This is a genomic window from Bradyrhizobium sp. SUTN9-2 (genome assembly GCF_003122645.1).
Taxonomy (GTDB): domain Bacteria; phylum Pseudomonadota; class Alphaproteobacteria; order Rhizobiales; family Xanthobacteraceae; genus Bradyrhizobium; species Bradyrhizobium yuanmingense.
On sequence record NZ_LAXE01000001.1, the window covers coordinates 6,179,014 to 6,357,447 of the forward strand.

Genomic DNA, 178,434 nt, shown 5'->3' on the forward strand with positions numbered 1-178,434 from the left:
GGTCGGAATTTGCGAGAGCAAATTCCGGGTGAGGGGGACTCTCCGCGAGTCCGACTGCTATCCTATGCGCGGAGAAAGCCCCTCACCCCAGCCCTCTCCCCGTAAGAACGGGGAGAGGGAGAAGAACTTCATGCCAGCGCGCTCTTGAGGTCGAAGCTCTCGTCCGCGGCCTGCTCCGGCGTGATGGAGCGGTCCATAGCCTGCAATCTCCGGCCGAACATGTGATCGCCGGCGCGGTTGATGGATTCGATTCCGAGCAGCTTGTCGCCGTGATAGCAGAACGCCGAGAATGCCTTCTTGGCGGGATCGCCGCGCAGCACGACGCGGTCGTAGCCGGTCGTCAGCCCCGCGATCTGGAGCTTGTCGTCGCCCTGATCGCTCCAGAACCAGGGATGGCTGTCGTACGGTTTCTTATCCCCGGTCAGCTTTGCTGCGAGGCAGCGGGCCTGATCGGTGGCGTTCTGCACCGATTCCAGCCGCAGCGATCCGCCGAAGCGCGGGCTTGCGAACAGCGCGCAATCGCCAATGGCCGAAATGTTGGGATCAGCCGTCGACAGATATTCATCGACGATGATGCCGGCGGCGACCGGCAGCCCTGCCTCGGCCGCGAGTTCGATGTTCGGCAGCACGCCGACGCCGACCACGACGAGGTCGGCCGGCAGATGCCGCCCGTCGCTCAAGGACACGCCGGTGACCTTGCCGGCCTCGGCTTCGATCGAGGTCGCCTGCACACCGAGATGGATACGGATGCCGGCCTCGCGGTGGCGCGCCTGAAAATATTCGGAGACCTCCGCCGTCACCGCCCGCGCCATCACACGCGGGGCGAGCTCGAGCACGTCGACCTCGAGGCCCTTGATGCGGGCGGTCGCGGCGAATTCGAGGCCGATGAAGCCGGCGCCGATGATCACGGCGCGCGTCTTCGACGGCATGATCGCGCGCAGCGCCTCGCTGTCATCGAGAATGCGCAGATATTTCACGTCGGGCAGATTGGCATTGGGCAAATCGAGCAGGCGATTGCGCGCGCCGGTCGCCAGCACGAGGTGCCAATAGTCCAGCGTCTCGCCGGATGCGAGATGCACCTTACGCGCGGCGCGGTCGATCGAGGCGGCGCGGCCGGCGATCAGTTCGATGCTCTGGTCCTGGTAAAACTTCTCAGGCCTGAACATCAGGCTCTCCGGGCCCGCGGAGCCCTTGATGTAGGCCTTGGACAGCGGCGGCCGCTGATAGGGCAGATGCGGCTCGTCATTGATCAGGCAGATGCGCTCGGCAAAGCCGGCCTGGCGCAGCGATGCCGCGATCTGGTAGCCGCCATGGCCGGCACCGACGATGATCACCGGGCCAGTCATCGGACAGCCCATTTCCGGAAGACACGAGCGTGACCCATGCCGCCTCCTCTCTAAAGATTTTGCTTGCTGGCCTTGCGAGGAGCCGGCGCTCGTGTCCGTCCCTTGGCGAAAGCGGCTCCATTTGAGCCTATCGTTCCGCCCGGCGCAAGAGCGGTGGTTCGGGGATTGTCACCCCTGCCCTTCTGCGATTTAGTTCGAGCCTCGACCTCCTGCCGGAGAATTTAAGATGACCGCTCCTGTCTCAAAGCCCGACGATCCCGCCCTGCTCAAGGTCGACGGCCCGATCGCGACCATCACGCTGAACCGCCCTGCCGCATTCAACGCGATCGATCTTGCGATTGCCCAGAAGCTCGAGCAGCTCGCAACCTATATCGAAGGCGCCGACGACATCCGCGTCGTGGTGCTCGAAGGCGAAGGCCGCGCGTTCTGCGCCGGCGGCGACCTGCAGACGATCGGGGCCGCCGCCGAAGCCGGCACGGTGACGCCCGTCGTCGGCGAGCTATTGAAGCACTATCACGCCTTCATCGAGATCATCAGGCGCATGCCGAAGATCTCGCTGTCGAGCGTGCACGGCTCGGCCGCCGGCGCCGGCATGGGCCTCGCCTTCGTCACCGATCTCTGCATCGCCGCTGACGATGCCAAGTTCACGCCGGCCTATGCCAAGATCGGGGTGTCGCCGGACGGCGGCTCGACGGTCGGCATCGTCGGCACGGTCGGCTCCCGCCGGGCGCTGCAGATCTTTCTCGCCGAGGATAATTTTACCGCGCAGCAGGCCTATGAATGGGGCTTGGTTGCCAAGACCGTCCCCGCGGCCGAGTTGAAGACCGCGACGCGAAAACTTGCCGAGCGTCTCGCGCAGAACCCGCCGGCTTCAATCGCCGGCACCAAGCAGCTGGTCTATCAAGCGGCGACCACGCCGGTGAAGCAGCAGCTCGATGCCGAGGAGCACAAGATCATCATGGCGATGAACACGGAAGCGTTCCGCACCGCCGTGAAGAAGTTCACGAGCAAGGGGAAGTAGCGAGGCGGTGGCTCAGCCCTTCGCGGGGCCCGTTCTCTGCATGAAGTCGAAATCGCAGCCCTCGTCGGCCTGCAGGATGGTCTCGTTGAACAGCCAGGCGTAGCCGCGCCGCGCCTCTTCCGGCGCGGCCACCGGCTTCAACGCAGCGCGGCGCCGCTCCAGCTCGGCGGCGTCAACCAAGAGCTCGATGCTGCGCTTGGCCACATCAAGGCGGATCATGTCGCCGTTCTCAACCAGCGCCAGCGGCCCGCCGACGGCGGATTCCGGGGTGATGTGCAGCACGATGGTGCCGAACGCGGTGCCGCTCATGCGCGCATCCGAGATGCGCACCATGTCCTTGATGCCGCCGCGCGCGAGCTTCTTCGGGATCGGCAGATAACCGGCTTCCGGCATGCCCGGCGCGCCCTTCGGGCCGGCGTTGCGCAGCACCAGCACGTCGTCGGCGTTGACGTCGAGATCGGGATCGTCGACCCGCAAGGTCATGTCCTCGACGGATTCGAACACGACGGCGCGCCCGGTGTGCTGCAGCAGCTTCGGGCTGGCGGCGGATTGCTTGATGACCGCGCCGCGCGGGGCGAGATTGCCGTGCAGGATGGCGAGGCCGCCCGCCTTCTTGATCGGATTATCACGCGGACGAATCGCATCCTGGCCCGGCACGTCCTCTGCATTCGCCGCGATCTCGCGCAGGGTCTGGCCGCTGATGGTCCTGGCATCGAGATCGACGAGATCGCCGAGCTGCGCCAGCAGCTTCGGCACGCCACCAGCGTGGTGGAAGTGCTCCATATAATGCTCGCCGGACGGCTTGAGATCGACCAGCACCGGCACCTCGCGACCGATCTGGTCGAACGCTGCGAGATCGAGCCGGTGCGGCGAGCGATGCGCCATCGCGGTGAGATGGATCAAGCCGTTGGTCGAGCCGCCGATCGCCTGCAGCACGACTTGCGCGTTCCTAAACGAGGCCGGCGTCAACACGTCGCTCGGCTTCGGGCCCTTGGCCTTAGCCATCTCCGCGGCAACCTTGCCGCTGGCCTCGGCGAGACGGAAACGCTCGGCATGCGGCGCGGGAATCGTCGCGCTCATCGGCAGCGACAGGCCCATCGCCTCGATCATGCAGGCCATGGTCGAGGCCGTGCCCATCACCATGCAGGTGCCGACCGATGGCGCCAGCCGGCCGTTCACCGCCTCGATCTCGGCATCGTCCATGTCGCCGGCGCGATATTTCGCCCAGAGGCGGCGGCAATCGGTGCAGGCCCCCAGCACCTCGCCCTTGTGATGACCGACCACCATCGGCCCGACGGGGATGACCACGGTCGGCAGGTCGGCGCTGATCGCGGCCATCACCTGCGCCGGCAGCGTCTTGTCGCAGCCGCCGATCACGATCACCGCATCCATCGGCTGGGCGCGGATCATCTCCTCGGTGTCCATCGCCATCAGATTGCGCAGGTACATCGAGGTCGGATGCGCAAAGCTCTCGGCGATCGAGATGGTCGGGAACACGAAGGGCATCGCGCCCGACAGCATCACGCCGCGCTTGGCGGCTTCGATGATGTCAGGGACGTTACCGTGGCAGGGATTGTAGTCGCTATAGGTGTTGGTGATGCCGACGATCGGGCGCTCCAGCGCGTCGTCAGAATAGCCCATGGCCTTGATGAACGCCTTGCGCAGGAACAGCGAGAAACCGGCATCGCCATAGCTCGTCAGACCCTTGCGCAAGCCACTCGTCATCAGGGCGCTCCCTTCAGCTTTTGTCGTGGTGGTAAGGCCAGCGCCCTGATTGTCAATGTCGACTTGCAGGCCTGACGCTTGGTTTCTGGCACTCCTGAGCACCGCGCGGCATTGCCGCACGGGACGGCTCCGAACGCGCAGGGAATCTCCCGTTTCCAGCCTCTCCAGCGTGGATCGGACCCGACCCGCCGCCCAGCCGAAGTGAATTCCATTGAACGCAACTAAGAATGATTAGCAAGTAGTTGCACGGCCGGCCATTCTGTGGAATTGTTCTTGCGAATGACTTGCAATCGCAGGGGCTGCGCGTGAACCAAGCTCCCTGCGTCGATCAGTGCCCTTGGTTCGCGTGGGTTGGTGGATGTCGTGCTGAGAAAGTCGAGCTTCCGGGGCGCAATAACGGCCGCAATTGTCGTCGCCGGTCATCTGGCGAGTTGCGTCTCCGCCTCTGCCGACGACGGTCCACGCGGCCTCGCCTATGCCTGGCCCGGCTCCACACCGGCCCCCGGCGTCAGCAAGCTGACGGGAGGTTTGCCGTCGGCTCATTCGGAGATCGACACTGAGCACATCTTCGGTTTCAGCATGGGCTCCGACATCGGCAAGCCCGGCGAAATGGAGATCGAGTTCGAGAATGTCGGCGCATTCGGCAAGCGCTCCGGCACTTACGCAGCCTGGGCCAATCTCAATCAGGTCAAATACACGGTCTCGGACAACTTCCGGATAGCACCCGGATTCGCACTGACCGGACATCACATCAATGGCGTTCCGGGATTTGCCGATCATCGCGACCTCGCTTTCGGCGGGGTGGCGCTCGAACTGCGCTACAAGCTGCTCGATCGCGCCGTCGCGCCCTTTGGGCTGACCCTCCATGCGCAGCCCGGCTGGAGCCGGATTGACGACGGCAGCGGCATGCACATCGCGCAATATGGCGCAGAGTTTGCCGCCCTGTTCGATCGCGAGCTGGTCAAGGACAGGCTGTTCGCCGCCTTCAACGTCTGGTACGGGACCGGCGGAACCCGCGAGATCTCGACCAATCTTTGGCGACACGATTCCGAGATGCAGCTCCAGGCCGCGATCTCGTACGCAGTGCATCCCGACCTCGTGCTCGGCCTCGGCGTACGCTACGCGCGGGCCTATGACGGCGGCGGCCTCGACCGCTTTTTGGGAGACGCAGTCTTTGCTGGCCCAACCTTCTCCTACAACATCTCGAAGGAGGTCGGCATCTCCGGCACCTGGCAGATGCAGGTTGCCGGCCAGGCGATCGGCGACGTTCGCAGCCTCAACCTCGATCAGTTCGAGCGGCACCAGGCGCTGTTGCGGCTCAACCTGCATTTCTGATGTGCGGGCCCGCAGTTACGCCCGCGGCCTCCGCGGCGCAACGTTTCCGGGACTGTCGGCCAAGCGCGCCCTCAGGCGCGGCCCTGCGAAGTCGAGAAACGCTCGCAGCTTCGCCGGCATGAAGCGGTTGGGCGAGTAGACGAAGCTGACCGGCTGCGGCGGCGGTTGAAAGTCCTGCAGGACCGCAACGAGCTCTCCAGACCTCAGCGCATCCGACGCCAGATAGGAGAACACGACGGTGATCCCGATGCCTGCGCGCGCGGCATCGATGGCCGATTCCAGATTGCTCGCAATGAAGCGCGACCGCACCGGCACTGCATACTCGGTCTGCCCTCGTTTGAATCTCCACGTCCCCGGCGATTGAAGCGGAGGATAGCTGATGCAGTCGTGGGCGGAGACATCATCGGGAGCCTTCGGCGTTCCCCGCAGCTTCAGATAGGACGGGCTGGCGCAGGCGACGCGGTGAATTTCCCCAACGCGCACGGCGATCAGGCCGCTGTCGGCGAGATCGCCGACACGAAGCGCGACGTCAATGTTCTCGTCCAGAAGGTTAAGCGTCCGGTCCTGCAAGATGAGCTGAACATCCACCTCCGGAAATGCCGCAAGAAACTCGGCAAGGATCGGCTGCAAGCATAGCCGACCGAGCGCGACCAGCGTCGTGATGCTGAGATCGCCACGCGGCGTGGTGTATTCGCCAGAGGCAACGCGCTCGGCTTCGGTGAGGTCGGCGAGAATTCGCTTGGCCGCGGCGATGTAGGAGCGACCGGCGTCCGTTGGGACGAGCGCGCGGCTCGAGCGATGAAACAGCTTGGTCTGGAGGTGCTCCTCGAGCTCCGAAACCTTCCGGCTCACCGTTGCCAACGGCATTTTCTGACGGCGCGCGGCGGCGGACAGGCTGCCCGCCTCCGCCACCGCCAGGACCACCGACATGCTTTCGAGACGATCCATGGGACACTTCCATATTCTGGAAGGAAAGATCCCGATTTTGCCAGATACCCACCATTTCCGGAAGTGCCTATTCCTCTCCGCACCCAAACCGAAGGAGAGACGAAAATGACCCAGACCAGAACAGGCACTGCCCTCATCACCGGAGCTTCGACCGGAATCGGCGCGATCTACGCCGATCGCCTGGCGAAGCGCGGCCACGACCTCATCCTCGTTGCGCGCAACAGGCAGCGGCTCGCATCGCTCGCGCGCAGGCTCGGCAACGAAACTGGCCGCAAGGTGGAAACGGTGGAAGCCGATCTCACATCCCCTGCCGACCTCCGCCGCGTCGAGCAACTCATCAGAACCAACGGCGACATTTCGGTGCTGGTCAACAACGCCGGCGTCGGCGCCTCGGCCCCGCTGATCGATTCCGACATCGACAAGATGGAAGACATGATCCGTCTCAACGTCGGTGCACTGACGCGCCTGACCTACGCAGCGGTGCCCGGATTCATCGCCCGCGGCCACGGCACGATCATCAACATCGCTTCCATCGTCGCGATCGCGCCGGAGCTGCTCAACGGCGTCTACGGCGGCTCGAAAGCTTTCGTGCTCGCATTCACCCAGTCACTCGTTCACGAGCTCGCCGGGAAGGGCATCCGCATTCAGGCCGTGCTGCCGGGCGCCACTGCGACGGAGTTTTGGGACATCGCGGGCACGCCGGTTCACCAGCTTCCGGCGGAGATCGTCATGTCGGCCGACGACCTGGTCGACGCCGCCCTCGCCGGTCTCGACCTCGGCGAAGTCGTGACGATCCCGGCGCTGGCCGACAAGTCGGAGTGGGATCGCCACGAGAGCGCGCGGCTTGCCATGACGAACAAGCTCTCGAGCACTATTCCCGCCCCTCGCTACAACCTGCACACGCACGTGAATGCGTGAGCGAACAACCGGCATCAAACGGAGATCACCATGTCACGCATCATCAGCCAATCGTCCACCTTATCCATCGCCCTGCGTCGCACGATCAGTTGGCGCGAACAGTCTGAACGCCTGCTCGCTTACGCCGAACCGATCAGCCGGATCGGTCTCTACGCCTCGCTCGCAATCATCTACGCCTGGTTCGGCGGGATGAAATTCACCGACTACGAAGCACAGGGACTCGTACCCCTGGTCGAGAACAGTCCGCTGCTGCGATGGTTCTACACGCTGTTCTCGGTGCGCGGCTTCTCGACCTTTCTCGGCTTCGTCGAACTCAGCATCGGGCTCCTGATCGCGCTCCGCCTGTCCAGCCCGATCTACTCCGCGGCCGGCGGCCTGTTGTCGGCCGGGCTGTTCGTCACCACGCTGAGCTTCATGATCTCGACGCCCGGCGTCGTCGTGCCGGAGCTCGGGGTCCCCGCGATCACGGTCGCTCCGGGTCAGTTCCTGCTGAAGGACGTCGGCCTGCTCGCCGCTTCCTTCTGGGTGTTCACGGACTCGCTGAAGGCTGTCATCCGCAGGTGAGAGCTCAGCCACAGCGCAATAGCCGAACTCGAACAGGAGCCCCGCCATGAAAATACGATTCAACCTCGGCGGGGCTCACGCTGCTCACAATGTTCGTCGTGACAGCAGCAAGAAGGATCTGACCACCGCCGTCCAGCAGAATCATCGTCAAGGAGAGAAACATGAGTAAGCGTCTCGACTATAACCAGATCGCCCCGGCAGGGATCAAGGCGCTCGGCGGCGTCTACGGCTACGTCCTGCAGAGCCGGCTTTCCGCCACGCTGATCGAGCTGGTTTATCTGCGGATCTCTCAGATCAACAATTGCGCCTACTGCCTGGACATGCACACCCGCGACCTGCTCAACAAGGGAGAAAAGGTCGAGAAGATCGCGCTGCTGCAGGCATGGCGCGAGGCCGGAAATCTCTTCGACGAACGCGAACGGGCTGCCCTGGCCTGGGCGGAAACGGTGACGCGGGTCGCCGAGACCGGCGTGCCCGACGAGGCATACCAGGCCGCACGCGCTGTGTTCGAAGAACGTGAGCTCGTGGACCTCACGATCGCGATCAGCCTGATGAACGCCTACAACCGCATGGCCATCAGCTTTCGCGCAATGCCGGCGGCTGCCGCCGGTTGATGCGCTCACCGACAACATCCTGCACAATCCGAAAGGACATTCACATGACGAAACGTGGAACCGTGGTTGCGGCGGCGCTGATCGCCGCAATCAGCCTGGCTTCACTCTCGGCACGATCCGAAGAGCCACGACTGGGCGACATCAAGCGCACACATCTCATGAAGGAAGCGCTGAGTGCGCCCGGGCGCGAGGTCATCCAGGTTCGCGTCGACTTTCCTCCGGGCGTCGTTGCCGTCAGGCACAGTCACCCGGGCGAAGAGCTCGTCTATCTGATCGAAGGCGAGCTGGAATATCGGCTCGACGGTAGAGAGCCCGTGATCCTGAAGGCCGGCGACGTGCTGCTCATTCCTCACGGAGTGCATCACGCCGTGAAGAATGTCGGCAGCGGCAACGCCGCGGAGCTTGCGACCTACATTGTCGAGACCGGCAAGCCGCTGTTGACGCTCGGCCGGTGAACGATCTCTACCGCTTATTCCAGTCGATCACACGATCCGGATCAGCGTCGAACTCCATGCTGCAGAACGTGCCGCCCTGGAAATAGTCGCCGACCGGGTCCGGCTTCAGCTTGGCCTGCTCGGCCATGGCGTGCTCACGGAAATCTTCGGCGCGGCCGGTGGGGCGATAGCCGAATTCGTAGGCGCGGTGGTTGTCCCACCAGGCGCGCTCGTTGAAAGAGGCGCCGTAGAATATCTCGAAATGGATGTCGGGATGCTCGAGCCCGATGCGGCAGAGCTGCACGAGATCGTCCGGCTTGAGCCAGATCGAGAGCCGGCGCTTGTCCAGCGGCATGTCGCCGAAATTGCCGATGCGCAGGCACGTCACCTTCATCCCATGCTTGTCGGCGTAGAGCGCGCCGACGGCCTCGCCGAACACCTTGCTGACGCCATAGCGGCCGTCGGGGCGCGGGGTGACGTCGGTGCCGATCTTGTGATGGCGCGGATAGAAGCCGACGGCGTGGTTCGACGAGGCGAACACCACGCGCTTGACGCCTTTGCGGTAGGCCGCCTCGAACAGATTGTAGCCGCCGATGATGTTGGCCTGGAGGATCTGATCCCAGGTGCCTTCGACCGAATAGCCGCCGAAATGCAGGATGCCGTCGACGCCCTCACAGATCGCCTCGCATTGCGCGAGATCGGCAAGGTCCGCGGCCTTGAATTTTTCATCGGGGCCGAGATCAGCCGGTGGCTTGATATCGGACAGTAGGAGATCCGGGTAGATCGGCGGCAACAGCTTCCGCAGGCTGGTGCCGATTCCGCCCGAAGCTCCCGTCATCAAAATACGCGCCATGTCGTCCCTCGCCGTTGGTGATCGAATTTGCGGTCACGTGTCTCTAATGATAGCAGGATTGTCCAGAGGGAACGAAACGAGAGAACCGGCATGAATGAGGCATCGTCCCACACCGAGGAACGGCCAGGCTGGCGGCCGGCGACCTATTACCCCGATCCTGCGATCAAAGCGCTCGATCCCCGCTTCGAAAAATACTGGCTGAAGCTTTCGGCGGTGGAGCGGTTGGCGACCGGCCTGCGCTGGGCCGAGGGGCCGGTGTGGTTCGGCGATGGGCGTTATCTCCTGTGCAGCGACATCCCGAACCAGCGCATCCTCAAATGGGAGGAAGAGACCGGTGCGGTCAGCGTGTTCCGCAAGCCCTCGAATTTTGCCAACGGCAACACGCGAGACCGGCAGGGCCGGCTGATCACCTGCGAGCACGGCGGCCGGCGCGTGGTGCGCACCGAGTATGACGGCAGCATCACCGTGCTGATCGATCAATTCAACGGCAAGCGGTTGAACTCGCCCAACGATGTCGTTGTCAAATCGGACGGCTCGATCTGGTTCACCGATCCGACCTTCGGCCTGCTCGGCAATTACGAGGGCTACAAGGCCGAGCCCGAGATCGATCCGAACGTCTATCGACTCGATCCATCGACCGGCAAGGCGACCATCGTCGCCGAAGGCGTGCTTGGACCGAACGGGCTGTGCTTCTCGCCGGACGAGAAGATTCTCTATGTCGTGGAATCGCGGGGCGTGCCGAACCGCAAGATCCTCGCCTATGACGTCTCGCCCGAGGGCAACACGATCGCAAACAAGCGCGTCCATATCGATGCCGGGCCGGGCACGCCCGACGGCATGCGCTGCGACATCGACGGCAATCTCTGGTGCGGCTGGGGCATGGGCGATCCCGAGCTCGATGGCGTCGTGGTGTTCGCGCCCGACGGCGTCATGATCGGCCGCATCGCCCTGCCCGAGCGCTGCGCCAACGTCTGCTTCGGCGGCGTCAAGCGCAACCGCCTGTTCATGGCCGCGAGCCAGTCGATCTACGCGCTGTATGTGAACACGCAAGGTGCTGTGGGGGGATAGGTTTTACATACAGCGCGCCCAACCACCGACCGCCTCTACCCCTTCTTCTCCTGTACCGCCGCGGTCTGCTTGACGAGCGCCTCTTCGAACGCCTTTTCCAGCGATGCCGCATAGACCTTGAACTCGCCCGGGTCGACGAACGGATTGGGTCCGCCGCCGGCGAGCTTGGCGCGCTTCTCGGCCATCTTGTACATCTCGGGATGAGGAGCCAGCAGGATGTCGACCTTCATGTCCTTGGCACGCGCAAAGGTCTTGCGATAGTCGTCAACGATGCCGGCATAGGTCGGCCTGCCGACAAGCCGGTTCAGCGCGACGGTGCCGCTGCAGAAGATCAACACCGAGCGTGTTGCATCGCCATCCTTCACCGAGAATGCCCAGCTGGTGCAGCCCGGCGAATGGCCGGGCGTCTCGCGCGCCGTTAGCGTGACGCTGCCGACCGCGACGGTCTCGCCCTCACGCACCGTGCGGTCGACTTTCACCGGCGGAAAGTCGAGCGCCTTCTCCTCCTGCGCACCCGGATAATAGCCGCCTTCGAGCAACGGCTTGTCGGCCTCGCCCGCGACCATCTGCGCGCCGCTCGCCCGCTTCAACTCGGCGAAGCCGCCGGTGTGGTCGATATGGGCGTGGGTGTTGATGAGATACTTGATGTCGCTGATCTTGAAGCCGAGCTTCTCGATGCTCGTCCTGATCTGCGACGTCGATTCCGGCATCACGGTATCGACCAGAATATGTCCCTGTGGCGATGTGATCAGGTAGGACGCGAGGCCGTTGGTGCCGACATAGTAGACGTTGTCGATGATCTTGAACGGCTCGGTCGGTTCGTTCCATTTCGCCCTGAGCGTGTTGAGCAGATCCTTCACCGTCTGGGCCTGCGCAGCGCCTGACAGCGCCAGCAGCGCAACGAATGCGATGATCAGTTCTCTCACGTTCCGTCCCTTTGCTTTTCTTGATTTGACGGGCTGTTGTCGCCGTAAAGCGGCTGGTCTCACAGCAAAGATGCCGGCTTCCCTGGAAGCCGGCATCCCCTCGCGGCGCAAGCGCCGTATCAACTACGCCGCGTTGAAGCCGGCGACGGCCTTCACTTCGAGGAAGTCCTCGAGGCCGAACTTGCCCCATTCGCGGCCGTTACCGGACTGCTTGTAGCCGCCGAACGGCGCGGTGCGGTCGTTGGGTACGCCCTGCAGGTTGACGTTGCCGGCGCGGATCTGGCGGCCGACGCGCTTGGCGTCCTCGACCGTCGGGCCGGTGACGTAACCGGCGAGGCCATAGGGCGTATCATTGGCGATCTTGACCGCGTCGGCCTCGTCCTTGGCGCCGATGATGGTCAGCACCGGCCCGAAGATCTCTTCGCGCGCGATCGTCATGTCAGGCGTGACGTCGGCGAAGATGGTCGGGCGGACATAGAAGCCCTTGTTGACGCCTTCGGGCAGGCCAGGACCGCCGGCAACGAGCGTTGCGCCCTCGTCGATGCCCTTCTTGATCAGGCCCTGGATCTTGTCCCACTGGCCGCGATTGACGACCGGGCCGATGGTGGTGCCTTCGGCGCGGGGATCACCGGCCTTGGTCTTGTCGGCGACGGCCTTCGCGATCGCGGCGACCTCCTTCATCTTCGACAGCGGCACGATCATGCGCGAGGGCGCGTTGCAGGACTGGCCGGAATTGTTGAACATGTGCATCACGCCGCCGGTCACCGCCTTGGTGAGGTCGGCGCCTTCGAGGATGACGTTCGGCGACTTGCCGCCGAGCTCCTGGCTGACGCGCTTCACGGTGGGAGCTGCGCGCTTCGCAACGTCGATGCCGGCGCGGGTCGAGCCGGTGAAGGAGATCATGTCGATATCAGGGTGCTCGCTCATGGCGGCGCCGACCTCGGGGCCGAGGCCGTTGACGAGGTTGAACACGCCCTTGGGCACGCCGGCTTCATGGAGGATCTCCGCGAAGATCAGCGCCGAGGTCGGCGTGAACTCAGATGGCTTCAGGATCATGGTGCAGCCGGCGGCGAGCGCGGGCGCGACCTTGCAGGCGATCTGGTTCAGCGGCCAGTTCCAGGGCGTGATCATGCCGACCACGCCGATCGGCTCGCGCAGCACCATGGCGGTGCCGACCGGCTCCTCGAAATGATAGTTCTTGAGCACGTCGAGCGTGGTCATGAGATGGCCGAGGCCGGCGCCGGCCTGCAGCTTCTCCGCCATCGGCAGCGGTGCGCCCATCTCGTCGGAGACGGCGGCGCCGATCTCCTTGAGGCGGCCCTTGTAGACCTCGATGACCTTGCTGAGCAGCGCGACGCGCTCCTCGCGGCTGGTCTGGGAGAAGGCCTCGAAAGCGCGCTTGGCGGCGGCAACCGCCTTGTCGACGTCGGCCTTGGAGCCGAGCGCAACCTCGTACATCGCTTCTTCCGTCGCCGGATTGATCACGGCGGTGGACTTCTTGACGGCGGGGTCGACCCAGGCGCCGTCGATGTAGAATTGCATGCGATTGACCATCGTTAACCTCTTCTTGGGGGCTTGGAGGGGGCGTTTCGGCAGGCATCCTTGCACGAAAGCGCCGGCAATTGAACCCGCCATATGCGGGGCCAGCGTTGCGGCGAGCGGAGATTATATGAGCCGATGGCGGGAACGAGGCAAGGTGGCCCCGCAGTCATTCCGGGGCACGCCTTTTGGCGCGGGCCCGGAATCCATACTCCCGATCGTGGTTATGGATTCCGGGCTCGACGCTTCGCGTCGCCCCGGAATGACGAGGCAGTTACCTCCGCTACACCGCCATCTTCCGATGCAGCACCGGCGCGCCGGTGGTGAGGCTTTCGGCCGCATCGATGATGGCGTTGGCGTCGATGCCATAGTGCCGATAAAGGTCCGCGATGCTGCCGGTCTGGCCGAACTGCTCGACACCGAGCGCCTCGACGCGATGGCCACGGACGCTGCCGAGCCAGCCGAGCGCAGACGGATGGCCGTCAATCACGGTCACGATGCCGCAGTCGCGCGGCAGCGGCGCGAGCAGCTTTTCGATGTGGCTGAGATGCTGCACGCCGCGGCGGTCGCGCCGTAATTTCCGCGCCGCGGTCCACCCCGAATGCAGACGGTCGGCCGAAGTGATCGCGAGCAGGCCGACGTCGCGGCGGCTCTCGCCGATGAAGCCGGTCGCCTCGATCGCCTCGGGCGCGACAGCGCCGGTATAGGCGATCACGACCTCGGCATTCGGCCCCGGCTTGCGCAGCCAATAGGCGCCGTCGGTGATGCCCTGTCGCAGCTCCGGTGTCATGATCCGCTGCGCCTGCTCGATGGCGCGTGTGGAGAGGCGCAAATAGACCGAACCGCCCTCGCCCGGCTCGCGCTGCATGTGCTCGAAGCCGAAAGCCATGATCACGGCGAGCTCGTCGACGAAGGCCGGCTCGAACGAGGCCAGGCCGTCCTGCGCCATGCCGATCAAGGGCGTTGCAATCGACTGATGCGCGCCGCCTTCGGGCGCGAGCGTGATGCCGGACGGCGTCGCCGCCACCATGAAGCGCGCGTCCTGGTAGCAGGCGTAGTTCAGCGCATCGAGGCCGCGCTCGATGAAGGGATCGTAGAGCGTGCCGACCGGCAAGAGCCGCTCGCCGTTGATCTGGTGCGACAGGCCGAGCGCCGAGAGCATGATGAACAGGTTCATCTCGGCAATGCCGAGCTCCAGATGCTGGCCCTTTGGCGAAGCGTCCCAATTGTAGGTCGAGGGAATTTTCTCGCTGCGGAACAAGTCCGCCTTCTCGGCCCGCGCGAACAGGCCGCGGCGATTGACCCAGGGGCCGAGATTGGTGGAGACGGTGACGTCCGGCGAGGTCGTGACGATGCGCCTGGCGAGCTCGCTGTCGCTTCGCGCGATCTCGTTCAGCACGAGGCCAAAGCCTTGCTGGGTCGACATCTGCGGCGACGGCTTGAAGGCGAGCTGTTGCGGCACCTCGACGACGGGCGCCGTGAGCCGGCGGCCATCCTGATTGAACGGCACCCGCGCGAGGAAGGCCTCGAGCTCGGCCGCATCCTGCGGCAGCCCTTCGAACTTGTCCCATTCGCGTCCGGGCCGGATGTTCTGACTGTCGCGATATTTCTCCATCTGCGCAACCGTCATCAGGCCGGCGTGGTTGTCCTTGTGGCCCTGGAACGGCAAGCCGACGCCCTTGATCGTGTAGGCGATGAAGCAGACGGGGCGGTCGTGGTCGATGGAATCGAACGCCTCCAGCACGCTCGCCATGTCGTGGCCGCCAAGATTCGACATCAGCGCCAGCAGCTCCTCGTCGCTGCGCTTGTCGATCAGTTTTGTGATCGGGCCCTGGTCGCCGATCTCGTCATGCAGATGTTTTCGGAAGGCCGCGCCGCCCTGGAAGCACAGCGCCGCGTAGAGCGCATTCGGGCAATTGTCGATCCACGTCTTCAGCGCCTCGCCGCCGGGCTCGGCGAAGGCCTCGCGCATCAGGCGGCCGTATTTCACGATGACGACGTCCCAGCCGAAATTGCGGAACATGGTCTCGAACTTTTCCCAGAGCCCCTCGCGCACGACGGCATCGAGCGACTGCCTGTTATAGTCGACCACCCACCAGGTGTTGCGCAGGCCGTGCTTCCAGCCCTCCGCGAGTGCCTCGAAGATGTTGCCCTCGTCCATCTCGGCATCGCCGACGAGGGCGATCATCCGCCCCTCGCGGCGGTCCTTCATCCAGCCATGCGCCTTGACGTAGTCCTGCACAAGCGATGAGAACAGCGTCTGCGCGACGCCGAGGCCGACCGAGCCGGTGGAGAAATCGACGTCGTCGACGTCCTTGGTGCGCGAGGGATAGGACTGCGCGCCCTTGAAGCCGCGAAAATTCTCCAGCTTCTCGCGGCTCTGCCGGCCGAACAGATACTGGATGGCGTGGAACACCGGGCTCGCATGCGGCTTCACCGCGACGCGATCCTCAGGGCGCAGCACGTGGAAGTACAGCGCGGACATGATGGTGGCGAGCGAGGCGGACGAGGCCTGGTGGCCGCCGACCTTGAGTCCGTCGGCATTGGAGCGGATGTGGTTGGCGTGGTGGATGGTCCAGGACGACAGCCACAGCGCCTTGCGGCTGAGGGCGGTCAGGATGTCGAGACGGGCGGGGTCAACGGGCATGGCGATGCTCCGGGAAATATGCACCGATCATACGCCTGCGCGGTGCGTCAAACTTCTCAATTTTTCGCGCCATACCCGCCGATATTGGGATACTTTACCAACGTAGCGGACAAAATGCAGGTTTCATCCCAATGCCCGAGCTCGACGCCATCGACCGCAAGATCCTCAGTCACCTTCAGAACGACAGCCGCCTGACCATGCAGGAGCTCGCCGACAAGGTCGGCCTCTCGGTCTCGCCCTGCCATCGCCGGGTCAAGCTCCTGGAGGAGCGCGGCGTCATCTCGCGCTATGTCGCGACCGTCGACCAGAAGGCGCTGGGACTGCATGTCAGCGTGTTCATCTCGATCAAGCTGGCACGGCAGAAGGAGGAGGATCTCAACCGCTTTGCCCGCGCCATCTCGAAATGGGACGAGGTGCTGGAATGCTATCTGATGACCGGGAACCGCGATTATCTGCTCCGCGTCGTCGCCGCCGACCTCGCCTCCTACGAGACGTTCCTGAAGACCAAGCTGACCCGGCTTGACGGCATTGCCTCGATCGAGTCCAGCTTTGCGCTCAGCCAGGTGAAATATTCGATCGCGCTGCCGGTGTAACCAAGCGTCCGCCGGATTGCATGTTGTCACATGGGCGCAACAAACCCCGCCGATGGTCGTTGTGCTGGTATCCGAGCCGAGAGAAGAGCCCATGACCGCAGCCGATCGCAAATCCGAGATCTCCAAGCGCGAGCGCATCATCCAGGAAATGGCCGACGATCTCGACGAGGAACTCGAGATGGAGATGGATGATACCCGTCTCGACGAGCTCCTCGACGAGACCGGAACCCTGAGGCCGATGGTCGATCGCAGGCTCTATTTCCGGGAACTGCTCCGCCTCCAGGGCGAGTTGATCAAGCTCCAGGACTGGGTGCAGAGCGAGAGGAAGAAGGTCGTGGTGCTGTTCGAGGGCCGCGACGCCGCCGGCAAGGGCGGCGTGATCAAGCGCATCACGCAACGGCTCAATCCGCGTATCTGCCGCGTCGCGGCGCTCCCCGCGCCGAACGAGCGCGAGCGTACGCAATGGTATTTCCAGCGCTACGTCGCGCACCTGCCGGCCGGCGGCGAGATCGTGCTATTCGACCGAAGCTGGTACAACCGCGCCGGCGTCGAGCGCGTGATGGGCTTCTGCTCGGAGGCGGAGTACCAGGAGTTCTTCAAGACCGTGCCGGAATTCGAGCGCATGCTGATCCGATCCGGCATCATCCTCGTCAAGTACTGGTTTTCGATTACCGACGACGAGCAGCAATTCCGATTCACCATGCGCATCAAGGATCCCCTGAAGCAGTGGAAGCTGAGCCCGATGGACGTCGAGTCCCGCAGTCGCTGGGAGGCGTACACCAAGGCCAAAGAGACGATGCTGGAGCACACGCATCTGCCGGATAGCCCGTGGTGGATCGTCGATGCCGTGGACAAGAAGCGCGCCCGGCTCAACTGCATCGCACACCTATTGACTCAGATCCCGTACCAGGAGGTCGTGCGGGCTCCGGTGACGCTGCCGCCGCGCGTGCGACATCCCGACTATCAGCGAGGCCCGGTCCCGCCAGAGATGTACGTGCCGGCGAAATATTGACACTCCTACCGCCACGGCTGCACGATGATCTTGGTGTGGGCTTCGGGGTTGGCGAGATCGGCGAAGGCCTTGGCGACGCCGTCGAGGCCGACTTCGGCGGTGACCATCGCGGCCGCATCCACCTGCCCTTCGGCGATCAGGCGCAGCGACGCAGCAAACTCCTCCGGGGTGTAGCCGAGCACGTATTGGACGTTGAGCTCCTTCATGATGCCGAGCATGGGCTCGCTTCTGTCGCTCTCCATGCAGACGCCGACCACGACGATGCGCGCATCGCGCGGGGCACCCTCGAACACCTGTTGCAACAGGCCGGGCACGCCGACGCATTCGAAGATGATCGCGGGCTTTAGCGCGGGCAGCATGGCCTGGAACGGCGGCCGCGCCGCCTTCTCGGCCTCCGACATCTGCGCGTGCTCGGCCCAGGTCGCGTAAGGCTGCGACGTGCGGGGATCGACGACGATGTCGGCACCGAGTTTTGCGGCGAGCGCACGCCGCGCCGGCGAATAGTCGGCCGCGACGATCGGATGCAGCCGTTTGAGCTTCAGCGCGGCGATCACCGCGAGTCCGACCGGGCCGCAGCCGATCACGAGCGGCACCTCGCCGCCACGGATATTGGCTTTGGCGAGCGCATGAACCCCGACGGCGAGCGGCTCGGTGAGCGCGGCATGCTCCGGCGCGAGGCCATTGGGTACTTCGAGCAGCAGCGCTTCGCTCAGCAGCATCGCCTCGGCATAGCCGCCGACATTGTCGTTGGAGTAGCCGATCCCTTCGATGCCCTGCGGCGTCACCAGCGCGGGAAGCGAGCAGACCTGGGTTCCCGGCTTCAGCTTGCGCGATGTGCCGGGGCCGTAATCGACGATCTCGCAGCAGAATTCGTGGCCGAACACGACGTCGCGGCTGAGGTCCATCGGCTTGCGCCCGGTCTTCCGCGCCATCTCCACCATGCGATGGGCGTGCTGGCGCGCGTGCAGGTCGGAGCCGCAGATGCCGCAGGCGAGCGTCTTGACCAGAACCTGGCCGGGGCCCGGCGTCGGCTCGGCCATCCGACCTACGACAATCTCACCGTTCCTGAAAATCGCGGCGCGCATCCGGCTCCTCCCCTTTGGAGCGAGTGATAGCACGAAGCAGGACGTGCAAACTTGCGTCAGGGGTTCGGCGACCGCTCTTCCAGCACCAGCAGCTGGGCGCGGCGCACCCGCTCGCGATGGGCGATATAAAGACCGCTGGCGACGATGAAGGCGGCGCCGACGACCGTCCAGATATCCGGGACCTCGCCGAAGATGAAGAAGCCCAGAATGCTGACCCAGAGCAACTGCGTATAGGAGAACGGCGCCAGCACCGAGGCATCGCCGTAGCGATAGGCCAGCACGATGATCCACTGGCCCACGGTCGAGGCGACGCCGATCACGATGCCCAGCCCGATCGCGGTCCAGCTCGGCGTGACCCAGACGAACGGCACCATGACGCTGAGGATCGCAACGCCGGTCAGCGCGGAATAGGCCATAGTGGTGAGCACCGCTTCGCGACCGCTCATCATCCGCGTCAGGATCAGCGCGGCGGCCCAGCAGAACGCCGAGATGATCGGGAAGAATGCGGCGGCATGGAACGCGCTCGTGCCGGGCCTCAGGATGATCAGAACGCCCGTCAAGCCGATCGCGGTCGCGATCCAGCGCCGCATGCCGACCTTCTCGCTCAGGAAGATGATCGACAGTGCGGTGACGAATAGCGGCGAGACGAAGCCGGTGGCGGAGGCTTCGGCGATGGGCAGAAATGCAAGGCCGGTGATGAAGAACAGCGACGAGCCGAGCAGTGCGGCGCCGCGCATCAATTGCAGACCGAGCCGCTCGGTGCGCATCGCATGCAGTGGCGAGCCCGGCAGCATCACGGGCGTGAATAGCAGCGCGAACGTGACGAAGCGGATCCAGGTGATCTCGATTGAAGGCAGGCTGGTCGACAGATATTTCGCGGTGACGTCGGAGCAGCCGAGGAAGATCGTCGAGAGCAACACCAGCGCAATGCCCTTGAAGGGATGATCGACGCGCGCAGGCGCGCGGCGAGCCTGCTGCTTCTTCTCCGGAACGGGCATGGGAATACTGTCGAGCCTTGCGGCTGCGGCGGGCGGCGGTGTCACGGCTGGAACCCGGGCAAAATGCGAATCGAGAACAGCCGTAAAAAACGACATCTGCTCCGCATTCACAACTTCCGAAAACAGGATGCCGATATGCGCGAGCCGCCGCGCGCGTCAATGCTCCGTTAATCTTGCCCGTTGTGCACTACAGCATGGGCAGGCCGCGCGGCTTCGGCCCGCGCGGAAACGCCGCGTCGAGCGCGGCAATCTCGTCCTTCGTCAGCACGAGGTCGCCTGCTGCCGCATTCTCGCCGGCATGTTCCGCAGACGAGGCCTTCGGAATGGCGAACACCGTAGTCGCACGGGTGAGGAAGCTCAGCGCGACCTGACGCGGCGTCGCACGATGCGCTTCTGCGATGCGCGCCAGCACGGCACCGCCCTTGCTGCTGCTTGCGGGGAAATCGTCGTGGCCGAACGGCGAGTAGGCGACGACGGCAACATTGTGCCGTTCGCACCACGGGATCACCGCATGCTCGATCGCGCGTTCTTTCAGGTGGTAGAGCACCTGGTTGCAGGCGATCCGCCCTTCGCCGGAGACGTCGAGAATCTCGTCGAGATCGTCGGCATCGAAATTGGAGACGCCCCAGGACTTGATCTTGCCTGATTGCACCAGCTCCTCGAACGCAGCGACGGTGTCCTCCAGCGGATAGGAGCCGCGCCAGTGCAACAGATAACAGTCGAGCCGGTCGGTCTTCAGCCGCTTCAGCGAGCGCTCGCAGGCGGTGATGGTGCCGCGGCGCGAGGCGTTGCTGGGCAGCACTTTCGAAACGAGGAACACTTCATCGCGCCGGCCTGCGATCGCATCCGCAATGACGAGCTCGGCATCGCCGTACATCTCGGCGGTGTCGATGTGGGTCATGCCAAGATCGAGCCCGCGCTGCAGCGCCGCGATCGCGCGCTTGCGGTCGCCGTGGTCGAGATACCAGGTGCCCTGCCCGATGACGGAGACGCTGGCGCCGATCTTGCCGAAGGGTTTCTTGTTCATGGTCGCTCCGATCTCCGCTGTTATTTTTCCCTCTCCCCGTTCTTACGGGGCCGCGACGAGCTTCGCTCGCGCTGAGAGGGTCGGGGTGAGGGGCTGCTTCCGCAAACTCGATAGCAAAGAGACTCGCGGAGGCCCCCCTCACCCGCCGCGCTTTGCGCGTCGGCCTCTCCCCGCAAGCGGGGAGAGGCGAAGAGTCCGCGCTACAATCCCCCGATATCCGCCACCAGCACGCTGCCGGTCGCGGACTCCGTGATATAGAGCCGATCCTTGTTTTCGCCACCGATCGCGACATTGGTGCAGTTCGGTCCCGCGCACGATTTGATGCGCGCGATCAGTTCCCCGTTCGGCGCGAACACGAAGACGTGGCCGAGCGAGGGGTGGCCGACGAACAGGCGGCCCTTGGCATCCATGGTCAAGCCGTCGGGGCCGCTGGTGCCGAACAGCGAGCAGAAGCGGCCGACCTTGGACACGCTGCCGTCCTTCATGAACGGCAGCCGCCACACCGCGTTGTCGCGCGTCATCGCGACGAACAGCACGGTTTCGGCTGGGTCGAGCACCAGGCCGTTCGGACTGATGCCGGTGTCGAGCAGGCAATCGAGGCGGCCGTTCGATGCCAGCCGATAGACCCGGCCACTCGGATCATGCAGGCCGGTCTGCCCCTGGTCGGTAAAATAGATATCGCCGTTGGAGGCGAGATGCAGATCGTTACAGCCGCGGAACGATTCCGAATTGCGCCCGGTCACGACCGGCTTGACGCGGCCGGATTCGGCATCGAGCTCCATGATGCCATGCCTGTAGTCGGCGACCAGAATGCGTCCGTCGGATGCGATCTTCAGCCCGTTCGGCCAGCCCTCATATTCGATCACGAGCGACCATTCGCCATGGGGCGCGATGCGAAAGATGCGGCCGAACGGAATGTCGACGATATAGAGATTACCGTCCTTGTCGAATGACGGCCCCTCGATGAAGCTCTCGGTCGGTATGTTCGGCCGGTTGGCGTCGGCCCAATCGGTTCGCACGCCCTTGCGGCGAAACTTGTCGGGCATGGCGGTGAACAGCTTGGTTTCGATCAGGCGCGGCGGCGTTTCCAGGTACATCATGGTTGTTGTGGATGTTGAAAGGAGCGCGGCACCATACGGCACATTGGCCGGCGCGTCGATTGGGGTGGTCCACATTGCAATGGTGCGGGCGCTGCGTAGGGTGGGTTAGCCCCGGGGGCTGCGCGAAGCGCAGTCCCTTGGCGTAACCCACCTCTTTCGCTTCCGCATTGACGAAGAGTGGTGGGTTACGCTGCGCTAACCCACCCTACGAGACCTATCCCGCCGCGCTCGCGACCTTCGCCTGCTGTGCAGGCACTTCCGTCATCGCAATCAGGCGTTTCAGCTCGGGGATGCAGGAGCCGCAATTGGTGCCGGCCTTGAGCTTGGCGCCGATGTCGGCGGCGGTGCGCGCGCCGCTGGCGATGCTGTCGCAGATGGTGCCGCGGCCGACGCCGAAGCAGGCGCAGACGATGGGGCCGGTCGAGGCCGCGCCTTCGCTTGACCTGCCCGACAGCAGCATGCGGCGCTGCTCGTCGCTGACCTGATCGGCCGCGAACAGACTCTTCACCACCTCCCAGTCGCCGGCATCATGCGCGGGGCCGACGAACAGGCAGGTCTCGATGCGATCGCCTGCGAACGAAGCTGCGCGAAAAACCCCGCCGCCGAAATCGCGATATTCGGCAACGTCCTCGCCGGCGACGCTCTCGAGCCAGGCGGGCCAGCGGGCGAGATCCGCGTTGTCGGCGAAAAGATAGCCGAAGCCGCCGCTGACGGTCACGCGCGTCCACAACAGGTTCTGCGGCAGATCGAGCGGCTTGCGCGACAATGCAAAGCCGCGGAAGACAAATTCGTAAGGCGCGATCGCGGCCGGCGTCGCCTTGGCTTCCGGCTGCCCCGAGAACGGATCGGTGAACGGTGCGACCATCGCCCCGACGCGGCCGTGCGAGGCGTTCATCGCGCTCCAGTGGATCGGCACGAACAGCGTGCCGCGCTGCTGCCACTCGCTGACGACGACTTTCAGGATGCACTGGCCGTAATCGGTGGTGATGCGGGCATAGCCGTCATGGACGATGCCGTATTTGCCGGCGTCGTCGGGATGGATCTCGACGAAAGGCTCAGGCAGATGCGCGCCCAGGCGCTGGCTCAGGCCGGTGCGCGTCATGGTGTGCCACTGGTCGCGGATGCGCCCGGTGTTGAGCCTTAAGGGGCGCGACGGACCGGTCTCGCCGCGCAGCGCCGGCACCTCCGGCGCAACGAAGCGGCCCTTGCCGTCATTGGTGAAGAAGCCGCCAGCAGCGAAGAAGCGCTCGCCGGGCGTCCCGCCCTCGCGCACCGGCCATTGCACCGGCTTCAAACCATCGAAGGCATCGTCCGACAGCGAGGTCAGCGCGCCGATGTCGAAATCGCGGCTGCCATTGTTCTCGAACGCCGAGAGCGCGGCATGCTCGCGGAAGATATCGGCGGCCGATTTGTAATTGAAGCTGTCGCCGAAGCCGAGGCGCTTTGCGGTCTCGCTCAGGATCCACCAGTCGGGACGCGCTTCCCCCGGCGCCGGCAGGAACGCGCGCTGGCGCGAGATGCGCCGCTCGGAATTGGTCACCGTGCCCGACTTCTCGCCCCAGGCCAGCGCCGGCAGCAGCACGTGCGGGCCGGCCGCGACGGTGTCGTTGGCGAGCACGTTCTCGGACACCACGAACAGCTCGAGCTTCTTCAGGGCATCGCGCACCATGTCGGCATCTGGCAGCGACACCGCGGGGTTGGTGCCCATCACCCAGAGCGCCTTGACCTCGCCGCGGTTGATCGCCTCGAACAGCTGCACCGCTTTCAGCCCCTCATGGGTGGCGATGCGCGGCGCCTTCCAGAACCGCCTGACACGGTCGATGTCGGGCGGCGTAAAGCCCATATGGGCGGCGAGCATGTTGGCGAGGCCGCCGACCTCGCGGCCGCCCATCGCGTTGGGCTGGCCTGTCAGCGAGAACGGCGAGGCGCCCGGCTTGCCAATGCGCCCCGTGGCGAGATGGCAGTTCAGGATGGCGTTGACCTTGTCGGTGCCCTGCGCCGACTGGTTGACCCCTTGCGAATACAGCGTGACGACCTTCTCGGTGTCGCGGAACATCCTGAAGAAGGCGGCGACGTCCTGCTCGGAGAGGCCCGTGGCGAGCGCGGTCGCAGTGACGCTGCCGGCGATGCTGCGCGCGCGCGCCAGCGCATCATCGAAGCCAGACGTGTTCTGCGCGATGTAATCCCGGTCCAGCACGCCATTGTCGGCGAGATGCACGAACAGGCCGGAGAACAGCGCGGTGTCGGTGCCGGGCCTGAGGCCGAGGAACAGGTCGACATCGCCGGCGGTGTCGGTGCGGCGCGGATCGATCACGATCATGCGGGCGCCGCGCTCCTGCCTGTTCTTCAGCATGCGCTGGAACAGCACCGGGTGGCACCAGGCCGCGTTCGAGCCGACGAAGACGAGCAGATCGGCCTGGTCGAGATCCTCATAGCAGCCGGGCACGGTGTCGGCGCCGAAGGCGCGGCGATGGCCGGCGACCGAGGACGACATGCAGAGCCGCGAATTGGTGTCGACATTGGCGGTGCCGACAAACCCCTTCATCAGCTTGTTGGCGACGTAATAGTCTTCGGTGAGGAGCTGGCCGGAGAGATAGAACGCGACCGCGTCGGCACCATCGCGCGCCACGATGTGCTGCATGCGGTGGGCGACGTGGTCCAGCGCATCGCTCCAGGCAACGCGCTCCAGCACGCCCTTGCAGCGGATCATGGGATAGAGCAGCCGCCCTTCCAGGCCGACGGTCTCGCCCAGCGCCGAGCCCTTCGAGCACAGCCGGCCGAAATTGGCGGGATGATCGGGGTCGCCCGCGATTGCTGCACCACCCTTGCCGTCGGGCGTTGCGAGCACGCCGCAGCCGACGCCGCAATAGGGACAGGTGGTCTTGGTGGTGCGGAGATTTGGATCGATCGCCGTCATATCACGCCGCTTTCGAAGGCTGCGCCAGCGCGCGGCCGAACATCATGTCGGTGCGGATCGAAGCGACCTTGTCGCGATTGCGGATCAGCTCGAGGTACCAGAGCGCATCGATCGTATCGCCAATCAGCACCGCCCCGGTGAGCCGACCGTCGGCGATGACGAGCTTCTTGTAAGTGCCGCGCCTGCGATCCGACAGCACGAGGCTCTCGCTGCCCTCCCCGCCCATGAAGTCGCCAGCGGAGAACACGCTGACGCCGGAGACCTTCAGATTGGTCGAGACCACGCTGCCCTGATAGGCGGCGGGCCGGCCGGCCAGATGCCGCGCCAGCACGCGCGCCTGCTCGTAGGCGGGCTCGACCAAGCCATAGCAGGTGCCGCGATGCTCGGCGCATTCGCCGAGCGCAAAGATGTCGGACGCGGAGGTCTGCATCACGTCGTTGACGACGACGCCGCGGTTGACCGCGATCCCCGCCTCTTTCGCCAGCGCGACGTTCGGCTTGATGCCGGCGGCGAAGATCACCGCATCGGCCTCGATGCGGCTGCCATCGGCGAGCTCGACGGCCTGGACGTGGCCCTCGCCGTGGATGCGGGCCGTCGCGGCATTGAGCATGACGCGGATACCCTTGCGCTCGACCAGCGTCTTGAGCAGGTCGGCCGCGGGCGCGTCGAGCTGACGCTCCATCAGCCGATCCATCAGATGCAGCAGCGTCACGGGCGCGCCGGCCTTGGCGAGACCGTAGGCCGCTTCCAGCCCGAGCAGGCCGCCGCCGACCACGACGACGCGCTTCCTAGCCGCGGCCAGTGTCAGCAGCAGGTCGACGTCGCGGGTGTCGCGAAACGTGTGCACGCCGGCAAGATCGGCGCCTGGCACGTTGAGCCGCAGCGGCGTCGATCCCGTGGCGAGCACGAGCTTGGAATATTCCATGCTCTCCTCGCCCGCGATCTTGAGCTCACGGCGGCCGACATCGATCTCGCTGACGCGATAGCCGTAGCGCACCGTGACGCCGCGGTCTCGCCACCAACCGGCCGGCCGCAGCTCGATCTCGTGCGAGCCGGTCTCGCCCGCCAGCACGGAGGAGAGGAGCACGCGATTGTAAGCGAGCCGCGGCTCTTCGCCGATCACGGCGACCGCATAGCGGCCGAGCGCGGTCTTGGCGAGCTCGTCGACCAGACGCGCGGCCGCCATACCGTTGCCGACGATGACCAGCGGTTCACTCACAACGCATCTCCTATTCGGCGGCCTGCGCTTGCGCGCCGTAGGCCTCGGACATCATGTAGCCGGACAGCACGCCATAGGCGTCGGTCCAGGCTGCGGCGAGTTCGGGCGTCCAGGCTTCGCCAAGGCCCTTCTCGAGGGTCCACAGCAAGGTCGCGCCGACCACGGGGTAGTGCTCGGCCTTGGCGCCATAGTCGACGTGACGCTTGGCGAGCGCGGAGGCCGCGGGAAGAATCGATTCCAGGTTCGACAGGCCGCCGACCACGGCGGCGAGCATGCCCATCAGCTTCTTGCGCTGCTCGGTCATGTCCTCGGGAAACATCGCGCGCACGGACGGCGCCACCTCGAACAGTCGGTCGTAGAACAGCACCGCGGCGGCTTCCGAAATCGGGGCGACCTTGGCGAAGCTCTGCTGAATGAGAGTAATCTGCTCGGGCGTCATGATGTTCTCCTGTCTGTTTCGGTCTGCCTTCGTCCGCGCCATTGCGGACAAAGTTCATGGATCAAACGTCATCAGAGAGACTTCTCCCCGCGTACGGGGAGAAGCGACATTCGTGCCAGTTTGTCGTGCTCACACACGCGCCTCGGCGAGGCTTGGCGCGCCTTCGCCCTGCGGGCTGCGACGCAGGTAGAACCACCAGGTCAGAGCGAGGCAGGAGGCGTAGAAGGCGAGATAGACCACGAGCGCGAGCTGCGGCCCGCCGGTCATGGCGATCGACTTGCCGAAGCCGCTCGGGATCAGATAGCCGCCGACGGCACCGACCGCGCCGATGAAGCCGACCGCCGCGCCGCTCTCGATGCTCGCGGTCTTCAGGGCAGCGCTGCGTGCCGCATCGCCCTTGCCGCGCACCTTGAACAGGTTCTCCTCGCGGAAGATCGAGGGGATCATGCGGTAGGTCGAGCCGTTGCCGATGCCCGTCGTCACGAACAGGATCAGGAACATCGACAGGAAGCCGATGAAATCCTTGTGCCCCACGAAGTAGAGCGCGCCGACCGTGGCGCCCGCCATCACGATGAAATTCCAGAACGTGATGATGGAGCCGCCGACCCGGTCTGCGAGCCAACCGCCGAGCGGACGCGACAGCGAGCCGACCAGGGGGCCGAGGAAGGCGATCGAGATCGTCACGGTGGGGAACTGCGTCTTGAGCAGCAGCGGAAACGCCGCCGAATAGCCGATGAAGGACCCGAACGTGCCGATATAAAGATACGCCATGATCCAGGTGTGCTTGCGCTTGACGATCGCGAGCTGGTTCTTCACCGACGATTTCGCCGTGGTGAGGTTGTTCATGAAGAACACCGCGCCGAACACCGCGATTGCGATCGGCAGCACCCACATTAGGCCGGCATTCTGCAGGAAGATGCCGTCGACGGGCGTCGCCTGATACAGGTTGAAGACGGCGAGCGTCATCAGGATCGGGGTCAGGAGCTGCACGCTGGAGACACCGATATTGCCGCCGGCCGCGTTGAGGCCGAGCGCCCATCCCTTCATCCGGTCGGGAAAGAAGAAGGAGATGTTGGTCATGCTGGAGGCGAAATTGCCGCCGCCGAGACCCGCGGTCGAGGCGACCAGCAGCATGAGCCAGAACGGCGTGTCGGGCTGGCTGACGAAATAGGCGAGCGACAAGGTCGGGATGAACAGGATCGCCGCGCTGAAGACGGTCCAGTTGCGGCCGCCGAACGTCGTCACCGCGAAAGTGTAGGGAAAGCGCATGAAGGCGCCGATCAGGCCCGGCACGGCGACGAGCTGGAACAGCTGGTCGGTGGTGTAGTGGAAGCCGGCCTGCGGCAGCTTGGTGGTGACGATGCTCCAGATCAGCCAGACCGAGAAGCCGATATGTTCGGCGACGATGGACCAGATCAGATTGCGCCGCGCGATCGACTTGCCGGTATTGTTCCAGAACGCCTCATCCTCGGGGCGCCAGTCTGAAATCCAGCTGGAGTTCAGGGTCGGATTCTTCGTCATTGCGTATCCCTTCCAGGCTCACCGCTGCGTCGTTGCAGGCTCTGCCTCCGGTCACGGAGGCGCGCTCCGAGGCTTCACCCCGGTGGCGAGATCACGATGCTGATTGATGATGTTGAGGGACGTCGTCGTTGGCGTCGCGCAAAGACGTTTCAATTTCCGTGCCAGTTGCGCGCATACGGGAAACACAGGGATTTCAGGATGTTATTCGTATTGCCCGAATTGTTTGCAGGGCTTTTCCGCACGCAAAATTTGCGTTTCGCTCAATCCCTGTGCGACGCACAAGGATTGAGCTTGATGTCGATTAATTGGGCGCGGGCAGATCTCGCGTGAACGCGTGACTTACGCGGCTTCGACGAAGCGATGACGCTCGTAGAGGAATTCGAGCACGCGCTGGCGACACTTCAGATATGTGGCGTTGGTCGCGAGGTCGAGCCGCTTGCGCGGCCGCGCCAGCGGCACTTCCAGCACCTCGCCGATGCGCGCGCTCGGTCCGTTGGTCATCATCACGATGCGGTCGGACAACAGCACGGCCTCATCGACGTCGTGGGTGATCATCAGGATGGTGTTGCCGAGCTTCTGATGCAGCGCCATCACCGAGTCCTGCAAGTGGGCGCGGGTCAGCGCGTCGAGCGCGCCGAACGGCTCGTCGAGCAGCAGCACCTTCGGCTCCATGGCCAGCGCCCGCGCGATGCCGACGCGCTGCTTCATGCCGCCGGAGATCTCCGATGGACGCTTGTCCCTGGCATGGGCCATCTGCACGAGGTTGAGATTGTGCATCACCCAGGCGTCGCGCTCGGCACGGGACTTGGTCTTGGCGAAGACCTTGTCGACGCCAAGCCTGACGTTTTCGTAGACGGTCAGCCACGGCAGCAGGCTGTGGTTCTGGAACACCACGGCACGATCGGGCCCTGGCGAGTTCACCTCGCGGTTTTCCAGCAGCACGCCCCCCATCGTGGCGCCGGTCAGCCCTGCGATGATGTTGAGCAGGGTCGACTTGCCGCAGCCGGAATGGCCGATGATCGAGACGTATTCGCCTTTCTCGATCGTCAGATTGATGTCCTTGAGCACCTCCGTGGTGGCGGTGCCGCGGGTGAAGACCTTGTCGATGTGGTCGAGTTTCAGGTAGGCGGTCATGTCCCCTCTCCTCAGTTCTGCGCGGTGCCGCGGGTGACGACCTTGCCGAGCCCCGCGATCAGGCGGTCAAGCACGAAGCCGATGATGCCGACATAGAACAGCGCCAGGATGATCTCGCTGATATGCGAGGAGTTCCAGGCGTCCCAGATGAAGAAGCCGATGCCGACGCCGCCGATCAGCATTTCGGCGGCGACGATCGCGAGCCACGACAGGCCGATGCCGATGCGCAGGCCCGTGAAGATGTAGGGCGCCGCCGCCGGGATCATGATCTTGGCGAAGAATTCCAGCGGATTGAGCTGCACCACCGCGGCGACGTTGCGATAGTCCTGCGGGATGTTGCGGATGCCGACCGCGGTGTTGATGATGATCGGCCAGATCGAGGTGATGAAGATGACGAAGATCGCGCTAGGCTGGCCGTCGCGGAAGGCCGCGAGCGAGAGCGGCAGCCAAGCCAGCGGCGGAATCGTGCGCAGCACCTGGAACAGCGGATCGAGCCCGCGCATCGCCCAGACCGACTGCCCGACCAGCACGCCGAGCGCGATGCCGGCGATGGCCGAGAGCGAATAGCCGAAGGCGACGCGCTGGAGACTGGCGGACAGATGCCAGAACAGGCCCTTGTCGATGCCGCCACGGTCGAAGAACGGATCGAAGATCAGCTCCTTGGTATCCGCAAACACTTTTGAGGGCGGCGGCAGCGCCGAGCCGGCTCTGCGGCAGACCAGCTCCCACACCAGCGTCAGCAGAGCGATCACGACCAGCGGCGGGATCACGCGCACGGCGGTCTCGCGTGCCATGCGTGCGTAAGCCTCAGTACGCGGGGGACGCTTCGGCGTCAGCGTGACGACCGGCGCAATCGTTGCGGCAGGCGTCGCGGTCTCAACCTCGATCTTCGTGGCAGTCATGTTCATCGCTATCTCTCTCCGGCGTGGCAGGGACGATGCGGCCGCCCCTAAAGGCGGCCGCAGGGCTCCATCAGACTTCGACGCGCTTGATCGCGAGCGACTTCAGATAGGCGGCCGGATTTTCGGGGTCGAACACCTTGCCGTCGAAGAAGGTCTCCTTTCCGCGCGAGGTGGTGGCCGGAATGTCGGCGGCCGCGACGCCGAGGGTCTTGGCCGCATCGCGCCACATGTCCTCGCGGTTGACCTTGGCAATCAGCGCCTTGGTATCGAAGTTCGGCTCATACTTGCCCCAGCGGATGTCCTCGGTGAGGAACCAGAGATCGTGGCTCTGGAACGGATAGGAGGCATGATCGCGCCAGTACTTCATGACGTGCGGCGAGTTCTCGACCACCTTGCCGGGGATGCCATAGTCGAACTTGCCGGCGGTGCGATCGTAGACGTCCTCGACCGGGCAGTTGATCCACTGCCGCTTGGCCATGATGGCGGCCAGCTCCTGCTTGTTTTCCGCCTTGTCGGCCCATTGCTGGGCTTCCAGCACGGCCATCAGGATCGCCTTGCTGGCCTTCGGGTATTTGTCGACGAAGGCCGCGCGCATGCCGAAGGACTTCTCCGGATGCTTATTCCAGATCTCGCCGGTGTTGACGGCGGTGTAGCCGATGCCTTGGTGGATGAGCTGGAGATTCCAGGGCTCGCCGACGCAGAAGCAGTCCATGGTGCCGACCTTCATATTCGCCACCATCTGCGGCGGCGGCACCACGATGGTCTCGATGTCCTTGTCGGGATCGATGCCGCCGGCGGCGAGCCAGTAGCGGATCCACAGATCGTGGGTACCGCCGGGGAAGGTCATCGCAGCCTTCACGGCCTTGCCGGACGCCTTCTTCTTCTCAAGCGCCGCCTTGAACGGCGCCGCATCGGTGCCGAGCTTGAGGTCGGCATATTCCTTGGCGACCGAGATGCACTGCGCATCGAGATTGAGTCGCGCCAGGATGTACATCGGCGTCGGCTGGTTGTTCTGCGTCACCTTGCCGGCCGAGATCAGGTACGGCATCGGGGTGAGGATGTGCGCGCCGTCGATGCCGTTGCCTTCGGAGCCGAGCACGAGGTTGTCGCGCGTGGTGCCCCAGGACGCCTGCTTCTGCACGTCGGTGTCAGGCACGCCGTGCTTGGCGAACAGGCCCTTGTCCTTGGCGACGAACAGCGGGCCGGCATCGGAGAGCGCAATGAAACCGAGCTTGGCTCCCTTGACCTCGGGGCCTGCGTCCTGCGCGAAGGCGCCGGCGGGGAAATTCAGCTTGGCGGCGGCGAGCAGTGCGGCGGTCGAGCCGGTGGCTTTCAACAATTGACGGCGGCTGAGGCCAGTCTCGGAGGGCCGGCGAATGCGCTTGGTCATAGGTCGTGTCGTCCTTTTGCGTCGTTGCGGAATGATTGCGTCAGTGCGCACGAGCAGCCCGTCCGTCCGTGACGCCAGAAAAAGGCGCATGCGAACGCGCGACGGGGAGACCCCGTTTGGGTGCGTCAGCAATTCGGATGAGAAGTCTCGCGGGACGGCTTCAATGGCGTCGGCCTGGAACTATTCAAGCTTCATGCCAAGCCTGCCACCGCCAAAAATGATGGATAATCAGATGCTTGGTAATTCCGCGTCTGACTAACGCAGCCCTGTTCCGCACGCGAAGTTTGCGATCTGCTCAATCCTTGTGCGCCGCACAAACGTTGTGCAGTCGCTCAAGCAAGAGGCGGCGCAGTTCTGCCAATCATCCCCCTGCAGCTGACATCCAGCTGAATTTGCTCGCTTTTTCGATCGACGCACCACGGCACACAAATTGCTTCTAAGGTTGCGTCAACGACGACTGCGGCTTGGCCGCATTGATGCAGCCTCTGGCGGCTGCATCCCGGAAGCTCACCTGCTTCGCGGTCTCCGGCTTCAGAGTCCTCGTGACGCGATTCCCAAGGCTTCCAAACTTTCCATAGCCCTCGTGCGCGGCAGGCTGCCCGCACGGCCGATGACGTTCAGCCGCGCCCTCGTCGGGGGCGTGTCGATCTCACTTACGAAGCAAAGGAACCATTGATGTCGTATCTCGCGCCTTCGGAATTCGTCACCAAGATGGTGGATGCGGGCGAGTCCAAGATCTTCATGTCCACCCGGGATACCATTATCCGCGCCTACATGGCCGGCGCGATCCTGGCCCTCGCAGCCTGGTTTGCCGTCACGATCACCGTGAACACCGGCCAGCCGCTGGTCGGCGCGCTCTTGTTCCCGGTCGGCTTCGTCATGCTCTATCTCCTGGGCTTCGACCTCCTGACCGGCGTGTTCGTGCTCTCGCCGCTCGCGCTGATCGACAAGCGCCCGGGCGTTACGCTCAACGGCGTGCTGCGCAATTGGGGTCTCGTCTTCGTCGGCAATTTCGCCGGCGCCTTCACCGTCGCCTTCATGATGGCCTTCGTCACGACCTTCGGCTTCACGCAGGCGCCCGACAAGGTCGGCGCCGCCATCGGCAATATTGGCGAGGGCCGAACCCTTGGCTATGCCGCGCACGGTGCGGCCGGCATGGCGACGCTGTTCCTGCGCGGCATGCTCTGCAACTGGATGGTCTCGACCGGCGTCGTCGGCGCCATGATCTCGACTTCCGTCCCCGGCAAGGTCATCGCGATGTGGATGCCGATCCTGGTGTTCTTCTACATGGTGTTCGAGCATTCCGTCGTGAACATGTTCCTGTTCCCGTCGGGCCTGCTGCTCGGCGCGAAGTTCTCGATCATGGATTATCTGATCTGGAACGAGATCCCGACCGTGCTCGGCAACCTCGTCGGCGGCCTCGCCTTCACCGGCATGACCCTCTATGCCACCCATGTCATGACCCTGCCGAAGCGCCAGGCGGAGAAGCCCGCGAAGCCCCGCGTCGCGGCCTGATCGAATAGGTCTCGACAGGGGAGCCTCGCCCAAGCACGGTGAGGCTCCCCTCTCCCGGTGATGACGATGCCCCGCGGACTCCAGATTTCGGTCGGCCAGCATTCCGACAAGGGTCGCAAGCCCATCAACCAGGACTTTCACGGCGTCCTGATTCCGGAAGAGCCGCTGCTCAGCCTGAAGGGCATCGCGGCCGTTCTCGCCGACGGAATTTCCTCGAGCACGGTAAGCCAGATCGCCAGCGAGTCGGCGGTCAAGAGCTTCCTGATGGACTATTACTGCACGTCGGAGTCGTGGACGGTGAAGACCTCCGCCCGCCGTGTGCTGGAGGCGACCAATTCCTGGCTGCATGCGCAGACGCGCAAGAGCCAATATGCCTATGACCGCGACAAGGGCTATGTCTGCACGCTCAGCGCCATGGTCATCAAGGCAACCACCGCGCACATCTTCCATGTCGGCGATTGCCGCGTCTATCGCGTCGCCGGCAAGGCGCTGGAGCAACTGACCGACGATCACCGCATCATCGTCTCGTCCGAGCAGACCTATCTCGGCCGCGCGCTCGGCATTAATCCGCAGCTCGAGATCGACTATCAGGCGATCGAAATCGAGGCCGGCGACACCTTCCTGCTGGCGACCGATGGCGCCTATGAATTCGTCGACGCCCGTTTCATCACGAGCGCGCTAAGCGAGCATGCAGCCGAGCTGGACGGGGCGGCGAAGGCGATCGTGGAGGAAGCCTATCGGCGCGGCAGCGACGACAACATCACCGTGCAGATCCTGCGGATCGATGCGGTGCCGCAGCGCGATCCGGCCGGCATCTTCAATCAGAGCTCGGAATTGCCGCTGCCGACGCTGCCGGAGCCGCGGGCGATCTTCGACGGCTACCGGATCGTCCGCGAGATCCACGGCAGCAGCCGCAGCCATATCTACCTCGCCGTCGACACCGAGACCGAGCAGCCGGTCGCGCTCAAGCTGCCGTCGGTCGACCTACGCGACAACGCCGCCTATCTCAAGCGCTTCCTGATGGAGGAGTGGATCGCGCGCCGGATCGACAGCCCGCATGTGCTCAAGCCGCTGTCGCAGTCGCGGCGACGCGGCTATCTCTACGTCGCGACCGAGTTCGTCGAGGGGCAGACCTTGAAGCAGTGGATGACCGACAATCCGCGGCCCGATCTCGAAACCGTGCGCGGCCTCATCGAGCAGATCGCCGCGGGCCTGCGCGCCTTCCATCGCATGGAGATGCTGCATCAAGACCTCAGGCCCGACAACATCCTGATCGACAAGACCGGCACCGCCAAGATCATCGACTTCGGATCGGTCAGGGTCGCCGGCGTGGCCGAGGCGGCGCCGCCAGGGGAGGCCGACGAAATCCTGGGCACCGTCCAGTACACGGCGCCGGAATATTTCCTGGGGCAAGGCGGCTCGCCGCGCTCCGACATGTTTTCGCTGGCCGTGATCTGCTACCAGATGCTGACGGGAAAGCTGCCCTACGGCACCCAAATCGCCAAAATCCGGCGCAAGGCGGATGTGCGAAAGCTTAAATATCGCGCCGCCGACGATGACCGCAACGTTCCTGCCTGGGTCGACGGCGCGCTCCGGCGCGCGCTCCATCCCGATCCCTACAAGCGGCACGAGGATCTCTCGGAATTCATCTTCGAGCTTCGCACGCCCAACCCGGCCTATCTCGACACGCGCATCACACCGCTCCTGGAGCGCAGCCCGCTGATGTTCTGGAAGCTGACAACAGCGGCGCTCGCCTGCGCCGTCGTCGTGCTGCTGGCCTTGCTGCATGCGCGCTGATCGAGATTGCCGCTCGCCACATGATTAATAGCGAGCGGCGCAGCCAGCCCGCCTGCGCTTCTGCTCTGGCAAGCCTCAAACGGGGGCCGCGATCTCGGCGACGAAGTTGCGATAGGAGCGCAAGGGACGGCCCAGCATGCCGGTCAGACGCTCGACGTCGCCGGGCTCAGGGATCATTCCCTCGGTGAGGAAACGCTCGCCCATCACCCTCATGTCGAAAGCCATCCAGGGCGGCATGAACTGCCTGAGGTTCTTCTCGAACCCCGCGGTGTCGTCTCCGCCGTAGGCGATCGCGCGGCCGAGCACCTCCGACCAGATCGCGGCGGCCTTCGCGCCAGTGAGTGTCTCAGGGCCAACAAGATTGATGCGTTCGAGCGGAAGCGGCGCTGCGGATGTCTCGCGGCGGATCAGTTCGATCGCAGCAATCTCGCCGATGTCGCGCGCGTCGATCATCGCAAGGCCCTTGCTGCCGATCGGCATCGGGTAGACGCCATATCCGGTCACGGCATCCTTGATCATGAGTTCGTTGTTCATGAAATAGGCGGGCCGCAGGATGGTCGCCTTGAAGCCCATCTGCTCGATCATGCGCTCGACCCCGAACTTGCCGGCGAAGTGCGGCACATTCACGTAGAGGTCGCTGTGAATGACCGACAGATAGACGAACCGCTCGATGCCGGCTTCGCGGGCAAGGTTGAGCGCAGTCAGCGCCTGAGTGAATTCGTCCGGCACCACGGCGTTGAGCAGGAACAGCGTCGAGACGCCCGAAAACGCAGTGCGCACGGAATCGACGTCCAGCAAGTCGCCCTGGGCGACGGCAACACCTGCCGGAAGGTTGGCCTTCTCGGGATTTCGGACGAGTGCGCGCACATCGGCGCCGCGCTTGACGAGTTGCTCGACGACGTTGCGGCCGATGGTGCCGGTGGCGCCGGTAACGAGGATGGTCATGGGATCACTCCGGTTGGGTATTGGAAGACACCCGGAAACTAATGATCCACATGCGAGCCGATAGGCGTTATATTTGGACAGACCGTCTCATTGGTGGAACAGATGGATTTGCTTGCGCTCGCCGATTTCAATCTCGTCGCCCGTCACGGAGGGTTCGGAAAGGCCGCGCGAGCAGCGGGGCGTCCGAAAGCGACCTTGTCTCGACGTGTGTCCGAACTGGAGAGCAGTCTTGATCTGCGTCTCTTCGAGCGCGGCGGGCGCACGCTCAAGCTCACCCAGGAAGGGCGCGCGCTCTATGAGCGGACGGGCGCACTCCTCACCGAGCTCGACGAGACCGCGGCCGCGATCGCCTCGGGCGGGGACAAGCCAAAGGGCAGGTTGCGGATCAGCGCACCCCTGCTCTTCTCGCAAACCGCGATGGGCCGTCTCGCGGCCGGCTTCGCCCTTCGGCATCCGCAAGTCCGGCTCGAAGTCACGACCGATGACCGCTACGTCGACATGATCGAGGAAGGCTTTGATCTCGTGATCCGGGTCAATCCCGATCCGGATGAAAGCCTGGTCGGCCGCATCTTCTTGCGCGACCGAATGCTGGTCGTCGCCAGCCCCGCGCTGAAGCACCCGAGAGGAAACCTCGCCGTTCCGGCCATCGTGCGCGGCGATGACAAAGCTGCGGTTTGGGACATCAGACGGCCAAGCGGCCCATCGCGCATCGCGATCGATCCCGTGCTTCGACTGTCATCCCTGATGATGGTTCGCGATGCCGTGAGAGCCGGTATCGGCGCCGCGAGGCTGCCGCTGTCGCTCGTCAGCCACGATCTTGCCGCCGGCACGCTCGTTCGCTGGGGCGACGTCGAGGGAGCCGACATCGCCCTATGGACGCTCTATCCCTCGCGGCGATTGCTCAGTGCGCGCGTCTCCGCTTTCCTCGATCATCTGAAAGACGCCTTTCCAAAGGGTACGCCCGACGAGTTGGCAGCCTATATCGGGGGATGACTGAGATTTCGCATCCTCACGCCGGCTCGGTCGCCTTCATCCCGAGCGGCTTCGGCGCCATGCCGCCGCCCGGCTTGAGGTGGAATTCGTAAGTCATCAAATGCCACCGCCCGTTCGCCGTGGTGCCGTCGGGCATCTCAAGGTCGTTGCGCGGCTCGACCTTGGCGACGAGGTCGTCCTTCACGCCGAACACCACGTCGGAGTCGAGATATTTGTCACCGTCCATGAAGACGTGCGTGATCAGCGGCTCATAGCCTCTGGCATTGACCAGGAAGTGCACATGCGCCGGGCGCATCGGGTGGCGGCCGGTCTGCACGATCATCTCGCCGACCGGACCATCGGTCGGGATCGGATAGCTGCACGGCAGGATGGTGCGGAAGAAGAAGCGGCCATCGTCATCGGTGATGAAGCGCGCCCGCGCCGAGGCGCCGACCTCATCGTAGTTCGGCTTCTGGGAATCGTAGAAGCCGTCGTCATCGGCGTGCCAGACGTCGACGGGAACGCCGGCGAGCGGCTTGCCCGCGAGATCGGTGACGCGGCTCTGCACGAACATCCGCTCGCCGGTCTGGTTGTTCGGCGAGATGTCGGTGCCGTGCGCAGTCACCTTGTGCTCGCCGACATAGAACGGACCGAGCACTGTGGTCTCCGTGGCGCCGTCGCGATCCCTGTGATTGACGGCGTCGACGAGCATGGAGACGCCGAGCACGTCGGACAAGAGGATGAATTCCTGGCGGGTGTCGGTGCATTTCTGCCCGGTCCGGGTCAGGAAATCGATGGCATATTCCCATTCCGCGAAGGTGAGACCGGTCTTGCTCACGTACTCGTGCAGCGACCTCACCAATTCCTGCAGCAGAAATTTCGCGCGCGTGTCGGGCGTGTGGTCGAAGCTCCTGACGACGGCTTCGGTGAGTTCGGTCTCGGTGAACTGAGTCATGGTGCGTTTGCCCTCGCGTTCTTCTCGTTGGCCCCGGCGGGCTCCTTGCGTTCCGAGCCCGAGTCTACACCAGCCGGCCCGGCCTCGTTAAGCGCAACCGGCTTGGAATGCGGCCGTCATTTCGGTATCAACTTTCCGACAAAACGCCCCGGAGGAACTGATGCTCGCCCCCACCCCCGCTTCGCCCGAATCCGTCGGCATGTCCAAGGCCGCGCTCGACCGCGTCGATGCGCATCTCAAGCGCCGGTACATCGATGCCGGGCGTTTCCCGGGCACGCATCTCCTGGTCTACCGCCGCGGCAAGGTCGCGCACAGCTCGGTGCAGGGCTTTGCCGATGTCGAGCGCAAGGTGCCGGTGAAGGACGATACGATCTATCGCATCTATTCCATGACCAAGCCGCTCACCAGCGTCGCCTTCATGATGCTGGTCGAGGAAGGCCTCGTCGCCATCGACGAGCCCGTCGCCAAATACATTCCGGAGTGGAAGGACCTCGGCGTGTTCGTCGCCGGCACCTACCCGGCGTTCCTGACCCGGCCGCCGTCGCGGCCGATGCTGATCGTCGACCTCTTGCGCCACACCTCCGGCCTAACCTATGGCTTCCAGCAACGCTCCAACGTCGATGCCGCCTACCGCAGTGAAAAGATCGGCGAGGTCGAAAAATCAGGCACACTCCAGACCATGGTCGAGGGCCTGGCCAATATCCCGCTGGAGTTTTCGCCGGGCGAGTCCTGGAATTACTCCGTTGCGACCGACGTGATCGGCTATCTCATTGGCAAGATCTCCGGCATGCCGTTCGAGCAGTTCCTGAAACAGCGCATCCTCGATCCACTTGGCATGACCGACACCGACTTCCACGTCCCGGCTTCGAAGGCGCATCGCTTCGCCGCCTGCTATTCCGCCGATCCCGGCGGCGGCATGACCTTCCATGCGGGCCAGCGCCGCGAGGGGCTGACGCTCCAGGACGACCCGGCAACGAGCTCGTTCCTGTCGCCGCCCTCGTTCATCTCCGGCGGCGGCGGGCTGTGCTCGACCGTTGCCGACTATCTGACCTTCTGCCGTGCGCTGCTCAATGGCGGCGAGCTCGGCGGCGTCAGGCTGATCGGGCCGAAGACGCTGGCGCTGATGATCACCAACCACATTCCGGGCGGCCGTGCGCTGCCGGACGTCTCGCGCTCGCTGTTCTCGGAAGCGACCTATAACGGCATCGGCTTCGGTCTCGGCTTCGCCGTGACCATGCGCCCGGCTGAGACATTGATCGCCGGCAGCCCCGGCGAATACAATTGGGGCGGCGCCGCCACGACCTCGTTCTGGATCGATCCGGCCGAGGACCTGATCGCGATCTTCATGACGCAAGTGCTGCCGTCGAGCGCCTATCCGATCCGCCGCGAGCTGCGCAGCATGGTCTACGCCGCGATCACTGAAAGCAATCTGTAGCCCACCGCGACGACCCCGCGGCCGTCGGCCGCGGCAGCACGATCGCATATGACTCGCTGCGGCGGCCTGCGAGCACGCCTCGTCCTTCGAGACGGCGCTTACGCGCCTCCTCAGGATGAGGCTAATCGGCGTCAGTGCCCGTTTCGACTGCTGCCGCACACTTCGTCCTCATCCTGAGGAGCCCGCCTAAAGCGGGCGTCTCGAAGGATGGCCACGGGGAAAATCCCTCAGATGCGATAGCCCTGCCCGGCTGCGGGGTCCTCCTATCAGGCGGTCACTTGAGCATTTCCGGCACGATCAGGCGCGGCAGGAACAGCGACACGCTGGGCCAAATGATCACCGCCGCCAGCACGAGTAGCATCGGGATCAGCATGATGACCGTGTCCTTCAGGGCATAGCGCAGCCGCACGCCCGCGATCGAACAGGCGATCATCAGACAGAGGCCGTAGGGCGGCGTCACCAATCCGAAGGCCAGCGAGACGATGGAGATGATCGCGAACTGGACCGGATGCAGATCGACGGACCTGGCGAGCGGCTCCAGCACGGTGCCGACGATGATGATCGCGGGGATGGCGTCGAGAAAGCAGCCCACCACCAGAAAGCAGAAGGCGATGAAGAAGCCGGCCGCGACGGGACCCATGCCCCATGTCGAAACGTTCGCCAGCAGTTCTTGCGGGATCTTGTAATAGGCCAGCAGCCAGCCGAACGCACTGGCGGTGCCGACGCAGAACAGCGCCACGCCGGCGAGGCGCCCAGTGTCGAGCAAGGCTCTGTACAATTCACGGATTCCCGTCTCGCGGTAGAAGAACGCCGAGAGCACGACGGAATAGAGCACGGCAACGCAGGCGGACTCGGTCGCGGTGAACCAGCCGAGCAGAATGCCGCCGACGATGATGAACGGCGTTATTAACGCGGGTATCGAGCGCCAGATGGCGCATCGCATGTCGACCCAGGTCGACTTCGGATAGGTCGGGTAGCCGCGGCGCACCGCATAGACGTGCACCGTCGCCATCTGCGCGCCCGCGATCAGCAGCCCGGGCACGATACCGGCCAGATACATCGCTGCGATCGAGGTCGAGATCAGACCGCCCCACACGATCATCAGGATCGAGGGCGGAATGACGACCGCAAGAACCGCGGAGGCCGCCGTGATGGCAATGGAGAACGAGAGATCGTAGCCCTCCTTGGTCTGCGCATCGATGAAGATCTTCGATTGGCTCGCCGCATCCGCAGTGGAGGAGCCGGAGATGCCGGCAAAGAACACCGACAGCACGACGTTGATCTGCGCCAGCGACCCCGGCCAGTGCCCGACCATCGAGCGCGACAGCGCCACCAGGCGATCCGTGATACCGCCGATACTCATCAGGTTCGCCGTCAACAGAAAGAACGGCACCGCGAGCAGGATGAACGAGTTGTACGCGTTGAAAGTCTCCTGCGCGAGCGTCATCAGCGACAGGCGCGGCTCGATCAGAAGGATCGGCACGCAGGCAAGGCCCAGCGCGAAGGCGACCGGCACGCGCACGATCAGCAGGCCGACGAAGACCCCGAACAGCACCATGGCGGCCTGTCCGGCAGAAAGTACAGTGCCGTTCATTGCTGTGCCCCGACCAGAACGCGCAGTTCATCGAGCATCTGTTCGCCCGCAAACACGATCCAGGTCACGCCGGCCACCGGCCAGGCAACGTGGATCAGCCAGAGCGGCAGATCGGCCAGCTCCGACGTCCTGTTCCAGGCGAAGCGTGTGAATTCGATGCCGGCCGACACGAACACGAGGGCCAGTGCCAGCACGCCGAGCCGCGCGATGATCCGCACTGCGGCCTCCGACCGCCGCGACAAATCGGGCCACACGTCGACCTCGAAATGCTGAGCCTCGCGGATGCCGACCATGGCGCCGATCATGACCGTCCAGATGAACAGGAATCGCGCCATCTCCTCGGTCCAGATGTAGGAGGGAATGAACGGCGTGTAGCGCGAGACGATCTGCAATGTGACGGGGATGACCAGGATGCCGACGCAGGCGGCAAGCAGGAATTCCAACAATTTCGCATAGGCCGCGGTGACGCGACGCCACAGCGACGGTGTGGACGGGACGTGCATTTCGGACATTGGAGCTCCGTACGGCGCTCATCCGCCATGTCCGGGCAGGAAGCGGGGCCTGCCCGGAATGCTGTCGGCGGACAGGGCGGCCTCAGACGACGTTGATCTTCTCGAAAATGCCCTCCGCGCCGATCTCCTTGGCGTAGGTGGCCATCACGGGGTCGGCGAGCTTCTTCATGGCGTCCCGCTCCTCGAACGGAACGCGCTTGAGCTTGCCGGCCTTCTCCAGCGTGTCGAGCTTGACGACCTCCTCGCTCGACTCGAGCTGGCGGCCGTAATCGCCGGCCTCCTTGCCCGCTTTCATGATCGCGTCCTGCAGATCCTTCGGCAGGGTCTTCAGCGTCTTGACGGAAAAGCAGATCGGCCGGATCGACACGGCGTGCTGGGTCAGGTTGAGATGCGGCGCCACTTCATAGAACTTCATCGCCTCGACGCCGGCCGCTTCGTTCTCGCCGGCTGATATCACCCCGTTCTGGATCGCGTTGTAGACTTCGTTATAGGCGATCACCGTGGGGCTCATGCCAACGGCCGCAAAGGTCTTCGACCAGATCGGCGCGCCCTGCACGCGCACCTTGAGGCCCTTGAGGTCGGCGAGGTTCTTGAGCGGCTTGTTGGCGAAGATGTTGCGGATGCCTCCGCCGGCATAACCGATCAGAACCACGTCCGCCTTGGCCGCGACCTCGTCGGCGACTGGCGCCAGGATATTGGCTTCGACCACCTTGTTCATGTGCTCGATGCCCTTGAACACGAAGGGCGCATCGATGAATGGGGCGGCCTTGGCGAAGGTCGACATGTGAGCCGGCGAGACGATGCCGTAATCGACTGCCTTGCCCTGCGACATGTACTCGAAATACTGCTTCTCGAGGCCGAGCGAAGAGTTCCTGTGCAGGGTGAAGTTGACGGGCTTGCCGTAATATTTCTTCACCAGCTCCTCGAACCGCAGCAGGGCCCGGTTGAAGGCGTGGTCGTCATTGAACTGCACGGCACCGTTCAGCGTGATCGGGGCTTGCGCCCTCAGGATCGACGGCATGCCGATGGCAGCTGCCGCGGTGGTTGCACCGATCCCAGCGAGAAATGACCTTCGCTTCATCGTCTCCCCTCCCTTTACTGCTCCGCCCCTGTCGCCGGGGCGTGAGCGCAGCCGCTATGCGGGCTGCGAAAAGCCAAGCGTATGAAAAACTTCGAGGGGACGGAAGTCATTTTGCGTGTGCTGGAGCAACCCCTTCGTCGCAGGACTGCACGTAAACGCCTGCTGCACTGCAACTCGCCACTTCGGTGTGCGGCGGAGGCGCGAGGTCTGCGGGGATCAGGAGCGCGCTGCAGGGGGCCGGAACGACGCTGCCGCTGATCGTTTTCGCGGTGGGCCTTGCCTATGACAACTAGCGTCAGGATCGCAGCGAGGCGACGCGCCGTGTGCTGGAAAGGCTGCGTAGCATACGCATGGTACTCGATGCCGAGGTGCAGCGGATCACGGGGGCTTGCCCTGCCGCGCGGCGTCGTCTGCACGTGACCTGCGCGCTGGAGGAGACGCTTTGATCCGCGGTTCAAGCGCATATCGCAGCGCAACACGGGGGTGCTGCGACAATTGCGCTTGCCCTCATCCATTCATCCGATGTTAAACATCCGATGATTGCAGCTGCCGGGCGTGGCAGCCAAAGACAAACGAACCAGCCGCGACAGGCCGGACGGGAGAAACGTACGAGTGGCAAGAGCGCGCCCGAGCCCCGTCGACAAGCCGATCAAGCCCGGCCGCATTCGCGCCGTGCTGACGACGCTCGGCCGGGAGATCGCGCAGGATCTCATTCCGGTCGGGACAGCCCTGCCGCCGGAACCTGAGCTCGAAGCCCGCTTCGGAGTCGGGCGCGGCGTGGTGCGCGAAGCCATCAAGACGCTCGCCGCCAAAGGTCTGGTCAGCGTGCGGCCGCGCCACGGCACGCACGTGCTGCCGCGCCACGAATGGAGCCTGCTCGACCGCGACGTGCTGAGCTGGCTGGTCGGTCAGGACGAGCCGGATCGGGACCTTCTGCTGGCAATCCAGGAGGTGCGCTCGATCATCGAGCCCGCTGCCGCAGCGCTTGCGGCCGAGCGTGCAACAAGGAACGACCGCTGGCGGATCGATACGGCCCTGGCGGCGATGCAGACTGCAAAGGACCAGGCCAGCGCCCTCGCTGCCGACAAGGCTTTCCATCTCGCCATCCTGGACGCGACCCACAATCCGGTCCTCCAGGGCTTTCGCGGCGCGATCGATACCATTCTGGGCACCGTCTTCACCGTTGCCGTCGGCGGCCCCGGCGGCTGGTTCAAGGACAATCTGCCGAACCACGTCACGGCGGCGCGGGCCATCGAGAGCGGCAACCCGGAGAAGGCGCGCGCCGCGATGGAACGGCTGCTGGGCTACACCCGATCGAAGCTGTCGAACCGAAAGACCATTATCGCCGCGGCGGCTCGCAAGGCGGATGGATCGACCCTGCGCGCCGTCAGGAAGCCGAGCCTCAACCGCAAGAGAAAGCGCCATGCACCGTGACATGAGGGGGCTCGGCCCGGATCCCCGCTCCGCGCGGATCGCGAGGAGGGTCGCAACCGATACAGATATGCGATTGCGCGAGACGCGGCTACGATACCAGCAATGATCAGTGGGAAATGCCGGTACAGGCATAGCTGAGCGTCAGGGAGGTCGAATGCAGCTGACGGGCAGTCTGAAAGGCCGATCGTCGCGGCTGATGCGCAGCGTCAACTCGCTGGCCGGCGCTGCAATGTTCGTCGCGCCGCTGCTTGCGCTGGTCGCGGTCTGGGCCGCCGTGATCCCGCTGTTCAACGTCAATCCGCGCGTGTTTCCCTCGGTCGGCGCGGTCGGCACCGCCGCGCTTGACTCGATCCGGGACGGCACGTTGTTCGCCCATGTCGGCGCCAGCCTCTTGCGCGTCGGCCTGGGGACCCTAATCGGCATCGCCACCGCGGTGCCGCTCGGTATCGCCATGGGCGTCAGCCCGACGGTCGCGGCCTTTCTCACGCCGCTGTTCCGGTTCTTCTCGGTGCTCGCCGGCATTGCCTGGATCCCGATCGCGACGCTGTGGTTCGGTTACGGTTTCGGCGCGATCGTCTTCGTGATCTTCAACGCCGTATTCTTCGTCGTCGCCTACAACACGCTTCTCGGCGTCAGGACCATCCCGCACACGCTGCGCAACGCTGCCGCCTCGCTCGGCGCCGGCCGCTGGGCGCTGCTGACCGAAGTACTGCTGCCGGGCGCGCTGCCCAATATCGTCACCGGCATTCGCACCGGCCTGGGCTTTGCCTGGCGCGGCCTGATCGCCGCGGAGATGATCGCGACCAATGTCGGGCTCGGCTACATGCTGTTCGTCGCGCGCGATTTCTACCGCACCGAGGTGATCGTGTTCGGCATGATCGTGATCGGCGTGCTCTGGCTTCTGATCGACCGTTTGCTGCTGGTCCCGCTGGAACGCGCGACCATCGAGCGCTGGGGCATGGTGAGGCGCGCATGAACGTCCTGCTGCAAATCTGGGCCGGCTATGCCCGCCTGACCCGGCGCTGGCCGGGCATCGCCGCGATCATTCCCTTCATCCCGGTGCTGGCGCTGTGGACCGCGGTCAGCGAGGCCGGGCTGTTTCCACGCGCGTTCTTCCCCGGCCCGGCCGACGTCATCCGCGCATTCTTCACGCTGACCTACAAGGGCATCCTGCCGGACTATCTCCAGGACAGCCTGATCCGGCTCGCGACCGGCGCCGCGGTCGGCATGGCGCTCGGCATACCCTTGGGCATCCTGATCGGCACCAGCCGCTGGGCGCATCGCATCTGCTGGCCGGTGCTGCTGTTCTTCCAGGCCATCGGCGACATCGCCTGGCTGCCGATCCTTCTGATCTGGTTCGGCTTCGGTCTGACGACGATGACCTTCGTCATCGTCTACACCGTGCTGTTCCCCGTCGTGCTCAACACCGTGCTCGGCGTCGAATCGGTACCGCGCGATCTGTCACGCGCCGCCTTGAGCCTCGGGGCTTCGCGGGCGCGCGTGCTCTGGGAGGTGACGCTGCCGGGCGCCTTGCCCAACATCATCACCGGCCTGCGCAACGGACTCGGCTACGGCTGGCGCGCGCTGATCGCGGTCGAGATGATCGTCGGCACGTCGGGCATCGGCTTCATGATGTTCGATGCGCGCCGCGCCGGGTCGACCGTCGAGATCATCCTCGGCATGATCATTCTCGGACTGCTCTGGTACATCGTGGACGCCTGGATTCTCGCCCCGCTCGAGCGTGCGACCGGCCAGCGTTGGGGATTAGTGACATCATGAAGACGCTCTCGCTGCGCAATCTCGGCAAGACCTATTTCGACCCTTATGCAGGCGCGCATGTCACCGCCGTCCACGACGTCTCACTCGAGGTCGAGCCCGGCGAGTTCATCTCGGTGGTCGGCCCCTCCGGCTGCGGCAAGACGACGATCCTGAACATGATCGCCGGCTTCATTCCCTATTCGAAGGGGGACATCCTGCTCGACGGCAAGCCGGTGCACGGGCCCGGCCCCGAGCGGGGCGTCGTGTTCCAGTCGTTCGCGCTGTTTCCCTGGAAGACCGTGCTCGACAATGTCGGCTTCGGGCCGAAGATGCGCGGCGTGCCGAAGGCCGAGCGCGACCGCATCGCGCATGAATATCTCGCGCTTGCCGGGCTCTCGCATGCGGCGCACCGCTATCCCAACGAGCTTTCCGGGGGCATGCAGCAGCGCGTCGGCGTGGTGCGCGCACTCGCCAACAACCCTGACGTCCTCTTGATGGACGAGCCGTTTGCCAGCGTCGACGCGCAGACGCGCATGACGCTCCAGGAGGAGCTGACGCGCATCTGGCAGGAGCGCAAGCCGACGGTGATCTTCATCACCCATGACGTGTCGGAAGCGGTGTTTCTCGCCAATCGCGTGGTCGTGCTCTCGAAGGGACGCGTGCTCGACGAGATCGCGGTCGACCTGCCGCGTCCTCGCATCTGGGACGATCTCGTCAGGGATGATGAGTTCAAGCAGCTCTCGGCGCGCGTGCTGCAGATGGTGCGCGCAGCATGAGCATCGCCTCCGAAGCCCTGCGATCACCCAAGCTGCGCATCGCGCTCGGCGCAATTGCGGCATGGGCGCTGTTTCAGCTCTGGCTGACCATCGCGGCGCCCGGAAAGATCTCGCCGCAGCTCACGGGCACGTCGGAAAAGGTGAACGTGCAGATCGAGCTGCCGTTCACGCCGGAGCGTTTCCACGTGCTCGCCTTCCAGCAATACGGACGCGTCTCGGGCACGGACGAGCATTCGATCGAGCTGCGCGGTGTCAAAAGAACGGACCTCAATGCCGTGGCCCGGCCCTATTGGGTGACGGCGGTGGGGCCGATAAAAGAGGGAGGCTGAGACTATGAAACGACTCTTGCTGCTTGGATTGGCGCTTCTCGCCGGCATGGTGCCGGCAAGCGCCCAAACCCTGACGAAACTCAAGGCCGGCATGGTCACTGGCATCGACCAGATTGGCCTGCCTATCGCGCTCGAGCGCGGCTTCTTCGAGAAGTACGGGCTCGACGTCACGATCGCACGCCCCTACGCCACCGGTGTCGACGCGCTGAACGCGTTGCAGGCCGGCGAGAGCGAGATCGTGCAGGTCGGCGTACCCATGATCGGCGCGGTACTGCGCGGCATGGACCTCGTCGCGCTGGGCAATTACAGCGGCAACGCCACCAAGGCCGGCTCCGATGCCACGATGGCGATCATCGCGCGCGAAGGCTCGGGCATCGTCAAGGGCGACCTGTCGACGTTGAAGGGCAAGAAGATCGCGGCGTCGTTCGGCACGATCAACCATCTCTACATCCTAGCGACGCTGGAGAAGGCCGGACTGAAACCCGACGACGTAACATTGGTCAACACCCCGCCCCCGGACATGACCGTCGCCCTGCTCGCCAAGGGCATCGACGCGTTCTCGGGCTGGGACCCCTGGCCGATCGTCGCGGGCAAGGACGTGCCGGGCGCCGTCGAGATCATTCGGGGCGGCGACGTGATCTCCTATATCGGCTTCAACGTCGCGTTGCGCCCATGGGTGCAGGCCAACGGCGAGACCATCGAGAAATTCCTCGCCGCCGTCTCCGAGGCCGACCAATGGATGCGCAAGAACCCGAAGCTGGCGGCACAAGTCGCCACGCGCTGGATTCCAGGCCTGAAGCAGGAGGTCGCGGAGGCCGCGATGCAGTTCAACATCCAGCAGGCGGACCGCCGGCTGTCGGCGAACAACTACCGCGCGCTGTGGAGCGCCCAGGACCGGCTCACCCGGCTCGGCATCCTCAAATCGACCTTCGACGTCAATGCGCATATTGAGCCGAAGCACATTCTCAAGGTCATGAAAGACCGTCCTCAGCTGTTCGCCGACCTGCCGCCGATCCCGGAGACGGCGGCGATCACGCCGGGCTACGTGTTCAAGCCCTGAGCATTGTTGCAAACGTCCAGACCGGCGCGCCATGCGCGCCGGTCCGGCCCATCGTCTGCAACGCTGGCGGGCGTCTGGTCTAGACGGTCGAGATGCCGTCGATCGGGCTGATATCCCCGACGAAACGCAGCAGGTCGGCCATCGTGAATTCGCCCGGCACTTGCGACGGCAGCGTCGGCTTCCAGGTCTTGCCCTTGAGCCAGAGATACGACTGGTGGTCGCCATGGACGAGGCCGACGAAGACCTCGGCAAGCAGGGTCGCGCCGACCGGGCCGAGCCTTTCGCCGCTGCCCCGCTGCTCCGCCTCCTTGAGGATGTAGTACCAGAGCGGGGTGTTTTGGTGCAGGCCATGCTTCTTCGCCACGGCGCCGTCGCTCCCCTTCGAGATTTCTTCCGGCGTCAGCGGATTCTTGATCTTCATGGCCTTGGCGACGTCCTGCCCGGACGGCAATCCGAGCAACACGCCGCGCTTGAGGTTGCGGAACGGCAGGCTGCCGCCGTCACCAGGCAGGGTATGGAGTTGCGGCACGATGAACGGGTCGATCTTGCGGGAGGGATTGAGCGTCACGCCCGCAGGGTTGCTCGGCAGCACCTGAAAGTAGCGCCGCCAGTCGATGATCCAGTTGCTCGAAAGCACCGGAAGCGGGAGCGGCGGCTGAATCGGATTGGGTGCGAGATCTCCGATGATTCCTCCCGAAAGTCCCGTGAACCTGAACAGCAAATCGAGAGTTGCAGGAATCCCGCCCGGGCCGGGCGTGAAGATCCGGTTGTGGCTATAGACCTGGCGCACCATGCTGTGGCCGAGACGATAGACGGCGCCCGAAAACTCGACGGGCATGTAGGGGATCTTCTTGAAGCGGTAGAAGCGCCGCCCCTGCTCGAGGATCTTTGCGACGATCCCCTTCTCGGTAATCCGCTCCACGAAATCGTGCAGGACCATCCATTGGTAGTGCCAGGTCACGATCCGGCGCGCTTCCTCGAAGATCTCGCCCGGCGGCTTGCCGGACGCCGCGAGCTGATCGCAGACCTTGTTGTGAAACTTCAGCATCGCAAGGTGGGTTTGCGCGACGACCAGGTTCTCGTCGTTGCGGTGATCGCCGATCAGGGCAAACCCCTCGGGATTGCGCGGCAGGTCGTTGCGATGATCGCCGGTGATGTCATCGACGTTGACGGTCTTGCCGATCAGCAGCTTGGGGCCCGGTGTCTTGCCGCTGTCGCTGGCCGAATTGCGCGCGTAGAGATGACGGCTGCCGTCGGGGCCGAGACCATAGACGCTGTCGAGATCGAGTGCGGGCGTGCGGAAATTCGTGACCGCCGTCGGATCGGCTTCCTTCTCGCCGAAGGAGGTCAGATCGAGCGTAATGTCGTGATCGACGAATTGGCCGAGATAGGTGAAACCCGCGGGGACATTGAGGTTGTTTCCCGCGGCGTCGCCGGGGGCGGGATCCTTCATCGCGTCGGCGAGCTCGCGCAGCGGACCGTCGTCGACAGCCAGCGGCTCCAGGGTCGGAAACATCCGGCCAAACATGCCCGGATCGTCGTGTCCGGAAAGCGTATCCAGAAATTGTCGCGTCGGTTGACGTCCGGCCTTGCCGTGACCGGGATGAACATTCACGTCGGTTCCCATCGCTTGCTCCTGCTCAAATGCTTTAGGGGAGAGGGGCGCCGAAGATGTCGCTTCCAAAATTCTCGTTTCAGTATACGTTCAGAAGAATTGCCCCTCAGGGTGTAGTACGATGAAATATTACTACAGATTGCATTCTCTGGGCGGCTCCTACCGCGAGGCTTTTTGCCCCACCAGCCACACAGGCTTTTGATCGTCCGAAGCTCGAGCAGGAAAGACTAAGGCGCGATCGACGCGTCGGCTGAATCTCTCAGCGCGTCAGCGCTTGGCAGCGAACCGCGACCAGATCTCAGCGTCCGTGTAGAAGTCCACGCCGCCATCGAGATCTCTCACCAGCCACTCGCCGAGATAGACGATCTGGGTGCCGCTGCGCCGCTCGTGCCGAAGCTCGAATTTTCCGTCGGCATCCTTCTGCAGCGAGCAATTCGACTGAACCCAGCTCGGCCACTCCTGCAGCGGCTGCCCCAAAAATTGCCAGGCAACCAACGCCGCGTTGTCCGACAGGGGTTCTAAGCGCAGTGTCTTGGTCACGTGATCTCCACCATGCGAATTGTCCCCCGATGCAACGCCTCGGGACCGGAAAGGTTTGGAATCGTCGTTCCGTGGCAGCATGCCTGACCGTTTTCAACGGTTCCTCTACTTTTTCGTCCGTGAAAACCCGGTCCCCGCGCGCCCTAACCGATCGTCTGCAGCACCGGAAACGTCTCCAGCAGCCAGATGCTCACATTCGAGACCGCGCCGGTGAGAAAGCCGATGCCGGTGAGCACCATCAGGACGCCCATGGCGCGCTCGACGTTGACGAGGTGGCCCTTCATGCGCGCGAACAGTGCGGAGAACTGTTCGATCATCAGCGCGGCGATCAGGAATGGGATGCCGAGGCCCGCGGAATAGACCGCGAGCAGGCCGGCGCCCCTCGTCACCGTGGCTTCCGCCGCGGCGACCGAGAGGATCGCGGCGAGGATCGGGCCGATGCAGGGTGTCCAGCCGAACGCGAATGCGAGGCCCATGATATAGGCGCCCCACAGGCCGACCGGTTTGGGGATCGGCAGGCGTCCTTCCCGCATCAGAAAGCCGATCCGCGTCAGGCCGAGAAAGTGCAGGCCCATGATGATGATGACGATGCCGGCGAGGATCGACAGCTCCGCCGACCAGGCACGGATCAGCCCGCCGATCAGCGAAGCGCTGGCGCCGAGCGCCACGAAGATGGTGGAGAAGCCGAGCACGAACAGGAGCGCCGACATCATGATCGCGCGCTTGGAGGCCGCGACCGGCTCGTCGCTCTCGACATGCTCGATCGTGGCGCCCGTGAGGTAAACCAGATAGGGCGGAACCAGAGGCAGGACGCAAGGCGAGAGGAAGCTGACGAGGCCGGCAATCAGTGCGGCCGGAATCGAAACATTTTGCATGATGCAATCGGAGCCATCTCAGGCCCCGTCAGGGCGCGCAGGGAACGCGCCCGGCCCGGAGCCGAACCGGCTCTGGTGTAGCCCATGCCGGAGAATGCGCAACAGAGGCGCACAAAGCCAGGGCTCCGCCCGATGCCCTCCGTGATCACAGATGCGGCATCGGGACGCGCACAAACCTCGCCGGAAAGCGAGATTGGGCGGCGCGGCTACTTCACCACGCGGAGCAGCGGACGCCGGGGCTGGTCCTGCGTCTGCTTGGAAGGGGGCGGCGGCTCGCTGGCAGCGCTCCGCAGCATTTCGTCGCACAGCGCCTTGAGATCGGCACTGTCGATTCCTTTCAGTTTCATCCTGACGTCGAGGATGACGATGGACAGCATCTCGGCCGACTCGCGGCTGTTGCAGGCATTGAGAACCCTGCGGCACTCCTCGAGCGTTTCCAGCACCGACTGCAACTGTTCGTCTGAATGCGACACCGGCGTTCTTTCCGTTAATTCGGCCTGCGAGACGTATCTGTCACGCCCCCTTCGGCCCCCATGGAAGACGATAGATAGCACGAGGCGACTGCGCCTTCGAACCTGATTTCAGTGTGTTTCTGCTGTGGAACCGGGTTCCCGCTCGCATCGCCATGCGGCGCCTTTGGCGACCGCAGCAATGCTCCGGGAGCGAACGCCTGACGCGGTGCGATTGATCCAGCAACGGCGAAGAGCACCGACTCCTGCGCAAGACCGTTCATTGCAGTCAGCGCCGGCACTCCCGCAGCCATCTCGCGGCTCGCAACGGAACTCACGTCATACCCCTCACTCGAGCCGATTAGCCTCGCCCGAATTCCCAGCCCATGGGAGCATCCAAATACCGCCCTAAGGTAGTAAGGATGACGTTCAAAACTCGTCGTTCCCCAACCCGTCGTGGTTGTGGTTTGCGCCAGATTCTGCCAGTTTAGCGTTCCAAAGGGAATTGTATGCACTCCTTGGCGGAAAGGGGCGTTCCTCTGGAGGAACGCCCAAAGACAAATATCAGCGGCCTCTCCGACTGGGACGCCGCCCGCATATTCTTGGAAGTCGTCCGATGCGGAAGCTTTCGCTCGGCGGCCGAGCGCCTGTCTCTGTCGATCAACGCCGTGCGGCGCCGCATCGACGATTTCGAACGCCAGACCGGCACCACGTTATTCACGCGCGACGTCCACGGCACCCATCTGACCGATGAGGGCGCCCTGGTGGTCTCCGCCGTCGAGCGCATGGAGGCAGCCACCTTCGACGTGCTGCGCGCCAGCGATTCGATGGCCAACGCGCTGTCGGGCGAGGTCCGCGTCGCCGTCACCGAGGGGCTCGGCACATTCTGGCTTGCCCCCCGCCTGGTCGAATTCCAGCAGGCCTATCCGAAGATCCTGGTGGACCTGCATTGCGCGATGCGCTCGGCCGACGTCTCGCGCCACGAGGCCGACGTCGCCATTCATCTGTCCCGTCCCTCGGCGCTGGACATCAAGCTGGTGCGGCTCGGCCGCATGCATCTGATGTTCTGGGCCTCGGAGAAATACATCGCAAAGCATGGCGCGCCGCGCTCGGCGGCGGAATTGATCAAGCATCGTCTGGTGCTGCAATTCGCCGACCAGCTCGCCGCCAAGGAATCCTTCGAAAGCTTCTTCCCGGGCGTGTCCGAACGTGACCTTCTGGTCATGAAGACCAACGTCTCGAGCGCCAACTATTGGGCGGTCGCGAATGGCGCCGGCATCGGCGTCTTCCCGAGCTACGCCATTGCGCTCGGCGGGAAATTAATTCCACTGGAGGTCGAGCTGAACCGACCGCTGGATATCTGGCTGTCCTACCACCCTGGTAGCGGCCGTATCCCGCGCGTGCGGCACATGATTGACTGGCTGATCGAGGCTTTCAATCCGGCCCGCTTCCCGTGGTTTAAGGAAGAGTTCGTGCACCCGCATGAATTCAAGGACTCGTATATGGGCGAACCCCTGACCCAGCTCTTCGGGGGATTTTCAACCGAAGAACAAAGGTGAAAACAGAGATGAAAGCAGCGGCCAAAAGAATGAAGCAGCGCAGCGCGGGCAAGCCGGACATCGAGCTTGGCAAGCGGATCCGTCTGCGGCGCGTCGAGATGAAGATCTCGCAGGCCGAGCTCGGCGAGAAGCTCGGCGTCAGCTTCCAGCAGGTGCAGAAATACGAGAAGGGCGTCAATCGCGTCGGCGCGGCCCGGCTTCAGCAGATCGCCTCCGCCCTCGATGTGCCCGTGACCTTCTTCTACGACGGCGACAACAAGGCCCGCGAAGTCGAGAGCCTGCTCTTTCTCGATTCGGCCTTCAGCCTCCGCCTGCTGCGCGCCTACAGCAAGATCAAGGATCAGACGGTGCAGCGTCAGCTCGTCTCGCTGATGGAATCGATCGCGGCGAACGAGAGCTGAGGCCGGTCGACGGTCCGGCCTTCACGGCCGACGTTCAATCCGCCGCGTCACGGGGGCGCGGCCGGATTGCACGAGATCGGCCGAAAGATGTCTGCGCGCAACCGCGCGCGGCCGGTCTCGGGGCGGCATGGCCGCCCCTTTTTGTTGGCGGTCTTCCCCCGACCTTTCCGCCTCCGTCGAACGCCGCGCGCCATGCAATCGCAGCACAGGCGGATGCAGGCTCTGCTCTCCCGCGCCGGTTGACCGCGGCGGCGCCTGCGCCGCACATTGCGCCTCGCCACCGAGCAGCGAGCGCGCGATGCCAGACGTTATCAGCACGACCGGAACACCTTACGCCGACGGCAAGATTCTGACGCACACGGCCGATGGCGTCGGCGTGATCACCTTCAACAATCCCGACAAGCGCAACGCGATGTCGCTGGAGATGTGGGAGGGATTTGGCGAGGCGTTGACGGCCTTGCGCGACGACGACACGGTGCGCGTCGTGATCCTGCGCGGCGCCGGCGGCAAGGCGTTCGTCTCGGGTGCCGACATCAGCCAGTTCGAGAAGGTGAGGCACAATGCGGCGGCATCCGAGCAATACGCCAAGCGCAGCGCCGCCCAGCGCGCGCTGCTCGCCGATTATCCCAAGCCGACCATCGCCTGCATCGACGGCTATTGCCTCGGCGGCGGCATGCAGGTCGCCATGCTCGCCGACATCCGCCTCGCCTCGCATGAAAGCCAGTTCGGCATTCCCGCCGCCAAGCTCGGCATCGCCTATGGCTATGACGGCCTGCGGCATCTGGTGTCGCTGGTCGGGCCGTCCTGGGCGCGGCTGCTGATGTATACGGGCATGCGCATCGATTCCGCCGAGGCGCTGCGCATCGGCCTCGTCGAGCGCGTGTTTCCGCAAGGCGAGCTCTGGGGCGAGACCATGGCGATGGCCGAGACGATCGCGCAGAACGCCCCGCTCGCGATCAAGGCGGCCAAGATCACAATCGCGCAGGTGCTGAAGGACGAGAGCCGGCGCGACATGGAGGCGATCAAGGTGATCGGCAATGCCTGCATGGACAGCGTGGATTTCCGCGAGGGCCGGCAGGCCTTCATGGAAAAGCGGAAGCCGCAGTTTAGGGGGAAGTAATTTCGTCGTGGAGAGAGGCCAGGAGCACAGCCCCTACAGCGCTCCCAGCACCGCTTTCGTGATGTCAGCCGTGCCATTGCCGCCGCCGAATTCCATCGGCTTGATGCCGCCGGCATAGACCTGGTCCACCGCACGCTCGATCGTCTCGCCGGCTTCCGCAGCGCTCTCGATGCCGTGCTTGTCGGCGAGCCAATCCAGCATCATCGCGGCGGACAGGATCATCCCGGTGGGGTTTGCCTTGCCCTGCCCCATGATGTCAGGCGCCGTGCCGTGGCACGGCTGGAACACCGCGTGCTTGTCGCCGATGTCGGCGGACGGCGCCATGCCGAGGCCGCCGATCAGGCTTGCGGTGATGTCGGAGACGATGTCACCGAACATGTTCTCCATCACCATCACGTCGAAATCCCAGGGACGCTTGACCAGCATCGCCGAGCAGGCATCGACATAGAGCCGGTCGGTCTTCACGCCAGGATGCTTCTTCTCGATCTCGTCGAAGATGCCGCGGAAGAACGCAAAGGCCTTGAACACGTTCGCCTTGTCGACGCAGGTGAGTGCGCCCGGCTTGCCGCGCGCCTTGCGCCGCTCGGCAAGGCGGAACGAGAACTCGAACAGGCGCTCGGAGGTTTTGCGCGTGATCACCATGGTCTCGCGCGCGTCCTCATGGGTGACGACGCCCTTGCCCATCGAGGCGAACAGGCCCTCGGTGGACTCCCGGATCACGACGAGATCGATGCCGCGCTGGTCCGCGCCGACGATCGGGCTCGGCACGCCCGGAATGAGGCGCGCCGGGCGCACGCCGGCATAGAGATCGAAGATGAAGCGCAGCTCGATCTGCGGCGCGATCTCGGTGTTGTCGGGGTAGCGCACCGACGGCAGGCCGCAGGCCCCGAGCAGGATCGCGTCCGCCTCCTCGCAGAGCTTGATGGTGCTATCCGGCATCGACTTGCCGGTCGCGAGATAATGGTTGGCGCCGGCCGGCGCCTCGGTGAAGCGGAAGCCGAGGCCGGACTTCTCGCCGACCTTGCGCAGCACCTCCAGCGCCGGCGCCATGACTTCAGGGCCGATGCCGTCACCGGCGAGCACGGCAATGTGGAAGGCGTTGTTTGCGGACATTTAAGGCCTCAAGGGAGGTGTCAACCAGGTCGTCATTGCGAGCGAAGCGAAGCAATCCAGAACTGCATCCACGGAGACATTCTGGATTGCTTCGTCGCTTCGCTCCTCGCAATGACGAGGGAGAGAGCATTCGTTACGGCGTCAGCACCGTACGCCCGACCACCGCGCCCTGCTGCAATTGCAGCAGCGCGTCGTTGGCCTTGGCGAGCGGTTGCGGCGTCACCGGGATCGGCGGCACCTTCTTCGACCGCACCAGGTCGAGCAGCTCCTGCGTCTCGCGCAAGTTTCCGACATAGCTGCCCTGGATCGTCACCGCCTTGATCGGAATCAGCGGCAACGCCCAGGTCGCGCCGCCGCCGAACAGGCCGACAAGGACGAGCTTACCGCCCTTGGTCAGGCAGTCGAAGCCGAGCTGCGTCGTAGCAGCGTTGCCGACGAGGTCGATCACGGCGCGGATAGGGCCGCCCGCCTTCTTGGCAAGCTGCTCCAGCGCGTCAGGGGCCTTGGGATCGACGGTCGCAAGCGCACCGGCCTTCTCCGCCGCCTCGCGCTTCCTCGCGTCGATATCGACCATGATCGCGCCCTTGCCGCCCATCGCCTTGAGCAGCGACAACGCCATCAGGCCGAGGCCGCCGGCGCCGAACATCACGATCGGCGTGTCGAAATGCTGCTCGACCTTCTTCAGCGCACTGTAGGTGGTGACGCCCGAGCAGGCATAGGGCGCGGTCGTTGCAGGATCGAGGCCCTTCAGATTGAGCAGGTAGCGCGGATGCGGCACCAGCATGTGATCGGAATAGCCGCCGTCGCAATAGACCCCGAGCGAGCGCGGCGTCAGGCACATGTTCTCGTCACCGGCGAGGCAGGTGGCACATTTGCCGCAGCCGATCCAGGGATAGACCAGCCCGACATCGCCGACCTTCAGGTCGCCCTGGTCGGTCGGCTTCACGTCGGGGCCGAAGGCGAGGACTTCGCCGACCGTCTCGTGGCCCATGGTCAGCGGCAGATTGATGCCGCGGTCCTTCAACGAGAGCGGCTTGCGGCCATGGCCGAGATCATAGCCGCCTTCCCAGATGTGGAGGTCGCTGTGGCAGACGCCGGCGGCCTTCACCTTGATCAGCACCTGTGTGCCCGAGGGCTGCGGCGTCGCCTCGTCGACCTCCAACAGCGGTGCCTTGAAATCGGCAACCTTGAAACTCTTCATCGGCGTCCTCCCGCATGCTTCTTGTTGTCGCGCCACCATGCCATGGTCGGCGCGACCAGACAAACCGGTCTTAGTTCAGGCCAGCGGATGGTGGCAAGCCGCGAACTGGCCGGGTGCGACCTGGCGCAACTCCGGTATCTCCGCGCTGCAACGCTGATCTGCGCGCGGGCAGCGGGTGCGGAAGCGGCAGCCGGACGGCGGCGCAATCGGCGATGGCGGCTCGCCGGCCGCCACACTTTCGGCGGGTCGCACGTCCGGATCCGGCACCGGGATCGCCTGCAACAGCAGCGCGGTGTAGGGATGCGCAGGCCGCGCGAACAATTGCTCGGAGGGGGCGACCTCGCAGAGCCGGCCGAGATACATCACCGCGACGCGGTCGCTGACCGCTTTGACCACCGCGAGGTCGTGCGCGATGAACAGCAGCGTCAGGCCGAAGCGCGCCTTCATCTCCTCCAGCAGGTTGAGGATCTGCGCGCGGATGGAGACGTCGAGAGCCGACACCGGCTCGTCGCAGACGATGAATTCCGGGTTGAGCACCAGCGAGCGCGCGATGCAGATGCGCTGGCACTGGCCGCCGGAGAATTCGTGCGGCAGGCGGGTCGCCACGAGATCGGGGTCGAGCCCGACCGCGGAGAGCACCTCGTGAACGCGCCGTTTGCGCTCGGCGGCATCCTTGATCCCGGCGATGATCAGCGGCTCGGCGACGATGTCGCCGATGCGCCGGCGCGGATTGAGCGAAGCAATCGGATCCTGGAAGATCAGCTGCACGCGGCGGCGCATCCGGCGCAGCGCCTCGCCCTCCATCGCGGTGAGGTCCTCGCCGTCGAACATCACGCGGCCGGACTTGGCGCGGCGCAGTTGCAGCACCGCGCGCCCGAGCGTCGACTTGCCGCAGCCGGATTCGCCGACCAGCCCAAGCGTCTCGCCGCGCGCGACCTGGAGGCTGACACCGGAAACGGCATGAACAATCTTGTTGCCGAGGCCGTATTCGACCACGAGATTGTCGACGTTGAGAAGCGGCGCGGGGCGCGCGGCAAGCTGCATCATGCCTCGATCCCCTCCGTCATCCGGATCGGATGGAAGCAGGCATAGAGATGTCCCGACACCTCGGCGCTGGTCAGGACCGGTTTGGCCTCATGACAGCGCCCGCCGGCATAACTGCAGCGCGGCGCGAAGGAGCAGCCCTTCAGCGGGCGCGTCGGATCGGGTGGACGGCCCGAGATCGCCGGCAGCGGCGTATGCGGCGCGGTATCGAGCTTCGGGATCGCCGCCAGCAGTGCCTCGGTGTAGGGCATGTGCATGCGCTTGAACAAGGCTTGCGTCGGCGCGCGCTCCACCACCCGGCCGGCATACATCACCGCGACCTCGTCGGCCCGGCCGGCGACGACGCCGAGATCGTGGGTGATGATGATCATCGCCATGTGGCGGCGGCGCTGCTCGCGCGCGAGCAGATCGAGGATCTGCGCCTGGATGGTGACGTCGAGCGCGGTGGTCGGCTCGTCCGCGATCAGGAGCTTCGGCTCGCAGGACAGTGCGATCGCAATCGCGATGCGCTGGCGCATGCCGCCGGAGCATTGATGCGGATATTGCGCGAGCCGCTGCTCCGGGGCGGGAATGCCGACGGCGGCGAGCAGCTCGATGCTGCGGGCCTTCGCGGCGGGAGCGTCAAGCTCGAGGTGCTCCTGGATCGTCTCCATCAGCTGCGTGCCGATGGTGAGCACAGGGTTGAGCGAGGTCATGGGGTCCTGGAATACGACCGCGAGGTCGCGCCCGCGCAGCCGCCGCAGGCTTTCAGGCTCGAGCCGCACCAGATCCTCGCCGTCGAACATCACCCGGCCCGTCAGCTTCGCCTTCTTCGGCAGCAGCTGCAGCACGGCGCGCGAGAGCATGGTCTTGCCGCAGCCGGATTCACCGACGATTCCGAGCGTGCGGCCGGCCTGCAGCGAAAGGTCGACGTGATCGACCGCGCGCAGGTTTCCGCGCGGGGTCGGCAGCTCGACCGCGACATCCTCGATGGCCAGGAGCGGCGCGGTCACAGTGCCCCCTGACGTGGGTCGGTGAGAGCCCGCAAGGTGTCGCCGACGAGGTTGAACGCCAGCACGGTCGCAAACAGTGCTGCCGCCGGCAGAAAGGCGAGGCGCGGCGCGACGTCCAGACTGTCACGTCCCTCCCCGATCATGCTGCCCCAGCTCGGCATCGGCGGCGGCACGCCGAGGCCGAGGAAGGACAGCGCGCCCTCGACCACGATGGTGACGGCGACGCCGAGCAGGAAGAAGGCGAGCAGCGGCAGGATGACGTTCGGCAGCAGCTCGCGCAGCAGGATGCGCGCATGGCTCGCCCCTAACGCCTCGGCGGCGATCACGAATTCTCGCCGCGCCAGCGTCAGCGTCGCCGCGCGCGCCACGCGCATGAAAGCGGGAATGCCGAGCACGCCGAGGACAATAGTGAGGTTGGGGACCGACTGCCCGAGATAGGCGACCACCGCGAGCGCGAAGATCAGCGGCGGAAAGGCGAGCAACACATCCATGCTGCCGACCACCAGCGTCTCGAACCGGCCGCGGAAATAGCCGGCCAGCAGGCCGAGCGCGCCGCCGACGAGGAGGCCGATCATGGGCGCGATCAGCCCGACCGTCAGCGACACCCGCGCACCAAAGATCAGCCGGGCGAGCTCGTCGCGGCCGAGCCCGTCGGTGCCGAGCCAATGTTCCCCGGAGAAGGCGGCGCGCCGTTCCAGCATGTCCATATCGGTCGGGTTCTGCAGCGGCAGCACCGGCGCCAGGATCGCTAGCGAAAGGATGATCGCAACCCAGGCGCTTGCGATCCAGAACAACAGGCCGAGCTTGGGCTTGCGGCCGACCGGCGCAGCTACCTCCTCGTCCTGGATCGACAGCTCAAGCGTGGCCATGGCGGATCCTGGGGTCGAGCACGGCATAGAGCATGTCGACGATGAAATTGACGATGACGAAGCCGCAGGCGACCAGCAGCACCACGCCCTGGAGAATGACGAGGTCCCGGGTGTAGATCGCCCCGACCAGCAGCCGGCCGATGCCGGGCAGCGCGAAGATCGTTTCCACGATCAGCGTGCCGCCGAGCAGGCGACCGATATTGATGCCCGTCACCGTCACCAGGGTCAGCGAAGAAGGCTTCAGCGCATGCACCAACAGGATGCGCGATGGCTTGAGACCCTTTGCTTTCGCCAGCGCGATATAGTCCTCCTGCAACGTCGCGATCATGTCGGAGCGCAGCACCCGCATGATGCCCGGCCATTCCGCCAGCGCCAGCGTCAGCGCCGGCAGCACGAAGAAGCGCAAATTGGCCAGCGGCGCCTCGGTGAACGGCACATAGCCGGTCGCCGGCAGCCAGCGCAGCTCGACCGCGAACAGATAGATCAGCAGGATCGCAGTCAGGAACGACGGCATCGACAGCATCGCGAAAGCGCTGCCGGTCATGAAGCGGTCGAACGCACCGCCGGCGCGCGCGGCACAGGCGATCGCAACGGGAACACCGATCAGGAGCCCGATGAACTCGGCCATCAGCATCAGCTGCAGCGAGACCGGGATGCGTTCGGCCACCGCCTGCAGCACCGTCTGCCCGGTGCGAAACGAGCGGCCGAGATCGCCCTGCACCACGTGGCCGAGCCAGCTCAGGTAACGCCACCACAGCGGCTGGTCGAGTCCCATGTCGCGGCGCAGCGCCGCGACGTTCTCCGGCGTTGCCTGATCGCCCAGGATGACGAGCGCGAGATCGCCCGGCAGCAGCGAGGCGATCAGGAACGTCAGCAACGAGACGGCGAGCAGGACCGGCAGCATGGCAAGCAGCCGCCGCGCGACGAAGTTCAGCATCGCGCGGTCATTCCAGCCAGGTGGTCGAGACGTCGATCACGCCGTTGTAGATCTTCGGAAAGCCCTTCAGCTTGGCGCTGGACAGCGCGTAATAGGTATTCTGGAAGGTCCAGAACCAGATCGCCTCCTTGTTGATCAGACGGCTGATGGCGCAATAATCCTCGGTGCGCTGGCCGATGTCGGCGGTGACGCGCGCATGGTCCAGAAGCTTGTCGAGCTCGGGGTTCGCGTATCCGGCGAGCGCCAGCGGGCTGCCGCTGCGGAAATTCGCGTACATCTGCGGATCGGGATCGGCGAGATCGACGATGCGCCACGGCGTCAGCTGGAACTGCCGGGTGAAGGCGCGCGTCGGAATGGTGGCCTGGTCGACCTGCTCGATCTCCATGTTGGCGCCGACGCGCTTCCAGAATTGCTGCAGCACTTGGCCGACCATGCGGCCGCGCGGCGTCGCCGTCACCAGCATCTTGAACTCGACCGGCTTGCCGTACTCCTTGATCAGCGCCTTGGCCTTCTCAACGTCGAACGGCAGCGCCCCGTCGTCCTTGCACTTGACCCAGGAGCCGTCGCCGTAAGGATTGCTCGCGGGCCGGCTCAGGCCGTTGCTGATCGCTTGCGACATCTTGGGACGGTCGATCGCCATCACCAGGGCCTGCCGCACCCTCACGTCATCGAACGGCGCCACCTTGGTGTTGAAGGCGTAGACCTGCGCGCCCGAGCCCTTGTAGGTGTGCACGGTGAGCTTGGGGTCCTTCTGCGCCCTCATGATGTTGTCGGCGTCGTTCTCGTCATCCCAGATGATGTCGGCCTCGCCCGATTGCAGCGAGGCAAAGCGCGACTGCGCGTCGGGCAGCGGCTTCAGGACGATGCGGTCGAGATACGGGCGACCCTTGTCCCAGTAGTTCGGGTTCTTCTCCAGCACCATGCGGTCGCCGGCGGTCCATGATTTCAGGATGTACGGGCCGGTGCCGACGGGATTGCGGTTGTAATCGTCGCCCTTGGTCTTCCAGGCGGTCGGCGAATGGATGACGTTGTTCTGGCTCTGGATGGTGATCGTCGCCGGCAGGTTCACGGAAGGATCGGTGAGATTATAGACGATTGTGTATTCGTCCGGCGCCAGCACCTCCTTGACGTTGGTGATGTAGAAGGCGCAGCGGCACTTGTTGGCGGGGTCCTTCTGCCGGTCGAAATTCTCCTTGAAGGCCTGCGCATTGAACGGCGTGCCGTCGTGGAATTTGACGCCTTCGCGGAGCTTGAAGGTCCAGGTCTTGTAGTCCTCGGAATGGCTCCAGGACACCGCGAGCTTCGGCGCGGCCTCGCCCTTGTCATTCAGCGTCGTCAGCGTGTCGAAGATCGCGGCGGCAGCGGTGAAGGTCGAGGTGTCGTAGACGCCGACCTTGAGCGGATCGAAGCCTGCGATCTCCAGCTCCTGACCGACGGTGATGCTGCCGCCCGATTTCTGCGCCTGCGCTGGCGTAGCCAGTGCAAATGCCGCAACGAGGAAAATAGGCACGCGCCTGCGTGCCAAGGCCGCCGCGTTCGTCATGGTTCCTCCCGGGATCCCTCGTCCGATGTTTCGGATCGTGAATGACTCGGAAGCGAGCTTGGCGACAAATGCCCGCCTCGGCAAGAGGAACGAACGAGAGTTCGAACGCCGCATGTGGCGGCGATGAGACTCAGGATGTCGCGGCCGTTTTGCCTGGCGGAATTGCCGTACCGTCCGCAAGGCCGATCTCCTGGCGCAACGCGTCGGTGTGCTCCCCGAGCACGGACACGGTCCTGGCCGGCGCCGTGTCAGCCCCCGACATCCGAAACGGCAGGTTGAGCACCTGGAACGAGCCGCCCTCGTCCCGCACCTCGGAGAGTGCCTGGCGGTGCGCAAGCTGCGGATCGGCCAAGGCCTCGGACACGCTGCGATAGGCCGAGGCCGGCACGCCGGCAGCGCCAAGCACGCGCAAGCACGCATCGGTCGAAAGCTGCCGCGACCAGATTTCGACGCCGTCCATCAGCTCGGCCCAGTTCTCGCGGCGCGCGGCATAGGTGGCGAAACGCGGATCGGAGACCCAGTCCGGGCGGCCGATCACCCCCATCAGAGCCTGGAACGTCTTCTCGCTGGCGATCGTGATCATGACGTAGCCGCTTGCCGTCTCGGTCGGTCCGAACATCGGGCGTGGCGGCGGCGGCACCGCGAATTGCGAGCTCTGCAGCTCGGTCAGCGTCAGCGACAGCATGGTTTCCAGCATGGAGACGTCGATGTGCTGGCCGGCGCCCGTCACGCTGCGTTGATAGAGCGCCGACGCGATCGCGCCAAAACCATAGGTCCCGGTGACGACGTCGGCGTGGTAGATACCGCAATAGTCGGGACGGTTGCGGCCCGGCTGGTAGGCGAGATGGGCCATGTCATAGCCCGAAGCCGCGTGGATCACCGGGGCGTAGGCCGGCAGCTCGGCCGAAGGGCCGGTCTGGCCATAGCCCGAGATCGAGCAGTAGATCAGCCTCGGGTTGACCTGACGCAGGCTGTCGTAGTCAAGCCGAAGGCGGCGCATCACGCCGGGACGGAAGTTCTCGACCAGAATATCCGACGTCGCGGCCAGCCGGCGCACCGCCTCCTTGCCGTCCTCGGACTTGAGGTCGAGGACCACGCTCTTCTTGCCGACATTGAGCTGGCCGAACGCGGTGCTGCAGCCGTTGCGGAGGGGAGGCCGGGTCCGCATCGTCTCGCCGCCATCGGTCTCGATCTTGATGACCTCGGCACCCATGTCGGCGAGCATCCGCGTGCAATGGGGCCCGGCGATGGTGGTCGAAAAATCCAGCACCCGCAGGCCCGCGAAGGCCTTTGTCGTCGTCCCCTCATGCTTATCTGCTAGCTGCATGCCTGCCTGCGCCCTTGAACTCGTGGAACCATCGAAGATCTTTGTTGTTGATGCGGCGACCCTAGAGGGCGGCGGCTGAGTAGGAAAGTGTTTACCGAACAGACGTGCCGCGTGGGCGGGCTTTGGATTTCCAGCACAACTGGACCCGTTCTTGCATAGCAGCAAGCGGGGTCGAAAGAGGGCGGTTGTTCTTGAGGGTCTTGTTCGTCACCACAGAGATGGACGACTTCGTTCGCGTCGGCGGATTGGGCGCCGTTTCCGCCGCCCTCCCCCGCGCACTTCGCTCCTTCGCCGATATCCGGATCATGCTGCCCGGCTATCGCGACATCATCGAGCAACTCACGCATATTCAGGTCGTTGGCCGCTGTCCCGCATTCGCGGAGATGCCGGCCTGCTCGCTCGGCCGTGCCGCGACCAAGGACGGCCTGCCGGTCTATGTGCTGTTGTGCTCGCAGCTCTACGACCGACCGGGCAACCCCTATGGCGACGAGCTCGGGCGCGATTGGCCCGACAACGACATCCGCTTCGCGCGCTTGGCCTCGGCCGCGGCTGAGCTCGCCATGGGCAAGCTGGACAAGAATTGGGCAGCAGACCTGATCCATGCCAACGACTGGCAGGCCTCGCTGGTGCCGGCCTATCTCGCCTGGCAGGGCGCCAAGCTGCCGTCCATCCTGACCATCCATAACCTCGCCTATCAGGGCCTCTTCCCGAAGGACTCGTTGCGGCGGATCGGCGCACCGGAGAGCTCCTTCCACATCGACGGCGTCGAGTTCTACGATCAGGTCTCCTTCCTCAAGGCGGGCCTCGTCTACGCCTCGCACCTCACCACGGTCAGCGGCACCTATGCGCGGGAGATCACCACGGCCGAGTTCGGCTGTGGCCTCGAGGGCCTGCTCCGCCTGCGCTCGGACGCCGCCGAGCTCACCGGCATCCTCAACGGCATCGACGAGAGCTGGGACCCGCGCTCCTGCGCCCAGCTCGCCCAGCAATTCGGCGCCGGCGACTGGGTCGGCAAGAAGGCCAACGCGGACTACGTCCGCAAGCAGTTCGGGCTGGCGGTCTCGCGCGGGCCGATGTTCGGCATCGTCGCGCGGCTCGTGCACCAGAAGGGGATCGACCTCGTGCTGTCGGCGGCGGACGAGATCGTCGATGCCGGCGGGCAGATCGTGGTCACCGGCTCCGGCGAGCCGGCGCTCGAGCAGGCCTTGATCGACGCGCACCGCCGCCGCCCCGACGCCATCGGAGTTGCGATCGGCTTCAACGACGCCCAGGCGCGGCGCATCTTTGCCGGCAGCGACTTCACCTTGATGCCGTCGCGGTTCGAGCCGTGCGGGCTCAGCCAGATGTACGCCCAGCGCTTCGGCTCGCTGCCGATCGGCCACCAGACCGGCGGCCTCGCCGAGACCATCAGCGACGGCGAGACCGGCTTCCTGTTCTCGAGGCCGTCGCGCGAGTCGTTCCTCGGCGGCGTGCGGCGCGCCTTTTCGGCCTTCATGGCCCACGACCAGCTCGACACGATGCGCCGCAGCGCCATGGGGCGCTCGTTCTCCTGGAGCATCTCGGCCGGCAGCTACAGCGCGCTGTACCGCAAGCTGGCGTCGGCGTGAGGCACCGCTGTCATTCCGAGGCGCGCCGTTTGGCGCGAACCCGGAATCCATCGCTCCGCCGGAAATGCTGGGAGAAATGGATTCCGGGCTCGCGCTCCGCGCGCCCCGGAATGACAAGCTGCAACGAGCTTGCCTCGAGTCCCTATTTCCCGCGCACATCCATCTGCGGACGGCCGATCCAGGCGCGATTAAGACACCGCGTCATCCAGTCGGGCCGCGCTTCGCCCCGCAGCCGCGCCTGCGCTTCCTGGTAGGGACCGACATAGCGCAGCCGGCCAGGCAATTTCGGATAGACGCGCCGGATCCACCGCAGCGCGTGATCGGCGGATCGGATCGCACGCGCGTCGAGCTCGAAGCCGAAGCCCGCGCGCAAGCGCTCGGGCAGCATGCTCGCGGTGAGCGCGCAATACCAGCGCGGCGGCCGCAGCCACGGGCGCGCGCCGCTGAATATCTGCGCGGCGATCTCGCGCGCCGCAGGGCCAACGGTCAGCGTCTCCGACTGCGCCATTGCCTTGGTGTAGGCGACGAAGCCGGACCAGTCCGCCGGCAAATCATCCCCCTTTAATCCGAAGAGGGCGCCGTACAGCCTGGCCTCGCTCCAATAGCGATCGCGCTCCTCCGCCGAGAGTGGCGGCAGCACCAGATCATGTGCCATAAGCGCGGTCTCGACCAGCGTGGCGTGGACCCAGCGCAGCGCGGGGATGTCGTTGGCGCAGTAGCGCGAGCCGGCCGCGAACGGCCCCACGGTCTCGGGCATCTCGCCGACGATCATGCTGTGACGCCGATGCAGCTGCCGGGACGACAGCAGCGCCCGGTCCAGCGAACCGAACACCATCGTAAAGACGATGTCGAAGGTGCGATGGAAGCGGCCGATCGGATCGGCAAGGGTGCGCGAATGCTCGGCGATCGCCGCCGCCACCCAGGGATGGGCCAGTTGCAGCAGCAGCGCACGGCCGGCGCCGAGAAAGAGCACGGCCTCCCGGTCGATCTGCCAGGTCAGTGAGGCCGGACCGAATACGCCCGCGACCGGTCCCGCCGCGTTGGCACGCAGCGTCTCGAGCGACTCCTCCAGATCTTTCTCAGCGACCAATTGCAAGCCTCGCGACGAAGATACGGCGACCATACTCCGGACCGCGCGCCTGCAAAATCGTCGTCGTGCGAGGCTATGACGGACAGAGCCTCACTCCGCCGCCATCGGCATCTCGTCCATATGCTCGTGCAGCACGACGCCGGCGAGCGGATCGAATTCGCCGACCCAGGGCTTGCGCGCCAGCACCGATTTCGTGTGCGCATAGCCGGCGTGCCAGCGCCGCGTGATCCCGGACGGACTGAAGTCGATATCCTTGGTATGGGTCTCGTGCTCGAGCTGCGGCGCCAGCAGACGCACCACATGCATGCGGGTCGGGCAGCCGTAGCTCGTCAGTTCCCTCACCGCGGGATCGTTGCGCTCGCTCTCGGGCAGCCGCGCCGCGAGCTGGTTAATGACGTGGCGCAGACGATGGGCCTGCTGCTGTCGCACGATCTGGCTGGCGATGCGGCTGGAATATTGCACGTCCTTGTGCCGGTTCAGCACCTCCGCCATCGTGGTCGGCTCCGGCCCGACCGGATTCCACAGATGCACGGAGAAGATCAGCGAGTTCTTGCGTGGATTGTCGTCGAACACGGCTTCGGTCGGCGTGTTCGACAGGATGCCGCCGTCCCAATAGAGCTCGCCGTCGATGCGCACGGCGGGGAAAGCCGGCGGCAGCGCGCCCGAAGCCATCACATGCTTCACCGTCAGCTCGCCGTCGCGGCTGTCGAAATAGCGCATTTCGCTGGTGCCGACATGAGCCGCACCGACCGTCAGACGCGGCGCGCAGCGGTTGGCGAGATCAAAATCGACGAGCTCGCTCAGCGTCTTCTCCAGCGGCGCGGTCGAATAATAGCCGGCGTAATCGGCGCCCAGCGGATAGGAATCGCCGGCATGGGCCAGCGGATTGGGCCGGAAGAAACCGGCAATGCCGTGGGTCACGGTCGACCAATAGGCCAGCTTCTCGTTGAAGCCGGGAAACGCGGCTCGCCAGTCCCAGACCGGCTTCTGCTCCATCCGCTTCCAGAACTCCCGCAAGCGCGCGAGCCGGTGCTCGGGCGCGTTGCCGGCGATGAGGCTCGCATTGATGGCGCCGATCGAGGTGCCGATGATCCAGTCCGGCTCGATGCCGGCTTCGTGCAAGGCCTGGTAGACCCCGGCCTGGTACGAGCCGAGCGCGCCGCCGCCCTGAAGCACGAGCACGACCTGACCCGGCAGGTCGTGCTGCTTATGCTGAGAATTGTCCTGCGTGCCCATGTCTCGCTCCTGGTGAGCTTGCACTGTTCGAGTATTCGACTTGCTGCGCCGGCCCATGTCAATGCGCGGTCCAACCGCCGTCGACCGGCAGCGCAACGCCGGTGATCGAGGCCGCCGCGTCCGTCGACAGGAACACCGCGAGTGCGCCGAGCTCCTCGACCGCAACAAAGCGCTTGTTCGGCTGTTGCGCCAGCAGCACGTCGCGGATCACCTGATCGCGGGAGATGCCATGGGCCTTGGCCTGGCCGTCGATCTGCGCCTCGACCAGCGGCGTATGGACATAACCAGGGCAGATTGCGTTGCAGGTGATGCCCTGCTCCGCCGTCTCCAGCGCCGTCACCTTGGTGAGGCCGACGATGCCATGCTTGGCGGTGACATAGGCTGCCTTGAACGGCGAACCGACCAGGCCGTGCGTGGAGGCAATGTTGATGATCCGGCCGAAACCGTGCTGCCGCATTGCCGGCAAGGCGAGCCGCGTGGTGTGGAAGGCCGAGGACAGGTTGATTGCGAGGATCTGGTCCCACTTCTCGACCGGAAACTGGTCGAGCGGCGCGACATGCTGGATGCCGGCGTTGTTGACCAAGATGTCCAGCCGGCCGGATTGGGCCACCGTCGCCGCGATCATCTCGGCGATCGATTTCGGCCTCGTCATGTCCGCCGGCGAATAGCTGGCCTTGACGCCGAACTCGGCGGCGATCTGCTCGCGCGTCCGGCCGATCTCGCTGGCGACACCAAGGCCATTGAGCACGATGTCGGCGCCCGAGGCGGCGAGGGCCCGCGCGATACCGAGACCGATGCCGCTGGTCGACCCGGTGACAAGCGCCACCTTGCCGGCAAGCACGCGTGATGAAGCGGACGTCTGCGTCTTGATGGGAATATTCATGATCCAGACCTCTTCTCGGCGCGACACCGCGCCAGGCTGGAGCGAAATGTGCGGGATCTCCGGGATTTGCGGAAATGCCGGTTGGCTTCCGAGTCGATACGTCCGCGCTATCGCAGGCGGGATGTCATTTTTCGCCCTGATCGGCTAGATTTCCGGTCGATATTTGCTGGGAGCCGATCCATGGAAATGCACCAGGTCCGCTATTTCCTCGCGGTGGCGCAGCTCTTGAACTTCACGCGCGCGGCCGAGGAATGCAACGTCACGCAGCCCTCGCTGACGCGCGCGATCAAGCAGCTCGAGGCCGAGCTGGGCGGCGACCTGTTCCGCCGCGAACGCCCCGCCGCGCAATTGACTGAGCTCGGCCAGCGCATGCATCCACTCCTGAAGCAGTGCTATGACGCGGCCATCGGCGCGCGCTCGCTCGCCTCCTCGTTCAAGAGCGGAGAGATCGGTGCGCTCCGCATTGCGCTGACGCATTCGATCGACCTCGCTTTGCTGATTCCGCATCTCAACGAGATCAAGCGGCAGTTCAACCGGCTCGAATTCCGCTTTCTGCGCGGCTCGGGCCGGGAGGTCGGCGACTTCCTGAAGAAGGGCGAAGCCGAGCTCGGCATTGCGGCCGAGATCGACGAGGCCTGGGACCGGCTGGATGTCTGGCCGCTGTTCACCGAGAGCTTCGAGCTCGTCGTCGGCGATGGGCACCGGCTGGCCGGCCGCAGCTCGGTCGAACTGGACGATCTGCGATCGGAGCTGCTGCTGAGCCGAACTTTCTGCGAGCACGCGCGCCGCATCTCCGCGAGCCTGCGCGAGCACGGCATCGACATCGAACAGGGCCATGAGGTCTCGAACGAGCGCGACTTGATCGAGCTGGTCGAGGCCGAGATGGGCATCGCCATGGTGCCGCACACCTCGCCAGTGCCGGAGCGGCTGACCCGCGCCGCGGTCACGGGGCTGGACGCCCGCCGCACCGTCAATCTCTATGGGGTCGCCGGCCGGCAACGCACCGCCGTGGGCAACGCCGTCATGCGGATGCTGCGCGGCGCCGACTGGCGCGAGATCGCGGGGTAGTCTTTACAGTGTCGACCGCCCTTCCCCTCTCCCCCTGTGGGAGAGGGTGGCTCGCCGCATAGCGGCGAGACGGGTGAGGGTATCTCTCCGCGACTCCAATCCTCATTTGTGATTGCGGAGGTACCCCCCCTCATCCGGCGCTTCGCGCCACCTTCTCCCACAAGGGGAGAAGGAAGAGAGCGTAGCTCAATTCTCCTGGCTCGCGCGCTCCAGCGCTTCGATCAGATCGTCGATCTCCATGCGCTTGCGGAAATCCGGATCGACGAAGCGGGCTTTCACGATGCCGTCGCGTCCGACCACGAACACGGCCGGGATCGGCAGCATCCAGCCGTCATTGCCGTGGAATTTCGCCATGTCCTGATAGGACAGCAATTGCTGTATCTCGGGGCCGAGCCAGATCGCGAGGTCGAGCGACAGCGCATAGCCGTTGTCGAGATCCGTCAGGATCGGAAACGGCGCGCCGGATTCGGCCTTGAGCTGCCCGGTATATTCCTGCGTCTCCGGCACGATCGCGACGACCTGCGCCCCCATCGCCTTGATGCGGTCCAGCGCCTGGACCACGGCGCGGACATTGAGCCGGCAATAGGGACACCAATGGCCGCGGAAGAACATCACCGCGACGGGGCCGCCCTCCAGCAGCGAGGGCAGCGACACGAGACGGCCACCCTCGTCGGGCAGCATGAACGGCGGCATCGGGTCGCCCGGCCGCGGCGCGGTCTCGCCGCCGCCGTTGTCGCTCAATCGCGCGACCAGGCGATCGACCGCCTCGCCATAGGCCGGAAAGACCTCGCGGCTGGCATCTGCATAGGCGCGGAGCTGTTCGTTCAGCGTGCTGTCCATGTCACGGCAGCGCTGGAACGCGAGCCTGAGCTGTTCGGCATCGGCTGGCGAGAGAGACGTCATCTTCCTGCTCCGGCTTACCTTAAGGGCGGATACTAGTTTCCCGGTTCGCCCGCCCGCAAGGGGCGACCGCAATCCGGCGCGCTGGCATCGGACGCCGGATGCTGCGAAAGCGGAAATGCCGAGACCCAATCGGTTCGATAGCCGCCGCCTATCGGCATAGCGCGGGGCTATCGCATCGAAAGCAAGCCGGCATTTCAAGATGGAGGGGGTCTCGACGAAGCTCCTGCCATAGACCGCCGCCATCAGGGCTCGCGGCCAACAGAGGAGATTTTCCATGTCTAGGCATCTCACAATGTCGCGCGTGGTTTGGACAGGCGTTGCCGTGCTCGGCGCGCTGACATTCGCGACGCCGGCTTTCGCCGGCGAATGTCCGGCCGGCAAGACCAAGCCGAACGCGCAGCCGATGGTCGACTACAAGCCGGTCGGCGTCACCGACGTGACGCTCGGCGCGATCGATCTCGGCAAGCAGCCCGCCCGTATCGAGGGCCGCGAGCTGCGCTTCCGCAAGCTGACCATCGAGCCCGGCGGCATCGTGCCCTGGCACAGCCATGACGACCGTCCGGCCCTGATCTTCGTGCAGCAGGGCGAGATCGTCGAATACGCCTCCAACTGCGTCGACCCGATCGTGCACAAGGCCGGCGACATCCGCCCCGAAGTCCACGGCACGTCGCACTGGTGGAAGAACCTCGGCAAGGAGACGGTCATTCTCTATGTCGGCGACGTCCGCAAGGATCCCAACGACAAGCACATGTAACGAGCGCTCTTCAGCCCCAGCGGTTCGTTACGGAATGCGGCGCCCGGGACCCCATGCCGGGCGCCACATCCCTCACCGGATCATCATGCCATGACCGATCTTTCCGCATCGATCAAACCGATCGCGACGACGATGAATGCGCATTCCCCTGGCTTCGCGTTTCGCTCGCTCGTGATCGGCCTCACCGCATTCCTGACGGTCGTCGATCTCTTCGCGACGCAGGCGATCCTGCCCTCGCTGACACGGCACTACGGCGTCACACCCGCGGCAATGGGCTTTGCCGTCAATGCCAGCACCTTCGGCATGGCCGCAGCCAGCCTCGTCGTCGGCTTCTTCAGCCCGCGCATCGACCGGCGAACGGGCATCCTGCTCAGCCTGGCCCTGCTTGCGGTCCCCACCAGCCTGCTTGCTGTCGCGCCCAATCTTGCCGTCTTCGCCGCGTTGCGGGTCGCGCAGGGCCTGTGCATGGCGTCCGCCTTCGCGCTCACCCTCGCCTATCTCGGCGAGCAATGCAGCGCCATGGACGCCGGCGGCGCCTTTGCCGCCTACATCACCGGCAATGTCGCCAGCAATCTCGTCGGCCGGCTGATCTCGGCCGCATTGGCCGATGGCCTCGGCCTCGCTTGGAACTTCTACTTCTTCGCGGCGCTCAATCTTGCCGGCGCGGCGCTGGTCTATTTCACCGTCAACTGCGTGCCGCCGATGCATGCGATGACGCCGGCGGCTTCGCCGCTCGCCGCCACCATCGCGCATTGGCGCAATCCGCAGCTGCGCGCCTCTTTCGGCATCGGCTTCTGCATCCTGTTCGCCTTCATCGGCACCTTCACCTACGTCAATTTCGTGCTGGTGCGGCCGCCGCTGTCGCTCGGCATGATGGATCTCGGCCTCGTCTATTTCGTCTTCCTGCCGTCGATCGTCACGACGCTTCTGGCCGGCAGGGTGGCGGCGCGGCTGGGAACGCGGCCCACGATCTGGGGCGCGCTCGCTGTTGCCGGGCTCGGCCTGCCCTTGATGCTGTCGCCGCGTCTGGGCGAAGTGCTCGCCGGCATGGTCCTGGTCGGGGTCGGCACATTCTTCGCACAGGCCGCCGCGACGGGTTTCGTCGGACAGGCCGCAGCCGACAATCGCGGCATCGCCAGCGGGATCTATCTTACGTGTTACTTCTGCGGCGGACTGGTCGGCACCGCCGTGCTCGGGCGCCTGTTCGACGCTTTCGGATGGCAGGCGTGCGTATTCGGCGTGGGCGCGGCGCTCGCTGCCGCAGCCCTGCTTACATTCGCCCTGAAACGCTAGCGCTTGGCCGGCGCTTCCTGCGGCGGCTCGTCGTCGGCGATCGCGCGCCAGGCGGCGCCGTCGAGATCGTCGTACTGGCCGCTCCTGAGCGACCACAGGAAAGCGACGAGACCGGCACCTCCGAGCATCAATGCTAGCGGGACCAGGATGACCAGTATCTCCATTACACGATCTCCCGCGAGGCGCTGCGGGCGCGCAGCGAGTTCAGCATCACCAGGATCGACGATCCGCTCATGGCGGCAGCGGCGATCAGGGGCGTCACGACGCCGCTGATCGCAACCGGCACCGCGAGCACATTGTAGCCGATCGCAAGCCAGAGGTTCTGCCGCATCAAATGCAGCGCCTTGCGCGAGGCGTCGATGGCGGCAACCACCGGCGCCAGCGGCCGGCCGAGGAAGACGAGATCGGCGGTGGCCTGGCTGAGATGCGCGGCCGAGATCGGCGACATCGAGACATGGGCCGCCGCGAGCGATGGCGCATCGTTCATGCCGTCGCCGACCATCAGCACTTTCGCACCGCGCCGTTTCAGCTCCTCGATCCGCGCGATCTTGTCGGCCGGGGTGACGCTGGCGCGCCACTCGGGGATGTCGAGCGATTGGGCCGCGGCCTTCACGGCCGGCTCGCGATCGCCGGACAGGATCTCGATGCCGATGTTGCGCGCCTTCAGAGCCGCGATCACCGCCTTGGCATCGGGTCGCAGGCCCTGGCGAACCGAGAGGATGAATTTTTCGCTGCCCTTGCTGAACGCGACGATGGAAGCTTCGGGATCGACCAAGGCGCTGCCGACCAGCGCCTCGGCACCGCAGAAGGAGGGACGGCCGAGGCGAAGCTCGAGGCCGTCGACGGTCGCACGGACACCCTGCCCGGCCTCCTCCACCGCACTGAGGATCGGAGACTTCGCACCGGCAGCTTGCGCGACGGCGGCAGCCACCGGGTGATGGCTCGACAGTGCGAGCCGGCCGGCGAGTTCGAAGACATCGGCGGGAATGTCGGCGGCATTCATCACTTCGAGCTCGGGCAGCGTCAGCGTGCCGGTCTTGTCGAAGATCACATGGTCGGCTTCAGCCAGCCGCTCGATCGCATCGCCCGCATTGAGCAGCACACCGGCCTTGAACATCGCGCCCGAGGCCACCGTCTGCACCGTCGGGATCGCAAGCCCTAGGGCGCAGGGACAGGTGATGATCAGCACGGCGACGCCGGTCACGATCGCATCGTGCCAGCTCGCACCGGCGAGGACCCATCCGAGAATGGTCAGGAGCGCGGTCGCATGCACCACCGGCGCATAGAGCCGCGAGGCCCGGTCGGCAAGGCGCATGTAGCGCGAGCGCGCCTGGAGCGCGTTGTCGAGCAGCCGCGTGATCTCGGCGAGCAGCGTCGCCTCGGAGGCGGCCGAGACCCGCACCCGCAAGCTGCCGGAGATGTTCATCGATCCCGCATAGACCGGCGTGCCCTGCTCGGCCGTGACATAGAGCGTCTCGCCGGTGATCAGGCTCTGGTCGATCTCGGAACGCCCTTCGATCACGGTGCCGTCGACCGCGCAGCGCTCGCCGGGCCGGAGCAGCACGATGTCGCCCGGATTGATCGCCGCCACCGGCACCTGCGAGATCTCGTCGGGCCCGATGAACTTCGCGGCCGTCTCAGCCTTCAGCGCGGCGAGATTGCCGGCGACCGCGCGGGTCCGCCGCCGCATGTTCTGGTCGAGGAAGCGGCCGACCAGGAGGAAGGTCAGCAGCATGATCGCGGCGTCGAAATAGGCATGCTCGGCGTGGTGGATGGTCTCGACCACGGACATGCCGAGCGCCAGGATCACGCCGATCGAAATCGGCACGTCCATGTTGGTGGTCTTGGCCGACAGAGCGCGCCAGGCCGAGCGGAAGAACGGCTGGCCGGCATAGGCTGCCGCCGGCAGCGCGATCAGCGCCGACAGCCAGTGGAAGAAATCGCGCTGCTCCGGCAGCATGTCCGAGACGTTGCCCGACCACACCGGGATCGACAGCATCATCACGTTCATGGTGGCGAAGGCCGCAACGCCAAGGCAGCGCAGCAGGAAGCGGGATTCGGCGACCTCCGCCGCTTCCGCGCTCTCGGTCTCGAACGGATAGGCCTTGTAGCCGAGCTCCTCGAGCCGATCGATGAAACGGCCGGGGTCGAGCGTGCCCGCCTTCCATTCCAGCGCGACGCGGCGGTCGGTGAGGTTGACGCGCGCAAGGGTGACGTCGGGGATGGCCGAGAGCCCGCGCTCGATCTTGGCCATGCAGCCGGCGCAGTGAACGCCCTCGACGGCGAGATCGATGTGCCGGAGGCCCTCGCCCGCATCGCGGACGTAATGAGAGAAATCGCGCGTGACCTGCATGACGGAATCCTTCAGTTCAGGATCACGCGGTTACGCGACATGAACACGCGCGTCCCCCGCGCCTCGCCCTCGATCACCAGGTCCCATTGGCCCGGCGCGACGGACGCCGCATTGCCGCGATAGAGGCCGATGCCGGCTTCGGTGAGCTCGACGGCGAGGTCGGCGCGCTTGTCGGTCGGCCGCTCCAGCCGGCCGCCGAACTTCAGCCCGGAGATCGGCTGGCCGCCGGCGTCGCGGGCCTCGACCTGGACCGAGGCGCCGCCGTCGTTGCGGCGCTCGACATGGGCGTTGACCTTCCACTTCCGCGCGGCCTGGTCCTGCGCCGCCGAGATCTCGCGATCGTAGACGAGGCCCGCGGCATAGGGGCTGTCGACGTCGGTGCCGGGCAGCGTTGCGATGGCGAGCTTCATCATGGTGGCGTTGACGCCGATAACGAGGCCGAAGAAAGCGACCAGCATCAGGAAGACCTTGGTTCCGGTCAGCGGCTTGGATGACATGGTGGTCTCCTGATCTTACGGCGCGACAAAATTGTCGGTGGCGCTCGCGGCGACGCCGAGCCCGATGTCCATGACGTGGAAGCGGACCGGAATCGATTTCTCCGGATTGTTTTCGGCCGGCGCGGTGACCAGCAGCCGCAGCTCGCTGGTCGCATCGCGCGGGATCACGATGATCGGACGGTCCGGCGTGACCGAATCGATGCCGACGACGTGCATCGTGGGGTTCACGGGCCCCTCGACGTCGATCGCGATGACGCGGTCGTAGCCGCTCTTGTTCAGCAGCCGCACCGTATAGGCGTTGCGGATCGAGCCGTCGCTCAGCTTGACCGCGACCGGGTTGCGGTCGTGCAGCACGTTGACGTCGAGCAGGCTGCGGGTCGCCAGCGTATAGATCATGAAGCCGCCGACGGCCGCGATAATGGCACTATAGACGACGGTGCGAGGCCGGACGATCCGGTAGATCGGCGCCTTGCCTTCCTGGCGGCGATGGATGTTGATGTCGTTGTCGTAGCCGATCAGCCGCTTCGGCCGGCCGATCTTTGTCATCACGTTGTCGCATGCGTCGATGCAGAGGCCGCACTGGATGCATTCCATCTGCGGCCCGTTGCGGATGTCGATGCCGGTCGGGCAGACCGCGACGCATTGGTAGCAGTCGACGCAATCGCCGACCTGCTGGCCGAGGGCGCGCAGCTCGGCGGCCTTTTTCACCGAGGTGCGCTTCTCGCCGCGGTCATAGCGATAGGTGACGTTGAGCGCCCATTCGTCGGTGAGTGCGGCCTGAATGCGCGGCCACGGACACATATAGGTGCAGACCTGCTCGCGCATGAAGCCGGCGAGCAGATAGGTCGTCGCGGTGAGGATGCCGATCCAGATATAGGCGAGCATCGGCCCCTGGAAGGTGACGAGCTCCTTCACCAGGGTCGGCGCGTCGTTGAAATAGAGCACCCAGGCGCCGCCGGTCCACCAGGCGATCATGAGCCAGATCGAATGCTTGAGCACGATCTCGGAGATGCGCTCCAGCTTCATCGGATCGGACGATTTGTCCTTCTTCATCCGCTCGCGCCGGTCGCCCTCGATCAGGCGTTCGACCGCGTAGAACAGGTCGGTCCACACCGTCTGCGGACAGAGATAGCCGCACCAGATCCGCCCGCCGATGGAGTTCATCAGGAACAGCGCCACCGCGGCGACGATCAACAGGCCCGTGAAGTAATAGACCTCCTGCGGCCACAGCTCGATGAAGAAGAAATAGAAGCGGCTGTTGGGAAGATCGATCAGCACCGCCTGGCTCGGCGCGCCGAGACCGCGATTCCAGCGCACGAAGGGCAGGAAGTAGTAGACGCCGAGGCAGAATGCCATCAGGCCCCATTTGATCCGGCGGAAAGTACCGGAGACGCTCTGGGGATAGACCTTCTTGCGGGCCGCATAGAGCGGCCCGACGTCGTCCGCGGGCTTCAGTTCGTTCGGATTGACGGTCTTGTTCATCGCCTCGAGCTTCTTCAAAGGTGCGATTAAACCTAGACCCGGCACCGCCGCGCAGGTTGATCCAACGCAAACGGGGGCGCTTTTCTTCGCCCCCGCCAGAAGTCGTCGGTCGCGGATCGGCCTATTTGCCGCCGCCGAGCGAGTGGACGTAGACCGCCATCGCCTTGATGGTGGCGGGATCGAGCCGGCCTTCCCAGGCCGGCATCACGCCGGCGCGGCCCTGGCCGATGGTCTCGATCAGGCTCGCCTCGTCGGAGCCGTAGAGCCAGATCTTGTCGGTCAGATCAGGTGCGCCCATCTCCTGGTTGCCCTTGCCGGCGTCGCCGTGGCAGGAGACGCAATTCTCCGCGAACATCTTCTGGCCCTTGGCGGCGTCATAGCCGTTGCGGGTCGACAGGCCCGACAGCGACCGCACGTAATTGGCGGCGGTGACGATCTCGTCGCCCTTCAGCACGCCATCCTTGCCGAAGGCGAGCATCTGCCCCTCATGGGTCTTGGCATGGCCCGACCGCACGCCGAACTGGATGGTCTGCATGATCTGGTCGAGCGAGCCGCCCCACAGCCATTCGTCATCGTTCAGGTTGGGATAGCCCTTGGACCCCGTCGCACCCGTGCCGTGGCACGGCGCGCAATTGTCGCCGAACACCGTCTTGCCCTTGGCGCGCGCAAGCGCCAGCAGAGCCGGATCCTTCTGGATGTCGGCGAGCGAGGCCGAGCCCAGCGCCGCCATCTTGTCACCCCGGATCTTCTCGAGGTTAGCGAGCTCGACCGCGACGTCGGCGCGCGAGGAATAGCCGAACAGGCCGGTGGTGTTGCTTTGGATCAGCGGCCAGGCCGGATAGACGATCCAGTAGCCGATCGACCAGACGATGGTGAGATAGAAGGTGATCACCCACCACCGCGGCAGCGGCGTGTTGAGCTCCTTGATGCCGTCCCACTCGTGTCCGGTCGTGGACTTGCCGGAGACGGAATCGATGTCGCTAGAATGATCGGTCATGTTTTCTCACTCCTCCCGCAAGGGCAGGTGCGCTGCCTTGTCGAACGCAGCCTTGTTACGGGGCCAAAATGCGTAGGCGATGATCGCGAGAAAGATCGCGACGAACACCGGTGTCCAGATCGTCGTCACGAGATCGGACGCAAGATTATGGACGGTCAGGATGGCTTTCATCGTTCATGCCTTCTCAGCGAAGATTGGCTTTCTCGTTGTAGATCTTGAAGTCGACCAGCGTGCCGAGCATCTGCAGGTACGCGACCAGCGCGTCCATCTCGGTCGGCGTGCCGGTCTTGCCGTCGAAATTGCGTACGACGGCCTTGGCGTAGCGCTTGGTGAAGGCGTCGGTGCCGGCATTGTCCGGATCGGCCTGGGCCTTCAGGTCGGCGGCGGCATTGGCGAGCTGCTCGTCGCTATAGGGGACGCCGACGGTCCTGAGGGCGCGCATGTCGCCGGCGATCGCATCGGGGTCGATCTCGGCCTTGCTGAGGAACGGATAGCCGGGCATCACGGACTGCGGCACGATCGCGCGCGGGTTGGCCAGATGGGTGACGTGCCACTCGTCGGAATACTTGGCGCCGACGCGCGCGAGATCCGGACCGGTGCGCTTGGAGCCCCACTGGAACGGGTGGTCATACATGCTCTCCGCGGCGAGCGAGAAGTGGCCGTAGCGCTCGACCTCGTCGCGCAAGGGCCGGACCATCTGCGAGTGGCAGAGATAGCAGCCCTCGCGGACGTAGACGTTGCGTCCCGCGAGCTCGAGCGGCGTGTAGGGCCTGACCCCATCGACCTTCTCGATCGTGCTCTTGAGGTAGAACAGCGGAGTGATCTCGACGAGACCGCCGATCGCAACCACGAGGAGGATACCGACGACCAGGATGATCGAGTTCTTTTCGAAGATTTGGTGGCGTGTCCAGAACGACATTGCTTGAGCTCCTCATTCCGCCGGCTGAAGAGCGACGGGCATCTGGACTTCCTGCTCGCCGACGCGAACCGTCATCCAGAGATTGTAGGCCATGATCAGCGAGCCGATCAGGAACAGGCCGCCGCCTGCGGCGCGGATGATGTAGAAGGGATGCATCGCCTCGACGGTCTCGATGAAGGAATATTCGAGGAAGCCGAGCGAGGTGTAGGCGCGCCACATCAGGCCTTGCAGGATGCCGGAGACCCACATCGCCGAGATGTAGAGGACGATGCCAAGGGTGGCGACCCAGAAGTGCCAGTTGACGAGCTTGAGGCTGTAGAGGCCCTTGCGATTCCAGGCCCACGGCACCAGGCAGTACAGCGCGCCGAAGGAGACGAAGCCGACCCAGCCGAGCGCGCCGGAATGCACGTGGCCGATGGTCCAGTCGGTGTAGTGGCTGAGCGAGTTGACCACCTTGATCGACATCATCGGGCCTTCGAAGGTCGACATGCCGTAGAAGGCGACGGAGACCACGAGCATGCGCAGCACGGGATCGGTGCGCAGCTTGTCCCAGGCACCCGACAGCGTCATCAGGCCGTTGATCATGCCGCCCCAGGAGGGCATCCACAGCATGATCGAGAAGGTCATGCCGAGCGTCTGCGTCCAGTCCGGCAGCGCCGTGTAGTGCAGATGGTGGGGACCTGCCCAGATGTAGAGAAAGATCAGCGCCCAGAAGTGGATGATAGAGAGCCGGTAGGAATAGATCGGCCGCTCGGCACGCTTCGGGATGAAGTAGTACATGATGGCGAGGAAGCCGGCGGTCAGGAAGAAGCCGACCGCGTTGTGGCCGTACCACCACTGGAACATGGCGTCCTGGATGCCGCCCCAGGCGACGTAGGACTTCGAACCGAACACCGAAACGGGCAGCGCCGGGTTGTTGCCGAGATGCAGCACCGCGATCGTCACGATGAAGGCGAGATAGAACCAGTTCGCAACGAAGATGTGCGGCTCCTTGCGCTTGAAGATGGTGGCAAGGAAGACGAGCAGATAGACGACCCAGACGATGGTCAGCCACAGATCGGCGTACCATTCCGGCTCGGCATATTCCTTTGACTGGGTGACGCCGAGCAGATAGCCGGTGCCGGCGATCAGGATGAAGAAGTTGTAGCCGAGCACGACGAACCACGGCGCGAGGTCACCGGCAAGGCGCGCGCGGCAGGACTTCTGCACGACATAGAACGAGGTTGCGATCAAGACGTTGCCGCCGAACGCGAAGATCACGGCGGAGGTGTGCAGCGGACGCAGGCGGCCGAAGCTGATCCAGGGCAGATCGAAGTTCAGCGCGGGCCAGGCCAGCTGCGAGGCGATGATGAGGCCGACGAGGAATCCGGCAATGCCCCAGAACATCGCCATGAAGGCCGAGAACTTGATCGGCCCCATGCTGTAGTTCGGGCGGCCGTTGATCTCCTGGGCCGGCAGCGCCGCCGGCCTCTCGAAATAGCGGTTGACGATGAAGAACACCGCAGCGAGGCTCGCCGCCGCGCTGAGCGCAGCGTGGAACGCGAAGGGCGCATCGAGCGCCTTGGCCGAGGCGATCACGCAGAGGAAAGCGGTGACTGCGAATACGACAGCCAAGCCGCTTTCACCGATGGTCATGGATTTTGAGATGGAGGGCTGGCTCATGCGGATTCTCTCTGAAAGAACACGCTGCCAGAAACCACATCCACCCTCGCGGCGAATTGATTGAAATCAAGATAGATGGATTTCTGTTAATGTGAGCCGATGCAGTGCCAGTTGAAATGCCCTCTCCCCTTGTGGGAGAGGGCAGCGAGAAAGGTGCGGCAAACTCACTTGGGTGAGGGGTTGGTTCCGCACGAAAAGTTTTTCCGTTGAAGCGGACCCCTCATCCGGCGCTTCGCGTCACCTTCTCCCGCAAGGGGAGAAGGGAAGAAAGATAGATAACCTCCGTGAAATCGCGGAGGTTGGAACAGAAGGATCCAGACCTCACTCCCGCGCCGTCGCCTTGAGCGCCGCGATGACGTCCTCGCGCGCGATGATGCCGGCCAGCTTCTGTGTGCCGTCGAGCACGATGATGCTCCTGATGCGGTGCTCGACCATGATCTGGAGCACGCGCGTCAGCCGCGTGTCGGGGCTGACATAGATGAACTCGGGCGTCATGACGTCGCCGATCTTGCGGCTCATCAGGTCGTCGTAGCGCGGCAACATCTGGCTCGGCGTAAAGGCGAAGCACTTCAGGATGTCGAACTTGGTCACGATGCCGACCACCTGCCCGTCGTCTTCGACCGGATAGGAATTGAAATCGTCGGTCTCGAACATCTCGCTGAGCTGGAACAAGTCGAGGTCGCGCTGCACCGTCTTGACGTTGCGCGTCATGTAGCCGTCGACGGTCTGTTCAAGAAATTGGTACACGGCGCGTCCTCCTCTATTCCTCAACTGGCCGGCCGCTGGTCAGTGCGACAGCAGCACGCTGCGGGCGGTTTGCGTCACCAGATATTGGGTGACGCCGCCGAGGATCAGTTCGCGAAATCTCGAATGACCATAGGCGCCCGCGACGATCAGGCCCGCGCCGGTGTCGCCGGCGACTTTCTCCAACCGCGCAGCAGGGGTTTCGTTTCCTGCGGCCTCGAGGACCCGCGCAGTCGCGGTGATGCCGTGGCGGCCGAGCCAGGCGGCAACGTCGCTGACACCGGCCATCACGGCCGAACGGTCGTCGCCCCGCTCCGGGATTTCCACGATGGTGACGTCCTTCGCCTTGTGCAGCATCGGCAGCGCGCCCGCCACCGCCCGCCGCGCCTCCGGCGCGTCCTTCCACGCCACCAGCACGCTGCGCAGGTCGAGCCAGTTGGCCCGGTCGGGAACGACGAGCAGCGGGCGGCCGGTCTGCATCACCAGGTCCTTGGGACTCGCCAGCGAGAAAGCATCGGAGAAGGCCGGGCTCTGCCCACCGCTGACGACGATGTCGGCGCAACGCGCCTGCGCCGTGACGAAGCGGGCCGGATAATCCATCGCGCTTCGCCACTCCGCGTGTCCACCGCGATTTTTCACGGCCGCGCGGAATTGCGCTTCGAGCCCGGCCAGCCGCCGCTTGATCGAAGCTTCGCCCTCGTCGATCAGCGCTTGCGCCTCTGCGCCGTCGGTGAAATAGAGCGGCGGGACGAACTGCGCCGCAGCGACCCCGACGATGGCCGCCTCGAATCGTTCGGCGAGCTCGCCTGCGACCTGAAGACGCGCTTCGTTGAGTTGATCGAGCGCCAGGCTGACCATGACGGTGGCGTATGTCATCGGGAAATCTCCAGCATTACAGAATTTTTTGAATCCTAGACCTGCTGCCGCGCAACAGGCTGAGCTAGATCAAATCGAGGTCTCTGGCTGCCCACTCTCCCGGAATGGGGAGTCCGGCAGTGGATTCAACGTCCGCGCTTGCCTCCGGCCGAGCCTTGGGCGACATTGCTGAAGCGGTAACGGCATCCTGCCGGTCCGCCGAGAATAGGAGCAGAACCTTGGCGCCGACCCGCGGGAACCATCCGGCAGACGATGGTCGGGGCGAGCATTTCCGAGTCCGCATCGAGGGATTCGGGGTCGGCACCTGGGACCTCGACCTGCAGACTCGCGAGCTCGACTGGTCGGACACGGCCAGACGGCTGTTCGGCCTGCAGCCGGACCAGGCCGTCAGCTACGATCTCTTTCTTTCCCTGTTGGAGCCGGGCGATCGGGACCACCTCCTGAAGGCGATCGGGCGCACATCGGAAGGTGGCGGGGGCCTCGACTTGTCCTTCAAGGTCAGCGGCGCGTCCGGAAACGGCCAATGGATCCGGGCCAGGGCCGGCGTGATCCGGGACGATGCGGGCATGCCGCGTCATCTCAGCGGGATATTCCTCGACATCAACGAGGAGAAGCAGCTCGAAGAGGCCCTGCGGTCCCAGGAGAATCATCTTCGCTCGATTCTCGAAACGGTGCCCGATGCCATGATCGTCATCGATTCACGCGGCATCATGCAGCTCTTCAGCAGCGCGGCGGAGCGGCTGTTCGGCTACAGCAGGCAGGAAGCCATCGGCCGGAACGTGAGCATTCTCATGCCGGAGCCCGATCAGTCGCGTCACGACAGCTATCTCACGCGCTATCTCAGGACCAATGATCCGCACATCATCGGCATCGGCCGGATCGTGACGGGCAAACGCCGCGACGGCACGACCTTCCCGATGCACCTGTCCGTCGGGAAGACGCAACGCGCGGGCGAGCCCCATTTCACCGGCTTCGTGCGCGATCTCACCGAGCACCAGCAGACCCAGGCGCGGCTCCAGGAGCTGCAATCCGAGCTCGTGCACGTGTCGCGGCTGACAGCGATGGGCGAGATGGCTTCCGCGCTCGCCCACGAGCTCAACCAGCCGCTGGCGGCGATCAGCAATTACATGAAGGGATCGCGGCGCCTCCTCGCCGGCAGCACCGATCCCAACATGCCGAAGGTCGAAAGCGCGCTGGACCGCGCGGCGGAACAGGCGTTGCGCGCCGGCCAGATCATCCGCCGCCTGCGCGACTTCGTCTCCCGCGGCGAATCCGAGAAGCGGGTCGAGAGCCTGTCCAAGCTGATCGAGGAAGCCGGCGCGCTCGGGCTCGCCGGCGCGCGCGAGCAGAACGTGCAGCTCCGCTTCAGCCTCGATCCCGACGCCGACCTCGTTCTCGCCGACCGGGTGCAGATTCAGCAGGTGCTGGTCAACCTGTTCCGCAACGCGCTCGAGGCGATGGCGCAGTCGCAGCGGCGCGAGCTCGTTGTCGCCAACACCCGTGTCGCCGACGGCATGATCGAGGTGGAGGTCTCCGACACCGGCATCGGCTTCCGGGAAGACATCATTCCAAACCTGTTCCAGACCTTCTTCACCACCAAGGACACCGGCATGGGCGTGGGACTCTCCATCAGCCGCTCGATCATCGAGGCCCATGGCGGCCGCATGTGGGCCGAGAGCAACGCAGCGGGCGGAGCGACGTTCCGCTTCACCCTGCCGGCAACCGACGAGAGCTGATCCATGACGACCAAGGGAAATGTTTACGTCATCGACGACGACGCGGCGATGCGGGACTCGCTGAACTTCCTGCTGGATTCCGCCGGCTTCGCCGTCACTTTGTTCGACGACGCGCTCGCCTTTCTCGAAGCCCTGCCCGGCCTCGGTTTCGGCTGCGTCGTCTCCGACGTGCGCATGCCCGGCCTCGACGGCATCGAGCTCTTGAAGCGGATGAAGGCGCAGCAAAGCCCGTTCCCGATCGTGATCATGACCGGTCATGGCGACGTGCCGCTGGCGGTCGAGGCGATGAAGCTCGGGGCGGTCGACTTCCTGGAGAAACCATTCGATGACGACCGACTCACCGCCATGATCGAGTCGGCGCTCCGCCAGGCCGAGCCCGCCGCCAAGAACGAGGCCGTCACGCACGACATCGCCGCCCGCGTCGCGTCCTTGAGTCCGCGGGAGCGCCAGGTCATGGAGGGGCTGGTCGCGGGCCTCTCCAACAAGCTGATCGCCCGCGAATACGACATCAGCCCACGGACCATCGAAGTCTACCGGGCCAACGTCATGACCAAGATGCAGGCGAGCAGCCTTTCGGAACTGGTTCGCCTCGCGATGCGCGCCGGCATGCTCAACGATTGAGGCAGGTCAAGGCGACTTCACGGCGCAGTGCTAGCCAGACAGCATGGTTGAGGTCAGCCCACATCGTGCGCGGCCGTCGTCCTCCCCACAACCCACCGTCTTTGTGGTCGACGATGATGCCGCAGTTCTCGGATCCCTGCGGTTCCTGCTGGAGACCGACGGCTTCGCCGTGCGGACCTTCAGGAGTGGCACGGCGCTGCTCAATCTCGGCGCCGCGCCCGCGCCGGACTGCTACGTCATCGACTACAAGATGCCCGACATCAACGGCATCGATTTGACCGGCCGGCTTCGCAAATCCCACCGCGACGCGCCCGTGATCCTGATCACCGGCTATCCCGACGAGAACATCTCGGCCCGGGCCGCGATGGCGGGTATCAAGGACGTGGTTTTGAAGCCGCTTCTCGACGAAAACCTGGTCAAGTGCATCCGCCACGCCATCCAGGACCGCCCCGGAGCGTGACCTAGGGACTCTACGTAGGTAAACATCCCTAAGATAACGCGCGAAATTTCCGGATTGCGTGTTTCATCGTAGCAGTGCTCCATCACAACGGAGATGGCGCAGATGCTGACCCAGACGCTCAACACCCAGGCGATCAACACCCAAATCGGTGGCAAGATTGCTCCTGCCCACCCCGTTACCGACCAGTTCGGCGCGATCGCGGGCCATGTCGGCCTGGTCGCCACCGAGTTCTCCTACGGCAAGGACGAGGAGATCTATGGCGAGGAGGAGGCGGCCGAATATGTCTATCAGGTCGTGACCGGCGCGGTGCGCAGCTACAAGCTTCTCTCCGACGGCCGCCGCCAGATCGGCGCCTTCCATCTTCCCGGCGACGTGTTCGGCCTCGAATCCGGTCCCACTCACCGTCTCGCCGCTGAAGCCATCATCGATACCACCGTCCGCCTCGTGAAGCGCGCCAGCCTGGAAAAGGCCGCCGGCACCGACGTGCAGGTCGCCCGCAAGCTCTGGGCCATGACCGCCGGCGAGTTGCGCCATGCCGAGGACCACATGCTGCTGCTGGGCCGCAAGACTGCGATGGAGCGCGTCGCGACCTTCCTGCTCGAAATGGACCGCCGCCTCGCCGTCGCCGGCATGATGGCACTGCCCATGTGCCGCCGCGACATCGGCGACTATCTCGGCCTCACCTTGGAGACCGTGTCGCGCGCGCTGTCGCAGCTGCACGCTCAGGGCATTCTCGGTTTCTCCGGTGCCCGCCAGATCATGCTGCGCAACCGCCAGCGTCTGCACAATCTCGACGCCTGATCCTCAATCTTCCTCCCGACCCACTTTGGCCGGCTGAATACGTTCAGCCGGCCACTTCTTTGGTGGCGGTCAGACCCGTGCGCCGCGTCTCCGGCATCACAAAGAAGATCAGCAGGAGCCCCGCTGCGGCAACGCCGGACAGCCCGATGAATGCGGTGGCATTGCCGAACTTGTCGCTGACATAGCCGCCAAGCACCGTGCTCAGCGACGCGCCGATGCCCGTTGCGGTGCCGACGATCCCCTGCGCCAGGTTGAAATGCCCGCTGCCGAACGCGACGTCGGCGACGATCAGCGGGATCATCACCGCGAAGACCGCCGCGGTGATGCCGTCGAACACCTGCACCAGCACCAACAGATACGGATCGCGCACGGTCGCAAACAACAGGCCGCGAATCGCCAGAGCACCGAATCCGATCAGCAGCAGCGGGCGCCGGCCCCACGCTTGCGCCTTGCGCCCGACCGTCGGCGACAGCAGCGCCACGATCGCTTGCGGAACGACGATGCAAAAGGCGACGAGCACGGTCGCCCATTGGCTCGATCGCGCCGTCACCGCGCTCGCCATCAGCGGCATCATCGCGGCGTTCGCGAGCTGCAGCAGCAGCACGCTGAGCGCGAACACGATGAGCGGGCGCTGCCGGATCAGGTGCCAGATATTGGGATCGCCGCGGTCGGCGGCTTCAGGCGGCAGCTCGCCGTGACAGCGCCTGATGTCGACCTCGTTCTCGCGGATGCGCGACAGAGCGATCAGGGTTGGAATCACGAGCAGGAAGGTGACCAGGAAGACCGAGCGGCTCGATAACAGGTAGCCCGCGGTGCCCATCACCGCTGCCGCGACGCCGTTGCCGAGCGAGGCGAAGCGCGCGTTGCGCCCGAGCCGCTCGCCGATCGCGAGCGGGCCGACGAGGCCGAGGCTGATCGCGGCGATCGCCGGCCCGAGCACGCAGCTCGCCATCGCATGCAGCGTGGCGGCGGTCACCACGACGGCGAAGATCGGCATCGCCGCATAGGCCAGCGCGCAGGCGCCGATGGTCGCGATCGCGAGGGCAGCGACGAGGCGCTCCGATTTCGCGGCATCGATGATCGCGCCGCCCGGCATCTGGCCGATCAGGGCGACGATGCCGCCGATCGACAGCACGAACCCGATCTCGACCTGGGTCCATTTCTGCGTCGTCAGATAGACCGCGATGAAGGGACCGAATCCGGTCTGCACGTCGGCGAGGAAGAAGATGAACCAGTCGAGGCCGCGCAGGCTCTGGCGCGACGGCGCCGGAATGCCCGCAGCCGCCGGCTCCGCGACGTTGTCCTGCTCGACGACGCCGCCGCGATCTGCATGATTCGGCTTCCTCGACAACAGCACGGGCGGTCAGCCCTCCCTGCACCTCACTGAATCGCTTGCAGCGGCTGAAGGCTGCCGGACGCGCCGAGCACGACGATCGGCGTGTCCTCCTTGTATTCCGGTGCGGCCGCGACCTGCGCCTTGGTCAATTCCAGCGTGATGCTGTCCTTCTTGTTGGCGATCTTGCCGAAGCGCAGCGCGTTCCAGTCGACGACGATCTTGCGGCTGCCGACGCCGAGGAAGCCGCCGAAATCGATCGCCGCAGCGCGGACATGGCCGGTGCGATCGACGATGACGTCGACGATGCGACCCATGTCCTCGCCGGCGGCGCTGCGAACGTCGCGGCCGAGAACGCCGTGGGCCTCGCTCGCGCCGATGATGGTCACCGATGGCGGCGGCGCGGCGTCCTTGGGCGTAACGGGCACCGTGGAAGCCGGCGGTTGCACATTTGCCGGTGCCTTTGCCTCGCTCGGGGATGCAGGCGGCTCCTCGGCCGCGCGCGATTCGGCGACCGTCAAGCCCGCGACGATCGCCACGCCCAAGATCAACCTTCCGATCGCACGCATGACCTCCTCCTCGCGCCTCTAGCGCGCCAGCACGATCGAGACCTGGATCTGACCGCGCGTGCGCAACACTTCCAGCGCCACGTCGTCGCCGTGACGGCTGACGCGAAGATCGACGCTGGATTCGCCAAGGCGCAGATCGCGCAGGATCACCTCGTTGAGGAACGCCGGCAGATGCGGGTTGCGCAGGCGAATCTCGCCGCGCGCGACGTCGAACTCGAGGCCGAGTGCCGCCTCCAGCAACGTGAACGGCGTCGCGCTGGCCCAGGCCTGCGGCGCGCAGGCGACCGGGTACAGCGTCGGCCCGCGCCGCTTCTCGCGCCGGAAGCCGCAGAACAATTCGGGCAGCCGGCGCAAATCCATGTAGGTCGCGGCGTCGAACAGCCCCTTGAAGACATGCGCCACCGAATGCTTGAGGCCGTAGCGCGCCAGCCCCAGCGCGATCAGCGCGTTGTCGTGCGGCCAGATCGATCCGTCATGGTAGGACATCGGGTTGTAGCGCACCTCGCCTTGCGCGACGGTGCGGATGCCCCAGCCCGAGAAGAAATGCGGCCGCATCAGATCGGCGGCGACGAGACGCGCGCGGTCCTCGCGGACCATGCCGCTGAACAGGATCTGCCCGGCATTCGAGGTCCTCACCTTGCAGGGCCGCTTCTTGCCGTCGAGCGCGAGCGCATAGGTGCCGAGCTCCTCGCACCAGAACGCCTGCTCGAAGCGCTCGGCGAGCGCCCTGGCTTCGGCCTCGAGCTTGCGCACGCGGTCCGGCTTGCCGAGCCGCAGCGCGCAACGCGCCGCGAGCTGCTTGGCGGCAAAGACGTAGCCCTGGACCTCCGCGAGCGCGATATTGCCCTCGGCAAGCCGGCCGTCGGCATGGAAGATCGCGTCATAGGAATCCTTCCAGCCCTGGTTCGCCAGCCCTTTCTCGGTCGCGCGCTGGTATTCGACGAAACCGTCTTGGTCGGGATCGCCCGGACCGTCGATCCAGGCCAGCCCCGCCTCGATCGCCGGCCACAGCTCGACCAACGTGGCCTCGTCGCCGGTGCGCTCGAAATAGCTGCCTGCGAGCAGCACGAACAGCGCGGTCGAATCGACGCTGCCGTAGTAATGCGCGAACGGGACTTCCCCGAGCGCCGCCATCTCGCCGCCGCGCATCTCGTGCAGGATCTTGCCGGGCGCGGCGTCCGCGAGCGGATCGACCGCCGCGGCCTGGAAATGCGCGAGCCGGCGCAGGACGCCCTTGGCAATGCGCGGATCGACCCAGAGCATCTGCAGCGCGGTGATGAGGCCGTCGCGCCCGAACGTCGTCGAGTACCAGGGAATGCCGGCATAGGGATAGCGTCCCTGCGGCGTCTCGGTCATCAGCATGTTGAGGTCGGCCATGGCCTGGCACAGCACCTCGTTGAAGATGTTGTTGGAGGTCTCGATGCTGGCCGCGCCCATGGTCGACTGCCGCATCTCGCGGCGGTGCGCCAGCAGACCCGGGAAGAACCGCACCGGCTTCTCCGTCAGCGGCCGGTTGCAGGACACGGCCACGAACAGCGATTTGGCCTGGTGCGGCTCAAGGTCGAGTTCCCAGGTCGCAGCGTTGACCGAGAGCCGCGTCGGACGCGGATCGAAATGCAGGCCGGTGGTCCGCTCGGCGTCGTCAAGGCCGCGATACTCGAACAGGACGTCGGTCGGCCCGAGCAGCCGGCCGGTTCCGACGCCGCGGCGCGGCCGCCGCTCGCCGCGAACCTCGAACAGATCGGCGAAGTCGTTGCCGAACAGCAGCGTCAGCTCGAAGCTGGTGCGCCGGTCGCCATGGTTCTGCACGCCGATGCGCTGGTAGGCGGTGCCGCGCCACAGGAAGATGGTGCGCACGACGTGCAACAGGTCCTTTTGCAGAACGAGGTTGCCCTGCCGGTAGATGTCCGGATTGGTGAGATCGACGGTCAACGCCGAATTGTCGTCGCGCAGATTCGAGCCGAGCAGCAGCGGCTGGAGATCGTCGAGCACGAGCTCCAGCCGCGCAAGATAGCGCGTGTCGTGATGGAACAGTCCGTCCGGCCCGCCAGCGGACGCGCCGATGTCGCCGTGGCTGTCGAGCACGATGAAGGTGTCGTCGTGCTTGAGCGAACGCCGCGGCCGGGCCGAGGGCCCGGTCATCGGAATGTAGAAGGGCTGTTCCGCGACCTGTTCCGGGGTCCGCGTCACGGAGACGAACTGGGTTACGGCTTCTGCCGACATGAGCTGCTCCCCTGCGCTTGATTCGAAACGCGACCGACTCGAGAACGCGACTGTTGGTTTACGCGGCGGCTTGCGCGAGCCGGCTCATTTCCTGCGTGACCAGCTCACGATACGGCCCGTGACCCTGCATCAGGCGCTCGGGCGAGCCGTCCTCGATGATCTTACCATTCCTCAACACCACGACACGATCGAAATTGCGCAGCGTCGCAAGGCGATGAGCGATCGCGATCACGGTGCGGCCGCGCATCAGGCGGGACAGCGCCTCGCGGATCGCCTCCTCGGATTCGCTGTCGAGCGCGGCGGTCGCCTCGTCCAGCAGCAGGATCGGCGCGTCCTTCAGGAAGGCGCGCGCGATCGCGATGCGCTGGCGCTGGCCGCCCGACATCTTGACGCCGCGGTCGCCGACCATGGTGTCGAGGCCCTCGGGCAGGGTCTCGACGAAGTCGCAGCGCGCTGCGATCGCCGCGCGCAGCACCTCGTCGTCGGTCGCGTTCGGCCGGCCATAGCGGATGTTCTCGCGAATGGAGCGATGAAACAAGGAAATGTCCTGCGGCACGACGGAAATCGCCTCGCGCAGGCTCAGCTGCGTCACCTTCGAGATGTCCTGGCCGTCAATGGTGATATTGCCCTCGTCGACGTCGTAGAAGCGCTGCAGCAGCGTGAACAGCGTCGACTTGCCGCCGCCGGACTGGCCGACCAGTCCGACGCGCTGGCCGGGCTGGAGGCGCAGGCTGAAGCGCTCGAAGATCTTGTCGCTGCCGGGATAGCCGAAGGTGACGTTGTTGTACGCGATGGCCGCGCCGCTTTTGACCAGGGGCTCGGCCTCGGGATGATCGCGGAGCTCGTGCGGCACCAGCAGCGTGGCGATCGCCTCTGTCAGACGCGCGACGTGCTGGGTGACGTCGACCAGCGCCACCGCGAGATCGCGCGTCGCGCTCAGGATCGAGATGCCGAGCGTACAGACCAGCACGACGTCGCCGGTCGTCGCTTGGCCCTTCTGCCAGAGCGAGATCGCCCAGGCCATCAGCGCAATGGTCAGAAGCACGGTGATGACGGCATGCAACAGCCGCAGCTTCTCCAGATAACGCAGGCTGCGGCTGCGCGCGGTCAGCTCCTGGTTCACGGTCGCGTCGAACCGCTCATGCTCGTGGCTGATGCCGCAGAAGGCGCGCACCAGCGGCATGTTGCTGATGACGTCGATCATCTCGCCGTCGACCAATGCGGCCTTGTCGGCGAAATCGTCATGCAGCGGCTTGCCGGCCGCGGCCAGACGAAACATCGCAACTACCATGCCGCCCGCGATCGCGATCAGGCCGAGCGCCATGTAGGGACTGACGGTTCCAATCAGGATGATTGCCGCAATTGTGGCAATGCACGGCGGCAACACATTCCAGACGAACATGTTCTCGACGGTGAACACCGCGTTCGAGGTCGCGGTGATGCGGCTCGTCAGCATGCCGGGCATCCGGTCCGAGAAGTAGCTCGGGGCGTGCCCGGTCAGATGACGAAATATGTCACGCCGTAAATCGCCCGTGACCCGGACGAAGGTGAAGCTCGCCGTCCAGCTTGCGATCCGCCACAGGAAGTTGTCGGCGGCAATCAGTGACATGAGCAGAATGAATGCCAGCCATACGCCACCGCCATACGAGGGACCGGCCGACAAGGCGTCGACCAGAGCTTTGACGCCATACTGGGTGCCTACGGAGCAGGCAACGGCCCCCACGACCGCGGTCAGGATCACCAAATGCGACGCGAGACGACGCCGGAGATAGCGCAGGACAAAGGCAAATGGCCTACGCGCGTACCCAGAAAGCTGATCCATATGGCTGTCGCCCCGTTATGCTGATTTTTCGTTTCGTTACTGGTCGAGTGAACATCGACCGCTTCGCCTCGGTTCCCGGGCAATCCCATCACGACATGCGGATGCGGACGATGTGCGAAGATGTAGTGGCAGCATCGCGACGCTCCGCCGACGTGTCGAATATGTAACGTTCGGGGGAAGGAACTTCGCAGGTGCGGGAACGTTCCCTCGTCTGGCATTGCCGGTGCCGTTAAGGCGGGGGTTTCAACTTCATGATCGCAGAGGAGATGGTGAGATGCGCATCGCGCAGGTAGCTCCGTTGACGGAGGCTGTTCCACCCAAGCTGTATGGCGGCACCGAGCGGGTGGTGCATTGGTTGACGGAAGAGCTGGTGGCCCTGGGCCATGACGTGACGCTTTTCGCCAGCGGCGACTCGCGGACATCGGCCAAGCTCGATGCATTATGGCCGCGGGCACTTCGGCTCGACGGTTCGGTGCGCGATCCCAACGCGCTGCACATGGTGCTGCTGGAGCGGGTGCGGCAAAAATGTGACGACGAGGAGTTCGATTTCCTCCACTTCCATCTCGACTATTATCCCTGGTCGTTGTTCCACCGCCAGCCGACCCCGTTCGTGACGACGTTGCACGGCCGGCTCGATCTTCCCGAGCATCAGCCGGTCTTCAACACCTTCACCAAGATGCCGGTCATCTCGATCTCCAATGCGCAGCGGCGGCCGGTGCCGCAGGCGAACTGGGTGACGACGATCCACCACGGCCTGCCGGAGAAGCTGCTGACGCCGAAGCCGGCGAAACAGGAATACCTCGCCGTGCTCGGCCGCATCGCGCCCGAGAAGGGCGTCGATCGCGCCATCAAGATCGCGACCCATTGCGGCATTCCGCTCAAGATCGCGGCCAAGGTCGACCGTGCCGACCAGGATTATTACGACGAGCTGATCCGGCCGATGATCGAGAACAATCCGTTGGTCGATTTCATCGGCGAGATCAGCGATCACGAGAAATCGGATTTCCTCAGCGGCGCGCTCGGCCTCTTGCTGCCGATCGACTGGCCGGAGCCGTTCGGCCTCGTCATGATCGAGGCCATGGCGTGCGGAACGCCGGTCGTCGCCTTCAACCGCGGCTCGGTGCCGGAGATCATCGACGAGGGCCTCACCGGCTTCATCGTCGAGGACGTCATCAGCGCCGCGGGCGTGGTGAACCGGCTTCCGCAACTCGACCGCGCCGCGATCCGCAAGCAGTTCGAGACCCGCTTCACCGCGCGGCGCATGGCCCTGGACTACCTCGCCGCATATCGCAGCCTGACCGAGGCGCAGGCACCGCGGATCAAGCTGGTGAGCAGCGCGGAGTAGGAAGGCAACTTAGGCGCAAACCTCATGGCCGGGCCAGTACCGGCCATGATTTGCGTAAGCGCCCGCCCTATCAATTCGTCATTGCGAGCGCAGCGAAGCAATCCAGGATCTTTCCGCGGAGGGACTCTGGATTGCTTCGCTGCGCTCGCAATGACGGAGGACTTGGCGACGGCCTCCTACCCGACCCTCACCCGCTTCGGCTCGGCGATCTCGAACATCCTTCCTACGCCGCTCACCCCGCTACATCCCCAATAGCCGCGGCAGCCACAGCGACAGGCCCGGCCAATAGGTCACCACCATGAGGAAGCTCAGCATCGTCAGCAGCCACGGCCACACTGCGACCGTGAGCTCGGTGATCCCCATCTTGGCGATGCCCGAGGCGACGTAGAGATTGAGGCCGACGGGCGGATGGCACAGGCCGACCTCCATGTTGACCGTCATCAGAATGCCGAAATGAATCGGGTCGATGCCGAGCTTGACCGCGACCGGAAACAGGATCGGCGCCATGATCAGGATGATCGAGGACGGCTCCATCACGTTGCCTGCGAGCAGCAGCAGGATGTTGACGAGCAGCAGGAAGCCGATCCAGCCCAGGCCCTGGTCGATCATCCATTGCGCCAGCGCCTGCGGCACATTCTCGTAGGTCATCAGGAACGAGAACAGCACGGCATTGGTGATGATGTAGAGCAGCATCGCCGAAAGGTTGGCCGACGACAGCAGCACGCGCGGCACGTCGCGCAGCTTCAGGTCCTTGTAGATGAACACCGCGACGATGAAGGCGTAGACCGCGCTGACGGCGGCAGCTTCAGTCGGCGTGAACAGGCCACTGTAGATGCCGCCGATCACGATCACGATCAGGAGGATGCCCCAGATCGACTTGCGGAACGCATCGAGACGCTCCATGAAGGTCGCCTTCGGCATCCGCGGATAGTCGTTGCGCCAGGCGCGATAGAACGTCGTCATGCCGAGCAGCGTGGCGAGCGCAAGCCCCGGCACGATGCCGGCGATGAAGAGTTTGCCCACCGAGCTGTTGGTGGAGACGGCGTAGAGCACCATCGGGATCGATGGCGGAATCAGAATGCCGAGCGAGCCCGACGTCGTGATCACGCCGGCGCCGAACCGCTTCGGAAAGCCTTGCGCGACCATCGCGGGCAGGATCACTGAGCCGATCGCCACCACGGTCGCCGGCGAGGAGCCGGAGATCGCGGCGAACAGCGCGCAGGCGACCACGCCCGACAGCGCGAGCCCGCCATACCAATGGCCGACCAGCGAGGTTGCAAAGGTGATCATCCGCCGCGCCACGCCGCCATGAGTCAGGAAGTTGCCGGCCAGAATGAAGAACGGGATCGCCATGATCTCGAAATTCTCGATGCCGGTGAACAGCTTTAGCGCCACCGATTCGGTTCGCACGTCAGTCAGCGTGAACATGAAGCTGAGCACGGTCAGACCCAGCGCAATCGAGATCGGCATGCCGGTCAGCATCAGCGAGATCAGCAGCGCGAACACGATGAAGACGCGCAGGCCCTGCGGCAAGGTGATGACATGGGCCGCATGCGCGAAGCACAGCGCGACGATCAGGACCGGCAGCAGCATCAGGATCCAGCCGAGCGGGCTGCGCTCGTCCCGGACCACCTGGGTGGGCGTGACCGGCGCCGGATGCACCGGATCCGCCTCGACGCCCTCGACGCCCGCCATATCGTGATGCGGCAGCTCGCCGGTGCGGTAGAACGACCAGGCGACCTGCAGGAAGCGGAAGCACATCAGGCCGGAGCCGATCGGAATGGTGAGATACACCACCCACATCGGCGCCTCGAGGTCGTTGGACTGTTGGCCGCTGTGCCACATGTGGCTGACGAAGGCGGCTCCGAAATAGCCCACGATGGCGGTGAACAGCGCGCCGCACAGCAGGCCGAAGGTGATGATGCGGCGGCGCGAGCCGCCCGGCAGGATGTTGACCAGCACGTCGACGCCGACATGGATGCCGGTCCGCACGCCGTAGGCGGCGCCGAACTTCGCCATCCAGATGAACATGTAGATGCAGAGCTCCTGCGCCCATGACAAATCGAGGGCGGCAAGCCAGGCGAACGTCGCGCGCGCGGGCACGGCGAGGACAGTGAGGTTGCGGGCTTCCGCCCATTTGGCGAGGTCGATCGACAGCCCGGCGCCGTAACGGTGCACCACCGCGACGAAGATGAGCGACGTCGCAGCCGCGATCATCGTCGCGATCAGCCATTCCTCGAGATGATCGAGAAAGCGATTCAGCACACGCAGCAACTTGGTCCCCCCGGATTGGATCATTCAAGCGCAACGGCCGGGAGCGCAATTGCCCCCGACCGTTGGTACTGTTGTTATTGGGCCGCAGCCGTCGGTAACAACGAGAGCTAAGCGCTGCCAAGCTAACGTGATGACCGCCGGATGCGCAAGCCGGCATCCGCGCGAGTCCAAGGCAACGCGTGCTATGCCGCATTGCGGCAGCGCCATCAGCCTTTCCGTTGCGCGACCATGAAGAGGCGCCGGAACGGGAACAGCGTCTGCCCCGCCGCATTCTTCGGATAGGCCCTTGCGACGCGCATCCCGTAGGCGGCTTCGAACGCGGCCTTCTCCTCGCCTTGGAGCACGTCGAGATAGCGCGTCAGCCAGGTGCCCTTGGTCCATTCCTTCACGGGATTGTCGCCTTCGAGCACTTGCAGATATTCGGTCTCCCAGATGTCGATGTTGGCCGACATCGGCGCGAGCAGATCGTGATAGAAGGCCGGCCCTTCCACCGGCGGCCGGATGACGAGATGCTCCACCTTGGAGCGCCATGGGCCGTCGAGCGCAGTCTCGCCGATCAGCACATGCGAAGGCGCGAGGAAATTGCGCGGCATCTGCACCGCGAGCATGCCCCCGGGCGTCACCTTCTCCATCAGCGACGGAAACAGTGCCGCATGATTGGGCAGCCAATGCAGTGCGGCATTGGAATAGATCAAGTCGTACTGCCCAGCGGGACTCCAATGGCCGAGATCCTCATGCGACCATTCCACGTCAGGGGCGGCCTTGCGTCCTGCGGCGACCATCTCCGCCGAGCCCTCGACCCCGATCACGCGTGCCTCCGGCCAGCGCTCCCTGATCAATTTGGTGACGTTGCCGGCGCCGGCGCCGAGATCGGCGATCGCACGCGGGGCAAAATCCGGAATCCGCATCAACAGGTCGACGGCGGGCCGGAGCCGGTGGCCGGAGAACTTCAGATATTGCTGCGGATCCCAGACCATCCTTCGACGCCTTTGTTCTTCGTATTTCCCTCGCCAAGGCTCTTGTCCTTCGGCAAGCCTCTTGGTTACCACTGCTCGTCCCGGTCGGGCAATTCGCAAGCCCGCGGGACAGAGCGGCAAACGAACAACAAAAAGCAGGCAGGACCAAGGGAGCGTTGCGACCATGGACCTCGGGCTCAAATCGAAAACCGCTGTCATCACCGGCGCGAGCATCGGCATCGGCCGCGCCATCGCCAGGGGCCTCGCCGCCGAAGGCGTGCGCGTCATCGGCGTGGCGCGCCGCACCGATCTCCTCGCCGAGCTGGTGAAGGAATTGCTACAAGGCAAGTGCATTCCCTCTCCCGCTTGTGAGAGAGGGCTGGGGAATGTTTCCGCAATGGGATAGCCCCGAGAGGAGAAAGCCCTGACTCGCGCCGGAGGCTGTCGTCGGGCGCGCCGTCGGCGCGAGCCGGTGGCGTGACCTCTCCCGCATCCGCCTTCGCCAAGGCTTCGGCGGACAAGAGCGGGAGAGGTTGCACCGAGCCCGTGGCAATCGATTCAACCTAAAGCCATTCCGCTCTAACTGCGCATCCGACGGCCTCATTGTCGCCGGACCTCACGGTTTGACGTAGCTCCAGCCCTGTTCCTGCAGCTCCATGACGCGGACGACACCCGATTTGACCACCGTCGCCTGCGGAATCAGATTGATGTCCTTGTTCTCCGCCTTCCGCATATTTTCCTGGGTGTTGCCGCAGGCTTTGAAGGAGATTTCGGGATTGCTCATCGCGAGCACCTCGATGCGTGGCTTTACCGGCGAGGTATCATCGCGCAGCATATGAAGACCGGGACCAAAGGTGACAATCTCGATTGAGACTGGTTCACCGAGATCGCGGTAATATTGCGCGACATTGGTGGCATTGTTGAGCGTGAGGTTCATCATCGCAGGTTCGTTGGAATTGACCTGCAATATCAGCTGGTGCGGCTTTTTGACGATCTCGGGTTTTGTCGCCTGAGCCATCGCCGCCCGTGTCGCAGCGGTTTGCTTGCTCGTGTGAGTCTGCCCCGGCTTGCTCACGTGCATCCGTCTAGTCGGTTGCTTCGGATCGCGTGCTTGATTCTTCTCGCTCATCTGCGGGATCAACTGGTTGTCCTGTTGCGCCTGCGCGCTTGGTTCGACCAGAAGCACCATCGCCAGGCCGCCGATGATTGCTATCGTCAACTTCGGATTGATCATCTCGTGTCTCCCGTTCCTTGACCATCACCTTCCCGGTCTGGCGACGCTATGTGGCCATTTGCATGCAGCCGCCATTCTCTTGCGCACGTTCTCGAATCCGCTGAGCAGGAACTGTCCGTCTTGCACCTGACCAGTGCGGGCGAAAAGGCGCACGACGATGTGACCCTCGTCGGGTAGCGCGTTCAGCAACTTTACGACGTCGCCCCCGAAAGCGACGCCGGAGCCGAATGACGGCGACGCCGCCGCGAGTTGCATCGGCGTGTCCGCATTCAGCCGAAAGGAGATGACGTATTCGTTGGCGCTCCGTGACAGCGCCGGTCCGGCGACCGTGACTTCCGTTCGGCCTTTGCGGCAGTGGATTGCGAGTTGCATCGTGGCTCCATCCGAGCCGCCAACCGAAAAGGTGGTGGCGGTGACGACGGGTGAATAGTCGACCGGCGAGGTGGTCTCGCTGATCAGCCAGCCGCCATCTGACGCCCGCCGCCCGGGCGGCGGAATCTTACGTGACAGTTCTTGCAGGCATTCCAGCCGGCCCCGCCCTTCCATCGCCGAACAAGCCCGAAGTGATTCGACGGCATCGCCCGTGTCTTGCGCGTAAGCGATTCCGCAGGCTACGTTCAAGGCGACGGCGAACGGAGGAACGGCACTCTTCATGGCCTCGCCTGTACGCTGCGTGCCTTGCGATCCAGCCATTCCTGCGCAGCCGGGAAGCGGGTGAGCCCGGGGACGGACGCCGCGAGATTGATGGACTGCCATTTCGGATCGAAGCCTGGTGCCTGCAGGCGGTCAATCCGCGAGAACAGGTACTCGACGAGGCGCGCCACGCGTTGATAGCGGTTTGAGCGTGGCGGCCAGTTGAATGCAACGAGAGCCGTCGGCACGGCAAGAGTCGCAACCCGCTCACCCTGTTTGATCAGATTGGGATACTCGTTGGCGTTCAAGGTCGCCGGCAGATAATAGTCCTCGAACTTCCTGTCGTAATGGACCGGCAGGAACTTGAATCCAGCTTCCCAGCGGCCTCGCACGAAGGCGTCCACGGGCTTCGACGTGATGAACACGACGGCCGACATCTCCCCCTTGCGCATCTGTTCCAGGGCAAGCTGATGCGGAATGAACGTCTTGTCGACGTCGACGCCGAGGCGGCTGAAGATCAGCGGACCGGAATAGGCGGCTGCGGTGCCCTGAGTATTGAAGTTCACCTTCTTGCCGGCAAGGTCCTGCAGGCTCGTGATCTCCGGCCGCACGAAGATGTGCAACTCGGACGGAAACAGATTGAGCAGATAAGTGATGCGGCTTTGGATCTGCGGAACCTGAAGCTTGTACTCCTCGAGCGCGTCGGAATTGATGATCGCGGTATCGACACCACGCAGATAGAGCAGCGCATTCAGATTGTCGGTGGCGCCCCGGGTGACGATCGGCAGGAGATGCAGCTCTGCTCCGTCGTCGACGACACGGGCCATTTCTGCCGCGAGGCGGATCGGCGCGCCCTCGAGCAGGCCGCCGGCGAGCCCGACGGTCCAGGCGTTCATCCGGCCCTTTTCGCTCTCCTGAGGGAGCGGCCGTCGGAGCATTTGTGCATCGGCCTTGGCGGATCTTGCGGTTTGTGCTTCCAGGCAAGTCGTTTGAAGCAGCACGGCAATCGGCACCAGCGCGGCGAGCACGAGCGACGAGAGCGACCTTGGCAGCTTGTTCATGTCGTTCCTTTCCGGATTGCCCACCGTCACCACTCTTCCCGGCATGAATGCAAAGCCCACTCTCAGTGATGCAATGCATCCAGTCGTTCCTTGGCTCCGCGAATGCCGCTCCTCTGTGCCTTCGCGTAGAGCTCGCGCGCCTTGGCCGCCTCGCCGCGCGTTCCATAGGCACCCCAAGCCGACAGAACCGCCGGATCATATGTCTCCGCGAGCATGAAGGTCGCCTGCGCACTGTTCTTCTCAGCCGCAAGCTCGAGCACAATCCGCGCTGCACCGATATTGCCCTGATCGAGCAACGCTCTGGCACGCGGGATCAATCGGGCCTCCACCTCGTCCTGGCCTGGATTCGTCGGCGGCTCCGTTGCGGTCACGTTCTGCGCCGTCGACAAGGTCGGGCCGCCGTTTCTTTGCGCCGCCGGGGCGTGCTGATCGATAAGGCGCGATACCGAGGCGATCTCGCTCTCCCTGGCTTCAGTCCTGCTCCGCTCCCGCTCCAGCGACTGTCGCAGTTCGGCGATCTCCCGGTTCGCTGCCTGTCTCTGCTGCGAGGCTGCATCGTTCGCCTCGCGCAGATGCCCGTTCAGCGATTCGATGACGCCGCGCGTTTGCGCAAGCTTGCTCTCCAGCGCGGCAGCATGAGCCTGGGCCTCTTCGAGGGCACGGCGTTGTTGCTCGGCGTTCGCCGTTGCCGACCGCGCGGCGTCCTCTTGTTGCGCGAGGGCTGCGTTCCTTTCGCGCTCCTGCTGCAAGGACTGCCGCAATTCCGCGATCTCCCCGCCCACCGCCTCGCTTTGCTCCGCCGTCGCACCGTCGGCCGTAGCCGATCCGCCAGTCATGCCGGCAAGCTCGCTCGCGAGGGCGGCGGCGCGTGACTGCGCCTCGTAGCGTTCTTGCTCAGCGCTTGCCGCTATCGCCTGCGCGGCGCTCACTCGCTTCGCCAGGACGGCGCTCTTTTCCCGCTCCTGCTGCAGGGACTGCCGCAGTTCAGCGATCGCCCACGCCGCCGCATCCCTCTGCTGTGCGGCCACCTCGTCCGCTTCGCGCGCCTGCGCGATACGAGCCTCTACTTCGCGGCGGGTTCCGGCAAGTTCGTCCGCGAAGGCGGCGCTGCGGGCTCGCTCAATTTGAAGAGACTGCCGCAGCTCCTCCGTGGCAGTTTCCGCTGCATGCGTGCGCTGGACCGCCTCTTCGAGCTCCCTGCGCGCGCCGGCCAGTTCACCGGAGAGCGCGTCACTGCGCCCGTCGGCGTCGAGCCGTGGTGGCGGGCCCGCCGCGCTTGCGGAGACCGCCTGAATCGGGGCCTCGGACATTTCGCTCTGAAGGAGTGCTGGCGATCCGGTCGCGAAGTCAGGCCGCTGGTCGAGGCCGGCGGCGCTCCCGCCGTCGATTCGAGTTGTTTCGGCAGTCGGTTGTGCGTTGAACGGGTCGAAAGCACCGAGCAGGGTCACCCCAGCGAAGATAAGGGCGACCAGAACGACAGCTGCAATGAGCGAACTACCCGTCTCCTCCGGATCGATATCCTCGGTCTCACCCCACCAATGGGTCCGTGAAGAGCGGAGCGCTGAGCCGTCCTTTGCGCCCCATCTGCCCGTCTCGGGCGACCCGTGACCGAGCTCCTCCGCCGCATCTTCTATTCGGGTGCTTTCTCGGTCCCTGGGTGCAGTATCGATTGATTGGCGCATGCATCACGCCTCTCTCAAGAGCAACTCCAATGGAGCGATCGCCCAGCCTGTTCGCATGGTTTCGGCACCCGATCAGAACACGCGTAGATAATGTGTTGCGGCGCGGCGACACGCCCAAATTAAATATAGCAATTAACTCAAATACATATAATCTTGACCATATTCAAAAGTCAAATTAAATATGCTCGTCGGATGCCGTTAAACACCTCATACATCGCATGGAATATAGGGCTGGCGCCCCGAATCTGCGTATCTGACCATGTTCTCGTCGCGTCTAGGCATGGAGGAATGACCATGCGCATTGCATTGCCGTATTTGGGAATTGGCGTCTGTTTGTCTGTTGCCAGCTGGTTGGTGCTCGGGCTTGTGCTCTAGCAGCGGTTTTCCGTAAGAACTCGGAATCGAACTGGGGTGGTCGCGCAAAATCACCGATCCAACGGCGCTTTGATCTTTGGCATGTTCCGATCGCGGTCGGCGACGTCCCTGCCGCGCGTGTCAATCAAATTTCATGAACCTTTGCTATGGTCATCAACACTCATAGGTTTAAGTCCATTCTGTTTCTTGGCCCAGCTGTTCATTTCCTGACAGTCATAGTTTAGGGCGCGTCATGAGTACTCGTGGTCAGTGCGACCGTATTGCGATTCTGCGTCAACGTGTTTTGTCGCTCAGCTCTCAACTGACGGAGCTTCAGAACCTTCGTACCCGCCTGGAAAAGGCTGAGGAACGACGAATGCGCAAACGTTCAAAAGTCACTGGTACCTTGGCGATGCGGCGCCGATCTTGGCAGTAGGCGAGTCGACAGCCCAAGCCCGCGTCGGGAGCGCCTCAAATTTTGGGGCCGTAACTCCCAGATGCGGGCCTTCACTTGGGCCCATGCCCGATACACACTCAGGCGTGTCCTTCGGTTGTTCTCGTGCCACCACAGCTGGCTTGAAATCGCCGAAAACGGCCTGGCTTGACCGCATGGGTGCGTGCGCTCGTGGTGTTTTTCGCCTCGCGGGCGCAGTACAATCATGGGCACGGTGATCCCCGTGGATCGGGACTGCGGCGGTATCAGTTCGAGGAAGTCATGCGATGCGTTCGGCATTGAAGAGCGTGAGTGTTGCGATCGGTCTCTTGATGCTCCTCGCCGCAGTTCACTTGACCTCCGCCGCGTTCGGCGAGGACAAGCAGAGCGCCGGCAGTCGAGATGAGACTGCCGCCTTCGATCCCATCCCGTTTGGAGGCAGAACGGATTTCCAGGTCTCAGCCCTCGCCGAGGTCCCACGGCAGGTGGCGCGCGCAGCACAACGCGAAAACTGCGACGTCGAAAAGGGCATGAAAGAGATTCCGCTTCGCTTCTTGGTCGAGAGAGAGCGCCGTTTCGTCCTCGTATATTGTCAGTGGATCGTGGGAAGTCATCTCGTCTTCGACCTTAAGGACGCGCGCCATCCGAAGCTCGTCGCGTTTCCATTCTTCGCACAGAACACCGGGTTCGGCACCACGCCGCGGCCGGGCCTCATCACCTGGCGAAAGGAGGCCGGCGTGTTCGAGGCCCTAACCGGAACAGACATGTGTCCGAGTTCTCGCCTTCGTCACGTCTACCGCCTGGGAACGACCGAAGGCTATACCAGTGGCACCAGCAGCTTCGTGCTCGTCCGCGTGGATGTCACGGCGCGCGGCTGTGGGGGTAACCAGCCGTGGTCGACGGTGTGGCAAGCACCGAACTGGCCGGAGTCGATGATCGTGCGGTGAGGACGAACGTGAGGGATGGCCAGGTTATCGCACATGACTTGGCCGGTGCGCACGCCTCGTCCTTCGAGACGGCGCTTACGCGCCTCCTCAGGATGAGGCTAATCGGCGTCAGTGTCTTCCGAGACTGCAGCCACACACTCCCTGCTCAGGAGCCCGCCTGAGCGGGCGTCGCGAAGGATGACCACAGGAAAAGGCTATCGGCCCCTCGGTGGATGGCGGGTTGCGGTATCAGGTCCAGGAGCGATGGCTCTCGTCCCAAGGATTGCTGCGCCGCGGAATAGTCGAGGTTACGGCAACGTTGATTTGCGTCAAGCGAGTGGTCGAGTCGTTGCGAGATCGTCGCGCGCTATCGGCGAGCCGACACGTGACTGCAGATATCCGTGTTGATCGTCTGTTGACCGGCGATCGCTTCGCATGGCGACCGGCCTTTGGAGTGCGCGCGGTGAACGTTTGGACGCGTTGGGTGCCCGGGATCGATACGCTTCGGTCCTACGAAGCGGCCTGGCTTCGGCATGATGTCTTCGCAGGTCTCGTGCTGGCGACCATGCTTGTCCCGGTCGGAATTGCCTATGCCGTGGCGTCCGGTCTGCCGGGCATCCACGGCCTCTACGCGACCATCGTCCCGCTTCTGGCCTACGCGATGTTCGGTCCGAGCCGCATCATCGTGCTCGGACCGGACTCGGCGCTGGCAGCTGTCATCCTCGGCGTCATCGTCCCCCTGTCCGGCGGCGATCCGGTCCGCGCCGCAATGCTTGCCGCCATGATGGCGCTCGTTTCGGGAACGGTGCTCATTGTGGCCGGCATCGCACGGTTAGGGTTCGTGACGGAGCTACTGTCCAAGCCGATACGGTACGGCTACATGAACGGGATCGCGCTGACCGTTTTGATCAGCCAGTTGCCAAAGCTGCTCGGCTTCTCGATCGAAAGCGAAGGACCGCTGAGAGACCTATGGGCGATCGCCGGTTGGATCGGTGATGGCAAGATCAATTGGGCCGCATTCGCAGTCGGACTTGGTACGTTGATCGTCATCCTGCTGCTCAAGGACAGCAAGCGACTGCCGGGAATCCTGATTGCCGTCGTCGCAGCGACCCTTGTCGTCTCACTCCTTGATCTGGGAACTGGTTATGGTGTGAAAGTCTTGGGGCCACTTCCACAAGGTCTGCCGGCCTTCTCCATTCCCAGGATAGGCTATGGCGATCTGATCCCCGTGCTGGCCGGCGGCTGCGCCATCGCTCTGGTCTCGTTCGCCGATACCAGCGTGTTGTCGCGAACCTATGCTGCTCGTCTGGGCGACAAGGTCGATCCGAACCAGGAGATGGTGGGCCTCGGCGCGGCCAATTTGGCGACCGGCTTTTTCCAGGGCTTCCCGATCAGCAGCAGTTCCTCGCGCACGCCCGTTGCCGAAGCCGCCGGCGCCCGCACCCAGCTCACATGTGTCGTCGGCGCGTTTGCGATCGCGTTCCTTCTGTTGGCTGCGCCAAACCTGTTGCAGCACCTGCCGAATGCCGCATTGGCCGCCGTGGTGATCGCAGCCGCAATCGGCCTGATCGAGATCAGTGATCTCAAACGAATCTACCGGATCCAGCGCTGGGAATTCTGGTTGACCGTGCTGTGCTTCGTGGGCGTAGCCGTGCTCGGCGCAATTCCCGGAATCGGCCTCGCCATCGCGGTCGCCATTGCCGAGTTTCTGTGGGACGGCTGGCGTCCGCACTCCGCAATTCTCGGGCGGGCGCAGGGCGTCAAGGGCTATCACGACATCACGAGATATCCCGATGCCCGCCTGATACCCGGACTGGTGCTGTTCCGCTGGGACGCGCCGCTGTTCTTCGCCAATGCCGAGTTCTTCAAGGAACGTATTCTGGCCGCGGTCGAGCAATCGCCGACACCCGTGCGCTGGCTGGTCGTCGCCGCCGAACCGGTCACGAGCGTCGACGTCACCGCCTGCGACACAATTGCCGAACTGGACGAGGCGCTCCACGTCAGGAGCATCGAACTTTGCTTTGCCGAGCTGAAGGATCCCGTGAAGGACAAGCTGAAGCGGTTCGGGTTGTATGCGCAGGTCGGCGAAGCCCAGTTCTTTCCGACCATCGGCTCGGCCGTCTCGAGCTACCTCCACATCAACAATGTCGAATGGGAGGACTGGGAGGATCAGGTCGAGGTCGGTCGTCACGTCGGGTCTTGACGAGCCGGCCAGCGCGACAACCAGCGCAGGGCCGCACCTGCGGCCATTTTCGGCGAGCATGGCGGCCAACCGCCAGACCGCCGCCGGCAATAAGCGAGTCATTGCTGAACCGCGGGCGCGCACTTCGTGCCCGGCTTCGGGGAACATGGGCCCAATCCAATCGTTGCCTCCGCTCCACTGGAGGAAAGTTCATGCCCAAGAAATCGCTCGCCGAAATCTCAAAGGAAATGGCCGGCATCGACATCGCCATTCTCTCGACGCACACCGAGAACGGCGAGATTGCCAACCGTCCGATGAGCAACAACGGCGACGTCGCCTACGACGGCACCTCGTACTACTTCACCTACGAACAGGCGCGAACGGTGTCGGACATCCAACGAAATCCCAAGGTAGCGCTCGGATTCTCATCGGAGGCGGGCCTATTCTCGAAGGGAATCTACCTCGCGGTCGAAGGGACTGCCGAGCTGATCCGCGACAAGGCCGCCTTCCAACAGCATTGGACCAGCGACCTCGACAAGTGGTTCGAAAACGGAATCGATACGCCGGGCATCGTCCTGATCAAGGTCAAAGCCAAGCGCATCACTTATTGGACGGGCCGCGAAGAGGGTGAGGTCGTGATCTGACTGACGCGGTGATCGTCCGCCGATTCCTCGATTGGTTCTTCAGGAGCCGCGAAACCGGTGCCATCACCATCGCGCAATGGCCCAACCTCATTCTATGGATCGTGATCGTCGCGGGCCTTCTTTGGATCTGGCCTTCCGCGGGAAGAGCCAGCGTCGCCCTGACAATCGTCTTTAAAAGCGGACTAGTGATTTGGGGCGCCGATGAGATTATCCGCGGCGTGAATCCCTGGCGGCGCTGCCTCGGCGCTGCGGTCGTCGTCTACGAGCTCAGCACGTTTGTGCCGTAAGGTGGGTTCGACGAAGCACGCCTAACCTTCGCGGTTTGCTGCTCCCTGCGCATCGCGCCGCCATGCACCCGGGCTGACGCCGACGATCGCTGCCTGGAGCCGGCATTTTCTCGTACGACAATAGCCTACCGGAGCGAGATCGAAGGGCACCGAACTTCACCCCTGCCCCGCCGGCGGGACCACGTAGAGCGTCAGCGCGAACACCGCATAGATGAAGATCAGCAGGGCGCCGACGAACCAGGCCGAGCGCCCGCTGGCCGTGATGAAGGCCGACGTCACCGTCGCGATCATCATCATGGTGACGGCGCCCGGCCAGAACTGCAGGTCCATCGGCTTCGGCCCCACGACATAGCTGAGCAGCACCAAAGCGGGTGCGACGAACAGCGCGATCTGCGAGGCACTGCCAAGCGCGATGCTGACGGCCATGTCGAGCCGGTCCTTGCGTGCCGCGGCGAAGGCCACCGCGAATTCCGCGGCGGCGCCGACCAGCGAGACGACGATGAAGCCGACGAAGGCCGGGCTCATTCCGAAGGTTTCCGCCGCCTTCTGCACCGATTCCACGAAGATCTCGCTGACCAGCGCGACCAGCACGGTGACGACCAGCAGCGTGCCGACGGCCGTTCCGATCGGCCAGTGCGCCTCCTTGTCGTCGTCGCCGTGACCGGCGCTTGCGAACAATTCCTTGTGCGTTCGAAGCGAGAACAACAGGCCGAGCCCGTAAGCTGCGATGAGCAGGACCGAAATGCCGAGGCTGAGCTTGTTGAGGATGCCCCCGCCCTGCGGCAGGTGGTCGAGATCGGCGACCGCCGAAGGCGCAAGCAGCGCGACGGTCGCCATCAGCAACAGGCCGGACGAGAGCCGCGCACCGGCGCGGTTATATTCCTGCACATGATAGCGCAGGCCGCCCAGCAACAGGCAGGCGCCCAGCATGAACACCGCGTTGGTGACGATCGCGCCCGCAATCGAGGCCTTCACCAGCATGTACTGGCCGGCGCGCAGCGCCGTGATGGCGATGATCAGCTCGGTCAGATTGCCGAGCGTTGCATTGAGCAACCCGCCCACGGCATCGCCAGTCTTGGCGGCGACCGCCTCGGTGGCGTGGCTGAGCAGCGCCGCCAGCGGAACGATGGCCAGCACCGCGAGCACGAATAGCAGCGTATGGGAATGTGGCGCCACCGCCTCTGCCACCAGCACGATGGGCACGAAGGCCAGCATCCAGAGCAAAGGGGTATTCCGGATTTCCCTGAGCAGAATCTGCATGTAGCCGCCCTTCCATCGATGCGCTGATGGAAAGGTCGGGCGGCCGCGCAGGTCGAGTGTTGATCTGTCTCAACGCCGGCGTGGTGGAGAAGGCGCGCGCAGGACGCGCATGCGGCCTGCTCCCGGCCGATCGCCGGCACGCTGGCATCCTGCCAGTGTTTTGCCCGACGAGTCAACTTGATTGCGGCTGCGACCGCCGTTTTCGACACGGCAGGAAAATGCCTTGTCGATCAAAGGGCCTCCTACTGTGCATGGGGTTGTTTTTCGACTCTTTTCATTTGGCCCTGCGCTCGCAGCGCAGCCGCATCGCCTGACCTTCGCGCATACACAGCATGCAAGCTTGCGCCTGTGGAAGCCGGCGCCTCCGTAGTACATGCCGAACGTCCCCCATGGCTACGCCGCCGGAGCAGCGCGCCAACAAAAATGACGATCACGTTACCTGCCGCCGCGCGCGAGCCCGACCATCCCACCGCCGACGGTCTTCCGTCGACGCAGCGGCGCTGGGCGGTTGCCGCGATCTTCACTGCGCTCGCGATGGCCTCGCTCGACACTGCCATTGCCAACATCGCCCTGCCGGCCATCGCCGCCGACCTGCACGTCACGCCGGAGCAGTCGGTCTGGGTCGTCAACGTCTACCAGATCGCGCTGGTGGCGACGCTCTTGCCGCTCGGGGCGCTCGGCGAGATCGTCGGGCACCAGCGCATCTATCTCGGCGGACTGATCCTGTTCACCATTGCCTCGCTGTTCTGCGCGGTGGCATGGTCGCTCGACAGCTTGTTGCTGGCGCGCACGCTGCAAGGGCTGGGCGCGAGCGGCATCATGAGCGTCAACACGGCGCTGGTGCGCTTCGTCTATCCCGGCCGCATGCTCGGCCGCGGCTTCGGTCACAACGCACTCGTGGTCGCGACCGCCTTCACCTTCGGGCCCTCGATCGCCTCCGCCATCCTCGCCTTCGGCCCGTGGCCGTGGCTGTTCGCCGTCAACATCCCGTTCGGCCTCATCGCGATCGGCATTGGCTTTTCCATGCTGCCGAAGACTCCGCGCGCCGATCACGGCTTCGACTTGCTCGGCGCGATCCTGGCCACCGCCTGCCTCGGCCTGTTCATCACCGGCATCGGCAGCGCCGCGCACAATCTGTCGCCATTCGTGGTCGGCATCGAGCTGGTCACCGCCCTCGTGCTCGGCGTGATCCTGACCCGCCGCCACGCCGATCATCCCGCGCCGATGCTGCCGATCGACCTGTTCGCCAGGCCTATGTTCGCCCTGTCGGCGGCGACGGCGGTGTGCGCCTTCGCCGTCCAGGGCCTCGCCTTCGTCTCGCTGCCGTTCTATTTCGAGGATGTGCTCGGCCGCTCGCAGGTCGAGACCGGCTTCTTCATGACGCCCTGGCCGCTGGTGGTCGGCATCATGGCGCCGATCGCAGGCCGCCTCTCCGACCGCCATGCCGTCGGGCTGCTCGGCGGCATCGGCCTCGTCCTGCTGGGTCTCGGCATGGCGCTGCTCGCAACACTGCCGCCCAATCCCGCCATTGCCGACATCATCTGGCGGATGGTGATCTGCGGCATGGGCTTCGGCTTCTTCCAGGCGCCGAACATGAAGGCGGTGATGGCAAGCGCGCCGCCGCACCGCAGCGGCAGCGCCTCCGGCATCGTCGCGACCGCGCGCCTAATTGGGCAGACCACTGGCGCGGCGCTCGCCGCCGCCTGCTTCGCACTCGCTGGCCACGAGGGCGCGACGCTGGCGCTGGCGCTCGGCGCGGGCTTTGCCGCGCTCGGCAGCGTGATGAGCTTCCTGCGGCTCGCGGTGAAGTAAGGCCTCAGGCCGCCGTCACGCCGACAGCCACAGGAGAGACGGCCTCGTTGTCCAGCGCGGCCAGGCGCTGGTCGATCGCCGCGATGACCTTGCGCGAGTACGGTCCGAGATGCGCATAGGCCGCGATCATCTGCACGGCGATGCGCGCCGATGACGTGTCGCGCTTGGCGCAGTTCATGAAGGTCTGCCAGAGCGGCCCCCGCGCCTCAGGAAGCGCGGACACCACCTTGTGCACGGTCTCCATGGCTCCGAGCTTGGAGCGGATATCGCCTTCGGCAAGCTCGGAACGCTGCCTCGACCGGTCGAGCAGCGTCATCAGGCGGTCGACACGTGCTGCATAGGCCGCGGGGCTGTAGATGTGTTCCAGCACCCGCTTGTAGTCCGTCAGAATGTCGCGCAACGGGCGGACCGGATCGAAATTGATGCCCGCCGTGCACTGATCGGCGCCAATCGTCGGCGCCACGTCGTGCCCGGAATGCAGCCGGCCTTCGCGCTCCAGCCGGCGCGTGAGCTGCGTGTTGGGCAAGGCATAGAGCAGGCCGACCATGGCGACGGGGATTGCCGCCTCCTCGATGAAGTCGATCATCGCCTCCGCCATCGAGACCTTCTCGTTGTCGAAGCCAACGATGAAGCCCGCGGTGACGAGCATGCCGGCGGCGTAGATCTTGTGGATGCTCTCGGCGATGTTGCGCCGCGTGTTCTGCTTCTTGCGCATCGCGACCAGCGTCGCCGGGTCCGGACTTTCGATGCCGACGAAGATGCCGAAGAAATTGGCCGCACCCATCAGCTCCAACAGCTCCGGGTCGTCGGCGAGATTGACCGAGGCTTCCGTGGAGAATTCGAACGGATAGCCGTGCGTGCGCTGCCATTCGGCGAGCTTCGGCAGGAACTGCCGTAGCGACTTCTTGTTGCCGATGAAATTGTCGTCGACGAAGTCGAGATGGCCGCGATAGCCCATCTTGTAGAGCGTCTCGAGCTCGACGAACATCTGCTCGATCGTCTTGGTCCGCGGCACGCGCCCGTAGAGCTCGATGATGTCGCAGAATTCGCAGGTGAACGGACAGCCGCGCGAATATTGCACACCGAGATAGAGATAGTCCTCGAACTTGAGCAGGTCGAAACGCGGCACCGGCGTCTTGGTGACGTCAGCCTGGAACTTCGGTGCGGTGAAGAGGCCGGATCGCGCGCCGCTCTCCCAGGCCGCGATGAATTCGTTCATGACGCTCTCGGCCTCGCCGAGCACCCGGAAATCGGCCCGTTCATAGATATGAGGGCTCGAGGTGGGGTCGGGTCCGCCGACCACGACCGGCTTGCCGGCAGCGCGGCAGAGCTCGATCAGACGCAACGTGTCGGCCTGCTGGGGCAACATTCCGCCGGTGAAGACGACGTCGGCCCAGGCGAGATCCTCCTCCCCGAACGGCGCGGTGTTGCAATCGATCAGCCGGACGGTCCAGCTCTCGGGCAACATCGCGGCGACGGTGATCAGGCCCAGGGGCGCGGCCGGGCGCTTGACGCCCAGCACTTTGCAGGATTCGCCGAAGGTCCAGAAGGACTCTGCCGAGAACAGCGGGTAGAGCATCAGTACGTTGCAGGGACTCGGCACGTTCATGGAACTCCTTTTGCGTCGGCGCAGTGTACCAAAGCGCCCGCGTCTTGCACCCCGGCAATAGGGACAAACTGTCGCCGCAGCGCAAGCCGCGCGGGGCCCTGGAACCGGCATTCACAGCCGGACGTCGCCTCAAGCCGCGGATTGGCGCCCTCGGAACAAGGCCTCAAGTCCGAATCGATTGCGAAGGGATGAGCCAAAACGGCGTCCCGGTCCATACCCCAGAGCGAGGGCCATGCGCCCTGGCCGCGCTCGGTTTGTTGATTTGAACCTCGGACTATTGATTTGAACCGTTCCAGTTTGCCGCACACATTGCGCCCCTGAGTTCAATCGGTGGATTGGGCCAATCAGGGGACTTGCGATGGCAAACCTAACAATCAACGGAAAACCCTTCACGCTCGACGTCGAGCCGGATACGCCGCTGCTTTGGGCAATCCGCGAGAATGCCGGCCTGACCGGCACCAAATACGGTTGCGGCATTGCACAATGCGGTGCCTGCACGGTTCACCTCGATGGCGTTGCGATGCGCTCCTGCGGCATCTCGGTCAGCGAGGCCGAGGGCAAGCAGATCACCACCATCGAGGGGCTCGCCTCGGGCAATACGCTGCACAAGGTGCAGGAGGCCTGGATCGCCCAGGACGTGCCGCAATGCGGCTATTGCCAGAGCGGCATGATCATGGCGGTGGCCGCGCTCTTGAACGAGAAGCCGAAGCCGACCGACGCCGACATCGACGAGGCCATCACGAATATCTGCCGCTGCGGCACCTTCCAGCAGGTGCGCGAGGCGATCCACACGATCGCGAGCGCGTAAGGAAATCCCCACATGAACAAGCATATATCGCCGCGGCTCAACCGCCGCGCCTTCGTCATCGGCACCGCTGCGGTCGGTGCCGGCCTTGCCATCGGCCTCGACCTGCCCTTCGGCGGCCCCGCCGTGGTCCGCGCCGCCGACGGCTCGCCGGAGATCGGCGCCTGGGTCGTGGTCAGGCCCGACGACACCGTGGTGATCCGCATCGCCCGCTCGGAGATGGGCCAGGGCTCGCTGACCGGCCTCGCCCAGCTCGTTGCCGAGGAGCTCGAATGCGACTGGACCAAGGTCACGACCGAATATCCGACGCCCGGCCAGAGCGTCGCGCGCAAGCGCGTCTGGGGCGATTTCTCGACTGGCGGCAGCCGCGGCATCCGCTCCTCGCAGGACTATGTCCGCAAGGGCGGCGCCACCGCGCGCGTGATGCTGATCCAGGCCGCAGCCGACGCCTGGAAGGTGCCGGCCTCCGAATGCAGGGCCCAGAACAGCGTCATCACCCATACGCCCTCGGGCCGGACCACGACCTATGGCAAGGTCGCCGAAGCTGCGGCGAAGCTGACGCCGCCGGCGGACGTCAAGCTGAAGGATCCGAAGGACTGGAAGCTGATCGGCAAGGGCGTCAATCGGCTCGACACGGTCGACAAGACCACCGGCGCGATGATCTACGGCGTCGACGTCAAGCTGCCGGGCATGCTGAACGCTGCGATCAAGGACTGCCCGGTGTTCGGCGGCAAGCTGAAGAGCTTTGACGAAGCCAAGATCGCCAACTTGAAAGGCGTCAAGAAGGTGGTCAAGGTGGGCGATACCGCGGTCGCGGTCGTTGCTGACACCTGGTGGCACGCCAAGACCGCGCTGGAGGCGCTGCCGATCGTGTGGGACGAAGGCGACAACGCAAAAGTCTCCAGCGAGTCGATTGCGAAATGGCTGGCCGAGGGCCTCGACAATGCGCAGCCCGCCTATGTCGGCAACAAGAACGGCGACGCGAAGGCCGCGATTGCCGGCGCCGCCAAGAAGATCGAGGCCGTCTATTCCTATCCGTACCAGAACCACGCCACGATGGAGCCGATGAACGCCACCGCACTCTACACGGCCGACAGATGCGAGGTCTGGTGCGGCACGCAGAACGGCGAGGCGGCGTTTGCAGCGGTGCTGGAAGCGTCCGGCCTGCCGCCGGAGAAGTGCGACGTGCACAAGGTGATGTTAGGCGGCGGCTTCGGCCGGCGCGGCCAGACCGACTATGTCCGCCAGGCGGTTATGATCGCCAAGCAGATGCCGGGCACGCCGATCAAGCTGCTGTGGTCGCGCGAAGAGGACATGGCGCACGGCAGGTATCACCCGATCACCCAGTGCAAGATGACCGGCGCGTTCGATGCCAACAACAACCTGATCGCGCTGCACTACCGCCTGTCCGGGCAATCGATCCTGTTCTCGCTCCGCCCCGAAGCGTTGCAGAACGGCATGGATCCCGCGGCATTCCAGGGCGTCGCCCAATCCGGCGAAGCCGCATTCGGCTATTCGGTGCCGAACCTTCTGGTCGAGCATGCGATGCGCAACCCGCACGTCCCACCCGGCTTCTGGCGCGGCGTCAACGTCAACCACAACGCGATCTACATGGAATGCTTCATGGACGAGCTCGCCCATGCCGCAGGCCAGGACCCGCTCGAATTCCGTCGCAAGCTGATGGGCAACCACCCCAAGCACCTCGCGGTGCTCAATGCGGTTGCCGAGAAGATCGGCTGGACCACGCCGGCGCCGCAAGGCGTCTATCGCGGCATCGCCCAGGTGATGGGCTATGGCAGCTATGTCGCCGGCGCCGCCGAGATCTCGGTGACCGACGCCAACAAGATCAAGGTGCATCGCATCGTCGCCTCCACCGATCCCGGCTACGTCGTCAATCCGGCGCAGGTGGAGCGACAGGTCGCCGGCTCCTTCGTCTATGGCCTCTCCGCGCTGTTCTACGGCGGCTGCACGGTGAAGGACGGCAAGATCGAGCAGACCAACTTCGACACCTACAACTCGATGCGCATCAACGAGATGCCGAAGGTGGAGGCGGTGATGGTGCCGAGCGGCGGGTTCTGGGGTGGCGTCGGCGAGCCGACCATCGGCATCGCGGCGCCGGCGGTGCTGAACGCGTATTTCGCCGCGACCGGCAAGCGCATCCGCCATGTGCCGCTGCGCGACCAGAACATCACCTTCGCGTAAAGCATGATCCGGAGAAGTGTGGAGCGGTTGTCCGAAAAGATCATGCTCAAAGGACAAATCGCGGCGGCCGTATCGGCCGCCGCAGCATTTTCCGGACAGGTCTCATGAATGCGCCGGTGACGCGGCGGAATGCCGTCCTCGGCATCGCCGTCGCAGCCACATCGCTCGCCGCCCCTTCGATCCTGCGCGCACAATCGGCGGGCCGCGTCGTCGTGGTCGGCGGCGGCTTTGGCGGCGCCGCTTGCGCCCGCGCGCTCAAGCGCGCCGATGCTAAATTGCAGGTCACCCTGATTGAGCCGAACAAGACTTACATCTCCTGTCCCTTCAGCAACGAGGTGATCGCGGGCCTGCGCGAGATCGAGGCGCAGCAGTTCGCCTATGACAAGCTTGCCGCCGGGGGCATCAGCATCGTCACACAGGCTGCGACGAACATCGACACGCAAACACGTCGTGTGACGACGGGCGATGGCACCACGTTCGGCTATGACCGCCTCGTGCTCTCGCCCGGCATCGACTTCCATTTCGAAGCCCTGCCCGGCTACGACGACGCCGCATCGGAGACGATGCCGCACGGCTGGAAGGCCGGCGCGCAAACGCTTTTGCTGCGCCGGCAATTGGAAGCGATGGCGGACGGCGGCACGATCGCCATTGCAATCCCGGCCAATCCTTCCCGGTGCCCGCCTGCACCTTACGAGCGCGCCAGCCTGATCGCGCATTACCTGAGGTCGAGCAAGCCGCGCTCGAAGGTGCTGGTCCTCGACGCCAAGGACAATTTCTCGCAGCAGCGGCTGTTCGAGAAGGCGTGGAAGGAGCTCTATGGCGACATGATCGAGCGCGTCGCACTGTCGCAAGGCGGCCGCGTCACCTCGGTCGATCCGACGATGCGAACCATCGTCACGGAGTTCGGCAACTACACCCCTGACGTCGCCAACGTCATCCCGCCGCAGCGCGCGGGGCGCATCGCCGCCATCGCGGGCGCTGCGGACGCGACGGGCTGGTGCCCGATCGATCCCGTCACGTTCGAGTCCAAGCTCGTTCCGAACGTCCACGTCGTCGGCGACGCCTGCCTCGGCGGCGGCATTCCCAAATCAGCATCCGCTGCGAGCGCGCAAGGCAGGGCCTGTGCTGGCGCGATCGTGAATCTCTTTGCTGGCCGCGCGCCGGAGACGCCACGCCTGACAGGCGTCTGCTACAACGTCGTCGCGCCCGGTTACGGCTTTTCGCTGGCCGGCAATTACGAGCCCAGGGGCGACATCTTCGCCGAGGTCGAGGGCGGCGCCACCAGCCCGGTCGACGCGCCGCGCGAATTGCGCGCCCGCGAGGCGGACGAGGCCGAGCGCTGGTTTGAAACCATCACGGCGGACACCTTTGGCTAGAGCACCGATCCATATCGCAGCGCTGATCTCTGCCAGCCTCGCCTGCAGCGCGAGCGCGGACGAGCTCGTGCCCTACACAATCGTCGGCGACGGCATTCCCGCCTCGCTCACCGGCTCGACCAGCGATGCCACGCGTGGGCGCGCGCTGGTGCTCGCACGCACGACGACCTGTATGCTCTGCCATTCCGGCCCATTTCCGGAAACGCGGTTCCAGGGCGACCTCGCGCCTGATCTTGCCGGTGCCGGGAACCGGTGGTCCGCGAGCCAGTTGCGGCTTCGACTGGTTGATGCCTCGCGCTTCAATCCGGACACCATCATGCCGTCCTATTATCGCAACGACGGCCTCGTCCGCGTCGGACGCAACTTCGCCGGCAAGCCGATCCTGTCGGCTGCGGAGATCGAGGACATCGTGGCTTTTCTTGCAACGCTTCGGGACTAGGTTTCATGCCAACCACGCGACGACAATTCTTGAACCTCGCCGGAGGCGTGACAGTCGCCGGCACGGTCCCGATCGTGACGCTGCGGCCGCTTCAAGCGACGCCCGCGATGCTCAACGCTGCGATCCGTAACCTCGTCGGCGAAGCCCAGCTTCGCAACGGCAGGATCAGGCTCGACATTCCGCCGCTGGTCGAGAACGGCAATACGGTGCCGATGACGGTCAGCGTTGCAAGCCCGATGACGGCGGACGATTACGTCAAGAGCATCCACGTCTTCAACGAGAAGAACCCGCAGCCGAACATCGGCAATTTCTATCTTGGTCCTTCCTCCGGCCGCGCCCAGGTCTCGACCCGGATCCGGCTCGCCGATACCCAAAAGGTGGTCGCGATCGCGCGCCTGTCCGACGACACGTTCTGGCAGGTTGCCGCCGATGTCGTCGTGACGCTGGCGGCCTGCACCGAGGAGATGAACTGATGGCCGCCCTCATCAACGTTCCCTCGAAAGCCAAACGCGGCGAGATCATCGAGATCCGCACGCTGACCTCGCACATCATGGAAACAGGATTCCGCCATACCGCGGACGGCAAGCTCGTGCCGCGCGACATCATCACGAGCTTCATCTGCCGCTACAACGGCGCCGAAATCTTTCGTGCCGACCTGTTTCCGGCGATCGCGGCGAACCCATATTTGTCGTTCTTCACGGTGGCCAAGGAGAGCGGCAAGTTCGAGTTCGAGTGGATTGGCGACAACGGCTATTCGTCCACCGCATCCGCATCGATCAGGGTCGAATGATCGCTTGGCGCGCGATAGCGGCGGCGGCGATATTCCTCGTCACGGGCCCAGCCCTGCTCGCCGCAGAGATCCCGCCCGATGCGCGCCGCTCCGGCTATGCCTTCATGGGCCCGGACACCCGGGCGATGCAGGACGACGACACCGCCAATCCCGGCATGCTGTTCGTGCTCGACGGCGAGCAGCTGTGGAAGAAGAAGACCGGCAGCGCCGACAGGGCATGCGCCGATTGTCATGGCGATGCGCGCACCAGCATGAAGGGCGTCGCGGCGCGTTATCCTGCCTTCGACAAGGCCCTCGGCCGTCCCGTCACGCTCGACCAGCGCATCAATCTCTGCCGAGCCAATCATCAGCAGGCGACGCCGCTACCTTACGAGACCCGCGACCTGCTCGCATTGTCCGCCTTCGTCGCCCACCAGTCGCGTGGCAATCCGATCACGGCCGGCGACGATCCGCAACTCAAGCCGTTTGTCGACCAGGGCCGCGACCTCTTCATGCAGCGCGAAGGCCAGCTCAACCTTGCCTGCACCAACTGCCATGACGACAATTTCGACAAGCGCCTCGCGGGCGCTCCGATCACGCAAGGACAGCCGACCGGCTATCCGCTGTATCGACTGGAATGGCAGACGCTGGGCTCGCTGGAGCGACGGCTGCGCAGCTGCATGAGCGGTGTCCGCGCCCAGGCCTATGATTACGGCTCGCCCGAGCTGGTCGCGCTCGAGCTCTATCTGATGTCGCGCGCGCGCGGCCTGCCGATGGAAACGCCGGCGGTGCGGCCCTGAAACAGCAACGGCCGGACCATCCGCCCGGCCGTTCCGCAACAATGAAGCCGGGCCTACTCCGCCGGTGCGGCCGACATCTCCGGATGCGCGGCATAGTGTTCGCTGGCGCCGAGCTTGCTGGCCGCGAACAGGCCGGCGGCCATCACGGCGTAGGCCAGCGCGACCGCGGGGGTCACGCCAAAGCCGCCGCCGATGCCGACGGCCTCGCCATGCATGAAGCCGAAATAGGTCAGGATCGCCCCGACCAGCGCAAAGGCGGAGGCCTTCTCGAAATCGCGCTCGATGATGAAGACACCGATAGCGCCGAGGATGAGGCCGCCGAGGATGGAGCCGCCGCCCATGACTTCGAGGCCGTGATAGAACACGCCCTGCTGCGGCAGCGCCGCCACCGCTGCGGTCTTGACCGCGTCGGCCTTGTCGGCCGCCATCCCGCCGACGGTTGCTGCCGCAGTCATGGTCGAGGCCAGCATCGTATCGATCTGGAGCTTGGCCCAGGCGGCAAGGTGCGGGGTCAGTGCCAGCACGATCGCAGGCGCGTGCTTGACCGGCGTGGTCTGGAACGCCTGCGCGCCGATCAGCATGCCGATGTAGAGCAGGATCGGAGAGATCGCGACCACGGGCACCAGCGCCAGCAGCACCGAGATGATGCCGAACCAGGACAGCACCACCACCATGATGCCGGTCGCAGCCGAATAGCCGATTCGGCCGCCCATCGCCTTCCAGCCGGGATGGCCGATATAGACCGCGTTGATGAAAGGATTGCCCATCAGGCAGCCGATCAGGCTGACGACGCCGTCGGCGGTGAGCACGCGCGTGGTCGGATAGTCGTCGCCGGCCGCTTCCGCGCTCTCGACATTGTCCATGGCCTCGACGAGGTCGTAGATGCCGAACGGAATGGCCGTGACCAGGATGATGCCGAGGAATTCGAAGCCGGAGAAGACGTAGCCAAACGCCGGGATCGGCACCGAGAAGCCGAAATTGGCGAAGGCCGCACCGACGCCCGCGATGCTCAGGCCGCCGAGGCCGAGCCCGAACAGGTTCGAGCCCCAGGCGATGATCATGCCGGCCGCGATTGCGACGAGGCCCGCGGGAATGCCGCGCCAATACTTCACGCCGCCGAACCAGCTCACCAGGATGATGGCGAAGCAGACGAGACCGATCTGCGGCGTCATGTACATCTCTAACGCCGGCCGCATCGAGATGAAGGTGACGGAGACGCCCGCGAGCGTGCCGAGCAGCGCCGCGCGGGGTGTGATCTTGCGGATGAACGGCGCGATGAAGCCGCCGATCATCAGGATGAAACTCTGGAAGAACACCCAGACCAGGCCGGCCGACCAGCCCTTGAGCGGATCGCCGGTCTTGAGCGTGATCGGCAGCATGATCACGAAGGTGACGATGAACATGTGCGGCACGCTGACGCCCGACGGCAGCGCGCAGACGTCGTTGCGGCCGGTCTTCTGGGCCAGGCGATAGGCGAGATAGGCGTAATAGAAGGTGGAGAGACACATCATCAGCCCGAGCGCGGGCAGGATGCGGCCGAACACGAGGCTGTCGGGCATCTTCAGCACGAAGCGCAACAGGCCCGTGAGCACCAACATGTTGACGAGGATGTTGGTGCCGAAGCCGAACAACGCGTTCCAATCGCCCGACGTCCATAGCGCCGGCTTGAAGTCGGACTTGTTCAGATCAGAACTGCCGGCCGCCCCCTTCAATGTGCTCATGATAATACCCCTATGTGGTCGAAACCGTCATTGCCTCCAGAACTGCGGCTGAATCCGCGACCCAGCCGAAGATGCCGCCCTGGGCCTTGATCATCTTCAGGCCCATCTCGTGAAACTCGGGGAAGTAGGACGCGCAGCCGTCGGCGATGACGACGCAGCGATAGCCGCGGTCGTTGGCCTCGCGCACCGTGGTGTTGACGCACACTTCGGTGGTGACGCCGCACACCAGCAAATTCTCGATGCCGTATTTCTCCAGGACCTCGCCGAGCTCGGTCGCGTAGAACGCCCCCTTGCCGGGCTTGTCGATCACGATTTCGCTGTCGAGCGGATAGAGCTCGGGAATGATGTCGTGGCCGGCCTCGCCGCGAATGAGGATGCGGCCCATCGGACCGGGATCGCCGATGCGAAGGCTCGGCGCGCCGCGCTCGACCTTGGCCGGCGGCGCGTCGGAGAGATCGGGCAGATGCCCCTCGCGCGTGTGAATGACCAGCATGCCGGTGTCGCGCGCGGCCGTCAGCACCGCGCCGATCGGCTTCACCGCGCGCGCGAGCTGGCTGACGTCGTTGCCCAGCGTCTCGCCGAAACCGCCGGGCTCCATGAAGTCGCGCTGCATGTCGATGATGAGGAGTGCGGTGGCGGGCCAGTCGAGCGTGATCGGCTCAGGCTCGGCGCTGACGACGCCCCTTGTCGGCTTGGCTGAGTTCAACATGACGGCCCCGCGAGAACTCTCCTGAGCGGGAGTTCTGCAAGCGCCGTGCCATTGTGTACAATTGCGGTTGAGCGCGGGTAGCGAGGAATTTGTCGTCTGGTCAGAAGGTTACGCCGGCGATCGGCGTCTGCTCATTCCCTGTGCGATGGCTTCGCGCCGTGCATCTGCTTAAAGGATGAGCGGCCTCCGCTCGTCATTCCGGGGCGACGCGAAGCGTCGAGCCCGGAATCCATCGGGCGTCAGTGCGCGAGGTGAGATGGATTCTCTGATGCGCAATTGCGCATCATAACTCGCGCTGCGCGCGCCCCGGAATGACGGGAGTGGGACTACCGCCCTGCCCCATACAACTGCCGATGCTCTTCCTCATACGGGGCGTAGGACTCCTTCAGCGTCGCCATGTTCAGCATCATGGCCGCCACCATCGTGCCCGCCTTGTCGAACACGCGCGTCTTGACCCAGGCGCTTTCGGTGCGGCGGCTGCCGGACAGCGCGACCACTTCGCGCTCGACCTCGTATTCCTCGCCCTCGAAAAGTGGACCCTTCAGCAGGCGGATCTCCTGGTCGGCGAACAGGCCGACGGCCGGGCCCTTGGCCGGCAGCGGATCGTCCTTGGAGCGGTACTGGAACAGCACGCTCAGCATCTCCATCGGGATGATGGGCTTGCCCCACGGATTATCCGCGCCCGAATAGTACGGCGAGCTTTCGGTGATGACGGCGAGCTTCTGCCTCAGCGAGAACGGATAGAGGTCGCCCATGTTCTGGTCGAACGCCATGCGCACCGACTGCCGCTTGCTGGTCTGCGCCACCTTCACATCGCGCAAGATCACGGGATCAGTGAGCGGCTTGAGCTCGCCAAGGCGCGCCTCGAGCGCCGTTGCAACCGGCAAATCGCCGACTGATGCCGTGCCGCGCAGCACCTCAGTGCCGTCGCGCTTGACCATCTGGATCTGGCACTGGCGGGTGCCGGGCAATGGCTTCGCCAGGATCGCCTGCACCTCTTCGCCCTCATAGCAGACGCTGCGGTAATGTGCTGAAAGGCAGCCTATCTCGAACCAAGCCTGCCCCCACAGCCGCTCGCCGAGCGGAGCGAACTGGCTGAAATGCGTCGGGCCCTCGATCGTGCCGCCCTTGAAGCCGAGCTTCTGCGCGGTGGCGTCGTCATGGATCGAGGCGTGCGCGTCATAGGTCTGCGCCTGCAGCATCTGGCGTGGCTGACGCCACGGCCCGATCAGGGCCTCGGCCGTCTCCGTGATCTCGGTGTCGAATGCGTTTGCAGTCATGGCGCTCTCCGCGTGCAAGCCATGACTAGCAGGAGCGCCACGGATGCGGCCAGCGATATTGACTTCGCTGGCCCATCCTTTTGACTGTCACAATTCGCATCGCGCAGCCGCGATTCCTCCCGCAGCGCAAACCTCCCGCCGAACGAAAGACGAGGACTTCCGAATGACGCTGTTGCAGGTCGAGCTGGACGACAAATACCGGCTCGAATCGAAGCGGATCTTCCTCTCCGGCACGCAGGCCCAGGTCCGCCTGCCCATGTTGCAGCGCGAACGCGACCGGCTTCAGGGCCTCAACACCGGCGGCTTCATCTCGGGCTATCGCGGTTCCCCGCTCGGCATGTACGACCACGCGTTGTGGCGGGCGAAGTCGCACCTTCAGCAGCACGACATCGCTTTCGTCCCTGGTTTGAACGAGGACCTCGCCGCAACTGCGGTCTGGGGCAGCCAGCAGGTCGGCCTGTTTCCCGGCGCCAAGGTCGATGGCGTGTTCGGCATCTGGTACGGCAAGGGCCCGGGCGTCGACCGCTCGGTCGATGCGCTCAAGCATGCCAATGCCGCCGGCACCTCGCTCAATGGCGGCGTGCTGGCGCTCGCCGGGGACGACCACGGCTGCCAATCCTCGACGCTGGCGCATCAGAGCGAGCAGGTGTTCGCGGCGGCGCTGATTCCCGTGATCAATCCTGCCACGCTCCAGGACTATCTCGACCTCGGCCTCTACGGTTTTGCACTGTCGCGCTTCTCGGGCTGCTGGGTCGGCTTCAAGGCGATCAGCGAGACCGTGGAGAGCTCCGCGTCGATCTATAGCGACCCTGAACGCATCCAGATCGTGGTGCCCGACGATTTCGAGATGCCGCCCGGCGGCCTCAACATCCGCTGGCCCGATCCGCCGCTCGAGGCTGAGAAGCGCCTGTTCGGCCCCAAGATGGCCGCGGTGCAGGCCTTCGCCCGCGCCAACCAGCTCGACCGCATGGTGCTAGATTCCAAGCCTGCGCGGCTCGGCATCGTCGCGACTGGAAAAGCCTATCTCGACCTGCGCCAGGCGCTCGTTGATCTCGGCATCACGGACAAGGACGCGCAGGACCTGGGCCTTCGCATCTACAAGGTTGCCTTGACCTGGCCGCTGGAGGAAAGCGGCGCGAAACGTTTCGCTGAAGGTCTTCAGGACGTGCTGGTGGTCGAGGAGAAGCGCGGCTTCATCGAAGACCAGCTGATGCGGATCCTCTACAACGTCGATGCCTCAAAGCGCCCGACCGTCACCGGCAAGCGCGATGAGCGCGGCGCACCGCTGTTGCCGAGCGAGGGCGAGCTGACGCCGACCATCGTCGCTGGCGCGCTGGTGGCGCGCTTGCGCAAGCTCGGCCATCACAGTCCCGTGCTGGAGCAGCGCCTCGCCAGGCTCGAGGCCTTCGACAACCCGGTGACGACCAGCACGCCGATCAAGCTCGCGCGCACGCCGTTCTTCTGCTCGGGCTGCCCGCACAACACCTCGACGCGGGTGCCCGAGGGCAGCCGCGCCATGGCCGGCATCGGCTGCCACGGCATGGCGCTGAGCATGCCGACCCGCCGCACGGATCTGATCTCGCATATGGGCGCCGAGGGCGTGAACTGGATCGGCCAGTCGCCCTTCACGAACGAGAATCACATCTTCCAGAATCTCGGCGACGGCACCTACACGCATTCCGGCCTGCTCGCCCTTCGTGCGGCTTCGGCCGCCGGCATCAACATCACCTACAAGATCCTCTACAACGACGCCGTGGCGATGACCGGCGGCCAGCCCGCCGAAGGCGCCTTCAACGTCGCGCAGATCGCCCATCAAGTCTGGGCCGAAGGCGTCAAGCGGCTTGCGATCGTCTCCGACGATCCCACAAAGTATCCGCAAGGCGGATACTTCCCGCAAGGCGCGACCATCCACCACCGCCGCGAGCTCGATGCCGTGCAGCGCGAGCTGCGCGATATCAAGGGCCTAACGGTCATCATCTACGACCAGACCTGCGCCGCCGAGAAGCGCCGCCGCCGTAAGCGCGGGCTCTATCCCGATCCCGCCAAGCGCGCCTTCATCAACGAGCTCGTTTGCGAAGGTTGCGGCGATTGCTCGCAGGCCTCGAACTGCGTCTCGGTGCAGCCGCTGGAGACCGAATTCGGCCGCAAGCGCCAGATCGACCAGTCGAACTGCAACAAGGACTTTTCCTGCGTCGAGGGCTTTTGCCCGAGCTTCGTCACCGTCCATGGCGGCTCGCTGAAGCGGATGAAGACCTCGGCTGTGGATTCCGGCCAGCTGTTCGCGGATCTGCCGCTGCCGCCGGCGCGTGAGCTGGACGGGCCCTACAACATCCTCGTCACCGGCATCGGCGGCACCGGCGTCATCACCATCGGTGCCCTGCTCGGCATGGCTGCCCATGTCGACGGCCGCGGCTGCTCGGCGCTCGACTTCACCGGCCTGTCGCAGAAGAACGGCGCGGTGATGAGCCATGTCCGCATCGCCCCAAAGCCGGAGGACATCTCCGCCGTCCGCATCACCACCGGCGGCGCCGATGTCATCCTCGGCTGCGACATGATCGTCTCCGCGGGCCCGACGGCGCTGAGCCGCGCCGAGCGCGGCGTGACCAAGGCCTACATCAACGCTGATCTGCAGCCGACCGCGAGCTTCGTGCAAAACCCCGATCTCGATTTCGAGATGGGCGCGATGCAGACCGTGCTCCGCGACGCGATCGGCGACAACAACCTCGACATCATCGACGCAACAGGCATTGCCGCGGCACTGATGGGCGATTCCATCGCCACCAATCCCTTCATGCTCGGCTTTGCGTTCCAGAAGGGCGCGATCCCGCTGTCGCTGGAGGCCCTGCTCCGCGCCATCGAGATCAACGGCGCTGCGATCGAGATGAACAAGCTCGCCTTCACCTGGGGCCGGCTCGCTGCCCACGACATGTCGCGCGTGCGCAGCGTGCTCCAGTTCAAGGCAAGAGCGTCCGCGCCTGCGAAATCGCTCGACGATATCATCGCGACGCGCGCCGAATTCCTGACCTTCTATCAGGACAAGGCCTATGCCGACCGCTACCTCGCAGCCGTCGCCAAGGTGCGCAAGGCGGAGAGCACGGCTTCGGCGGGGTCAACCGAGCTCACCGAAGCGATCGCAAAGAACCTGTTCAAGCTGATGTCCTACAAGGACGAATATGAAGTCGCCCGGCTCTACACCGACGGCAGCTTCGCCAAGAAAGTCTCGGAGAAGTTCGACGGCGACTTCACGCTGAAGTATCACCTCGCACCGCCGATCTTCGCCAAGCGCGACAAGGCAACCGGACATCTGCAGAAGCAGGAGTTCGGCAGCTGGATGACCCACGCCTTCCGCGTGCTCGCCAGGCTGAAATTCCTGCGCGGCACCGCGTTCGATCCGTTCGGCCGCACCGAGGAGCGCCGGACCGAGCGCAAGCTAATCGCGCATTACCTGGCGATGATCGATCAGCGGATCACAGGGCTGAAGGCGGAGCAGATCCCGCTGCTGGCGCGGCTTGCGCGCGTGCCGGAGACCATCCGCGGCTTCGGCCACGTCAAGGAGGCCAACATCAGGCTGGCGGCGGCCGAGACGGCGCGGCTGGAAGCGGAGCTGGAGAACAGCCGCTTTGCCGCCGCGGCGGAGTAGAGGCTAGGCGCCAGCCTCTCTCCGCGTCAGGCACATACACGCTGTCATCGCCCGGTTCAGCGCGCCGGCTTGCGCTCGATCGGGTCGATATCGATCGCCCGGAGGCGGCCGAGGCGCAGCACGTCCATGGCGAGCCGGCGGCCGATCCGGTCGCGGTCGAGCACGCGGATCAGATCGTCGACGCCATTGATCTCGACGCCGTCGAGCCTGATCACGACGTCGCCGGGCAACAGGCCTGCCTTCGCCGCTGGTCCATCCGGCTCGATCTGCATCAGAAGCGCGCCCATCTTGTTCTCGACCCCGGCCAGCACCGCGTGCCGCCGCGGGACCGGCGCGGTCTGCCCGGCGACACCGATATAGGCGCGGCGGACATAGCCGTGGCGGATGATCTCCGACAGCACGAATTGCGCGGTGTTGCTGGCGACCGCAAAACAGATTCCCTGCGCGCCATTGATGATCGCGGTGTTGATGCCGATCACCTCGGCATGCGACGACACCAGCGGCCCGCCGGAATTGCCGGGATTGAGGGCGGCATCGGTCTGGATCACGTCCTCGATGGTGCGCCCGCTCACCGAGCGGATCGAGCGGCCGAGCGCCGAGACCACGCCGGCCGTCACGGTCGATTCGAAGCCGAGCGGATTGCCGATCGCGATCACGAGCTGGCCGCGCCGCAGGCTCTTGGAATTGCCGAGCGCGGCATAGGGCAAGTGCCGCACGCCATTGGCACGCAGCAGCGCCAGATCCGTATCGGGATCAACACCGAGCACCTGGGCGTCGCCGACATGGCCTTCGACGTCGCGCAGCCGGATCTCCTTCGACGTGCCGACCACATGACTGTTGGTGAGCACGAGCCCATCCGGCGAGATCACGATGCCGGAGCCGAGCCCGCCGCGCTCGCGACCGTTCGACACCTTGGGGCCGGTCTCGACGCGCACGACCGCGGGCCCGACCCGGTCGGTCACGTCGATCACGGCATTGGAATAGGCGTCCAGCAGCGCCCGGTCATCGGCCGGGCCAGGCGCCGTCGTCCGCGATGACGGTGCGTCATCGGCGATATCTGAGGTGAAGTCCAACATGGCAAGAGTCCTCGAAGGCTCACACAGATGGTGGCCTGCTCCCGGAGGCGCAAGTGGCCCGCCTGGAGCGCAGGGCCGGACTGCCCAGATGGCTAGGGCGGGCGCCGCAGCGCGCCGCCTCTCGCCTTGACCGGATCGAGCAGCGACCAGTCCCCGTCCGGTAGCACATGGCCCTTGGGGAAAGGCGCGCGCAGCTCGAGCCCCAGCGAGCCCAGCACGCGGTCGTCGCGGTAATAGCATTGCAGCACGACACGGACGAGGGTTGCGGCGGCGGCACCGCCGTTCTTCCGAAACTCGTGCACCACCGCGTCGCGTCTGGCGGCATCGAGCTCGGCGAGCGGGCCCCCGGCGAGCCGCGCCAAATGATCCAGCGCCGCCGCCACCAATTTGGTATCGCGACCGAGCGTTGCCAGCATGTCGGCCTGGATCGCGGGATCGTCGGCGCCCGGCACCTTGTACTCGTCGCTGGCCGGGATGATCATCGCGGCGATAGCGCGGAGATCGTTGCGCTGCCTGCGTGTCAGTTGGTTGTCTGCGGACATCACAGCCTCAATCGAACAAATTGGCGAGGCGCTGCTTCATCTGGTCGGCGATGTAGAGCGCGAGGGCCTGGATGGTGGAAGTCGGGTTCACGCCGCCCGAGGTGACGAAGATGCTGCCGTCGACGATGAAGAGGTTCTTCACGTCGTGCGAGCGGCCCCATTCGTTGACGACGGAGCGCTCTGGGTCGGTGCCCATGCGCGCGGTGCCGAGCAGGTGCCAGCCGCCCCAGGGAATCGGCGAGTTGACGCAGATGTCGCTCGCGCCGGCAGTCTCGAGGAACTCGCGGCCGCGCGCCAGCGCGTGCTCCATCATCTTCCGGCTGTTCTCGCTGATGGTGTAGTCGACCTTCGGCGCGGGAATGCCGTGACTGTCCTTCAGCACCGGATCGAGCGTGACACGATTGTGCTCCTCCGGCAAATCCTCGCAGATTGCGGAGAAACCAAGCCGGTGGCCGTTGAGCTTGCGGAACACGCGGTGGTGATCCTCGCCCCACGGCAAGATGCCCTTCTGCTCGCTGACTACGGCTTCGAACACCGGCCCGGCCCCGCGCACGAACTGAACGCCATAGCCGCGCACGAAGCCGCGCGACAGGTCGGTGTCATACCATTGCTTGCTCCACAGACAGGTCGGCGGCGCGCGGTTGGAGTCAGTCGGCTCCTTCACATAGCCGTAGATCTGCGCATAGGGATGGAACATCAGGTTCTTGCCGACGAGGCCCGACGAATTGGCGAGACCGTTGGGGAAGCGGCCCGATGCCGAGTTGAGCAGCAGCCGCGGCGTGCCGACGCCGTTGCAGGCGATGACGACGACATGCGCGGGCTGAAACTGCTCGATGCCGTCCTTGTCGTAATAGACCACGCCCGAGGCCATGCCGTTCTCGTCGGTGATGATCTCGCGCACCCGGCAATGCGTGCGCAGCTCGACGCCGGCGCGGATCGCATGCGGCCAATAGGTGATGTCGGTGGAGGATTTTGCGCCTTGCGCGCAGGCCGGCGTGCAATGGCCGAGATTGATGCAGCGCGCCCGGCCCTCGTAGTCCATCGTCGCGACCGTGGTGTCCGACGGCCACCAGTGCCAGCCGAGCTTGTTCATGGCCTTGGCGATGATGGCGCCGGACAGGCCCATCGGCTGCTGCGGCATCGGCGGATGCGTCAGCGGCGACAGCGGATCGCCTGACAGGCCCGACGTGCCCATCATGCGGTCGTTCTCTTCGAAGAACGGAGTCAATGCCTCGTAGTCGATCGGCCAGTCGTCGGCGACGCCGTCGAGCGTCTTCACCTTGAAATCGGAGGGATGCAGCCGCGGCCAGTGCGCGGTGTACATCACCGTCGAGCCGCCGACCGCGTTGTAGTTCACGACCTTGATCGGAGAGTTGTCGTCGTTGATCGGGTAGTCCTCGGGCCGGCCGCGCACGTTCGGGCTCGACGACCATTCGCCGTAGAACTTGGCCTCCCAGTCGCGGCCCGTGCTGGGATATTCCGCCGGGTTCATCCAGCCGCCCTGCTCCAGGCAGAGGATGTGCATCTTGGTCTCGGCCAGCGACCACGCCACCGCCGCGCCCGAAGCGCCGGCGCCGATGATCAGGACATCCACCGGGTCTTTCATCGCAACCTTGTCCTCCCCCTCGCCGCTTACCGGGCGATTCGGCCTTGCGCGGTCAGCGAGGCCGGCGAAACGATACGGGCAGAGCGCCGGCGGAGTAAAGCGGCGGGGCCGGAATGTCGCACTTCGCGAGGCGCAGACCATTGGTCTCGCCACATCCGGATGCTAGGAACGGGGCGCACGAGCCATCGATAGCGAGACCGTATGTCCTTCCAGAAAATCTTTGCAGCCGCCCGCGCTTTTGCGCTCGTTTCGTTTCTCGCCTTGTCCGGATTTCTGGCCTTGTCCGGACCAGTTTCCGCGCTGACCGGCGCCGCGACGGCCCGTGACGGCAACTCGGTCCAGCTCGGCGACGTCACCTACCGGCTCGACGGCGTCGACGCGCCGGAGCTCGACCAGGTCTGTATCGACAATAAAGCCGATGCCTGGACCTGCGGCATCGAGGCCCGCGACCAGCTCGCGAAGCTCATCAACAAACGAACGGTGCGCTGCGACGATGTCGGACCCGAGAAGAGCTTTGGCAAGCGGCACCGCGCCATCTGCACGGCCGAAGGCGACAAGGCCAGCCTGAACGAGCAGCTGATCAAGCTCGGCTTTGCCCTCGCACGCGAGCCGATGAAGGCCAACGTCAAGCCGGCAGCCACCGAGGCCAAGACGACGGCGGCGGGGATCTGGAAGGGCTGTTTTGTTGCACCGCAAGATTTCCGCAGCGGCAAGAAGGACGGCGCGCTGCTGGGCACCGCCTGCCGCCCGGACCGCGACAAGGAAATCCGCGCCGTGCTGTTTCCGGAGGAGCTGACCATGCCCCCCAATTGCAGCATCAAGGGCAAGCTCGCGGTGCGCGCCCGCGTCACCGGCAATATCGGCATCTACCATCTGCGCGGATGTCCGAGCTATCCCGCGACCACGACACCGGATCGCTGGTTCTGCTCGGAGGACGACGCCCAGGCGGCCGGCTTCCGCAAGGCCTACAATTGCCGCCGGCCAAGGTGAGCAAGCTCCCTCACGCACCCGTGAGTGGTAATCCGAGACCGTATTGATCCGGAATTGAACTTCGTCGGCGGTTGCTGCATTTGTATGCCAACGCAAGCGCCCTTGCGCGAGCGTTTCCTTGGCAGCAATCCGGCTCCGGCCGATTGTCTTTGCTTGGGCGTTTCCTCCCTAGACTTGGGCCGCTTGTCACAAGCAAGCGGCTCTTTCTTTTTGCGCGGCTGTCACTGCATCCGCATGATCTGGTCCATCGGCGGCATGTTGGCGTTGAGATTCGCCATGATCCAGACCGTGCCGCCGACCACCAGGAACACCACCAGCAGCCCGAAGGCGAGCGCCAGCACGTTGTTGGTGTTATCGGGGCCGGTGGTGATGTGCAGGAAGAACACAAGATGCACGCCCATCTGTGCGATCGCGAGCACGATCAGCGCGACGGGAATCGAGGGCTGCCAGACCAGGTCCGTGCCGGCGATGAAGAACGACGTCGCCGTGAGCAGCAGCGCGAGCACGAGCCCGACGACGTAACCTAGGATCCTTGCGCCGACGCTATGCTCTTCTTCCTCGCCCGGCGCGAGGTCGTGTTTGACCATTCCATGCGTCTGCTCACTCATGGCGCGCTCCCGAGCAGGTAAACGACGGAGAACACTGCGACCCAGACGATGTCGAGCGCGTGCCAGAACAGCGCAAAGCACGTCATCCGGCGCAAGATGTCCGCGCGAAAGCCCTTTGCGAACACCTGGGCCATCATGGTGAGCAGCCACAGCACGCCGGCCGAGACGTGAAGGCCATGGCAGCCGACCAGCGAGAAGAACGCGGTCAGGAACGCACTGCGTGACGGGCCATAGCCGCGCGCGATGAGGTCGGCAAATTCGCGAAACTCGAGAACGAGGAATATCAGCCCGAGCACGCAGGTCACGGTCATGCTAAGATAAAACCAGAACCGGTTGCGCACGTCGGCGGCGATGCTGGCCATGCCGCAGGTGAAGCTCGACAACAGCAGGCAGACCGTCTCGATCGCCACGTTCCTCTGCTCGAAGATCTCCGCGCCCTTGGGGCCGCCGGCGGTCTGGCCTGACAGCACCGCATAGGCCGCGAAGAAGCAGGAGAACATCACGATGTCGGAGAGCAGGAAGATCCAGAAGCCGTAGGCGGTCACGATCCGCTTCGGCGCGGGGCCGGGATGCTCGATGACGAGGCCGATATGATGGGGATCGGCGTGCGCGTGGCCTGCGGTCGCGGTCATCGCCATCAGACTGCTCCCGCCATGCTGACGAGGTTGCGCCGTTCCTCGATGTTGCTGCGGTCGATGCGGGCGACCTCCTCGGCCGGGATGACGTATTCGTCATGGTCGCGCCAGGCGAACACGACGAAGGTCGCCCAAGCGCCCAAGCCGCCCAGGATCACCATCCACCAGATGTGCCAGATCAGCGCGAATCCCATGATGGTGGCGAAGAAGGCACAGACGAATCCGGTCGGGGAATTCCGGGGCATCTCGATGTCCTGATAATCCGGCGTCTCATGCGCGAGCGATTGCTGCCTCGCGCGCGCCTTCATATCCCAATAGGCGTCCTCGCCGCGCACATCGGGATTGAAGGCGAAGTTGAACACCGGCGGCGGCGACGAGGTTGCCCATTCCAGCGAGCGCCCGTCCCAGGGATCGCCGGTGCGGTCGCGCAACGCCTCGCGATTGCGGATGCTGACGACGAGCTGCACGATCTGACAGATCACCCCGATCGTCAGCACCGCCACGCCGACCGCCGCAACGATCATCCAGGGCCGCCAGGCCGCGACGTCGTAGTGCTGCATGCGCCGGGTCATGCCGAGCATGCCGGCAATGTAGAGCGGCATGAAGGTTATGAAGAAACCGATGAAGGTGAACCAGAACGCGGCCTTGCCCCAGCGTTCGTCGAGACGGAAGCCGAACGCCTTCGGGAACCAGTACTCGAAGCCGGCAAAAACGCCGAACAGCACGCCGCCGATGATCACGTTGTGGAAGTGCGCCACCAGGAACATGCTGTTGTGGAGGATGAAGTCGGCCGGCGGCACCGCGAGCAGCACGCCGGTCAGTCCGCCGATGAGGAACGTCACCATGAAGCCGACCGACCACAACATTGGTGTCGCAAAACGGATGCGGCCGCCATACATCGTGAACAGCCAATTGTAGATCTTCACGCCGGTCGGTATCGCAATGATCATGCTGGCGATGCCGAAGATGGCATTGACGTTGGGACCTGCGCCCATCGTGAAGAAGTGGTGCAGCCAGACCATGAAGGAGACGACACAGATCGCCATGGTCGCGAGCACCATGGAGCGGTAGCCGAACAGCGCCTTGCCGGAGAAGGTCGAGACCACCTCGGAGAAGATGCCGAAGGCGGGCAGCACCAGGATGTAGACCTCGGGATGGCCCCAGGCCCAGATCAGGTTCATGAACATCATGACGTTGCCGCCGGCCTCGTTGGTGAAGAAGTGGAAGCCGAGATAGCGGTCGAGCAGCAGCATCGCCAGCGTCGCGGTAAGGATCGGGAACGCCGCGACGATGAGGAGGTTCGAGGCCAGCGTGGTCCAGCAGAACATCGGCATGCGCAGGTAGTTCATGCCCTTGGTGCGCAGCTTCAGCACGGTGGTGACGAGATTGATGCCGGCCACCAGCGTGCCGACGCCGGAAATCTGCAGCGACCAGGCGTAATAGTCGACGCCGACGCCGGGCGAATAGGACAGTTGCGACAGCGGCGGAAAGGCGAGCCAGCCGGTGCGCGCGAATTCGCCGACCACGAGCGAGATATTGACCAAGAGCGCACCCGTCGCCGTCAGCCAGAAGCCGACCGAATTGAGCGTCGGGAAGGCGACGTCCCGCACGCCGAGCTGGAGCGGTACGATGAGGTTCATCAGCCCGATCACGAACGGCATCGCCACGAAGAAGATCATGATGGTGCCGTGCGCGGAGAAGATCTGGTTGTAGTGCTCCGGCGGCAGATAGCCCTGCGATTGATACGCCACAGCCTGCTGGATCCGCATCATGATGGCGTCGCTGCCGCCGCGCAGCAGCATGACCGAGGCGAGCAGGATGTACATGACCCCGATGCGCTTGTGGTCGACGCTGGTGATCCATTCGTGCCAGAGATAGGGCAGATGTCCCTTCACCACGACCCAGCCCAGCACGCCGAGGATCGCGACCAGCACCACCGCGCCGGCCACGAGCGGAATCGGCTGGTCGAGCGGGATGGCCGACCAATCGAGCTTACCGAGCATCATGGCCTCCACTGTGCGACCGGCCTGCTTCGGACGCGAGGGCCGGCCCGGGCCCCGGCGGAATATGCTGGGTCGCGATCAAATCGAACAGGCGCGGATCGTCGAGGCGGTAGACCGGCCTGCCCTTCTCAATGCCCTGCTGCATCAGCTTCTTGTAGCTGTCCTCGTTCAGCACCGCGTCCGTCTTAGCCGTGTTCGCCACCCAGTCCGGGAAGGCGAGCGGCGAGATCACGTTGACGTCGAACATCATGTCCGGGAAACCGTCGCCGGAGAAATGCGCGGACAGACCCTGAAGCTTGCCTTCGTTGTCGGCGCGCAGGTTCAGCTTCGTCACCATGCCGTTCATGGTGTAGATCATGCTGCCGAGCTGCGGGATGAAGAACGTGTTCATCACGCTCGATGACGTCAGCTGGAAATTCAGCTCGGCGCCGGCCGGCACCGTCAGCGTGTTGACGGTGGCGATGCGCTGGTCCGGATAGATGAACAGCCATTTCCAGTCGAGCGAGACCGCCTGGATCCGCACTGGGCTGCCGGTGCCCGGAACGGGCGCGGCGGGATCGAGCTGGTGCGAGCCGATCCAGGCGACGCCGCCGAGCAGGATCACGGTGAGCGCCGGAATAGACCACACCACCATCTCGACGCGGCCGGAATAGACGAACTCCGGCTGGTAGCGCGCCCTCGGATTCGAGGCGCGAAACCAGAACGCGAAAGCCAGAATCGCGAAAATGGTCGGCACCACGATCACGAGCATGATGAAGACCGAATCGACCAAAATAGTTCTATTGGCCGCAGCCACGGGCCCTTGCGGATCGAGCAGATTCATCGGCAAGCCACTGGTGGTTGGGAAGCCCCGAGACTGAGCCTAGCGCGGGAAAGGCTCCGCGACAAACGCTGCGAGGCCGGAACGGTTCCTGGACCGCAACGGCCAGCCATGCGCGATGGACCGGCTGCCACATGCAATTCCGTGCGATGTCAATGACATGAACGCGGAAAGCGCGCTCTTCTCTCCCAGGAGCGCGATTGCTAGTCTGCACGAAAATAATGACAAGGACGGGAGTGAACCGAGATGCGCTTGAAGGACAAGGTCGCGATCGTCGTCGGAGCCGGGCAAAGCCCCGGCGAAGGCATGGGCAACGGCCGCGCCACCGCGCTCACCTTCGCGCGCGAGGGCGCCAAGGTCTTGTGTGTCGACCACCATCTGGAATCGGCGCAGGAGACGGTCACGATGATCACCGCGAAAGGCGGCACGGCGGCGGCCTTCAAGGCGGACGTGACCAAGGCTGCGGACATCAAGGCGATGGTTGCGGACGCGCAATCGCGCTGGGAACGTATCGACGTGCTGCACAACAATGTCGGCGTCAGCCTCGCCGGTGGCGATGCCGAGCTGCTGCAAATAACCGAGGAGGCATTCGATCGCGTCGTCGCCATCAATCTGAAGAGCTGCATCCTCGCCGCGAAGGAAGTGATCCCGATCATGCGCGCGCAGAGAAGCGGCGCCATCATCAACATCTCGTCGATGGCCGCGATCACCACCTATCCTTACGTCGCCTACAAGGCGACGAAGTCGGCGATGATCGCCTTCACCGAACAGCTCGCCTACCAGAACGCCGAATACGGCATCCGCGCCAACGTCATCCTGCCCGGCCTAATGAACACGCCGATGGCCGTCGACACCCGCGCCCGCGAATGGCACAAGACCCGCGCCGAGGTCGAAGCCGAACGCGACAGCAAGGTGCCGCTGCGCAGAAAGATGGGTACGGGCTGGGACGTCGCCAACGCCGCGCTGTTCCTGGCGAGCGATGAGGCGAATTTCATCACCGGTGTGACGCTGCCGGTGGATGGTGGTGCGAGCGTGAGACGGGGATGAGGTGCTCTTCTTCCTTCTCCCCTTGTGGGAGAAGGTGGCGCAAAGCGCCGGATGAGGGGTTCTCTCTACACCTGAGACTGCTCGTGACGATAGATACCCCTCACCCGGCTTCGCGTTCGCGAAGCCACCCTCTCCCACAAGGGGAGAGGGTGCAGCGTCACCGCGGCGCGCTTGTCACCCGCCAGATCGTGCCGTTGCCATCTTCCGAGATCAGCAGCGATCCATCCTTCGCCACCGCCACTCCCACCGGCCTGCCCCACACTTCCGTATCGTTCACGACGAACCCCGTCACGAAATCCTCGTACTCGCCGGTCGGCTTGCCGTCCTTCATGCGGATGCGGATCACCTTGTAGCCGGTGCGTTTCGACCTATTCCAGGAGCCGTGCTGGGCGGCGAAGGCGTCGCCCTGGTATTCGGGCGGAAACTGCGCGCCCTGGTAGAAGGTCATGCCGAGTGAGGCCGAGTGCGGCTGGATCAGCACATCGGGCACCGTCACCTTGTCCTTGAGATCCGGCCGCGCGCCGGCATGGCGCGGGTCTTCATTGCCACCGATATAGAACCATGGCCAGCCGTAGAACGCGCCTTCCTTCACGCTCGTGACGTAATCGGGGACGAGGTCGTCGCCGAGACCGTCGCGCTCATTGGTCGAGCACCAGGGCAGACCGGTCTGCGGCTGGATCGCGAGGCCGACGCAGTTGCGGATACCGGTGGCATGGATCTTTCGCTCCTTGCCGTCAGGGTTGAAGGCCAGCACCGCGCCGCGCTCGAGCTCGCTGGCCCATGTGGCGCCGAGCGGCTGCGTCTTCGCCCACGCCTCCATCCCGCCGGGCGGCGTGCCCATGCCTTCGGCGACGTTGCTGAGCGAACCCACCGACACCAGCATACGCTTGTTGTCGGGCGTGAAGACGATATCGCGGGTGGAATGGCCCCCATCCGGCAGGCTTGCGACAACCGTCTCCGCTTTGCCGCGCGCCTTCACATCGCCGGCCTTGTAGGGAAAGCGAACGACGCTGTCGGTGTTGGCGACATAGAACCATTGCGGATTGTCGCCGTTCGGAAAGAAAGCGATGCCGAACGGCTGCCGCAGGCCGCTGGCGAAGATCTCGTTGGTCGCGACCTTGCCGCCCTCGCCCGCGCGCAGCACCCGAACGGTGCCGGCGCGTGTTTCCGCGACGAACACATCGCCATTCGGCGCCGCGCGGATGATGCGCGGCGCACGCAGGCCTTCGGCGAACAGCTCGATCTTGAAGCCGGCCGGCACCTGGAGCTGGGCTTCCGGCGGACGCGGCACCACGCGCGACGAGCTCGCAACCGATCGCGTGGCGCCGGGCCTGACCAGATCCTGCGGCCGGATCAGCCTGACCGTGCCGGGCTTGTCGGCGAGCCAATCGCCATAGGCATCCTTGCCCTGCAACACGGGCTCGGCGTGTGCGCCGGCCGCAGCAGCAGCCAGCAGCGCTGCGAGCGTCGCCACGAACCTTATCCTGTCGCTCAATTCGTCGTCCTCCGCCTTGGGCGTGTCGTGCGTCAACGCCGATCACCCGCAAAAGGTCTCTCGGCGAGTTTGGCGCCTGCCGAATCCCACGTCAGTTCATGCCCGCACGATGTGCATCAGCCGCAGTCCATCATACTGGAAAATGCGGTTGAACGGTGCGACACATTGTGAGGGCGGCGATCGCCGGTTACGGTCATGGAGGCTGCGGCATCCAGGTCGCGCCGGATGAGGAGATCATGTGGGGATCCGTCATATCGGAATGGGCGAGCCTGCTGCTGCGCTGGCTGCACGTGGTGGCCGCAATCGCCTGGATCGGCAGTTCCTTCTATTTCATCGCCCTCGACCTCAGCCTGAAGCCGAAGGCCGACCTGCCGGGCGGCGTGCAGGGCGAGGCCTGGCAGGTCCATGGCGGCGGCTTCTACCGGATCATGAAATACCTGGTCGCGCCCAGCCAGATGCCGGACGAGCTGACCTGGTTCAAATGGGAGGCCTACACGACCTGGCTGTCCGGCTTCGCGCTGATGGTGGTGGTGTATTATCTCGAGGCCGACCTGTTCCTGGTCGACAAGTCGATCCTCGACCTCACATCATTCCAGGCCGGACTGTTCAGCTTCTGCAGCCTGGCGCTGGCGTGGCTGCTCTATGAGGCCGCCTGCCGCACCGGGCTCGCCCAGCGCGAACTGCGCTTCGCCATCGGCGGCTATCTGTTCCTGGTCGCACTCACTTACGCCTTCACCCATGTGCTGAGCGGACGCGGCGCCTTCAACCAGATCGGCGCGATCATCGGCACCATCATGGTGGCCAACGTCTTCACGCTGATCATCCCGAACCAGAAGAAGATCGTGGCCAGCCTGATCGCCGGACAGGCGCCTGACCCCAAGCTCGGCAAGGCCAGCAAGGAACGCTCGGTCCACAACAATTACCTGACGCTTCCCGTCGTCGTGCTGATGATCAGCAACCACTATCCCCTGCTCTACGCCACGCGCTTCAACTGGATCATCGTCGCGATCGTCCTGGCGCTCGGGCCGGTGATCCGCCACTTCTTCAACGAGCGTCATGCCGGGCGCAAATCGCCCTGGTGGGTGTGGGGCGTGGCCGCGGCCGGCGTGATTGCGATTCTCCTCCTCTCCGCCGCCGGACCGCGCGAGGTGAAGACGGGCGCGTTGTCGGCGCCGGTCACGGCCGCCAATGTCGAGGAGATCGTGATGTCCCGCTGCAGCATGTGCCACGCGGCCGAGCCGGTCTGGGCCGGCATCGTCACCGCGCCGAAGGGCATTGTGCTCGACACGCCCGAGCACATCCATCGCAACATTCGCCTGATCGGGCGGGTTGCAGCCTGGTCCAATTCCATGCCGCCCGGCAACATCACCGAGATGACCGGCGAGGAGCGCGCCGTCCTCGCGGCTTACCTCGAGCAGGCGCGCTGAAGCGCGTCGGAGGATGCATCGCGCGGAATGAAATTCCGCATCTCTCGCCGAATTGAAAATGACTTGACGGCCCATCCGGCGTAGACATGGCCGACAGCCGCCGGCGCGGCGCAAAATCAGCTTGCAATCGGGGAATAACAACAGTGGCCCTCAAGAACGTCATCGGTATCGACCACGCCGTCGTCATGGTGAAGGACCTCGACAAGGCTGCCGAGAATTATCGGCAACTCGGCTTCACGGTCTCGCCGCGCGGCACCCACAGCGCGCATATGGGCACCGGCAATTACACCATCATGTTCGACCCCGATTACATGGAGCTGCTCGGCGTGCTCGTGGCAACCGAGCACAACGCGCCGGCCCGCGCCTTCGTCGAGCGGCATGGCGAGGGCATCGAGCGCATCGCTTTCACCGCTGTCGATAGCGCCGCCGGCGCCGAGGAGATCCGTGCGCGAGGCCTGGAGCCGATCGGCCCGACCGATTTCGAACGCCCCGTCACGCTGCCAGACGGCACGATCTCGGCGGCGAAATTCCGCACCTTCATGTGGCCGACGGCTGAAGCGCCGGGCGGCGTGCGCATCTTCGCCTGCCAGCACAAGACCCGCGAGACCGTGTGGATCCCCGAGCTGATGACCCACGCCAATGCGGCCAAGCGGATCAAGCAGACGCTGATCGCAACGCCAGAGCCCGCCAAGGAGGCCGCGCATCTCGCCCGCCTGATCGACCGCGAGGCGAAGGCCGACGCGGACGGCGCCATCATCGTGCCCTCCGGCGGCGATCGCGCCGACTTCGTCTATTTGACGCTGGACCAGCTCGCCAAGCGCTATCCCGGCGTGTCGCTGAATGGCCTCTCAGAGCGCGGTGGCGCCGCGCTGGTGCTGGTCAGCGGTGATCTCGCCGCGACCGAGAAGGCGCTGGGGCCAGCCGCGGTGCGGAGCGGAGCTGCGATCTGCGTGCCGCCGGCCAAGGCCAACGGCACCCTGCTCGCCTTCATTGCCGGCTGATTTGAGCCAATTCTTTAACGGGCGTTTACCCGGCGGCTGTAGACTTCCCGGCCATCAAGCCACCGGGGCCAAACGCATGTTCAAAGAGGGATCGCCGATCGCCTATGACGCGCCGGCCGAGCTGAAGAAATGGCCGTCGCTGAAGGGCGAGCGGCAGAAGGATCGCGGGCCGCCCTATCTCGTCTACAACGGCACGCTCGCCGAATGCGTCCGCGAGCTCATGGGCAAGCCGATCAAGGGCATCTCGCTCTACGACATCATGACGACGCCGCAGGCCGCCTTCGATCAAAACGTGCTGTCGCCCGGCGACGCCGCGGAGATCGCGATGCGCAAGGATTTTCCGAAGGACTAGTTCGCGGCACGCTTCGCAGCGGGCGTGCCCTGCCGCTTCGATGAGGATTCCGTCGGCGCATCGAGGAAGACGACGGGCATGCCGCGCTTCACGTTCTCGCCGAGCACACGCGCGTCCCAATTGGTGAGCCGAACGCAGCCGTGCGACGCCGACTTGCTGACCTTGTCGGGCTCTGCCGTTCCGTGGATGCCGTAGCCCTGCGCCGACAGGCCGATCCAGTATGCGCCCACCGGATTGTTCGGACCCGGCTTGATGTCGAACGGTCTCTTGGACTTGACGCTCTTGAACTTGTAGTCGGGATTGTAGCGGTAGGTCGGCAGCTCGTGGCTGGCGGTGACCTTCAGCGTTCCGGTTGGCGTCGGGCGATCAGGACTGCCGACTGACGCCGGATAAAACGCCAGCAGAGCGCCGCTTGCGTCGAACGCTTTCAAGGTCCCGTTGGTCTTATCGACTTCGAGCCGGGCAATGCGCGGCAGCTCGCGCCGCGCCGGAACATTGGCAACCACGATCGTCTCTCCGGCCTTGTCGAAGGTCTTGCCCGGATTGAGTGCCTTGAGCAGATCCGCGCTCATGTGGAATTTCTCGGCAAGTCCTTCGAGCGGGCTGGTGTAGCTCAGCGCGTCCAGCGACTTCATGTCATCGAGCTTGGCCGGCATCTTCTTTAAGAACGGTCCCTTCACGTCGGCGTCGGTGATCTTGTAGTCGACGAGGATCGGGCCCTCGCTCGCCGCGGTCAGCTTGTCCCAGAGCTCCGGCGCCACAACCTTGTCGGATGCGATGCCGTTCTGCTCCGCGAACGCCTTGAGCGCCTTCTGCGCGTTCTCGCCGAGCTTGCCGTCAATCTCGCCGGGCGAAAATTGCGCGCGATCGAGCAGCACCTGAAGCTTCACCACGGCTGCATTCAGCTTGTCGGTGGCCGGCGGCTTCGCAGGACGCGCAGCCTCGTTCACCGCAGCAGGCTCGAGATTGCCTGCGAGCGCCGGAGCGATGAGCCACAGCGACATCACCGCGTCTAGTATCCATCGCATCGTCATCGCGCATCCCATTCGCAAACAGCCAGCAAAGCCGCGGAGAGTTTCTCTTCGGGAACACCGTAGTAACACCGAAGGAACCCGAGAGACCGCAGCTTTGCCGCAATCGGACGGTTAAGAACTTCCTATCGCCGGCGCATCGCTGGCCGTTCATCCCACAGTTCGAGGTTCTCCCAGCAAATGCGATTTGTCGTCGCGGCTTGCGCCGCGTTTCTGCTTCTGATGTGCGATCTCGATCCGTCGGCATCCCGCCAAGCATCACGTTTCGACACCACTGTTCTCAAGAACAATCATGCCTCGTCACTTGTTCCGGTGGTCGAGCTCTTCGTCGCCAGCGTGCAAGCGATCGAGCTTGCCAACGCGCACGCGGCTTACGAGCAGGTGATCGAGCCACCGCGCGCGGTCGAGCCGTTGGTGCAGGCGGAGCCCTCGCCAACCGAACGATTTTGTCACGCGCTGCGCGAGGCCGCCGAATCCAGCGGCATTCCGGTGCCGTTCTTCGCGCGCCTGATCTGGCAGGAGAGCCGCTTCAAGTCCAACGAGGTCAGCCATGCTGGCGCGCAGGGCGTCGCGCAGTTCATGCCGGGGACGGCCGCCGAGGTCGGGCTCGACGATCCCTTCGATCCGATGAAGGCGCTGCCGGCGTCGGCAAAATTCCTGCGCAAGCTGCGCGACGATTTCGGCAATCTCGGCCTTGCTGCCGCGGCCTACAATGCCGGTCCCGGCCGCATCCAGAAATGGCTTGCCAGGCAGAGCGAGCTGCCGCGCGAAACGCGTGACTATGTCCGGATCATCACCGGCACCAAGGCCGAAGACTGGACCGAACGGTCGGAGGCACTCGCGATCCGCATCGACCTGCCGCGCGAAGCGCCATGCGAAGGCATCGGCAGTCTTTCGAAGGCCAAGGACGTCGCCTGGGTTCCGGTGAACCTGACGCCTTCGGTTGCGAACATCATTCGCAAGGCGGAGCAAGTCGCGGCGCGCGTGACGACGAAGGGCGCCCGCAAGCGGCTCGCCACACTGTTGCGGAAGAATGTCACGGCTCCCGGCAAGGCCCGCAGCATGATCGCGGCACGCGCGGCCGGAAAGAGCGCGAAGGCTCGCGCCGTTCGTCTCGCATCGCGCGAACGGACGTCAGGCTAACGATCGGAGCCGCTCGCTTGCGGCGGCTCCGACCTAAATCGACCTAGTCGATCTCCTCGATCACCCGCCGCTCGCGCGGCTCGATGACATAGGTCCGGGTGTCGCGGTGGATGTAGCGATATTCACGCAAGCCCGGCGCATCGCGGTAGACCGTGGTCGGGAACTCCTCGACCTCGACGCTCTCGGGAAGACGGTCACCGACGCGGATCTCACTGCGCGCCGTGCTGCCGGTGGTCCGCACTTCCTTGCGCCCCTCGGTACGGGTTTTCGCATGCTTGCGGATCACCTCGCGATCGCGATCCGAGAACTTGCTGGCGCTACGCTCGCGCGTCGTCGTCGTTGTCGCCGTGGACTGGCCTGAATACGGCAGCACCGTCACGATCTTGTAGGTCGCCGGATCGACCACGACGATCTGATCTTTCACCAGCGCAAAGCTGTAGCCGCGATATTGCGGCACGATCTCGACGACGTCGGGCGGCAGCGTCGAGAGGTGCACGTCGCGCGGCACCACCGTGCCGACGTTCAGCGCGAAATTGACGTTGGTCAGCGGCCGCACGTTGAGGTGCGAGATCGACGCGCTGATCTTGGTCTCCTGCTGCTTGTTGAGGTTGACGTCGGTCTGGGCGGCCGCCTGGTTGCTCGTCGGCGCAGTCGGTGCCTGCTGGGCCTGGTTGGTTCCAGATGCGGCCGGTGCCTGCTGGGCTTGATTGCTGGCCGGCGGCGGATTGGACCGGTCCTGTGCCTGGTTGGTGTTCGCAGCTGGCGGGTTGGCGCTCTGCTGCGTTGCAGGCTGGTTACCGGCTGCATTGGAATTCGCCGTCCCGCTCTGCGACTGCGCAGTCGAGCCCGTATTGGCGGTGCCGGAGCCGGACGATGGTGGATTGGTCTGCGTGGTCTGGGCCGGCGTTCCCGACGACGGGGATTGCTGCGGTTGCGATGTGGTCTGCTGCTTGTCGGTCGCGCTCGACGGCGAGGTCGTGGATGGCGCGGTGGAGTTCGACTGGGACTGCGGCGTCTGCTGAGACGGCGGATTCGTGCTGGGCGATTGCGCAAACGCGGCGCTCGCCAGCACCACCCCCATTGCGGTGGTTGCCAACAGGCGGATCATGGTTCACTCCCTTTCATCAAATGAACATTGGCTACTAACCTGCGCTAGGACGCGCAGTTCCACTTTTTCCCGAGGGAAGGCCGCGGCTCTTTTTGCGGAACCTGCAATGCCATCGAAGAGTGCCGGGATCATCGCTTATCGCAAGCGTGGGAACATCGAGGTGCTCCTGGTCCATCCCGGAGGGCCGTTCTGGCGCAACAAGGATCTCGGCGCATGGTCGATCCCGAAAGGCGAGTACGCGGACGGAGATGACGCAGAGGCCGCTGCGCGACGGGAGTTCGCCGAGGAGCTGGGACAGGAGCTTTCCATGCCGTTCACCCCGCTCGGCCAGGTCAGGCAGCGCGGGGGCAAGCTCGTCACCGCCTTCGCGGCCGAGCTCGATCTCGACGTGCGCAGCATTCGCAGCAACACGTTCGAAATGGAATGGCCGCCGCGCAGCGGCAAGCGGCAGGCCTTTCCGGAAGTCGACCGCGCCGAATGGTTCACACTCGACGCGGCGCAGGAAAAGATCAATGCAGGGCAGCGTCCGCTGCTCGACCGGCTTACGCTGCTGATCGGCGGCTAGCGCGTCGCGCCCTATTCCGCCTTGATGTTCGCGGCCGCGACCACCTCCGCGAGCTCCTTGGTCTCCTTGGCGATCTTCGCGGCGTAGTCGGCCGGGCTGAGCACGCTGACGACGCCTTGCGCGCCGAGCTTCTCCTCGGCCGAGGGATCCTTGGCGGCGGCGACGATCTCCCGGTGCAGGGTTTCCAGGATCGGCGCGGGTGTTGCCTTCGGCATGAAGAAGCCGACCCAGAACGAGATGTCGAATCCGGGATAGCCGGCTTCCGCCACGGTCGGCACGTCGGGCAGCGCCGGCAGCCGCTCGGCCGAGGACACCGCCAGCGCGCGCAGCTTGCCGGCCTTGACCAGCGGCACGGCGGAGAGCGGATCGAACACCGCCAGCACCTCCTGCGCGAGAATGCCGACCTCGGCGGCCGAGCCGCCGCGATAGGGCACATGGATCAGCTTGATGCCGGCCTTCTGGCTGAGCAGCTCCATGGCGAGATGGGCGAGATTGCCGTTGCCGCCGGAGCCGTAGGCGAGCGCGCCGGGCGCGGCCTTGGCCGCAGCGACGAGATCGGCCACCGACTTGACGTTCGCCGTCTTGGGATTCTCGGGGTTGACGACGAGGACGAGCGGCGCCGAGACCACCGTGGTGAGCGACGCAAAATCGACTTGCGGATCGTAGCGGATGTCCTTGAACAGCGTCTTGTTCAGCGTGATCGTCGACGAGTTGCAGGCGAGCATGGTGTAGCCGTCCGCATCGGCGCGCGCGACGGCTTCGGCCGCGATCATGCCGTTGGCGCCGGCGCGGTTCTCGACCACGAAGGGCTGGCCGAGCTTGTTGCTGAGCCGATCGCCGATGATGCGCGCGACGACGTCGACCGGGCCGCCCGCACTGAAGCCGACCATGATCTTGACCGGCCGCGACGGATATTTCTGCGCGAGAGCCTCTGTCGCCGGCGCCAAGGCGCATAGAGCTGCGATGACTGCCAGCAGGCGGGCGGTTCGTTGCATTCGTTCTCTCCCAGACCTCTTGGCGCCGCTTGTGCATGCTTGTTGGTGCGACGCCGTAGAAGTCATGAATAGCGGCCGTGCCGGATTTCGCAATCGCGTTTGACCGCCGGCATTCCGCCGCACGGCACGTGTGTGCCGCTTCCAAAACAAAAGTGCGAAAACAACCCCATGCACAGTAGACCGCCCCTTTCAGAACAAAGGCTTGCGCAGGGCCGAGGAAATTTTTCGGATTTACGAAATAAATTCTTTCGCGTCGGGCAAAACAGTGGCATACTGCCATCATCGCAACAGTCGCGAGCGTCACGGCCTGCCGGCCCGGACCCGTGCCGACGCGGTTGCGCCTAAACCCTTCATCGACATTCCGAAATCCGCATTCGCGCGCAGCGGCGAACGGCCGTTCGCGCTTGCGCGCTCAAAGGACACATGCCCATGACGACAGCTCTCGAACGCCACATCCCCTCGCCGCTCGCGGCATCCGATCGCAGCGTCCCCGCCGCGACCCCGCGCGTAAAACTCTACAAGCGGCGCATTGCGATCCGCCATCCCGACTCACAGGCCGGCGAGCGGCTGCTGGCCGAGGCGCTCGGCGCCGCCGACCGCGACGCGATGCACGGCATATTGAGGCAATTGGTCAAGGCCAGCGTGGTCGGGCAGAAGCCGGATGAGGCCAATCTCGCCTTCATGATCTCGACGATCAGGAGCATCGCGCCGAAGGATTCCATCGAGGCCTTGCTGGTCTCCCAGATGGTGTCGGTGCACATGGCGGCGATGCGCTGTGCCTGCCGTCTCGCCTGCACCGACGATCTGACGCAGCAGGAGGGCATCGCCCGCGTCTTGACCCGGCTCTCCCGCACCTTCGCCGCCCAGGTCGAAGCGCTGAACCGCCACCGCAACAGCGACGAGCGCGCGATCACGGTGCAGAATTTGTCGGTGCAGGACGGCGGACGGGCGATCGTGGGCAACGTCACGCAGCATGCCAGCATGATCATTGCGGAGGTTGGCGCAATGGAGACGACTTCGAATGCAGAAACGGGCGCAGGCCGCGAGGTCCATACGAGTGGCGCCTGCGTATGACCGGCGATCACATCCGTCATACCGATGCAATGCAGTCGAGCCCGCGCTGCGGGGCGCAGACGCGCCGCGGTCTCGCGTGCCGCGCGCCAGCCGTGCACGGCAAGCGCCGCTGCCGCATGCATGGCGGCGCGCCAAGATCGGGCGCTCCGAAGGGCAACCGGAATGCATATCAACATGGAATGTGCACACCGGACGCCCGCGCCGAGCGACACCGGATGAAGGCCTTGCTGGAGGACGCTTGGAAGCTGCTGATCGAGTTGAAATAGATTGCGGCCCAGGAGCGACGCGGATGACGCCATTCCGGCGCGAGACATGACCTCAAGAAAACGAAGCTCTGATGGAGCCTTAAGCCAGAAAGCTCGGTGCCGCAGCCATAGAACTAGGGCCGTGTATTTGCCGGAGCCACAGGGACAATCTGCAGCCCAGCTGCGTTCAGCGCTTCAGTGATCTGCTTGGCCAGCAGCTTGGCTTCCTCAGTGCCGATTTGAGCGTCGGGAAGCCGCTCGAAGAACGCACAAAGCGTCGTCGCTATGATGGTATTGACCTGGTGCGCATCAACCATTTGCTGCACGCGACATTAAGAATGACTTCACCGGCGCGGCGGTCGCCTGCCGGGCCGTGGCGGGTCATCGCAAGCCGAAGAACGAAAGAATGACGGCGATCACAACGATGAGCCCTATGAGGTAGATCAGACTGTTCATCGCAATTCTCCTTTCCCACGTGATGGGTTGGATTCATTCGAGGGTCGTCGCTGCGTCCCTGGCACTACCTTGCTGAACGGCCAGCTTTTCGAGCTCCACTTCCTTCTCGATGGCCGCCAGAGAGTTGCCGATCTTGTCGACGATCCTGACCAGATCGGCATTGGAGATGCGAAGCCGCCTGCGGACCGACTTGACCTGCTCAGCGTTCGAAAGATCGAGCGTCGTGCGAATGGGCCGTGGCGGTCTCGAGGACAGCATGATCAGGTCTCCCTAACCTAGGTAAGAGAGACGATGTCTCCTTTGTTCCTACGTTCGCCAACGGAAGCTCCCAAGAGCGAAGTTGATGCAACCGTCGCGCGCACCGCGGAGACGCCCACAACACTTTATCCCCGCGGCGCAACGCCATGACTCCCTACCAGGCTGCGTGCCGTCTCAAAGGTGGTGCGTTGCAATGCGGCTAACCTCTCGGCAATGGCATTGCTCGAGAGGTCGAGTACCAGCCCGAGGTCACATTCCGGCATGAGGGGGGCGCGCTGCCGCCATTGGCACCCGCCCCCTCAATCCTGTAACCCACCCCAAAACCTTCTCGGGACGGGACGCTCATGACCAATGCCGACGACGACGCGGGCACCGCCACCCGCGCGCTGATCTTCGCGCTGGTCGCGCTCGCCTGCGGCCACATGCTGTCGACCCTGCTGCGCACCATTCCGGCGGTGAGCCTCGATTTGATGGCGGCGGATTTCCACATCGAGCCGCAGGCGCTGGCGAGCCTCACGTCGGTCTACCACTTCGCATTTGCGGCCTCCCAGATCCCGGTCGGCGCGGCGATGGACCGATTCGGCGTGCGGCCGGTGTCGCTCGCCCTGCTGGCGGGAACCGTGTTCGGCGCGATGGCCTCGGGGTTTGCGACGGGGCCCGAGAGCTTCGCCGTCGGGCAACTGCTGCTCGGCGTCGCCACCTCGGGCATGCTGATGTGCCCGATGACGCTCGCAGCCAAGCAATTGTCGGCGGCGCGATTCGGATTGTGGTCGGGCGCCATCCTCTCGATCGGCAATATCGGCATGCTGCTGTCGGCGAGCCCGCTCGCTTTCGTGATCGATACTTACGGCTGGCGCGCCGGGTTCTGGGTCTCCGCAATCGGCGGCATCCTCGTCGCGCTGGCGGTGTTCGTACTGGTGCCGCACCAGCCGGCCGAGCACAAGGACGAGTCCTCGCCGCTGTCGCAGATGATCGATGTGGTCAGGCTCGGCCTGTCACGGCCGCTGCGCGGCGTGATCGCGCTGGCGATGGTGTCGCTGGCGAGCACGCTGGTGCTGCGCGGCCTGTGGGGAGGACCCTGGCTGATGGAGATCAAGGGCCTGACGCGGATCGAGGCCGGCAACCAGCTCGGCGCGTTCACGCTGGCGATGATCGCAGGCCCGCTGCTCGTCGGCATGATCGACCGCAGGCTCGGCCGCCGCCGCGAGCTGGTCGCCGGCACGCATGCGATCGCGGCGCTACTGCTCGCGCTGATGGCGCTGGGAGCGCCGCACTTTGCCGTTGCATGGCTGTTCGGCGTGAACGTCATGCCGCCCTCCTACGATCTGGCATTGTTCGTGCTCATCGGGCTCTTCACCTCGGCGCAGCCGCTGCTGTTCGGCATGTCCAGGCAACTCGTCGATGCGCAGGTCGCCGGCAAGGCGCTTGCGGCCGTCAATCTCGCCTTCTTTCTCGGCACTGCGCTGATGCAATCCGTCACCGGCGCGGTGGCCGCACTCGCGGGGCTGCCGGCGGTGCTGCTGTTCATGGCGGCGGCACTGGCGGTCGGCGTGCTGATTTTCTTGATCTACACGCAGCGCGTCTGAGCCCCTTGCGAAATGCGGAAGCGCAGGAGATGCTGCGCCGCCATCCGCATCAAGGGAATTCGAGTCCATGCCTGTCGACACCAAAGCCGCCACCGATCGTCTCATGCGCTTCCTCACTGTCGAGGGCGTCACCGGGCAGGAGGCGGCGATCGGGCGGGAGCTCACGGCTGCGCTGAAGGAGAGCGGTGTGCCGGCGAAGGCGATCCGGCTCGATGACGCCAACACGCGCATTCCGGTGCCGACCGAGACCGGCAACCTCATCGTCGACCTGCCCGGCCGCGGCGCGCTGCACAACCATCCACGCATCATGTTCATGACCCACATGGACACGGTGCCGCTGTGCGCCGGTGCCAAGCCAAAGTTGACGGGGCGCAAGATCGTCAACGACGCCAAGACCGCGCTCGGCGGCGACAATCGCTGCGGCTGCGGCGTGCTGGTGACGCTGGCCGCCGAGCTCCAAAAGCAGAAGCTCGATCATCCGCCGATCACGCTGTTGTTCTGCGTGCGCGAGGAGAGCGGGCTCTATGGCGCGCGGCACGTCAAGCTCGACGAGCTCGGCAAGCCCGTGATGGCGTTCAACTATGACGGCGGCTCGGCCTCCAACGTCGTGATCGGGGCCGTCGGCGCCGACCGTTGGACCGTCGAGATCTTCGGCCGCGCCTCGCATGCCGGCGTCGCACCCGAGCGCGGCATCTCCTCGACCATGATCATGGCGCTGGCGCTTGCGGACGTGAAGGCCGGCGGCTGGTTCGGCAAGGTCGTGAAGGGCAAGAGGCAAGGCACCAGCAATGTCGGCCCGGTCACCGGCGGCGAAGGCCGCCCCGCGGGCGATGCCACCAATGTCGTCACCGACTACGTGCATGTGCGCGGCGAGAGCCGCAGCCACGACGGAAAATTCTTCAAGGAGATCACCAAGGCCTACAAGGCCGCGTTCGAGAAGGCGGCCAAGAAGGTCACCAACGCGCAAGGCAAGTCCGGCAAGGTCAAGTTCAAGGCCGAGACCGACTATTATCCGTTCCGCATGAAGGAGAACCTGCCGGTGGTCAAACGCGCGATCGAGGCGGTGTCTGCCGTGGGCGGAACGGCGAACGTGCGCGCCGCCAATGGCGGCCTGGACGCCAACTGGATGGTCCGCCACGGCGTTCCGACCGTGACCTTCGGTGCCGGCCAGAACGAGGCGCACACGGTCGACGAATGGATCAATCTCGACGAATACGACCGCGCCTGCGCGCTGGCGGTGCAGCTGGCGACGATGCGGTGAGATGGCAAACGGCACGTCATAGCGCTTTAACACGGCTCTGATCTAACGGGTCGATCGCGGCTTCCGTGAAGTCCGCGCCTGTCCCGTGCTGCCATCGATGGCGAGCACCGTCACGCGGTTCCTCGGCCGCAATCAAACCGAGTCAGGAGCAAACCTCCGCCATCAACTCCAAGTAGATTCAGATCCAAGCGTGACCGCAGTGCGTCTCGCCGAGACCTCCGCTGTTTTCAGAGTCACGTGACTGACATGAAATGGGAGTGATGCGCCATGCGCACGATGCCGAACGACACCCTGATTCTTACCTTTCCGGACTTCAGCCAAACCGCGACCATCGTCGGAGATCCCAACTTCCCGATCGACGGCTGGGGCGGGAACGACACGGTGACGGCAACCATCCTCAACGCGGACGTGTTCGTTACGCTGATCGGCGAAGACACGGTCATGCAGGGCAATTCCCACGGCGGCAACGACACGCTCACGGCGAACGTGGATTATCCCTTCAGCGGCGCCACCATTATGGGCGACGCCGAGACCATGTTGGGCAATGCTGCAGGCGGCAGCGACACGCTCACCGCCGACGCCGGCGGCAATTTCCGCTCCAACATCTCCATTTACGGAGATGCCGGAGGCGACATGTCGGGCAACACGCAAGGCGGCAATGACACGCTGACAGGCGTGACCGGTGGGCGGGCCTTCGAGAACGTGTTCAGTGGCGATGCCGGGGGATCCATGAGCGACAACGCGCATGGCGGCAACGACACGCTGAACGTATTCGAATATGCATACGAAAGCACGGCGACCCTCAGTGGGGATGCCATCGGTGCCATGACCGGCAATACAATCGGTGGCAACGACGACCTCACGCTCGGCATCAGCAGTGGCATGGCGATCGGAGGTGGAACGCTGGCCGGCGATTCGCTCACGTCATTGACCGACAATGCCCAGGGTGGCAACGACACCCTGACCTTCGTGACGAATGGTGGCGAGCCGCCGCCGGCCGTCTACGGCTCCCAGCTGATTGGCGACGCCATGAACATGTCCGGCAGTGCGCGTGGCGGCAATGACATCCTCAATGGCGGAGAGTTCACTGATCATCTCTACGGCGATGCGCGGACTTATGCGCCATCTACCCCTGGCTCCATCACCGGCGGCACGGACACGCTCAACGGCGGCGCGGGTAATGATCAGCTGTGGGGCGGGCCGAACAACGATGTCTTCGTCTTCACGGCCGGCTCCGGCAACGACGTCATCAACGACTTCAATCAAGGCAACATCGCGGTCGGCAGCACCGCGGGGGAACTCGACGTGATCAACCTGCACGACTACGGTTTTGCCGACTGGGCGACCCTGTCCGGCCTCATCAGCGATGACAGCTCGGGCAATGCGGTGATTCAGCTCACTGCCAATGACACCATCACCCTGAGCGGAGTGCATGCGGCTTCGCTGGAGGCGACTGACTTCATAGTCTAGCGTAAGGTGGGTTAGCCCCGCGGATTGCGCGAAGCGCAAACCGCTAGGCGTAACCCACCATCTTCGTATCCGCGGAGACAGAAGTGGTGGGTTACGCCGAGCATATGCGCTTTGCGCATCCGCTCGGCTAACCCACCCTACGAAGAACAAAAATCAGGGAGGCACCATGCCACGCATCGCAAACATCGAGACCGGGCTCTACCGAATCCCCCTCCCCATCACGCTGTCGGACTCCACGCATGGCGACATGACGGCGTTCGAGCTGATCACCTGCCGCATCCGCGATGCCGATGGCGCCGAAGGCGTCGGCTACACCTATACGGTCGGGCGCAACGGCGGGGCTGTGGCCGACATTCTCAAGCGCGAGATCCCGCCGCTGGTCGAGGGGCGCGAGGCCGACGACACCGAGGCGATCTGGCATCATGTCTGGTGGGGGCTGCATTATGGCGGCCGCGGCGGGCCGGCGGTGCTGGCGCTCTCCGCACTCGACATTGCGCTGTGGGATCTGAAGGCGCGGCGCGCCAGGCTGCCGCTGTACCGCCTGCTCGGCGGCTTCGATGCGCAGGTGCCGTGCTATGCCGGCGGCATCGACCTCGATCTCTCCGTCGATGCGCTGCTCAAGCAGACCGACGGCAACCTCGCCAAGGGATTTCGCGCCATCAAGATGAAGGTCGGCCGGCCCGACCTCAAGTCCGATGTCGCGCGCATCTCCGCGATGCGGCAGCATCTCGGCGACGGTTTTCCGCTGATGGCGGATGCCAACATGAAATGGACGGTCGAGGAGGCGATCCGCGCCGCGCGTGCTTTCGTTCCTTTCGACCTCACCTGGCTGGAGGAACCGATCATCCCCGACGACGTCGCCGGCCATGTGCGTATCATGCAGGCCGGCGGCGTGCCGATCGCTGCGGGCGAGAATCTGCGCTCGCTGTGGGAGTTCAAGAACTACATCGCATCCGGCGCGGTGTCCTATCCGGAGCCCGATGTCACCAATTGCGGGGGCGTCAGTGCGTTCATGAAGATCGCGCGGCTCGCGGAAGCGTTCAACCTGCCCGTCACCAGCCATGGCGCGCACGACATCACCGTGCATCTGCTCGCGGCCTGTCCGAACCGATCTTATCTGGAGGCGCACGGTTTCGGGCTGGACAAGTATATCGAGCATCCGCTGGTGCTGAAGGATGGGCTGGCGCTGGCGCCCGACAGGCCCGGGCATGGGATCGGGTTCGATTGGAAGGGGCTGGGGAAGTTGGCGTGACACCCCTTGCTCGTCATTCCGGGGCGCGACGAAGTCGCGAACCCGGAATCCATTGGACTGCGGAGCTCGATGGACGATGGATTCCGGGTTCGCGCCAAGAGGCGCGCCCCGGAATGACGGAAAAGCGCGGCGCGCTTTGCACGCGAGCCATTCGCTGGCGCTTGATGCAGCGGTCTAATAATCGGCTATGCTGGTTGCAAGCCGGCCCTCCAGCGAAAGATCCTCCTCCTTGTCCCCCGAACTGCACCAGAAACTGACCGATTGGCGCCGGCACCTGCATGCGCATCCCGAACTGTCGCTCCAAGAAAAGGAGACCGCCGCCTTCGTGCAGGACAAGCTCACCGAGCTCGGCATTCCCTTCGAGGCCGGCGTCGGCGGCCACGGCATCGTCGCGACCTTGAGGCGCGGTCATGCGCAGAGGCGGGTCGGCCTGCGCGCCGACATGGATGCGCTGCCGATCACCGAGGACACCGGCCTGCCCTATGCTTCCAAGACATCGGGTGTGATGCATGCGTGCGGCCATGACGGCCATACCGCCTCGCTGCTGGGCGCCGCGGCGCTGCTCGCCACTGATACCGATTGGAGCGGTACGGTCGATTTCATCTTCCAGCCGGCCGAGGAAGGTTTTGGCGGCTCGCGCGCGATGGTCGCGGCCGGGCTGTTCGACCGTTTTCCGATGGAGCGGATATTCGGCTTCCACAACTGGCCGGGCCTTGCCGCCGGCACCATCGCCGTGCACGACGGCGTCGTGATGGCCTCGGGCGGGCGCATCACCATCAGTATCGAGGGCCACGCCGGGCACGCCGGCATGCCGCATCTGACGCGCGATCCCGTGGTGGCGGCCGGGCACCTCATCGTCGCGCTGCAATCGGTCACCTCGCGCGGCGTCGATCCGCTCGACACCGCCGTGCTGTCGCTGTGCACGATCGAAGGCGGCACCGCGCCGAACCAGATCGCCGGACGCGTCAGCATCCGCGGCACGCTGCGCTACCATCGCGAGGCGGTCAAGGACACCCTCCTCGACGGCATCACGCGCACCTGCGCCGGGATCGCGACCAGCTTCGGCGTCAAGGTCACGCCCGAGATCGTCTGGGGCGTCGGCGTCGTGATCAACACGCCCGATGAGGCCGACCTCGCGCGCATCGCCGCGGAGAAGGTGCAGGCGCCGGTGCGGCGCGATCTCGCGCCCAGCATGGCCGGCGAGGATTTTGCCCATTATCTGCAGCAGCGGCCCGGCGCCTTCGTCTGGATCGGCAATGGCGAGTTGCGCGATGGCGCGGAGCTGCACGGCCCGCGCTACGATTTCAACGACGCGATCCTGCCCGTGGCCTCGCGCTGGATGGCGGAAGTGGCCAAGGCGGCGCTGGCGACGAACTAGCTCAGGAGATTTCGCGCGGCAGCTTCCAGTCCGGCCGCGGCGCGAATGTCTCGTCCACGCGCTCGACGTGATATCCGGCCGGCAGAATGTGGCCGCCCTCCTCGTCGGCAACGGGCACGTCGGTGACGAGGCCTTCGATCAAGGCGGCTTCCCACACCTCCTTCTCGGTCGGAAAGGGATTGCCGATCTGCTTGTTGCCTTCGAACAGCGCGTACATCGGTTCCGGTCCTCGCGTTGATGCTGACGAGAAACGTATCGGCGGCACGGACGTTCCCTCCGGCAAATGGCAACGGATGGTACGTGAAACATGGCGCGCGTTCTGATCGGAACTTCGGGCTGGCACTACGCTTCCTGGCGCGGCCCGTTCTTCCCCAAGGGCGTGACGCTGAAGCAGCAGCTCAGTTACTATGCCGGGCAGTTCGACACCACGGAGCTGAACGGCGTGTTCTACCGCACGCCGACGCCGGAGGCGGTGACGGGATGGCGCGAGCAGACCGGGCGCGATTTCGTGTTCGCCTGGAAGGCGTCGAAATTCATCACGCACTGGAAGCGCCTGACGGACCGCTCCGTCAACAGCCTCGAGCTGTTGGAGGACCGCATCTCCAGGCTCGGCGGCAAGGCCGGCCCGATCCTGTTCCAGCTGCCGCCGCAATTCGAGGCGAACGCGGACCGGCTCGCCTCGTTCTTCAAGCTATTGTCGCGAAAACGCCGCTACAGCTTCGAATTCCGCCATCCGAGCTGGTATCAGCCGCGCATCCTGCGGATGCTGGCTGAGGAGAATATCTCGCTGTGCCTGTCCGACCATCACGATGCGCCGGCGCCGTGGAAGCGCACGGCGGATTTCGTCTATGTGCGCGGACATGGGCCAAGCGGGCGCTATCACGGGCACTATACGAAGGCCGCGCTGGCGCAATGGGCCAAGCGCATCAAATCGTGGAAGCGGCAGGGCTGCGACGTCTATGTCTATTTCGACAACGACCAGAAGAGCGCAGCACCGGCCGATGCCAAGGCGTTGAAGCAGCTGCTGTGATCTAGATGATGCCGCCTCGCCGAAGCGCCGCGATCTCGTCAGCATCGTAGCCGAGCCCGGCGAGGACGCGGTCGGTGTGCTCGCCGAGCGTCGGCGGGCGGTGCGCGATCTCGCCCGGCGTTTCCGACAGCCGCACCGCGGCGCGGGCAACCGGCGCCTGTTTCGGCAGGCCGGGATAGTCGAGGTCCTGCATGAAGCCGGCGGCGCGGATATGCGGATGATCCAGCGCCTGCTGCGGCGAGAGCACGGGGCCGGTCGGGATCATGGCCTGGCCCAGCGTATCGACGGCCTCCTGCGTGGTGCGCTCGGCGCACCAGCGCGCCATCCGCTCGCTGATGAGCGGGCCGTTATTGCCGCGGCTGATGTCGTCGGCAAAGCGCGGATCGTTCAGCCACACATCCTCCTCGCCCATCAGCCGCGCCCAGCGCTTGAACAGCGGATGGCCGGTGACCTGGCACAGCACCCAGCCGTCCCTCGTGCGGTAGATGTCGGCGGGCGCCGCGGTCTGGCCGAGATTGCCCGTCGGCACGCGGTTGACGTCGATGACGGCCTGCTCGATCAGCGTCGCATTGGTAAAGGACAAAGCGGTTGCGAGCAGCGCGCCCTCGACGATCTGGCCGCGCCCGGACTTGCCGCGCTCGATCAGCGCGGCGAGCGTGCCGAACGCGCAGTGCAGCGCGGTGCCGAAATCGACCCAGTTCACCGCGGCCCGGTACGGCGGATCGCCGGTGCCCGTCATGTACACCGAGCCTGACATCACCTGGCCGACGCCGTCGAAGCCGACGCGGTCGGACCACGGCCCCGGCCCGCCGAACGCGGTCGCCGTGGTCAGGATGATGTCCGGCTTGATCGCCCTCAGCGTGTCGTAATCGAGCTTCATCGCGCGCAGGGTCTGCGGCGGCAGATTGGCGACCACGACGTCCGCAGTCGCGATCAGACGGCGCATCACCTCCTGGCCTTCCGGCTTCATCGGATCGAGCGTGATGCCCTTCTTGTTGCGGTTGATCTGGAGGAACAGCGCGCCCTCGCCGCCTTCACCGACCGGTGCGACGAACCGATCCTCGCTGCCGTCGCGCTTCTCGACGCGGATAACCTCGGCCCCGAACTCGGCCAGCAATGCCGCGCAATAGGGTCCGGCGATATAGCGCCCGAAATCGAGCACGCGCACGCCCTCCAAGACTCCTCCCATCGCACCCTTCCCTGTTTTTTTGCAGATTACAGGGACTGGCCGCCAGGGCAAGTTAGGAAGCGCGCATGCGACTTTCATCGTCACATCGCGAAGGGCCCCGATGAAGCCGCAGTTCGTGTGCCCGCCTTGAGGTTCCCGCTCGCTATTGCTGCGGGGCGGAGCCCTTGGTCCTGTGCATGAACGCCATCATCTCCTCGAAAGTGAGCTTGCCGTCCTTGTCGCGATCCATTGCCTTGAAAATGCGTTCATGGGCGACCTGAAACTCGGGCAGCGAGACGTTCCCGTCACCATCAGCATCCATCAGCGCGAAGACGATGCGGAAGACGACCGGCGGCTCCATGGCGGCACCGCCCATCGCGCCATGCCCTTTCATTCCTTGTCCCATCATTCCTTGTCCCATCATCCCGCGCCCCATCATTCCCATCATCTCTCCACCGCGCATCGGGCTCTGCCGCTCGGCGGATGGGTTGGCAGGAGAACTCGACTGCGGGGATGCCGGCGTCTGCTCCTGTCCGGGATGATGACCTTGATGGTCCGCTGGCGATTGAGCCAGAGCTGGCTGGCCCAGGATGGCGAGCAGCAACGCTGCAGCAACGATTCGACCTAGCATGACGTTTCCTCCGGCCTTGATGTCGGCCCGACGAGCTTGTCGAACTTCATCGAATTCATCTTGAGCCAAGTCAAAAAGGCGGGGCTGGCGGGCCAGGTTTTTCCCCCCGCCCCGTGCGGAGGAGCGGCGCGGTCACCGGCGGAAACTCGACGGCCGGAAACTATGCTTTAAGATGCACCGGTTCGTCCCCCAGCGAGAAGCGCACAACCATGCCGCAGCAATTCGATCGATCCACAGAAGATCTCGGCAACGCCATCCATTTCGAGCACGTCAACATCCAGGTCCCGGACCAGCGCCTCGCCACGCTGTTCTACGTCGCCGGGCTCGGGCTCACCCGCGATCCCTATCTGATGGTGTCCGACACCAACATGTGGATCAATGCCGGGCGGAGCCAGTTTCATCTGCCGAGCGGCCGGCCGCAGGTGCTGCGCGGACATATTGGCCTCGTCATCGAAGGCCGCGAGGCGCTGCTGGCGCGGCTTGCAACGGTCGCGAAGAAACTCGAGGGCACCGCGTTCGCATTCACCGAGCATAACGACCATGTCGAGGCGGTCTGCCCCTGGGGTAACCGTTTGCGCTGCTACGAGCCCGACGCCGCGCGGTTCGGCCGGATCGCGCTCGGCATTCCCTATGTCGAGTTCGACGTGCCTATGGGATCGGCAGCCGGCATCTGCGCCTTCTACCCTGAAGTCATGGGCATGCCCGCGAGCTTGCGGAACGGCGATGGCACTGTGGCCGCCGTGAAGACGGGCCGCAACCAGCATCTGCTGTTTCGCGAGACCGACCGGCCGCAAGCCGACTATGACGGTCACCACGTGCAGATGTACATCACGGACTTCTCCGGCCCCTACCGCAAGCTGCTTGCGCGCAAGCTGATCTCGCGCGAGGACAATCAATACCAGTACCGGTTCTGCGACATCGTCGACCTCGACAGCGGCAAGAAGCTGTTCACGGTCGAGCACGAGGTTCGCTCAGTGACCCATCCGATGTTCATGCGTCCGATGGTCAATCGCAATCCGGCGCTCAACAACCGCAACTACGCCTTCGGCCACGACGAGTCGGCTTGGGCGATGGGGCCGGATCAGTACGAGGGGTAGTCCTCGCGCGGCGCTTCCGTGCGCTTCACGCTACGGCAAATTATCCCGCAGGAAGATGTCGATGCGGATGCGCTCCTGGTCGGGGCTGATCGGCTCGCCCGAACAATGCGCGAGCAGGACTCGCGCCGCAGACCGCGCCTCATGGCCGGCATCCTGGTTGATGACGGCGTCGAGCGTGCCGCGCACCAGGAACCGCCTGGTGTGCTCGGTCAGCTCATGGGTGATCCAGACCACCTCGCGCGCGCGGCCCGAGGCCTCGAGCGCATCGGCGATGCCGCGGTTTCCGGCGCCGCAGCAATAGATGCCCCGGAGATCGGCATGGCGGGCGAGCAGCGCGGCCGTGAGGTCCCGGGTGCGGTCACTGTCGTCGCGCCCCTCGATGACAGGCAGTGCGGACAAGCTCGCATACTCGCTCGACAGGATCTGGTGGAAGCCGAACTGCCGTTCGGTGTGGTCGCGCAGCGACAACGATCCCGCAATCACGGCGACGGTGCCCTCGCGCCCGGCAAGGAAGCGTCCCATCAACGTGGCGGCGGTGCGGCCCGCGGCCGGATTGTCGATCCCGACATAATGTACCCGGGACGAGCTCGGCGCGTCTGACACCAGGGTCACCACCGCAACCCCGCGCGCGACGAGCTCGTCGATCGCAGCGCGCACCCGGGGATGATCGAGCGCGATGACGGCGACGCCCTGATAGGCCGGCGAGAGGTTCTCCAGCGCTCGGGCAAGGACATCGGGGTCGAACACGTCGACATGGTGGATGTCGATGAAGCCGCGATGGCCGGCGAGCCAGTCCGCGGTGCGCGCGACCTGCTCGCCGAGGTTGGTCATGAAGCTGTTGCTGCCGGTCGGCAGCACGAAAGCGAAGCGGAAGGTCTGCCCGCGGGCGAGCCGCGCCGCGGCAACATCGGCGCGATAGCCGAGCTTTGCCACCGCGGCCTCGACACGCGCGACGGTCTTGGCGCGGACACCCTCGCGCCGGTTGACGACGCGATCGACGGTGGCGAGCGAAACGCCCGCCGCGCGCGCGACGTCCTCGAGCGTGGCCCGAAGCACCGGCTGGGTCGCGCCTTCAGTCATTCGCGCGCGGCCCATAGCATGCCGCGGGTCATCAACGTCCGGATCTCCGGCACGTCGAGCTCGTAGGCGCGGTGGCCCAGCGAGGAATAGAATACCCTCCCCGCGCCATAGCGCTTCTTCCACACCACCGGCATCACCACGCCCTCGATCCAGGGCGCGTGCTCACCGGTGAAGGTCGTCGTTGCCAGGACCTCGATGGCGGGATCGACATGCATGTAATATTGCTCGGACCGATGCTCGAAGCTCTTCAGACCCGTCATGATCGGATCGTCCGGCTTCGTCAAGTCGACCTTGTAGTCGATGATGTTGCCGGGATGGGCGACCCATTGCCCGCCGCACAGGAACTGGTAATCGACCGATTCGCGGAAGGCATCGCACATACCGCCATGATGGCCGGCTAGCCCGACGCCGCTGCGCACCGCATCGCAGAGGTTGAGCGCTTCCGCCTTCTCGATCTTGGACATCGTGTAGATCGGTATGATCAGCGACAGATCGTGGATCGCGGGATCGGCGAAGGCTGCCGTCGTGGTTTCGATCCGCACCTCGAAGCCCTCCGCCTTCAGCCAGCCGCGGATCATCGACGCGCAGAGATCGGGATCGTGTCCCGGCCAGCCGCCCCATACAATCATTGCCTTGCGCATGGTCATACCCTCAATCGATCTGTCCGGTTTCACGCCCCGCGGGCAGCATCGCCGGCCGCTCGACGCGGCTCTCGATCTTGACGCGACGGCCCTCGTCGGCGGAAGTCTGGAACGCCTCCATCACCTCCAGCACGTGGAGGGCGAGCGCGCCGCTGGCGCGATGCGGTCGGTCGTTCAGGATCGCGCCAGCCATGTCGGCGACGCCGATCGAGCGGAACTCGCCCTCGACGTGGCCGTGCGTCAGCGGCATCACCTCCCATTCGCCGCCGGTCCTCGCCACCTGAACCTCGCCGCCGAAGCGATTTGGATCCGGCACCAGCATGCTGCCCTTGTCGCCGTAGATCTCGATCGGCGCATGCCGATGTTTCGGCACGTCGAAGCTCATCGTGATCGACACGACTGCGCCGCTCTCGAACTCCAGCGTTCCCGTGACATGGGTCGGGACCTCGACCGGAATCAGCGCGCCGTTCATCGGCTGGCTGGTGACGAGGCGCTCGGTCTTCGGGCGCGCGGTCGAGCCCATCACGCTGGCGACCGGGCCGAGCAATTGCACGAGGTCGGTGATGTAATACGGCCCCATGTCGAGCATCGGCCCGCCGCCGCGCAGGTAATAGAAGCCGGGCGCCGGGTGCCAGCGCTCGTGGCCGGGGCAGCCGAAGAAAACGCTGCCCGCGACGGGCGTGCCGATCGCGCCGTCGTCGATCAGCTTGCGCGCGGTCTGATGGCCGCCGCCAAGGAACGTGTCGGGCGCGCAGCCGACGCGCAGGTTCTTCTGCGCGGCGAGCTCCATGACCTTGCGCGCCTCAGTGACATTGATGCCGAGCGGCTTCTCCGAATGGACGTGCTTGCCGGCGTTCAGCACCGCCAGGCTGACATCGGTGTGGGCGAGCGGCACCGTGAGATTGACGATGATTTCGACGTCGTCTCGCTTCAACAATTGGTCGACCCGCATTCCCGGCAAGCCGAAGGCCGCGCCCTGGCGTTCCGCAATCTCGCTGCGCATGTCGGCGAGCGCCCTGACCTCCATGACCGGAAAGCGCTGGGCCGCCTTGAGATAGGCGGTGCTGATCACCCCGCAGCCGATGATTCCGATGCCGACTTTTCTCATTATGGTCTCCTCAGATGGCTCATCCCTTGACCGCGCCTGCGGTGAGGCCGGCCACGATGTGCTTCTGGGCCAGCAGGAACAGAATGATCGTGGGCAGGATGGTGAGCGTGATGAAGGCCAGGATCAGGTGCCATTCGGACGAGTATTCGCCCTGGTAGACCATGATGCCGAGCGGCCAGGGATACAGCGCGTCGGTGTTCAGCATCACCAGCGGCAGCAGGTAGGCGTTCCAGCTGTTGACGAAGGTGATGGTGCCGACCGTCGCCAGGATCGGACGCGACAAGGGCAGCGTCACATAGCGGAAGAACTTGATGTAGCTGCAGCCGTCGACCAGCGCGGCCTCGAGCAGCTCATAGGGAATGTCCTTGAAGAAGCGGCGTAGCAGCAGCACGCTCATGGCGAGGCTGAACGCCACCTGCGGCAGCGCGACGCCGAAATAAGTATCGAGCAGGCCGAGATCCCGCACCTTGATGAACAGAGGCAGCACGGCGGTCGCAGCGGGGAACAGCAGGCCCAACGTCAGATAGCTGAGCAGCATCGATGAACCGAAGAACCTGACATGGGCGAAGGTGAACGCAGCCATCGAAGCCGTGATCAGGGTCAGCGTCACCGCCAGCGTCGAGATGACAAGCGAGTTGCGCAGGAGCTGCCAGTAGCGCGCCGAGAACAGGATGTCGGCGTAGTTCTGCCATTCCCATTGTGCGGGCAGGCCGAACGGATTGACACGGAGCTCGCCGAGCGACTTGAAGCCGCCGAGCAGGGTCGCGAGCAACGGCACCAGGACGAAGATCGCGACCAGACCGAGGAACAGCGCCTTGAACAGCGCTGCGGGATCGAATGCGCGTCTAGCCCCGACACTATTCATCGCGCATGAACCATCGCTTGTAGGTGAAGGCAAAGGTCACGCAGATCGCGAACAGGATGACGCCGATGGCGCTGCCATAGCCGACCCGCATGCGCGAGATGCCATTGTTGTAGAGAAAGCTCACCAACGTGTTGGAGGAATCGGCCGGTCCGCCGCGCGTCAGCGGCATGACGAGATCGAACAGCTGCAGGGATCCGATGATGGCGAAGAACACCGACAGGCGGATGGTCGGATAGAGCAAGGGGATCACGACGTGACGCAGCGTCTGCGTCCGCGTCGCGCCGTCGATGCGGGCGGCCTCGACCAGGTTCTTGTCGAGGCTCTGGAGCGCCGCGATGAACAGCATCATGTGGAAGCCGAAATACTTCCAGACCACCACGATCAGGACCGCCAGCATCGCCGTGTCGGTCGAGGCCAACAGATGCGGAGGCTCGGCGCCGAACGTGCGCCAGATCGAGGCGACGAGGCCGTAATCGCCGTCATAGACGAAGCTGAAGATCAGCCCGGTTGCGATCTCGGCGAGGATATAGGGCATGAAGAACAGCATGCGCAGCGCCACGGCGCCGCGAAAGCGTTCGGCCAGCATGAGGGCGAGCGTGAGCGCAAGCGGCAGCTGGACGGCGAGCGAAACGGCGATGATCAGCCCGTTGTTGCGCAGCGCGAGCCAGAAGGCCCGCGTCTCCAGCACGAAGCGGTAATTGTCGAGGCCGATCCAGTTGGTCGGCCTGCCGAACCCGTTCCAGTTGAATCCCGAGTACCAGGCGGCCTCGCCGATCGGCAGCACCACGAACAGCGTGAACAGCAGCAGCGCGGGCGGCAGGAACAGGATCAGGACCGTGAAGCGGCCATCCCAGCCTGGGCCACGAACCGCGCCACGAATCCCGACCTGGGGGGCCGCCTCACCGGCAACGCCGATCGGCGACGACATCGCGATCCGTCGCGCCACCGGTCAGTTACCCTGCTTGTACGCCGCTTCGATGGCTTTCGCTGCGTTCTGCGGGCTCATGCTGCCGCCGGCGATCTCAGCCGTGACGTCGTTGACGACGCGGCCGACCGACGGGCCAAGGCTCTGGTCATAGAAGTTCTGGTGATAGTTGGACTTCGCCAGATTGGCCGCGATCTGCTTCATGAAAGCGCTGTTGAGACCGGCCTCGCCGCCCTTGACGACGGGAACGATGAAGTTGCCGGCGGCAAGCCGCGCCTGCACGTCCTTGGAGATAAAGAATTTCAGGAAGTCGGTGGCTTCCTTGGGCGCCCCCTTGGTGATCAACCAGCCGGTGATGCCGCCGAGCGTGTCTGACGGCTCGCCCTTGCCGCCGGGTACGACCGGAAAATCGAACCAGCCAAGCTTGTCGTCGCCGAGACCAACCTTGTCGGCGGCAAGCGCGCGCTGGGTGTGATAGAAGGACGAGATGGCCAGGATCATCGCGGCCTTGCCGTCGCCGAAATAGCCGACGGCCTGCGGATTCTTGAACCCGAGGAAGCCGTTCTGGAAGGGCTGGAGATCGACCAGCTGCTTGAACAGCTCGCCGGATTTCTGAAAGGTTTCGCCGGCGAACCCGCCATTCTCACCCTTCAGTGCTGCATCGAAGGCCGGCTTGCCGCCGATGCGCACTGCGAGATGCGTCCAGTAAAAATGCAGCGGCCATTTGTCGGCACCGCCAACCACGATCGGCGTCACGCCCGCGGCCCTCAGCGTTTTCACTGCGCCGAGCAGATCGTCCCATGTCTTGATCTTGCTCGCGTCGACATTGCCCTTGGCCATCAAGTCCTTGTTGTAGAGGAAGCCGACCTGCGAGAGCGCGGTCGGCAGGCCATAGACCTTGCCGTTGCTGGTGAAAGCCGCGAGCGCTGCCGGCGCGATCGTGTCGCTGTAGCCGCCGCTCTTTACGGAATCGGTGATGTCTTGCAGGACGCCGGCCTCGATTTGGGTCTTCAGCACTCCGCCTGCCCAGCTATAGATGATGTGCGGCCGATCCTTGGATTGCAGGATGGTCGGCAGCTTGGCCTTGTAGGCCTCGTTCTCGAGGAACTGCATCTCGACCTTCACACCGGGGTGCGACGCCTCATAGCTGCGTGCGACCTCCTCCCAGATCTTCACCTGGGCCGGGTTGACCTCGATGTGCAGCCATTTGACCGTGGTGTCGGCTGACGCGGAACTGGCCCAAAGCAGGCATGCGGCAGCGGCGAGTCCCAGTTTCCCGAGCAATCTCATCACATCCTCCCGACGACTTTTATTCTTTGAACGCAATCCTGCCCTCAATTTTTGAGGTACGCAACACAAAATCTGATCTATGCACCTCACCAACGGAATGGCTAAGGTTTGGAAAAGAGTCGGCTGCGGCGCGCCGCGCCGGCCGCAACAAACCGAGGTGCCCAATGGCTGCCATCTATTCCGACCTCGCCGGCAAGGTCGTGCTCGTCACCGGCGGCGCAGCCGGAATCGGCGCTGCGATCGTGCGGCGCTTTGCGGAGCAGAAATCCAAGGTCGTGTTCTTCGACATCAAGGTCGAGGAGGGACAGCGCCTGGCGCGCGAGCTGTCCGAGCAGGGATTGGCTGCGCATTTCCAGCATGTCGATCTCACCGACATACCCGCGCTGCGTGCCGGCGTCGCCGAGGCACGCAAGGCTCATGGCCCGATCAACATCCTGATCAACAATGCCGCGCATGACGAGCGGCACAACACCGAGGAGATGACGCCGGACTATTGGGACGACCGCATCGCGGTGAACCTGAAGCACCAGTTCTTCGCATCTCAGGCCGTGTTGCCGGACATGAAGGCGGCCAATGCCGGCGCCATCGTCAATTTCGGCTCGGTGTCGTGGATCGCAGGACAAGGCGGCATGGCCGCCTACACCGCGAGCAAGTCAGGCGTGATCGGGCTGACGCGCTCGCTGGCGCGCGACTACGGCCCCTACAACATCCGCGTCAATGCGATCGCGCCAGGCTGGATCATGACCGAGCGGCAGCTCGAGAAATGGATGACGCCGGCCGGCGAGATCGAGCTGCAGCAGCGACAATGCCTGAAGCGCCGGCTCATGCCGGACGAGGTTGCGAAGTTCACCGTCTTCCTCGCCTCCGACGAGGCCTCCGCCTGCACCGCCCAGCACTACATCGTCGATGGCGGCTGGGTCTGAGATGCCCTAGGGATCAGTCGGAAGATCCGATCCGGACGCGGCCGGGCGGAGCTCACGCGGTCAAGGCCGCGATGGATCGAGCCGGTCGCCGAGACCGGCTGGCGCCGTGGTCGCGCGAGGCCGACCGATGCCCTCGCTCAAGGTCTTGCCGCTGGCGACATTGACGAAGTGCAGCGAGGCGCAAGCGGGACACCGGACCGGGACGTGCGTGTCCGCGGCGTCGGAGGCTGTGCCGGGAATCCAATGCTGCACGTTCATGCCCGTGCGGGGGCATTTGAAGATGACGTTGCGCTCCATGCTGGAGATATGCGCCCGTCGCGGCGACCTGGAAATTGCGGGCCAATACTTACGCAGATGTCCTGAACGGATTGACGCAAGCAGCGGTGAAGACATCGCGCAGCGCTTGTAAGCAGGTTGCCGATCGAGAAGCGTTCGGTCGAATACCGCCGCCTCCTTTGAGCTGGATCAAGACATGTTTGCGACGCCGACGATAGCCTTGTGTCGGCATCGGGAACGCTTTTTCGAGGTCCCCTTTGCCGGAGCGAGCGACGTTTGGATTTCGAGGCCTTCCCGGCGCCGCTTTCACGGAGAGTGCAGAAGACCGCGAACATGGAGCAGGCCGGAGAGCGGCTCCGCCGAAGAGTTCGATGGAACGAAGATCGGCAGCGCGGGTTTGCTGGACGAGTTCAGACCCTGGATGGAAGAGCCACGCGAACAATCGGCCTCGGCGCTCCCATCGAGCCCGAGGCCGGTTTTCGTCGAAGCCAGTGCATGGTCTGGACAAGGGAGGACGCCGATCAGGAGGACCGACATGCTTGCCGACATTGACACCGACGATCTCACCGAGGTCGTGCGCTACGCCCTGGAGACGACCCGCGCGACGACGGCCTGCCCGTTCCATCGGGACGTGATCGTCCGCATCGGCGATGACGCCGCCGAGAGTCACGCCTTCGAGCGCGCCAAGCGAATCGTCAGATGCGACGGCGCCGAATGGGACAAGGAGGCTCTCAGGGCCGAGCTCGGCCGTCAGCTCGGCGCAGCCGCCGACGGCCGCTGCCCGAAGTGCGATCCGACCGCCTCGTGCACCTAGCGCGCCGCGATTTGCAAAATGTTGCGGCGCCACGCGTCGGCGACGAGCCATGCAGATCGACCCGCTCCGGCGACTTAACTTGTGTGAAGGCCGCAGATGGAATTGGCACCTAGCCTGAACGACGCGCGTCGTGCATCAGAGGTCAGACTTCCCGTGAAAGTGACAAAGCCGATCGCCTCGATCATGCGCGGGAGATCCAAGACGGATCCTCCGTCGCCGGACGGGAACGACGAATGTCAGCTGCCGCCATCGGCCGAGAGGCGTCAGGTCGTCGATGAGTACGCCGAGAACTTGCGGAAGATCATCCGAAGACTGCTTGGAAGGCTGAACTGACAGCGCTTGCGCGCGTCAGCGCTTTGCGGCAAGGGTCCGGCCCTTTGGCGTGCGATCGTGCTGCCGGTTCGGCCTTTCCGGGCGAGCGTTACGGCCAAACCCCGCCGCCCCGACGGGGCAAGGGTGATACGAGCTTGCCCATTGTCTCAATGACAAGGACGCCGCATGCCTCAGTGCACCCCAACGCCGAGCAGGCGCTCGACCATCTTGGGGTCGTCGCGCAAGTGCGCGCATTCACCACTCCAGACCGCTTTGCCGCGTTCAACCACCATGACATGATCGGCAAAGCGCAGCGCTCGTTCGATCTGCTGCTCGACCAAAACGATGGTCATCTCACCAGAACTCGCCAGCGCGGTGATGATTTCCATGATCTGATCGCAGATCACAGGCGCGAGCCCCTCGAGCGGCTCATCCAAGAGGAGAACTGAAGGCCTTCCCAGCAGCGTCCTGGCGAGCGAGAGCATCTGCTGCTCGCCGCCCGATAGTTGCGTCCCGAAATGGCGTCGACGTTCGGCCAACCTCGGAAACATCACGTAGACCTCTTCAAGTGCCTCTCGACCTCGATCCTTGAGACCCGCGACCAGGTTTTCTTCCACCGTCAGCGACCGAAATATATCGCGTGTCTGCGGTACGTAACCGAGACCTCGTTGAGCGCGTGTCGACGCCTTGGTGTCCGTGAGATCAGCCTCGCCCAGGAATACTTTTCCCCCATGATGGGTCGTCAGACCCATCAGCGATGCGAGCAAGGTCGTCTTGCCGACTCCGTTTCGACCAAGGACGCTGAGACGGCCTCCGGGCAAGACCTCGAACGACATGTGATCGATGATACGGGTGGGGCCATACCCGGCACTGAGACCTTTGACTTCAAGACGCGTGGCGGGCATCTGCGTAGCTACCTAGATAAGCTCGACGGACTTCCTGATGGTCCGTGACTTCTGCCGGATCGCCCTGGAAGATCAGCTTTCCGTTGGCGAGAACGAGCACACGGCGGGCAAATTTGAACACCAGGTCCATGTCATGCTCGATCATCAAGACCGCGATATCAGATGGCAATCTGTCGATCGCCTCGATGATCTTGGAAGACTCCTCCGACGGCACCCCTGCCGCGGGCTCATCCAGGAGCAGGACCTTCGGCTCGAGAGCAAGCCCGATTGCAAGGTCAAGAAGGCGCTGCTGACCGTACGCCAGTTGCGAGACCTGCCTGTCGGCCAGATGGGCGATACCGAGCGTTCCAAGGGCCCGCTCCCACTCCCGACGAACGTCCGGCCGATCCATCGGGGAGGAAAACATGCTTCTCGTGAGCCCCTTTCGTTGCATCACGGCGAGCGCGACGTTTTGTGCGACCGTCAGGCTCTTGAAGAGCCTCGTGATCTGAAATGTCCGGATCAAGCCGGCGTCGACGCGATCGGAAATCGGTAGCGCGGTGACATCAACCCCGGCGAGGTGGACGGCACCCTGTGAAGGGGTCAAGTCGCCGGAGATGACGTTGACGAGCGTGGTTTTGCCCGCGCCGTTCGGGCCAATCAACGCGACCCTTTCTCCCTTCCCGATACTGAAGGAAATATCATCGTTGACCCGCATCCCGCCGAAGGACATCGAAACGTTTCGCAGTTCGAGCAGCGGCCGGCTCACGGGCGCCTCCTCATCACCGAGGCGGTGCGACCAGCAAGCAAGCCTCCAAGGGACACCAGGCCTTTCGGGGCGAACAAAACGACCGCGATCAGCAACGCACCGACCATGGTCATCCAATGGAATGGATTCGCAGCCGAGACGTAGTGCTCGAACACTTGAAAGACGATGGATCCGATCAGCGCGCCCCAGAGACTGCCTGCGCCACCCAGGACCAGCATGACGAGAGCTTCAGCCGACCGCTCAAATCCGATGCTATCCAGTCCCACGACGCCCGTATTGATGGCATTGAGAGCACCACCAATTCCGCCAACAACCCCCGACACGCCATACATCAGCACGAGCCGGGGATACACGCGGGCACCGATCATCCGAGCTCGCAGGCTGTCATCCTTGATTGCCTGACAAAGCAGGCCGAACGGAGAGTGCACGATTCGAAGCAGCACCACGAACACGACCATGAGCACCGCAACGGAGAACACGTAGCCGGTGCGACCGTACATGTCGAACGCGTAGACCCCGAAGACTCGTCCAGGCGAAATGCCGGACAATCCGTCGCTTCCGCCCGTCAGGCTGGACAGTTTGTTGGCCAGCGCCGCGACGAGCTGTCCGACGGCAATGGATAGCACGAGCTGGGGGAGGCCCTTGAACCTCGTGACAAGGACGCCTGAGACCAGCCCCATCACGGCACCGGCCACCGCCCCCACGAGCAACAACAGCAGGGGGTCGGAATGTCCGGCAAGGCAGGCGTTACCCACGACGTAGGCGCTCACACCATAGATCGCCGCATGCCCCAGGGTGGCGACACCGCAATACCCCGTGACCAGATCGAGCGACAGCACCAGAAGCGTGATGCTGATCAGTCGCGTCAGAAACGCGAGGTCCTCCGGAAAAAGCGTGTAGCCGAGCACTCCGAGCGCCAGCGTGATTGCGACAGCGCGCAGCTCAAGCGGCACGGAAAAACGCGGCGGGCTCACGCCATCGACCATGGCTCGATCGGTCACGTCAGTGCCTCCTGCCCAAAAGGCCGTTCGGGAACAGAAACACGACCAGGATGACTGCAAGATAGAAGAAGAACTCACCATATTCGGGTGCAAGATACTTGCCGGTCGTGTCCGCGAGGCCAAGCAATATCGATGCCGCCACGGCGCCCGGGATCGATCCTGCCCCGCCGACCGAGACGACGACAAGGAACGTCACCATATATCTGAGCGCGTAAAAAGGTTCGACGGGCAACAGTTCGGCGCCCACCACGCCCCCGAACGCCGCCAGGCCGACCGCAAGCGCGAAGGTCGCGGAAAAAAGGATCTGCGTCTTGATTCCGAGCGACTCGGCCATGTCACCGTTGTCGACCGCGGCACGCAGCCGGATCCCAAACTCGGTGCGGTCGATCAGTAGCCAGAGCAAGCCCGCGGTGCACACTCCGCAAATCATCACGAAAATCCGATGAGCCGGGATCATTCGGAAGCCGAGATCGACGGGACCGCTCAGCAGCGGAGGCAGCGGAATGGATTTGGTTGTCGGGCCAAGAATGTAGTTGGCAACGCCAATGATGACGAACGCGATGCCGATCGTGAGCAATATCTGGGTCAGCTCATCGGACTTGCGATAAATCCGGCGGTAGAGAAGAAATTCGAGTGGAAAGGCGATCGCGATGGTGCCGAGGACCGCCAGGACAATCGCGAGTGGATATCCAACTCCCGCGTTCTTGAGCGCAAAAGACGCGAGATATCCCCCGATCATCGCAAATGCGCCATGAGCGAGGTTCACTACCCTCATCAGGCCCATCATGATGGATAGGCCGATGGAGATGATGAAAAGCACCATGCCGTACGAGAGGGCATCTAGCCCGATGCTGAGACCCGTCCACGCCATTAGTTGAATGCTTCCGCGGCTTTTCGGATCTGGAGCCGCTCGGCAGCCAGCCCGAACAGGTGGATGTGCGCGTCCGTCAAGCCGGGTATCATCCGGTCGCTGGCATCGCGATAGATGCGACCGTTGACGAAGCGAATAGACTGCGACCGACCACTCATTCCGGGCCCTTCTCCGACACGATGAAGAGATTGCTCGCGAGATTTACATCGCGAGCGATCCGCCCTAGTTCTTCGCCAGGCCCCAGTCCGGCTGCGCATCGAACGTTTGCAGTTCCTTGTTGAGGAGCTTGCCGTCCTGCTTCACGACTTCGCGCAGATAAACGTTCTGACGAATATGCCGGGTATCCGGGTCGATCGACACGGGGCCACGCGGACTGACCCATTTCATGCCCTTCACGGCCGCAAGGGCTTTGTCCGGATCCTTTTGGCCGTTGGTGGCCTCAACCATCTTGTAGATGAGCCGAGCACCGTCATAGGCCGCGACCGACGCCATGGTGATGTCGTCAGGCTTGGCACCGGCCTTGATCAGATCGGCCAGGAAGGTCTTGTTCTCCGGAGAGTCGTGCGAGACCGCGTAGTGGTAAGTCGACAGGATGCCTTCGCCGTTGTCACCGATAGTCGGAAGATCGGGCTCGGTCACGACATCACCCGTGGACAACAACTTCACGCCAGACGCTTTCAGCCCGTTGTCGATATAGGCCTTGACGAACCCCAGGGTTGGTGGACCGGCCGGCAAGAACGTGAAGATCATGTCTGCGCCGGAATCCTTGATCCTTTGCATGATCGGGCCGAAATCGGTGGTATTGAGCGGCATCCTGATCGATTGGACGATGGTGCCTCCATCCGCCTCGAACGTCTTTTTGAAGGCTGCTTCGGCATCGATGCCGGGGCCGTAATCGCTGACGGCGATCGCCACCTTCTTGGCCGCTCTGGCCTTCGCCACCTTCGCCGCGGGGACCGTGTTCTGCCACATCGTAAAGGACGTCCGCACGATGTAGGGGCTCTTCTCGACGATCGCGGACGTCGCGGCGTTCATGACGATCATAGGCACCTTCGCTTCCTCGAGAAGTGGAGCGACGGCCAGGGCGTCCGGAGTGAAGTACAGTCCCGCGATGTACTGAACCTTCTCCTTGACGATCAACTCCTGAGCCAATGATTTCGACTTGGCGGGGTTCGGCGATTCTTCGTCGCGATAGACAAACTCGATCTGATGATCGCCCACTTTCGATCCATGCTTGGCCACCCAGGCGTCAATGCCGTACTTGAAGTTCTGGCCGAACAAGGCATACGGACCGGACATGGTGCCGATGATCCCCACCTTGATGGTGTCGCACTGCGCCGGCGACATCCAGGCAGTGGCAATCGCGACGGCCCCAACAAGTCCAAACCTCAAGCTCATATCTCTCTTCTCCCGCTTCGGTGATGCTGTTTCAGAACATTTCGAAATATTCTCGCTGCTCCCACTCGGTGACCGTCGATTGGAAGCGCTCGATTTCCGCGTTCTTGATGAAAACGTAGTAGTCGACGAATTTCTCTCCCAGAGCCTCGCGGAAGAAGGGGTCATCGCGCAACGCGAACACCGCCTCGCGCAAGGAGGTCGGCAGGAGGTTCGCCTTGGTCTCGTAGGGGGTGTCCGCCGACGGACCGGGATCGAGCTGGCGATCAATGCCGTTGAGGCCGGCCAGAATCTGCGACGCCATGTAAAGATAGGGGTTTGCGGCCGGCTCGCCGATCCTGTTTTCGAGCCGGGTGGCCTTATCGTCGGGACCGCCCAGCACGCGGATCATGACGCCCCTGTTGTCGCGTCCCCAGATCGCCCGATCCGGAGCCAGCGAATAGGAACGGTAGCGCTTGTAGCCATTGATCGTCGGCGTCGAGAAGACCGCGGATGCCCTGGCATGCTCCAGCAGCCCGGCCATATAGTGCTTGCCAAGGTTCGACAGGCCGGCCGGTTCGCTGGTCATGAACGCGTTGACGCCGTCTGTTCGGGAGACCAGCGATTGGTGAAGGTGCCACCCCGATGACATCACGTTCGGTATCCGCGGCCGGCACATGAAGGTCGCGTGATAGCCGTGGCGGTTGCAGATCTGCTTCACTGCCGTACGAAACAGCACCATGGTGTCCGCCGGCTCAATGCCGACGGTGGGCTGGAACACGAACTCGCACTGGCTCGGCCCGTACTCCAACTCGATCGACCGAAGCGGCAAGCCCAGCGCCACGATGTTTTGCCTGATCAGCTCGAGCGCAGGCTCCATCTGGTCGTAACGTTGCTCCGTCAGGTACTGATAGCCCTGCGAAAGCAGGCTGACCTCCGGAGGCTCACCCGGTTGGCCGGGACTGCCGGCGTCCCAAGGCGCCAGTCGGGGATTCTCGACTCTGAAGATGTGGCATTCGACCTCGAGGCCCGCTTTGAAATCATAGCCCCGGTCTTTGAGCTGCCCCAGCACGGATTGATACAGGCCCCTGGAGGCGAAGGGCACGGGTCGTCCATCGGAGAAGTAGAGGTCGCAAAGCACCCACCCGGTTTTTGATGCCCAGGGGAGAACCTTGAAGGTGGCGGGATCAGCGACCATCAAGATGTCGCCTCCCCCCTGCATCTCGTGCATCCCGAACCCGCCGCCGGCGGTGAAGACGGGAAACACCGTGCGGTGAGAGGTATCTTTCGCGAGCAATGTCGTCGTTATCGAGCAACCGCTCTCGATCGACGAGAGCGCCTCGGAAGCGACCAGCGCCTTGCCGCGCAAGATGCCGTGCTGGTCCGGAAAGGAGAGCCGGATCGTATGCAACTCCTGCTCCTCCGCCATCCGCCGCATGCGGATGGCAGCCTCCTTCTGTTCGGCCGACCAGAGACCGTGCTTTTCGACGAAACTCAACGACATCTCCTTTGCTGAGCTGGGCGGCCCGGCTTATTCGGCGGCGGTCAGGTGAGGCACCTTCTTGGCGAGCTCGGCGGGCACCGGCGCGGCCCAGGGAGCGCCCCGACGACGCTTGACGTCCACTTCCATCCAGTAGGTTTCCCAGCCCTTCGTCGGACCGATGCCGTCCATTGTGGCCGGCCCCTGGATGCTGCGCGCGCTGGCAGCGTCGAGGAACAACAGCGGCTTGCCCCCGGAGGCCACCTTCTCGATCTCCTGGCGAAGCAGCCGGCGGTACTGAATGATCGCCTTGTCGGATTGGCCGAGATGCTCACGCGTCCGGTCCTGAATAGCGCCCATCGACTCGACGGCCCACTGGTCGTGGACGTTGATGTCCGCGCCCATGCCGGTGTAAGTCTCGGTCGCCTGCTCGTGCGGGTCGAAGCCGTAGTCGTTCGACTTGTTCTTCCGCGAGCGGTATTCCGGCAACTCGTAAAGCTCGAGGCGCTGCGCGCGCATTTTCGCCTTGTCGACGGGCGCGGCGTAGCTGGTGAAAATCGCATACCAATAGCAATTCACGTCGTCGACGGGCACATGCCACTGGGTAATCGTCATCTCCGTGCTCATCGGAATGACGAACGCATGCGGGAATAGCTGGTTGGTGACGCGAACGTGGGTGCGCTGCTCGTCGATTTCTCGCAAGGCGATGAGCCGCAGGCCGTATTCGGTGTGCTCGACGTTGATGATCGGCCGGTCGTACTCGCGCAGGACCTTCGTCATGGGCATTTCCGAGTCGGCCGACGCACCGCGAAACTGCTTGCCATAGGCCGCCGATGTATCCTCATCCTCGAAGAACCGGTGAAGGAACGATGCGTGGGCCGGGTCGATGCCGACTTCCAGCGCCTGCAGCCAATTGCATTCGATCAGGCCCTTGAAGGCGAAGGTGTATTCGTCCGGCGCCGCGAAGCAGTCGATCTCCGGAAACGCGGGCGGCTCGCCTTCACCCAAATACGCCCACAGGATTCCACCCTTCTCCACGACGGGGTAGGACCGCTGCTTGATATTTTTGCAGAGCGAGGAGTTTGCAGGCTCGGCGGGCGTCTCGAGACACTGTCCCGTGACGTCGAACAGCCACCCGTGGAAGGCGCAGCGCAGGCCACCGTTCTCGAGCCGGCCGAAGGCAAGGTCGGCGCCCCGATGCGGGCAGTCGCGATCGAGCAGGCCATAGCGCCCCGTTTCGTCCTTGAACAGAACGAAGTTCTCGCCGAGAAGCTTGACGGCCTTGATGGGGCGCCCCTCCGCGAGTTCGTCGACGAGCGCAGCAGGCTGCCAATACATCCGCATCAGCTTTCCCGCAGGCGCCTTCGGTCCGATGCGGGTAATGAGGTCGTTCTGCTCTTGGCTCATCATGACTTGGATCTCCTCTCTCGGCTTCGAGATGCGTCCTCATGCTATCGGGACGCAGACTAACGCTGAAACACGATCTTGCCGCCGACGATCGTCAGGTCGGCTTTGATGTCTTTGATCTGCTCCTCGGGGACCGTCATGAGGTCCGCCGACAACACGGTCAGGTCCGCGAGTTTTCCGGCCTCGATCGTCCCCTTCTCGTTCTCTTCGAACATATAGTGCGATGCCGCGCTGGTGTAGAGGCGCAGCGCCTGCTCGCGGCTGACGGCTTCGTTCGCTCCATAAACGCGTCCGGCGAGATCCTTGCGGGTTACCATGACGTAGATGTTGATGAAGGGATTGATCGTGTTCACCGGGAAGTCGGTGCCTGCGCCGAGGCTGTTCAGCCCCACCTTCTCGATGAGAGTTTTCGTGGGCACGGCCCGATTGGCGACCGCCGCACCCAGGAAGCGCTCGACGGTGGCCGCCTTGTCCCACATGAAAACGTTCTGGAGGTCGACTCTGACACCGAGGCGCTTTGCGCGCTCCATTTGCTCGGGCACTATCAAGCTTCCATGGATCAGGACGAAACGCCGATCCTTGATCGATTTCTCCTTGTCGGCCGCTTCGAATGCATCAAGGACGTGGTCGATGCCCTTGTCGCCGACGGCATGGACACCCACGCGCCAATTGTGGCGATTGCAAATGGACACCAGATCCTTGAGGCGTTGCGGCGATTGCTGGGCAATGCCGTGGTAGCCATCATGCGAGTCTGGATAGGCCTCGCGCATGAGCGCCGTCTTGAGCGTCATGCCGCCATCGTAAAGGATCTTGATTCCGGCGAACTTCAGCCAGTCATCGCCAAAGCCGGAGGAGGCGCCGTTGCCTCGCATGATGGCCTCCCAGGCCGCGTTCTCGGCGGGGGGCTCCGGGCGCCACATGAGACCGACCCGTAGCGTTGCTTCACCGGCCTGCGCCACGCGCTGCAGGGCCGCGATGTCCCTGGGCGAGGTGGCCCCTTCTACGGCGCTGGTGATCCCGAACGAGTTCAGCACACCTTCCGCGAGCTTGAATTGGCGAAACTCGTCGTCCGCCGTCCACTCCGGAACGGTCTTTTCGACCTGATCGATCGCCGTCTCGACCAGAACGCCGGTCAGGTCACCGGCACTGTCGCGCTCAAACGATCCGCCGCTTGGGTTTGGCGTGGCCTTGGTTACGCCGGCCTTCTCGAGCGCCATCGAATTGGCCATCGAGAAGTGGCCAACGGTCCGGAGATAGACCGGATTGTTCGGCGCGACGCCGTCGATTTCCTGGCGTGTCAGGTAACGCTTTTCCGCGAGCTGTGACGGGGGATGCCAGGCGCTTCCGATGATCCACTCGCCGGGCTTTTTCTTCGCCACGAACTGCTTGATGCTTGCGAGGGCATCCGCAACAGTCTTGGCGCCGCTCATGTTGACGACGTAGTCGGACAGACCGGCAGCCTTGAAATGCGCGTGCGTGTCGATCAGCCCGGGAACGACAGTCTTGCCCTGCAAGTCGATCGTGCGGGTGCGATTTCCGGCCAACGCCTTGATCGTCGCCGCGTCTCCTACGGCCAAGATTCTTCCGTCGCGAACGGCAAGCGCTTCCGCAACCTTTGACTGACCGTCCATGGTGAGAATCTTGCCGTTGATCAAGGCAAGCGAGGGAGCATTGGCCTCCTGCTGCTGGGCAAACGCCGCGCCTGATGTCAGCACCACTCCCACGATCGCTGTCGTCAGCTTCATTGCATCCTGCCCTGTCGTTCGGTAGTCGAACATTAGTTCGATATCGTTCAGAATGACTCCAATGTGACGCGCAAGCAAGCAAAATATTTCCGCATAAGTTGCCTAATGGAACCGCAGCGGCGGCCAACAGGTCGGGATTGAGGGTCCGCCAGAACTGCTGTAACCGTTTAACGAACTTATGTTCTCACATCGAACAAACTTAGGAAACGGAGGTCGGATGCCGCGAGTGAGATTTGTCCAGCAGGACGGCAGCGGAAAATCCATCGAGGTCGGACCCGACGTGAGCGTGATGCTCGCGGCCGTCCGCAACGGTATTCACGGCATCGACGGCGAATGCGGCGGCTGCCTCGATTGCGCGACCTGTCACGTCTACGTCGATGAAGAACAAGCAAGCTCTCTCCCTCAGCCGAGCGAAGAAGAGCTCGAGTTGCTGTCCGCCGTCTCGGGAGAGCGAAAGCCGAACAGTCGGCTGAGTTGCCAGTTGAAGGTGCCCGCCCCTCTCGACGAGCTGGTGGTCCATGTGCCGGCGAGGCAATCATGACAGGGCTGGTCATCATCGGCGCATCATATGCCGGGGTTCAAGCCGCTCTCACGGCTCGTGACGCCGGCTATTCTCAGCCCATCACCATTGTGTGCGACGAAGAGTGGCTGCCCTATCAGAGGCCGCCGCTATCCAAGGACTTCCTTCTCGGGCGCATCAGCGAGCAAAATCTGATCTTGCGCGACGAGACTTTCTTCGAAGGCAAGCAGATCAATCTCGTTCTTGGGCAGCGCGCCACGCTGCTCGATTTGCACGCGCGACAGGTCACTCTGGCCGGCGGCAACGCTTTGAAGTTTGAAAAACTCCTCTTCGCCACGGGCTCGCGCGCGCGGCGCATCGCGGTTGAGGGCGCGGACTTCGATGGAATTTTCTATCTGCGTTCGGTGACCGATGCGATCGACCTGAAGGCAGGTCTGGCCAATGCTGCGGAGATTGTCATCGTCGGCGGCGGCTTCATAGGGCTGGAAGTTGCGGCCTCCGCGGCAAAGCTGGGCAAGAAGGTCACCGTCGTGGAAGCGAGCAGCCGCCTGCTTGAACGTGCCGTCTCGCCGGTCTTGTCGACCTTTCTTCTTGATACGCATTTGCGGGCTGGCGTCGACGTGATGCTCGACGAAACGGTTGCTTCCTTCAAAGGAAACGATCGAAAAGTTTCCGCTGTCGTGCTGGGCAACGGTGCCGTTGTCCACGCCGACCTGGTGCTGGTGGGGATTGGTGGTGTCGCCAATGACGAGATCGCGCGCTCGGCGGGGCTTAGATGCACGAATGGAATTGTCGTTGACGCGCACGGACAATGCGAAACATCGGACATTTTCGCGGCCGGTGACTGCGCCAACCACTTCAACCGCTTTTGCGAAAGCTGGGTGAGATTGGAATCGGTGCAAAACGCCCAGGATCAAGCGAAGGCCGCTGGACTGGCGATCGCCGGCGCTCGAGCGCCCTATGAGAATGTGCCGAGGTTCTGGTCCGACCAATATGACGTCAAGCTGCAGATCGTCGGGCTGGCCGGACGATATGATCGGCAGGCGGTCCGAGGTTCGGTCGACGACGGAAGATTCTCGGTCTTCTACTATCGCCAGGGCCGATTGGTCGCGGTGGACAGCGTCAACCGGCCAGGCGAGCAAATGGCAGCCCGACGCCTGATTGCGGCGGAAATCTCCCCTGCACCGGAGCAAGCCGCAGACTCTTCCTTTGACCTCAAATCCCTGGTGACAGCCGGAGACAAGGCTGGCGCCTAGCGCGCGGATTTGTGATGGTTCTCGCTTTCGAGAGGCCACTGAGAGGGACCGCCCAATAGAATGCCGAGGCTGAAGCGTACGGAAGAAGAGGAAAAGGCGCGGGAGGGCAGCGAGTTCATCGAGACCCTGGATCGGGGTCTTCGCGTGATACAGTCGTTCGGTATCGATCGCCGTCCAATGACCCTCAGCGACCTCTCCAAGAGCGCGAATCTTCCGCGGGCGACGGTGCGCCGGATTCTGATGACCCTCGTAAAATCCGGATTCGTCGCGGGCAACGAGCGGTTGTTTTCGCTAACGCCCAGAGTGCTGCTTTTGGCTTCGGCCTATTTGGCGTCGAACCAAATCAGCACCGTGATGCAGCCGTTGATGGACGAGGTCGCCGGCAAGGCCAGGGAGGTCTGCTCCCTTGCGGTCCTGGATGGCGAAGAGGTCGTTTTCATCGCCCGCTCGAGTCCGGCGCGGGTATTTTCGACCGGACTGGACATAGGATATCGGCTGCCGGCTTTCTGCACGTCGGTGGGACGCGTTCTGCTGGGCAGATTGGCAAACGACGAGCTGACGAGAACGGTCGACGGCATGAAGCTGGCGGCTCTGACCCAGTCGACGCTGGTCGACAAATCGGCAGTGATTGCGACGATCATTGCCGACCGCACCAAAGGGTATAGCCTTGTCGATCAGGAAGCCGAAGAGGGCTTTCGGTCGATATCGGTGCCAATTCGCCGCTACGATGGCGCCGTCATCGCGGCCGCAAATATCGGCGCTCATGTCGATCGCATCACGACCGGTGAGATGATCGATCGCTTCCTGCCTCTCCTCAAGGAGATGTCCCTCGCCGCGCAGCCCCTGCTCGTCTGAGAAGCTGCCGTCTTTTGGCGAGCACCCGTCATTTTAGCCGTTTCTTGTAGGCGACCGGGTCCATGTCACGGACATCCACGCTTATGCTGGCCACATCCGGGCATCGCTCTGTCATCGTCCGTCGAAGGCTCGTACTCAGCTCGACCTTCTGGTCGGGCGATCGACCTTCGAGCAAATAGACAGACAGATGCACGAAGCTGTCACGCTTCCCGGCAACCAGGAAATCGTTGTAGACGCACGCGCGCACCTTGACGTCCTCCGCCTTCATGATACCCGTTCGCCAAGCGGCTTCAAAGAGCGCTTCCATCAAGCCTGTTACGTCGTCGCGAGCGAGCGCCCCTTCCGAATATTCGATCACCAAGTGCGGCATGACGTTGTTCTCGTTTTAGGTGGCGTTCATGAGATGACCTCACCGTCGTAGACCGTTCGCCCCTCAACGTCGCCATCTTTGTCGCGGCGGGTCATGGTTCGCATGGGGAAGGCCCGGTCGGCGGAATCTTTGCCGAGAAACGCCCTGTGCAGCGCAGAGCTGTGCAGCAGCTCCCCAGCCGGGCCGGGTCCGTGGGTGATTTCAGGCTGGGCGGAAGATCTGGCTGGGGCGGGAGGGATCGAACCTCCGAATGGCGGAATCAAAATCCGCTGCCTTACCGCTTGGCTACGCCCCAACAGACGACGAACGGAACGGGCAGAACCGGCACCCGCAGATTCCCGTCGGTCGCAGCCGGTCTATAGGGAGCGGCGCGGCATTTCAACCGCCTGGAGGGGCAAAAAGGGCCCGGCGGCCGACACTCTATTCTGGGCTCCGACGGCCCTGCCCGTTCCGGCCAGCCCATCCGGCGTCCCGGCAGTTGAGACCGCTCCCGTTTCATGGGAATACGGCGCCAATATTTGTTCTCGGGGAGTGAGCCATGACCTACCGCGCGCCGATTTCTGACATGCTGCTGTCGCTCAACCATGGCGCGGGCCTCAAGGCCGCCCTGGAGGCCGGCCATTACGGCGATTTCGACGCCGACATTGCCGCGGCCGTGCTGGAGGAAGCCGGCAAGTTCGCATCCGACGTGCTGGCGCCGCTCAACAAGGTCGGCGACGAGCACGGCATCAAGCTCGAGGGCGCCAAGGTCACGACCGCGCCGGGCTGGCCTGACGCCTACAAGCGCTGGACCGAGGGCGGCTGGAATGCGGTGTCCGGCCCGGAAGATTTCGGCGGCCAGGGCCTGCCGCTCGCCATCAACGCCGCCTGCACCGAGATCTGGAGCGCGGCCAACGTCGCCTTCGGCCTTTGCCCGCTGCTGACGGCGTCGGCGATCGAGGCGCTGGACGCCCACGGCAGCGACGAGCTGAAGCAGATCTATCTCAAAAAGCTCGTCTCCGGCGAATGGACCGGGACGATGCAGCTGACCGAGCCGCAGGCCGGCTCCGACGTCGGCGCGCTGCGCACCCGCGCCGAAAAGCAGGCGGACGGCACCTATCGCATCAAGGGGACGAAGATCTTCATCACGTATGGCGAGCACGACATGACCGACAACATCGTGCATTTCGTGCTCGCGCGTCTGCCCGATGCACCCGCCGGCACCAAGGGGATCTCGCTGTTCCTGGTGCCGAAGTTCATGGTCAACGCGGACGGCTCGCTGGGGCCGCGCAACGACATCTATGCGAGCGGCGTCGAGCACAAGCTCGGCATGCATGCCTCGCCGACGTGCACCATGACCATGGGCGATCATGGCGGCGCCATCGGCTATCTGATCGGCGAAGAGAACCAGGGCATGCGCTGCATGTTCACGATGATGAACCAGGCCCGCCTCGGCGTCGGCCTGGAGGGCGTCGGCGTTGCCGACCGGGCCTACCAGCAGGCCCTGTCGTATGCGCAGGAGCGCCGCCAAGGCCGCGCGGTAGGCAAGAAAGGCGACGGCTCGGATGCGATCTTCGTGCATCCCGACGTCAAGCGCATGCTGATGCGGATGCGGGCCCAGACCGCGGCCGCCCGCACCATCTGCTATGCGACGGCTGTCGCGATCGACGTCTCGACCCGCGCCAAGGATCCGGCGGTGCGCGCTGAAGCCGCCGCACGCGCGGCGTTGCTGACGCCGATGGCCAAGGCCTATTCCACCGATATCGGCAACGAGGTCGCCTATCTCGGCGTGCAGGTGCATGGCGGCATGGGCTTCATCGAGGAGACCGGCGCGGCCCAGCACTACCGCGATGCCCGCATCACCGCGATCTACGAGGGCACCAACGGCATCCAGGCGATCGATCTCGTCACGCGCAAGTTAGCTGCCAATGGCGGCGCGTCGGTGTGGGCGCTGCTCGACGAGCTCTCGGCGACCGTCAAGCAGGTGGAGGCCTCCAACGATCCCGCCTTCGGCACCACCGGCACCAAGCTGCGCGAGGCGCTGGAGGCGCTCACGCGCACCAGCAAATGGCTGCTGGAGCGCGTTGCCTCCGCGCCGAACGACGCGCTTGCGGGGGCGACGCCCTATCTGCAGCAATTCGGCTCCACGCTCGGCGGCTGCCTGCTCGCCTCCGAGGCGCTCGCCGCCAAGGCCGAAGGCCTTGGCGACGCGCCACGCTACGTCGCGCTGGCGCGCTTCTTCGCCGAGAACATCGCGGTGCAGGCGGGCGCGCTCGAGCGCACCGTGACCGAGAGCGCGGAATCGGTCGCAGCGGCGGATGCGGCGCTGCTGGGGTAAGGTGAGCGCCGCAAACGCGACATCGTAGCCCGGATGGAGCGTAGCGAAATCCGGGAAAGTCTCACCGCGGATACAGCGGTCCCGGAGTGCGCTGCGCTCCATCCGGGCTACAAAGCTGCGACCTGAGCCCTTCTCCCCGGCCGCCACAGCACCACGCCCGCCGCGGCGAGATCGAGCACCACGCAGATCGCAAACGCCGTCGTGTAATTGCCCGTAACGCTCCGCACGAGACCGACGACACCGGGGCCGAAGGCGCTGACGATGCCGCTGATCGAGGTGCCCAAGCCCACCGCGGTCGCGAAGGCCGAAGCACCGATCTCGCGCTGGATGATCAAGGGCGGGAACGTGATCATGTTCCCCATCGAGAAGCCGTAGACGGCGCAGCAGGCCAGCAGCACGGTCGGGCTCGTGCTTTGCAGAGCCACGAACAGCGCAGCCGCCTGGCTCGTCATCGAAACCGCACAGGCGAGCCGGGCATCGAGCCGGTCGACGAACAGGCCGAGCGAGAGGCGCCCGACGATCGCCATCGCCGCCATGATCGTGACGGCAAGCCCTGCGGCGGAGCGGCCGATCAGCGGCTCGAGAAACGTCACCTGGTGGACGATGAAACCCATCT

At 64.5% G+C, this 178,434-nt stretch carries 164 protein-coding genes, 1 tRNA gene and 3 pseudogenes; 69 read left to right on the plus strand and 99 right to left on the minus strand.

All coding sequences use genetic code 11. The features are described from left to right. Nucleotides 1–128 precede the first annotated feature (128 nt). Nucleotides 129–1,346 carry an NAD(P)/FAD-dependent oxidoreductase gene (locus XF30_RS28580; protein WP_036004678.1) on the minus strand — a complete coding sequence of 406 codons (1,218 nt, stop codon included), beginning with the start codon at nt 1,344–1,346 and terminating at the stop codon, nt 129–131. Nucleotides 1,347–1,572: 226 nt separating this feature from the next. Here XF30_RS28580 and XF30_RS28585 point away from each other — a divergent pair, with 226 nt between their 5' ends. Then, nucleotides 1,573–2,367, plus strand: a complete 795-nt coding sequence (locus XF30_RS28585; protein WP_057027029.1) for an enoyl-CoA hydratase/isomerase family protein — start codon at nt 1,573–1,575, stop codon at nt 2,365–2,367. A 12-nt stretch (nt 2,368–2,379) separates the two neighbouring features. Here XF30_RS28585 and XF30_RS28590 read toward each other — a convergent pair whose 3' ends face one another. Continuing rightward, nucleotides 2,380–4,092, minus strand: coding sequence for an IlvD/Edd family dehydratase (locus XF30_RS28590; RefSeq protein WP_192893279.1), 1,713 nt, complete (start codon nt 4,090–4,092; stop codon nt 2,380–2,382). A gap of 363 nt (nt 4,093–4,455) precedes the next feature. Here XF30_RS28590 and XF30_RS28595 point away from each other — a divergent pair, with 363 nt between their 5' ends. Further along, nucleotides 4,456–5,427 (plus strand): DUF6662 family protein, encoded by a 972-nt coding sequence (locus XF30_RS28595; RefSeq protein ID WP_244609038.1) that lies wholly within the window; start codon nt 4,456–4,458, stop codon nt 5,425–5,427. Between the two features lie 15 nt (nt 5,428–5,442). Here XF30_RS28595 and XF30_RS28600 read toward each other — a convergent pair whose 3' ends face one another. Next, nucleotides 5,443–6,573, minus strand: a complete 1,131-nt coding sequence (locus XF30_RS28600) for a LysR family transcriptional regulator (RefSeq protein WP_345944069.1) — start codon at nt 6,571–6,573, stop codon at nt 5,443–5,445. Between XF30_RS28600 and XF30_RS28605 the strand changes: the two genes are divergently transcribed. From XF30_RS28605 to XF30_RS28620, 4 genes are all read left to right on the plus strand, one after another. Then, nucleotides 6,481–7,293 carry an SDR family NAD(P)-dependent oxidoreductase gene (locus XF30_RS28605; RefSeq protein WP_036004628.1) on the plus strand — a complete coding sequence of 271 codons (813 nt, stop codon included), beginning with the start codon at nt 6,481–6,483 and terminating at the stop codon, nt 7,291–7,293. The two genes, XF30_RS28600 and XF30_RS28605, sit on opposite strands and share 93 nt — an antisense overlap. 30 nt (nt 7,294–7,323) lie before the next feature. Next, the gene (locus XF30_RS28610) at nt 7,324–7,857 is read left to right on the plus strand and encodes a YkgB family protein (protein WP_082641336.1); all 534 of its coding nucleotides are present in this window, start codon (nt 7,324–7,326) and stop codon (nt 7,855–7,857) included. A gap of 161 nt (nt 7,858–8,018) precedes the next feature. Continuing rightward, on the plus strand, nt 8,019–8,471 hold the full coding sequence (locus tag XF30_RS28615) for a carboxymuconolactone decarboxylase family protein (RefSeq protein WP_036025851.1): 453 nt from the start codon (nt 8,019–8,021) through the stop codon (nt 8,469–8,471). A gap of 44 nt (nt 8,472–8,515) precedes the next feature. After that, nucleotides 8,516–8,926 carry a cupin domain-containing protein gene (locus XF30_RS28620; RefSeq protein ID WP_109144534.1) on the plus strand — a complete coding sequence of 137 codons (411 nt, stop codon included), beginning with the start codon at nt 8,516–8,518 and terminating at the stop codon, nt 8,924–8,926. Nucleotides 8,927–8,933: 7 nt separating this feature from the next. Here XF30_RS28620 and XF30_RS28625 read toward each other — a convergent pair whose 3' ends face one another. Further along, nucleotides 8,934–9,758, minus strand: a complete 825-nt coding sequence (locus XF30_RS28625) for an NAD-dependent epimerase/dehydratase family protein (protein ID WP_109144535.1) — start codon at nt 9,756–9,758, stop codon at nt 8,934–8,936. A gap of 90 nt (nt 9,759–9,848) precedes the next feature. On the opposite strand from XF30_RS28625, the gene XF30_RS28630 reads away from it, so the two are divergent. Then, nucleotides 9,849–10,826, plus strand: a complete 978-nt coding sequence (locus tag XF30_RS28630; protein WP_109144536.1) for an SMP-30/gluconolactonase/LRE family protein — start codon at nt 9,849–9,851, stop codon at nt 10,824–10,826. Between the two features lie 35 nt (nt 10,827–10,861). On the opposite strand, the gene bla is transcribed toward XF30_RS28630, so the two are convergent. The 3 genes from bla to XF30_RS28645 all read right to left on the minus strand — a co-directional run bounded on the left by bla (nt 10,862) and on the right by XF30_RS28645 (nt 15,938). After that, nucleotides 10,862–11,752 (minus strand): subclass B3 metallo-beta-lactamase, encoded by an 891-nt coding sequence (gene bla, locus XF30_RS28635; protein WP_244609039.1) that lies wholly within the window; start codon nt 11,750–11,752, stop codon nt 10,862–10,864. A 123-nt stretch (nt 11,753–11,875) separates the two neighbouring features. Next, a complete protein-coding gene (locus XF30_RS28640) occupies nt 11,876–13,306 on the minus strand; it encodes an aldehyde dehydrogenase family protein (protein WP_109144538.1) in 1,431 nt (476 codons plus the stop codon). Nucleotides 13,307–13,574: 268 nt separating this feature from the next. Further along, nucleotides 13,575–15,938, minus strand: coding sequence for a thiamine pyrophosphate-binding protein (locus tag XF30_RS28645; RefSeq protein WP_109144539.1), 2,364 nt, complete (start codon nt 15,936–15,938; stop codon nt 13,575–13,577). A 131-nt stretch (nt 15,939–16,069) separates the two neighbouring features. Here XF30_RS28645 and XF30_RS28650 point away from each other — a divergent pair, with 131 nt between their 5' ends. After that, nucleotides 16,070–16,531 (plus strand): Lrp/AsnC family transcriptional regulator, encoded by a 462-nt coding sequence (locus XF30_RS28650; protein WP_027571162.1) that lies wholly within the window; start codon nt 16,070–16,072, stop codon nt 16,529–16,531. Nucleotides 16,532–16,622: 91 nt separating this feature from the next. Further along, complete coding sequence (ppk2, locus tag XF30_RS28655; RefSeq protein WP_036025906.1) at nt 16,623–17,543, plus strand: polyphosphate kinase 2; 921 nt, start codon at nt 16,623–16,625, stop codon at nt 17,541–17,543. Nucleotides 17,544–17,548: 5 nt separating this feature from the next. Here the strand turns inward: ppk2 and XF30_RS28660 are convergent, their stop codons facing one another. The 8 genes from XF30_RS28660 to XF30_RS28695 all read right to left on the minus strand — a co-directional run bounded on the left by XF30_RS28660 (nt 17,549) and on the right by XF30_RS28695 (nt 27,849). Next, nucleotides 17,549–18,628 (minus strand): zinc-binding dehydrogenase, encoded by a 1,080-nt coding sequence (locus tag XF30_RS28660; protein ID WP_109144540.1) that lies wholly within the window; start codon nt 18,626–18,628, stop codon nt 17,549–17,551. A 56-nt stretch (nt 18,629–18,684) separates the two neighbouring features. Beyond that, nucleotides 18,685–19,626 carry a DMT family transporter gene (locus XF30_RS28665; protein ID WP_057027221.1) on the minus strand — a complete coding sequence of 314 codons (942 nt, stop codon included), beginning with the start codon at nt 19,624–19,626 and terminating at the stop codon, nt 18,685–18,687. 187 nt (nt 19,627–19,813) lie between these two features. Further along, nucleotides 19,814–20,653 (minus strand): aldo/keto reductase, encoded by an 840-nt coding sequence (locus XF30_RS28670; RefSeq protein ID WP_109144541.1) that lies wholly within the window; start codon nt 20,651–20,653, stop codon nt 19,814–19,816. A 200-nt stretch (nt 20,654–20,853) separates the two neighbouring features. Further along, on the minus strand, nt 20,854–21,750 hold the full coding sequence (locus tag XF30_RS28675) for an SMP-30/gluconolactonase/LRE family protein (RefSeq protein WP_109144542.1): 897 nt from the start codon (nt 21,748–21,750) through the stop codon (nt 20,854–20,856). 217 nt (nt 21,751–21,967) lie between these two features. Beyond that, entirely contained in the window at nt 21,968–24,670 is a 2,703-nt protein-coding gene (locus tag XF30_RS28680; protein WP_109144543.1) for a nitrate reductase, read from the minus strand. A 1-nt stretch (nt 24,671) separates the two neighbouring features. Next, nucleotides 24,672–25,889, minus strand: coding sequence for an NAD(P)/FAD-dependent oxidoreductase (locus XF30_RS28685; protein ID WP_074447509.1), 1,218 nt, complete (start codon nt 25,887–25,889; stop codon nt 24,672–24,674). A gap of 10 nt (nt 25,890–25,899) precedes the next feature. Beyond that, nucleotides 25,900–26,328, minus strand: a complete 429-nt coding sequence (locus XF30_RS28690; protein WP_036004577.1) for a globin family protein — start codon at nt 26,326–26,328, stop codon at nt 25,900–25,902. Between the two features lie 129 nt (nt 26,329–26,457). Continuing rightward, nucleotides 26,458–27,849, minus strand: coding sequence for an MFS transporter (locus XF30_RS28695; RefSeq protein ID WP_109144544.1), 1,392 nt, complete (start codon nt 27,847–27,849; stop codon nt 26,458–26,460). Nucleotides 27,850–27,945: 96 nt separating this feature from the next. Here XF30_RS28695 and XF30_RS37875 point away from each other — a divergent pair, with 96 nt between their 5' ends. Further along, a complete protein-coding gene (locus tag XF30_RS37875; protein WP_141697547.1) occupies nt 27,946–28,179 on the plus strand; it encodes a hypothetical protein in 234 nt (77 codons plus the stop codon). A gap of 9 nt (nt 28,180–28,188) precedes the next feature. On the opposite strand, the gene XF30_RS28700 is transcribed toward XF30_RS37875, so the two are convergent. From XF30_RS28700 to XF30_RS28710, 3 genes are all read right to left on the minus strand, one after another. Beyond that, nucleotides 28,189–28,983 (minus strand): ABC transporter ATP-binding protein, encoded by a 795-nt coding sequence (locus XF30_RS28700; protein ID WP_036004558.1) that lies wholly within the window; start codon nt 28,981–28,983, stop codon nt 28,189–28,191. An 11-nt stretch (nt 28,984–28,994) separates the two neighbouring features. Next, nucleotides 28,995–29,891, minus strand: coding sequence for a nitrate ABC transporter permease (gene ntrB / locus XF30_RS28705; RefSeq protein WP_074447510.1), 897 nt, complete (start codon nt 29,889–29,891; stop codon nt 28,995–28,997). Nucleotides 29,892–29,955: 64 nt separating this feature from the next. Continuing rightward, entirely contained in the window at nt 29,956–31,275 is a 1,320-nt protein-coding gene (locus XF30_RS28710; RefSeq protein WP_036004553.1) for a CmpA/NrtA family ABC transporter substrate-binding protein, read from the minus strand. A gap of 675 nt (nt 31,276–31,950) precedes the next feature. Between XF30_RS28710 and XF30_RS28715 the strand changes: the two genes are divergently transcribed. Both XF30_RS28715 and XF30_RS28720 read left to right on the plus strand, forming a co-directional pair. Beyond that, nucleotides 31,951–32,790 (plus strand): formate/nitrite transporter family protein, encoded by an 840-nt coding sequence (locus XF30_RS28715; protein ID WP_036004575.1) that lies wholly within the window; start codon nt 31,951–31,953, stop codon nt 32,788–32,790. 60 nt (nt 32,791–32,850) lie between these two features. Next, the gene (locus XF30_RS28720) at nt 32,851–34,587 is read left to right on the plus strand and encodes a bifunctional protein-serine/threonine kinase/phosphatase (protein ID WP_192893280.1); all 1,737 of its coding nucleotides are present in this window, start codon (nt 32,851–32,853) and stop codon (nt 34,585–34,587) included. Nucleotides 34,588–34,662: 75 nt separating this feature from the next. Here XF30_RS28720 and XF30_RS28725 read toward each other — a convergent pair whose 3' ends face one another. Continuing rightward, nucleotides 34,663–35,532 (minus strand): SDR family oxidoreductase, encoded by an 870-nt coding sequence (locus XF30_RS28725; RefSeq protein ID WP_109144546.1) that lies wholly within the window; start codon nt 35,530–35,532, stop codon nt 34,663–34,665. Between the two features lie 102 nt (nt 35,533–35,634). Here XF30_RS28725 and XF30_RS28730 point away from each other — a divergent pair, with 102 nt between their 5' ends. Beyond that, complete coding sequence (locus tag XF30_RS28730; protein ID WP_036025875.1) at nt 35,635–36,525, plus strand: LysR family transcriptional regulator; 891 nt, start codon at nt 35,635–35,637, stop codon at nt 36,523–36,525. 16 nt (nt 36,526–36,541) lie between these two features. On the opposite strand, the gene XF30_RS28735 is transcribed toward XF30_RS28730, so the two are convergent. Beyond that, nucleotides 36,542–37,459, minus strand: a complete 918-nt coding sequence (locus XF30_RS28735) for a dioxygenase family protein (protein ID WP_109144547.1) — start codon at nt 37,457–37,459, stop codon at nt 36,542–36,544. A 160-nt stretch (nt 37,460–37,619) separates the two neighbouring features. On the opposite strand from XF30_RS28735, the gene XF30_RS28740 reads away from it, so the two are divergent. After that, nucleotides 37,620–38,894, plus strand: a complete 1,275-nt coding sequence (locus XF30_RS28740) for a serine hydrolase domain-containing protein (protein WP_109144548.1) — start codon at nt 37,620–37,622, stop codon at nt 38,892–38,894. A 274-nt stretch (nt 38,895–39,168) separates the two neighbouring features. On the opposite strand, the gene XF30_RS28745 is transcribed toward XF30_RS28740, so the two are convergent. The 3 genes from XF30_RS28745 to XF30_RS28755 all read right to left on the minus strand — a co-directional run bounded on the left by XF30_RS28745 (nt 39,169) and on the right by XF30_RS28755 (nt 42,081). Continuing rightward, nucleotides 39,169–40,488 carry a TRAP transporter large permease gene (locus XF30_RS28745; RefSeq protein WP_036025880.1) on the minus strand — a complete coding sequence of 440 codons (1,320 nt, stop codon included), beginning with the start codon at nt 40,486–40,488 and terminating at the stop codon, nt 39,169–39,171. Then, nucleotides 40,485–41,000 carry a TRAP transporter small permease gene (locus XF30_RS28750; protein ID WP_109144549.1) on the minus strand — a complete coding sequence of 172 codons (516 nt, stop codon included), beginning with the start codon at nt 40,998–41,000 and terminating at the stop codon, nt 40,485–40,487. The genes XF30_RS28745 and XF30_RS28750 overlap by 4 nt, the downstream gene beginning before the upstream one ends. A gap of 82 nt (nt 41,001–41,082) precedes the next feature. Further along, nucleotides 41,083–42,081 carry a TRAP transporter substrate-binding protein gene (locus XF30_RS28755; protein WP_036004529.1) on the minus strand — a complete coding sequence of 333 codons (999 nt, stop codon included), beginning with the start codon at nt 42,079–42,081 and terminating at the stop codon, nt 41,083–41,085. A 215-nt stretch (nt 42,082–42,296) separates the two neighbouring features. On the opposite strand from XF30_RS28755, the pseudogene XF30_RS39545 reads away from it, so the two are divergent. The 7 genes and pseudogenes from XF30_RS39545 to XF30_RS28790 form a co-directional block, all read left to right on the plus strand. Next, nucleotides 42,297–42,467, plus strand: a pseudogene (locus tag XF30_RS39545) (sensor histidine kinase); the annotation flags it as partial. Between the two features lie 226 nt (nt 42,468–42,693). Then, nucleotides 42,694–43,515: a FadR/GntR family transcriptional regulator gene (locus tag XF30_RS28765; protein ID WP_036004523.1), complete on the plus strand. Its 822-nt coding sequence runs from the start codon at nt 42,694–42,696 to the stop codon at nt 43,513–43,515. A 154-nt stretch (nt 43,516–43,669) separates the two neighbouring features. After that, a complete protein-coding gene (locus tag XF30_RS28770) occupies nt 43,670–44,491 on the plus strand; it encodes an ABC transporter permease (protein ID WP_225127429.1) in 822 nt (273 codons plus the stop codon). Then, complete coding sequence (locus XF30_RS28775) at nt 44,488–45,294, plus strand: ABC transporter permease (protein WP_036004520.1); 807 nt, start codon at nt 44,488–44,490, stop codon at nt 45,292–45,294. The genes XF30_RS28770 and XF30_RS28775 overlap by 4 nt, the downstream gene beginning before the upstream one ends. Then, on the plus strand, nt 45,291–46,049 hold the full coding sequence (locus XF30_RS28780) for an ABC transporter ATP-binding protein (protein WP_036004517.1): 759 nt from the start codon (nt 45,291–45,293) through the stop codon (nt 46,047–46,049). The genes XF30_RS28775 and XF30_RS28780 overlap by 4 nt, the downstream gene beginning before the upstream one ends. Further along, nucleotides 46,046–46,378 carry a hypothetical protein gene (locus XF30_RS28785; protein ID WP_036025891.1) on the plus strand — a complete coding sequence of 111 codons (333 nt, stop codon included), beginning with the start codon at nt 46,046–46,048 and terminating at the stop codon, nt 46,376–46,378. The genes XF30_RS28780 and XF30_RS28785 overlap by 4 nt, the downstream gene beginning before the upstream one ends. 4 nt (nt 46,379–46,382) lie before the next feature. Continuing rightward, nucleotides 46,383–47,438, plus strand: a complete 1,056-nt coding sequence (locus tag XF30_RS28790; protein ID WP_036004511.1) for an ABC transporter substrate-binding protein — start codon at nt 46,383–46,385, stop codon at nt 47,436–47,438. A gap of 79 nt (nt 47,439–47,517) precedes the next feature. On the opposite strand, the gene XF30_RS28795 is transcribed toward XF30_RS28790, so the two are convergent. The 4 genes from XF30_RS28795 to XF30_RS28810 all read right to left on the minus strand — a co-directional run bounded on the left by XF30_RS28795 (nt 47,518) and on the right by XF30_RS28810 (nt 50,941). Next, nucleotides 47,518–49,065, minus strand: coding sequence for a peroxidase family protein (locus XF30_RS28795; protein WP_109144550.1), 1,548 nt, complete (start codon nt 49,063–49,065; stop codon nt 47,518–47,520). Between the two features lie 255 nt (nt 49,066–49,320). After that, nucleotides 49,321–49,593: a hypothetical protein gene (locus XF30_RS28800; RefSeq protein ID WP_036025895.1), complete on the minus strand. Its 273-nt coding sequence runs from the start codon at nt 49,591–49,593 to the stop codon at nt 49,321–49,323. A 143-nt stretch (nt 49,594–49,736) separates the two neighbouring features. Continuing rightward, a complete protein-coding gene (locus XF30_RS28805) occupies nt 49,737–50,468 on the minus strand; it encodes a cytochrome c biogenesis CcdA family protein (protein ID WP_036004503.1) in 732 nt (243 codons plus the stop codon). A 206-nt stretch (nt 50,469–50,674) separates the two neighbouring features. After that, on the minus strand, nt 50,675–50,941 hold the full coding sequence (locus XF30_RS28810) for a hypothetical protein (protein WP_025034806.1): 267 nt from the start codon (nt 50,939–50,941) through the stop codon (nt 50,675–50,677). A 485-nt stretch (nt 50,942–51,426) separates the two neighbouring features. Between XF30_RS28810 and XF30_RS28820 the strand changes: the two genes are divergently transcribed. From XF30_RS28820 to XF30_RS28830, 3 genes are all read left to right on the plus strand, one after another. After that, a complete protein-coding gene (locus XF30_RS28820; RefSeq protein WP_036025896.1) occupies nt 51,427–52,476 on the plus strand; it encodes a LysR family transcriptional regulator in 1,050 nt (349 codons plus the stop codon). 29 nt (nt 52,477–52,505) lie between these two features. Beyond that, the gene (locus XF30_RS28825) at nt 52,506–52,877 is read left to right on the plus strand and encodes a helix-turn-helix domain-containing protein (RefSeq protein ID WP_020608151.1); all 372 of its coding nucleotides are present in this window, start codon (nt 52,506–52,508) and stop codon (nt 52,875–52,877) included. Between the two features lie 298 nt (nt 52,878–53,175). Beyond that, the gene (locus XF30_RS28830) at nt 53,176–53,997 is read left to right on the plus strand and encodes an enoyl-CoA hydratase (RefSeq protein WP_036025898.1); all 822 of its coding nucleotides are present in this window, start codon (nt 53,176–53,178) and stop codon (nt 53,995–53,997) included. Between the two features lie 33 nt (nt 53,998–54,030). On the opposite strand, the gene XF30_RS28835 is transcribed toward XF30_RS28830, so the two are convergent. The 8 genes from XF30_RS28835 to XF30_RS28870 all read right to left on the minus strand — a co-directional run bounded on the left by XF30_RS28835 (nt 54,031) and on the right by XF30_RS28870 (nt 63,023). Next, nucleotides 54,031–55,110, minus strand: a complete 1,080-nt coding sequence (locus XF30_RS28835) for an isocitrate/isopropylmalate dehydrogenase family protein (protein WP_109144551.1) — start codon at nt 55,108–55,110, stop codon at nt 54,031–54,033. A gap of 133 nt (nt 55,111–55,243) precedes the next feature. Then, on the minus strand, nt 55,244–56,311 hold the full coding sequence (locus XF30_RS28840; protein ID WP_036004489.1) for an alcohol dehydrogenase: 1,068 nt from the start codon (nt 56,309–56,311) through the stop codon (nt 55,244–55,246). 75 nt (nt 56,312–56,386) lie between these two features. Then, nucleotides 56,387–57,358, minus strand: coding sequence for an ABC transporter ATP-binding protein (locus XF30_RS28845; protein ID WP_074447511.1), 972 nt, complete (start codon nt 57,356–57,358; stop codon nt 56,387–56,389). Further along, nucleotides 57,355–58,347 carry an ABC transporter ATP-binding protein gene (locus XF30_RS28850; protein WP_057026784.1) on the minus strand — a complete coding sequence of 331 codons (993 nt, stop codon included), beginning with the start codon at nt 58,345–58,347 and terminating at the stop codon, nt 57,355–57,357. Before XF30_RS28850 ends, XF30_RS28845 begins: the two co-directional genes overlap by 4 nt. Then, nucleotides 58,344–59,216, minus strand: coding sequence for an ABC transporter permease (locus XF30_RS28855; RefSeq protein ID WP_109144552.1), 873 nt, complete (start codon nt 59,214–59,216; stop codon nt 58,344–58,346). The genes XF30_RS28850 and XF30_RS28855 overlap by 4 nt, the downstream gene beginning before the upstream one ends. Then, nucleotides 59,203–60,153, minus strand: coding sequence for an ABC transporter permease (locus XF30_RS28860; RefSeq protein WP_036025925.1), 951 nt, complete (start codon nt 60,151–60,153; stop codon nt 59,203–59,205). Before XF30_RS28860 ends, XF30_RS28855 begins: the two co-directional genes overlap by 14 nt. Before the next feature lie 7 nt (nt 60,154–60,160). Next, nucleotides 60,161–61,696, minus strand: a complete 1,536-nt coding sequence (locus XF30_RS28865; protein ID WP_109144553.1) for an ABC transporter substrate-binding protein — start codon at nt 61,694–61,696, stop codon at nt 60,161–60,163. A gap of 130 nt (nt 61,697–61,826) precedes the next feature. Further along, entirely contained in the window at nt 61,827–63,023 is a 1,197-nt protein-coding gene (locus XF30_RS28870; protein WP_109144554.1) for a CaiB/BaiF CoA transferase family protein, read from the minus strand. Nucleotides 63,024–63,214: 191 nt separating this feature from the next. Here XF30_RS28870 and glgA point away from each other — a divergent pair, with 191 nt between their 5' ends. Continuing rightward, complete coding sequence (gene glgA / locus XF30_RS28875) at nt 63,215–64,630, plus strand: glycogen synthase GlgA (RefSeq protein WP_109145885.1); 1,416 nt, start codon at nt 63,215–63,217, stop codon at nt 64,628–64,630. 142 nt (nt 64,631–64,772) lie between these two features. On the opposite strand, the gene XF30_RS28880 is transcribed toward glgA, so the two are convergent. The 3 genes from XF30_RS28880 to XF30_RS28890 all read right to left on the minus strand — a co-directional run bounded on the left by XF30_RS28880 (nt 64,773) and on the right by XF30_RS28890 (nt 67,839). Next, nucleotides 64,773–65,720, minus strand: a complete 948-nt coding sequence (locus XF30_RS28880; RefSeq protein ID WP_192893281.1) for an oxygenase MpaB family protein — start codon at nt 65,718–65,720, stop codon at nt 64,773–64,775. 90 nt (nt 65,721–65,810) lie between these two features. Next, nucleotides 65,811–66,956: a DUF3734 domain-containing protein gene (locus XF30_RS28885; RefSeq protein ID WP_109144556.1), complete on the minus strand. Its 1,146-nt coding sequence runs from the start codon at nt 66,954–66,956 to the stop codon at nt 65,811–65,813. A gap of 58 nt (nt 66,957–67,014) precedes the next feature. Continuing rightward, nucleotides 67,015–67,839 carry a 3-hydroxybutyrate dehydrogenase gene (locus XF30_RS28890; RefSeq protein ID WP_074447564.1) on the minus strand — a complete coding sequence of 275 codons (825 nt, stop codon included), beginning with the start codon at nt 67,837–67,839 and terminating at the stop codon, nt 67,015–67,017. A gap of 180 nt (nt 67,840–68,019) precedes the next feature. Here XF30_RS28890 and XF30_RS28895 point away from each other — a divergent pair, with 180 nt between their 5' ends. Continuing rightward, complete coding sequence (locus XF30_RS28895) at nt 68,020–68,907, plus strand: LysR family transcriptional regulator (protein ID WP_109144557.1); 888 nt, start codon at nt 68,020–68,022, stop codon at nt 68,905–68,907. Between the two features lie 186 nt (nt 68,908–69,093). On the opposite strand, the gene XF30_RS28900 is transcribed toward XF30_RS28895, so the two are convergent. Further along, nucleotides 69,094–69,810, minus strand: coding sequence for a peroxiredoxin-like family protein (locus XF30_RS28900; RefSeq protein WP_109144558.1), 717 nt, complete (start codon nt 69,808–69,810; stop codon nt 69,094–69,096). Between the two features lie 274 nt (nt 69,811–70,084). Between XF30_RS28900 and XF30_RS28905 the strand changes: the two genes are divergently transcribed. Both XF30_RS28905 and XF30_RS28910 read left to right on the plus strand, forming a co-directional pair. Then, nucleotides 70,085–70,564 carry a cupin domain-containing protein gene (locus XF30_RS28905; protein WP_109144559.1) on the plus strand — a complete coding sequence of 160 codons (480 nt, stop codon included), beginning with the start codon at nt 70,085–70,087 and terminating at the stop codon, nt 70,562–70,564. A gap of 90 nt (nt 70,565–70,654) precedes the next feature. Continuing rightward, nucleotides 70,655–71,857, plus strand: a complete 1,203-nt coding sequence (locus tag XF30_RS28910) for an MFS transporter (protein WP_109144560.1) — start codon at nt 70,655–70,657, stop codon at nt 71,855–71,857. Here the strand turns inward: XF30_RS28910 and ccoS are convergent. The 10 genes from ccoS to XF30_RS28960 form a co-directional block, all read right to left on the minus strand. Continuing rightward, nucleotides 71,854–72,021, minus strand: coding sequence for a cbb3-type cytochrome oxidase assembly protein CcoS (gene ccoS, locus XF30_RS28915; protein WP_008550618.1), 168 nt, complete (start codon nt 72,019–72,021; stop codon nt 71,854–71,856). The two genes, XF30_RS28910 and ccoS, sit on opposite strands and share 4 nt — an antisense overlap. Beyond that, nucleotides 72,021–74,210 (minus strand): cation-translocating P-type ATPase, encoded by a 2,190-nt coding sequence (locus XF30_RS28920; protein WP_109144561.1) that lies wholly within the window; start codon nt 74,208–74,210, stop codon nt 72,021–72,023. Before XF30_RS28920 ends, ccoS begins: the two co-directional genes overlap by 1 nt. 11 nt (nt 74,211–74,221) lie before the next feature. Continuing rightward, nucleotides 74,222–74,707 (minus strand): FixH family protein, encoded by a 486-nt coding sequence (locus XF30_RS28925; protein ID WP_036004419.1) that lies wholly within the window; start codon nt 74,705–74,707, stop codon nt 74,222–74,224. 15 nt (nt 74,708–74,722) lie between these two features. Next, a complete protein-coding gene (ccoG, locus tag XF30_RS28930) occupies nt 74,723–76,189 on the minus strand; it encodes a cytochrome c oxidase accessory protein CcoG (RefSeq protein ID WP_036037795.1) in 1,467 nt (488 codons plus the stop codon). 121 nt (nt 76,190–76,310) lie between these two features. Beyond that, a complete protein-coding gene (ccoP, locus tag XF30_RS28935; protein WP_109144562.1) occupies nt 76,311–77,186 on the minus strand; it encodes a cytochrome-c oxidase, cbb3-type subunit III in 876 nt (291 codons plus the stop codon). 6 nt (nt 77,187–77,192) lie between these two features. Then, the gene (locus XF30_RS28940; protein ID WP_025034779.1) at nt 77,193–77,357 is read right to left on the minus strand and encodes a cbb3-type cytochrome oxidase subunit 3; all 165 of its coding nucleotides are present in this window, start codon (nt 77,355–77,357) and stop codon (nt 77,193–77,195) included. A 13-nt stretch (nt 77,358–77,370) separates the two neighbouring features. Then, on the minus strand, nt 77,371–78,105 hold the full coding sequence (gene ccoO / locus XF30_RS28945; protein ID WP_109144563.1) for a cytochrome-c oxidase, cbb3-type subunit II: 735 nt from the start codon (nt 78,103–78,105) through the stop codon (nt 77,371–77,373). Nucleotides 78,106–78,117: 12 nt separating this feature from the next. Further along, complete coding sequence (ccoN, locus tag XF30_RS28950) at nt 78,118–79,767, minus strand: cytochrome-c oxidase, cbb3-type subunit I (RefSeq protein WP_036004408.1); 1,650 nt, start codon at nt 79,765–79,767, stop codon at nt 78,118–78,120. 321 nt (nt 79,768–80,088) lie between these two features. Further along, nucleotides 80,089–80,514 (minus strand): CBS domain-containing protein, encoded by a 426-nt coding sequence (locus XF30_RS28955; RefSeq protein WP_109144564.1) that lies wholly within the window; start codon nt 80,512–80,514, stop codon nt 80,089–80,091. A 39-nt stretch (nt 80,515–80,553) separates the two neighbouring features. Continuing rightward, nucleotides 80,554–81,387 (minus strand): universal stress protein, encoded by an 834-nt coding sequence (locus XF30_RS28960; RefSeq protein ID WP_109144565.1) that lies wholly within the window; start codon nt 81,385–81,387, stop codon nt 80,554–80,556. A gap of 218 nt (nt 81,388–81,605) precedes the next feature. On the opposite strand from XF30_RS28960, the gene fixL reads away from it, so the two are divergent. The 4 genes from fixL (at nt 81,606) to XF30_RS28980 (ending at nt 85,005) form a co-directional block, all read left to right on the plus strand. After that, nucleotides 81,606–83,123 (plus strand): sensor protein FixL, encoded by a 1,518-nt coding sequence (fixL, locus tag XF30_RS28965; protein WP_057026796.1) that lies wholly within the window; start codon nt 81,606–81,608, stop codon nt 83,121–83,123. A gap of 3 nt (nt 83,124–83,126) precedes the next feature. After that, complete coding sequence (fixJ, locus tag XF30_RS28970) at nt 83,127–83,744, plus strand: response regulator FixJ (protein ID WP_109144566.1); 618 nt, start codon at nt 83,127–83,129, stop codon at nt 83,742–83,744. A gap of 43 nt (nt 83,745–83,787) precedes the next feature. Further along, nucleotides 83,788–84,204: a response regulator transcription factor gene (locus XF30_RS28975; protein ID WP_109144567.1), complete on the plus strand. Its 417-nt coding sequence runs from the start codon at nt 83,788–83,790 to the stop codon at nt 84,202–84,204. 102 nt (nt 84,205–84,306) lie between these two features. Further along, nucleotides 84,307–85,005, plus strand: coding sequence for a helix-turn-helix domain-containing protein (locus XF30_RS28980; RefSeq protein WP_192893282.1), 699 nt, complete (start codon nt 84,307–84,309; stop codon nt 85,003–85,005). A gap of 43 nt (nt 85,006–85,048) precedes the next feature. Here XF30_RS28980 and XF30_RS28985 read toward each other — a convergent pair whose 3' ends face one another. Genes XF30_RS28985 through XF30_RS29000 form a run of 4 tightly spaced genes read right to left on the minus strand, consistent with a single transcriptional unit; the run spans nt 85,049 to nt 90,952 of the window. Then, nucleotides 85,049–86,362 (minus strand): MFS transporter, encoded by a 1,314-nt coding sequence (locus XF30_RS28985; protein WP_109144569.1) that lies wholly within the window; start codon nt 86,360–86,362, stop codon nt 85,049–85,051. Nucleotides 86,363–86,385: 23 nt separating this feature from the next. After that, the gene (locus XF30_RS28990) at nt 86,386–86,907 is read right to left on the minus strand and encodes a PRC-barrel domain-containing protein (RefSeq protein ID WP_057026798.1); all 522 of its coding nucleotides are present in this window, start codon (nt 86,905–86,907) and stop codon (nt 86,386–86,388) included. Nucleotides 86,908–86,925: 18 nt separating this feature from the next. Continuing rightward, nucleotides 86,926–89,130: an amylo-alpha-1,6-glucosidase gene (locus XF30_RS28995; RefSeq protein ID WP_109144570.1), complete on the minus strand. Its 2,205-nt coding sequence runs from the start codon at nt 89,128–89,130 to the stop codon at nt 86,926–86,928. A gap of 58 nt (nt 89,131–89,188) precedes the next feature. Further along, nucleotides 89,189–90,952 (minus strand): ABC transporter ATP-binding protein, encoded by a 1,764-nt coding sequence (locus tag XF30_RS29000; protein WP_036025953.1) that lies wholly within the window; start codon nt 90,950–90,952, stop codon nt 89,189–89,191. 274 nt (nt 90,953–91,226) lie between these two features. On the opposite strand from XF30_RS29000, the gene XF30_RS29005 reads away from it, so the two are divergent. Beyond that, complete coding sequence (locus XF30_RS29005; RefSeq protein WP_036004379.1) at nt 91,227–92,297, plus strand: glycosyltransferase family 4 protein; 1,071 nt, start codon at nt 91,227–91,229, stop codon at nt 92,295–92,297. Nucleotides 92,298–92,537: 240 nt separating this feature from the next. On the opposite strand, the gene XF30_RS39965 is transcribed toward XF30_RS29005, so the two are convergent. The 3 genes and pseudogenes from XF30_RS39965 to XF30_RS29015 form a co-directional block, all read right to left on the minus strand. Continuing rightward, complete coding sequence (locus XF30_RS39965; RefSeq protein WP_244609112.1) at nt 92,538–93,818, minus strand: TRAP transporter large permease; 1,281 nt, start codon at nt 93,816–93,818, stop codon at nt 92,538–92,540. A gap of 216 nt (nt 93,819–94,034) precedes the next feature. Then, nucleotides 94,035–94,595 (minus strand): annotated as a pseudogene (locus XF30_RS39970) (TRAP transporter small permease); the annotation flags it as partial. A gap of 182 nt (nt 94,596–94,777) precedes the next feature. Continuing rightward, the gene (locus XF30_RS29015) at nt 94,778–95,548 is read right to left on the minus strand and encodes a methyltransferase domain-containing protein (RefSeq protein ID WP_109144571.1); all 771 of its coding nucleotides are present in this window, start codon (nt 95,546–95,548) and stop codon (nt 94,778–94,780) included. A 163-nt stretch (nt 95,549–95,711) separates the two neighbouring features. Here XF30_RS29015 and XF30_RS29020 point away from each other — a divergent pair. Beyond that, nucleotides 95,712–95,885 (plus strand): annotated as a pseudogene (locus XF30_RS29020) (SDR family NAD(P)-dependent oxidoreductase); the annotation flags it as partial. Between the two features lie 258 nt (nt 95,886–96,143). Here the strand turns inward: XF30_RS29020 and XF30_RS29025 are convergent. From XF30_RS29025 to XF30_RS29040, 4 genes are all read right to left on the minus strand, one after another. Next, nucleotides 96,144–96,761, minus strand: a complete 618-nt coding sequence (locus XF30_RS29025; protein WP_081494513.1) for a DsrE family protein — start codon at nt 96,759–96,761, stop codon at nt 96,144–96,146. 24 nt (nt 96,762–96,785) lie between these two features. Next, nucleotides 96,786–97,415, minus strand: a complete 630-nt coding sequence (locus XF30_RS29030) for a hypothetical protein (protein WP_074447514.1) — start codon at nt 97,413–97,415, stop codon at nt 96,786–96,788. Continuing rightward, nucleotides 97,412–98,455: a TAXI family TRAP transporter solute-binding subunit gene (locus tag XF30_RS29035; RefSeq protein ID WP_109145887.1), complete on the minus strand. Its 1,044-nt coding sequence runs from the start codon at nt 98,453–98,455 to the stop codon at nt 97,412–97,414. Before XF30_RS29035 ends, XF30_RS29030 begins: the two co-directional genes overlap by 4 nt. Nucleotides 98,456–98,517: 62 nt before the next feature. Further along, nucleotides 98,518–100,137, minus strand: a complete 1,620-nt coding sequence (locus XF30_RS29040) for a coiled-coil domain-containing protein (RefSeq protein WP_109144572.1) — start codon at nt 100,135–100,137, stop codon at nt 98,518–98,520. Between the two features lie 1,074 nt (nt 100,138–101,211). Between XF30_RS29040 and XF30_RS29045 the strand changes: the two genes are divergently transcribed. From XF30_RS29045 to XF30_RS29060, 4 genes are all read left to right on the plus strand, one after another. Then, entirely contained in the window at nt 101,212–101,871 is a 660-nt protein-coding gene (locus tag XF30_RS29045) for a hypothetical protein (RefSeq protein WP_109144573.1), read from the plus strand. 442 nt (nt 101,872–102,313) lie between these two features. Then, on the plus strand, nt 102,314–104,053 hold the full coding sequence (locus XF30_RS29050; RefSeq protein WP_109145888.1) for a SulP family inorganic anion transporter: 1,740 nt from the start codon (nt 102,314–102,316) through the stop codon (nt 104,051–104,053). A 191-nt stretch (nt 104,054–104,244) separates the two neighbouring features. Further along, the gene (locus XF30_RS29055) at nt 104,245–104,676 is read left to right on the plus strand and encodes a pyridoxamine 5'-phosphate oxidase family protein (RefSeq protein ID WP_109144574.1); all 432 of its coding nucleotides are present in this window, start codon (nt 104,245–104,247) and stop codon (nt 104,674–104,676) included. A gap of 8 nt (nt 104,677–104,684) precedes the next feature. Next, nucleotides 104,685–104,963: a hypothetical protein gene (locus XF30_RS29060; protein ID WP_502696143.1), complete on the plus strand. Its 279-nt coding sequence runs from the start codon at nt 104,685–104,687 to the stop codon at nt 104,961–104,963. Nucleotides 104,964–105,119: 156 nt separating this feature from the next. Here XF30_RS29060 and cax read toward each other — a convergent pair whose 3' ends face one another. Next, nucleotides 105,120–106,223 carry a calcium/proton exchanger gene (gene cax, locus XF30_RS29065; RefSeq protein WP_109144575.1) on the minus strand — a complete coding sequence of 368 codons (1,104 nt, stop codon included), beginning with the start codon at nt 106,221–106,223 and terminating at the stop codon, nt 105,120–105,122. A gap of 423 nt (nt 106,224–106,646) precedes the next feature. Between cax and XF30_RS29070 the strand changes: the two genes are divergently transcribed. Then, entirely contained in the window at nt 106,647–108,035 is a 1,389-nt protein-coding gene (locus XF30_RS29070) for an MFS transporter (RefSeq protein ID WP_109144576.1), read from the plus strand. 4 nt (nt 108,036–108,039) lie between these two features. Here XF30_RS29070 and XF30_RS29075 read toward each other — a convergent pair whose 3' ends face one another. Further along, on the minus strand, nt 108,040–109,644 hold the full coding sequence (locus XF30_RS29075) for a B12-binding domain-containing radical SAM protein (RefSeq protein ID WP_036004332.1): 1,605 nt from the start codon (nt 109,642–109,644) through the stop codon (nt 108,040–108,042). A 358-nt stretch (nt 109,645–110,002) separates the two neighbouring features. Here XF30_RS29075 and XF30_RS29080 point away from each other — a divergent pair, with 358 nt between their 5' ends. From XF30_RS29080 to soxA, 7 genes are all read left to right on the plus strand, one after another. After that, nucleotides 110,003–110,452 (plus strand): (2Fe-2S)-binding protein, encoded by a 450-nt coding sequence (locus XF30_RS29080; RefSeq protein WP_036004329.1) that lies wholly within the window; start codon nt 110,003–110,005, stop codon nt 110,450–110,452. Nucleotides 110,453–110,464: 12 nt separating this feature from the next. Then, on the plus strand, nt 110,465–112,651 hold the full coding sequence (locus tag XF30_RS29085) for a xanthine dehydrogenase family protein molybdopterin-binding subunit (protein ID WP_109144577.1): 2,187 nt from the start codon (nt 110,465–110,467) through the stop codon (nt 112,649–112,651). Nucleotides 112,652–112,755: 104 nt separating this feature from the next. Then, nucleotides 112,756–114,027 (plus strand): NAD(P)/FAD-dependent oxidoreductase, encoded by a 1,272-nt coding sequence (locus tag XF30_RS29090; RefSeq protein WP_109144578.1) that lies wholly within the window; start codon nt 112,756–112,758, stop codon nt 114,025–114,027. Next, the gene (gene soxX, locus XF30_RS29095) at nt 114,020–114,466 is read left to right on the plus strand and encodes a sulfur oxidation c-type cytochrome SoxX (protein ID WP_036025993.1); all 447 of its coding nucleotides are present in this window, start codon (nt 114,020–114,022) and stop codon (nt 114,464–114,466) included. Before XF30_RS29090 ends, soxX begins: the two co-directional genes overlap by 8 nt. A gap of 5 nt (nt 114,467–114,471) precedes the next feature. Continuing rightward, nucleotides 114,472–114,939 (plus strand): SoxY-related AACIE arm protein, encoded by a 468-nt coding sequence (locus XF30_RS29100; protein ID WP_109144579.1) that lies wholly within the window; start codon nt 114,472–114,474, stop codon nt 114,937–114,939. Beyond that, nucleotides 114,939–115,256, plus strand: a complete 318-nt coding sequence (gene soxZ / locus XF30_RS29105; protein ID WP_036004317.1) for a thiosulfate oxidation carrier complex protein SoxZ — start codon at nt 114,939–114,941, stop codon at nt 115,254–115,256. Before XF30_RS29100 ends, soxZ begins: the two co-directional genes overlap by 1 nt. After that, nucleotides 115,253–116,035, plus strand: coding sequence for a sulfur oxidation c-type cytochrome SoxA (gene soxA / locus XF30_RS29110; protein ID WP_036004313.1), 783 nt, complete (start codon nt 115,253–115,255; stop codon nt 116,033–116,035). Before soxZ ends, soxA begins: the two co-directional genes overlap by 4 nt. A gap of 53 nt (nt 116,036–116,088) precedes the next feature. Here soxA and XF30_RS29115 read toward each other — a convergent pair whose 3' ends face one another. From XF30_RS29115 to XF30_RS29125, 3 genes are all read right to left on the minus strand, one after another. After that, a complete protein-coding gene (locus XF30_RS29115) occupies nt 116,089–117,756 on the minus strand; it encodes a hypothetical protein (protein ID WP_036004309.1) in 1,668 nt (555 codons plus the stop codon). A 10-nt stretch (nt 117,757–117,766) separates the two neighbouring features. Continuing rightward, nucleotides 117,767–118,465, minus strand: coding sequence for a cysteine hydrolase family protein (locus XF30_RS29120; RefSeq protein WP_109144580.1), 699 nt, complete (start codon nt 118,463–118,465; stop codon nt 117,767–117,769). A gap of 326 nt (nt 118,466–118,791) precedes the next feature. Further along, nucleotides 118,792–119,745 carry a hypothetical protein gene (locus tag XF30_RS29125; protein WP_109144581.1) on the minus strand — a complete coding sequence of 318 codons (954 nt, stop codon included), beginning with the start codon at nt 119,743–119,745 and terminating at the stop codon, nt 118,792–118,794. Between the two features lie 163 nt (nt 119,746–119,908). On the opposite strand from XF30_RS29125, the gene XF30_RS29130 reads away from it, so the two are divergent. Beyond that, nucleotides 119,909–123,385, plus strand: a complete 3,477-nt coding sequence (locus tag XF30_RS29130; RefSeq protein ID WP_109144582.1) for an indolepyruvate ferredoxin oxidoreductase family protein — start codon at nt 119,909–119,911, stop codon at nt 123,383–123,385. Nucleotides 123,386–123,441: 56 nt separating this feature from the next. On the opposite strand, the gene XF30_RS29135 is transcribed toward XF30_RS29130, so the two are convergent. From XF30_RS29135 to XF30_RS29145, 3 genes are all read right to left on the minus strand, one after another. Then, nucleotides 123,442–124,461: a S1C family serine protease gene (locus tag XF30_RS29135; RefSeq protein ID WP_036026003.1), complete on the minus strand. Its 1,020-nt coding sequence runs from the start codon at nt 124,459–124,461 to the stop codon at nt 123,442–123,444. A gap of 92 nt (nt 124,462–124,553) precedes the next feature. Beyond that, nucleotides 124,554–125,003: a gluconate 2-dehydrogenase subunit 3 family protein gene (locus tag XF30_RS29140; RefSeq protein ID WP_109144583.1), complete on the minus strand. Its 450-nt coding sequence runs from the start codon at nt 125,001–125,003 to the stop codon at nt 124,554–124,556. A gap of 7 nt (nt 125,004–125,010) precedes the next feature. Beyond that, nucleotides 125,011–126,609 carry a GMC family oxidoreductase gene (locus tag XF30_RS29145; protein ID WP_109144584.1) on the minus strand — a complete coding sequence of 533 codons (1,599 nt, stop codon included), beginning with the start codon at nt 126,607–126,609 and terminating at the stop codon, nt 125,011–125,013. Between the two features lie 201 nt (nt 126,610–126,810). Here XF30_RS29145 and XF30_RS29150 point away from each other — a divergent pair, with 201 nt between their 5' ends. After that, nucleotides 126,811–127,599: a thermonuclease family protein gene (locus XF30_RS29150; RefSeq protein ID WP_109144585.1), complete on the plus strand. Its 789-nt coding sequence runs from the start codon at nt 126,811–126,813 to the stop codon at nt 127,597–127,599. A gap of 221 nt (nt 127,600–127,820) precedes the next feature. Here the strand turns inward: XF30_RS29150 and cyoD are convergent, their stop codons facing one another. Genes cyoD through XF30_RS29170 form a run of 4 tightly spaced genes read right to left on the minus strand, consistent with a single transcriptional unit; the run spans nt 127,821 to nt 131,668 of the window. After that, a complete protein-coding gene (gene cyoD, locus XF30_RS29155) occupies nt 127,821–128,207 on the minus strand; it encodes a cytochrome o ubiquinol oxidase subunit IV (protein ID WP_057026820.1) in 387 nt (128 codons plus the stop codon). After that, nucleotides 128,204–128,845: a cytochrome (ubi)quinol oxidase subunit III gene (locus XF30_RS29160; RefSeq protein ID WP_036026017.1), complete on the minus strand. Its 642-nt coding sequence runs from the start codon at nt 128,843–128,845 to the stop codon at nt 128,204–128,206. The genes cyoD and XF30_RS29160 overlap by 4 nt, the downstream gene beginning before the upstream one ends. Next, a complete protein-coding gene (cyoB, locus tag XF30_RS29165) occupies nt 128,845–130,845 on the minus strand; it encodes a cytochrome o ubiquinol oxidase subunit I (RefSeq protein WP_109145890.1) in 2,001 nt (666 codons plus the stop codon). Before cyoB ends, XF30_RS29160 begins: the two co-directional genes overlap by 1 nt. Further along, nucleotides 130,835–131,668 (minus strand): cytochrome ubiquinol oxidase subunit II family protein, encoded by an 834-nt coding sequence (locus XF30_RS29170; RefSeq protein WP_036026020.1) that lies wholly within the window; start codon nt 131,666–131,668, stop codon nt 130,835–130,837. Before XF30_RS29170 ends, cyoB begins: the two co-directional genes overlap by 11 nt. A gap of 243 nt (nt 131,669–131,911) precedes the next feature. Here XF30_RS29170 and XF30_RS29175 point away from each other — a divergent pair, with 243 nt between their 5' ends. After that, nucleotides 131,912–132,712, plus strand: a complete 801-nt coding sequence (locus XF30_RS29175) for an SDR family NAD(P)-dependent oxidoreductase (protein ID WP_036037896.1) — start codon at nt 131,912–131,914, stop codon at nt 132,710–132,712. 157 nt (nt 132,713–132,869) lie between these two features. Here the strand turns inward: XF30_RS29175 and XF30_RS29180 are convergent, their stop codons facing one another. Continuing rightward, nucleotides 132,870–134,207, minus strand: a complete 1,338-nt coding sequence (locus XF30_RS29180; RefSeq protein ID WP_109145891.1) for a PQQ-dependent sugar dehydrogenase — start codon at nt 134,205–134,207, stop codon at nt 132,870–132,872. A 236-nt stretch (nt 134,208–134,443) separates the two neighbouring features. Here XF30_RS29180 and XF30_RS29185 point away from each other — a divergent pair, with 236 nt between their 5' ends. From XF30_RS29185 to XF30_RS29195, 3 genes are all read left to right on the plus strand, one after another. Next, nucleotides 134,444–135,634, plus strand: coding sequence for a urate hydroxylase PuuD (locus XF30_RS29185; protein WP_109145892.1), 1,191 nt, complete (start codon nt 134,444–134,446; stop codon nt 135,632–135,634). A gap of 143 nt (nt 135,635–135,777) precedes the next feature. Beyond that, on the plus strand, nt 135,778–136,635 hold the full coding sequence (locus XF30_RS29190) for a VOC family protein (RefSeq protein ID WP_109144586.1): 858 nt from the start codon (nt 135,778–135,780) through the stop codon (nt 136,633–136,635). Nucleotides 136,636–136,711: 76 nt separating this feature from the next. After that, nucleotides 136,712–136,987 carry a hypothetical protein gene (locus XF30_RS29195; protein WP_036004252.1) on the plus strand — a complete coding sequence of 92 codons (276 nt, stop codon included), beginning with the start codon at nt 136,712–136,714 and terminating at the stop codon, nt 136,985–136,987. On the opposite strand, the gene XF30_RS29200 is transcribed toward XF30_RS29195, so the two are convergent. Continuing rightward, entirely contained in the window at nt 136,984–138,021 is a 1,038-nt protein-coding gene (locus XF30_RS29200; RefSeq protein WP_502696144.1) for a L,D-transpeptidase family protein, read from the minus strand. The two genes, XF30_RS29195 and XF30_RS29200, sit on opposite strands and share 4 nt — an antisense overlap. Before the next feature lie 177 nt (nt 138,022–138,198). On the opposite strand from XF30_RS29200, the gene XF30_RS29205 reads away from it, so the two are divergent. Continuing rightward, nucleotides 138,199–139,161 carry a lytic transglycosylase domain-containing protein gene (locus XF30_RS29205; protein ID WP_074447519.1) on the plus strand — a complete coding sequence of 321 codons (963 nt, stop codon included), beginning with the start codon at nt 138,199–138,201 and terminating at the stop codon, nt 139,159–139,161. A gap of 43 nt (nt 139,162–139,204) precedes the next feature. On the opposite strand, the gene XF30_RS29210 is transcribed toward XF30_RS29205, so the two are convergent. After that, nucleotides 139,205–140,269, minus strand: coding sequence for a DUF1236 domain-containing protein (locus XF30_RS29210; protein WP_109144588.1), 1,065 nt, complete (start codon nt 140,267–140,269; stop codon nt 139,205–139,207). Nucleotides 140,270–140,375: 106 nt separating this feature from the next. On the opposite strand from XF30_RS29210, the gene XF30_RS29215 reads away from it, so the two are divergent. Further along, a complete protein-coding gene (locus tag XF30_RS29215; RefSeq protein WP_109144589.1) occupies nt 140,376–140,834 on the plus strand; it encodes an NUDIX hydrolase in 459 nt (152 codons plus the stop codon). An 11-nt stretch (nt 140,835–140,845) separates the two neighbouring features. On the opposite strand, the gene XF30_RS29220 is transcribed toward XF30_RS29215, so the two are convergent. Further along, nucleotides 140,846–141,829 (minus strand): Bug family tripartite tricarboxylate transporter substrate binding protein, encoded by a 984-nt coding sequence (locus XF30_RS29220; RefSeq protein ID WP_109144590.1) that lies wholly within the window; start codon nt 141,827–141,829, stop codon nt 140,846–140,848. A 429-nt stretch (nt 141,830–142,258) separates the two neighbouring features. Between XF30_RS29220 and XF30_RS29225 the strand changes: the two genes are divergently transcribed. Continuing rightward, nucleotides 142,259–142,903: a hypothetical protein gene (locus tag XF30_RS29225; RefSeq protein ID WP_244609040.1), complete on the plus strand. Its 645-nt coding sequence runs from the start codon at nt 142,259–142,261 to the stop codon at nt 142,901–142,903. Beyond that, nucleotides 142,900–143,169 carry an HGGxSTG domain-containing protein gene (locus XF30_RS29230; RefSeq protein ID WP_036026046.1) on the plus strand — a complete coding sequence of 90 codons (270 nt, stop codon included), beginning with the start codon at nt 142,900–142,902 and terminating at the stop codon, nt 143,167–143,169. Before XF30_RS29225 ends, XF30_RS29230 begins: the two co-directional genes overlap by 4 nt. A 113-nt stretch (nt 143,170–143,282) precedes the next feature. Here XF30_RS29230 and XF30_RS29235 read toward each other — a convergent pair whose 3' ends face one another. Together XF30_RS29235 and XF30_RS29240 are read right to left on the minus strand one after the other, a co-directional pair. Further along, nucleotides 143,283–143,465, minus strand: a complete 183-nt coding sequence (locus tag XF30_RS29235; RefSeq protein ID WP_036037914.1) for a hypothetical protein — start codon at nt 143,463–143,465, stop codon at nt 143,283–143,285. A 172-nt stretch (nt 143,466–143,637) separates the two neighbouring features. After that, nucleotides 143,638–143,862 (minus strand): DUF3606 domain-containing protein, encoded by a 225-nt coding sequence (locus XF30_RS29240; protein WP_036004230.1) that lies wholly within the window; start codon nt 143,860–143,862, stop codon nt 143,638–143,640. Nucleotides 143,863–144,206: 344 nt separating this feature from the next. Between XF30_RS29240 and XF30_RS29245 the strand changes: the two genes are divergently transcribed. The 5 genes from XF30_RS29245 to XF30_RS29265 all read left to right on the plus strand — a co-directional run bounded on the left by XF30_RS29245 (nt 144,207) and on the right by XF30_RS29265 (nt 150,809). Then, the gene (locus XF30_RS29245; RefSeq protein WP_109144591.1) at nt 144,207–145,448 is read left to right on the plus strand and encodes an MFS transporter; all 1,242 of its coding nucleotides are present in this window, start codon (nt 144,207–144,209) and stop codon (nt 145,446–145,448) included. A gap of 67 nt (nt 145,449–145,515) precedes the next feature. Next, nucleotides 145,516–146,709: a M20/M25/M40 family metallo-hydrolase gene (locus XF30_RS29250; RefSeq protein WP_109144592.1), complete on the plus strand. Its 1,194-nt coding sequence runs from the start codon at nt 145,516–145,518 to the stop codon at nt 146,707–146,709. A gap of 267 nt (nt 146,710–146,976) precedes the next feature. Further along, complete coding sequence (locus XF30_RS29255; protein ID WP_074447521.1) at nt 146,977–148,179, plus strand: calcium-binding protein; 1,203 nt, start codon at nt 146,977–146,979, stop codon at nt 148,177–148,179. Nucleotides 148,180–148,345: 166 nt separating this feature from the next. Beyond that, entirely contained in the window at nt 148,346–149,431 is a 1,086-nt protein-coding gene (locus XF30_RS29260) for a mandelate racemase/muconate lactonizing enzyme family protein (protein WP_109144593.1), read from the plus strand. A gap of 229 nt (nt 149,432–149,660) precedes the next feature. Further along, a complete protein-coding gene (locus XF30_RS29265) occupies nt 149,661–150,809 on the plus strand; it encodes an amidohydrolase (protein ID WP_192893283.1) in 1,149 nt (382 codons plus the stop codon). Between the two features lies 1 nt (nt 150,810). Here XF30_RS29265 and XF30_RS29270 read toward each other — a convergent pair whose 3' ends face one another. Further along, entirely contained in the window at nt 150,811–151,026 is a 216-nt protein-coding gene (locus tag XF30_RS29270) for a hypothetical protein (RefSeq protein WP_109144595.1), read from the minus strand. 90 nt (nt 151,027–151,116) lie between these two features. Between XF30_RS29270 and XF30_RS29275 the strand changes: the two genes are divergently transcribed. Next, the gene (locus XF30_RS29275; protein ID WP_109144596.1) at nt 151,117–151,839 is read left to right on the plus strand and encodes a DUF72 domain-containing protein; all 723 of its coding nucleotides are present in this window, start codon (nt 151,117–151,119) and stop codon (nt 151,837–151,839) included. 1 nt (nt 151,840) lies between these two features. Here XF30_RS29275 and XF30_RS29280 read toward each other — a convergent pair whose 3' ends face one another. Next, nucleotides 151,841–153,028 (minus strand): CaiB/BaiF CoA transferase family protein, encoded by a 1,188-nt coding sequence (locus XF30_RS29280; protein ID WP_109144597.1) that lies wholly within the window; start codon nt 153,026–153,028, stop codon nt 151,841–151,843. Between the two features lie 142 nt (nt 153,029–153,170). Then, nucleotides 153,171–153,707 (minus strand): EF-hand domain-containing protein, encoded by a 537-nt coding sequence (locus tag XF30_RS29285; RefSeq protein ID WP_349644165.1) that lies wholly within the window; start codon nt 153,705–153,707, stop codon nt 153,171–153,173. Between the two features lie 140 nt (nt 153,708–153,847). Here XF30_RS29285 and XF30_RS29290 point away from each other — a divergent pair, with 140 nt between their 5' ends. After that, a complete protein-coding gene (locus XF30_RS29290; protein ID WP_109144599.1) occupies nt 153,848–154,735 on the plus strand; it encodes a VOC family protein in 888 nt (295 codons plus the stop codon). Nucleotides 154,736–154,765: 30 nt separating this feature from the next. Here XF30_RS29290 and XF30_RS29295 read toward each other — a convergent pair whose 3' ends face one another. From XF30_RS29295 to XF30_RS29320, 6 genes are read right to left on the minus strand one after another with little or no spacing between them, the layout of a single operon-like run. Then, entirely contained in the window at nt 154,766–155,815 is a 1,050-nt protein-coding gene (locus XF30_RS29295; RefSeq protein WP_036004189.1) for a LacI family DNA-binding transcriptional regulator, read from the minus strand. Beyond that, nucleotides 155,812–156,456 carry a ThuA domain-containing protein gene (locus tag XF30_RS29300; protein ID WP_036004213.1) on the minus strand — a complete coding sequence of 215 codons (645 nt, stop codon included), beginning with the start codon at nt 156,454–156,456 and terminating at the stop codon, nt 155,812–155,814. Before XF30_RS29300 ends, XF30_RS29295 begins: the two co-directional genes overlap by 4 nt. 10 nt (nt 156,457–156,466) lie before the next feature. Continuing rightward, nucleotides 156,467–157,564 (minus strand): Gfo/Idh/MocA family protein, encoded by a 1,098-nt coding sequence (locus XF30_RS29305; RefSeq protein WP_109144600.1) that lies wholly within the window; start codon nt 157,562–157,564, stop codon nt 156,467–156,469. A 19-nt stretch (nt 157,565–157,583) separates the two neighbouring features. Continuing rightward, a complete protein-coding gene (locus tag XF30_RS29310; protein ID WP_109144601.1) occupies nt 157,584–158,429 on the minus strand; it encodes a carbohydrate ABC transporter permease in 846 nt (281 codons plus the stop codon). Continuing rightward, nucleotides 158,422–159,375 (minus strand): carbohydrate ABC transporter permease, encoded by a 954-nt coding sequence (locus tag XF30_RS29315; protein ID WP_109144602.1) that lies wholly within the window; start codon nt 159,373–159,375, stop codon nt 158,422–158,424. Before XF30_RS29315 ends, XF30_RS29310 begins: the two co-directional genes overlap by 8 nt. Before the next feature lie 3 nt (nt 159,376–159,378). Further along, nucleotides 159,379–160,644 (minus strand): extracellular solute-binding protein, encoded by a 1,266-nt coding sequence (locus XF30_RS29320; RefSeq protein ID WP_109144603.1) that lies wholly within the window; start codon nt 160,642–160,644, stop codon nt 159,379–159,381. 164 nt (nt 160,645–160,808) lie between these two features. Here XF30_RS29320 and XF30_RS29325 point away from each other — a divergent pair, with 164 nt between their 5' ends. Both XF30_RS29325 and XF30_RS29335 read left to right on the plus strand, forming a co-directional pair. Then, nucleotides 160,809–161,567, plus strand: a complete 759-nt coding sequence (locus XF30_RS29325; RefSeq protein WP_057026998.1) for an SDR family NAD(P)-dependent oxidoreductase — start codon at nt 160,809–160,811, stop codon at nt 161,565–161,567. A gap of 811 nt (nt 161,568–162,378) precedes the next feature. Then, nucleotides 162,379–162,657: a hypothetical protein gene (locus XF30_RS29335; RefSeq protein WP_036038021.1), complete on the plus strand. Its 279-nt coding sequence runs from the start codon at nt 162,379–162,381 to the stop codon at nt 162,655–162,657. 503 nt (nt 162,658–163,160) lie between these two features. On the opposite strand, the gene XF30_RS29340 is transcribed toward XF30_RS29335, so the two are convergent. The 9 genes from XF30_RS29340 to XF30_RS29375 all read right to left on the minus strand — a co-directional run bounded on the left by XF30_RS29340 (nt 163,161) and on the right by XF30_RS29375 (nt 172,500). Next, on the minus strand, nt 163,161–163,874 hold the full coding sequence (locus XF30_RS29340; protein ID WP_057026842.1) for an ABC transporter ATP-binding protein: 714 nt from the start codon (nt 163,872–163,874) through the stop codon (nt 163,161–163,163). Then, nucleotides 163,855–164,586 carry an ABC transporter ATP-binding protein gene (locus XF30_RS29345; RefSeq protein WP_109145893.1) on the minus strand — a complete coding sequence of 244 codons (732 nt, stop codon included), beginning with the start codon at nt 164,584–164,586 and terminating at the stop codon, nt 163,855–163,857. Before XF30_RS29345 ends, XF30_RS29340 begins: the two co-directional genes overlap by 20 nt. A gap of 32 nt (nt 164,587–164,618) precedes the next feature. Then, entirely contained in the window at nt 164,619–165,608 is a 990-nt protein-coding gene (locus XF30_RS29350) for a branched-chain amino acid ABC transporter permease (protein WP_109144604.1), read from the minus strand. A 16-nt stretch (nt 165,609–165,624) separates the two neighbouring features. Beyond that, entirely contained in the window at nt 165,625–166,494 is an 870-nt protein-coding gene (locus tag XF30_RS29355) for a branched-chain amino acid ABC transporter permease (RefSeq protein WP_109144605.1), read from the minus strand. Further along, nucleotides 166,494–166,652, minus strand: a complete 159-nt coding sequence (locus tag XF30_RS38275) for a hypothetical protein (RefSeq protein WP_157783994.1) — start codon at nt 166,650–166,652, stop codon at nt 166,494–166,496. Before XF30_RS38275 ends, XF30_RS29355 begins: the two co-directional genes overlap by 1 nt. Nucleotides 166,653–166,716: 64 nt before the next feature. Beyond that, complete coding sequence (locus XF30_RS29360) at nt 166,717–167,841, minus strand: ABC transporter substrate-binding protein (protein ID WP_244609041.1); 1,125 nt, start codon at nt 167,839–167,841, stop codon at nt 166,717–166,719. Between the two features lie 82 nt (nt 167,842–167,923). Continuing rightward, entirely contained in the window at nt 167,924–169,366 is a 1,443-nt protein-coding gene (locus tag XF30_RS29365; protein WP_109145894.1) for a glutamine synthetase family protein, read from the minus strand. A 33-nt stretch (nt 169,367–169,399) separates the two neighbouring features. After that, nucleotides 169,400–170,758 carry an aromatic ring-hydroxylating dioxygenase subunit alpha gene (locus tag XF30_RS29370; RefSeq protein ID WP_036004148.1) on the minus strand — a complete coding sequence of 453 codons (1,359 nt, stop codon included), beginning with the start codon at nt 170,756–170,758 and terminating at the stop codon, nt 169,400–169,402. A gap of 56 nt (nt 170,759–170,814) precedes the next feature. Next, entirely contained in the window at nt 170,815–172,500 is a 1,686-nt protein-coding gene (locus XF30_RS29375) for an amidohydrolase (RefSeq protein WP_109145895.1), read from the minus strand. 217 nt (nt 172,501–172,717) lie between these two features. On the opposite strand from XF30_RS29375, the gene XF30_RS29380 reads away from it, so the two are divergent. Genes XF30_RS29380 through XF30_RS29390 form a run of 3 tightly spaced genes read left to right on the plus strand, consistent with a single transcriptional unit; the run spans nt 172,718 to nt 175,131 of the window. Beyond that, complete coding sequence (locus XF30_RS29380; RefSeq protein WP_109144607.1) at nt 172,718–173,041, plus strand: 2Fe-2S iron-sulfur cluster-binding protein; 324 nt, start codon at nt 172,718–172,720, stop codon at nt 173,039–173,041. After that, a complete protein-coding gene (locus XF30_RS29385; protein ID WP_109144608.1) occupies nt 173,038–174,276 on the plus strand; it encodes an NAD(P)/FAD-dependent oxidoreductase in 1,239 nt (412 codons plus the stop codon). Before XF30_RS29380 ends, XF30_RS29385 begins: the two co-directional genes overlap by 4 nt. A 60-nt stretch (nt 174,277–174,336) precedes the next feature. Further along, nucleotides 174,337–175,131 carry an IclR family transcriptional regulator domain-containing protein gene (locus tag XF30_RS29390; protein ID WP_109144609.1) on the plus strand — a complete coding sequence of 265 codons (795 nt, stop codon included), beginning with the start codon at nt 174,337–174,339 and terminating at the stop codon, nt 175,129–175,131. Nucleotides 175,132–175,159: 28 nt separating this feature from the next. On the opposite strand, the gene XF30_RS29395 is transcribed toward XF30_RS29390, so the two are convergent. Together XF30_RS29395 and XF30_RS29400 are read right to left on the minus strand one after the other, a co-directional pair. Further along, entirely contained in the window at nt 175,160–175,501 is a 342-nt protein-coding gene (locus tag XF30_RS29395; protein ID WP_036004140.1) for a 5-carboxymethyl-2-hydroxymuconate Delta-isomerase, read from the minus strand. 220 nt (nt 175,502–175,721) lie between these two features. Further along, nucleotides 175,722–175,796, minus strand: a tRNA-Gln gene (locus XF30_RS29400). Between the two features lie 243 nt (nt 175,797–176,039). Between XF30_RS29400 and XF30_RS29405 the strand changes: the two genes are divergently transcribed. Next, entirely contained in the window at nt 176,040–177,818 is a 1,779-nt protein-coding gene (locus tag XF30_RS29405; protein ID WP_109144610.1) for an acyl-CoA dehydrogenase family protein, read from the plus strand. Nucleotides 177,819–177,925: 107 nt separating this feature from the next. Here the strand turns inward: XF30_RS29405 and XF30_RS39560 are convergent. After that, the coding region (locus XF30_RS39560) for an MFS transporter (protein ID WP_502696145.1) at nt 177,926–178,434 on the minus strand (509 nt) is incomplete at its 5' end.

What these genes read in the sequence shown, in the direction of transcription:
- XF30_RS28580 (WP_036004678.1), bottom strand. Translation starts at nt 1,346, where the DNA reads ATGACTGGCCCGGTGATCATCGTCGGTGCCGGCCATGGCGGCTACCAG.
- XF30_RS28585 (WP_057027029.1), top strand. Translation starts at nt 1,573, where the DNA reads ATGACCGCTCCTGTCTCAAAGCCCGACGATCCCGCCCTGCTCAAGGTC.
- XF30_RS28590 (WP_192893279.1), bottom strand. Translation starts at nt 4,092, where the DNA reads ATGACGAGTGGCTTGCGCAAGGGTCTGACGAGCTATGGCGATGCCGGT.
- XF30_RS28605 (WP_036004628.1), top strand. Translation starts at nt 6,481, where the DNA reads ATGACCCAGACCAGAACAGGCACTGCCCTCATCACCGGAGCTTCGACC.
- XF30_RS28610 (WP_082641336.1), top strand. Translation starts at nt 7,324, where the DNA reads ATGTCACGCATCATCAGCCAATCGTCCACCTTATCCATCGCCCTGCGT.
- XF30_RS28615 (WP_036025851.1), top strand. Translation starts at nt 8,019, where the DNA reads ATGAGTAAGCGTCTCGACTATAACCAGATCGCCCCGGCAGGGATCAAG.
- XF30_RS28620 (WP_109144534.1), top strand. Translation starts at nt 8,516, where the DNA reads ATGACGAAACGTGGAACCGTGGTTGCGGCGGCGCTGATCGCCGCAATC.
- XF30_RS28625 (WP_109144535.1), bottom strand. Translation starts at nt 9,758, where the DNA reads ATGGCGCGTATTTTGATGACGGGAGCTTCGGGCGGAATCGGCACCAGC.
- XF30_RS28630 (WP_109144536.1), top strand. Translation starts at nt 9,849, where the DNA reads ATGAATGAGGCATCGTCCCACACCGAGGAACGGCCAGGCTGGCGGCCG.
- XF30_RS28640 (WP_109144538.1), bottom strand. Translation starts at nt 13,306, where the DNA reads ATGGTCAATCGCATGCAATTCTACATCGACGGCGCCTGGGTCGACCCC.
- XF30_RS28645 (WP_109144539.1), bottom strand. Translation starts at nt 15,938, where the DNA reads ATGCCCGTTGACCCCGCCCGTCTCGACATCCTGACCGCCCTCAGCCGC.
- XF30_RS28650 (WP_027571162.1), top strand. Translation starts at nt 16,070, where the DNA reads ATGCCCGAGCTCGACGCCATCGACCGCAAGATCCTCAGTCACCTTCAG.
- ppk2 (WP_036025906.1), top strand. Translation starts at nt 16,623, where the DNA reads ATGACCGCAGCCGATCGCAAATCCGAGATCTCCAAGCGCGAGCGCATC.
- XF30_RS28660 (WP_109144540.1), bottom strand. Translation starts at nt 18,628, where the DNA reads ATGCGCGCCGCGATTTTCAGGAACGGTGAGATTGTCGTAGGTCGGATG.
- XF30_RS28665 (WP_057027221.1), bottom strand. Translation starts at nt 19,626, where the DNA reads ATGCCCGTTCCGGAGAAGAAGCAGCAGGCTCGCCGCGCGCCTGCGCGC.
- XF30_RS28670 (WP_109144541.1), bottom strand. Translation starts at nt 20,653, where the DNA reads ATGAACAAGAAACCCTTCGGCAAGATCGGCGCCAGCGTCTCCGTCATC.
- XF30_RS28675 (WP_109144542.1), bottom strand. Translation starts at nt 21,750, where the DNA reads ATGTACCTGGAAACGCCGCCGCGCCTGATCGAAACCAAGCTGTTCACC.
- XF30_RS28680 (WP_109144543.1), bottom strand. Translation starts at nt 24,670, where the DNA reads ATGACGGCGATCGATCCAAATCTCCGCACCACCAAGACCACCTGTCCC.
- XF30_RS28690 (WP_036004577.1), bottom strand. Translation starts at nt 26,328, where the DNA reads ATGACGCCCGAGCAGATTACTCTCATTCAGCAGAGCTTCGCCAAGGTC.
- XF30_RS28695 (WP_109144544.1), bottom strand. Translation starts at nt 27,849, where the DNA reads ATGACGAAGAATCCGACCCTGAACTCCAGCTGGATTTCAGACTGGCGC.
- XF30_RS37875 (WP_141697547.1), top strand. Translation starts at nt 27,946, where the DNA reads ATGCTGATTGATGATGTTGAGGGACGTCGTCGTTGGCGTCGCGCAAAG.
- XF30_RS28700 (WP_036004558.1), bottom strand. Translation starts at nt 28,983, where the DNA reads ATGACCGCCTACCTGAAACTCGACCACATCGACAAGGTCTTCACCCGC.
- ntrB (WP_074447510.1), bottom strand. Translation starts at nt 29,891, where the DNA reads ATGAACATGACTGCCACGAAGATCGAGGTTGAGACCGCGACGCCTGCC.
- XF30_RS28710 (WP_036004553.1), bottom strand. Translation starts at nt 31,275, where the DNA reads ATGACCAAGCGCATTCGCCGGCCCTCCGAGACTGGCCTCAGCCGCCGT.
- XF30_RS28715 (WP_036004575.1), top strand. Translation starts at nt 31,951, where the DNA reads ATGTCGTATCTCGCGCCTTCGGAATTCGTCACCAAGATGGTGGATGCG.
- XF30_RS28720 (WP_192893280.1), top strand. Translation starts at nt 32,851, where the DNA reads ATGACGATGCCCCGCGGACTCCAGATTTCGGTCGGCCAGCATTCCGAC.
- XF30_RS28725 (WP_109144546.1), bottom strand. Translation starts at nt 35,532, where the DNA reads ATGACCATCCTCGTTACCGGCGCCACCGGCACCATCGGCCGCAACGTC.
- XF30_RS28730 (WP_036025875.1), top strand. Translation starts at nt 35,635, where the DNA reads ATGGATTTGCTTGCGCTCGCCGATTTCAATCTCGTCGCCCGTCACGGA.
- XF30_RS28735 (WP_109144547.1), bottom strand. Translation starts at nt 37,459, where the DNA reads ATGACTCAGTTCACCGAGACCGAACTCACCGAAGCCGTCGTCAGGAGC.
- XF30_RS28740 (WP_109144548.1), top strand. Translation starts at nt 37,620, where the DNA reads ATGCTCGCCCCCACCCCCGCTTCGCCCGAATCCGTCGGCATGTCCAAG.
- XF30_RS28745 (WP_036025880.1), bottom strand. Translation starts at nt 40,488, where the DNA reads ATGAACGGCACTGTACTTTCTGCCGGACAGGCCGCCATGGTGCTGTTC.
- XF30_RS28750 (WP_109144549.1), bottom strand. Translation starts at nt 41,000, where the DNA reads ATGTCCGAAATGCACGTCCCGTCCACACCGTCGCTGTGGCGTCGCGTC.
- XF30_RS28755 (WP_036004529.1), bottom strand. Translation starts at nt 42,081, where the DNA reads ATGAAGCGAAGGTCATTTCTCGCTGGGATCGGTGCAACCACCGCGGCA.
- XF30_RS28770 (WP_225127429.1), top strand. Translation starts at nt 43,670, where the DNA reads ATGCAGCTGACGGGCAGTCTGAAAGGCCGATCGTCGCGGCTGATGCGC.
- XF30_RS28775 (WP_036004520.1), top strand. Translation starts at nt 44,488, where the DNA reads ATGAACGTCCTGCTGCAAATCTGGGCCGGCTATGCCCGCCTGACCCGG.
- XF30_RS28780 (WP_036004517.1), top strand. Translation starts at nt 45,291, where the DNA reads ATGAAGACGCTCTCGCTGCGCAATCTCGGCAAGACCTATTTCGACCCT.
- XF30_RS28785 (WP_036025891.1), top strand. Translation starts at nt 46,046, where the DNA reads ATGAGCATCGCCTCCGAAGCCCTGCGATCACCCAAGCTGCGCATCGCG.
- XF30_RS28790 (WP_036004511.1), top strand. Translation starts at nt 46,383, where the DNA reads ATGAAACGACTCTTGCTGCTTGGATTGGCGCTTCTCGCCGGCATGGTG.
- XF30_RS28795 (WP_109144550.1), bottom strand. Translation starts at nt 49,065, where the DNA reads ATGGGAACCGACGTGAATGTTCATCCCGGTCACGGCAAGGCCGGACGT.
- XF30_RS28805 (WP_036004503.1), bottom strand. Translation starts at nt 50,468, where the DNA reads ATGCAAAATGTTTCGATTCCGGCCGCACTGATTGCCGGCCTCGTCAGC.
- XF30_RS28820 (WP_036025896.1), top strand. Translation starts at nt 51,427, where the DNA reads ATGCACTCCTTGGCGGAAAGGGGCGTTCCTCTGGAGGAACGCCCAAAG.
- XF30_RS28825 (WP_020608151.1), top strand. Translation starts at nt 52,506, where the DNA reads ATGAAGCAGCGCAGCGCGGGCAAGCCGGACATCGAGCTTGGCAAGCGG.
- XF30_RS28830 (WP_036025898.1), top strand. Translation starts at nt 53,176, where the DNA reads ATGCCAGACGTTATCAGCACGACCGGAACACCTTACGCCGACGGCAAG.
- XF30_RS28835 (WP_109144551.1), bottom strand. Translation starts at nt 55,110, where the DNA reads ATGTCCGCAAACAACGCCTTCCACATTGCCGTGCTCGCCGGTGACGGC.
- XF30_RS28840 (WP_036004489.1), bottom strand. Translation starts at nt 56,311, where the DNA reads ATGAAGAGTTTCAAGGTTGCCGATTTCAAGGCACCGCTGTTGGAGGTC.
- XF30_RS28845 (WP_074447511.1), bottom strand. Translation starts at nt 57,358, where the DNA reads ATGATGCAGCTTGCCGCGCGCCCCGCGCCGCTTCTCAACGTCGACAAT.
- XF30_RS28855 (WP_109144552.1), bottom strand. Translation starts at nt 59,216, where the DNA reads ATGGCCACGCTTGAGCTGTCGATCCAGGACGAGGAGGTAGCTGCGCCG.
- XF30_RS28860 (WP_036025925.1), bottom strand. Translation starts at nt 60,153, where the DNA reads ATGCTGAACTTCGTCGCGCGGCGGCTGCTTGCCATGCTGCCGGTCCTG.
- XF30_RS28865 (WP_109144553.1), bottom strand. Translation starts at nt 61,696, where the DNA reads ATGACGAACGCGGCGGCCTTGGCACGCAGGCGCGTGCCTATTTTCCTC.
- XF30_RS28870 (WP_109144554.1), bottom strand. Translation starts at nt 63,023, where the DNA reads ATGCAGCTAGCAGATAAGCATGAGGGGACGACGACAAAGGCCTTCGCG.
- XF30_RS28885 (WP_109144556.1), bottom strand. Translation starts at nt 66,956, where the DNA reads ATGGGCACGCAGGACAATTCTCAGCATAAGCAGCACGACCTGCCGGGT.
- XF30_RS28890 (WP_074447564.1), bottom strand. Translation starts at nt 67,839, where the DNA reads ATGAATATTCCCATCAAGACGCAGACGTCCGCTTCATCACGCGTGCTT.
- XF30_RS28895 (WP_109144557.1), top strand. Translation starts at nt 68,020, where the DNA reads ATGGAAATGCACCAGGTCCGCTATTTCCTCGCGGTGGCGCAGCTCTTG.
- XF30_RS28900 (WP_109144558.1), bottom strand. Translation starts at nt 69,810, where the DNA reads ATGACGTCTCTCTCGCCAGCCGATGCCGAACAGCTCAGGCTCGCGTTC.
- XF30_RS28905 (WP_109144559.1), top strand. Translation starts at nt 70,085, where the DNA reads ATGTCTAGGCATCTCACAATGTCGCGCGTGGTTTGGACAGGCGTTGCC.
- XF30_RS28910 (WP_109144560.1), top strand. Translation starts at nt 70,655, where the DNA reads ATGACCGATCTTTCCGCATCGATCAAACCGATCGCGACGACGATGAAT.
- ccoS (WP_008550618.1), bottom strand. Translation starts at nt 72,021, where the DNA reads ATGGAGATACTGGTCATCCTGGTCCCGCTAGCATTGATGCTCGGAGGT.
- XF30_RS28920 (WP_109144561.1), bottom strand. Translation starts at nt 74,210, where the DNA reads ATGCAGGTCACGCGCGATTTCTCTCATTACGTCCGCGATGCGGGCGAG.
- XF30_RS28925 (WP_036004419.1), bottom strand. Translation starts at nt 74,707, where the DNA reads ATGTCATCCAAGCCGCTGACCGGAACCAAGGTCTTCCTGATGCTGGTC.
- ccoG (WP_036037795.1), bottom strand. Translation starts at nt 76,189, where the DNA reads ATGAACAAGACCGTCAATCCGAACGAACTGAAGCCCGCGGACGACGTC.
- ccoP (WP_109144562.1), bottom strand. Translation starts at nt 77,186, where the DNA reads ATGACCGATCATTCTAGCGACATCGATTCCGTCTCCGGCAAGTCCACG.
- XF30_RS28940 (WP_025034779.1), bottom strand. Translation starts at nt 77,357, where the DNA reads ATGAAAGCCATCCTGACCGTCCATAATCTTGCGTCCGATCTCGTGACG.
- ccoO (WP_109144563.1), bottom strand. Translation starts at nt 78,105, where the DNA reads ATGTCGTTCTGGACACGCCACCAAATCTTCGAAAAGAACTCGATCATC.
- ccoN (WP_036004408.1), bottom strand. Translation starts at nt 79,767, where the DNA reads ATGAGCCAGCCCTCCATCTCAAAATCCATGACCATCGGTGAAAGCGGC.
- XF30_RS28960 (WP_109144565.1), bottom strand. Translation starts at nt 81,387, where the DNA reads ATGACATACGCCACCGTCATGGTCAGCCTGGCGCTCGATCAACTCAAC.
- fixJ (WP_109144566.1), top strand. Translation starts at nt 83,127, where the DNA reads ATGACGACCAAGGGAAATGTTTACGTCATCGACGACGACGCGGCGATG.
- XF30_RS28975 (WP_109144567.1), top strand. Translation starts at nt 83,788, where the DNA reads ATGGTTGAGGTCAGCCCACATCGTGCGCGGCCGTCGTCCTCCCCACAA.
- XF30_RS28980 (WP_192893282.1), top strand. Translation starts at nt 84,307, where the DNA reads ATGCTGACCCAGACGCTCAACACCCAGGCGATCAACACCCAAATCGGT.
- XF30_RS28990 (WP_057026798.1), bottom strand. Translation starts at nt 86,907, where the DNA reads ATGCGTGCGATCGGAAGGTTGATCTTGGGCGTGGCGATCGTCGCGGGC.
- XF30_RS28995 (WP_109144570.1), bottom strand. Translation starts at nt 89,130, where the DNA reads ATGTCGGCAGAAGCCGTAACCCAGTTCGTCTCCGTGACGCGGACCCCG.
- XF30_RS29000 (WP_036025953.1), bottom strand. Translation starts at nt 90,952, where the DNA reads ATGGATCAGCTTTCTGGGTACGCGCGTAGGCCATTTGCCTTTGTCCTG.
- XF30_RS29005 (WP_036004379.1), top strand. Translation starts at nt 91,227, where the DNA reads ATGCGCATCGCGCAGGTAGCTCCGTTGACGGAGGCTGTTCCACCCAAG.
- XF30_RS29015 (WP_109144571.1), bottom strand. Translation starts at nt 95,548, where the DNA reads ATGGTCTGGGATCCGCAGCAATATCTGAAGTTCTCCGGCCACCGGCTC.
- XF30_RS29025 (WP_081494513.1), bottom strand. Translation starts at nt 96,761, where the DNA reads ATGATCAATCCGAAGTTGACGATAGCAATCATCGGCGGCCTGGCGATG.
- XF30_RS29030 (WP_074447514.1), bottom strand. Translation starts at nt 97,415, where the DNA reads ATGAAGAGTGCCGTTCCTCCGTTCGCCGTCGCCTTGAACGTAGCCTGC.
- XF30_RS29035 (WP_109145887.1), bottom strand. Translation starts at nt 98,455, where the DNA reads ATGAACAAGCTGCCAAGGTCGCTCTCGTCGCTCGTGCTCGCCGCGCTG.
- XF30_RS29040 (WP_109144572.1), bottom strand. Translation starts at nt 100,137, where the DNA reads ATGCGCCAATCAATCGATACTGCACCCAGGGACCGAGAAAGCACCCGA.
- XF30_RS29045 (WP_109144573.1), top strand. Translation starts at nt 101,212, where the DNA reads ATGCGTTCGGCATTGAAGAGCGTGAGTGTTGCGATCGGTCTCTTGATG.
- XF30_RS29055 (WP_109144574.1), top strand. Translation starts at nt 104,245, where the DNA reads ATGCCCAAGAAATCGCTCGCCGAAATCTCAAAGGAAATGGCCGGCATC.
- cax (WP_109144575.1), bottom strand. Translation starts at nt 106,223, where the DNA reads ATGCAGATTCTGCTCAGGGAAATCCGGAATACCCCTTTGCTCTGGATG.
- XF30_RS29070 (WP_109144576.1), top strand. Translation starts at nt 106,647, where the DNA reads ATGACGATCACGTTACCTGCCGCCGCGCGCGAGCCCGACCATCCCACC.
- XF30_RS29075 (WP_036004332.1), bottom strand. Translation starts at nt 109,644, where the DNA reads ATGAACGTGCCGAGTCCCTGCAACGTACTGATGCTCTACCCGCTGTTC.
- XF30_RS29080 (WP_036004329.1), top strand. Translation starts at nt 110,003, where the DNA reads ATGGCAAACCTAACAATCAACGGAAAACCCTTCACGCTCGACGTCGAG.
- XF30_RS29085 (WP_109144577.1), top strand. Translation starts at nt 110,465, where the DNA reads ATGAACAAGCATATATCGCCGCGGCTCAACCGCCGCGCCTTCGTCATC.
- XF30_RS29090 (WP_109144578.1), top strand. Translation starts at nt 112,756, where the DNA reads ATGAATGCGCCGGTGACGCGGCGGAATGCCGTCCTCGGCATCGCCGTC.
- XF30_RS29100 (WP_109144579.1), top strand. Translation starts at nt 114,472, where the DNA reads ATGCCAACCACGCGACGACAATTCTTGAACCTCGCCGGAGGCGTGACA.
- soxZ (WP_036004317.1), top strand. Translation starts at nt 114,939, where the DNA reads ATGGCCGCCCTCATCAACGTTCCCTCGAAAGCCAAACGCGGCGAGATC.
- soxA (WP_036004313.1), top strand. Translation starts at nt 115,253, where the DNA reads ATGATCGCTTGGCGCGCGATAGCGGCGGCGGCGATATTCCTCGTCACG.
- XF30_RS29115 (WP_036004309.1), bottom strand. Translation starts at nt 117,756, where the DNA reads ATGAGCACATTGAAGGGGGCGGCCGGCAGTTCTGATCTGAACAAGTCC.
- XF30_RS29120 (WP_109144580.1), bottom strand. Translation starts at nt 118,465, where the DNA reads ATGTTGAACTCAGCCAAGCCGACAAGGGGCGTCGTCAGCGCCGAGCCT.
- XF30_RS29125 (WP_109144581.1), bottom strand. Translation starts at nt 119,745, where the DNA reads ATGACTGCAAACGCATTCGACACCGAGATCACGGAGACGGCCGAGGCC.
- XF30_RS29130 (WP_109144582.1), top strand. Translation starts at nt 119,909, where the DNA reads ATGACGCTGTTGCAGGTCGAGCTGGACGACAAATACCGGCTCGAATCG.
- XF30_RS29135 (WP_036026003.1), bottom strand. Translation starts at nt 124,461, where the DNA reads ATGTTGGACTTCACCTCAGATATCGCCGATGACGCACCGTCATCGCGG.
- XF30_RS29140 (WP_109144583.1), bottom strand. Translation starts at nt 125,003, where the DNA reads ATGTCCGCAGACAACCAACTGACACGCAGGCAGCGCAACGATCTCCGC.
- XF30_RS29145 (WP_109144584.1), bottom strand. Translation starts at nt 126,609, where the DNA reads ATGAAAGACCCGGTGGATGTCCTGATCATCGGCGCCGGCGCTTCGGGC.
- XF30_RS29150 (WP_109144585.1), top strand. Translation starts at nt 126,811, where the DNA reads ATGTCCTTCCAGAAAATCTTTGCAGCCGCCCGCGCTTTTGCGCTCGTT.
- cyoD (WP_057026820.1), bottom strand. Translation starts at nt 128,207, where the DNA reads ATGAGTGAGCAGACGCATGGAATGGTCAAACACGACCTCGCGCCGGGC.
- XF30_RS29160 (WP_036026017.1), bottom strand. Translation starts at nt 128,845, where the DNA reads ATGGCGATGACCGCGACCGCAGGCCACGCGCACGCCGATCCCCATCAT.
- cyoB (WP_109145890.1), bottom strand. Translation starts at nt 130,845, where the DNA reads ATGCTCGGTAAGCTCGATTGGTCGGCCATCCCGCTCGACCAGCCGATT.
- XF30_RS29170 (WP_036026020.1), bottom strand. Translation starts at nt 131,668, where the DNA reads ATGAATCTGCTCGATCCGCAAGGGCCCGTGGCTGCGGCCAATAGAACT.
- XF30_RS29175 (WP_036037896.1), top strand. Translation starts at nt 131,912, where the DNA reads ATGCGCTTGAAGGACAAGGTCGCGATCGTCGTCGGAGCCGGGCAAAGC.
- XF30_RS29185 (WP_109145892.1), top strand. Translation starts at nt 134,444, where the DNA reads ATGTGGGGATCCGTCATATCGGAATGGGCGAGCCTGCTGCTGCGCTGG.
- XF30_RS29195 (WP_036004252.1), top strand. Translation starts at nt 136,712, where the DNA reads ATGTTCAAAGAGGGATCGCCGATCGCCTATGACGCGCCGGCCGAGCTG.
- XF30_RS29200 (WP_502696144.1), bottom strand. Translation starts at nt 138,021, where the DNA reads ATGACGATGCGATGGATACTAGACGCGGTGATGTCGCTGTGGCTCATC.
- XF30_RS29205 (WP_074447519.1), top strand. Translation starts at nt 138,199, where the DNA reads ATGCGATTTGTCGTCGCGGCTTGCGCCGCGTTTCTGCTTCTGATGTGC.
- XF30_RS29210 (WP_109144588.1), bottom strand. Translation starts at nt 140,269, where the DNA reads ATGATCCGCCTGTTGGCAACCACCGCAATGGGGGTGGTGCTGGCGAGC.
- XF30_RS29215 (WP_109144589.1), top strand. Translation starts at nt 140,376, where the DNA reads ATGCCATCGAAGAGTGCCGGGATCATCGCTTATCGCAAGCGTGGGAAC.
- XF30_RS29220 (WP_109144590.1), bottom strand. Translation starts at nt 141,829, where the DNA reads ATGCAACGAACCGCCCGCCTGCTGGCAGTCATCGCAGCTCTATGCGCC.
- XF30_RS29225 (WP_244609040.1), top strand. Translation starts at nt 142,259, where the DNA reads ATGACGACAGCTCTCGAACGCCACATCCCCTCGCCGCTCGCGGCATCC.
- XF30_RS29230 (WP_036026046.1), top strand. Translation starts at nt 142,900, where the DNA reads ATGACCGGCGATCACATCCGTCATACCGATGCAATGCAGTCGAGCCCG.
- XF30_RS29235 (WP_036037914.1), bottom strand. Translation starts at nt 143,465, where the DNA reads ATGGTTGATGCGCACCAGGTCAATACCATCATAGCGACGACGCTTTGT.
- XF30_RS29240 (WP_036004230.1), bottom strand. Translation starts at nt 143,862, where the DNA reads ATGCTGTCCTCGAGACCGCCACGGCCCATTCGCACGACGCTCGATCTT.
- XF30_RS29245 (WP_109144591.1), top strand. Translation starts at nt 144,207, where the DNA reads ATGACCAATGCCGACGACGACGCGGGCACCGCCACCCGCGCGCTGATC.
- XF30_RS29250 (WP_109144592.1), top strand. Translation starts at nt 145,516, where the DNA reads ATGCCTGTCGACACCAAAGCCGCCACCGATCGTCTCATGCGCTTCCTC.
- XF30_RS29255 (WP_074447521.1), top strand. Translation starts at nt 146,977, where the DNA reads ATGCGCACGATGCCGAACGACACCCTGATTCTTACCTTTCCGGACTTC.
- XF30_RS29260 (WP_109144593.1), top strand. Translation starts at nt 148,346, where the DNA reads ATGCCACGCATCGCAAACATCGAGACCGGGCTCTACCGAATCCCCCTC.
- XF30_RS29270 (WP_109144595.1), bottom strand. Translation starts at nt 151,026, where the DNA reads ATGTACGCGCTGTTCGAAGGCAACAAGCAGATCGGCAATCCCTTTCCG.
- XF30_RS29275 (WP_109144596.1), top strand. Translation starts at nt 151,117, where the DNA reads ATGGCGCGCGTTCTGATCGGAACTTCGGGCTGGCACTACGCTTCCTGG.
- XF30_RS29280 (WP_109144597.1), bottom strand. Translation starts at nt 153,028, where the DNA reads ATGGGAGGAGTCTTGGAGGGCGTGCGCGTGCTCGATTTCGGGCGCTAT.
- XF30_RS29290 (WP_109144599.1), top strand. Translation starts at nt 153,848, where the DNA reads ATGCCGCAGCAATTCGATCGATCCACAGAAGATCTCGGCAACGCCATC.
- XF30_RS29295 (WP_036004189.1), bottom strand. Translation starts at nt 155,815, where the DNA reads ATGACTGAAGGCGCGACCCAGCCGGTGCTTCGGGCCACGCTCGAGGAC.
- XF30_RS29300 (WP_036004213.1), bottom strand. Translation starts at nt 156,456, where the DNA reads ATGCGCAAGGCAATGATTGTATGGGGCGGCTGGCCGGGACACGATCCC.
- XF30_RS29305 (WP_109144600.1), bottom strand. Translation starts at nt 157,564, where the DNA reads ATGAGAAAAGTCGGCATCGGAATCATCGGCTGCGGGGTGATCAGCACC.
- XF30_RS29310 (WP_109144601.1), bottom strand. Translation starts at nt 158,429, where the DNA reads ATGAATAGTGTCGGGGCTAGACGCGCATTCGATCCCGCAGCGCTGTTC.
- XF30_RS29320 (WP_109144603.1), bottom strand. Translation starts at nt 160,644, where the DNA reads ATGAGATTGCTCGGGAAACTGGGACTCGCCGCTGCCGCATGCCTGCTT.
- XF30_RS29325 (WP_057026998.1), top strand. Translation starts at nt 160,809, where the DNA reads ATGGCTGCCATCTATTCCGACCTCGCCGGCAAGGTCGTGCTCGTCACC.
- XF30_RS29335 (WP_036038021.1), top strand. Translation starts at nt 162,379, where the DNA reads ATGCTTGCCGACATTGACACCGACGATCTCACCGAGGTCGTGCGCTAC.
- XF30_RS29340 (WP_057026842.1), bottom strand. Translation starts at nt 163,874, where the DNA reads ATGCCCGCCACGCGTCTTGAAGTCAAAGGTCTCAGTGCCGGGTATGGC.
- XF30_RS29345 (WP_109145893.1), bottom strand. Translation starts at nt 164,586, where the DNA reads ATGTCCTTCGGCGGGATGCGGGTCAACGATGATATTTCCTTCAGTATC.
- XF30_RS29350 (WP_109144604.1), bottom strand. Translation starts at nt 165,608, where the DNA reads ATGGTCGATGGCGTGAGCCCGCCGCGTTTTTCCGTGCCGCTTGAGCTG.
- XF30_RS29355 (WP_109144605.1), bottom strand. Translation starts at nt 166,494, where the DNA reads ATGGCGTGGACGGGTCTCAGCATCGGGCTAGATGCCCTCTCGTACGGC.
- XF30_RS38275 (WP_157783994.1), bottom strand. Translation starts at nt 166,652, where the DNA reads ATGAGTGGTCGGTCGCAGTCTATTCGCTTCGTCAACGGTCGCATCTAT.
- XF30_RS29360 (WP_244609041.1), bottom strand. Translation starts at nt 167,841, where the DNA reads ATGTCGCCGGCGCAGTGCGACACCATCAAGGTGGGGATCATCGGCACC.
- XF30_RS29370 (WP_036004148.1), bottom strand. Translation starts at nt 170,758, where the DNA reads ATGATGAGCCAAGAGCAGAACGACCTCATTACCCGCATCGGACCGAAG.
- XF30_RS29375 (WP_109145895.1), bottom strand. Translation starts at nt 172,500, where the DNA reads ATGAAGCTGACGACAGCGATCGTGGGAGTGGTGCTGACATCAGGCGCG.
- XF30_RS29380 (WP_109144607.1), top strand. Translation starts at nt 172,718, where the DNA reads ATGCCGCGAGTGAGATTTGTCCAGCAGGACGGCAGCGGAAAATCCATC.
- XF30_RS29385 (WP_109144608.1), top strand. Translation starts at nt 173,038, where the DNA reads ATGACAGGGCTGGTCATCATCGGCGCATCATATGCCGGGGTTCAAGCC.
- XF30_RS29390 (WP_109144609.1), top strand. Translation starts at nt 174,337, where the DNA reads ATGCCGAGGCTGAAGCGTACGGAAGAAGAGGAAAAGGCGCGGGAGGGC.
- XF30_RS29395 (WP_036004140.1), bottom strand. Translation starts at nt 175,501, where the DNA reads ATGCCGCACTTGGTGATCGAATATTCGGAAGGGGCGCTCGCTCGCGAC.
- XF30_RS29405 (WP_109144610.1), top strand. Translation starts at nt 176,040, where the DNA reads ATGACCTACCGCGCGCCGATTTCTGACATGCTGCTGTCGCTCAACCAT.